Genomic DNA, 230,686 nt, shown 5'->3' with positions numbered 1-230,686 from the left:
ATCATTCTTTGAGCGTATCAAAGAATACTTTGAGTAAGCAGATTACTATATTTAATTGAAATATAAGAGGATATCCAATCGGGTATTCTCTTTTTTTGTGTTTCCTGACACAAAACTACCCCCGCTTAATTTTCCGCAGACTCCTGCCCGGTAGTAATTCTACCAACACTTTCTTGCAACAATGTTACTTTTATAAGTCAAATCAAATCAGTATTTTCGAAGATTAAAATAACCTTTTCAACGGGAATTTTTAAAATACGAACGAATACAATTCATATCCGCCAGTTGACGGACAACCATTTGAAAACAACTTACATACATATGAAAAAACGTCTTACCTTACTTTTTATAGGCCTGGCGAGTTTTAGTTTTGCTCAGGAGAGTATCACTTACCAGAAGCCATCTGCTGAAATATTACAGCTGGCAGAATATGACAGACCGCCATCCGTCTCTATGGATAGCAAAAAAGAGTGGATGGTCCTCTCCTACCGCCCCACCTATAAAACCCTTGAAGATCTCAGTCAGGAAGAAATGAAACTGGCCGGTCTGCGGGTCAATCCTGTTACCAATATTTCAAGTACAGCTGTATATCAATACAACCTGAAGATCAAAAGAATAAAAGATGCAACGGAAACACAGGTAAAGGGACTTCCTCAACAGGCAAAAATCACTAATTTATCTTTCTCACCGGACAGAAAGACATTAGCCTTTACAAATACCACGGCCAAAGGCGTAGAACTGTGGGTCATCGATCTCGCAACAGCTCAGGCTAAAAAACTGACTTCGGACAATCTCAATGCTAACCTCGGAAGTCCGTATTCCTGGTACAGAGATTCAAAATCGCTGTTAATAAATGTATTGCCGGCTAACAGACCTGCATTACTGGATGAGAAAAAAGATCTTCCAACAGGACCAACCGTATCCACAAGTGATGGTAAAGTTTCCCAAAACAGAACCTATCAGGATCTGCTGAAGAATCCTAAAGATGAAGCTAACTTTGAAAACCTGGCTTCATCAGAACTTTTTAAAGTAGACCTGAATGGCGCAGCAACCAAATTTAAAAATGCTGCGATCTACACTTCCACCTCTTTTTCTCCGGATGGCAAATACATCATGCTGACCACTATCAAAAGACCTTACTCCTATATAGTGCCGTTAAATCGCTTTCCTATGGAGAGTATCGTATATGATATGAACGGTCAGGAAATCAAAAAAGTAAACGATGTACCACTGACAGAGATCATGCCCAAAGGATTTTCTTCTGTCCGTACCGGCAAACGTGCTATGGGTTGGAGAGATGATCTGCCTTCGACATTGTACTTTGCACAGGCTCTGGATGAAGGAGATCAGGCTAAAAAAGTAGAATACCGTGATCAGGTATTTACCTGGGATGCCCCTTTTACTTCTGAGCCTAAAGCGTTGGCTAAAACAAAAGACAGATATGCCGGTATCCTATGGGGAGATGCAACACACGCTTTTCTGTATGAAAGCTGGTATGATACCCGTAACCGAAAGACACATCTGCTGAACCCGCAAACCGGAGAAACGAAGCTCTTTAATGATCGTAATTTTCAGGACGTATATAATGATCCGGGAAAAGTACAGACAGAACGCAATCAATATGACAGAAATGTACTTCAGATCAAAGATGGTAAGACATACTGGATCGGTGACGGATATACAAAAGATGGACAGTTTCCGTTTATAAACGAACTGGATCTTAAAAACTTCGCAACAAAACGTTTGTACACATCCAAACTGAAAGATCAGAAGGAAGATATCAACGATATCCTGGATTCCAAAACCGGTGAAATACTGGTGATGCTCCAGTCTAAAAATGACTATCCGAATTACTTCATCAAAAACATTAAAAACAATAAAGTATCAGCATTGACACAGTTTGCCAATCCTTTTGCAAGTATTAAAGATGTGCATAAGGAAGTGATCAACTACAAACGTAAAGACGGAGTCGATCTTTCAGGCACTCTTTATCTGCCGGCTGGCTACGACAGAACAAAAAAGGAAAAATTGCCTTTACTGATCTGGGCCTACCCTGCTGAATATAAAGATAAAAACACAGCAGGTATGAGTACAGCCAACCCAAATGAATTTACATTCCCTTACTATGGATCATTTGTATATTGGGTAACCAAAGGCTACGCTGTCCTGGATGATGCAGCATTCCCGATCATCGGAGAAGGAACGGAAGAACCTAATGACACCTTTATTCCGCAGTTAGTAGCCAATGCAGAAGCTGCTATCGATGCAGTAGACCAGCTCGGATATATAGATCGTAGTCGTGTGGGCGTAGGCGGACACTCTTACGGAGCATTTATGACAGCCAACCTGCTGACACATTCCAATCTCTTTGCAGTAGGAATAGCACGCAGTGGTGCGTATAACAGAACACTGACACCATTCGGATTCCAGAATGAGCAACGCAACTACTGGGATGTCCCTCAGGTATACAATGAGATGTCTCCGTTTATGAATGCAAATAAAATGAAAACTCCTATGTTACTGGTGCATGGGGAAGCAGATAACAATCCGGGTACTTTCACACTGCAAACAGAACGCTACTTCCAGGCACTGAAAAATCTGGGCGCACCGGTACGTATGCTGCTGCTTCCGAAAGAATCACATGGATATGCAGCCAAGGAAAATATCCTTCACCTCTTGTGGGAACAGGATCAGTTCTTAGAAAAATATCTTAAAAAATAAACGTATCAGCTCCCGGAAGATCTCCGGGAGTTTTTTTTACCGCTTCTTTTTATTTATTGACATTTGTCAATGTTTATCCATACAGAGCGCTGCACTTTTGTTCCATTCTAATATTAAATAATTAAAAATATGAAACAGAAGTATTTTAAATATGTCAACACCTTATTTGTTGTCATTCCGATGACCCTTATCATGGCTATCGTAGGCCTTATGCGTACCTATGGCTTTGGAGAAGACTGGTTTTTCAAATTTTTGAAATCATGGACAACTATGCTTCCGGTTGCCTATATGGCTGCCTTTATTATTATCCCTAATGCGCGAAAAATTGCCGAAAAACTACTTATTAAAGAATAATGGAGCAAAGAACACTTACATATTTCGGGAATACCAGTCAGGAACGGGTAGAGCAGGCTCTTACATATCTTCAAAATGGAAAAGGAGTCCTGCTCATTGATAATGAAGACAGAGAAAATGAAGGGGATCTTATATACTCAGCTCAGCACATACGACAGGAAGATATGGCTTTGATGATCCGGCACTGCAGCGGGGTCGTTTGTCTGTGTCTTACAGATCACAAAGCGGATGAACTTGATCTCCCTTATATGGTTGCGGAAAACAGCAGCCTCTTTCAGACTCCCTTTACCATCAGCATAGAAGCCGCAAAAGGAGTTACAACAGGGCTTTCTGCTGCAGATCGTGTTCAAACTATAAAAACAGCATCTGCCAGAAATGCAAAACCGGAAGATCTTGCGAGACCGGGGCATATTTTTCCGTTAAGAGCCCGAAAAGGTGGTGTACTGCAACGTAACGGACATACTGAAGGAAGTATTGATCTTATGCTATTGGCTGGATTAGAACCTCAGGCTGTCCTATGTGAACTCATGAATGATGACGGCAGCATGGCCAGACTCCCGCAGATCATACATTTTGGAATCGTTCACGGATTAACCGTGTTATCAATAGAAGATATTATTTTTTACCGTAGTTTTGTCTGTGATTATACAGATAAATGAGAGAACAACTTAGCAGATACATTCAAAATACCATTACCGTAAGTATAGACGAGCTTCAGACTATATTATCTTATTTCAAACCCTTAAAACCCAAAAGGAATGAGCTGTTGCTGCTTCAGGGTGAAACCAGCCAACGGACATTTTTCGTTGGCAAAGGTTGCTTAAGGATCTTCTTTATTAACGAAGACGGCCAGGAATCCACCCGCTACTTTGCCTTTGAAGATCAGTTTGCAACCGCACTGACCAGCTTTATTACAGGCGATCCTTCAGATGAATTTATACAGGCGATAGAGCATACTGAGCTTCTCTATATTAATCACAATGACTTCTACCATCTGCTGGAAATCATCCCGCAATGGGAAAAATTCTACCGTAAGTATCTGGAGTTTGGCTATGTCAACAATACCCGACGATTGCAATCTTTTATATCCATGGATGCTTTAGACCGCTACCGCAATCTACTGATTCAGAGCCCTGTGATTGTACGCCGCTTACCTAATAAGATCGTAGCCTCTTACCTCGGGATCTCGCAGGAAACGCTGAGCAGACTGAAATCCAAAGTTTAGAATCTGCTATATATTATCGCTCAGCCAACAGATCCGGAATAATAATATTTTCCGGTTTATCTGCGTCATACAGAATACTGACCTCTCCGCTACGCGGAATGAGTGGCAAATCAATAAGACTGATAATCTTCTTGTATGCAGCATGTCGCAACTGGCCTTTGGTATCTGTAAAGGAAACTTCAAAGCGGACTTCGGGCTGATCATTTACCGTAAGTCCGGTTTGCCGGACCTGATTAATACGGGCTACAGCCTGCGCTCCCGAATACAACAGACTCCGCTCCCCCTTCTTTCCGAATATAAATTTTTTTACAAGTCTTTTATAAAGAAATACCAGCACCAGCATTGAAAATCCCGTCATAACAACAGGATGGGTAAAAGACACAAAATGCCAGCCATAGCCTTTAGATTCCAGATGATAGAAGAAAATGTACAAGCCTATTATATATGCAATAAAGAGAATCAATATCCCAACCCTGATCAGCACCCCACTCATATTATACTGGGTACGTTGCTCTTCCATAATAAAATAAGGTTCCGTATCCGGATTATCATTCAAGAGAACGCTGACTTCTTTTCCCTTTTCAAAGCGGTACTCATAAGGTCTGGTATCCCAAAAGAACTGTTCATCCGATATAGATACTCCATTCCGGTTTTCAAACTGTAGTTTTATGCGCATCAGATTTGATTCCCTTTTGTCATCGTATTTGACAACAGCACTCTCAGTAACTACAGCTACTCTCCTGATCCCGGACTGAAAGATTCTGGAAATCTCCTGCTTCGTTCTCACATTTTTGATTAGAAACTGATTGATATAAAATGAAAGCAGATAGATCCATATAACCACCGAAAGTGACAGAAAAACAGAACTCCACAACACCGAATTACTGGGCAATCGGGAATCATCGTAGATAGCAAGATGCAAGCCTATAGGAAAAGGTATGCAAAAAAATAACATGTACAGTAGCCAAAAAAAAATCATTCCCTGCTTCATAAGTATATTGTTTTACTTATAAAATAGGGATTTGGGCCTTTTTGTTCTCCGCAAAATGATATTTTTTAAGCCTCAGACTGTATGCTACGTTTTAAGGCTAATTATTATTCAACTCCTTCCCACCATTTTTTAAACACCTGATCCGGATCGGTAAGTCTGACGACTTCGCCTATCATCGGCGTTACTAAAGGTATCCCCTTTTCAGCTGCAAGTTTGGAGGTACGGGATAAAGGTTCATCCCAGGGATGCTGCGCCAGCATAAATTTGGATGAATGAACCGGAAACAGGCGCTTTGTATGCAGATCTCCCGAGGCCTTTATCACTTCTTCCGGCAGCATATGAATAGCCTGCCATGCCTTGTTGTATTGACCGTTGTCCAGCAATGCCAAATCTATCTGACCAAATTTATCACCGATTTCTTTAAAATGTGTATCGTAACCACTGTCTCCTCCAAGATAAAGAGTGAGGCTCGGTGTCTTCAATATAAAGGAGAGCCAAAGCGTATTATTGCGTTTAAATCCCCGACCTGAAAAGTGTCGTGTCGGAGCTGTATCCAGACTGAAGCCAGAGGCTAAAGGAATATGCTCATACCAATCCTTTTCTATAATATGATCCACATCATACCCCCATTTTTCAAAATGTCCCCCTACACCCAATCCACAGATCACCGTATCAATCTTACCCTTCAAAGCAAGTATAGTTTCATAGTCCAGATGATCGTAATGGTCATGTGTGATGAGCAAATAATCGATTGCAGGCATATCTTCCGGCTTATAAATGTCTGCTCCTTTAAAGGCTGTATTTGTACCCGGAATAGGAGAAGCATTACCACTGAATACAGGATCTATCAGAAAACGTTTTCCGTCCAGCTGGATAAAATAGGAAGAATGACCAAACCAGACTAATACATTGCTGTCAGGATCCAGAGCATGTAAATCTGTTTTTACAGAAGGCAGGCTGTCAACAGGACGTCTTCTGGGAAAGTTCTTAAAGAGCTGATCACTCATTACACCAAACATACTGTAGCCTTCAGTCAGTGTAGGAGTATAATGTACATTTTGAAAAGCACCTTCTTTATAATGTGTAGATTTTGTTACTGCATCAAGACGTACACCGGAAGGTACCTGTCCGAATTCCGCCTTTTGCATATATAAATAAACTGCGGCTGATACCAGCGCTACGATTATAATAAAAATAGTCATTGTCTTTTTAATAATTTTAATTGTTCTTTTCATGAAAGGGATTAAAAACCAGTCAGTCTTGTATTTAAACTGATACGGTGTTAGTGTTCACTCGTTTTAATTATCTGCATCCTAATATAGAAATATTAAGCTTTTATCTTTATCGTATTCTGCCATCTGAAAGGAAGACGATCTTCCGGCTGAATTACTTTATCCGGAAACATCTTTTTTAATATTTAGTCTTATATATTCAGTTCAGGCACTTTTTCTCTCCTCTTTACCCGGATTATAAATCAAAAATTCATTGAATATTATGCTGAAAGATGATATTAAAGCCATAAAGCTAAAGAAAAAAATCACTTTTCAAAATCCAAATATCCTCCCTTGAAAAACTCGCTTATATAAAAGAATAATCCTAATTTAGCGTATCAAACAAAAGCATCATGAAAGTTTCCTTTCCTCTTATCCGTGTTGAAGAATTAAGCCAACTGTATCAGGATCAAAAAGATTTTGTACTGATAGATGCTTCTGCAGGTGCACAGGCTTTTGATCAATACCGTGCCGGACATCTACAGGGAGCTTTGTTTATGGATCTGGAGACACAACTGGCAGCAGTACCTCAGAATGCCGCTGACGGAGGTCGTCACCCCCTTCCGGAACCCAAGATCTTTGCAAATATACTTTCAGAATCAGGGATACTCCCTTCGCATCGTATTGTGGTATATGATGATAAAAACGGAGCCAATGCAGCTGCCAGACTATGGTGGATGCTCAAAGCAATCGGACATGAACAGGTACAGCTGCTAGACGGAGGACTGCAGGCTGCAAAAAACTATGGAATACCTCTTAGCAACAGCTTGCCAACTCCGCTACCGGCATCTGTATATCCTTCGAGAGACTGGTTATTACCTGTCGCTTCCTTTGCTGAAGTGCAGCAAGCTTCCACCGATGACAGCTATACCATAGTAGATGTACGGGATCAGATACGCTATGATGGTATTACAGAACCTATAGACCTGATTGCCGGACATATCCCCAATTCGGTCAATATCCCGTTTCAATCCAATCTGGATAATACCGGATTATTCCGCACACCGGAACAACTGACAGCTCAATATCAGCCTTTACTGGAATCCAAAGGCGCAGCACAACTCATTGTTCACTGTGGCTCAGGAGTCACGGCCTGTCATAGTCTTCTGGCATTTGCCGCAGCAGGACTGGAAATCCCTAAACTATATGTCGGCTCGTGGAGTGAATGGTCCAGAAATAATCTGCCCATGATTACAAAAGCCAATAATTAATCCGTTATGCAATTCAGACATGCCATCTTATCCGATCTGATCAGGATCGTTGAAATTTATAATTCTACTGTAGCATCACGTGTCGTCACTGCTGATACCGAACCGGTAAGTACCAATAGCAGAATCCCGTGGTTTGAAAAGCATGACACAGAAAAAAGACCGCTGTGGGTTCTTGAAAATGAAGAAGGACTGATCATCGGATGGATCAGTTTTCAGTCCTTCTACGGGCGTCCGGCTTATCAGGCGACTGTAGAGATCAGTATTTATCTCGATGAGGCTTACCGTGGGCAGGGGCTTGGAAAACTGGCTATTGATTATGCTATACAACAGGCTCCGGCTTATGGCATCAAGACGCTTCTCGGATTTATATTTGCGCATAATACAGCGAGTCTTCACCTTTTCGAACACTTTGGCTTTGAAGAATGGGCCATGCTTCCGGATATTGCCGAACTTGATAGTATAGAACGAAGCCTCAAAATCTTAGGAAAAAAAATCTAAATGATTCTCTGAAACATGAATAAAGAAAACAATTATATAGAAATAAACAAAACGTCGTGGAATACTAAAACGACAGTACATATCAACTCAGATTTTTATGACGTTGAAAATTTTAAAAAGGGCAAATCTTCTTTAAATGATATTGAACTACAGCTGTTAGGCGATATAAAAGGTAAGAAAATATTGCATCTGCAGTGTCATTTCGGTCAGGATACACTTTCACTTGCGCGTATGGGAGCAGATGTCACAGGTATAGACCTGTCTGATAAAGCCATACAGGTGGCTCAGGAATTAGCGACCGAATTAGAACTGACAGCACGCTTTATCTGCAGTGATGTATATGCACTTCCTCAGGTATTAGAGGAAGAGTTCGATATCGTGTATACCAGCTATGGCACTATCGGCTGGCTTCCGGATCTGGATAAGTGGGCTTCTGTCGTTTCAAAATTTCTGAAACCTGACGGAAAATTTGTATTTGTTGAATTCCATCCATTTATGTGGGTCTGGGATGAAGATTTTAAGCATATCCAATATTCTTATTTTAAAGATGGAGCCATTATAGAAAATGTGACCGGCTCATATGCTGACCGGGAAGCTGATATTGCTCATGAAACAGTATCCTGGAATCATGCTTTAGAAGAAGTATTCAACAGCCTAATAGGACAGCAATTAACTATCACATCGTTTAATGAATACAAGTATTCGCCGTATAGCTGCTTTAACAATCTGGTAGAAATAGCTCCTCAGCAATTTCAGGTGAGAGGAATGGAAAATAAAATTCCAATGGTCTACTCTTTAACGGCATCAAAACCTAAAGTATAAGTATATAAATAGTAAAGCCACGACAGATGTCGTGGCTTTACTATTTCGGATAAGTATCAGCTTATTTTTTAGCAACTTTTACCAGCCATCCTGCATCTGTAACGGCAAAAAGCTCTCCGTTTTTACCTTCGATTACAGCGCGAAACCGTTGGCCCTGATCAGCCAGTAAACGTTCTTCACCCACTACTTTATTATCTTTAATCACTAATCTAGCGATATGTGTACCACTTAATGCAGCTATAAACAGGTTGTTCTTCCATTCCGGAATTGTATTGCTGCTATAGAAAGTGATTCCACTTGGTGAGATCACCGGATCATAATAATATACAGGTTGTTCAAGACCGTCTTTTTGTTGAATAGCCTCTCCTATTTTAGCTCCGCTGTATTCCAGTCCGTAGGTAATAGTCGGCCAGCCATAGTTTTTGCCAGGCTTCACAATATTCACCTCATCTCCTCCTTTAGGTCCGAATTCCGTTTCCCAAAGGTCTCCGGTCTCCGGGTGCAGCGCCAGTCCCTGCACATTACGGTGTCCGTACGAGTAGATTTCAGGACGTGCATTCGCATTGCCTTCAAATGGATTGCCCGGAGCAGGCTTACCCTCTGGAGTGATCCGGATAATCTTACCCAGTGCCGATTTCAGATCCTGTGCCTGAGGACGGGTTTCCAAATCAGAACGCTCTCCGGTACTGAAAATTATATTTCCTGTTTTATCAAATAAAATACGGGACCCGTAGTGTAAAGTACCATTATATGCAGGAGTTGCCTGATATATAATCTGCGCATTTTGAATACTTTTTTCATCATCAGCCAGCTTACCTTTACCTAATGCAGTCAGGTTCTTACCATCTACTTTATGTGAAAAAGTCCAGTACACCATACGATTGGAAGCAAACGAAGGATCTAAAGCAATCCCTAAAAGACCTCCCTGTCCTTTTGCATCTACAGGAGGAAGTCCGGTGATCGGCTCGCTTAGTTTTCCGTCGGCAGTTGCGATACGTAGTGTTCCCTCCTTTTCTGTGATCAGCAGACGTCCGTCAGGCAAGGAAACCAGACCCCATGGAGATTTCAGATCACGACTTAATATTTTGACTTCATATGCTGTAGCTGTCTTTACTCCCTTGATACGGGTTTGCCCCACAAAAGCAGGTTTATAGTCGGTATTTGCAGGATTCTTTTCTACAGACGGATAAGAAGTGGTATCCGTACCGGATACTTCCTCACCGTTTTTCGCATTCGAATTACAGGATGAGAATAAAGCTATCCCCGAAAGTAAATATGCTAATGGAAGTTTAGTTTTCATAGATTATGCGTTGTTTATGTAGTAAATATAAAAATTTTGACGGAAAAAACTGGTTCACTGCCCGTGACTATAGAAGACTCTCCTGGCAAACAGTATGTTATAATAAGTAAACGCAGTTTTACTAATTTTGTTTATACCGATAGATATTTTGTCATTAGAAGTACTTTAATGTTACCTCCTGATGTGGTCTCTTAAAATTGAAAAGGTTTATAAGAAAGTGACTTATCGACTATTTCTTCGGCAGTAAGATCGTCAAACGCTATATCAAAAAAATAGTTTGCTGCATGCGGATCAGGAATATTACCAATGACTCTCTCTTCCCCTATGGAATAACTTTATAACTAAAAGCAGCATATTTCAATAGCAATTCAGTTTCGTAAACTTTCAAAAATAATCTCCGAAACTCAGCCAGTTTTTGTTCTTTTTCTGAATTCTGGATCAGGATACAGTTCGTTGACCTGGCTAATTTTGATATGACAATAACGTCATCATTTTTTAATTCATTTTACTATGAACAAATCAATTTTTTATCATGCCGGCTGTCCGGTTTGCGTTAGCGCAGAACAAGACATTATTACTCTTATCGGAGAAGCTAATGTGGAGGTTGTAAATATCGGAGAAGACAGAACCAGAATCCCGGAAGCCGAGAAAGCAGGTATTCAGTCCGTACCCGCATTGGTGACACCTAACGGAAATGTTTTGCATATCAATTTCGGTGCATCTCTTGAAGATGTGAAGGGTTAAATCCTATTAAAGCTGCAGAGCAGCGAATGTTTTGCAGCTTTAATAACAGAATCATAACCAGTCCCGGATAACAAAGCAAATGCAACTACTCAAAATTTAATGTCCTGGAAGTAAGCCTGCCGCTTCCCTCTATTTCAATACGGTCAGAAAACAGCTTCATAATTCCATATGCATTTTGAGATTCTGTTTCTATCATTCCTTCTAACGTAATCACAGGAACACCCTTGTACCGTGCAAAATTTCCTTCATGATGATGCCCTGATATAACAGCGCGTACACGCGGATGCTTTTCAATAACCGACAATATTTCCCTGTTATTCAAGGCTTCAAAACCATTCTCCGGAAAAAGCGGGTGATGGGTAAAAATAACAATATCTCTGGAAGCGGCTTCTGCTTCAGCAAGCTGTTCCTGCATCCACGACAACTGTCTGGCACTGATCCCCCCATTCCAGGGTGCTGCATTTTTTCTTCCCTGATCCTTCAGATTTGTATTCAGCTTGTTCCAGTCTTCAAAAGCGGCAGATCCTTCGGTAGTCGCATATTTTGAAAGTTCATTTGTGTTCAGTATAATAAATGTCCAGTTTCCAAGTTCCCATTTATAATAAGAGGCTGGCATGCTGAACTGCAAAAACAAACTGTCTTTATCCGGTGCGTCGACATAGTCATGATTTCCAAGTAAACCATACACAGGACTTTTCAATCTTTGCAATCGGGACATCACTGCAGGGAGGTCTTTAATTCCCTGATCAACAAAGTCACCCATAACCACAGAAAAATCCAATGACTCTCTATTAAGAACAGAAACCGCTGTATCTAACTTAAGAAGCGCATTTCTGTAATAGCGGGTTCCGCTAACCTCTTTATCGGCATATTGCGGGTCTGCAATCAGACCTATTTGAACAGGCTCTTTAACTTGCTGCGCATCCAAATTAAAATGCAAAACAGAAAATAAAACAAACAGCAGTAACAATCTCATATTCAGCATTTCTTATTTTTTTATAGGTTTATTTCCCCACATGCCCCACTTTCAATCTTATTTACAAAACACAGTAAAAGCAACAATTCAGATGTGTACATAAGATTGTTGCTTTAAGAAACTCACTCCAATACTCTTCCTGAAACAGACATTACTTCTTCAGAAGAGCCTTTGCGCTTACTTTACCAAAAGCGTTGGCGGCCAAAGGACTATCTCCGGTTATCAACTTACGGTCTACATGACAGGCTCCGCTAATATCCGTATTCAGAATTTCAATTCCTAATGCTTCCAGTTTTGCTCCATAAAACCAGGGCATCTCACCGGGGACATATCCAATTTCGGGAGTTTTGGTATCGATCTCATCCGGAAATGAATTTATCTGATAACCCTTGTATGGAAAATCCTCCGGAGATTCCTTAACGGAAGCCGCAAGTAATGCCGCCGGGCCATGACAGATCGCCAGCATAAATATATCCTTATCTATAGACCAGTTAATTATCTTTTTCAAGTCTTCATTTTCAGGTAAGCCAAGCATAGCACCATGTCCACCCGGTATAAATACAGCTACATATTCAACCGAAGTCTCCATATTATCGGTTACAAATTTTCGCAGACTTTTTGGTTTGTCTAATTGGTCCTCATATCTGACCAGAATTTCTTTGACTGCTTTATCTTCAGAAGGCATAGCCCACATTTCCAGAGCTACAGGCTTGCCGGTAGCGGTGTAAATATCTGCCTCAAAGCCGGCAGCTTCCAGATGAAGCAAAGGTACAAGTGTCTCTACAGGATGGTTGCCGGTAGAAAACTTTTTGCCGTTTTTCATTTCCATATACCGCTCTTCGGTACATACAACCAATATCTTTTTATTTTTATTGCTGTTTGCATTTTCGTAAACCGTATGATCATAATCAGTTTTAGGTGTAACAAACATAGCTCTGGAAAAGGCAGATGGCTCATAGCCTGTTCCATCGAAAACAGGATCTTTACTTAGTTCTTGTGTCATAATATATCGCTTTATTCTATACTAATAACAGCTATCTGGCTCAATTGTGTTTCAGTTTCACAAATTCCTCCGTTTGCTGGCATCTTATGTTCAGCAGCAAAAGATCATATTTCTCTATTTCAGGTCCAAGCGAAGGCTGTGTTTCCCGGCCTCCAGCGTCAGGACATCTGTATTCCTGATATTTTCAGGAGGATAAAAAGTTGCTGATGAATTTGGTGGTATTTCGATTTCGTATTTAACGGTACCATCACGAACAGTCCATGATGAGAGAATATCTCCGTAAGGAGAAGTATACGTTATGGAAGATTGATTCAGTCCCTTTGGAAATATAGGTTTTAACAGAATATGTTTAAATCCGGGTTGCCTGGAATCCGGCAATATCCCTCCTATGGATTTAAAGAACCAGCCTCCGATCTCTCCAAACATCATATGATTATCTGAAATGTCTCTTTTGGCATTCAGATCCCAGTTTTCGAGTAAGGTTGTTGCGCCATTGACGATCCACCAACCCCAGGATGGATATGTATCCTGCACGGCCACCTTATAAGCTGTTTCGGCATATCCGTTGTCCTTCAAAGCATTCAGTAGAGCCTTTGCTCCTAATACCCCTACATCCAGATGAAAATTCGTCTCTTCTACTTTTTTGTTTAAGTTGGCTGCGACCCTGTCCCTGATATTTTCCGGAACGACTCCCCAGTGTAACGGAACACTCAGTTCGGTCTGCGTTCCACTGGCATAGATAGCGCTGGAAGAATCTAAAAACTTATTATTAATGGCTGCTTTGATCTTTTTATGCAAGGCTTCATACTTCTTTTGATCTTCTTTTTTGCCCAATAATTTTGCCGCAGAAGACAGTATGGTCGCATCCACAAAAAAGTAAACCGAGGAAGTAAGCTCCAGATTAGATTGAGATTTGACAGGTACCCAGTCCCCTCTTCCAAAAGTCGTCAGGCCGCTCGGACTAATACTGTCTACGTAGTCCACATAACGTTTTATATTGGGATAACAATCTTCAAGCAATCGCGGATCCCCGTAAAACAGGTAAGCCTCCCAAGGGATAATGGCAATCGTACTTGTCCAGTCTAATCCGTTAGCAGTACCATATCCCCATCCTCCGGTAGGAATAATATCCGGCAATACCCCATTAGGCTGCTGTTCATCTCTATGATCGGCCATCCACTTCTCATACACTGTTATGGCGTCAAAATTGTAAAAGGCAGTTTCTATAGCCAGATGCCCGTCTCCCGTCCATCCGTTCTTCTCTCTTTGAGGGCAATCCGTAGGATATCCCATAAGATTAGAAAGGTAAGCATTATTAGTGGCCTTCCAGAGACTGTTTACCAAAGCTGAAGATGTTGCCAGCTTACCGGCAGCAGCTACATCGCTGTGCATGAAATAAGCTGTTAACGTGGATTCGTCCATTGGCAGAGCTTCACTGCTGTTTATTTCAACATAGCGAAATCCTTTATAAGTAAATCTGGACATAAATTCATCTTCCTTTTTACCACTAAGAGTTACGATATCCGTTTGAAAAGGTTCTGTCTGCTTATCTCCCAGATAATACACATCAATATTAGACTGATCCAGTCTGCCGTCAGGATATAAGCGCTCTCCATGCCTGATATGCAGAACAGTACCTTCAGGGCCTCTGATTTTCAATTGTGTGATTCCGGCCATATTCTGCCCCATATCGAATACATACGTTTTTTCATCTATTTTACGGACAGATTGGGGTTTGTAAGTGTTGACTAACCGGATAGGTGCAATCTGTTGAGAGACAATCGTCGGGGATGGCGGATTTCTGTAGCGGATATCCTGCCATTCAGTATCATCAAATCCGGGTTTATCCCATTCCGGGTTTTCGAGACGAGCATCATAATGCTCACCGGTATAGATATTATTATAGGTAATCGGACCTGAGGAAGTTTTCCAGTTATTATCAGAAGTAATCGTTTCTTCACTCCCGTCCGTATAGACTATACGCAGGTCCATACAAAATGCCGGCCGGTCCCGCCATGGAGCCTTATGAAAATCCCAGACCGCTAAAGGCTGATGGTTATACCAGCCATTACCCAATAGTATCCCCACTGCATTTTTTCCGGAGCGAAGCTGAGCCGTCACATCCTCTACCACATACAGTGTACGTCTGTCGAAACGGGTATACATCGGATTCAATCGCTGATCTCCGATCCTCTTGCCATTTACAGAAAGCTCATAAAGTCCCGCCACAGCCACATAAGCCCGGGCAGATTTAATTGGTTTTTTGATATCAAATATTCTCCTGAAATAAGGTGCTGCCTTATAATGGATATCGTGATTGTCGCTGATCCACTTTCCTTTCCATCGCTCCGCTCCCATCATACCTGTCTCAAAAGATGCAATGGAGGATGTACCGGCTGTCCCATCCTTATCCCAGACCCTGACTTTCCAGAAGTATTTTGTCTGCGCTTTCAGATCGGGTCCTCTGTACTCAACCAGCATATCTGATACGGATTGCCTGCCACTATTCCAACGATCTCCTTTATCCTCTGCTAATGCCAGAGAATCACTGCTTACAAAGATCTGATAAGCGGATTGCCGTGCTCCTTTTCGTTTATCGCTTAGCTTCCAGCTAAAGCGCGGCTTAGACGTATCTATTCCTAAGGGATTTACCAGATGTTCACATTTCAGCCCGATGGGCATACATTCGGTTTGTACCCGGCTATAAACAATACTGTTCATACACACAATAGCAATCAATAAAAGTTTACGCATTTTCTTATCCTATTTTTCATAGCCTTTTCCTCTTCCGGACAGACGAAAGCAAAAAAGTTTGATAACAATATAAAAAGCTATTAAATTGTTTTAGTTGGTTCAGAAACGAATATATCAATTATTTTCAAGATATTAAAAAGGTTTACAAGGAGTTATACTCAGAGAGATTCAGCACATGTAATCAACTTCGTTTAGTCAAAAAAAAAAGATAACAGTACACAAAAAAAGCGAAGTATTAACCTCGCTTTTTTTATTGTATAAATGCTATTTCTCAAATTCAAAATTTTCTCTTTGATCTGTAAGCGCATCATAGACTACATTCCCTTCTTCAATAATATAACAGATGTCCATCTTATTTGCGTTATATCGTATATAAGCAATAAGATCCCGGTTGTGGCCATCCAGACCTTCCTTCCCTTCACCGTAATGCTGATTGATAATGTCTGTTTTCTTGTATATGTAAAGGGAATGCAGTGCATATTCTTTCCTGCTCAGGCCTGCCCTTTTTTCTTCGGCTTTACGTTTCAGCAGTTTATATTCCTCCGGACGATACGAAAAGTCTCCGTCTGCATACAAATAATCGATCCGGTTTGTATTACCTTCCTTTTCAAATTCATATCCGGCAGATACTAAGTCTTTAAGTTCAAAGTCACCTTTTTTTTGAGCTACACAACCCGTTATTACAACAAATAGCAGCAAGAACTTTTTTATTCTCATATCGATTTATAAAATATATTCTAAATATACATCTTTGGTATTTAGTTCCGGCATCCCTTTAACCCTTCATTAACCCTTTATTAACCAACTGTTTTGGATAGTATGTTCATATTTGCTGTACAATAAGTAAAACAAAAACAATGAAAAATCTCACTCTCTCAGCAATTGCAATCTTGTTCTCAGTACATGTCTTTGCACAAAAATCAGCGACTTCAGAAGCTACATCTTCAAGTAAAACAAGTATTTCGACATCTGTCACAAACAAGCAGCTTTCGCTTACTGCCAGCTTTGATACGGATAAAGAAAAACAACTGAAAACCTTAATAGCCAATACACTGGGTAAACCAACTGAAAATAATAAAACATCAGCTACATGGACTTCCTCAGATGGCTACACGGTCATCCTGAGATCTCATCATCTCCTGATCGATGTGGATAAGACAAAGGTTTCTGAAGACCTATACAAATCATTTGAACGACTGAAAACACAGATTCAATCTACTATCAATGCTCAGGATTAATGAGCATTGATAGTAGCATTCCATACAGTTTTATAGTGTTTCTTCTTTAGCCATCACCTCTACTTTAGGAGGCATCAGCTTGTATACTACAGGTGTGACAATGCGGGACAGCAGAGTCGAGCTGATCAATCCACCGATAATAACAATAGCTAACGGAGAAATCAAAGGATTACTGGACAAAGCAATAGGCAACAGTCCACCGATGGCGGTCAGTGTCGTCAGAATAATAGGTAAAAATCTGATTTCTCCGGCTTCTTCAATAGCATCATTCAGCGATTTTCCTTCTGACCGCAGCTGATTGATAAAATCAACCAGTAAAATAGTATTTTTTACCTCTATACCGGCTAATGCCACAATTCCGATTGTCGCCACAAATGAAAGTGAATTGCCTGTAAACAACAGTGCCAGCACAGCTCCGACTATACCTAAAGGTATCACAGAAAGCACGATCAACGTGCTCTTGAAGGTTTTGAATTCGAGCACCAGTACGGCAATAAACATAAACAAGGTAACCAGTATAATACTGCCAAAACCACCAAAGGACTGATTTCGGCTTTCGATCTCCCCTCCCATTTCATAACTGTATCCTGCAGGCAACCTGAAAGTATCCATCTTCTGTTTGACATCCTGAATAACCTTATCATTCAAAAATCCCTTTTGTACAAAGGCATTTACAGATATCGTCCTTGTCTTGTTGTAGTGATTGATACTCAATGGTGAAGTTTCCAGTTGCAGCGAAGCAACCTGCATCAGCGGAACGGAAAGTCCCTGATTGTTATTGACATACAAATTATCAAACACACTCAGATCAGGATAAGACGGATGACTGGTTGTCAGCAAAATACTGTAGTCGTCACCTTTAGAATTGGGATTGACATATTTACCCACATCGATACCTGCGACAGCCATACGTACGGTCCTGTCAATGTTGATCGTGGCAATACCCAATGCCTGAGCCTTATCTTTATTAATATTGACTTTAATATCCGATTTCAGATTTTTCAACGGATTATTGACATAGATTGTTCCTTCGGTCTGCAACAGCATATTTTCAATCTGGCCACCCAGATTACGAAGAGTGTCCAGATTATCACCCAACAGCCGCACTTCTACAGGCGAGATAATGGGTTGTCCCTGTTCAAAATTCTTCACTTCTACCTTTGCTCCCGGATAAGGGGTCCATTTCTTCCGCAGCATTTCGATAATCTCCAGCTTACGGTCTGATTTGACATCAGGCTGCAGGAGTACAAATAGTTCCGAAAAATCTGTGCGTTCGTTTTGAGGCAACACATTATAATAAATCCTCGGATTACCCTTTCCCACATTGGAAGCGAAATAACGTACTTCGGGAATCTCCCGGAGTTCCTTTTCGATCTGTCTGGTAATGGAATCCGTATAGTGCAGATTCGATTGCAAAGGCGTAGAAATATTGATTAAAAACTGTGGCTTTTCAGAAGCAGGAAATAAACTGAATCCAACGACCGGAATCAATGCAATTGACCCTCCGAAAATAACCAATGCAATCACAATCGTCAGTACAGGTCTGGCGAGTGCTTTATCCAGTAATCGGGCATAAGAGCCATGGATAATCTTCTGTAGTGTACGTAGAAAAATATTGCCATTCGCATCTGCATGTGGTTTTAACAGTTTACTTGACAGAAACGGAACTACCGTCAATGCAACAAGCATAGATGCAATCACGGAACAGATAACAGCTACCGGAAGGCTTCGTATAAATTCTCCCGAAGCTTCAGGAAGAAACATGAGAGGCATAAAAGCAATCACCAATGTCGCTGTACAACCGATAACAGCCATACCGATTTGTTTAGTTGCTTTCAACGTTGCATCCAGACGACTATGTCCGTCCCTCATCCAGCGTTCTATATTTTCTACGACTACAATACTATCATCCACCAGCAGCCCCAGTGCGACCACCAACCCTACAATACTCAACTGGTTAAGACTGAAACCCAAAGCACTGATCATCACAATCCCGATAGCCAGAGATAGCGGAATAGACACCATCACCACCACAGATGCTCGAGTCCCCAAAGGCAGAAGTGTGACAATAACCAACAGGATCGCTATTACAAAATCTATCCCTAATCCACCCAGACGACTGTTTACATTATCTGCCTGATCAAATATAACCTGTTGATCAATATTGCCGGGCAAGGTCTTTTTGAACGTATCGATGACAGGCAGGTAAGCTTTTTGTGCTGCCGTAATATTGCCACCTGATTTTTGTGCCGCTACGACAAACAAGCAACGGTATCCGTTCAAACGGGTAATATCCTTATCCTGTGAGTAATCGAAATAAACATTTGCCACATCTCTTAAAGCGACATTTTTGCCGTTACCACTAAAGACAACCGTATTTTTGATTTCATCGATATTCTGATAATTTCCACTCGTTTTTATATTGAATGATTTATTACCGGCATTGACACTTCCCCCCGGTATATTGGCAGCTTCACTTTGTATCGCATTAGCAATCAGTGTCACAGGAATATGCATCTGAGCCAGTTTTTCCAGATTAAGATCTACTCTGACCAACTGATCAGGCAAGCCCATAATTTCCACGTTCTTAAGCGAAGGTATTTTTTCAAGAGCTGTCTGCAAATCTTCTGCTGCAGCCTTCATCTTATCTCTGGATGCATTTTCGGACACCAGTGCGATCTGCAGTACATTCACATCCGAAGGAGATACCTGTTGCACCTCCATGCTGTATATCTCAGCAGGAAGATTCCCGCGCTCACTGTTGACCTCACGAACCAATTCCTGATACTTGTCATCTACATTGACATTATACTTATATTCGACAAACAGTACAGCCAGACCATCGCGAATAGTTGTCTTGATCGTTTTGATATTTTCCAGACCGTATATTCGTTTTTCGAGAGGCTTTACCACCAGTTCTTCCATATCCTTGGGGCTGGCTCCGGGATATACTACTACTACCGGATAATTTGGCGCATTCATATCCGGATCTTCGGATCTCGGCATAGTGAATATGGTAGAGATTCCCAGTGCCATGACCATCAGGACCATGATCAGGGTAAACTGATAATTTTTGACCGCGTATTCTGATATTTTCATTGGATTCTATTTGTTTATCCTTCTTACTTCACAATTTTTATTTTTGAGCCATCAGTGAGATAAGCACTTCCGGAAATAATCAATGCACGGGCATCTTCCAGACCTGCTCTGATATTGATTTTATCTTTCAACACGGCTCCCAGTTTCACTTTTACTTTTTTGGCGGTCTTCTCATCATCCGTCACAAACACATAACCTTCATTTTCACCGGCATCCAGAAGAGCATCGTAAGGAATCGAATAACTGCTGGTTGTCTTAGTCGGAATAATAGTCGCCTTTCCGAACAGTCCGGCAGCCAATCCTTTTGTATTGGCCTCATCCAGGGTCAGTTCTACTCCGAAGGTTCCGCTTTGCGGATCTATTCCTTCTGCTTTGCGACTCACTTTTGCCTGTAAGACCGTATGCGGAAGTGCATCAGTAGTAATGTCTGCTCTGTCACCGATCTTTAGCGCCGCCCATTGCTCATCGCTCAGGCCGATCTTCAGTACCCATTTACTCTGGTTTGCACCATTGATCTGCAGGACAGGAGTTCCCGGCCCTACCACCTGACCATCGTTAGCCAGTTTTTTCAAAACATATCCATTGCTGGTCGCTCTGATTTCTGAATAATTCTGATTGAATTTGATGGCGTCCAGTTGCTGCTTTGCAACCTGAAGAGCCGTTTTTGCATTCTGCATCTGTTCCAGTGTAGCGACACTGTCCCGGTACAGCTGACTCGCCCGGTCATAATCCCGCTGAGCCTTTTGATAAGATAATGTTACCTGTTGCACCTGCGCAGAGATTTCTGTCTGATTGACAGAAGCCAGTAACTGCCCTTTATGTACAGGATCTCCTTCTTTCACATATATTTTATTAATGATCCCTCCGTTTTTAAACGAAAGAAAAGTCTCATCATTCGTTGTAAACTGCCCGGAAGACTGAATAGCATGATTTGCGTCTTCCATCTGCAGCATCATTATTTTCACCGGAATAGTATCCTGATTAGCAATAGTAGAAGTTTGTGACTTGTTATTACCACAGGCACTGAGGCTCAGCGCCACAAGCAATAATACCGGATAAGATATGTTCATTTTCATCTGTATGAAATTAATGTATTGAATAAGCGGCCGTTTCGCGTTCCAGATCTGCCATTGCAGCTAACACTTTGTACCTGTTTATATTGACTAATAATTGAGCAGAGGTATATTGATTACGGGCATCAATAGTCTCGATGAATGTGTTTGTACCTGCTTTATACCCTTTTTCTATCAACCGCTGATAGCTGGATGCGGCTTCAAATTGTTTTAAGGATGACTGATAATTCTGATAGACTGCTTTAAGATTATTCTGAGCCGTCCGGGTCGCTAAGTTCAGCTGCTGAGTTACCAGATCGACCTGTAATTCCGCATTACGGAGATCCAGATTACTTTGTCTGACCTTGATATCATTTCTACCTGCAGTGAATATCGGAATATCCAGTTGCAGCCCTAACATGTAGTAGCGGGTATTGTTGTTAAATTTGAATCCTTCAGACTGAGAACCTAAGTCCACAAAAGCAGCCAGCTTAGGCACCGCATACTGCTTATTCATCTTCAGAGCCGTCCTGTTGATCTCTACAACCTGATCTATAGCCTTTAGCTCTTCCCTTTTCTCAGACTGAGACAGATCTGCCAGCAATATACTCACCTTATCCAGTCCTGCTTTATTATCTGTATCCGGATCTATATTTGTTTCCGCATTCCGGTTTAAGAGAAAATTAAAATACATCCTTGCATTCAGCACCTGTTGTTCCGCAGCGACCAGTTGAGCAGTAGCTTGTTCGACTTCACTTCTGGAGCGCAGCACATAAGCAGGCAACCCCTTCCCGCCTTCCAGTAACTTTTCGTTGACCCGCAGCCCTTCATTCGCAAGCTGTAAGCCTGATTTGTAAATATCCACAGCCTGCAATGCACTTTGATAGTTATAATAAGCCGTTTTAATATTTTTGACCAGATCCCGTTTATAAATCACCACTTCAAATTGCTGAAGTACGACCTGTTGTTCTGAAATACGTTTGTTATACATCAGATCTGTATTGATAATCGGCATGGTCGTCCGGATCTTAGCATCGTAGAAATTCTTCGGCAGGAAGTTGATATTCTGATTCTCCATTACCGGAAACTGACTGGATTGTGTAAGCTGATTAAGCGTTGTATAAATAGGATTCAACAGATCGCCCAACGGCAAAGGAATATTACGTCCGCCATCTGCAGTCTGATAAGCTCCCTGAAAAGCCACCGTAGGAAGAAAAAGACTCTTTGCCGTTTTCAAAGCGTACTGTGCTTTCTCTAATGATACATCCTTTTGCTGTAAGACAATATTATTCCGGAATGCTTCCGAAACATAGGCATCCAGTACTTCCTGTGCCTGTGAGGTAACTGTTATAAAGCCTGTCAGCAGAATAGAAAGGGCTAATCTGCCGGTATTAAAAAAATTCATAATTAACAGTGTTAATAGTTAACGTTTCAGACTTTCCAGCACCCTGATAAATCCTTCATACGTCTGGTCCATTACATTCTCTCCTTCTGCTACGGCCAGCTTGACCGATGCAACATGATCCAGATGCCCCTGCAATTTGAGGCTGCACAAACCATGCATGAGTGACCATACATTCAGCGCAAATGTATTGGCATCAAATTGTGTAAAATATCCTGCAGACTGACAATCTTCTACTGTGCGTATCAGAGCATTAAATGATTGCTCACCCTCTTCCCAGCCTTCGTCTACACAATTATTTTTAACAAATTCCAGCGGCTCTTTCTGAATAAACATCAGTTCATAGAAATCGGGGTTATTAAGCGCAAAGCTCATATAAACTCTTCCCATTGCCTTCAACCGTTCAAAAGGTTCATGTACGTATTGTAAAACCATAAATTGTGTCCCTAATAATTTAAAACCTTCCTGATGTAAGGCGTACATAATATCCGTCTTATCCTTATAATATAAATAGATCGTAGTCGGACTAAATTCTATTTTCTCCGCTATCTTACGTATAGAAGTTGCTTCATACCCATGTTTCAAAAACAACTCCTTCGCTGCATCCAGAATGCGCTGACGAAGATCTTCTTTATGCTTCTCTTTTCGTTCCTTTATTCCCATACTTATATATTAACAGTTCAAATATAATTAACACTGTTAATAAAAAGAAAAATATTAAAAAATTATTTTTAACAGTCGAATAATAATCAGACAAAACATATTCAATAAAACCTAATAATGAGACTATTAATAAATAATACAGATAAATAAAACAAATAATTAACACTGTTCATTATTTTAAAATTCATATTTATTTCATAAAATATTAGCATTAATGAGTAGCTTTAGCATAATGTTTGATTAATAGTTCAGCACAACACTTACATCTTATTGCATGACTATTTTTCTATATATCTTATCCGTACTGTGGATACTTATGACCTTTATCCCCCTTATCCGTCATGACTACTGGACATTCCGGGTTTTCGAGTATCCCCGCCTTCAAAAACTGGTATTGTCCGCAGCCACATTTGTGTCCGTGATCATATTATGCCCTTCAACAACATTTAGAAATATTCTACTGGCAGGATTAGGATTGACGATACTCTATCTGCTAAAACAGATTTTGCCTTTTACTCCGTTTTCAGCAAAACAGGTATTGAAGGTAAAAGACAACAGACCGGAGCAGGATCTTAAGATTATGATTTCAAATGTATATGAAGATAACAACAACTATGATGGTTGTATAGGTGTGATTAATGATACAGATGCGGATATAGTATTGCTGCTGGAAACCAGCCATGCCTGGGAAAAAGCGTTGCGCAGTATAGACAAAAAGTATCCGTACAGCGTCAAAGAGCCGATAGATAACACCTACGGAATGCTCTTGTTTTCAAAATTCGAATTAAGGGATGCTGAAGTAAAATATCTGGTAGAGGATGATATACCGTCTATACACACGAAGATCGTTTTGCAAAACGGACAGGAAGTACAAATCTATGCCTTACACCCTACTCCGCCCGTACCGAATGAAAATCCAAGATCGACAGAACGGGACAAAGAACTACTGTTAGTTGCTGATATGGCACGCAAATCCAGATTGCCGGTCATCGTATGCGGAGACCTGAATGATGTAGCATGGAGCTACACGACAGAGCTGTTCTTAAAGATGAGTCAGTTATTAGACCCCCGAAGAGGTCGTTTCTTCATGAATACATTCCATGCCCATTATCCGATTCTGCGTTTCCCGCTGGATCATATCTTCTGCAGTACGGATTTCAAATTAGTATGTATGAAGAGACTGCATAACTACGATTCAGATCACTTTCCGATATTCACGCATCTTCAGTTTGAAAATTCAGCAAAATATCAGCAGGAAGCAATGGAAGTTGATCAGGAAGATATAGAGATGGCTCAGGAGAAAAAAGAAAAGTGCTGATCATACAGCACTTTTCTTTTTAATATTCTATTCCCAGGACAGATTTTAACGGGATCAGTACGCCGCTTTTGATCTGTAAATATTTATCGGTAACAGACCATATAGTAGTCTCTATACGTTTTGGACCGTCTTCCGTTTGAAAGACGATTGTAGTTTTTGATTTAAATGCATTACCCAACCGCAGTGCTCCTTCTAATTTATCCTTCAACAATTCAGAATGATCTACAGGGGCAGGTATTATTTTATAATTTGGCAATTCTTCTTTTGCTATTAATTCTCCGATCATCATAATCAACAATTTTAAAATGTACACAGGAACCTTATGATACAAACGTCATTTCAGGCTTTTTTGTATCTTGTTAGCTAAATTTAGATATACTTTCACTTATAAACAACATCCATTCGTATTTTTTCTTTTACATGACACTATTTTGAAACAGATTGGGTTTCTTTGACATTTACATTATTTTTATGCTCAAACAGGATTATGGAAAGACCGTCTATATACGAGAAAGAGTGGGAAGTCAATTTCACTCATTGCTATGCCTCCGGCTTGATTAAATACGCCGAGATGAGCAATATGCTTCAGATCACAGCCGGCGAACATGCTATTGCTGCCGGGTTTGGCTTTTTTGAAATGGCCCGGAATAATCAGGCATGGGTGTTGAGCAGAATTCGGATGGAAATTTCCAGATTACCCAAGTGGCTGGATAAGATCCATATTAAAACCTGGGTTCAGGAATTTGAGGGAGCCAGGTCCATACGCAATTTCGAAATTTATGTTAAAGGAGAACTCTATCTGGCAGCAACCACCTACTGGGCAGTGATCAACACCCTGAAACGAGGCTCGGAAGATCTGGCGATTTCTACAGAAGGTTTTACCACATATCCGGACAGAACAGCGACATCCAAACCTTTTTCCCGATTAAACCTTGCGACGGAAACAGAATTTATTAAAAATTATCAGGTTGTGCTGTCTGATCTGGACATCGTCAAGCATGTCAACAATGTAAAATATATGGACTGGTGTCTGGACACATTGAAACCGGAGTTGGTACTGGAAAACAATATTCATTCTTTGGAGATGAACTATTTACGTGAACTCACCTATCACGATGTTGTCACCATTTCGAGTGCACATACCGATAAAGAGATCTTCTTTAAGGTTGAAAAGAATCCAAAGATCAATTTTCTGATGGCTATAGGGTTAAGATAAAAAAAGCGGACAGTTGTCCGCTTTTTTTATCTTAAGTTCCATTCTGTTATAATGCCCAGGCGTGCTCTCCTTTTTTATAAGGATAATTACCATCAAATTTCCCCGGAATTTTCACATAACGTAGCGCTTTAGTAGCGCCCAGTTCTGAAGTAAAGAAACCTGTAAGGGTCAATTGCTTGAACATCGTGAACCAGTGTGGCGGATCGCTTTTCGGCACACGATACATTTCATTTTGTTTCAATGCATCCTTTTCACGCTGTGCTTTTGTAGCTTCTGCCTGCTTAGCGTTGTATTCACTGGCTTCTTTATCAAGAATATTGACAAATTTAGTCTGATCTTCCTTACTTAGTTCCTGAAACTTCTTACCGAATTCCTTCTTAGCACGTTCATCAACAGTATTGATTCCGTCTAAGAATACCTTTTGCTCAGTGTCTGCATAACAGTCTCTGATCATGACAGGGATAAATTCTCCTACGCCTGCTTCCTTCGCTCCCGGTGTACTTGTTTTGGGCAAGATCGCTTCTGCCAGATCGCCAAGAAAATTGACCGAATCTTTTTCAAAAAGTTTTGCTGTATCTTTTGAAGCTGAACGTGAACAGCCTTCCAGGAAAAGATTAGCGCCAATGACAGTTCCTCCCATCAACAGGGCGACACGCTGTAATGCTTCTCTTCTATTCATATCTTTATCGTTTTAAAACGTTAATGCTTAAATTGTATACTTGATATCCCAACCTGTACGGTAATTTCTTTTCACAAACTGGTTGACTTCATCAAAGTTAGTCACTTTCATTTGTTGATTATCCCACAGTAATTTCAGGTTTCTACCCGGATATTTATTATTAATACGCATATCTGCGCCACGAATGGCCAGATTAGCCATTAATAATGCTTCTGTAAGCGGGCCAGCGATCTCAAACGGTGAGCTCACCTCTTTTTTACCATAGCCGGCAATACATGCTTCTACCCACTGACCATAGTGACCTTCTGCACCACCTGCAACACGTGCATATTTTTGTGCTACATTTTCTTTACGGGAAGTCGGAAGTAAACGTGCATTTTGTCCGTAAGTATCTGCCAGAATTTTTCCTTTCGTACCTACTAATAAAATACCATTACCACCATCACCAAAGATTTCATTAGGACCTAATTCATCCGGTCTCGGAGGTTGTATACCACCATCCATCCAATGTAAGGTCACAGGACCAGCAGTACGATTACCTTTAGGGAAGGTTAGTGTCGCATGACTGGAAGGGGGACAACTTTCTGGGAAATATCCGCGTTTGAATTCATCCACATAGACGGTACCCACACTCGCCTGTACATCCTGCACATAGGTCAATCCTAATGTACTGAAAGGCACTTCCAGCAAGTGACATCCCATATCTCCCAACGCACCTGTCCCATAGTCCCACCAGCCTCTCCAGTTGAAGGGAACTAATTTATCAATATAATCACGTTGAGGGGCAGTACCTAACCACAGATCCCAATCCAGCTCTTTAGGGATCTGACCTTTTTGTGTAGGCCATGGAATACCTGAAGGCCAAACCGGTCTGTCCGTCCAGCAATATACGGTATGTACGTCACCGATCATACCGGCTTCGTACCATTCACGTACCTGACGCGGACCATCATTAGAGGCACCCTGATTACCCATCTGCGTGACTACTTTATATTTCTTAGCCGCATCTGTCAGTACCCTTGCTTCCCACACATCATGAGTGAGAGGTTTCTGTACGTACACGTGCTTACCCAGTTGCATCGCTGCAAGGGATTGAATAGCGTGATTATGATCCGGAGTAGAGATAGAAACAGCATCTATATGCTTATGTTCCTTGTCTAACATTTCCCGGAAATCCTTATAATATTTTGCTTTCGGAAATTTCTTAACGGTACCTGCAGCTCTTGTATCATCTACATCACACAAAAAAGCAATATCGGCTTTACCACTTGCGAAGAATGAATTAATATCACTGGCTCCTTTTCCGCCAACCCCGATTCCGGCTACCTGCAATTTATCACTTGGTGCAATAAATCCGGTACCACCGAGTACATGGCGCGGCACAATCATAAATGCGGCAGCTGCTGTCGCAGCCGACCTTATAAAATCTCTCCTTGAAGTACTACTGTTTTTATCCATAATTTATGAAGACGTTTGATTATAGGTTTCCTTTTTTCAGCTCACTGACCGCAAAATCAACAGCACGCGCTGTCAATGCCATATAAGTAAGTGAAGGGTTGATACATGCAGCTGAAGCCATTGCAGCTCCGTCTGTAACGAATACGTTCTTTGCATCCCATACCTGGTTGTGACTGTTCAATACAGAATTTTTAGGATCTGTACCCATACGGGCAGTACCCATCTCATGAATTCCCTGTCCTAAACCGTAAACGTTGTCATAAGTATATACATCTTTCACACCGATAGATTCCAACATCTCTTTCATCTCCTCCTGCATATCCTTACGCATTTTGATCTCATTATCTTTTATTTCCGCATCGATCGCCAATACCGGTAAGCCCCATTTATCTTTTACATTTTTATCGAGGGTAACTTTATTTTCATGGTAAGGAAGCATTTCACCGAAAGCTGTAAAGCCTACACTCCAGCCTCCCGGTTCCAGGATCGCATCTTTCCAGGCATCTCCGACACTCATTTCAGCAACAGCGCCCGACCAACGTCCTCGGCTGGCACCACCCTGATATCCGAATCCACGTATATAATCGCGTTTTTTGGTATCGCCGTCTACGTTTACAAATCGCGGAACGTATATACCATTAGGTCTTCTTCCGAATGTATAGCTCTCTTCATACCCTTCTACAGAACCTCCTGCTCCGCAACGGAAGTGGTGATCCATCAGATTGTGTCCCAACTGTCCGCTGCTACTACCTAATCCACCTTCCCATACATCCGTAGCGGAGTTCATCAATACCCATGTAGAGTTAAGTGCTGAAGCACATACGAAAATTACTTTTGCAAAGAATTCATAGGTCTTATTTGTCTCTGCATCAATTATCTCTACTCCTGTTGCTTTTTTAGTATTCTTATCGTAGATGATATTCTTCACGATAGAGAAAGGTCTCAAAGTCAGGTTACCTGTTTTCACAGCAGCCGGTAAGGTTGCAGACTGTGTACTGAAATATGCACCGAAATTACATCCTAACCAGCACTGATTCTGGTATTGACAGTTGACACGTCCATGATGAGGAACAGTAATATTTGCTGTTCTTCCCATGATAAAGTGTCTTTTACCGCCATACTGCGTCTTCAATCGTGCCGCAAGATCTTTTTCTACAATATTCATCTCCATTGCCGGCATAAAATCTCCGTCCGGTAGTACGGCAAGGCCGTCTCTGTTACCGGAGATTCCTGCAAATTTCTCTGCATAGCTGTACCACGGAGCAATTTCATTATAACGAATTGGCCAGTCTGTACCATGACCATCTTTAAGGTTGGCTTCAAAATCCAGATCAGAGAAACGGTAACTTTGTCTTCCCCACATCAGCGATCGGCCTCCGACATGATACCCGCGGTACCAGTCGAATCTTTTCACCTCTGTATATGGACTTTCCTTCTCATTGACCCAGTAATCCAGGTTTTTTTCATTGAGGGGATAGTCACGACTAAGAACAGGATAATCTTTGACCATTTGTGTTGTACGACCTCCGCGATGTTCAAAATCCCAAGGATTTTTATTGGGCGATGGATAATCTTTCACATGTTCGATATTACGACCACGTTCTAAAACAATTGTTTTAAGTCCTTTTTCCGTCAGTTCCTTTGCAGCCCAACCACCGCTTATTCCTGATCCGATGACAATTGCGTCATATACATTATCTGCCATATCTCTTCTCTTTATTAGTTTATAATTTGTTTTAAATAGTTTCAGTTTCTTTGGTACTCTCTATCTTCTCATCTTTAAAGAAAATCAGGAAAAATAAGAAAACAACAATTGCAATTCCGGCAGGAATCACCCATACTTTATTCCAGAATAATGCGATATCCGTTGACTTCAGATCAATGTACATATCACTTACATATCCTGCCACCCAGAATCCGATAAGCTGACCCACACCATAGGTCGCCAATGTAATTAATCCCTGAGCAGAACTTTTATATTTGGCACCGGCTTTATTATCGGTATAGATCTGTCCTGAAACAAAGAAAAAGTCATAACAGATACCGTGTAATGCAATTCCGGTAATTAACATAAAGGTAAGGTCTCCCGCATTTCCGTAAGCAAACATCAGATAGCGTGCGGCCCAGGCAAGCATACCTACCAGAATAGTTTTCTTAAAACCAAAACGGGTAAAGAACACGGGAAGCAAAAGCAGAAATAAGACTTCGGAAATCTGACCTATAGTCATTTTTCCTGTAGGATTTTCCAGATTAATCTCACTCAGGAATACATTTGCATTCTGGTAATAAAATGCCAGTGGAATACAGATCAGTATAGATGAAATAAAGAACAATAAAAAGTTTTTGTCTTTCAACAGTTTAACGGCATCCAATCCGATAATCTGTCCTATGGTCGCTTTTTCAGTCTGTTCAATTTTGACAGGTGGAGTCTTAGGAAGTGTAAAGCTAAATAAACCCAACACCAATGATGCTATACCTGCCATTAAAAAGGTGTTTTTCAATAAACCTTCTCCGGCATCCCATTTAAACAGATAACTGATCGCCAGACCAGCAACGATCCAGCCAATAGTTCCCCAGATACGGATACTCGAAAATTCCTTTTCCGGATTTTTCATCTGACGGAAAGAAACCGAATTGACTAAAGATAACGTTGGCATGTACAACAACATATATCCCAGTACATATGGATAAAACTCACTCACTGAAGTAGACTGATACATCTGATACATCAGAAAAGCCCCTACAATATGAAGTACGCCAAGGATACGCTCTGCATTAAAAAAGCGATCCGCAATCATACCGATGATAAATGGCGCAACTATAGCTCCCCAGGATTGAGTCGAAAATACATTTGCACTTTCCAGACCTGTTGCATTAAGGCTCTTACTCAGGAAAGTCCCCAACGTAACAAACCATGCTCCCCAAATAAAAAATTCGAGAAACATCATGAAAGATAATTTTATTTTTATTCCTGTAGACATAGAGGTAGATGGTTTATGATATTACAATTATTATGGTTTAAATATTTAGCAAGTTATAAAAAAAATCAAATTGTAAAAAATACACTATTAAAAAAGTTACACACTGAAACTATCAACCTCCCTGTAGGCTGCCACAAGTGCCTCTTCCCCAGCTTTTCCACCTTTCGACTTCCCGTGTTCCATTCCCATTACACCTCTGTAACCTTTTTTATATAAATGTGCAAATACATTCTTATAGTTAATTTCACCTGTAGTAGGTTCTTTACGGCCCGGATTATCACCTATCTGTATATAGGCAATTTCATCCCAGCAACGATCTATATTGACCAGCAGATCACCTTCTGTACGCTGCATATGATAGATATCATAAAGTATTTTGCAGGCTGGACTATTGACAGCTTTACATACTGCATAGGTTTCGTGCGTTTGCTGAAGAAAAAGATCCGGGGTATCGCTCAAGGTTTCCAGTACCATTATCAGATTATGCGGTTCGAAGATTTCCGCTCCTTTTCGCATGGCTTGTACAATATTAGCAAACTGATTTCCCCACGGAAGTTTACGCTCATAGAATCCGGGAACAACAGTAAGCCATTTGGCATTACAACGCTTTGCAGCCTCTACTGAGCGTTGACAAGTTTTCACAAAGTGATCCAGAAATTCAGGTTTACCGGTAGCAAGTGAAGTCATCCAATTCTGACCGCCATCCACAACAAAAACGCCCATAGTCATACCCAATTTGGCCAGAAGATCACCTATTTTCTCCTGTTCTTCTACCGATCGTCCCAGATAACCGTTGTCCTCAATGGCTCTAAATCCGAGATCATAAAAATACTTGATTTCATCCAAAAAGTTTTTACCTGCGGAATCCTGAAACATGCCCTGATGTGGCGCATAGTTCAGCTTAAACGTTTTACCTTTTTGTTCAGTAAAAAGATTCTGTGCTTTTTGTTCGGAGGCTTGTAGTGCATTGCCTGTAAGCGCTGCACCTGATACTAAAGCAGCATTTCTAAGAAAATCACTTCGTTTCATAGCGATAAATTCGGAATTGGGTTTATGTCAAAAAGATTCTCAAAGCCTTTCGTGTGCTTTTCCAGAATATCTCCTTGCTGGTTATTGTATATAATATAAATATCTATATTTTTTATCTTATTTGCAAAAACAATTGCCTCATCAGGAGACATTGCCATAAAAATATTATCCAGCGCATCTCCTTCCATAGCCGTAGGTGCATGTACAGTGACACTCACAATACTTGTTTCAAAAGAATAGCCGGTTTTAGGATTAATGTGGTGGGTAATTTTACGGTTTTTATCCATTAGATATTTCTCAAAATTTCCGGCTGTAGTAATAGCTCCGCCGGGTGGTACTATTACATCCTGTTTTAGCGCTGTATTACCATTTGTTTTTACAGGACGTTCTATTCCCACTTTTAACCGTTCTCCGTCAGGTTTTTTACCACTGATACGCAACTCCCCTCCCAGTTCGACAATAAAATCCTGAATACCCTGCTGTAGCAGATAGTCTGCCAGTACATCCACGGAATAGCCCTGTGCAATACCATTCAGATCGATCGATACTTTCGGATTTTTCTTTAGCAGTCGTTTGCCTCTTACTTTGAGCTGATTCATTCCCACATTTTTCAATGTCTCTCTGATTTGCTCTTCATCCGGGAGGGCAGATATACGTGCAGGACCAAATCCCCACAATTGTACCAGAGGTGCGACAGTGATATCAAACTGTCCTTTTGAAAGCTTATAATAAGCAAATGACTTGTTCACCACCTTTTGCATATGGTGATCCATTTCAATTGAAGTTGTCTCCGGAAGATTGAATTTAGAAATAAGAGAATTTTTATTATAGACGGACATCGAATTATCAATATCCATAAGCATACTGTCTATGGCTGTTTTCGATATTGTTCTTTCAGCATAATAGACAATATGGTAAGTCGTGCCTTGCGCTCTTCCATCAATCACATGACGATCTATTGCTTTATTTGGCTGCCCGGCGTAAGCGCCCAGGCAACCAATAAAAAAGAATACTAAAGCCGTCCATGATCTTTTCATGAAAAGAACTTTAGATATAAAGGTTTGTATTCTGTCCGGGAACAGCCACAGGATATAAACCATCTGCATTAGGCAATATCTTAGGATTTGCATCCCAGGCATATGTTGCAGGCTGAAGATCTACATTCGATTCCAGCGCCTTATCCCATTTAATTGTCTTTCCGGTATAACACGCTATACGACCTATAATACCTGTCAGTGTGCTGTAAGCTCCGTACTCGGCATTATCAAATTTATATTCTCCTTTTGCAATCGCTTCAAATAATTCTTTATGCTCTTGCTGATATGGATTCGGATTTCCTTTAGGATCGTGTCTGTAAATTTCTTTTCCGTTTGCATCCCAGAGTACCCCCTGTCCTCCTGCTGAAAGATAGGTACGCCCTTTAGTTGCCTGAAATGTTTCATCTACCCTGTTAGAGATTCCTTCAAAGTGACGACACTGACTGTATACGACAGAATTATCATCATACGTCAATTCCACAGCAAAGTTGTCATAGATTTCACCGTAATCTTTTCCTTTACGGAAAGCCTGACTTCCTGTACCCTGTATGGAGACCGGATATTTTCCCTTGATCCAGTTTGCAATATCAATATTATGTACGTGTTGTTCTACGATATGATCACCACACAACCAGTTGAAGTAATACCAGTTTCTCATCTGATATTCCATTTCGGTCATACCCGGCTTGCGGGGTCTTACCCATACACCACCACTATTCCAATAGACCTGACCTGATACCACATCTCCTATAGCACCATCCTGAACACGCTTGATAACTTCTCTGTAATTTGTCTGATAACGACGTTGCAAACCTACTACAACATTAAGTTTTTTACGTTTTGCTTCCGCTGCAGCAGCCAGTACACGACGGATTCCCGGAAGATCTGTGGCTACCGGTTTTTCCATAAACACATGTTTCCCCTGCTTTACAGCTTCTTCAAAATGAATAGGGCGAAATCCCGGAGGAGTTGTCAGAATAACAACATCTGCATCTTTAATTGCGGACTTGTAGCCATCAAAACCAACATATTTGCGGCTATCCGGAATATCTATTTTATCTTGAAATTTTTCTTTTAATGTATTATATGTGCTATCCAGATTATCTTTAAAAGCATCTGCCATAGCCACCAATCTGATATTCTGCCCTGAGGCAAATGCATCAAATGCCGCTCCGGTTCCTCTGCCCCCGCAACCGATTAAAGCGACCTTAATCACATCACTGCCCGCAGCAAAAACAGCTGAAACCGGCATTGAGCTTAAGGCTGCCGTACCCGCTACAGCTGCTCCTGCTTTTAAAAAATCTCTACGCAGAAAATTACTTTCCATTTTTATAAGTTTATTAGGTTTAAAAGTTATATAAAATTTAAAAATCTTTGATCGGAGCTTTATCATAATAAGCCATGATCTCCTCATGTGTAGGAGCTGTCTGAGGACGTACCAGACGCAACCCTATAAAAGGTGCTTCCGGAAACCACCAGTTTGATTTTGGAATTTGAGGATCGAGTTGTTTCCAGAATGGATCTGAAGCCATTCTGTTGGCCGATCGGAGATCTTTTGCTTCGCTGTCAAATGCTCCCCCCCGCACACTGTGCGGATATAGTTTAGTAGGGATATTCACAGGATTGTCTGCTGTCTTCCCGGCAAATTGCTTGTAAAAGGATTCATCATACTGATCATAGGTCCATTCAGCTACATTTCCCAAAATATCATAAAGACCCCATTTATTTGGTTTTTTCAAACCGACTTTTTGTGTCTGCGCATCGCTGTTTGCTTTATACCAGGCATATTCATCCAGCTTAGAGGCATCATTTCCGAAGAAATAATCGTCCTGACTCCCGGCTCTGCTTGCGTATTCCCATTCCGCTTCTGTCGGTAATCTGAAAAACACTCCGGTTCTGACATACAACCACTTACAAAACTGAATTGCATTATAATGTGTCATGGCCAAAGCAGGGTGTCCCTCTTTCCCCATTCCAAATGTCATGTCGAGATATGGCTTCGTCGGTCTGGTCACTGCATCTACAGCGGCACTGACTTGCCCGTCCACAGACTGAGTCACTTCATAGTCTTTATAAACAAAAGGTTCGTAAAGATCCCATGTGACTTCATAGGTACTCATCCAGAAAGGGTTGATCTTGACTTCATGTACAGGTTTCTCATCTTCTTTACCGGTATTACTTCCCTGCTTAAAAGTCCCGCCCGGAATGGCCTCCATCGTGAAACTAAGCTTGGTACCTTTAATATCCTGAGTGTATTTTTGAAAATTTGATTGTGCCTGTCCATAGTGAACGCAGGCGAATAGGCAGAATGATAGTATTAATCGCATATAATCAGTTAGATTCCTCGGTTTAAATTTTCCTGAAAATAACTACATCTTTTTCAGGAAGACTAAAGTTACACTAATTGTACAAAATACACATATCATCGAAATAACAAATCTGTTACAGATAAGCAGATCGTTTAGAAATGAAGAAAATAATGAATCACAGCAGACCAGATTCCTGCCGTGAGTAAAGCAATGAGAATACTAAAACCGATGATAATATTTGCGATTTTACTATTCAACCGAAACTGCTCAATCACAATACTGGTCGAAACCAAGGTAGGCATAGCCATTTCAAATATGGTAACGGCCCCAATCTCCTTCTTTGCTCCTGTAAGCAACACAAAGATCAGAACTAAGGCCGGGGCAATAAGCAATTTGTAAAACAGAGAAAAAGATATCTGCGAAATCTGTTTCTTCCATCCTTTGAACTGCAGTTGCAAACCTACAGAGAATAAGGCCAGTGGAGATACGGTAGCGCCTAATTTATCAAACACAGGCTCCATAGCCGTCAGATCAACAAAGCGGGGCAATATCAATGCGGCAATACAGCCCAGAAACGGAGGAAAAGTGAATAAACGCCTGATGATATATCCCAAATTAAGTTTAGCCGCAGAATCAGCACTTCCTTTAGTTGCCAGATAAACTCCGAGTGTCGAGAGCAAAAAGAAAGTAGCCTGATCACAGATAATAGCGATGCTCATATATTCTTCTCCGTAAAAAGCAGCGACTAAGGGAAATCCGACAAAAGAGGTATTGCTAAATCCCGAAACCATTGTCAATGTACTCTCCGTGCGCGCACTGTAATGCTTTTGCCAGCAATAAATCCGAAAAAAAATCATACTGCCCAGCAGCACGATAAGGGGGCTCAGTACAGGAACAATAAGATCTCTGTTCCAGTCGATATGAGGCAGATATTTGAAGGAGACAGCAGGAAGAGCAAAATACAGAATCCAAGTATTAATTCCTTTATGTGCATCAGGATGAATACTTTTAGTCTGTTTCAGTATATATCCTGCAGCAATGCATATAATAATTAAAATAAAGTTGGCCACCCGTTTAGAATTTAATACGCTAACAAAGGTAAATTTTTCAGGCAAACATTATAATAGTCTTTTGAATAATGCGGTCTTCAATACCGGAAAGAGTATTTCATTTTTTTGTTCATTGCAGGTTTGAATTGCATCCGGACGCAATTTATCTAAGTTTATGGCAAAACATTGACCAAAAAACACTTTCAATCAAAAGTTTCTTTCATAGAAAATACATATTTTTGCACTTTCCTTAACTATTCGGACAGGTTAATCATTCTATATTGAAAAATTTTAATTTATTTACTTTAGTTCTTTTATTAGTTTTTATGCATGGCATCTGCGAAGCACAGTCGGACCTGCTGTGGACTGTGCAGGACAGCGTCACACCAGCTCGTCGCAAAAATCCGCTGATAATTGAAATTGAGGCTGAAAACGGAGGTATTATTGCTTCCAAGGATGTTAAACAAGTCACTTTTGAAGATGCATATTATAATGGTGTCAATCTACGTGTAGGATGGCAAACCCAGCGTTCCAAAGATATTTATCATCAACTCTATAACTATCCGATATATGGAGTCGGACTGTATTCCAGTACCTTCAACACCAATATCATCGGCAGTCCCTATGCGGTTTATGGATTTGTAATCGTACCTATACATCCTAAAAATGATAAGAGATGGACTTATGAATACCGCATTGCATTGGGTTTGTCCGGCAACTTCAAGCCATATAATGAAGAAACAAATCCGTTGAACTTAGTTATCGGAACAAAAAATAATGTTTTTATAGACTTTGGTTTTCGGGCCAAATATAAATTTCATAAAAATTTCGATGTAGGCGTCGGAGCGGCATTTCATCACTTTTCAAACGGCGCTATGCGTCTGCCAAATAAAGGTGTGAACCTATTGCCGCTGACCGCATCACTCACCTATACACCTAACTCCGAGTCAGCAGATTACAGCCGTGCAGAAGTTCCTCCGTTTGAGCAGACCTGGCTGTATCACATTAATATAGCCGGAGGATTCAAACAAATTGACAGACAGATTGACAAGAGATATCACAAAGCCACATTAAGTGCTTATATGAGTCGCCATGTATCTTATAAATGGAGATTTGGAGGTGGCTTTGATTTCTTTTACTCGGCATCCGGAAATGCAGAGGAAATTGCGGGCAGTGAAAAAGGTAAATTTAGAGCCTTATTTTCCGGAGGTCCGGCATTCTATATGGCGCATGTCCTGAATGAACGTTTGGTATTGAATGGAAATATCGGATATTATCTGCATAAAAATGATTTTAACGGAGAAATTGAAAATTTCTATCTGAGAGCCGGAGCCCGCTATTATGTGTACAAAAACATCAATGCCGGCGTATCAATTAAAGCACATATGGGTAAAGCAGACTATATTGAATGGACTGCAGGATATACATTTGGTAAAAAACACTGATACCACTTTACATCTGGTCTTTGTCTGGCGTAAACGAAAACTTCTGCCTGTATATTATTACCGGTGAGGACAGCAGCCAACGTTCTCCATCTGTGGCGCAAGCCTCCGCTTGTGTCCTCTATATAAGATACTGCTACAAATGCTCTTGACGCATTTATTAACACCTAATTCAGCTGCATACAGAAAATATTTTTGTGTTTTATGGAAAACCTCTCTCCTTAAAAAGGAGAGAAAAAGCCGCTATGATATGTAGTACTTTGAACATATTGCAAAACACCTACAAAGCTGATAAGTTTTGTTTCAACCAGCGTATGTTGGCGTCCCCGCCAACATTGTAATCTAGATTCCTCAGTCTTTGTATGGCGCAAGCGTCCGCTTGTGCCTCTAACGGAATAAAAAAATTTAAAACAACAGCTTCTGACTTACTTCCTTATCAATAGTAATATATCCAGGATAATAAAACGACTGTCCAGCAACGGTTATAGCCGGCTTAATCTTTAAAGTAAGAACACCTTTATTACCGGAGTTACTTTCTAAAGCTTTTAAGAAATCCTGAATCCCGTCACTTTTAAGCGATTCGTACAGATTCATCTTTATTTTGATGGGTACAACAGCAGATTGATTCGGATCGATAGACAGCTTTTGTTCTACCTCGCCTTCGGCCAGATCCGTTTGCTGAAAGGCAATCTTATATTGAAATTTATTGATAGCAGCTTTTTTAGCTGTAGGATTCGTTACCTTCAGTTTGAGATTTGCTTCCATAGGAACATCTCTTCTCAGCATTGCTATCGCCAGTCCCGGCAACGCCGAAAGATTCAGTTCGCCATCCTGCATGACATTTTTAAAACTTGCACCTGCCAGCATTAAACTGTCTACAGCTTCCAGTTCATACTTACATTTACTCAGGTTTTCTATCTGTGCCTTTTGTCTGTTCACGCCACAACCCGCCATTAGAAATACGATCAGGCAGATACCCAGTCCTTTTAATCCATTCATGTTTTATTTTTTCTTTTTACCAAAATTATAACTTACACCCAATGTAAAAACCGCATTGCCCGCCTTAAGGTATTCATTGCTGTTAACTCCGATATTAAACCCGGTGGTATATTGCAACTGCCAATTACGATTAAGTGCTAATCTCGTAAAAAAAACAGGTTCTATAAAAATATTATCTTCCTTTTCAGCATTAACCTCATCAATGGTAAAATCTTTCATAGCCACACGACTCATGCGGATAGCCGTTCCGTAATTTAACTCACGCTTTGCGCCAAACAATTTTATCTTATCCTTCTTGGTCGAAGAGTAATTGACCTGCACAAATATTTTCTCAAAGTCCATATCCCGTATTTCTACCGGCTGCATACCTGTGGTAGTAGATCGAAGGTCTGTCTCTACCGAATTCCCAATCCCATATCCGGCATATACTTCAAAAATCTGCCTTTTGGATTTTCCTATTGTTGTAAAATATCCCAATCCTCCTTCATAGAGATATTGCTTGAATTCTTTAATCTGTTTTTTGTGATTGACATAAGAACCGTTGGCTATAATACCGATATGATCCGATATGGCCACACCTGCATTACCACTCACATTTCCTTTAAGATTAACATGTCCGGATAAATATCCCTCTCCCTGTTTACTAAACATCGGAGTTGCCGGAACATTGGGCATATAGATAGAACTACAACTACTTAATATTAAAACCAATACAGAGAAAAGCAGTACAACTGCGGCGAATCTATTCATATAATATGTGTTGACCATGTATTAACGTCCGATATACATATAAATATTGTACCAAGAATAGATAAGTTTAAGTATTTAGGCAAAATAAAAAGGCCTGGTATATAAATACCAGGCCTTTGTGAGCCTCCTATCGGAATCGAACCAATGACCTACTGATTACAAGTCAGTTGCTCTACCAGCTGAGCTAAGGAGGCATCGCTGATCGCCAACGTCTTCCGTTAACGGTGCAAATATCGAAATCTGATCTTTTTTTTGCAAGTCTTTTTATCCATTTTCTCACCATTTGTAAGCAAACAACTGAAAACCAAGCCAATTATTTAGACATAATTTCAGTTTTATTTGCTCTTACCTGAAAATATGTCGCTTCAAATCAATTTAAACGGACATTTTTTCCGATTATTTTATGAAAACCGTATAGGCATAATGATTGTTACCCTCATAGAAAATCTAATACGATATGAATTTCAACAATTATACGATCAAAGCTCAGGAAGCCATACAAAAGGCTTCTGAAATCGCCTCAGGCAATCAGCAGCAGGCGATCGAACCCGCACATATTCTAAAAGCATTATTGACCGTTGACGAAAACATCATTGGTCACTTATTAAAAAAGTTAAATGTAAATATCGCCTATCTTGAAGGAGAAGTGGACAAGCAGATCCAAGGGTATCCAAAGGTAAGCGGAAGCAATATCTATCTGAGTAACGAGGCTAATTCTGCACTTCAGAAAGCACAATCCTATCTCAAGGAGTTCAATGATGAGTTTGTCTCCATTGAGCATTTACTTTTAGGGATACTGAATGCAGGAGGTAAAACCGCTTCCCTGCTTAAAGATCAGGGTGTAAATGAAAAGGATCTGAAACTGGCGATCAAGGAACTACGCGGAAATAACCGCGTTACAGATCAGAATGCGGAGGCCACTTTCAATGCCTTAAATAAATACGCCCGGAATCTGAATGAATTTGCAGAATCCGGAAAACTTGACCCTGTCATCGGCCGTGACGAAGAGATTCGCCGGGTAATGCAGATCCTTTCCCGCAGGACCAAAAATAATCCTATACTCGTGGGTGAACCGGGTGTGGGTAAGACGGCTATTGCGGAAGGTATTGCTCACCGTATAATCAAGGGTGATGCACCGGAAAACCTGAAATCCAAAACGGTATTTTCTCTGGATATGGGTGCGCTGATTGCCGGAGCGAAATATAAAGGAGAATTTGAGGAGCGTCTAAAGGCCGTTGTCAAAGAAGTTTCTGACAGTGACGGAGAAATTATACTTTTTATAGATGAAATACATACACTGGTCGGTGCCGGAGGTGGTGAAGGTGCTATGGACGCGGCTAATATTCTGAAACCAGCCTTAGCAAGAGGTGAACTCCGTGCTATAGGTGCAACTACACTCAATGAGTATCAGAAATATTTTGAAAAGGATAAAGCCTTAGAGCGTCGTTTTCAAAAAGTAATGGTTGGTGAACCCGACACACAGGACGCCATATCTATATTAAGAGGACTAAAAGAGCGATATGAGACACATCATAAAGTAAGAATTCTGGATGAAGCCATTATTTCTGCTGTAGAGCTCTCTCAGCGTTATATAACGGATCGCTTTTTACCGGATAAAGCTATCGACCTTGTGGACGAGGCGGCTTCAAAACTTCGCTTAGAAATGGACTCCGTTCCAGAAGCAGTAGATGAACTGGAACGCCGGATCATGCAACTGGAAATCGAACGTGAAGCGATCAAACGAGAAAACGATGAAAAGAAAGTGAACGAACTGTCTGAGGTGATTGCCAACCTGGCTTCCGAACGCGATTCACTGAAAGCCGCATGGCAATCTGAAAAATCTCTTGTAGATGAAGTCAATCAGGAGATTGCCAATATTGAGAATTTCAAACTGGAAGCAGATCAGGCGGAGCGTGCAGGAGACTACGGTAAAGTAGCGGAGCTGCGATATGGTAAAATTAAAGAAGCACAGGATCATGTCGAGAAGTTAAAAGCTGAACTGGCGGAAAAGCAAGCCAGCAGCCGTATGCTGAAAGAAGAAGTAACTTCTGAAGACATCGCAGATGTTGTATCGCGATGGACAGGTATTCCGGTTAATAAAATGGTACAATCCGAACGTGAAAAGCTCCTGACGCTGGAAGAAGAGTTACACAAACGTGTAGCAGGACAACATGAAGCGATAGAAGCCATCTCTGATGCTATACGCAGATCGCGCGCCGGACTGAGTGATGCCAAACGCCCGATCGGTTCGTTTATCTTCCTGGGTACTACCGGGGTAGGTAAGACTGAATTAGCCAAAGCTCTGGCAGAATTTCTTTTTGATGACGAGCAGGCGATGATTCGTATCGATATGTCCGAATATCAGGAACGTCACGCCGTATCCCGTCTTATAGGAGCGCCTCCGGGATATGTAGGTTATGATGAAGGTGGTCAGCTGACAGAAGCGGTGAGACGTCGCCCATATTCGGTGGTATTACTGGATGAGATTGAAAAAGCACATCCCGATGTTTTCAATATCCTGTTACAGGTATTGGATGACGGACATCTGACGGATAACAAAGGTCGTGTTGTCAATTTTAAAAACACGATTATCATCATGACTTCTAATACAGGGTCACATATTATCCAGGAAAACTTCTCTCATCTTAATGATGAGAACAGGGATGAAGTAGTAGCTAAAACCAGAAGTGAGGTGTTCGAATTACTACAGAAATCTATACGTCCGGAGTTCTTGAACAGAATTGATGAAGTTATCATGTTCACACCGCTGAGCCGAACCGAGATTGGCGACATCGTCCGTCTTCAGTTCAATAAAGTTCAACATCAGTTGGCAGAACAGAATATATTTATCTCCGCTACAGATGAAGCACTGGATTGGCTGGCTCAACTCGGATATGATCCGGTATATGGTGCAAGACCGCTGAAACGTGTGATCCAAAAACGTATACTGAATGAATTATCAAAGGAAATCCTTTCCGGAAAGATCTCCAGAGATTCAATTATACAACTGGATACGTTCGACGGACAGTTTGTGTTCCTGAATAAGGATAAAGAGACCAAATAAAAGTTAGCGTCCTTAGCGGACAAGCTATATAAGAAGCTGCAGTAAACTATTCATACAATGATTAGTTTGCTGCAGCTCTTTTATTTTTATTCATCAGGACTACAATCCCAGTTCATCCAGTATTCTTTGATGACTGTTCATAAAGAATTTTGTAAGCCTGTATTGGTCAGTGTCTTCATATACGGTCAGCTGAAGTCCTTCGTCTGTTACTTTATAAATTTCTGCGGCAGGATAAGCCAGAAGAATCGGAGAATGCGTAGCAATTATAAATTGTGAATCTGCATCTACCAGTTCTTTTATTCTGACCATCATATTGAGTTGACTTCCGAATGAAAGTGCAGATTCAGGCTCATCAAATATATACAGACCTTTTCCGGACAGCCTGTTATGCAACAGCGCCAGAAAACTCTCTCCGTGTGAACATTCATGCAATGATCCCCCATATGTACGTTCCAGATTTCCATAATCACCTTCATACAATTGATCTATTTCACTGGCTACGTTGTAAAAACTTTCTGCCCTAAGGAAATAGCCATCTCTGAAGCGGTCAATACCTTTTCCAATTTTGATATCCTGGAAAAGATCTGAATGCGAATTTTTCGTTGAAAAATTAAAGTTTCGACTTCCGCCTTCCGGATTGAAACCCGATCGTATAGCAATGGACTCAATAAATGTAGACTTGCCGGATCCGTTTTCTCCCACGATAAAAGTAACCGGCTGTCTGAATCTGAATTTTTCGAGGTGAAAGATCGATGGAATATTATAAGGATATGAAATACGTTGTGAATTAGGCCGGATATTTTCCACCTGCTTGATATATATCATATGACAAGTTATTTAACGTCATAAAAAGTCCTCGTTGGCATACAAAGGTTACACCTCTCCTTTTTCCAATTTTGAGAATTTCAGATATCCGATATGAAGCTCATCAGCTTCTGCAATTTCAGTTTGCCGGATTGACAGTGTATATTTTGATCTGAATTCTGCAGATAACAGATCTTCCACCTCATACACATCGTCTACATCTATCCCGTATTTGTCATCGATATGCGAAGAAGTATGGTGTTTCCAAAAGACCGTTTCTTTTGCAGCAGCAATAGCAGCAGCCATATGCTCTGCAACCACCAGCTGTTTGTAATGATACTCTTCAAAATCATTTTCCTTATATCCGCCAAGATTCACAAAGAACAGCTTCAATTCTGCATTTTCACGCTTACCTTTTTCAACCACTTCAATCGTATAGCCATCCACTACATTCACTTCACGCCATACATCTACATGAAGATTGCCGGATGCTTCTTTCCAGAAATCCCGCATAGAAAACAAAAGGGATGGCAGGCTCTCTCCTATTCCAAAATACATATCATGCTGTTCTGTATGCCGGCCTTCAGGCTTACATCCCAGCAATACCATAAATAATTTCTGCTCCATAATTAGACAAATTGACAAATATTTTTCGCAAATTACACTTAAATATATTCAAATAAACACCATCTATAAAAAACAAATGAAAAACCTTTCCTTACTCCTGACACTGTTTTTGCTATCCGTTGCAAGCTCAGCCTTTGCTCAAAAGACTGATCAAAAACTGGAAAAGAAACTTAAAGAACTTACCCGTGATTTCCATGGTGATATAGGTATCTATGTACGTCATCTCAAAACGAACAAAGAAGTTATGATTAATGCAGACAGTATTTTTCCTACGGCAAGCATTATCAAAGTACCGATTCTGGCAGGTGTATTTAATAAGATCGGAAAAGGGGAATTAAAATACAACGACAAATTTATATATCGTCAGAGCCGGGCGTATGGTGGTTCGGGACTGATGCAGTTTTTTAAAGACAGCGTAGAGACAGATCTGTCCACTATGGCAGCACTGATGATAGGATACAGTGATAATGTCACTTCGATCTGGTGTCAGGAACTGGCCGAAGGCACCAAAATTAATGAGCTGATGGATGAGTTAGGATTGCCCAATACCCGTGTCAATTCCCGGACAGCGGGAAGAGAAGCTATCTGGAAAAAATACGGATGGGGACATACTACGCCACGGGAGATGGCAACTCTTCTGACGCTGATACGTGAAGGTAAAGTGATATCGCCGGATCTGTCCGACAAGATGTATCGTATACTGGGAAATGTTTTTTACAACGAGCGTTCATTATCCCAGATACCATCTTATATAAAGACTGCTTCAAAGAGTGGCTCTCTGGAGGATGTAAGAACTGAAGTCGTACTGGTGAATGCTCCAAGCGGAGATTATGTATTCAGTGTATTTACTAAAAATAACAAGGACAGGAGCTGGGAAAAATCCAATGAAGCCGAAGTATTGACACGCAGTATATCCAGCTTACTCTGGAATTATTTTGAACCTAAACATCCTTTTGCAAAACAACGTCTTCTGGATTAAGACCGATTCTATTTTACCTGTATTCAAAAACCAAATCAAGTGTAGATCGTTATTAAGGTATACAGTGTATATAAAGCACATTTACCTTTTAATACTATGAATACAAACAGATTATCAAAAGAAATGCAGTCCGCACTGATCGCTCAAATGACAAAAGAAGCCAGTGCAGCACAAATTTACCTGTCATTGGGCATATGGGCGGATGATCAGGGATATGGTGGTATTGCTAATTTTCTATTCAGACATGCCAATGAGGAACGGAATCATATGACAAAGTTTATGGAATATATTCTGGAACGCGGAGGTAAACCTCGTGTAGAAGCTATTCCTGCACCTCCTGCAGACCCCAAATCATTGACAGAATGCTTCAATAGAGTATTTCAGCATGAAGTAGACAATACAGAAGCCATATACAACATCGTCAATCTATCGATGAAAGAACAGGATTGGGCAACGTGGAATTTTGCACAGTGGTTTGTCAAAGAACAGATTGAAGAAGAGAAACTAGCGCTGGAATTAATTGACAAGCTGAAAATCGCCGGCGGAGACAAAGCTTCAGACGAATCGTTGTTCAACCTGGACAAAGCATTGGGAGAAGCAGATGACGAAGTGAGCCTGGCCCGTGAAGCAACAGCTGAAAATCCATAAGACTGACAACTAAAGCTCATATAAAACAAAAGCGGTGACTGCATATACGGTCACCGCTTTTATTTTATAGAATGATATTCTTTTGGGTCTGTTACAGGATTGCTTCTCTGACACGCACCAATTTTGTCAAAAGACCTTCCAGAAGATCTAAATGAAGCATATTTGCGCCATCAGACTTAGCATTAGCCGGATCCGGATGTGTTTCGATAAAAAGACCGTCTGCTCCTACAGCAATAGCAGCTTTAGCAATGGTCTCGATAAGCTCAGGTTTCCCTCCTGTCACACCCGAAGTCTGATTGGGTTGTTGCAAAGAGTGCGTACAGTCCATTACTGTAGGCACCTGAAATGCTTTCATCTGTGGAATTCCTCTGAAATCCACAATCAGATCCTGATATCCGAAGGTATTTCCGCGATCGGTCAGAAAAACTTTATTATTCCCCGAATCGATTACTTTATCTACCGCAAACTTCATTGATTCAGCAGAAAGGAATTGTCCTTTTTTAATATTAACTACTTTCCCTGTTTCAGCCGCAGCCACCAACAATTCGGTCTGACGACATAGAAAAGCGGGAATCTGAAGAACATCTACATAGGCCGCTGCAAGAGCTGCCTCATGGCTTTCATGAATATCCGTAACAGTAGGCACTCCAAATGTCTGTCCAACTTTTTCCAAAATTTTCAATGCCTTTTCATCTCCTATTCCGGTAAATGAATCGACGCGTGAACGGTTTGCTTTGCGGTATGATCCTTTAAAAATATAAGGGATATTAAGTTTGTCTGTAATAGTAACGATCTTTTCAGCAATGCGGAGAGCAATATCTTCTCCTTCAATTGCACAAGGGCCGGCCATCAGAAAAAAATTGGCAGACTGACCGTTTTTAATATGAGGTAAATAGGATTGTATCATGTAATAATAAAAAAATTCGTTGTTGTTAGTTACCCAGTTCGGACATAAACTTGATACGCATCAGTTGAATATCTTCATAGGTATAATCAGCTTCACCCAGTTCTTTCAATGCCGCTTCTATAGAATCTACTTCTGCGCTTTTGAAATAATCATAGACCTCATCCTGACGATCCTGATCGATCATTTCATCAACAAAATATCCGATATTGAGTTTGGTACCCGAATTAACGATAGATTCCACTTCTTTCAGAAGATCTTCATAGGACACCCCTTTTGAGGAGGCGATATCTTCCAGTCCGATCTTACGGTCTATATTCTGGATAATGGAGACTTTCAGTGCTGATTTATTAGCCGTACTCTTGATAACCATATCCTGCGGACGATCAATATCATGATCTTCCACATATTTCTTGATAAGTTCGACAAACGGTGCTCCAAATTTGAGCGCTTTCCCTGATCCCACACCATGGATTTGTTTCATTTCCTCCATAGAAATCGGATAGCAGGTACACATTTCATCGAGTGAAGGGTCCTGAAAGATAACAAACGGCGGAAGAGATTTTTGCTTGGCAATCTTTTTCCGCAATTCTTTCAGCATTTTCAGCAATTCGGTATCCATAGCACCCGAGCTCTGTGCAGGTTCTTCAGAACCGTCGACATCCGCTTTTTCCATGGGTCTGTTGAGAATAAATTTGATGGCATATGGGTTATCGATATACTTACGGCCACCGTCCGTCAACATTAATAATCCGTAATGATCGATATCTTTCTTCAGAAAATTAGCAAGCTCAGCCTGTCTGAGTACGGATTTCCAGTAAATCACACCTTGCTCTTTACCTTTACCGAACAAAGCATGTTCGTCGTGCTTATAGGCCGATACCGGTTGATTAGTCTGTCCCATCAGGACATTGATCAGGTGCTGATCATCGAACTTCTCTCCCTGCTCTTTAATAAATCCCAATATTTTGAGCAGAGACTCTTCTGCATCAAAGTATGTCTTCTTTGTCTTACAGTTGTCACACATATTGTTGCAACCAGCCTCATCAAAATTTTCACCGAAATAGTGAAGAATCTGTTTACGGCGACATACTGCTGACTCCGAATAATCTATAACTTCTTTTAATATCTGTGTACCGATTTCACGTTCTGACACCGGCTTATCTTTCATGAATTTGGTCAGCTTTTCAACATCCTTTTCAGAATAGAATGTGACACAGACTCCTTCTCCACCATCCCGTCCTGCACGTCCGGTCTCCTGATAGTAACCTTCCATTGATTTTGGAATATCATGGTGGATGACATATCTGACATCCGGCTTATCGATACCCATACCAAAGGCTATTGTCGCCACGATGACCTCTACATCTTCCATCAGAAACTTGTCCTGTGTATCTGCCCGTGTCTTGGCATCCAGCCCTGCATGATATGGTAATGCTTTGATACCGTTGATATTTAATACCTCGGCGATTTCCTCCACCTTCTTACGGCTAAGACAATATACAATTCCTGTCTTTCCTGAATTATTTTTGATGAAACGGACAATCTCTTTAACAACGTTCTTTTTTGTCCGCACTTCATAATAAAGATTGGTACGGTTGAAGGACGATTTGAACAGTGTCGCATCGGTCATCTGCAGATTCTTGCGGATATCAGACTGCACCTTAGGCGTGGCTGTAGCTGTAAGTGCTATAATAGGAATATTTTCACCTATACCATTGATTACCTGTCTGATCTTACGATATTCAGGTCTGAAGTCATGCCCCCATTCAGAGATACAATGCGCTTCATCCACAGCGACAAATGACACAGTGATGTGTCTTAAAAATTCTATATTTTCTTCTTTTGACAGCGATTCCGGAGCGACATATAACAACTTGGTTTTACCCTGTGTTACATCCTGTTTTACTTTCGTAATTTCTCCCTTATTGAGAGAAGAATTCAGAAAATGTGCAATACTATCCGTGCCTCCGAATGCTCTGAGTTGGTCTACCTGATTCTTCATCAGTGCAATGAGCGGAGAGATGACAATAGCGGTACCCTGGCTCATAAGCGCAGGCAACTGATAACATATGGATTTACCCCCACCTGTCGGCATAATTACAAAAGTGTCTTTTTTATTAAGCACATTTGTTATAATAGCCTCCTGGTCTCCTTTAAACGTATCAAACCCGAAAAAATCCTGAAGATTATCAAATAATGACTTTTCTATATCCATTGACTAAGGGAAAAAATTAAGATAGACTACAACCTTTTTTTAAGTTAAATAATAACTTATTTTTGTGAATAAATGAATATATAAAAATAGATATAATATTTGTGAAAAACAATACTGAAATCAAAAACATAGCCATTGAGGCGATAGAGCTGGAAGCGCAATCCGTACAGAATCTGACAAACAATATCAATGAAGATTTTGTAGGTGTTGTACATGAAATTCTTAATATCAAAGGTCGTGTTATCGTCACCGGAATCGGCAAGAGTGCCATTATTGCACAGAAGATTGTAGCCACTCTCAATTCCACAGGCACACCCTCTATTTTTCTGCATGCCGCAGATGCTATACATGGCGATCTGGGCATCGTACAGCCTCAGGATCTGATCATTGCACTTTCCAAAAGCGGCAATACACCGGAGATAAAAGTTCTCGTTCCATTTTTGAAACAAACACAAAATAAGCTTGTAGCCATAGTCGGAAATACCGAATCCTTTCTTGCTCAACATGCCGACTATATCCTGGATACTACTGTCGAGCGGGAAGCATGTCCCAACAACCTCGCTCCCACTACGAGCACTACTGCTCAACTGGCAATGGGAGATGCGCTGGCTGTTGTCCTGCAGGAATGCCGTGAATTTTCGGACCGTGACTTTGCCAAGTACCACCCGGGAGGAGCGTTAGGTAAGCAACTGTATCTTAAAGTAAGTGATCTTTCAGATCAAAACGGTAAACCTGAAGTGAGTCCTGAGGCTTCCGTCAGACAAATTATTATTACGATCACACAGTTTCGCCTCGGAGCAACAGCCGTGATTGATCAGGGCACTATACTGGGTATTATTACGGATGGAGATATTCGCCGCATGCTGGAAACGCACGAAGATTTGTCTCACATCACAGCAAAGGATATTATGGGTAAAAGCCCTAAGCTCATTGACAAAAATGAATTAGCTGTCAATGCTCTTCACCAGATGAAAGACAATAATATCACGCAGCTACTGGCTACGGAACACGGAAAATACGCAGGTATAGTACATATACAGGATCTGTTGAAGGAAGGAATAATCTAATCGTGTAAGCATCGGAACAATTCCGGCATAGCACTCTTGAATTCAAACGCTTACTCACATGGAATTATACTACACATTTTCTATTTTAATAGTTCTGGCAGCTATTTTCGCCTACCTCAATCATCGCTTTCTCCGGCTGCCTTCTTCGATTGGCATTATGCTGATTGCATTATTGGTATCCGTATGCATCGTTCTTTTCGGAGACAGGATAGCTGGCAATGAAATTTCGAAGTTTTCTTCTATGATCACAAAACTTGACTTTTCGGATGTGCTCATGGGGGCTATGCTTAATTTTTTACTTTTTGCAGGAGCGATTCATATCAATATCAACGATCTCAAAAGTCAAAAAGGAGCAGTCATGTTCTTCTCTACTTTGGGAGTCGTTATATCTACTTTCATGGTAGGTTTACTGATGTATTATATCCTACCGGTTCTTAACATCCACCTACCGCTGATCTACTGCCTGATATTTGGAGCATTAATCTCTCCTACCGATCCGATTGCCGTGTTGAGTATTCTCAAAACAACAGGTGTGTCCAAAGCGCTTGAAACAAAATTTGCGGGTGAATCCCTCTTTAATGACGGGGTTGCAGTAGTTCTTTTCGCCGTCTTACTGAATATTGCATTAGGCACATCTACAGACGTAACGATTGCCAATGTAGGCTGGTTATTTGTAAAAGAAGCCGGCGGAGGTCTTGTACTTGGGATAGCCCTCGGTCAGCTCTGCTCCTATCTGATGAGAAAGATTGATGACTATAAAGTATCGGTACTCATGAGTCTGGCTGTAGTGATGGGCGGTTATCTGGTAGCACATTCTTTTCATTGTTCTGGACCGCTTACAATGGTAGCCGCAGGGTTGATCATCGGTAATAAAAACAATACAAAGGGTGCCATGTCTGAAGAAACTAAAGACTACCTCAATAAATTCTGGGAACTGATAGATGAGATCCTGAATGCGATTCTGTTTCTGATTATCGGATTTGAACTGTTAATCATACCCAGCATTCCTAATTATTGGATCTTAGGCTTTACTTCTGTAGTGCTGGTATTGATTGCACGTTTTGTTTCCATATATGTTCCCGGAAGATTATTCCCCAAATTAAATATTAATAAAGCAGCAACCACATTATTGGTGTGGGGAGGTTTGCGGGGCGGCGTTTCTATCGCTCTGGCACTTTCTCTTCCGGTTGGTGAACATAAAGACTTAGTTTTAGGAATTACCTATTTTGTTGTTATTTTTTCTATATTAGTTCAGGGCTTGACTCTCGGGAATCTGGCCGGAAGAATTAAGAAAATGGCTACACAGGACAAGTTAAAGTAACAATACTACATCATTTTCGTAATATTGTTGTTAAAAAGGTGTTATAACCCATTGTTTTAAATAGATATAGCCTAAATTTGGTACATAGATTGATATACTTAACTTAAACAAATTGAAATATGAAAAATCTCTTCGCCATCGTAGCAGTAGTAATTGCATTCGTAGGATTTACCTCGATGCAGACAGGTAAAGGTGAATTTAAATTCGAGAAAGAAACACATGACTTTAACAGCATTCCTGTAGCAAAGCCAGCTTCATATGAATTCAAATTTACAAATGGCGGTTCAGAACCTATTATCATCTCTGATGTAAAGCCAGCTTGCGGATGTTCAGTTGCTGAATTCACTAAAACTCCGATCAAACCCGGAGATGCAGGTGTAGTAAAAGTAACGTATAATGCGGCTTCAAAAGGTCCTTTTACAAAGAGTTTTACTGTAACTTCTAATACAAAAACTCCGGTAAAAACATTATACATCAAAGGAATTGTTGAATAACAAGCTCCCTTCAAAAGAAAATTCGCAAAGGCATCCAAACGGATGCCTTTGTTCGTTTAAACGGCCTGAACAGATTATATATATCTAAATACTAGCCGCTAAGTATTAAAAATTTCGTAGATTTGGCATCAAAATTTTAGAACAATTTACTATGCCAGCAATTTCAAGTAAAGGCATTCACATGCCCGCTTCGCCAATCCGTAAACTAACACCATTTGCAGATAAAGCCAAGAAAGAAGGAAAAAAAATCTACCATTTAAACATTGGCCAGCCGGATATCGAGACGCCTCAGATTATGTTAGATGCCATTAAGAATATTGATTTCAAAGTATGGGCCTACACCCCTTCTGAAGGAACTGCGGCGTATAGAAATAAACTGGTTGAATATTACAATAAACTTGATTATAATGTCACTGCTTCAGACATCCTGGTAACTAACGGAGGTTCCGAAGCGATTACCATTGCCATGCAGGCTTGTCTTAATCCGGGAGAGGAAGTTATTATCCCTGAGCCGTTTTATGCAAATTACAACGGATTCGCCTGTGCTGCAGATATTGTTGTCAAACCGATTATGTCTTATATTGATAATGGATTTGCATTGCCTCCTATTGCGGAATTCGAAAAACTGATTACCGATAAAACGAAGGCTATTGCGATCTGTAACCCGAATAATCCGACCGGATATCTGTATTCCCGTGAAGAATTGGAAGCATTACGTGATCTGTGTCTTAAATATGATTTGTTTTTATTTTCGGACGAAGCATACCGTGAGTTTTGCTATGATGGCAAAGCTTTTATTTCACCTATGCATCTGGAAGGTCTGGAACAACATGTTGTCATCTTTGACACTGTTTCAAAACGTTACTCTGCCTGTGGTGCCAGACTGGGATGCCTGGTGACCAAAAACAAAGAGTTGTACAATGTTGCTTTAAAATTTGCACAGGCTCGCTTGAGTCCTCCTGCTGTAGCGCAGATTGCTGCCACTGCTGCGGTAGATACGCCGGACAGTTATTTTGAAGCTGTATCCAAAGAATATACAGCGCGCAGAGACACATTGGTCCAGGGACTAAACAGTATTGAAGGTGTATTCTGTCCTAATCCCGGAGGAGCATTTTATGTCGTTGCAAAATTACCAATCGATAATGCTGACAAATTCTGTCAATGGATGCTGGAATCGTTTTCATATGAAAACCAAACAGTAATGATGGCACCTGCAACGGGCTTTTACAGTACACCCGGAGCAGGTCTGAATGAGGTACGTATGGCGTATGTACTGAATCAGTCTGACTTAAAAAACGCACTTATATGCCTTGAAAAAGCGCTTGCCGAATACCCAGGCAGAACACTGTAAATCAAATCATTACAACACTAAAAATATTAAAAAGCCTTTTCATGCAAAACATGAAAAGGCTTTTTAATAAAACAATTCAGCCTGCTGATCGTTTATATAGTAGTAACGATTTAAATAGAATAGTATGGATAAATTGAAAAAATTTGAGTTGATGGAAAAGATTGTACGTGAACTCGAGGACGTACGTAACAGTCAACAAGCTGTATTAGAAAAAATCGGCAAAATTGAAGTTGACAATATTGAACTTGGAGATAAAAATCTGGAAAACACACTTCCGGATATTTACCAGCGTACAGCTGACAATTCGGATGCAATACGGGATTTGTTAAACTCCTTTCAGGAGAAAACGGATGATTTCGGTGAGAAAAATAATGTTGACAAGCTAAAAGAACAGCAACAAATCAACAGTATTAAATAGTTTTTTTCAAAATTACAAATGAAAATGGGTTGCGAATGTAAATTTGCAACCCTTTTTATATATTATTCTCTCCTGATGTTACTTTTAGGATTTGACTACTTTTCGGCTTTCTTTAATTTTCATGTACTCTTCGATTACAAATTCGAGCTGTTCTTCCTGATTGAGATCCGAATTATCCAGTACAATAGCATCTTCAGCCTGTCTTAGCGGACTTTCTTCGCGGGTACTGTCTATATGATCACGGTGAGCAAGGTTTTCCATCACATCTTTCATTGTAACGCGTTCCCCTTTTGCCGTTAATTCCAGGTATCTGCGTTCTGCACGAACCATCGGATCTGCCGTCATAAAGATCTTAAGATCGGCATCCGGAAATACAGTTGTACCTATATCCCGGCCATCCATGATAATATTTCTTCTCTTCCCCAGTTTCTGTTGCTGAGCGACCATGGCTTTCCGAACAGCTTTGAGAGCGCTGACTTCACTCACTTTATCTGAAATATACATCTGACGGATTTCGTCTGAAATATCTTCATCATTGAGATGTATCTCGGTTTTTTCGGTATTAGGAATAAAATCTATATGTATAAGATCCAAAGCGTTGTTAATTGCTTCTTCACTGTTCATATCTATTTGTTTACGGATAAAATACAGTGTGACTGCACGGTACATCGCTCCGCTATCGATAAATACAAAATTTAATTTCTTAGCAAGAGCTTTTGCCAATGTACTCTTTCCGCAGGAAGAGAAACCATCTATTGCAATAATAAAATTATGTCGGGTGCTCATATCTTAAACATTTCCTCCTATAATGACTCCTGGCTTGTTGACCAAAGGAACCTTTGAGAGATTTTCATCAACAATACTTTCCGGAAGGAAGATGTATTTTTTATCATAAATCACCCCTCCTATATAATAACTTAACCAATACTCATTTGTCAATCCGAAAACCTGATCATCAATGGCCTCTATTTTAACGAACGAAACCGGTGCAACATCTCCGATAAAATGTCTGAGGGTTGTAGTCTTCACTTCCTTACCGTCTTTTTTTCCATAGCCTTTTGAAGTGACAAACACATTTTCCAATCCTTCATTTTTTTCATTGATCAGATATACTTTCCAGTTTTGTGAAGTCGGTGTATCTCCTTCCAACACCACAGAAATCAGAATATCTTCTACAATATTTTCAGGCAAATCTTTTTTCATGCAACGCTCTATATCAATGATTAAAGTTACTTTTTTGCTGTTGTTTTTTTGGCCCTTGGAGCAGCTTTTTTGGCTGTGCTTTTCGCAGCTTTACCTTTCGGCGCATCTGCTTCAGCCCATTTCAATACATCTTCATAGCTGATTTTCTCTACTTCTGTACCTTTAGGGATTTTAATATTTTGCTTACCAAAACGAATAAAAGGTCCCCATCTTCCATTTTCGATCTGTGCATCCGGATTTTCATCAAATACACGGATTACTTTATCTTTATCTTTCTGTCTTTTATCTTTTATGATCTCGATCGCTTCTTCTTCCGTCACGTCATGCGGATCCATCCCTTTCGGTAAGGAATAGAATGAACCGTCATGTCTGATATAAGGTCCGAAACGACCAATCGCAACGGTCATATCTTTTTCTTCAAAAGCACCTACTTTTTTAGGCAGCTTGAACAGTTCCAAAGCATCTTCAAAAGTAATGGTTTCGATCATCTGACCTTTACGAAGAGACGCAAATCTTGGTTTTTCTTCATCATCTGCACTACCAATCTGTACTAATGGTCCGAAACGACCTACTCTGACAGTTACCGGTTTTCCTGTTTCAGGATCCGTACCGAGTTCACGTTCGTGTGTAGCACGTTCGGCATTTTCAAGTGTATCCTGTACCTCGGTATGAAACGGGCCATAGAATCCTTTCATCATCTCTGTCCACTCTGTAAGTCCCTGAGCGATATCATCAAACTCTTTCTCTACTTTGGCCGTAAAATGATAGTCTACGATCCCTTTAAAATGCTCTACCAGAAAATCATTGACCAGGACACCGATATCCGTAGGGAACATTTTAGATTTTTCAGCACCTGTAATCTCTGTTTTAGTCACCGTATTTACCTGACCGTTTTCTAAGGTCAAAACCTGATAGTCGCGTGAACGTCCTTCTCTATCTTCTTTTTCTACGTATCCTCGATTTTGAATCGTTGAAATCGTAGGCGCATAAGTAGACGGACGGCCTATACCAAGTTCTTCCAGTTTCTTCACCAGAGAAGCTTCTGTATATCTCGCCGGAGGACGGGAGAAACGCTGAATAGCATTCATTGTTTTCAACTGCACAGCCTGTCCTTGCTCTAAAGGAGGTAAAAGTGTATTTGAAGAATCGTCATCTGTTCCAGGATCGGTATCCTCATCCGTAGATTCCATATAGACTTTGAGGAAACCGTCAAATTTCATCACTTCTCCTGACGCAACAAGCATCTCCGAACGTGTGGATACAGCGATCTTTGCAGTTGTTTTTTCAAACTCTGCCTCACTCATTTGCGAAGCGATAGCACGTTTCCAGATTAATTCATAAAGGCGTCTTTCAGAAGAATCACCTTCAATGGTGTGATCAGAGAAATAGGTAGGACGAATAGCCTCGTGCGCTTCCTGTGCTCCTGCCGCTTTTGTTTTATATTTTCTCATCTTATGGTATTTGTTACCATAAGCATTTGTAATCTCTTTTTCAGCCGATTCTATTGCAGTATCACTCAGATTGACTGAGTCGGTACGCATATAGGTAATACGTCCGGCTTCATAAAGGCGCTGTGCGACCTGCATTGTTCTTGCAACCGAAAAGCCCAGCTTACGACTGGCCTCCTGCTGAAGCGTAGAGGTCGTGAAAGGTGCTGAAGGTGTTCTTTTGGCCGGTTTTTTCTCCAGTGAGGACACTGAAAAAGAAGCGGAGATACAATCTTTCAGAAATTGTGCTGCTTCTGCCTCCGTTTCAAAGCGCTGAGGTAATTCAGCTTTAAACTGTTCTTTGCCCTTTCCTGTCAGAAAAAGAGCAATTATCTTGAATGAAGCCTCTGCTTCAAATTTATTGATTTCTCTTTCGCGCTCTACAATAAGTCTTACAGCCACAGACTGTACACGACCAGCAGAAAGAGAAGGTTTGACTTTACGCCATAATACAGGTGACAATTCGAATCCCACCAAACGATCCAGCACACGTCTGGCCTGCTGTGCATTTACCAGATTGTAATCTATTGTGCGGGGAGTTTCTATTGCTTTCAGAATAGCCGGCTTTGTAATTTCATGAAAGACAATACGTTTTGTATTTTGCTCTTTTAGTCCTAAAGTTTCGTATAAGTGCCAGGAAATCGCTTCTCCTTCCCGGTCCTCATCGGACGCGAGCCACACCATTTCGGCTTCTTTTGCTAATTTTTTCAACTCACTGACTACAGCCTTTTTATCTGAAGGAACTTCGTACTTCTGTTGAAAGTTATTTTCCGTATCAATGGCATCATCTGTCTTCACCAGATCCCTGATATGTCCATAACTAGACTTCACCAGAAAGTCCTTTCCCAAATATCCTTCGATTGTTTTAGCCTTAGCAGGCGACTCTACTATGAGCAAATTTTTAGCCATCTATGTATTTTGATTTCTGCAAATAAAAGTATTTCTTAAAGAATAGACAACTATTGTCGTCACTATATTGGGGCAAACTTATGAAAATCTCCGGCTATTATTGTAAAAAAATCACATCCAAAAGGTAAAATACTGCGAATATGACAGAGGCAATACCATTTGTCGTCATAAATGCCCTGTCTACCTTGCTGAGATCTGCAGGGCTCACAATCCTGTGCTGATAGATCAGCAACAGACCATAAAATGCCAATCCCAGATAATAGAACCAACTGACATGCATATAAAATGCAGGCAGGATAACAAATATAAAAGAGATGACATGAAGGCACTCAGATACCCGCAAGGCATTTTTGGTCCCCAGTCTTACCGGAATAGAATTCAGATTGTTGGCACGATCAAATGCTTCATCCTGCAAAGCATAAATAATATCAAAACCACTGGCCCATGTCATGACAGCGATACCGTAAAAGACCGGAATGATATTAAATTGTCCTGTCACCACCAGATAAGCTCCTATTGGCGCCAGTCCAAGACCAACTCCCAGTACCAGATGACATAAAGGAGTGATGCGTTTGGTATAACTATAAAAAAGGACAACAAATAAAGCTATCGGTGACAAATAGAAGCACAACGGATTGATCAGGTAAGTAGCTCCTGTAAAAATCGCACAATTGATAATCGTAAATAATAAAGCCTGACGGGCGCTGATACGACCTGCAGGGATATCACGCATAACTGTGCGTGGATTTTTAGCATCAATATCTCTGTCCAGGTATCTGTTGAAGGCCATAGCAGCATTCCGCGCTGTCACCATACAAACCAGCATCAGTACAAGTTTTATCCATTCGAATGAGTAAGATGTAGTGTGTACGGCCAGAAAAAATCCGATCAGGGCAAACGGAAGGGCAAAAACACTGTGTGCAAATAAGACTAAAGAAAAATACTTCTTCATACAAACTACTTAAAACTTATCGTCAACCTCCGGCGGAACGAAACGCGTATTAATGTCATTGATCATTTCCAAAATAGGTTCACAGCCTGTCTTTGCTTCCGCAGAAGTAAGGAAATGAGGAGGTACCTCTTCAAACCATTGTAACAGTGATTTTCTGAATTTAGCGATATTCACATCCGATTTCACAGCAGACTGTTTATCGGCTTTTGTGAAAACCAGCATAAACGGAAGTCCGCACTCCCCTAACCAGCAACAAAAATCCAGATCTATTTTCTGTGGCTCATGGCGACTGTCTATCAGCACAAATACACACTGCAGATTATCGCGGTGTGTCAGATATCTTCTGATAAATTTTTGCCATTCCGAGCGGTTTGTCTTTGAAGTCTGGGCAAAGCCATATCCCGGTAAATCCACCAAAAACCATTCATCATTAATAATAAAATGATTGATCAGTTGTGTTTTCCCTGGTTTTTGTGAGGTCTTGGCAAGTCCCTTTTTGTTGGTCATAGCATTGATCAGAGAAGATTTACCGACGTTAGAACGTCCGATAAAAGCATACTCAGGCAATGTAGGATCAGGAAGTTTGTCGACTCTTGTATTGCTGCAGACGAATTCAGCTTTCTTTACTAGCATAGGACAAAGGTATGATTAATTGATTGGAAAATTAAATGAGTACTGACATCTGTGTTTCGTAACGATCTGAAACAGGATACCGGATATATGATCTGCAAACCAAAGCTTCACACAAGTGAGCACTCAACCTGCTGGCTATAATCATAGTATATACTATTAATAAAAAAATAATCAGTTAACCTGATGTGATGTATTATAATCTGGTTTATTTCATTTATTTTAGGCAAAATAATCAAAATCAATATGCTTGACATTCAACACATCGTCAAACAGTATGCTAACCACAGAGCCTTGGATGATGTCTCACTTTTTATTCCCAAAGGGAAAATATTCGGACTTCTGGGACCTAACGGAGCAGGAAAGACTTCCCTTATACGCATTATCAATCAAATCACAGCTCCCGATGAAGGACAGATTCTTTTCAACGGAGAAGTTTTAAACCCCAATCACATTGGTAAAATCGGATATCTGCCTGAAGAACGCGGCCTTTACAAAAAAATGAAAATTGGCGAGCAGATGCTGTATCTCGCACAATTAAAAGGCCTTTCAAAAGCTGAAGCTTCTACCAAAATCCGATATTGGTTTGAAAAACTGCAGATTCAATCCTGGTGGGACAAAAAAGTAGAAGATCTGAGCAAGGGTATGCAACAGAAAGTACAGTTCGTAGCTACAATTGTACATGAGCCAGAACTGATTATTCTGGATGAACCATTTTCGGGATTTGATCCTGTCAATGCTCAGATCATTCAGGATGAGATCCTGGAACTGAATAAAAAGGGGGCTACTATCATTTATTCTACCCACCGGATGGAGACCGTGGAAGAGCTGTGCGATAATATTGCACTGATCAACAAATCAAAGAAGATTCTGGACGGGTCCGTCAGAGAGATCAAACAGAAATATAAAAATCAGACCTTTACGCTGCAATTCGAACAGGATGCAAGCCTGCAGGACTGGCACAATCCGGAGCTTTTTGAAGTAATCGCATATCCGCAGCCTGATGAATCATCGGATGATCATGCCGAGATAACCCTGAAACTTCAGGAAGGTATCAAACTTAATGATGCGCTTTCTTATCTTATTCCTAAAATCAGCATCCATCAGATCATAGAAAAAGTTCCTTCTATGCAGGACATCTTTATCGAAAATGTAACGAAATCCCAACTTAACAGCTCCTCTTATGAATAAGGTATTATTGATTATAAAACGTGAATATTTTTCAAGAGTAAAAAAGAAATCTTTTTTACTGCTCACCTTTCTGGTGCCGTTATTCTTTATCGGGATGTATGTACTGATATTCTACTTAACAAAAAAGAGCTTTGAAGATTCTCATGCGACTGTTTATGTTATAGACAATGAAGGGAATACAGGCGCACTGTTAAAAAGCAATAAGAATATCACCTATATTGAATCCCTGAAGTCGCTTCAGGATCAGAAGAAAGATCTTGACCCGGAGAAAGACAATTCAGGTATTCTTATTATTCCGAAAGATTTTTATAAAACGACAAACATAGAATACTTAACAATAGGCAAAGCGGGTGTAAGTACCCAGTCTGAGATTGAAAATCAACTGGAAGAAATTGTCAGAAACTATGAATATAAGGAAGCAGGCATTGACATAAAGACCTTAGATAATATACGTCCTAAAATCCATCTTGTAGCCAAGGAATTAACAGAAACAGGTTCTGAAAAGGCCAGCCATACGGAGGTGGCCATGGGAATAGCGATGGGACTCTCTATTCTGATCTATATCTCTCTGTTCCTTTATGGTGCACAGGTGATGCGTGGTATTATTGAAGAAAAAAGCAGTCGTATAGTCGAAGTCATTATTTCCAGTGTAAAACCTTTCCAGCTTATGTTGGGAAAAATCATTGGAATCGGTATGGTGGGACTTACGCAGTTTATTCTATGGCTGCTGCTCACAGTAGGACTGACCACTATAGCGACTTCGACAATGTTGTCTAAAGAGGATCTCACCGGCGCCATGAACAGTCAGGGACAGGCACAACAACTGGAAGCTATGAATTCTTCGGGATTTGACTTTCAGGAAGCTATGCAATCTGTAAATTTCCCTCAGTTGATTATCTGTTTCTTTATTTTCTTTATCGGCGGATATCTGCTTTACAGTGCATTATTTGCCGCAGCAGGATCGGCAGTAGAAAGCGAAACTGAAGCATCCCAGTTTACAATGCCTATTACGATGCCGCTTTTGCTGACCTACATTCTGTCATTTGGTGTATTGGTCAATGATCCGAACGGGCCGGTTGCAACATGGCTGAGCTTTATTCCGCTCACCTCTCCTATTGCGATGCTCGTCAGAATTCCTTTCGGCGTCCCGACCTGGCAGATTATTGTGTCAGCTTTATTACTTGTAGGTGGATTTCTCCTGACCACATGGGTAGCTGCCCGGATTTACAGAGTAGGTATATTAATGTACGGTAAGAAAGCCAGCTTTAAGGAAATGATAAAATGGTTTAACTATAAACGTTAATTACAGAAATAAACATATTTAGCCCTTATATCTTAAATATCTTAGGTATAAGGGCTTTTTTGTATCTCATACCATATAAAAGACTGTCGTCAATTATGTAACTTACTTTCTCATTACAATTCAGCATTCAGGTTGATCCGTCGGAACATAAGGTCTTTACATTATTTATTTCTCTTTTTTAGTACTTCATCCAGACTAAAGGCGAATTTCTCCTGGGTTGCTAACAGAAAAGATGCTGCACTTCCTATCCATACAGAAAAATCAAAAGTAGATTTAATGCCCAATGTCGCGGTCATAGAAAGCGCAAAAATCAGCAACAGTATTCCACAGCTAATTGCGACTATTCTTGTCTTAAACCCAAGAATAATCAATATGCCTAAAATAATTTCAGCAGCAGTAGCAAAGTAGGCATTTAACTTTGTCATTACGGTCGGCAGAAATGAGGTAATCTGTCCTGTGTATGCAATAAAGTGATCCATATTTCCCCAGACAGAATTTGCTGCAGGCCATAATCCAAAACGATCAGCAACAGCAGAAAGAATTGTAATGCCTATCGTTAACCGAAGAAAAAACTGTGTATAAAGGGGGGTATCAGTATGTTCCATTAGAAATATTTTAATTCTTACAAATTTCAGTTACCAGTTGCATAAAAAACTTAAACTGGTTTAAGAAAATATCAGACAAATGGAGACTGGCCTTCATTTTCTAAAACCGAATATTATACCCCAGTGAAATACGTGCAAAGGGGTATGTTTTGTCCAGTTCCGGGTAATCTCTGAATTCGCCTTCAAGACGATAATAACCGGAATTGAGATTCAGGGACAGATCTTTGTAGAACCTGAATCCAAAGTTACCGGAGAAAGCGTGAAGGTAATAGGTGGATGCATTGCCGCTTTTCTCCCAGGTATACGAATATGCACCGTTGTATCCGACTCCTATTCGTAAACGACCAAAGAGGTTGAGTTCGGAATCAAATTTTACAGAGAATCCGGAACCATAATTGTAATTACGACTTTCTCCGTATAGCAGATGTGGATCCGGAATTGCGGATAACAGAACAAACCCCATACCCATAGCTGTTTTTAGCTTATTCTTACGTCCCAGATTAAACGTTGACAGTACATTGTAGTTCAGGCTCTGTCCTCCATAAAAGAACGCTTCATTGTACAGGAAATCATAGTTGGCTGTGATCGTGCCGTAATGTTTGCCGGGTAGTCTGATCAATAGAGGCTCTCCATAAAGCACACCATACGCATTGACGGAATTGACAAATGAACTGTCATCACTTCCCAGTTCCAGATTTACATAGAACTCTTCAAAGGGTTTCTTATACTCGCTGTCACCTGCAGAATAGATAATACGCAACCTGCCGTATGCTGCATTTTTCCCTTTCTCCAGCAGGTTGGAAACTTTTGTATCAAACCGTCTTATTCCCATATCCACTTCTGCTGTTATCACAGAAGAGTCTGTCAGATTCCGCTTCTCATACTTTCCCCATTTACCATCCAGCAGACGGTTCAGGCCATTTATGGGATTGACCAAAAATGCAACTACCTCATTCGCCTGTTTCTGAAAGCCGTAAGCAGGTTTCGCAAGTATATTATTTGCAATCCGATGTGTCATTTCTCCTAACACGATACCACCATACGTGGTATTAACCAGATCATTGATAGACGGAGCCTGCGTCTCTCCACCTGTCTCCCAGATATAGCTTCCTGCCAGTGTGGCAAGTGAAGAGGTCGTAAATGAATAACCATTGCTTCGAAAGGAATTAAAATATAACTGCCCGTGATAAGGATGGGAAATCTGATTAGTCATAAATTCATTATCATCCCATTTCCATGCGCTTAAACGCTGATGATCCATAAAATTTTTGAAAGTGATATGTGAATAAGGATCTTTTCGTACAAAATAGTTGAATGAGGCCGGAAAAGCCTGGGTAAGCGTCCATTCTGTCGCTGCCCTCCAGAAATTCTTTTTGCTGGCATATAGGGTATCCATATAATCCGGTAATCGAAGACTATCCAGTTTAGTCTTTCTCAGATAGGGATCTGTTATTGTGGTATCCTTTAGTTGCGTTGAAAATGGAAAATCCTGCGCCAATGTTGGATTCTGAAAACCGATTAGTATCGTACTTAACAGGAAAAAGAATAGCTGGGCTCTATTTATACATTGAATCGGCATACTCAAAAAATATAATTGCAAAAATAGAGTAATTCATTTAATTACAGATAAATTCAAGGTGAATACTCTTTAATTAGATAATCTATATATCGTAAAATGCTGGCGGGGACGCCAACATACGCTGGTTGAACAAAACTCATCAACTTTGAAAGTGCTTTAAAATATGCGCAACGCACTTCAAGCATAGCCAACTTTCTCTCCTTTCCAAGGAGAGATGCCCGCAGGGCAGAGAGGTTAATACCATTCCAATTATATGATTTACTTCCGATAAAGGCACAAGCAGACGTTCGTGGCTGAATGATTCCCATCTAATGCTTATACATTCTGCAAAAAAAAGAAATCAGCTATAAAAATAAAACGGGTCGAAAATCAAAATTTTCGACCCGTTTCTTTCGTTATACTTTTAGTTTACTTCAGATTGTCTCTGTAAACTGTAGCTTTCTTTACTTCACGTTGAATGTCTTTTCTTGACGAATCAAATGACAACAACTTTTGGTAATCTGAAATCGCTTTATTGTAAGCATCTGTTGCAGCTGCTTTATTATAATTAGCGGCTCCTGAAGTACCTACTAAAATACCTAAATCACGGTAAGCAATAGCTCTGTTCTGGTATAATTTAGCATCACTTGCATTGATAGCGATAGCTTTAGAAAAGTCATCAATTGCCGTTTTCAACAATTGTTCACGGCTAGCGCTCGAAAGTTTTGACTCTGTCTGTACAGCAAGGTTATTTGACGCTTTAGCTTTATAATAATAAGCTGTTCCATTCTTAGCATCCAAAGCCACTACTTTACCAAATGTATCTGATGCTTTTTTGAAATCACCATTATGGAATTGTGAGTAACCCAACATGTACAGTACGTTCGGATCACTGCCTTCTTTAGGAAGAGCTTTTTCCAAATGTGTTGCTGCACTTTTGAAATCACCGTCCAATAGTGCTTTTTGACCCAATCTCACATTAGGATTACTGTGTTCTTGTTCCTTTTGCTGAGCAGAAGCGCTAAGAGCGAAGAAAGCTAATGCTAGAGTCGCCAAACCCATTTTGGCATTTTTCAAAGTGATGTTTAAGAAATTAAGTTTCATATCTAAATTATTTCGTTTTTAATGTTGTTTCGATGTCGCTTGAACACCAATTCCCTAGAATAGAGTAAAGTTGATCCAAATAGTTTAATACCACAATCAGAAGTTATTCACATTTCCACATTTCTATAATTATCTGCATGTATTTCACTATATAATAAACTGCTAAAAACTTCAATTCGTATATTTGCAGTCTTAAAAATATTTATGACAAATCAGAACCGGGGACTGTCTTTTTTTCAGCCTTTTTATGTTAGTATAGCATAAATAATACCAATTTTTATCTTGGCACTGTGCTTGCATATACCAAATAGTATTTTTTTTTAAATTTTAAAACAACAAAGTCTGACAGTCTGTCCGAGACATTAATAATATTATATGAGCAAATTTGAGCCCTTTGATTTCAATCAAGCCATTCCCATTATAAACGAAGACACTGAATTTTTCCCTTTACTATCCCAACAGGATGAAGATGAGATGAGCAATGCTGACATACCGGAAGTATTAGCAATCTTACCTCTTCGCAATACCGTGTTATTTCCCGGTGTTGTGATCCCTATCACTGTAGGCAGGGACAAATCCATCAAGTTGGTAAAGGATGCTTACAAAGGCGACAAAACAATAGGTGTCGTTTCCCAAAAGGATATGACTATTGAAGATCCGAATGTTGAACAACTCAACAAAATCGGAACAGTAGCCAATATCATTAAGGTGCTGCAGATGCCTGACGGCAACACAACTGTCATTATTCAGGGTAAACAACGCTTCAAACTGACAGAAGCTATTCAGTCAGAGCCGTATCTGAAAGCAAAAGTAGAGCGATTCAAGGAAGAAAAACCAAAGGTTAATAAAGAATTCAAGGCGCTTATTTCTTCGATTAAAGAACTGGCGTTGCAAATTATTCAATTGTCTCCGAATCTGCCAAGTGAAGCAGGTATTGCTATAAAAAATATCGAAAGTCCGACTTTCCTTGTCAATTTCATTGCTTCCAACATGAGTCTGGAAGTAGAAAGTAAACAGGAATTACTGGAAATGAAAGACTTCGGAAAACGTGCAAAGCAATTGCTGGAATATCTTACAACCGAAATCCAGTTGCTTGAACTAAAAAATCAGATTCAGAATAAAGTACGTATAGATCTGGACAAACAACAGCGTGATTATTTTCTTAATCAGCAGATCAAAACTATTCAGGAGGAATTGGGTGGCAGCACTCCGGATCTCGAACTGGAAGAACTGAAGAAACGCGCCAAATCCAAAAAATGGAAGGATGATGTCGCCAAACATTTCAATAAAGAAATTGAAAAATTAGCCCGTATCAATCCTGCAGCAGCAGATTACTCCGTTCAGCTGAATTATCTGGAACTGCTGTTGGATCTGCCATGGGGAGAATTTACCAAAGACAATTTTGATCTTGCCCGTGCACAGAAAGTACTGGACAAAGATCACTACGGCCTGGAAAAAGTAAAGCAGCGTATCGTTGAATATCTTGCCGTACTGAAGCTTAAAAATGATATGAAAGCGCCGATTCTGTGTCTGGTAGGTCCTCCGGGAGTGGGTAAAACTTCCTTAGGAAAATCAATTGCGCGTGCTTTGGGTCGTAAATATACCCGTATGGCTCTGGGTGGTGTACGTGATGAGGCAGAGATAAGAGGACACCGTAAGACTTACATTGGTGCCATGCCGGGACGCATTGTACAATCCCTGAAAAAAGCAGGAACCTCAAACCCGGTATTTGTACTGGATGAGATTGACAAAATAGGTGCTGATTTCAAAGGAGATCCTTCTTCTGCTTTACTGGAAGTACTTGATCCGGAACAAAACACGGCTTTCTACGATCATTATGTGGAGATGGAATACGATTTATCGAAGGTAATGTTTATTGCTACGGCAAACTCATTAAATGGTGTACAGCCGGCCTTACTGGACCGTATGGAAATCATCGAGGTCAACGGATATACAATAGAAGAAAAGATAGAGATAGCGAAAAAACACCTTCTTCCGAAACAGCGCGAGATGCACGGTCTACAGACCAAGGATGTAGCTATGCGTCCAAAAGTGGTGGAAAAAATTATAGAAGATTATACACGTGAATCAGGTGTCCGCGGTCTGGAAAAGAAAATAGGTTCTGTAGTGCGCGGTATCGCTACCCGTATCGTAATGCAAAAGGAGTATGATCCGAATGTGTCTGAAGCTGATATTGAACAGATTCTGGGAGCACCTATCTTTGATAAGGACATGTATGAAAATAACGATGTGGCAGGTGTAGTCACTGGTCTTGCATGGACTTCTGTAGGTGGCGACATTCTCTTTATAGAATCGAGCCTGAGCCCCGGAAAAGGTAAATTAAGCCTGACCGGCAATTTGGGGGAAGTTATGAAAGAATCTGCCAGTATAGCCATGGCTTATCTCAGATCTCATGCGGAAGATTTCGGTATCAATTATAAGGTATTTGATCAGTGGGATGTAAATATACACGTGCCGGCAGGTGCTACGCCGAAAGACGGCCCTTCGGCTGGTGTGACGATGCTGACCGCACTAACCTCATTATTCACACAAAGACAGGTCAAAGCCAAACTGGCTATGACAGGAGAGATCACGCTAAGAGGTAAAGTACTTCCTGTAGGCGGTATCAAAGAAAAGATACTGGCGGCCAAGCGGGCAAACATCAAAGAAATCATTCTCTGCAAATCCAATCAGAAAGATATTATAGAGATCAAAGAGGACTATATCAAAGACCTGACGTTTCATTATGTTACCGAAATGTCTGAGGTCATTAAATTAGCTTTACTGGACAAGAAAGTAAAAAACGCTAAAGTTCTGGATCTCAACAGCAAAGAAGGTTAATACTAAGGTCTAAAATAATGGAACCCCTGAAGCGGGGAGCTTCAGGGGTTTCCAAACCAATTATTAACCTAAATTATGAAATTTTATATTTCGCTATTATAAACGTCTGCGAAATTTATTTATTGTATCCTGTTAAAAATATTTTCACTTATTTATTTTGACCGGAACAATTGCAGCAGCAAAGCTACAGTTAATAAGAAACTCATCAGAAACCCTAACCAGGAAAGCAGAGGTACATCCCACAGCAAATATCCTACTCTACCGTGTGCCAGAATACTTGCTCCTATCCCAAATGTCATAGCTAATATGGACAACATAAGTTTATTGCCCATCCGGTGCAGAATTAGCTGAAAACTGTCAAAATCCCGGAGTCGGTGGTTAAGAAGTATTTTATCATTCTTAACCTTATCCAGCAATGCTATGGCATCCTCCGGAATATCGCTCCACAATCCCTTTAAAAACTTCGCCTTCTCTATAGTCTGTTCTCTGATATATCCGGGAGATATTTTTTGCTTCGCTATTCTGTCCGCAAACGGGGAAATACTTTTTGGAATATTGAGATCTGCATCCAGTTGCCTGCCTATTCCTTCCAATAATACAATACCCCGTATCAGAATATAAATAAAGTCAGGCATCAGAATATGATTATGCTGCAAGGTGTTATTTACCATACGCAACAAGACTGAAATCTCAATGTTGGCTAATGAATTTTGATCCAGAATATCGAAGATCTCATAAGCGTCGCGCTCAAGCCTTCGCTCATCTTCAATATGTTGTACAACAGCTAATTTTTTGATGTTACGGATCAGATCTCTCGCGTCTTTCATCAAAAAATTAATGACCATAGCTTCGATCAGCTTTCTGTCCATAGGAATCATCATCCCCATAGCTCCGAAATCTATAAAAACTATTTGACCTTTCTTATTGACAAATACATTTCCCGGATGCGGATCAGCATGGAAAAAACCATGTACAAGCACCTGTTCCAGATACAGATCAAGTCCTTGCTGAACAATTGATTTCGGATCTAAGCCTAATGCTTTCAGTCCCTCAACATCGTTGATCTTGACCCCGTCAATAAACTCCATACAAAGCATTTCATCATCCGAATAGGCCCGGTATACCTTTGGTACGTACACCTGAGTATTGTCTTTGAAATTCTTACGGAAACGTTCCATATTATTCAGCTCATTTACAAAAGACAACTCGCGCATAAGCGAATTTTCAAATGACAGAATAATCTGATAAAGGTTCATCTTATAAATGACCTCATACTTACTCTCCAGAAATCTTGTAAGATCTTTGATAAAAGCCAGATCTGCGGTAATGACTTCCCGGATATTGCTTCTTTTTATCTTGAGAACAGCATCTTTACCGGACTTGAGACGAACTTTATACACCTGACCAATAGATGCTGCTGCAAGAGGCTTTCCGTCAATATATTCAAAATGATCTTCCGGTACAATATCAAAATGTTCACGAAGTTTCTGCCTGACATCCATTTCTTCAGGAGGGACATTATCCTGCAACTTAACCAGTTCATCACGCAGATCTTTTGGGATAATATCTTCTCTGTTGCTCAGCAATTGCCCCAGTTTAATAAATGTAGGACCTAGTTCTTCTATAGCCAGTCTGACACGTACGTTAAAATCTTTTTCGAAGAGCTTTTCTGTATCACTGTTCAGATGTAACAGACTGTCCGGCACAAAAGTATCTATATTAGAACGGGAGATTAGTTCGCCAAATCCATATTGGGACAAGATTTTAGCTATACGTCCTACCCTTTTTATTTTCGATATTTCATATATCATATGTTGCCTCTACTTTTCTTGCTTACCGCTTATACTTCCATCTACCCCCAATACAGACACCACCTTATCTCCCAGGCGGGTGATATCGGATTTAAGTCCTATCATCACGGTCATTGCATTAATAGGGGTATTCTGAATCTTGGTGAAACTGTGTACATACCCGACTTCCAGACCTACGAAAAACCCTTTAAACTTATAATCGGCACCTACACCAAGTTTTGAAGAAAAATTAAATTTGGATTTCTTTTCGATCTCCACGACTGATGTGGCATCATTGACAATAGCCCTCGGTTCAAGGAAAATACCGAAACCGGGACCAATATAACCGTATGTATTGAGTCGTTTATGCTGTTTTCTCATACCACCTGAAAGACTCAGATTGTAAAATGTAGCATCTCCGTTATTGATGCGATAGGGACTCGTATTATCCAGCGATTGCTGCTTATAACCAAATGAAAGCGTATAAAGCACCGGCATCACATAGAAGCGACTGTCTTTCAGGGAAATATCAAGCCCCATACTTCCTGAAAACTTAGGCGTAAGAACATCCTTGGTCTTTCCCATAGGAAATGCAAGCCCTGTACCCCCGAAATAATAAACTTTACGATAATGTAATGTGTCTACACCCGACTGCGCCCTGACGGCTCCCTGAACACAAAACAGAAGAAGGAGAAAAGCTAAACTTGTTTTCATTAACATATACTTGTTTTCAAAAAAACACTTAACCTCTCCAAAGGTTTGTGAACCGAAGCAATATTTGCTACAAAAAGTTTTTTGCCTGAGGTCCCTGGTTGAAGAGCAAATCTATAATACTCAGATTCGGCATAAAGCCGTTGTTGTTTTCAAAAACCTGGTAATACGGAATAACCGGTTCCTGTAACAAAGGTTTTTTAGGATGCATCAGAGAACGAAGATCAATTGCATTTTCATCTTCTTTGACATAGATCTCCGTATCTGTTACTGTTCTGTTTAGTTTCAGCAGCTTCAGCATCAATAAAAGTTGTTCTTTATTCAATTCATACAGAAATTCGTATTCCTGTTTATAGAAATGTGCAAAATCATCCTCATAATACTCGAAATAAGCTGAACTTCTGTACGCAGTCTGCAGACTCAGCCAATGTAATCTTTGCCAGTTGTGATCATAATTAATCCGGATATCCCCCATAGCAACATGATCTTTACGTTTATGCATGATCGGAACCGTCAAATCCAGTTTGCCGTTTGAAGTCATGATACTCGTTCTGTTTCTGTATGTCTGCTTTGGATAATGTTCTTTTTTCTCCAGAAACAAAGGCAAGTCATGTTGTTTGATTACATGAAAATAAGAAACAGGAGGCAGATAGCATGCCGGCAATAAGATATGATTTGACATAATGAAATTAGCTCTTTATTATAAGGCAAAAGTAACTTAAATTAAGGATATTTGTAACAAAATAGCATTTCAAGAGATATAGCATGAAAATCAAATTGTTGTCAGGTATACTTTTCTGCCTTTCTATCTTACCCTTTTGGGTTCTTTATGCGCTATCCGATCTTTTCTATTATCTGCTTTTTTACGGGATCAAATACCGCAAAAAGGTAGTACTGGAAAATCTAAAAAATGCATTTCCGGAAAAGACAGAAGAAGAAAGACTACTGATCGCTAAAAGATTTTACCGATTCTTTCCTGATCTGGTAATAGAAGCTGTCAAAATGGCAAGTATCTCGGCTAAACAGGTCAAGGAACGTATAGAACTGATCAATCCGGAAGAAGTATACCGTCATTTTGATGCAGGCAAGTCCGTAATAGGTGTGACGGCACATTATTGTAATTGGGAATTAGGTATCCACCGGCTAAGTCTGATGACTACGAATCCGGTGTTGATCATATACAAACCGCTTAATAATATCGCTTTCAATACCCTTTATAACAATATAAGAAGCCGTTTTGGAGCACAGATGGTACCTATGAAGCAAATTTTGAGAGCTATCATACGGTTAAAAAAACAACCTCATATCAGTATGTTTGTCGCAGACCAGACGCCGGTTTATCAGGATTCAGATTACTTTCTGGAATTTCTACATCAGGAGACACTGGTGTATACCGGTACCGAACGCATCGCCCGTATGACACATGATCCTGTTGTATATTGTCATATCGGACGTAAAGAAAAAAGAGGTTATTATTACTGTAAATTTACTACATTAGTAGAAGATGTATCGCTGTATGCGGAGCACGAAATTACCCATTTGCACAACAAATTTACAGAGGACATTATCAAAGAAAAACCTGAATACTGGCTGTGGTCTCACAGACGTTGGAAACGTAAACGTAGAAAATGAAAAATTATCCCAGAGTAGCGGTTGTTATCCTGAACTGGAACGGAGCATTTTTTCTTGAAAAATTCCTGCCTTCAGTATACAATAGCGCTTATCCTAATATTGAATTTGTAATTGGAGATAATAACTCTACGGACAATTCTATAGAATTTGTTCAAAACTATTATCCCCATATTACGATTATACAAAACGATACAAATTATGGTTTTGCCGGAGGCTACAACAAAGTGCTCGAACAGGTAGAAGCCGATTATTATGTATTGCTGAATTCAGATGTCGAAGTGACTGAAAACTGGATTGCTCCTGTCATCGATATGCTGGAAGCAGATCCGGACATGGTTGCAGCCCAACCCAAGATATTAGCCTACCACGATAAGCAGAAATTTGAACATGCGGGTGGTGCCGGCGGTTTTATCGATGCTTATGGTTACCCTTTCTGCAGAGGCCGTATTATGGATCATCTGGAGGAAGATCATGGCCAATATAATGATACTAAAGAAATCTTCTGGGCCTCGGGAGCTGCATTTTTTATTAAATCCGACGCCTGGAGAGAAGCGAATGGCTTTGATACCGATTTCTTTGCTCATATGGAAGAAATCGACCTGTGCTGGAGACTCAAAAAAATGGATTATAAAATCGGATATTGCCCTCAATCGACGGTGTATCATGTAGGCGGCGGAACACTCAACACCAGCAATCCGAAAAAGACATATCTGAATTTCAGAAACAATCTGTTGATGTTACAGAAGAATCTTCCCTTCTGGACGGGTATATGGGTTATTTTTGCGCGTTTGTGGCTGGATCTTGCAGCAATATTTAAGTTTTTAGCTGAAAAAAAATTCAAAGATGCCTGGGCTGTAAGTCGTGCACATCAATATTTTTTCCTGAATATTTTCAAAACAGCAGAAAAACGTAAGGAACAGATTCGGTTTGAAAACAAAAAAGGAAAATACAGAGGTTGTGTTATATGGGAATATTTCATGAATAAACGTCGGAAATTCTCGGATCTTCCTGTTGAAAATTTCGAATAAACTGCTTTACGTTGATGATTAAAAAAACGCATAAATAAGCACAGTCTACCATTTGTGCATTTTAACATTAAAAATCCACTTTACTTGCTTTAGAGGGGATATTTTTCGTAATTTCGCTGACTATGTCGGCAGTTGAAATTCAAGAAAAAATAGCACAACTCACTCAGGAACTTAATCATTACAACTATCAGTATTATGTCCTGGCCCAGAGTCTTATTTCTGATTATGATTTTGATCAGAAGCTCAAAGAGTTAGAAGCTCTTGAATCGCAATATCCACAGTTTGCCGACCCCAACTCCCCTACGCGTCGTGTAGGAGGAGACATTACATCCAGATTCAATACCGTAAAGCACCGTTGGCCGATGCTTTCTCTTGGCAATACTTACAGCCAGGAAGAGTTGCGGGACTTTGATCAACGGGTACGCAAAATTATCGGTGACGATTTTGAGTATGTATGTGAATTAAAATTTGACGGCCTTTCCATAAGTCTGACCTATAAAGACGGTAAACTCGTACAAGGGGTAACCAGAGGAGACGGAACTCAGGGTGATGAAGTGACTGCCAATGTGAGGACAATCCGCAGCATTCCGCTTACACTCAAAACCAATGATTATCCGGAAGAATTTGAGATCCGCGGAGAGATATTCATGCACAAATCTGCCTTCCTGAGACTGAACAAAGAGCGGGAGGAAAATGGTGATCAGATCTATGCTAATCCCCGTAATTTTGCTGCAGGGACTATCAAACTACAGGATTCTGCAGAAGTAGCAAGAAGACCTTTGGATTGTTTTCTGTATTTCCTCTATATGGACAACCGAAGAAAACATTTCAGCACACACTGGGAAAGTCTTGAAGCGGTCCGCAAATGGGGATTTCATGTCTGTGACCACACCAGATTGTGCAGTAATATAGATGATGTATTTTCTTTTATCAATTACTGGGATACAGAAAGACATAATCTGAGTTATGAAATCGATGGTATAGTTATTAAGGTTAATGATTATGCGCAACAGGAAGAATTAGGCTTTACAGCCAAAAATCCGCGTTGGGCTACATCTTATAAATTTAAAGCAGAGCGTGTAGAGACTATTTTAAAGTCTATCAGCTATCAGGTAGGTCGTACAGGAGCAGTAACACCTGTAGCCAATCTGCAACCTGTGTCACTGGCAGGAACTACCGTAAAGCGTGCCTCTCTTCACAATGCAAATGAAATAGTGCGTCTGGACCTGCACGAACAGGATACAGTTTACGTAGAAAAGGGTGGCGAAATCATTCCTAAAGTCATTGCCGCCAATCTGGAAAAACGTAAGCCGGATGCCCTGCCATTTCATTATCCTACACACTGTCCGGAATGCCAGACCTTACTCGTTCGTGAAGAAGGAGAAGCTGTACATTACTGTCCAAATGAAGATGGATGTCCTCCCCAGATTATAGGTAAGATGCAACATTTTATCGGACGTAAAATGATGGATATCGAAGGCATGGGAAATGAGACCATTGAGACTTTTTTCAAAAAAGGATTGATCCGAAACGTGGTCGATATCTATAGTCTTAAAGAGCATGAAGAGGAACTGCAACAAATGGAACGCTTTGGGCAAAAGTCTATTGACAATATGCTCAAGGGTATAGAAAAATCCAAAGAAAAACCATTTGAGAAAGTACTTTTTGCATTGGGTATCCGTCATGTTGGAGAGACTATCGCAAAAAAACTGGCTTTGTATTTTAAGAATATCGATGCATTGGCGCAGGCTTCTGTAGAAGAAATCGCCTCCGTACAGGATATCGGAGGTCGTATTGCTGAAAGTGTGCATCAATACCTGAATACACCGATACATCAGAATCAGATACAAAAATTAAAAGATTACGGACTGCAGTTTGAGATTGAAGAGAAAGAAGTCATACTTGCCGGCAACGGTCTGGAAGGAAAGACTTTTCTGATCTCCGGCGTATTTGCAGATTTTTCGAGAGAAGAATTAACGGCACTTATCGAAAGTCATGGAGGTAAGATGGTGAGCAGTATATCAGCCAAACTCAATTATCTGGTTGCAGGAGACAAGATGGGACCATCCAAACTTGCGAAAGCAGAAAAATTACAGGTTCCTATTATCAACGAACAGGAACTGCTGGTTCTGATAAACAACTAAACAAAATATATTACAATTAACAATATCCATTAATCAAAAACAACACAATGAACGAGCTTCACGGAGCAGGAGTCGCATTAGTCACTCCGTTTAATGCAGAAGGATCTATTGATTTTGAAGCCCTGGCACAACTGATCGAGCTTCAGATCAATGAAGGTATGAACTATTTGGTTTCTTTAGGAACTACAGGCGAAGTCGCTACACTTTCTAAAGAAGAACGAAAGCGTATCTGGGATTTTACTGCCAAACAGGTGAATGGCCGCGTTCCATTGGTTGCCGGAATTGGTGGAAATCATACTGCAGAAATTGTCACTCAGGTACAGGAATTTGACAACAGTGCTTACTGTGCGATTCTTTCTGTTTCACCATATTACAACAAACCTACTCAAGAGGGTATCTACCAGCATTATAAGGCAATAGCTACCGCTTCAAAACTTCCGGTTATCTTATATAATGTTCCGGGAAGAACAGGCAGCAACATGACAGCTGAAACAACGATTCGCCTGGCAAAGGATTTTGATAATATCGTAGCGATCAAAGAAGCATCCGCGAATTTTGCTCAGTTCAGTGCCATTATGAGAGATAAACCTGAAGGGTTTCTCCTTATCTCGGGAGATGATCCCGCTACACTGCCCATGATGGCACTGGGAGCTGTAGGTATTATTTCGGTAGTCGGAAATGCGTATCCGGCAAAAGTAGCCACCTTATCCAGACTTTGCACAGAGGGTAATTATGCTGATGCAAGACAAATTCATAATGAGTTACTGGAAATTACGGACCTATGCTTTATAGAAGGCAATCCGGCCGGTGTCAAATACATATTACAGCAGAAAGGTATCGGCAGGGATCATGTACGATTACCGCTTGTACCTGTAAGTGTCAGGACTCAACAGGCGATAGAACAGGAAATGAAAACATTAGGATAATCAGAAAGAGGTGAAAAAATTCACCTCTTTTTATTTTATACCCATGTGTTAATTATCAATTATTCTCTTTACTTTTAGTTGTCATTCAGCAGTTAATAACTAAGGATATGGAAGATAATAATACAGCCCCAAGAAAAAAAAGCGGATTTAAAAAATTTTTAATCATTCTCCTTCTCATTTTAATTGCTACTGGAGCCGGATCTGTTTATTACAAGTACTATTTCGTATTTGGTGAAGGGGTCAAGTCCGGAAAATTGAATTTTGCAGTCAAAAAGGGAAATATCTTCAAAACTTATGAAGGCAAACTGATACAGGAGGGAATCGGACAAGGCAAAACGGGAGGACTGGCCAGCTATGAATTTGAATTTTCGATCGAAGATGATTCCGTATTTCATGTACTGGAAATGAATAGTGGTAAATATTTCGACCTTCATTATAAGGAATTTCACGGTGTGATTCCCTGGAGAGGCAACACCGTATATATTGTTGACAAAGTTATCAATATGAGATAGAGAAGATTGTCAGCAAGCCTGTAAACTACGATGGCTCTATATAAGGAATCGGATCTTTAAGCCGGAAAGAAACCTTAACATCCTGATCATTTCTTCGGATGACCATGTTAATTTTTTTTCCTTCATCTTCACTCAGAGAATGTTGTATCTGATCCAAAGACATCATTCCGGTCATTCTTCTGTTGATACTGATTAGCATATCTCCTTTCTTCAGGCCTGCATTTTCTGCAGGAGAACCTTTTCTGACACTGACAATAGAATAGGATGGCTTCAGCACAAATTTATATTGTAAAGCTCCTGTAGATGCTTCATATACAGGCTTGGTACTGGTCAACTGATCATTTTTCACTTCCGACGGAATATTTACTTTTACCCAGTCCTGTACCCAAATCATACCATCATGCTTGACATCTAAGCCACTCATATCTACCAGAAATGGTTTGTTGTAAAATTTATTCTTTCGGATATAAATAGCCTGACTTGTATAATCAAATACGATATTAAAGCGCATCAGCAGCTCATTTCCTACCGAACCTACCCTATCTTTTACGAGTTTGGCAGAACGGACAGCAATACTGTCTGGGAATGAGGATGTAGGAGTCCTGAAGATAAATTTTCCCATCTGAAACTGATGGATACGACTCATCCTGCCATGTATATCTCCGCTAAATCCCCGCCCTATAAATTCTTCTATATTCGGCTCATTCAGTCTGAAATCACGTACGCGCGAAGGAAATACCATAATAGCATCACTGTTGCCCATATCTACCAGCATTTTGGCTTTTATACCCTCCTGCTGTAACGATAACCAGGTATCGATATAAGGTCTGCTGTTTTCCAGTTCTATATCCAGACGTTCATATTTTCTGACTTTTCGTTCAATCTGCTCACTATCCCTGTAAACCGTAAGCTTATGCTTTACAAAATCTACTTCTACAGGATGATCTTTAAAAAAATGACTTCCCAGAATACCGTTTATAGGCACACCAACATAAGCCGAAAAATTAAAATCACTGTTTAATATCACATATACTGTGTGTGCCGTATCGATGAGTTCTCCGCCCACCTCTACAGTATTACCAGTAGCCTGAATAGCTTCTATCCCTTCGTTTTCACCCAATCCGTTAAACTTAAGCTTTTTGGTATTTTTGAAACTCAGCGTATTGTCTTCCAGACTAAACAGGATTGTTTCCTTAACACCGGTATCTACGAGAAATATCAGATCCACCCCATTAATCTTAATAGGAACAAGAGCCAGATTTCTTACGAACTGAAAAGGGATAACGGCTTTTTCTTCATCCTTTATAAATTCAAAATGACCTTGAGCACGTATTGGAAATACATAGCATAAAAATAATATGACGATAAGGTATCTCATATTAGGAATACATATTGGTTATTGTTTCACAATGGTAATTTGATACAAATTACGAGAAAAATACTATTAGTAAAAGTTTTGCAATGAGATATTCCAAAACATATTATTTTTTCGGAAACAGCAGCACCTGTTTCAGGCTGCAGCATAGACAAAAAAATCTGCTGCTATAGCTGCCAAACACATACAGCCGGTGTTTTCACCGGCTGTATGTGTATCTGAATAATCCATATGACTATAGAATACCGTGCAATTTTATATATTGGAGCAGCATAATAGTTTTACCGTCTTTGATTTCGCCATTTGTTATCATATTCATAGCATCTTCAATAGGGTATTCCAGCACTTCGATATTCTCTTCCTCCTGTTCCAGTCCCCCACCCTCTGTGACTTTCATTTCTTTATCATATGCAGCAATAAAAAAATATAAGATCTCAGTTACCGAACCCGGAGACATATATGCTTCAAATACTTTCCGCACATCTTTTATTTGATAACCCGTCTCTTCTTCCGTTTCCCGTCTTATACAATCTTCCGGATTATCCTGATCCAATAACCCCGCACATGTTTCTATAAGCATGCCACTGCTGTTGCCATTGACATAGGTCGGCAATCTGAATTGCCGGGTAAGAATCACTGTTTTTTGCTGTTCATTATAGAGTAAGATAGTAGCTCCGTTGCCCCGGTCGTATGCTTCCCTGCTTTGTATCTGTTTTGTCCCATCTTTTTTGACGTATTCATAGGTAATTTTACGCAGTACATACCAATTGTCTGAAAGGATCTGCGTATCCACAATTTTTATTTTATCAATCATAAGACCTATGCTTTGCCATGTTTAGTATCTCCTTTTCATTTTATGTTATCCAGCAGGGCGTCGAACTCTTCTATATCGTGATAACCAAAAACCTCTACATCCGGATGATGATCCATAAATTCACGTATTTTGTGCAGTGTATCCAACCTCCATTCATTATTATCCGCTCTGGCTTTAGCCAGATCATTGACCGGATGCCCCTTATCTGTCAGCTCTTTTTTCATATAATAAGCATCGCCTATATAAAAGAACCATTTGTCATACTGTCGGAATGCAACTCCGCAGTGTCCCAATGTATGCCCGACCAGGGGAATAAGGTATATATCAATGTCGGATTTAATATTAACTTTCCTGGCTTCCAGTCCAAACCATTTATCCGTAGTTTTGGCATATGTTTGTATCACAGGATGATGATCCAGCATATGTATCAGATAACGTGGATTTCCGCTATTAAAATTGTCATATTCTTCTTTTCCTACGTGTACTGTAGCTGCAGGAAAATCAGCAAGTCCTCCTATATGATCCGGATCCAGATGGGAAATAATGCAATGTGTGACAGGTTTATTCTCCAATCCTAACGCACCAATTTGCCTTACTGCAGTCCAGTCTTCATTAAAGCGGAATCCTGCCATTTCTATCAACTGCTCTCCTATTCTTTCATTGGGATGCTTTGTATCCAAAAGACCAACACCAGTGTCTATAAGAAATAGTTCATGATCCGATTCGATCAATACACAATGTCCTATCACATTGTCATTCACTGCTGTTACTATCTTCAGACAGTTGATATGGTGTATTTTTGTCATGAGGATGGCGACTATTTAGTTTCAAATAAAGGAAGGATATGCTTCCAATCCAGTTTTGCAGCAAAATCAAGAGCTGTATATCCCTGGTTTGTTTTGGCTTCTTTATCCATTCCGGCAGCTAAAAGCACTTCCACAGACGTCTTGTTTCCGGCAATGGTTTCCCTGTGCAACAGCGTATATCCTTCTTCGTCTGCCTGGGTAAGTTCATCCGGATTATCTTTTATAAATTCGATAAGTTTTTCTTTCATATTCTTACTCATAGGATGCTCTTCCAGATTTTCGGGATGCTCTTTTTGCTGATTAACGAGTAATGTTTCGCTGTAATCACCAAAGTCCAGTCCCCATGCTTTGTCATGCTCTTTGCGTTCCTGAGCAGACATATCGGAGCGCATAGCCTGAATTGTAAATCCGCCATATGCCCTTGGTAAAGGATTTCCTGAAAAAAGCTTGGAAAAACCTTTTGGTTTGCTTTCCGGTATCGCAAATAACCAGTCACTGATCTGTTCTAAAGGAATTTCTACAAAATCGCCATTTGCAATATTTGTCAATGCATTGGGACTATTAACCAAGATCCCTCTTATATTAATTCCGTCAAAATCGACTTCATTGATCCACATATGCTCCACCAGTGGATCTTCCTGATCTGCCTGCCGCTGTGAAAAAGCGACCTTTACACAAGCAACAGTCAAAGCAGGGATAATTCGTCTGTTTTCCCAGGACCATTCCCGCCAAAAGTATTTAAATGTCTGTTGTGCATTTTTAAAAGCATCCATCATCTTCGGACTGTCTCCCGGCGCAAAAAATATTTCGTTACTTGCCATTATTACTGTTTTTGTCTGTTATTTATATTACTTCGGATCACTAATTACAGAGCTGAAGTTATTTACACATGGTATACATCAACGCTGTAAAGGATACGAATTTCGTTTACTTAAAATATACGGGAAGATCTGAGGTGTTGAAACGCTGTGCTCAGGCAGCTAATGATATCAGATGCAATCAGGCTTTCTTCTCCCCATTCCTTTCGTGCGGCATCGCCCGCTGCGCCGTGAAGATATACAGCCAGTATAGCCGCATCTGCTGCAGCATACCCCTGTGCCAGTAAAGAAGTGATAATTCCGGTCAATACATCGCCACTACCTCCGGTTGCCATACCTGCGTTTCCTGTAGAATTAAAGTACAACTTCCCATCCGGCAATACGGTCATCGTGTTAGCCCCCTTAACAATGATAATCACCTGATGCTGGGATGTAAAATTTTGGACCTTTTCTATCTTTTCCATATCATCCGTCCATTCTCCGATCAGTCTTTTCAATTCTTTTGGATGCGGTGTAAGAATCGTATTTGCGGGAAGATTTGCCATCAAATCCTGTCGTGTAGCCAACAGGTTCAATGCATCTGCATCAAGTACAAGTCGGGTATCTGAAGCAAGAGATCGCATCAATTTCACAAATGCAGTTCCCGTAGGTCCCTCCTGTCCCATTCCTATACCTACTCCTATAGCAGTATAAGGTTTGATAGCAGGATAATTGGCGATATAATTATTATTTGAATCGGTCAGCACCATTATTTCAGGAACGGAAGCCTGAACAGGCGTATATCCGCAGCCCGGTATATACACAGTAACAAGACCACAACCGGATCTGGCAGCAGCAGTAGCACTCAGCCTGACCGCTCCTATCTTACCGTAGCTTCCGCCGATCAATAAAGCATGTCCGAAAGTGCCCTTATGTGCAAATCGATTGCGGGCTTTCAACTTTGCGGATGCCCATTGTTCAGTCACATAATAATGATCCACATGTTGTTGCCGGATCCCAGCCGGATCCAGCCGGATATCAATCACTTCATATTTATCTACCCATTCCTGATGCTGAGGAAGCAACATAGCCAGCTTAGGACTATGAAATGTATATATCTTGGTTGCCTTTACTACAATTGCATCAGCGGTATTGATCACATCTGCCTGCAATCCAGAAGGAAGATCTGCCGACAGGATATAATTAGGATGATTGTTAATACTTTCAATCAACGCACGATAGCTCTCATCAAGGGGTCTGGACAAGCCTGCACCGAAAAGACAATCCAGAATAATGGCGTCTTTATTAATTTCAGGAGGTTGCCCTGCCTCAAAGGATTTAATAAAATCGGGGTGAACTTTTCTCTGATTCTGAAGGTTATCATCGCTGTAACGGGAGGCGTTCAGAAGATATATCTGCACTGCAGCCCCTTTCTCCTGCAGCATGCGGGCAACGGCAAGTCCGTCACCTCCGTTATTTCCGGAGCCACACAGCACCGCAAAGGAATAACCGGAAATATCCTTCAGGTCCCGTTCTATTGCCAGCGTCAGTGCAAAGGAAGCTCTTTCCATCAGTTCCAATGAAGAAATATGCTGCGCAGCAATCGTCAACTGGTCGGCTGCCTTTAACTGGATCGCATTCAGTATTTTCATTTTAACAACCTTTGAATACATCAGCAGGTTGATGCTGATGTATCGTTATTTAATTTGTCAAATAGCTGGTCTTGACAGTGATATTTGCTGTTTTACTTCTGGAAGTCGTATTGAAAGCGCCTCCGTAAGAGTACTCTTCGTTATCATTTTGTCCGGTGATCTGAAAGATCCCAAGGTCTGCTTTTACTAAATCACCCAAACTTGAACCGGCTTCTTTAGCAATATTACCGGCACGCAGATGTGCATTACTGGAGGCTTGAGAAATTAACTCCAGTTTCAGATCTTCCAGCTTGGAGTAATAGTAACTCGGTGTATTGGAACTAAGCTCCAGACCCTGAGAGATTAGTGTTGAAATCTCTCGGGAGGCAGCATCTACCTTGTCCAGATCCCGGGATTCAATGCTTACATTCTGCGAAAGGCTGTACCCTGAAAAAGTGCTGTAACTATTTCCGTTACCGTCATTGGTATAATTGAAATCTTTGGTAATGCTGACAGCATTAAACCGGATCTCATTTGATTTGATCCCTTGTTTAATAAGAAAGTCCCGTACAAGATCCCTGTCTCTTTTAAGCTGTTCCGAAGCTTCACTAAGCTCCATAGACTTCCGACTGTACACAGCCGTCCATTTTACCAGATCAGACTCAAAGTCTTTCTTTGCATTTCCTGTGACATTAATCGTATTGGAACTTTTGAATTTATAACGATAGGCTCCTCCGAGTACGGATCCAAAAATAATAAAGGAAAGACCTGCGATAACCGCAATAACTACAGCATTAGACTTCATAACGTATCAAATAATTATAATTTAACTACATTGTTGCAAATAAACTACCCTAAATATAGCATTTATTAACTATTATTGGCATTTATAACAAAATTTTAACACTACCTGAAAATGAAAGTCAGATTTTGTCTTTTCACAGCACTAGCTCTTACTTCAAGTGCATTTGCGCAGAAAAAACCAGTCGACCATACGGTCTATGACAACTGGAAAAGTATCAGCTCTGCGAATATCAGCCCTTCCGGATCGTATATCTTCTACAGTATAACACCGCAGGAAGGCAATAGTTTATTTGTTCTCAAGAATAATGAGAATAAGGAAATCATTACACTTCCAAGAGGATATAACAGTCAGCTCACTAAAGATGAAGGTTATTTTGTATCACTGATCAAGCCGACTTTTGAAGAAACACGCCAGGCCAAGATCAAAAAGAAGAAAGCAGAGGAAATGCCCAAAGATTCTCTTTTTGTATATGCTGTAAAAACCGGAAATCAATATAAATTTCCAAATGTAAAATCTTATCAGGTTCCGAAGGAAATAGCCACATATATGGCATTTGTCTCTGATGTAAAATCAAAACCTTCACAAGACACAACACAAAAGAAAAAAGAAAAGGAAAAAACAATTACCACATTGCATTTATTTAATCTGCAAACGGGCGATACCACCAATTTTGCACAGGTGGATCAGTATAAAATAAATGAGGCGGGAACAAAATTGATTTTTTCAACTAAAGTAGAGGATAAGGATTCCCTTTCAAAAGTTCCGGGTGTATATCTTTACGATCTTCCGGCTAAGAAATTAACTAAGATTACGAACAGAAAAGGAGCTTTCAAAAATTTTGAGTTTGATAAATCCAGCAATCAGATCGCCTATCTGGGTGATCTTTCTAAAGCAAAATCGCTGTTAAAGGATTTCAATCTGTTCTATTTCAAATCCGGCCAGGATTCGGCGACTGTAATCGCTGCTAAAAACAGCGCCAATATACCTCAGAACTGGTATGTTAGTGGAGACGGAAATATTCAGTTTAGCGATAACGGTGAAAAATTATTTTTCGGTCTTGCTCCTGTTCCCCGTACACGCGATACGACACTGGTAGACTTTGAACATGCTAAAGTTGATATCTGGAGCTGGCAGGATGATTATCTGCAAACACAACAATTAGTTAACCTGAAAAGAGATCTGGCTAAAAACTATCTGGCCGTTATCTATCCTGCTCAGGGCAACCGTATCTTACCGCTTGTCGATGATACGTTTTCCAGAACTTATCTGAGTGACAGCAAAAATGCAGAATGGATTCTGGCTACTTCAGATTATGGCAGAAGAATAGCTTACCAATGGAATACGTCAATAAAACAGGATCTGTATGTTATATCTACCTTAAACGGTCAAAAGAAAAAAGTAATTGAAAACTTTTCCGGTCATGCGGATATTTCCCCTGACGGCACACATATTGTTTATTTCAATCTGGACAACAGCAACTGGTACAGTTTTAATATTGCCAGCGGGCAGACCATACACTTAAATAAAGATCTTCCGGTCAACTTTTCTGACGAAGACAATGATATGCCTGCACAGGCTGGCTCTTACGGAATCGCTGGATGGTCTACAGACGGAAAATCGGTATTTATAAATGATAAATATGACATCTGGAATTTTGCATTAGACGGAAAAGACAAGTCTATTGCAACAAACGGACTTGGTCGCGCGTCAAATACGGTATTACGTTATCTGGACCTTTCCCGTGAAGAAGATCGCAAATCTACACTGATAGCGAATAACACCAGTTATCTGGTAACGGCTTTCAATGAAGTGAGTAAAGAAAGCGGTATCTATGAAGTTTCCAATAAGAAAAACAAAAATCCGGAAAAGATTATCATGGCGCCTTACACCTTCAGAAGATACAGCGCTTCGGACAACAAAAAGGCGATCATCTATACAAAAGAGGATTACCAAGATAGCCCGGATCTGTATCTGACATCGGATTTTGTAAAAGAAACCCCACTAACATATATCAATCCTCAACAGGAACAATACAACTGGGGAACTGCAGAACTGGTACACTGGAAGACACCTAACGGATATGCTGCTGAGGGTATTCTCTATAAACCGGAAGACTTTGATCCGAACAAGAAGTATCCTATCATCGCTTATTTTTACGAAAAGCTATCCGATGGTCTTTACACCTATCAGGCGCCTGCACCTACTCCATCCCGTCTGAATATTTCTTATTTCGTAAGTAACGGTTATCTGGTCTTTGCTCCTGACATTCGCTATGAAATCGGCAGCCCAGGCAAATCGGCTGAAGAATATATCAATTCCGGCATGCGATATCTGGCTCAAAATTCATGGGTAGATTCTACTAAAATGGGTATACAGGGACAAAGCTGGGGCGGATACCAGGTGGCTCACCTGATTACCCGAACAAATATGTATGCTGCAGCATGGACCGGAGCACCGGTAGTCAATATGACATCGGCCTACGGTGGCATACGCTGGCAGACCGGTATGTCTCGTCAGTTTCAGTATGAAAAAACGCAAAGCCGCTTAGGAAAGACACTTTGGGAAGGACTGGATACTTATCTGGAAAACTCTCCTTTATTCCAGTTAGATAAAGTAAACACACCTGTAGTGATTATGGCGAATGACAATGATGGCGCTGTGCCATGGTACCAGGGAATTGAAATGTTTACCGCATTAAGACGATTACAAAAACCTGTATGGATGCTCAATTATAATGGTGAAGAGCATAATCTTATCCAACGTCAGAACCGTAAGGATATACAGATACGTGAAGCACAGTTTTTTGATCACTTTCTGAAAGGAAAACCTGCTCCAAACTGGATTTCCAAAGGTGTGCCTGCAATAAACAAAGGAATAGATTGGGGATTTGACACAAATTAATAATGAAGTAAAGTCAATCTACACAAGTTGATACATTAAAAACCCCGGATTCTTGAAGAATCCGGGGTTTTTAATGTAATAGTTCCAACCTATCTACTGATTCAGGCGGAAGAGTTTATTTATCCAAAATTTGATTTTATGAAGTTCTTCTATGTAGATTTTAATAGAAAATCAGCATAAAAATCCGGGATACTACTTTCTGCAATAGCTTCTGCTACTTCTGCTATCGGATAGTCCACTTTTATAATTTCGGTTTCTAACGCCTCTTCAGTAAGCGTAATAACTGCATACGTAGCTTTACGATCGTTCTCCTTTGAACGACCTACAGAACCACAGTTCAACGCTGTACTGACATTTCCTGAAGGAAGCGTAACCTTACGCCGGTACGATAAATGTGTATGTCCCATTGCCAGCAGGTCTGCATCGGACTGTGACAGCATCTCGATGAGATCTGCCTCCTCATGATCTTCATATACATATTCATCATTGCTTCGGGTACTGGCATGCACCAGCTGGATATTCCACTGTTTTGCTCCGACTTTATACATCAGTCTGAGTTGATACGGAAGTTGAGCGAGAAATTCTTTATGAGCCGAAGTAATTGTTGCCTTAGAGTGATTGATCGCTAAATACCTTACGGCAGTCTCTTCTTCACTGTGGTGAGGCAAAGGTCTTATCTCCTGATCAAAAGCAATTCGCTCATCATGATTTCCCAGAAGACAGGGAATACCCAGAGATTTAATCTGATCGATTACTTCATTTCCCCAGGGAGCAAAATCAATCAGATCGCCAAGACAATAAATCTGACTGATAGCCCTCAGTCTGATATCTTCCAATACAGATTGTAATGCAGGCAGATTTCCATGTATATCACTGATGATGGCTAATCTGATCATTGGGCAAGTCCGTCATTTATGGCATCCCACAGCGCAATTCTCTTTTTCAGAGCTGCTTTTGCTGTATTTTTGATTTCCTGCCATTTTGTATCATCTTCTCCGGCCAGTTCAGTAATCATCTGCATAGCCAAAGGGCCATGCTCATCACCGTCCAGAGATATATGCCTGTCAAAGTAATAAATCAGTTTACTGAGATCAACCTCAGGTGAGTTATTCTGTATATTGCTAAGCATGGAGGTAAACATGCCCGGTATCAGATCTTCTCTGCCAAATGTAAATGCAGAAGCAATCTCATGTGCGCCGCCTTTTGCTATTGTATCGAAAGTAAAATTCAGAAAATCCTTTATGCGTATATCCAGCTTACTTGAATCAATTGCTGTCTGTATATTCTCCCCATTCCTGAGGCTGTTAATAAAATCCAGCATAGCCTGCGGATCTGCTCCTATAGTAAGCATAGCGTCGAGGTACATTTCAAAATGGCTTAGACGGGAACCATCTATATATTCATCCGATTCTTCAGCGAGTACAATCTCATTGATCAGATATCGGGTATTGGGATATGCGGAAGCAAACCAGGGAACCTGTGTACAGGTTAATTTTACCTGAAGCGCTTTCAATAAGGACATAAAATCCCATACAGCATATACGTGTACTTCTGTAAAATGCTTTAATGATTCCAGATCATTTAGCTTTTCATATAACGGGTGCTTTAGTAAAACATCTCTTTCTGCCTGAATGTAATCTTGTACTTCCTGTATTCTATCCATCCTTTTATAATATTAAAAAATCGGATCAAAAGTACAAAAGAATATCTTTTGGTCTGTCTGATCAATATCATGAAAACAAATAGCTTTATGACAAAAAATAAAAGTACAGAAAACACAAATAGCAGTTTTTTTACTAAAACATATCTTTTCTATTTGCCTTTTACATAATACTCCATCAAAATCAGATTTTTTTATTACACAACAGGCAGCATTAACAAAACAATAAGAAATCAATAAAAAACTGTAAATTCCTGAATTTTGCAAACAAAATACAATAAGAACAGCCCTAAAGGCAATAAAAATCATAAACAAAAACACAAAAAGCTAAAAATTCACAACAAAATCACAGAATAATTCAAATTATTTTAAAAAAATATTTTTATTTTTACCAAAACACCATATTTTTACAACATTATTAGAGGATCAATATGATTTTTTAATTAAAAAAAAGAAATTTCAACACTAATTCTAAATGTCAGACTTAAGATTCCAGGCCGTAGAAGCAGCAGGTGGCAGACCTAAGACCTCTACACAACCATTGGCATTGCAAAAAGCAACAGCCCTTTATGGTAAAAATGTTTTTACCATCTCTAAAATGAAGGATTTTCTACCAAAAAACTCTTACAAGCAGTTGGTAGAGATCATTGAAGAGGGAACAACGATTGACCGTGACTTGGCAGAACACATCTCCCAGGCAATGAAATCCTGGGCAATTGCCAATGGAGCTTCACACTACACGCACTGGTTTCAACCATTAACAGGTTCTACAGCTGAAAAACACGATGCTTTCTTTGAGCCGGACAGTGATGGTGGCGCAATTGAAAAGTTTACTGCTGATGCATTAGTTCAACAAGAGCCGGATGCTTCCAGCTTCCCTAACGGAGGTATTCGTAATACCTTTGAAGCCAGAGGTTATACCGCATGGGATCCGACTTCCCCTGCATTTATTTTCGAAACAGGTGGTGGCAAGACCTTATGTATCCCTACCGTTTTTGTATCCTATACAGGTGAGTCTTTAGATTATAAAGCACCTTTGCTGAAAGCAATCAATTCTATTGATAAAGCTGCTGTAGAAGTAGCTCAGTACTTTGATAAAGCTGTCACTAAAGTTACTCCATCTCTGGGTATCGAGCAGGAATATTTCCTTGTAGACCTTGCCTTATACAATGCAAGACCTGACTTACAGCTTACAGGCCGTACATTATTCGGACATATTTCTGCAAAAGGTCAGCAGTTAGAAGATCATTATTTTGGAGCTATCCCTGAGCGTGTACTTGCGTTTATGGTAGATCTTGAAAATGAATCTCTGAAACTGGGTATTCCTTTGAAAACAAGACACAACGAAGTTGCGCCTTCGCAATTTGAGTGTGCTCCGATGTTTGAAGAGATTAACTTAGCTATCGACCACAATCAATTGTTGCAAAACGTAATGGACCAGGTAGCCTTACGCCACAGTTTCAAAGTGTTACTACATGAGAAACCTTATAGTGGTGTTAACGGATCAGGAAAACACAATAACTGGTCTCTGATCACAAATACAGGTGTCAACTTATTGTCTCCGGGCAAAACACCAAAAAACAACCTGATGTTCCTGACTTTCTTCGTAAATACGATCAAAGCTGTTCATGAGCATGCAGATTTGTTACGTGCATCTATCGCAAGTGCGAGCAATGATCACCGTCTGGGTGCCAATGAAGCACCACCTGCAATTATTTCTATCTTCCTGGGTTCTCAACTGGATGAATTACTGGAAGAAGTTGAATCTGCACGTGTAGCTAAAAAAGTAAAAGCTGAAGCAAACTTATGGCATGGTATTCCTAAAATCCCAGAATTGAGATTGGATAATACAGATCGTAACCGTACTTCTCCTTTCGCCTTTACAGGTAATAAATTTGAATTCCGTGCAGTAGGTTCATCTGCGAACTCAGCATTGCCAATGACAGTATTGAATGCAATTGTAGCAAATCAACTGGCTGAATTTAAAATCGAAGTAGACAAACAAATTAAAAAAGGCACGAAAAAAGATCTTGCGATTCTTAATGTTGTCCGCAAATACATCAAAGAATCAAAAGCTATCCGTTTTGAAGGTAATGGTTACAGTGATGAGTGGGAACAAGAAGCTGCAGCAAGAGGATTGTCTAATATCAAGTCTACTCCAAAAGCATTGGATATCTACACGAAAGAAAGTTCTCTTGATCTCTTCGAAAAAATGGGTATCTACAGCCACCGTGAAAGTGAAGCACGTCACGAGATTTTGTTGGAGAACTTCTACAAGAAACTTCAGATCGAAGCGCGTGTTATCGGTGAGATCGTAAGTAGTCTGATCGCTCCAGCAGCATTCACCTACCAGAATGACCTGATCACGAATGTGAAAGGATTAAAAGATCTGGGTCTTCCAAAAGAAGCATACAGTTCTCAGCTGAACCTGATCGAACGGATCTCTAAACACGCTAACACAATTCTTGAAGAAGCTGAAGCTATGCGTCAGGAACGTAAAAAAGCAAATGCTCTGGAAGATGTACGTGAGCGTTCTATTGCTTATGACGAATTGGTAAAACCATATTTCGATCAGATCCGTTACCATGTTAACAAACTGGAGCAAATCGTAGATGACAGTAAATGGCCTTTACCGAAATTGAGAGAGTTACTTTTCATTCGCTAAGTAGAAATTGTTTTCTTAAAAAAGGAAAGGCTGTATCAAAAGTCTGTTTCAGATACTTGATACGCATTAAATAAACAAAATCCCGGATTCTTAATGAATCCGGGATTTTTTTCGTCTGGCGCATGTATACTCATTTTTTTCTGATGTACTTTAGTGAATAGTATTAAAGCTTCTCTGCCCTACGGGCATCTCTCTTTAGAAAGGAGAGAATAGCAACAGCAGTAGTAGCACAGACACAAGTACAACCCTCTAACTCTATCACTTCTTAACTTTATCTACTTTATAAACCCTATTAACTTTTACAATCAATCTCTCTGCCCTTCGGGCATCTCTCCTTGGAAAGGAGAGAATAGCAGCAACAGTAGTAGCACAGACACAAGTACAACCCTCTAACTCTATCACTTCTTAACTTTATCTACTTTATAAACCCTATTAACTTTTACAATCAACCTCTCTGCCTACGGGCATCTCTCCTTGGAAAGGAGAGAATTAACCAGGATCAACCGTTTCTCCTTTCCAAGGAGAGAAAATTAGCTTCGCTAAATATTTAATCTGCTGTTCTGAACAGGCCAATCAGTTTTTTGCTGCCTGTCACAAGGGCAACTACCAGAAGTCCGGCTATCAGTCCGATTGTCACTTCTTTTACTATGGAAGGAATATTAGGAGCAATATGATGTAAATAATCGATATTGTGAACAAAGATACCACCCGATACCAGTATCAAAGCGACAGTTCCCACTACCGCTAGGCATTTGATAATAATCGGAAGTGAACTTACCAATAAGTGCCCTAGTTTAGATAACAAACCTTTATCATCTGAATGTTTTATCAGTTTATAACCCGCATCATCCATTCTGACAATTAAAGCCACAATCCCGTACACACCGATAGTAGCGACAAGAGCCACCACAGAAACAGTTATAATCTGTAAGGTAAGGCTCTTATCCAACACTGTACCCAGGGCTATTATGACAATCTCTACAGAAAGAATAAAATCAGTCGTAACAGCAGATTTTATTTTAGTTTTTTCGACTTCACTATCATTTTCCTTTCTTTCCGCTATAACTTCATGCCCTTTTTTCGAACGGTGAAAGAAGTATTCAATAATTTTTTCTACACCCTCGTAGGCCAGATAAAAACCTCCTAAAACAAGTATAAACTTAATGGCTATCGGAAAAAATACATTTAAAAGCAAAGCAATAGGAACTATGATAAGCTTATTAATTAAAGATCCTTTTGTAATCGCCCATAATACGGGTAGTTCGCGTGAGGAAAGAAATCCTGTCGCTTTTTCTGCATTGACGGCCAGATCATCGCCAAGTATTCCTGCTGTTTTTTGTGTGGCTATTTTACTCGTAACTGCTACATCGTCCATTAAAGCAGCTATATCATCCAAAATCGCAAAAAAACCTGATGCCATGTGTTATATTTTATTTGTACGGGTATAAAAATATAAATTAAATTCATACATCCGGTAATCTGTTTTTTCTTTCTGAATATAAAAATATGGACCTACCATTTCCTGCTTTAATAACTCCCGTACACACATTCAGATATAAATATTAAAACAATTTATTAGCCGGATAAAGCATGTATTAAACCCTTTTCCGTAACAAAATCGTATTACAAATGTTATATGTCCGATGAAGGCTTTTATCAGTATACTTTTCAGTCTTGTAATGCTTTCTGTACTTGCCCAGACAGGCACCTACCGCCGTACAGACAAAACAGGCGCTTCCTGCACTATTGCAGTACAAAAGAGTCAATCCCAGTTGAAAGGTGAAATATTTGCCTGGTGGAATACCTCTTCCGGCACACACGGTGCATTCAGCGGACAAGGTGTACTCAAAGACAATGTATGCATACTCAGGAAACAGGAAGAAAGTGCCTGTACCGTCAGACTTAGCTTTAGTAAAAACGCATTAAATACAATATTTTCAGATTGTAATGCAGAAAATTTACCGGAAGATTTTGCGGGTAGCTATACTAAAATAACAACTCAAATCCCCGGAGAATACCTGATCAAAACAGCTAAAGCATATTTTTATAAAACGACCAAAAGCAATTCACGCCTCCGGACTTATCTCATAAAGGGCGATAAGGCATACATTGAACTGGAGAATATTATTGATGATAAATGGATATTTGTCAATTATACAAATACATCCGGAAAGACGTCCAGCGGCTATATGCTTTGGCAGAACTTTAATTTAAAACCCTGATGACCAAAAACCGGACTAAGGGTTATGCTCATTATCAAAGTCCTTTGTCTTTTTAATTGATCCTTTCACATTGATCTGACTCTCTTTGATCAAGTCCGGATTTACCTTTCCTTGTTTTGAAGCATTAAATTTTAGTATTAAGAAGCTGATTGCCGACGTTGAATCCGAAAAATATGATACAGGCACGGTAAACTGACCATCCGCCGATATCTTATGAATTTCTTCTTCGCTGTACTCATGCATCTGTTCCAGAGGAGTGGATTTCTTTAAGAGAACGCTCTTTGAAACAGACAATTCATTTATCTGCTTCAGATTATTCCATTTTATGTGATAATCCTTCTGCCGGTCTGCTTCTTTATCCGTAATAATATCCTCCTCATTTACTTCAGCTAAGCATGCTACACTGCCTAATGCATACCATTTACCATTCAGACTTATCGTCAGGTGATAGCCTTTATCAACAGGAATATTAGTTTTATAATATCGGGTCTCTGTTGTATAATATAATCCCTGTCTTTTCTGAAGCTCCATATCAGCTCCATTGACCTTTATATGTACACTATCATTGCTAATGATATTTCCATCCTTGTCAAATAGTTTTACAGATATCTCATTATCATTTTTATCGGTGAGACTCTGTGCTATCGAAATATCTGTCCCTATCAGAGAAAGAGCTGTAATCTTTTCCTTTGATAATTTGGATTCATTACAAGATACTAATGCCAACAGACAGATAAAAGAGCACACAAACAATGTAAGTCTCATGTATATATTTTTGTAAATGATCATACCGCTGATTTTTGTCAGTACAGACTGACGTCAATTAGTCTAAAAGTACAGATTTTGATCGATCAACAGTATATATACGATTACAAAATATAGATTTCTCCTGACAATAGGCTGAAGGAAATTCTATCTCTTCTTTCTGTAAAACTCTTTGATACTATATCCCAGATGTAAGAGATTGCTTTTTCAGAAATCTCATGTACAAGACTAATCCCAGAAAAGCAAAGATCAATACAACAGGAAGGATCAGCGTAACCTGTAATACTTCCGGTCCGGCCAGATTCTTTGCTGAGCCAAATGCAATAGCTTCTGCTGAACCTTCAGCCGCTGTGCTATACTTTTGAATATCGGCACCTTCAGGTAAATGTTTGACGATCAGACTGTCATAAAAATTACCCATCAGGATAGTATATATTGATACGGCAAACATCCCGGCTCCCCCAAGCAGATTAATACCCAGCGCTCCGGATTTAGGAATATTTTCGGCTACAAAACCAATCATAGTAGGCCAGAAATAACATACACCTATTCCGAATATAAGGGCAGCAAAGAAAATAGAATTTCCGGACAGTGTACTTAACAGATATAGCCCCAGAGCTGCAAAAACAGCAGAAAAAAGCAATACACCCTGTGGGGCGAGCTTCTTTACTATAGGTTTGGCGAAAGCACGCCCCACAACCATAATACCGGTAGTAATTGTTAACAAGAGAATAGCATTATCCGTTACATTTTTCAGTAAAAGACTAATCCACTGCCCGGTGAACAGTTCTGTAATAGCCGTCATAAACATACAGACAAACATAAACAGAAATAAAGGACTGAAAACAGCCTTATACATATCTCTACTAGAATAGCCGGATGATACACGTTCTGTAACAGGAAATTCAAGTTTTAAGAAAAGGTAACCATAAATTAATGTCGGAATCAGCATTGTAGCTACCTGAAATTGCCAGCTTAGTCCAATATTAACAAACAGGGTTACCAAAAGTGTTCCTATGACAATTCCGCCCGGAAACCACAAATGGAAGTAATTAAGACGCGTAGTCTTGTCTTCCGGATACAGTGCTGCAACCAATGGATTACAAGCTGCTTCAACTGTACCATTAGCGATTCCGATCAATAAAGTCGAAAAAAATAAAGTCCAATAACCCTGTGCAAAAATGGTTAATATAATTCCTGCCAGATGAAACAAAAATGCCATGACAAGCAAACGTTTCATACCGATGATATCCACCACAAAACCACCAATTACAATAGCCAAAGGAAAACCCCAAAAGGCAGTAGCTGTGATCGTTCCTAGCTGTGTGGCATTCAATTGAAAATCTATTCCCAATTGATTCATCATTCCGGCACGTATCCCAAAGGAAAGGGAAGTGACCAGCAGAGCCAGACAACTGGCTGTAAAAAGTTTGGTTGATTTAATAGTACTCATAATTAGTTGTGATTAAGGTTAAGTGAATTTACAAATTCTATTCACGAATACAATTCTACAGGAAAGAAAAAAACACAAATTATTCCGGGAAATAATATTTCAAAAATCAGCAATGTGAGAAATAAAAAAATACTCAGGAAATAGATTAATCAGAAGAAACAATCAAGAAAGAGGGATAACTTCTAACAACCAGACCGTAGATTTACTTTTTTATTTGCTTATAAATACCGACCAACAGGAATACAGGAGTAATAAGAATAAGAATCCCGCCGATAATATTGATCATTTCATGATCGCTCCAATGTTTTGTAAGTACAAAATCATCATATATGGCCTTTTTTGTCCTTAGCTTTTCGGGGAAATCCGGAGGCATATCGTCCATTCCTAAAGGAGATTTAAAATAAAGTTGTGTTGTGGGACGATACTTTACGAATACGCTGTATTCATTAAACTCGTCATCTTGACTCACCCCCATCATAAGCCAGAGAATAAGCAACAGCACCAAGCTAATGATCAGGTACAGATTGATTTTAGTGTCCTTCTTTTTCAGCATTCAGAATAATCTTAATTCGTTTATCAAAGTCGTCCTGATCACTATCAAAATCATCTTTAAATGATTCTCCCATCTGGTGAATAACATTATTTTTATCAATTCTATAGACTATATAATAATTCTCTCCACTATAAGCATATCCCACAATAATATTATATTCAGACAGGTATACCGTATTTGGAATTTCTTCAAACCCCTGAATCCTGAATAATGTATACTCATTAGGATCTGCTACATACAAATGGTAAAATTCATTCGCTCCCCTGGCTCCTGTTCCGGCATAAATCAATACATCATCCTGCCCGTCTCCATTAAAATCTTCGGACCGAAAGTCTATTGCTTCAGGAAGAGAAAAAAATTCTTTCCACAATACAGTGCTGGTAGTATCGGAAGTCTTTCGCATATAAATTAATGTATCCAGCGCCTCCGGATTTTGAGAAGGTTTTACAGAAAGTACATAAGTACTATCCTTAAAGGGATAATAATCTAATGTCGTATCCACATTCAGCAGGATAGTTTGACTATACTTAACACAGCGAATAGCTGTTTTAGCAGTACCGGTGAAAGTACATAAGAACAGGATTAACAGAACGAAAAGAGTTGAGAGCTTTTTCATAACATTTTTTCGACCTAAGGATTTAACTGAGCGATAAAGTACAGATAACTAATATTTTGCTGATTATTTTTATTTGCGGTAACGCTGGCTTTCACCATAAAAGTCCGGTTATCTTTCCACCTTATCTCCTCTACAGCCCAGTCCTTCGTCTGAAAGCTCATTTTCTCAGACAACCGTTTTGCAGGATGAGTTGTTTTATTGAGATTCAATATCCCTATAAAACAACTGTTCTTTTCGTAGACATAATTGTAATAATACAGTATATAATTACCATCAGGAGAGGGTACAGGAATTTCTACAGCATCATCCCCGACAGATACAATAGCATATTGATATCCGCTGGTGCTATCTATTAATATACGGTCGCTGAATCCTATATGTTCCGCTACATGTATACTATTGACCACATACATCTTTAATCCGGGAAAATAACCGGCGTATTCATATCCTCTGAAATCTTCTTTAGCCGAATCGGTATATTTCTGCAAGCGGATTGTTCCTTGTTTTGTAGGCACCAACATATGCCCGTTTACATCTTTGAGCGGTAAAGAATCCGGTCTCAGGGCTTGACGGCATAAGTCATACTCTTCCTTCGAAGATTTTTGAAATTTGATAGAAGGCAGCTTATCATAAGTATCTGCATATCCTACGGCTATCTCCTTCTTCTGCGCCTGAGCAGTCAGGGATACCAATAACAGTAAAATCAAGATTTTCATATTACTTTCTCTTTTGCTTTATGGTATAATATACCTGCTCATTTAACCGGATCAGATCAAAATTCATGCCCTTACATTCAAAATATTCAACCGTCTGTTCCGTACATTCCTTTTGCGGACCATTCTTCAGATATACGTGGTCTATTTTGAATCTCACGGTGTCACCCTGATAAGTTATCGTATAATAACGTGTACCGTTCCATTTCACTTCTGTATCCGCACACCGGATTTTGGATGTCTTATAGAAATATTCTGCTTTAGGCTGATTCTGGTCAGGGGTCAATCTAGTGATAATCCGGTTATAAGGAACAGAAAAACTGCTGACATCTCTGATTTCCTTATTCCCGTCAAACACCCAGGTGACCAGTTGATCAGCCTGATTGGCTTTGATATACCCCTCTTCAAATGTAAAAGGACCTTGCGCTCCGGCAAATTGGATATCGGTATCCAGATCGGCTATGACCTTTCCTTCTTTGTCCACCTTATAGCTTTTGTGCAAAGGAGGAATCTTATTTGAACTTTCGGCCAATGCGTTAATAATAAGCTCATTCCTGTCCGGCAGAAAATAGGGTTCACTGGCATGATGCTGTGTCCCTACGTCCAATAGCAATTTTACTTCAAGTCCATCCAGGTCAAACTGATTATCTAAAGTTTCGTATAAGACAAATTTAGTCCCGAGATTGGGCTGTTTTATAAGCTTAATCCAGTAAATCAGAAAGATACTGACAACAACTATTCCGGCAACACATAGTGCAAACTTGATATTGTTGTAAAACAAGGCGCCAACACTCATCTTCTGCGAGGGAAAGGGCAAAGACAACCCGATCGCCAACAGGATACAAACTACTGTTATATAAGGAAGATGTAAACGAAAAAACTGTTTAACAGAAGAGGTAAATTCATAGGAATAGCCAAATCTACCTGTATAAAATATTCCATAACTTAACCAAAACAGCAATAGCAGTATCAGAAATGGTTGTAAAAAGCGAAATAGAATGTGTGGATAGATGATCTGTGATAGTATAAGTTGGTCAAGTGCTCTGATTATACATGCACCTAGCAACACAAGAATAAGGCTGATAAGTCCTGCAAATACTGCTGTGCCAAAGCTCAAAAAGCTCGGTTGCTGACTGCTGTAATACCAATAGGTAAAAATAAAAATAAGCAATGACAGGATCAGTGCCTTGATATTGGCCGTGGTCATCAGGTTTTCCATTTGATTAGCTGAAAATTTAGTAAATATACATGCTATACTTCAATAAACTCCATCCTTATATGGAAACTTAAATACAGGATCAGCAATATAAAAATATAAATTCACTGATTATCCTTACTTTTACACCATGAATGAACAACCTAATAATCCTTTACACGGAGTCCGTTTAGATAGCATTATCGAATATCTGGTCGATCATTTCGGCGGTTGGGAAGGTTTGGGCAAACGTATTCAGATTCGTTGTTTTAATGAGAATCCCAGCGTGAAATCATCTCTCACATTTCTCAGAAAAACACCTTGGGCGCGTCAGAAGGTTGAAGAATTATATGTACGGATTATCAGTAATAAATAATATATCCTCCCGAAGTTGTAAAGAAAATTTTTCTATCTGTCGTCAGAAAATTTATTTTAATAATTTCCTAACGTTAATACAGCAATTCGCTTGTGGATAGCAGATTATCGTTAAAGAATACCTACCTTTGCAGCCATGAAAAAAATTGCAGACTACAGAAGACTTTTGAACGTAGATAAATCAGCCGATCTTAAAATATTAAAGTCGACTTATCGAACGATTATGAAAGAGTGTCATCCTGATAAATTTGTTAATGATGAAGAAGGAAGAATCGCCGCTGAGACCAAAAGTAAAGAGATGATAGAAGCCTATCATTTTTTAGTAAGTATCTGTCCGGAAACGCTGGAAAATCAACTTCCCATATATACTGCAACTATAGCCAACTCCGGTATTGCAGACTTTGACTGGAAATCACAGGTTCTGGTAATTACCTTTCACGATGGAAGTCAGTATGAATATTTTGGTGTGGCAAAAAATGATTATATCAAGTTCATTAATGCTGATTCACCAGGTCGCTTTGCAAGAAGACACATTTTTCATTCCTATCCTTACAGAAATGTATTAAAGACCTCTGAACCTGTCTGATTTTAGCTATTATTCAATTTATCAAAATAAAAAAAAAGCCTCTTTTAGTTTTCTAAAAGAGGCTTTTTTTTGATCCCATCTTAAAATATAAGTGATTCAATAATTGGCTTTAAAATTTTGTTATAAAAGATCATATCTCATTGAATTTCTGAACAATAATTAAACACCGAACGGTTACATATTTTGTTTGTGGAGAAATAGCTACAAGCTAGATAATAACGTGTAGTTATATCTCTTATAAAAAAACAGAATATTCATTCATTTAATTTAAAATGTAGCTATTGTACTACAAATTTTTTACTACTTTAGAATCCGGATTATCTATCTATATATTCGCAAAAAATAGATTTATAAAGGGGAATTAACACCTGATTATTTTAAGGTTTACATCTAAGTAATATTTTCAATTATTGACATTGATATGAAAAAACATTCATTATTAGTGCTGCTATCATGTCTTGCAGTAGCAACGGGATATGCTCAGCAGAAAATCGGAGACGGTTCGATCTCCGGAGCATCAAATTTGCCAAATAAAGATGCCATACTTGAGTTATCAAGTAAGTACAAAGGGTTACTCTTTTCAAGAGTAGAGCTACAATCCACTACTAATCCTGCTCCATTACAGAGTAATCAACATGTACTGGGTATGATGGTATATAATACGGCAAAAGTCGGTGATGTTTCTCCCGGGATATATTATAATGACGGACACAAGTGGATTGCCGTAGGGAACTCATATGGAGCTATTAATATTACCTACAATCCGTCAACATTCGAGATGTCATTTATAGATGTCAATGGTAATCCTGTAACAATTAATTTGAAGGATGTTGTCAAAGCGAACGAAACACTCACAACTCTCGCATATGACAATTCAAATAAGATATTAACCTATACAGACGAAAAAGGCGTACCCACTCCTATTGATATCAGTTCACTGGTTACAGGAAATGAGACACTGACCGTACTCAGCTACAATGCACAGACAAATACTTTGACATATAAAGATGAGAAGGGAGCAATCAACACAATAGATATCAGCAATCTGGTTAAAAACAATGAAACGCTCACAACTCTCGCTTACGACAATTCAAATAAGATATTAACCTATACAGACGAAAAAGGCGTACCCACTCCTATTGATATCAGTTCACTGGTTACAGGAAATGAGACACTGACCGTACTCAGCTACAATGCACAGACAAATACTTTGACATATAAAGATGAGAAGGGAGCAATCAACACAATAGATATCAGCAATCTGGTTAAAAACAACGAAACGCTCACAACTCTCGCTTACGACAATTCAAATAAGATATTAACCTATACAGACGAAAAAGGCGTACCCACTCCTATTGATATCAGTTCACTGGTTACAGGAAATGAGACACTGACCGTACTCAGCTACAATGCACAGACAAATACTTTGACATATAAAGATGAGAAGGGAGCAATCAACACAATAGATATCAGCAATCTGGTTAAAAACAACGAAACGCTCACAACTCTCGCTTACGACAATTCAAATAAGATATTAACCTATACAGACGAAAAAGGCGTACCCACTCCTATTGATATCAGTTCACTGGTTACAGGAAATGAGACACTGACCGTACTCAGCTACAATGCACAGACAAATACTTTGACATATAAAGATGAGAAGGGAGCAATCAACACAATAGATATCAGCAATCTGGTTAAAAACAACCAAACGCTCACAACTCTCGCTTACGACAATTCAAATAAGATATTAACCTATACAGACGAAAAAGGCGTACCCACTCCTATTGATATCAGTTCACTGGTTACAGGAAATGAGACACTGACCGTACTCAGCTACAATGCACAGACAAATACTTTGACATATAAAGATGAGAAGGGAGCAATCAACACAATAGATATCAGCAATCTGGTTAAAAACAATGAAACGCTCACAACTCTCGCTTACGACAATTCAAATAAGATATTAACCTATACAGACGAAAAAGGCGTACCCACTCCTATTGATATCAGTTCACTGGTTACAGGAAATGAGACACTGACCGTACTCAGCTACAATGCACAGACAAATACTTTGACATATAAAGATGAGAAGGGAGCAATCAACACAATAGATATCAGCAATCTGGTTAAAAACAACGAAACGCTCACAACTCTCGCTTACGACAATTCAAATAAGATATTAACCTATACAGACGAAAAAGGCGTACCCACTCCTATTGATATCAGTTCACTGGTTACAGGAAATGAGACACTGACCGTACTCAGCTACAATGCACAGACAAATACTTTGACATATAAAGATGAGAAGGGAGCAATCAACACAATAGATATCAGCAATCTGGTTAAAAACAACGAAACGCTCACAACTCTCGCTTACGACAATTCAAATAAGATATTAACCTATACAGACGAAAAAGGCGTACCCACTCCTATTGATATCAGTTCACTGGTTACAGGAAATGAGACACTGACCGTACTCAGCTACAATGCACAGACAAATACTTTGACATATAAAGATGAGAAGGGAGCAATCAACACAATAGATATCAGCAATCTGGTTAAAAACAACGAAACGCTCACAACTCTCGCTTACGACAATTCAAATAAGATATTAACCTATACAGACGAAAAAGGCGTACCCACTCCTATTGATATCAGTTCACTGGTTACAGGAAATGAGACACTGACCGTACTCAGCTACAATGCACAGACAAATACTTTGACATATAAAGATGAGAAGGGAGCAATCAACACAATAGATATCAGCAATCTGGTTAAAAACAACGAAACGCTCACAACTCTCGCTTACGACAATTCAAATAAGATATTAACCTATACAGACGAAAAAGGCGTACCCACTCCTATTGATATCAGTTCACTGGTTACAGGAAATGAGACACTGACCGTACTCAGCTACAATGCACAGACAAATACTTTGACATATAAAGATGAGAAGGGAGCAATCAACACAATAGATATCAGCAATCTGGTTAAAAACAACGAAACGCTCACAACTCTCGCTTACGACAATTCAAATAAGATATTAACCTATACAGACGAAAAAGGCGTACCCACTCCTATTGATATCAGTTCACTGGTTACAGGAAATGAGACACTGACCGTACTCAGTTATGATCCGGTCAACAACAAGCTAATCTACAAAGACGAGAAAGGTAATGAGAATAGTCTGGACATAAGTACGCTGGTCAAAAACAATCAAACAACAACAACAGTTGTCGCAGGAACAGCAACCTCTGTGACTTCCTCCACGGTTGGTAACAACACCGCTTATACCATAAATGTAACTCCTGCTACAACAACATCTACCGGAGCGGTAAAACCAGGCTCCGGATTGTCGGTAGCGGCCGACGGAACGTTGTCCGTGAACACTTCAGGTGCGGGAGGTATTGGTAAAGATTTTACTTCTACAGATCTGAATATAACAGGCGGAACAGGGGCAACCCTTACAACTGTAACAGCAAATATAAATGACGGTGTAATTACACCGTCCAAATTAGCCAATGCAGGTAACAATCAGGTACTCATCACTGACGGTACAGGATTACCACAATGGGTAAACCAAAACACATTGGTTCCTGCTACGACAAACACCTTAGTGAACAACGGAACAAATACAATTACATCAACAGTAGACGGAGTAACAGCTACAGCGAAAGTTGTCAATACGGTTGCAAACAGCTTATCCGGTTCAAATCTGACTACGACAGTAAATGGGGTCCCTGCTACAGCATTAGACTTAGCACCTGCAATACAAAATGCATTAAAGTTCGCTAATGGAACCAATGCCACTTTAACTGGAAACGGGACTAGTACCACACCTTATAAATATGATGTAGCAACAGCCAATGGAACAACCTTAGGGGTAGTAAAAGAAGCATCCGCTAATCCAACAGTAAATATTGCAACTGACGGAACGCTAGCTGTAAATACAACTAATGTAGCAACCAGTTTAGGTAAAGATGTAACTGCAGGAAGCCCTAAAGTTATACTTGGTGGTACCCCAACAGGAGCTGTATTAAAACCTTTCACTATTGATGTAGCAACAGCAGATGCAACAACCTTAGGAGTAGTAAAAGAAGCTGCCAACGACCCGACTGTAAATATTGTCAATGGCGAACTATCTGTAAATCCTGCCAATGTAGTAACCAGTTTAGGTAAAGATGTAACTGCAGGGAGCTCTAAAGTTATACTTGGTGGTACTCCAACAGGAGCAGTATTAAAACCTTTTAGTGTAGATGTAGCAACAGCAAATGCAACAACCTTAGGAGTAGTAAAAGAAGCTGCTACCGACCCGACTGTAAATATTGTCAATGGAGAACTATCTGTAAATCCTGCCAATGTAGTAACCAGTTTAGGTAAAGATGTAACTGCAGGGAGCTCTAAAGTTATACTTGGTGGTACTCCAACAGGAGCAGTATTAAAACCTTTTAGTGTAGATGTAGCAACAGCAGATGCAACAACCTTAGGAGTAGTAAAAGAAGCTGCTACCGACCCGACTGTAAATATTGTCAATGGAGAACTATCTGTAAATCCTGCCAATGTAGTAACCAGTTTAGGTAAAGATGTAACTGCAGGGAGCTCTAAAGTTATACTTGGTGGTACTCCAACAGGAGCAGTATTAAAACCTTTTAGTGTAGATGTAGCAACAGCAGATGCAACAACCTTAGGAGTAGTAAAAGAAGCTGCTACCGACCCGACTGTAAATATTGTCAATGGAGAACTATCTGTAAATCCTGCCAATGTAGTAACCAGTTTAGGTAAAGATGTAACTGCAGGGAGCTCTAAAGTTATACTTGGTGGTACTCCAACAGGAGCAGTATTAAAACCTTTTAGTGTAGATGTAGCGACAGCAAATGCAACAACCTTAGGGGTCGTAAAAGAAGCTGCTACCGACCCGACTGTAAATATTGTCAATGGAGAACTATCTGTAAATCCTGCAAATGTAGCAACCAGCTTAGGTAAAGATGTAACTGCAGGGAGCTCTAAAGTTATACTTGGTGGTACTCCAACAGGAGCAGTATTAAAACCTTTTAGTGTAGATGTAGCAACAGCAAATGCAACAACCTTAGGGGTAGTAAAAGAAGCTGCTACCGACCCGACTGTAAATATTGTCAATGGAGAACTATCTGTAAATCCTGCAAATGTAGCAACCAGCTTAGGTAAAACAATAACTACCGATGGTATTATTAAAGTGAATACAGTTAACTCGCTAGCCAGCTCTGTTTTGGCCGATGCCGTTTTAAGCATAGCTGATGGATCCATTACTTCAACAAAAATAACCGATGCTACTATTGTTAATGCAGATATTGCCAATAGCACACTTACACCTGAAAAGATAGCCATTGCCAGCAGCAATCAGGTACTAATCACTGGCGGAACAGGAATACCACAATGGATAGACCAAAACAAATTGGAACCCTGGAGAGTACAAGGAACTTCCAACGGTGCAACTACCAATACAGATAATATTTACCAGACAGGCAATGTGGCCATTGGAGCTGGGGCAACTGCTCTGACCGGAGCAGACGCAAATGCCAAACTATATGTCAACGGAACTATTACTACAGCGTCTTCACTATATGCTGATTACGTTTTTGAAGATTATCTTGAAGGAACTTCTAAGCTGAATAGTGACTATTCATTTAAATCTTTAGATGAAGTAGAAACTTTTATAAATGAAAACAAACATCTTCCGGGGGTTACAGGGATCAAAGGACTGAGCAAAAATGAGAAAGGCGAATATATTTTTAATATATCCGAACTCAGTGTCCAGATACTGGAAAAAGTAGAAGAATTATATCTGCATACTATCGAACAAAAGAAACAGTTAGACAACAAGGACCGGGAGATTGAAACATTAAAGGAAACCGTAAAAAATATGAACGAACGTCTGGAACGTATCGAAAAACTTTACGGAACACAGCCTTCTCATACAAAGTAATACTAGTCATGAAAAAGAAAATCAATAGTTTGACGACATCATTACTGCTGTTGTTATGGATTTCCGGATTGGCCACATTACAGGCTCAGCAGGCCGGCATTAACACCAAAAATCCACAAGCTGTCCTGCACGTGGATGCTAAAAAAGATAATAATCCGACTACACAGGAAGCTGACGATTTTGTAGTCACATCAGCCGGCAGTGTAGGAATAGGAACTATCAGTCCTACACACAAGTTGGATATCCGGGGAAAAATCCAGATTATAGATGGAGGAGAGCAGGCTGGAAGTGTGCTGACCAGTAATGCCAGCGGTCTTGCCAAGTGGAATTATCCGGCTGTATCAAAAGTGGTAGTTAATGGTATTTTTTCAAGCAATGCAAAGGTAACACCAGATGGAGGAGAAACTCCAAAATATTCAAATATATACATAGCACTAACCAGAGGAAAATGGATAGTAAATGCAGGGATTACCTTTGTACAAGGTAACAGAACCATATTCCAACGCTGTTATCTTTCATCTTCAAATAGTGCTTTGCAGCAAAATGGTTTTACTTATTTGGGGCCTGCGGGGGCGCAGAGCAGTTATGGTGGGATAGTAGCAACCAATATCACTGATAAGAGTGCAACTGGTCAACGTGGATTTGTTACAGGTAGTGCAGCCATAGAAGTAACAGCATCTACGGCCATCATCTACCTTATGTTACAGAATCAGCCCACGGGTGCTTACGAATTCAATGCACAAAGTTATCTGGAAAACTATTTTTTTGCGAAACCAATAGATTAATATCGGATACTTTTTACCATAATGAAATATCAGTCTATCTGCATAAGCAAATAATATCTAATGTTATTAATATACAACACAATGAAAACATTTAAAATTATAGCTACAGCGCTTGCTACGATCTGCTTTGCATCCGCTTACGCACAAAATACAGGAATCAATACCAAAAATCCCCAAACTGTCCTTCATGTAGATGGCAGTAAAGATAATAATGCCAGCGGAGCCCCTACAGGGACACAGCCTGCTAATGATTTTGTCGTTACCAATACAGGTAATGTTGGTATTGGCACCATAGCCCCTACCACAAAACTCGTTATTGATAACGGCATTGCCGGAGCTGCCATTAAGATTATAGATGGTACACAGGCCAATGGCTATGTACTGACCAGTGATGCAAACGGAATTGGCAGCTGGACTTTGGTTCCGGCATTTCGTCCCACCGTATTAGGGGATTTCCCCGGCACCGCCAATACTGTACATGCAAATGACGGAACGGGTAACTATGTCGCTTCCGGTGTATCCATCACTCTTCCTCAGGGTAAATGGGCAGTAAATGCAGGCATGACATTTAATAATATCAGTAGCGACAGCTGGCAACATTGTTACTTATCTTCTAGCCCAGCAAGTATAGCGCAGGCAGACTTTACCCATTCAGGTCCTGCCGGTAATAACACCTGCTATGCCGGTATATTGCTGAAAGCTGCTAAAGCCTCGCCAACTGATACAAATGGGACAAGTTTTATATCCGGAAGTTCGGTTATTAATGTAACTGCATCCGCAGGAGTAACTATATATCTTGTTCTTCAAAGGTGGGCCACTGATATTTTCCAATATGCGACCAACAATTCTGAAAATTATTTTTACGCAGTTCCTGTACAATAAAAATCGTAAAACAAGGAGTAACAATAAACAGACCTGAAGATGAAACTATACAGCAGATTAATAACAGGTATGGACAGTTTTAGATTGCTGTCAGCAAGGTACCGTGATCTGTACATGAAGGTACAAACATGTATTAGTATGAAAAATTCTATCAAATTTTTCCTTAGTACTGCCATTGGGATGTTTAGCCTATCTCTATACGCTCAAAATGGCAAAAATTCCGATTTTTCAAATAACTCCTATTTTATCGTTTCTGAGGGCACAGCGGATGTTATATATTCTGAAAGTCTCTTTATAGGCCCTAATGCAGAATGGCAGATTGACGGAGACTTATATATCTACAGTACTAAAGTATGGATTGCTCCTACTGCCAAAATCACCGGAAGTGGTAAACTTATCCTGAAAGATCCAGGCTCCAATCCTTACTATTCAGGCTGGGGTAATCAACCTACACTGATCGATGCAAATAGCGGAGAATTTATTAAGGTAAATATTACAATTGACAACCCTTCTAATATCAAGTTGGCAGACATTTCAGATCCGGGATACGGTATTCAGACAGGAATAAATAATACCGCAAGTCTGAGAGTAGATGCTAATATCGATTTTAATGTACAGGGAGGGGATATTCTGCTCAACGGATTTGAACTGATGCTGGGATCTAATGCCCAGTTATTGAACGCAGGTAGTATTAACATTCCGAATCAGAATATACGCGGTTATGTCGTGACAGGTAATATACCAGGCAGTTCACTTGTAAAGAGTCTGAAACAGGGGGAAAAGTTTCTGTTTCCGGTAGGTATAAATGAAAGCAGTTACACTCCCGCAATCCTTACTCCAAAAGCAGCCGATGATATCCATGTGGGCGTTATAGATTATAAAGCTGCGACAACAATCCAGATTAAGGATACAGAAGTGGGTATGGACCGTATCTGGCATATCTATGCCAGTAAGGAGCTAAGAGCGGATTACACCCTTATTCATCAGGCCATCACCAATGGAAATCTCTTTGTGGATAGCAAAGCAGAAATTATGCAATATTCCGGCAATGGCAACTGGATTGGAGATGTTACCACATTAATAGGGACAGGTATACACAGCCGGCAGGACGTATTAGCTTATGCTGCTCCCACGCTGAGCGGTACCTGGATGACTAAGTTCAGCTACAAGGGTCCTGAAGCCAATGATGACACCTTTACGATAGCCTATGCAGATGAATATCTCAACAAGGAAAATCAATTACATGTATTGCAAAATGACAATGCAGGATCCAGCCCCATTATCGTTTCTTCAGTCACTATACTCAGTCAGCCGCAACATGGAAAAGTAACTGTCAATATAGATGGTAGCATCACTTATACCCCCGATCCGGGCTACATAGGAGAAGATTCCTTTGAATATAGCATCACTGACGAATATGGTCTTTCAGATACAGCCCGTGTGACACTTAATATCCTTTCCCGCGACCTTCATATTCCGAATGTATTCACTCCTAACGGAGATGGTATCAACGATTATTTTGAGATTATCGGCTATGAATATTATGATCGTATTGGAGTAACCATTGTCAACCGTTGGGGAAATGAAGTATATCGTAACAGTACTTATGATAATAAATGGAATGGCAGCGGTCTGAATACAGGCACCTATTTCTATATTATCGAAGCTACGAAGGGTGGAGAAACACGTGTGTTCAAAGGAGATGTATTGATCAAACCCCAATAATAGTGATTGTCTTAAAAACTAACTAAGAACTATTAAAAATGAAATACAGAAAATACATTTTACTCACACTGACGGGGCTAGTTGGCTTCTGTAAGAGCTATGCCCAGCAGAGTATCCAGTTTACGCAATACATTTTCAACTCCATGAGTGTGAATCCGGCTTATGCAGGCTACAAGGAAGAATGGTTTGCACAGGTAGGCCTGCGTAGCCAGTGGACAGGCTGGGAAGGAGCGCCAAAAACGGGAACGGTCTCAATAGATGGTATTTTAGATGCGCAGAATAAACGACATGCTGTAGGGCTTAACCTCACTGCAGACAAATTGGGTGCACAGGCAGCAACAGCCATCTATGGAAACTATGCTTTCCGTTTACAACTGGATGACGAAGATACACAGCGACTAAGTCTCGGCATTGCAGCGGGCGTCACCCAATACAGTCTTGATGGAAATAAACTGGATCCCAACGATTATAATGATCAGATAATTCCAAGAGGAAAAATATCGGACTGGGCTCCGGATATCCGCTTAGGTGTATACTACACTAATCCCCGCTGGTATGCCGGAGTATCAGTACAGGATCTTTTCAATGGTACAAATTCCGGTTCAGACTACCGGTTCAATCTGAATACTTCTGAAAATCTCTATCGTACGGTAAGTATGTATGTGATTTCAGGTATGTTGTTGGAGTTGAGTCAGGGTGTCCACCTCCGGCCCAGTATGCTGCTAAAAGAAGATTTTAAAGGACCGACATCGCTGGATATAAATACGATGTTAATCTTCAACAGCAAATTCTGGATAGGAGCAGGATATCGTACACGGGCTAAACTCTTTAACCGCGCTTATCAGGATCATACTGTAGACAAACTAAGCGCAATGAACGCCATTACCGGTATTGCACAGTTCTATGTGACCGAACGGTTACGTATCGGGTATTCGTATGATGCAATGATCAACCGTATGAGTGGGCTACAAAATGGATCTCATGAAATCACGTTGGGACTGACATTCGGAAGCCGCGGGGCGAGCCAATACCTGAGCCCACGTTTTTTCTAAGAGAAATCAAGGATGTACAGCAGAAATAATGATCTATAATAACTATAGAGGAATACCATCTCAAAGGTTTCCTGATAACAGCAAAATAATGGCAAAAAAACTACATTCTATATATAAACTACTGGCTATCGGAGCATTGTTGAGCGTAGTAATTTCAGTAAAAGCTCAGGAGCAGGTAAGTCTCAGAGCAACTGCTGATAAACTTTATCATCAATACGAATATTATAGTGCGGCTCGTATTTATGAGAAGCTCGTTGACACAAAGAAACCCCGTCTTCAGGATATGGAGCGTCTTGCTGAATGTTATTACCTTATTGATAACTATAGTCTGGCACAAAACTGGTATGCCCGCATTATAAGTCAAGGTAAATTTTCAGATCGATCGCAACTGATTTATGCAGATTTACTGAAGATGACAGGAAATTATAGTGCGGCCAAAGAACAGTTCCGTCAGTATGGTACACGTACAGGTAAGGCTGATGAGGTGACCCTTTCAATACAGGGAGCTGATTCTGCAGTCATATGGATGGCTTCACCTACCTTACATAAACTAAAGAATGAGGATGGCGTCAACACACGCTATTCTGAATTTGGTACTATCCCGCTTCATAACAATGTCTTATATGCCGGTGAACCCAGCACCTGGAGTACAGGCATTTCCGGACGTACCGGCCGGCCGTATCTTCGCGTGTATTCAGCAAGCCGGGATAAAAATGCTACTACCTTATTATATCCCAACATCCTGCCCGATGTATTTAACGATACAGAATATCATGTTGGGCCTGTCGCCACCAATAAAGAAGGAAATACCCTGTTTGTCACCCGTACCTACCCCGGTAAAGATGCAGAAAAACAACGATCAGGCAACTATACATTCAACAAACATAACCTGGAGCTAATCATTTATACACGATCCGGAGATTCCTGGACAGCCACCCCTTTTCCATATAATAACAAAAAGAGCTACTCTACAGGACATGCTGCACTTAGCGAGGATGAAGCCACAGTTTATTTTGCTTCGGATATGCCCGGAGGAATGGGAGGCGTAGATATCTGGTATTGTATACGTCAACCCGACGGTAGCTGGGGCAAACCGGTAAATGCAGGCCCGGAAGTTAATTCATCCGGGGACGAGATGTTTCCCTCCCTTTCCGGAAATATACTTTATTATTCCAGTAATGGTTTCCCTGGTATGGGAGGACTGGATGTATTTATGAGTGAAATAAAAGAAAATAAATTCAGCAGATCCAAAAATCTTCGCTTTCCGGTAAACTCCGCTTCAGATGATTTTTCATATGTAGTTATTCATGACAGTCGCGAGTCTTTTTACGGATATCTGTCTTCAAATCGTATGGGAGGAAAAGGGCTGGATGATATCTATTCCTTCTCTTTTCAGCAACCAAAAATTCATCTGTACCTGGAAGGGCAAACATTGAACAAAGCTACTTCAGAACCACTCACAGCTGTACAACTGACATTGCAGAATGAAAAAGGGCAAATACTTCAGAGCAAATTAAGTAGTCAAAATGGCGAATTTAACTTCCCAACTGATGCCGGGTTGCATTATAGCATTGTTGGAGAGAAGCTCGGTTTTCACGGAGATTCGGTAGTTTTCACAACTCCTATTGCCAATCGTGATACTACAATCCATCTGACACTTCATTTACAGCCAGTAATTGAAAAAGGAATAAGTTTTACATTAGAGAATATTTACTACGATCTGGATAAATCTAATATCAGAGAAGATGCTAAACCTGTTCTCAACCAATTGGTCCATACTCTTCGGGACAACCCGAGTCTTAAAATCGAGCTTTCAAGTCACACAGACAGCAGAGCTACAGCTAAATACAATATGAAATTATCTCAGAACCGGGCGCAGTCTGCGGTGGATTATATAGTAAGCCAAGGTATAGCCCGAAACCGAATTATAGCTAAAGGCTACGGGGAAAGCAGATTAATTAATATGTGTAAAGACGGGGTAAAATGTACAGATGCAGAGCATCAGGCTAATCGACGAACTGAAATAAAGGTACTTGAATATTAATAAAAGAATAGCCAAAACATTTATTGAACAGACTTTTTAAAATTTGTCCATTCTTAAAAAAAAGACTTAAAATAAAAACACGAACTTCCGTAATAATGGAAAGTTCGTGTTCGTATATCTTTTGTCTTTGCTAATCCTGTTTCTTAGCGACTTTTCTGAAAGGCTTCTTTTTCCGATTGAATCTTTTTTTTGCAGGCCGGCTTTTCGGATCATATACAGGTCCTTCGGAAAATCCTTCCGGCAAGGGTACTTTTTCGATTTCATTACCTATCAATGCTTCTATACGGCCAAAACGATTCTGATCTTTGGTATTGATAAAAGTTATGGCAGTACCGGTAGTTGCTGCTCTGGCAGTACGTCCTACCCTATGCACATAGTCTTCGGGGTCCGGAGGTACATCATAATTGATTACCAGGCTTATTCCCACTACATCTATCCCTCTTGATATCACATCTGTTCCGACTAGTACACTCAGACGCTTGCCTTTAAACTTGTTCATGACCTCTTCACGCTGAGTCTGTTCCAGATCGGAGTGAAATGCCTCAGCGGCTATTCCCTTTTTCTGCAATTCATGCGTCAGTCTCTTGACGATTTCCTTTTTGGATGCAAAAATAATAACACTGGAATAGCTGTCATCAGAGAGAATCGTTTTGATCAATTCCGTTTTTTGTTCATCATATACCAGATATGCCTGCTGCTTTATGCCGTCTGAAGGTTTGGATATCGCAATATTTATTTCTGTAGGATCATGCAGAATCTGTTTGGCCAGAGAACGGATCTTAGGCGGCATTGTAGCCGAAAAAAGCAAGTTCTGACGCTTCGCCGGCAAATAACTGATAATCCGCAGAATATCTTCGTAGAACCCCATATCTAACATACGATCAGCTTCATCGAGAATAAGATGTTCCAGTTTAGAGAAGTCAAATTTACCGGATGTCATATGAGCAATCAATCTTCCGGGAGTCGCCACAATAATGTTTACTCCTTCGCGAATTGCTCTTTTCTGCTGTTCGTACCCCATCCCGTCTCCTCCGCCATAGACAGCAATAGAAGTCGCCCCTGTGAAATAAGCAAGTCCCATAATCTGCTGATCAATTTGAAGGGCTAATTCACGTGTAGGGGCTAAAATCAAGGTATTGACATGTTCCGATTTGCGGACTTCAATTTTATGTAAGATAGGCAAGAGATAAGATGCGGTTTTACCTGTACCTGTCTGCGCACAGGCAATAAGGTCTTTATCTTGGAGGATAACAGGAATAGCCTGTCCTTGTATAGGAGTTGCATCAAGATAACCCATACTGTCTAACCCCTCCTCCAATAGAGGAGCTAAACCAAATTCGGTGAATTTCAATCTTTTATTATATCGTTATACTGTAAAAACAGCATAATTTAGTGTTTTTTTCTGAAAGAAAAAAATTACAGAAGTATATCTGATGGACCTTGAAACTAAAAATTCAAAAATAAGCAGCTTGTTACAAGCATGTTATACTGTTGGCGGGGACGCCAACAGACGCAAAGAAAAACAAAAGCTGGTGCGAGCGTCACACTCGTATCCAGAATAATAGAGGCACAGACAACATCCCAGCGCCAGAGAAATAACAACGGTTAAACCTGATTAATTCTCTCCTTTTAAAGGAGAGATGCCCGCAGGGCAGAGAGGTTACTAAGAAGTTGATAAGGTTGATATAGTTAATAAAGTTAAAACTTTTGTGCTTTTATAGTTAAAAAACTATTTGTATCGCATACTGCTGGCGGGGACGCCAACAGACGCTTCAACTGCGTTTGTCGGTGTCCACACCGACAACATTATAGAGGAACAGGCACATCCCTGCGCCAGAGAAGTAACAGTAGTTAAGCCAGTCACCTGTTCAGCGACACTAACAAAACAAGATCCCCTGATCTGCCGGTTGGCTGATCAGGGGATCGTCTCCATACTTTCCTTATTCCAAAGTAATTATTTAGCCTGAACAGTCAGTACTGCAGCTGTATTACCGGCACTGACATCCACAGTCAATACATAAGTTTTTCCATCTTCCAGGGTTTTACCTGTAAGCAGTCCCAAATTTCCGGAATCTCTGCCATTGGATCCGTTACCGATAAAGATCAGATCTCCGGAGGTTTTAATGGCTGCAGAACCAAATTCACCGCCCCATCCTTTTTGATGGAAAAATTTAAAGTTAATATTATCAAGTTTTATCGTTTCCTTTCCTCTAAATGTAACCTGATACTTCTTATTTCCTATTGGTGCCAGACAAAGAGCTTTATCTGTATTCCAACCAACCTGATTATTCGCTACCGACGGTTTCCCTACTCCTTCACCGATAATCCAGATCGCTCCTGTTCCATCCGCTTTCAATGAAGCATAGTTACTTCCGTCCAGCGCTTCTACGATAAAATATTTATTCGGAAAATTAGCCGTAATTCTATAATTACCATTTATGGCATTAAAAGTCAGTTTGCCGTTGCTGTCTTTTGTAAAGAAATCCGGATCAATCCACCAGTCTTTAAGATCCGAAAAACCATCAATAGTTACCTGATCACCTTTATTTATAGTCAGATCTGTCCTGAAATTATCATCATTGACCCTATTCAGGACTTTCTGATTAATCGCATAAGCAATAATAAAAGGAGATGCTTCATAATTAAAGGTATTAAATGCAATGGTATATGTACCTGATGAAGAATTGGAAAAAGGAATCGGAGAAGTGGATCCAAGTGCGATTGCGTTACTCTCCCATCCAAAGTTCATTTCGTTACCATTTGCCCCTACTTTGGGTGCTTTGATATATCCCTTAACAGAAAATGGAAAAACCTCAGTTGCCGCATATTGGTTAGCTGTCTTTTTCTGCATCTTATATTCTTTCCCCTCAGCAACCAAAGTCAGGTAAGGAAAATCCGGACGACTCACGACAAGATCAAGAGATTGTTCGGTAATAGTCTTACTGATATTCTGCAAGACCAGTTTCAATGTAGCAGTACCATTAGGTACATTCTTATAAAACGGGATAAAGATTTTTCCGGAATATGTTCCGTTCTCTTTGGTTCGTATAACCGTTTCGGCCACCTGATCATCTGTATAATACAATTGAGCTTTGAGCGTAGACAAGGGCACAGTAGCATCAGACACCTGTACTTCAAAGGAAAGGCTATCTCCAAATAGAGCCGTTTTCAATTCTGATTTCAGCATCATTTCCGGGTTTCCGGGGCTTAATTTTTCATCCTTTTTACAGGAATAAAAGATTCCTACGCTATGCAGCAGTAAAAATCCTGCTAGAATACTTTTCTTCATGATTACTGTTATTTAGAAGTCCAACGATAGGATACCACAGATTTTGCAGGTACCTGATAACTAAAATGATTTTTACTGTCATTCAATGTAATCGCACGGTTTTCATTCGAATTATTCAGCAATACTACTGCATAACTACCATCTACGTTCTGGAAAGCGGAATACAGCAATCCGTCAGCTGTATATCCGGATGCTCCTATACGTGTTGCTCCCGGTTTTACGACCGATGACAGGTGTCCGATAATGTAATAATGTGAATTACGGGTAATTGTCTTATAATTTGCCGAATTGATATCTACAGCACCATAGCAAGTCTGACATCCGCCCTCACGATTCGGTCCCTTTTCTGTATCCAGCATCAGATTCCAGACAATCACGGCTCTGCTCCAGTTATTGACTGTACCCAGTGCAACTTCCTGCATATCTTCCATTAACCGTGTGGACAGATTACGACCGTCATTCCATGTGCCTATAGAAGTCTCTGTAAAGATCAGCTCTTTGTCAGGTCGTTGCTGATGAATATCCAGTAGCTCCGATTTATTACCACCATAATTGTGATAAGCCGCTCCGGCAAAGTAAGATGCAGCTTCCTGATCTTTATAAATATTGACCGGATAATCATTCTGGCTGGCAATATTATCATAGTTATAATTATGATCAAAGGCATATATTTTTGTCTGCAGACCTGCAGCTCTCAATTGTGGCCCCAGTGCTTGTTTTACAAAAGCTTTTTGCTCCTCCCAGGTCATATACAAAGAAGCAGAATTTCCTTTGTTCAACGGTTCATTCTGAGGCGTAATCGCCTCCACTTTTATGCCCTGTGCAGCCATAGCTTGCAACCATTTTACGAAGTAAGTTCCATAATTCTGATAATGTGCAGGATTAAGCTGACCTCCGGTCCATGAATTATACGCTTTTAACTCAGTCAGGTTATTTACTTTCATCCATCGGGGGCTGGTCCATGGTGATCCTATGATTTTCAGATCAGGATTAATAGCGAGTATCTCTTTCAATACCGGAATAATATAATCCTTCTCTTCCGATTGTAGTCCAAAGTTTTCTATTCCCGGTGTATCCCAGCAGGTATATTCACTCAAGGAGAAATCCGAACATCCGATAGCTATACGGATGTAACTCATCCCCATACCTTCCTTATCTGAAAATGTTTCTTTCAGAAAAGCTGTACGGTCTTCCTTTTTCATCTTCATCAGATTATAACAGGTGGATCCTGTTATTGCCGCACCAAATCCGTCCATCGTCTGAAACTTGACTGCGGGGTCCAATGTAATCGTATTGGGCGACATATTAAATTTGGTACTGAATGGTTTGAATTCCTTTTGGAAATCATAACTACGATTGTTAGTCGTAACATATACTGTGACATCTCCACTTTCTGCAGATGAGTAACCGTTGGAAGGAGCGTAGCTTTCGCGATTGCATGATCCCACAGTCAGCAGGCACGAAAACAGGAATGTTAAAATCATATACTTATTATTATACTTGTTCATCTTTGATAGAATTAATTAATACCCCGGATTTTGCACCAGATTCGGATTTTGGTCAATTGCTGCCTGCGGCACAGGTAAACGGTATGAATTTGTATTAAACGGATAGACCAGTGGTTTACGTCCGCTGTCTTTTGCAAATACGGCATTCATCACTTCTTCCACCTTATTCAGTCTGACAAGATCAAACCAACGCTGACCTTCAAAAGCCAGTTCCAGACGTCTTTCTTTAAGAAGAGCATTCAGCATCGTTTCCTTTGAGGCTTTTGCTGCTGCTGTAAGTTTGGGTAATCCTGCCCGTACACGAATACGATCGATTATATCGGCAGCGGCAGACAGGTCAGAACTTCCCTGCTGGATCAGTGCTTCAGCCTTCAACAGTAATACATCGGCATATCTGTATTTGATAATACTGCTATTGGCCGAACGCAGCTTATACATAAAGGGATAATTGCTGGCCGGATAATAATTACTCCATTTGGCTACATAATACACAACAGACTGATTGAACCGGATCTGATCTCCCTCCTCCTGAAAAGCTTTGATCAGATCGCGTGAAGGTGTAACCCACTTCGCCCAGGTAAAATTATTATCGTAATTGATCAGGTCACGTCCAAACATCCAGGTGGCCCAGTTACCGCTGCCCGGAAAAAACTGTGCTTCCAGAATAGATTCTTTTGTATTACGCATTTTTGCATCGGTATTTCCTGCATTCATTCCAAACAGATCACTGAAATCCGATACCAGATCAAATCCGTCTGCAGTTACGGCATCACAGTACTGAATAGCTTTGGCATAATCACGAAGTGGTTTTTCTACGTATATCTTAGCAAGTAATGTCCTGGCTACAGATTTTGAAAATACCGTTTTGTCTGAAGCTACACTATTAGGAGCATCCTGCAGCGCAGCCAGACAGTCTTTTTCAATTTGCTGATAGGCCTCCTGCTCGGTAGCCTGTTTTGGAAAATATTGCGGATAGACTTCTTCGAGTGTCTCCGATGTAATATCAGCTGCTTCTGTCGTAATCACAGGAATACTTCCCCATATGCGCACCATATCGTACATAATCATCGCTCTGAAGATCATCGCTTCCGCCTTATACTGCTTGCGTTCCTGTGCAGTCAGCGCATTATCTTTCACACTGTCAATATTGACAATAAGACGATTTGCACGACCGATATCCTGCAAATACCGGTTCCAATCCCTGTTGACTACTGAATTAGAACCCTCTATAGCATTGTTCTCAAACGGAATAACCTCCGCTCCGGTTGTTCCGGCATATGCATTGTCTGCATGTGACTCCGCAATCAGCAAGAGATCCAGATACCAGTGTTCCTGCCGGTCTCTCATCTGCTGATAAAGAGTCTTCATATGACTCAGTACAGTTGCCTTATCTTTAAACACTACCTTTTTGCCTGTCTCCGTTACTCCTTCAGTGACATCTGAATAGGTATCTAACGGATCTCTGTTTAATGAGCAGGATATCATTGTACATCCCATACTGCTCAGCAAAAGAATTAATATATATCTTGATATCATATCTTTAACTATTAAAATCCAACATTTAATCCGACTACAAATGAACGGCTGTGCGGGTAGGTTCCCCAGTCAATTCCCTGTACTGCTCCGTTATTTCCCCATTGATTCACTTCAGGATCCATACCTGTATAATTTGTCCAGGTCAAGAGATTACTTGCGGATACATAGGGCTGCAACTTTCGAATACCGATACGTCTGAGCGATTCTGATGTAATATTATAACCAAGCGAGATATTCTTAAGGCGCAGATAACTACCGTCTTCTACGAAGTATGTAGAGTTTTTGATATTAAATCCGGCTTTGGGCACACCTGTGATCTGTCCGGGAATTTGCCATCTGTCCAGCACACGTGTTGTCTGATTCTTACCATCATACATTCCTTCAGTCTCTATACGGCTGGCATTGTAAATATCATTTCCATATGACCCTTGTATAAAAATGCTCAGGTCTATATTCTTCCATGAAAAATTGTTTGTCATCCCATAAGTAAAGTTCGGATTAGGATCCCCGATATAGGTCCGGTCCGAAGGAGATAATCTGCCGTCACTATTGAGATCCCGATACATCAGTTCTCCGGTTTCAGGATTTACACCATCGCTGATATATCCATAGAAACCACCCATCGGACGGCCTGGTTCATTCCGCACAACAGCCTCATTCACAACACCGCTTGTAACAGCATCATTATAGATTTTCTGCATTTCCAGTTTCTCTAAGCGGTTACGGTTAAACGAGATATTAAAATCCGTTTCCCATTTCAGGTCACCTGTCAGGTTTTTACTCCCTACAGTAGCTTCAAATCCTTTATTGATCATTTCCCCTTCGTTGCGGGCAATATTACCCACTGCTGCTGAGCCGGCCGGAAGTACCAGATACATCAGCATATCTCGGGTATGCTTGTAATAGTAATCCAGTGCGACATTAACACGACCGTTTAATACAGACAGATCCACTCCTACATTAGACTGCCTTGTTGTTTCCCATTTCAGATCGGGAGTACGCAGATTAGCCTGAGATATGGTAGGAAGAGCATTTTGCTGACCTTCCTTGAACCATTCGATCCGACCAATATCATAGCGTTGCAAATAGGCGTAGTCCCCTATCCCCGATTGATTTCCGGTCTCTCCCCAACCTCCTCGTATTTTCAGATCATTCAGCCATTCGGTATCAGACAGAAAATCCTCTGCAGACAGTCTCCATGCAGCAGATACGGACGGGAATATTCCCCAGCGATTGTCCGGATGTATCTTAGATGATCCGTCTGCACGCACATTTGCAGTGACCAGATATTTGCTGTCAAAATTGTACATGACTCGTGCAAAGTAAGACATGATTGTCCATGCTGATGCACCTGACCCCGTATTATTCCAGGAGATTTTATTCGCAGCATTCAGTGTCTGGATCAGATCATTACGGTAGTGAGAGCCATAAATGTAATTATTAGTATACTTGGAATCTGTCCATGAACTTCCCAGCATAGATTCTATATTATGTTTCCCGAAACTATTGTTATAGGTCAGGACATTATCCCAGGTGAGAACTGTATTCATATTTCGCAAATCCGCTCCTTCACCAAACTGATTACGTCCCCAGGCAGTGGCGATAGGATCCAGAAATCTGGTATTTACCGCATTTCTTCTATCCAGTGTAAAGGAAGACTTAAAGGTCAGTTCGGGCAGAAAAGTGATCAATGTACTTCCACTGGCCAAAAGACGGTTTTCCTTATCTTTATTATTAGCACTTCTGGCCAGGTTTTCCAGCGGGCTTGTAATGTTCCCTATCCCGTAAAAATTATTATAATACTGTGCCGGATTTTCCGGATTCCAGATCGGCGCATAGGTAGGCGTATTGATGACAGACAATACTACACCACCCCGGTTAGCACCTGTACCCGTAGAAATACCATTATTAGAATAATCTGAGTAGTTAACGTTAGCACTTACATTCAACCACTTACGCACCTGATTATTAATATTGGCTCTGAAATTATATCGTTTAAAAAAAGCTGCATTTAAAACTCCTTTTTCATCAACATAACCTGCAGAAAGAAAGTATTTCAGTTTTTCAGTACCGTCCGAAATGGATAGCTGATAATTCTGCAGCTTACCCGTTTTGTAGGCTTCCTTGAACCAGTCTGTCTGATCTTTTAGATTTGCCGGCAAAGAAACCAAACCGATTTCATTCTGTAATTCACGATATTGATCTGTATTGAGTACATCGAATGAATTGGCAACCACATTGTGGGTAAGCTGTGCATTCAGATCTATTTTTGCTTCACCTGCGACACCAGACCTGGTCGATATCAGAATTACGCCATTGGCCGCTCTGGATCCATAGATCGCAGCGGAGGAGGCGTCTTTTAAAATCTGCATGCCGGCAATATCATTTGCCGAGAGAAAACGTATATTGTCTACCGGCACTCCATCTACGACATATAACGGATCGTTACTACCATTAAAAGAAGTTGTCCCGCGCACCCGGATAGACATTTCTGCTCCCGGAGTACCATTGGGTTGTATCACCGATACACCGGCAGCTTTACCCTGAATCGCCTGACCTACATTCACAATCGGCCGCTGGTCCAGATCCTTGGTTGATACGGAAGAAATGGCCGTGGTGACATCTTTACGTTTGGCGGTACCGTAGCCGATAACAATGACATCTTCCAGCTCATTCATGGCAGACTGCAATGCTACAGAATGTGATGATGTGGTTGCCGTAATGCTCTGCGGATTGTAACCGACATACGTCACTACAAGTACGGCATTACGAGGCACCTTAAGTTCGTAACGTCCGTCCCGGTCTGTCAATGTACCGTTGGAAGTACCCTTCTGTACAACTGACACCCCCGTCAGCGCCTCCTTTGTCTGTGCATCAGTTATGGTTCCTCGGACCGTAATACTTTCCTGTGCAAATAACACAGATTGACTTAGTATCAACAGGAGCATCGGAAACAGATAGATGAACAACTTACCTTTTTGGATAAAAAGCTTCATAATGTTTTGAAATTGATGATTTATTTGATTGGTTATTATTACTCATACGGACCGCATAAAGAGCAGACCGCGATATTGACCAAAGTTATAAAAGGGAGCCCCTGCTTTTAAGGGCATATAGTGAAAAAGTACTTGCGATTAAACGCAACACATTGACAACAAGATTATTACACAAATAAATGTATTGTAAAAAGTACCTGTTTAAGAAGCAATTAATGATTATTCCGCACTTTAAGACCTATTTGTCGAACGATATCTTCGAAATCAGCCCGTTCTACGGCAGCCTTGTTTCGTACTTTTGTGCGGTAATTGTAGACGGTACGCAGGGAATATCGCAGAAAACCCGCGATCTTGACACTGTCCGTTATTCCTAACCGGATGAGCGCAAATATACGGAGCTCTGTATTCAGCAGTTCTCCTTTCTTAGGCCATATCTGTTCTTCAGCAAGCAACAGACTATTAAAATCCTGAATAAAGGCAGGATAGAGATTGAGAAAAATACGGTCAAAGTTTTTATACAATTCTTCCACCTCATGTTCCACCATTCGGGTAGATTTCAACTGTTCGATCAGTGGTTTGATCTGATTATTGGAGGCTTGTTTGAGTACAGACTTCCGGAGATCTTCCATCTTATCTATATAAGAAGAGCACATATCAAAAAAACGGGCAATATATTCCTCTTTGATATGATTAGATTCAGACAGGTTCATATTGACCAGGGAAAGATCTTCATTTAAGTCCTTTAATCTTTCGTTTGTCTCGGATAATGCTTTCCGGGTCTTAGCCAAATGGCTCATCTGCCTGTACAGATATACAATACCTGCAATCAGCACGACAGATAATACACTGATAAGAATAAGATATATTAAAAGAACTTTTTTCTGTTGTTCAATACGCTGCTGGTAAGCAGCATTGATCAAAGGATAGAATGATGTACCTTCAATAACACGGTATCTTACATTGGAAACCATCGCATCATCTATAGCTTTCTCGATGAGCTTAAATGCCCGGTCAAAATCTCCTTGTTCATAATAACTCAATGCCAGATCCTGTAAGGAAGCATTATCCCGCGTGGCATGTTCTATATCTGCACAGGCTGATACAGCATAGTAATACTTTTTCTTTGGGATATCATTATTCTGCTGATATATCAATCCCAAAAAATAGGCTGTCATGGCTTTGTTTTCCAGATCATTCTGATATGTATCTAATAATTTCAGCAACATCCCTTCTGCTGCATTTCTGTCTCCTTTAAACAACGTCTGAGTAGCCTGTACGATCGCATACTGTTCTGAAGAGTGGTCAAGAACTGAAAGCAAGGAATCTCTGTACAATTCACTTTGCTGATAATAGGTACTCATATTATTACTTTGACCGTAATGGCTGTAAAAAGAGCTGTACGTCTCATAATACGGAGGCAAAAATTTTGGATCAAGTTTATTCCGGTCAATATTCTCCAACAATTTCTTTGATTCAATATAACGGCCTACAGTAGAATACAATGCAGCGAGGTCTAGATCTACACGAATTCGCAATGCATCGTCTTTCAATTCATGGGCTAATGTCTGACACTTCAAGACATAAGCAATCGCTGAATCTGACTGAAACTTTCTATAGCCTTCATAAATCCTGTAATTAGCATCAAAATATTTTCCTGGTTCCCGTTTAACCAATGCAGCCTGCTGCTTCAGACCAGCAATCATATCCTCTCTCTTTTTTACAAAATAATGTTGACGTCGGATCAGATCATCCAGTTTTTTCTCTACATCCGAATACGGTAAAAGATTCTGCTGTCCAAAAACATCTGCAGAAAACAAAAACATCATTGCAAAAAAGAAATATACAATACGCATTAAGGGATTAATCTTTTTGGTTACTCAATAAATGGGTTTGTGTGTAATTACGATATGGTAATGACAAGAATTCGGTTCCTTTGCAATCTTACGATCCTGAATCTCAGAGCTTCACATCTTATTAAGGTCCTATATCTACGAAAACACGCTGAAATGCAATATAAATACATTCAAAGATAGGGATTTTACATGGAGTTTGATTTTATTAAGTCAATAAGAAAGTATCGTAGAAATCTGGCCTCTCGTTAAAAATTAATCAATAATACAACAGCATTAAAATAATATTATCAACAAAACTTCCATTTGAATTAAATTATACTATTTTTGTTAACGTAATAATATGAGGTTTCACATCATAAAGGGAACAAAGTAAAACTTAGGTTTGAATGCAATCTACATTATGATCTGGAGATAAATCCACAATCGAATGTCTTTTTTAAGAAAAGGCATTTTTAATAAAAATATACTTCATGGAAGGAAGAGAACTACTGAAAACAGAAGTGGCTATTAGTTTTGTTAAAGACACTTTTTCACAACAGTTAAAACACAATTTAAATTTAATACCGATTTCCTCACCTCTGGTGGTACTGGACGGTACAGGTATCAACGATGATCTGAACGGCATAGAACGTCCTGTAGCTTTTCCAATCAAAGCACTGGAAGAGCGCCTTGCTGTCGTCGTACATTCACTGGCAAAATGGAAAAGACTACGTCTCCGTGAACTGGACATGCTTCCAGGAGAAGGTATTCTTACAGATATGCGTGCCTTACGTCCGGACGAAGATTATACTCCTATCCATTCGATCTACGTAGACCAGTGGGATTGGGAAAAAGTAATTTTGCCTGAACACCGTAATCTGAATTACCTTAAAGAGACGGTGGTGAGAATTTATGAATCTTTAAAATTCACAGAACATCAGGTCGAAAAACAATATCCGGCGATTAAAGCTATTCTACCGGATACCATCACATTTATCTCTTCAGAAGAATTATTGCAGAAATATCCTGCATTCACTCCAAAAGAAAGAGAAAATGCAATCACCAAAGAATTTGGTGCTGTATTCCTGTATGGTATCGGTGGCGAACTAAGCAATGGAAAAGCACATGACGGACGCGCTGCCGATTATGACGACTGGAGCAGTGTAAATGAAAACGGTTACAACGGCCTGAATGGAGATATTCTTGTCTGGAATCCTGTTCTCAACAGCGCATTTGAACTTTCATCTATGGGTATACGCGTAGATAAAAAAGCATTGCAATATCAGCTCGAAATCCGCAATAATACAGAAAGAGCATCACTTACTTTTCATAAAATGCTCCTTGACGGACATCTTCCTGAATCCATAGGCGGAGGGATAGGCCAATCCAGAGTCTGTATGTTTATGCTTAAGAAATCGCATATAGGTGAAGTACAGGTCAGTATCTGGGATGAGCAGGAAAAAGAAAATCTTAGAATTCAGGGAATCAATATTCTGTAGTCTGAGGTTATAAACATAAGGTCTGATCCGTTCAGACCTTATGTCATTATACATAAATACAAATGACCGAAAAAGCAACATTTATCATCAGAGAATACAAGGCAGATGATCAGTCTCCTGTCATCGGATTATTACGTCTCAATACACCTGAATATTTTTCTTCGGAAGAGGAAGTCGATCTGATCCATTACCTTCAACATGAAATAGACCACTATTATGTTGTGGAATCTAACGGACTGATTATCGGATGCGGAGGTATCAACTTCGCTGAAGATAAAACGGTCGGAAAGATTAGTTGGGATATTCTTCACCCGGATTTCCAGGGACAATCCATAGGAAGTGCATTACTTAAATACCGGATCAAGGAATTACAGAACACCTATCACATTCAGAAAATAACTGTCAGGACATCCCAACTTGTTTATAGGTTTTATGAAAAGAACGGGTTTGTACTTACCAAAATAGCCAAAGATTACTGGGCTCCGGGTTACGACCTTTATAGTATGCGATACGATCCAGAGGCGCTTCAAAACCAGCTTTAATAAGATTACATCATAACATTAAACAAAAAAGGTCTTACGCTGCATTGCATAAGACCTTTTTGATAAATTCTTATATTTTGTTAGTTGCTGAAATAGGCTCTTACATTTTTACCTTCAACCCAGTTCATAAAAGCTTTATTCACAACTTTGTTTCCTCCAGGAGTCGGATAATCTCCTGAAAAATACCAATCTCCTTTATGATCAGGGATAGCTGTATGCAGGTTCTCCAATGTCTGGAAGATAACTTCTACATCTGCTTTCAAATGGTGAGGTTTGATGATTTTCGCAATTTCAGCTGAAATTTCTTCATTTGTAAACGGCGCATAGATTGCCTTTACATAATTCTCAATTTCTTCTTTATCTTTTGTCAGAGAAGCTACACACTTCTGATAAACTTCATCAATAATGTGTGCCAGTCCACGTTGCTTTAACAGGTTAATTGCAGCTTCAAATGCTACAAACTCGCCCATACGTGACATATCGATACCATAACAATCCGGGTAACGGATCTGTGGTGCAGATGAAACGATAACAATCTTCTTCGGATTCAAACGATCCAGAATCGTCAGAATACTCTGTTTTAATGTCGTTCCTCTTACGATAGAATCATCTATAGCTACTATTGTATCTTTATCATCTCTGACGATACCATAAGTCGTATCGTACACATGCTGTACCATATCTGTACGGTCTGCATCTTGTGTAATAAACGTTCTTAATTTAGCATCTTTTACATTTAACTTTTCAAAACGTGGCGCCATACTCAGTACTTCTTCCAGTTCTGTATCCGAAATTTTATCCTCCCGGTTTAGTAAAGCCTGTTTCTGAAGATCACGCACATATGCATTTACACCCTCAGTCATACCGTAGTATGAAACTTCAGCAGTATTAGGTATAAAAGAAAATACGGTATTTTTGATATCGTAATTTATAGATTCCAACACCAACGGAGTCAGGAGACGGCCCAATTCTTTACGTTCCTTGTAAATATCTGCGTCAGAACCGCGGGAAAAGTAAATACGTTCAAATGAACATGATTTTTTCTCAACCGGCTGGCGAAACATCTCTTCTGTGACAGTACCATCCTTTTTCGCAATGAGTGCATGTCCTGGCTTGATTTCTTTAACACTTCCAATCGGAATATTAAAAGCAGTCTGTATTACCGGTCTTTCTGAAGCAACAACAAGTATTTCTTCATCCTGATAATAGAATGCCGGTCTGATACCTGCCGGATCACGCATAACAAAAGCATCACCGTGACCAAATATACCAGCAATAGTATATCCCCCATCCCAGGTTTTGGCAGAACGGGTTAATATTTTGGCTACATCCAGATTTTTGGCAATCAGTGAACTGATTTCCACATTAGAGTAGTCTTCTTTTTTAAACTTATCAAATAACTCCTGATTTTCATCGTCCAAGAAGTGTCCGATTTTTTCCAATACAGTTACCGTATCCGCTTTCTCCTTTGGATGCTGTCCCAACTCATACAGTTGTTGCAACAACTCATCCACATTGGTCATATTAAAATTTCCGGCTACAACCAGATTACGGCTCATCCAGTTATTCTGTCTCAGGAAAGGATGACAGCTCTCAATACTGTTTTTTCCGTGAGTTCCATATCTCAAATGTCCCAAAAGCACTTCACCGGTAAAGCTTACATGCTCTTTCAGCCAGGTTGTATCTTTCGATTCTTTAGGATATGCCTTCTGAACGGCAGCAAATTTCTTCTGAACATATTCGAAGATATCTGCCACAGCAGATGAACCCATTGCTCTATAACGGCTGATGTAACGGTTACCAGGTTGCGTATCAAATTTGATCGTCGCAATACCAGCACCATCTTGTCCGCGATTGTGCTGTTTTTCCATTAATAGATACAGCTTATTAATCCCGTAATAGGGCGTACCGTATTTTTCCTGATAATAAGAGAGGGGTTTTAACAATCGAATAAGTGCAATTCCGCACTCGTGTTTTATAGCGTCACTCATAGCTTGATTTGATGACGCAAAGTTACATATTATTTAAGAAAATATTTCATAAAAAGTCTTTCTAAAGTTTTCGCAATGTCATTTCTTATCCAACACAAAATACCCCTGTATATCGGATGATTTACAGGGGATTGCGGATGTTAGTCTTAAGCTATATTATAATTTCTCATTATGCTGAGAAAGATCAAGTCCGATTTCTTCTTCTTCTTCGCTCACCCGCAACGGAGAGATCAGGTCTGTCAGTTTTAAAAGTACAAAAGCCAGTATCAATGTAAAAAGAGTCGCTCCTACCAAACCTATCACATGCGCAAAAAAAAGCGTAGTCTCTCCGAAAAACAATCCGTCATGCTCTACAGCCCCGTTTATCGCTTTAGTAGCAAATATTCCGGTAAGTAGCATCCCCACCATACCACCTAATCCGTGACACGGAAATACATCAAGCGTATCATCCACACGTGATTTGGTTCTCCAATCGACGACCATCCGACTGATAAGTGCTGCTACAGCACCAATAATCAGGGAATGTGGTACGGTCACGAATCCTGCAGCAGGTGTAATAGCAACCAGTCCTACTACGGCGCCGATACAAGTCCCCATCGCAGATGGTTTAATCCCTCTTGCTGCATCAAAAAATATCCACATCAATGCCGCTGCACCTGAGGCTGCGGAAGTAGTCGCCAGTGCTGTAGCAGCCAGCGCATTGGCTCCGAAAGCTGAACCGGCATTGAATCCAAACCATCCGAACCATAACATCCCCGTACCCAGCATCACATATGTAATGCGTGCCGGATTATGGGCATGAAAATCTTTACCCTGTTTAAGATAGATCGCTGCAGCTAATGCAGTCAGTCCTGCAGACATATGTACAACTGTACCACCTGCAAAATCCAGGACGCCAAGCTTGAAAAGCACACCATCCGGATGCCAGGTAGCATGCGCCAGCGGAGCATAAATAAAAATAAAAAACAAACAGATAAATAAAATATAAGAGGTAAAACGGATACGTTCGGCCACAGCACCTGTTATCAATGCAGGAGTAATAATTGCAAATTTAAGCTGATACATCGCAAATAAGGTAAACGGAATGGTTGGTGCGCCCGGCCAGGGCTTACCTCCTATCACATGCTCAAACATAAAATAGGTACGTGGATCACCTATAATACCACCAATCGAGGTACCAAACACCAGACTGAAACCAAATACAACCCATATCACCGCCACTACTGCCATACAAATAAAACTCTGCAACATCGTAGAGATTACATTCTTCTTTTTCACCATTCCTCCATAAAAATAAGCTAAACCCGGAGTCATAATCAAAACCAGAGCCGTAGATGTCAACATCCAGGCTGTATCCGCACCTGAATATTCAAAATCACTACCACTAACAGGAACTGAAGGGAAAATCAGAGCTAAGATCAAAACCCCCACCATAAAAATCAGCGGAAAAACAGACTTTTTACTTTTCATATTTAATATTACGCTTTATAATTACTCAAAAATATATTAATTCATTAAAAAAACAATAAAAAAAGTATATTTTTTTCAAAAAATATTCAAAAATATAATCATATTCAAAATAAAATTCATCAATAAAGATAAAATTGGCAACAAAAAAAAGGAGATGATCATTGATCATCTCCTTTCTAAGGTTAAAAACCTTCTATTTCTTAGAACTGCTTGTTAAGTTTTTCTGTCAATACTGATTTTGGTACTGCTCCAACTTGTTTATCAACGATCTCGCCGTTTTTGAAGAACAATAGTGCAGGAATGTTACGTATACCAAAACGAACTGAAATTTCAGGGTTACTATCTACGTCAACTTTTCCGACAACAGCCTTACCTTCATATTCTTTAGCGATCTCTTCTACAACCGGACCTACCATGCGGCAAGGACCACACCATTCTGCCCAAAAATCTACCAATACCGGTTTATCTGATTTTAATACCAATTCTTCAAAATTGCTGTCTGTAATTTCTAAAGCCATAATTATCTTTTTTTTAAACAATGATTTACATCATTATGGGTTATCTCTTTAATCTCTAACAAAGATAAACAACGTCATCTGAATTTTAGTCATCGACGGGTTAAATAATAACTATGCTGTATCAATTCAATCTATAATTAACACCTTCAAACTGCTCTATCCCATCCAAAAATTCGTTTGTGAGGTTAATTTTTATAGTTTTCGCCGGCATCTCTATATTGAAGCCTTCCTGTATATCCACAATTTTGAATTTCAACTGACAATTGGCATCCTGTCCTTCTACCCGCGTACCGTCTATTAAGTTCTTCATAAACTGTACAAATTCAGGATTGACAACCTGTAAAGGCACCTGTACGGTAAAACTTTTCGCCAGTTTCTCCCGAAGATCCGATAACAACTGGATATTTTTCAGCTCAAAACCCCAGTTTCCGACCTGCCTGAATCTTTCCTGAACCAATCCGCGGATCTGCACAAAGTATCCTTCCTGCAGATAGCCCTTAAATTTAACATAATCCTCACCGAAGACCATCATTTCAAATGAATCCGAATAATCTTCTATAACCAGTATCCCAAAGGGTTTGCCATTCTTGGAAACACGATGATTTGCTGCTGCAATTATCCCTCCGATAATGACTTCTTTATTTTTGATCTTATTGAACTCTAGCAATACATCCTCTTCCACTTCTGAAGCTTTGACTTTATTGATCAGTTGGAGTTCACTTACGTTGTTCTGGCAGAAATGTTTGATCTCAAATTTATAGTTGTCAAGCGGATGACTGGTCAGGTAAATACCGATCACATCTTTCTCGTACTTGAGTTTTTCGATGAGTCCCCACTGCGGACATGGCGCCAGTACAGGCTCCGGAAGCTCAGCACTTCCACCTCCTCCAAACAGGCTCGCCTGAGCTGAACTTTCATTTTCTTTGTGACGCTGACCAAACTTGACAGCTTTTTCCAGTCCGGTAGAGTTATCTCCGTCCACATGAAAATACTGGGCACGATGTGTATCCTTGAAACTATCAAAACCTCCGGCATAAGCCAGACTTTCGAATGCTTTTTTGTTAGCAGCACGAAGATCTATCCTCTTGGCCATATCAAATACTGATTTATAAGGGTTGCCTTCACGAGTCTGTACTATCGTATCCACAGCCCCTGCACCTACTCCTTTGACGGCTCCCATTCCAAAACGAATAGCCCCTCTATCATTTACAGTAAATTTATAATGTGATTCATTGACATCCGGCCCTAATACTTCCAGCCCCATTCTCCGGCACTCTTCCATAAAGAATGTCACCTGTTTGATATCATTCATATTATTGGACAATACAGCCGCCATATATTCAGCAGGGAAATGCGCTTTCAGATAGGCTGTCTGATAAGCTACCCATGCATAACAGGTAGAGTGTGATTTATTGAAGGCATAACTCGCAAAAGCTTCCCAGTCGGTCCAGATTTTTTCCAGCACTTTGGCATTATGTCCTTTTTCTACAGCCTGCGCTACAAACTTAGGCTTCATCTTATCCAGTACAGCCTTTTGTTTCTTACCCATCGCCTTACGCAATACGTCGGCATCACCTTTTGAGAATCCGGCGAGTTTCTGTGACAGTAGCATTACCTGCTCCTGATATACGGTAATACCATATGTTTCTTTCAGGTACTCTTCACAGGCATCCAGATCGTATACAATCGGCTCTATTCCGTGTTTACGTTTGATAAAGCTTGGGATATACTCCATCGGCCCCGGACGATACAGGGCATTCATCGCAATCAGATCGGCAAACACAGTGGGCTTGAGATCCTTCATATGCTTCTGCATACCGGGCGACTCGTACTGGAATACACCGATGGTCTCTCCGCGTTGGAATAACTCATATGTTAACTGATCATCTATCGGGAAATTGTCCGGATCCAGATCCAGATTATGCCTCAGTTTGACGTTAGCAACAGTATCTTTAATCAGGGTAAGTGTCTTTAACCCTAAAAAGTCCATCTTCAGGAGACCCGCACTTTCCACCACGGAGTTATCAAACTGCGTTACATAAAGGTCGGAGTCTTTCGCTAATGAAACCGGAACGAAATTAGTGATATCATCGGGCGTAATAATAACTCCGCAGGCATGAATACCTGTATTCCGCATAGAACCTTCGAGTACTCTTGCCTGCTTGATTGTCTCGGCTTCAAGTCCGGCGCCATCAGCAAGCGAGATGAGTTTATGGACAGCTTCGAGCTCTTCAGCCCGAAGGGCTTCCTTCAATGCTTTTTCATCCATATTGAAGATCTTGCTCAGCTTGAGATTAGGAATCAGCTTGGCAATCTCATTGGCTTCTGCGAGCGGAAGATCCAATACACGGGCTGTATCTTTGATCGAAGATTTGGCGGCCATAGTTCCATAGGTAATGATCTGTGCAACCTGAGAAGCACCGTATTTATCAATTACATACTGCATGACCCTTCCACGGCCTTCATCATCAAAGTCAATATCAATATCGGGCATGGATACACGATCCGGATTCAGGAAACGCTCGAAAAGCAGATCATACTGAATAGGGTCAATATTTGTAATACCCAGACAGTAAGCAACGGCTGATCCGGCAGCAGATCCACGTCCCGGACCTACAGAAACCCCCATATTGCGGGCTTCAGCAATAAAATCCTGTACGATAAGGAAATAACCCGGATATCCTGTCTTTTCAATGGTCGCGAGTTCAAAATCTAATCGTTCACGAATATCATCCGTAATCTCGGCATATCGTTTCTCCGCACCCACATAGGTAAGATGAGCCAGATACTTGTTCTCCCCTCTTTTACCTCCATCTTCATTATCTTCCTGTACCTGGAACTGTTCGGGGATTTCAAACTTAGGAAGCAAAACATCCCTGTTTAGTTTGAATATCTCTACTTTATCAATAATCTCCTGAATATTAACAATGGCCTCCGGAAGATCGGCAAACACCTTCTTCATTTCAGGAGCAGACTTAAAGTAATATTCCTGATTGGGCAAACCAAAACGGAAACCACGTCCTCTTCCTTTTGGCGTAGAGAGCTTCTCTCCGTCTTTTACACAAAGTAAAATATCGTGAGCATGAGCATCTGCTTTATTGACATAGTAAGTATTGTTTGTTCCGATGACTTTTACCCCATGTCTGCGCGCCAGCGAAACCAATGTTTCATTGACACGGTTTTCATCTTCCTGTCCGTGGCGCATGACTTCGATATAGAAGTCTTCCCCAAACTGTTCTTTCCACCAGATCAATGCTTCTTCCGCCTGATTCTCTCCGATGTTGAGTATCTTATTCGGAATTTCCCCCTGCAAGTTACCCGAAAGGACAATAATATCTTCTTTGTACTGCTCTACAACCTTTTTGTCAATACGCGGCACATAATAGAATCCTTTTGTATACGCTACCGATGACATTTTTGCCAGATTGTGATAGCCATTTTTATTTTTAGCCAGGAAGACAACCTGATAACCGTTATCTTTCCGACTCTTATCAAGGTGATCCTCACAGATAAAGAACTCACATCCTACTATAGGTTTGATTATAGTCTCTGTAGGTGCTTCCCCATTATCTATAAGTTCCTGATTTTTGGTTTCCGCATCCTTATTATGACCGAGTACACGGCTTACAAAATGGAAAGCCCCCATCATATTTCCATGATCGGTCAGGGCTACTGCGGGCATTTTATTTTTAACAGCGGCATCAACCAGACCTCCAATAGAGATCGTGGATTGTAAAACTGAAAATTGGGAGTGGTTATGTAAATGAGCAAATACAGCATCATCCAGGGCAGCCGCAGCTTCCTGATCAATGACAACTTCATCTGCTCCTGAGGTTTGCTGACGTGCTCTGATCTCATCTGAAGCCTTTTTCAGGTTCAGGTGCTGGAGACCTACCGTTTCTATTGGTCCGGGATTCTGTGTTTTAAACTCAACAAAGTATCCGGTATCCTGTTGAAGCTGATCTAATGTAAAGACTTCAAGACGTACTAATTCAAGAAAACAACGAGTCGTCGCTTCCACATCGGCGGTTGCATTGTGTGCTTCAGCAAAGGGAACTCCAAAAAGATAAGTGTGTAACTCCGTCAGATTAGGAAGTTTAAACCGGCCTCCGCGTCCACCGGGAAGTTTCAGCAACTCAGCCGTTACTTCAGTACAGGTATCCAGCACAGGCATCTCAGCCATAGGTGATTCTACTCCGTAACGGTAGAATTCACACCCCATAATATTTAGGTCAAAGCCAATATTCTGTCCGACTACAAATTTGGCTTTTGCCAATGCTTCATTGAACCTGACCAATGCTTCCTGTATAGGGATACCGCGCTCCTGCGCTAACTCTGTAGATATACCGTGTATCTTTTCAGAGTCATAAGGAATATTAAAGCCATCCGGTGCGATGAGAAAATCTGCATGCTCCACCATATTTCCCATATCATCATGAAGCTGCCATGCAATTTGTATACATCTGGGCCAGTTATCGGTATCCGTAATCGGTGCATCCCATCTTTTAGGTAAACCTGTAGTTTCCGTATCAAAAATTATATACATATCGTCCTTCCTTATCCTTTTCTTACTGCAACATGAGCGACATAAAACTTGCCGTTCAAAGCTTACATGAAGTTACAAAATTACTAAAGATTTCCAGTCATCGCACTTTAAAAATGGGATATCTTTTATCCTGTTAATCTACAATAAATTATAAGTAAGGACTCAACAGCTCAGAAACAAAGGCACAGCACACAGCAAGCCATATCCGAATAAGCTACAACAATAAAACAAACTGAAAAACAAATACTTACCCCTTATCAAATAACAGTTCTATATTGACACTCGTCCCTTCACCTGCAACAGAGCTGATATCTACATTTCCTTTCATATAAGAAGCCCGCATTCTTACATTCTGTAAGCCGATACCTTTCCCTTGCTGCTCTGTCTGACTGAGATCAAATCCTTTTCCGTTATCTTCTACAGTAATGAGAAATCCTTCTTCATTCTGAAAACATTGTACAATGATTCTTGTCGCATTACCATGACGAATAGCATTGTTCAGTAATTCCTGAATAATCCTGTAAATATTGGATTGCACGCCAGGAGGAGTATCACTTTTTATCTCATCACACTGCAACTCTATAACCAAACCTTCCCGATGTAAAGATGTACACAAATCCTCCAAAGCAACTGTAAGTCCGGAACGAACTAATGTTTCGGGCATCATATTGCGGGCAATATGCCTTAGCTCGCTGATACTGTTATCCAGCTGCGTTCGTATATCATTAATACTAGTCGTCTCTGCCTCCGCCGCAAGTTTATATTTAATTCCTACCAATGCGCCTCCGAGACCATCGTGCAGATCGCGCGCAAGCCGGCTTCGCTCCTGTTCTTCTCCGGCAAGCATAGCCTGTGCAAATTTCAGTTCCTGCTGTTGCTTCAATATGCTAAGCTGCTGTTGCGCCTGTTTCTTGTGTTGTTTATAGAAATATATAAATACGGAGAGCACACAAAGTAATAAACAGGCTCCAATACCTAATATCCAGCTAAATAATAACTGATTCTTTTGTTGTAACAGTGTTTGTTGCTTTTCAGCTTCCAACTGCACTATTTTTTTCTCCTTTTCGGCAGTTTTAAATTTAATTTCAAGATCAGCTATCTCTTTCTTTGTATTTTCTTCATAAATACTATCCTTTAATGCTGCGTGGTTTTTCATCCAGGTAAGAGCATTCTTGTAGTCGCCCATTTCCTTATAGGTATCGGAAAGGTCCAAGGCGATTTGCTGTCGGTTATTTGCCATTTCAAACGGCATATTTTCCATTACAGCATATAACTCTTTCAGCGCAAGCGGAAATTTTTTCTGATTAAAATAGACATTAAAATATTGGTACCTCAGGCTATTCAGCTCATAGGGCATATTCAGTTCAGTAGCAACAGCTATTGCCTGTTTGATATATTCTTCAGCTTTAGTATAGTCTTTTTTATGCTGGTAGTACATAGAAGCCGTTTCTCCCAATATCAGGTGTGCCACAGATTTAGGTATAGTACGCAGTATAGTTTCCGCTTTGCGGATATAAGGCGTAGCTTTGTCCGCCTTTTTAGATTCCACATATACCCGTGCAAGATCTAACAATACGATGGCATATCTATCCTTTGAAAGATTATGCTGTTCATAATACCGGATACTCTTTTCATAATATTCAATGGCTTTATCATAGGTGGCTGTATTTGCAAATGCCATTCCTATATTACCGTACGAGCGTGCCACCCATTCATGATCTTCAGCCAGTTCTGCTGCAGGAATGGCTTTTTGGATCAGTATTTCTACCATCCCTTTTTTGTTGTCTTTATGGTCCAGCATCATGGCATAATTATGCCAGCTTTTGACCTGAAATTCATAGCTTTCTTTGCTTTTGTGTTTAGCAAATAAAAGAGCTGCCTGCTTATACAAATCCATACATTCCTGCGTCTCGCCATCCTTTATAAACAAATAACTGCCTTTATAAAAAGCATAGAGTGCATTCAGATAGCTGTTCTTACCGCTTAGTTGCTTGCCTTTATCAAGGTATCTCAAAGACTGTAAGGTATCTTTCTGTTTGATCCAATAATTAGAAAGCAGGTACGCAGAACGGGCTTTAATACTATCATTAGCCGCTGTGTGCAGCACTTTTGACAGACTATCGGTGTAGATTCTATTTTTGTTATCCTGCGCAAAAGAATAGGAATATTGGAGCAATAGTATAACGAAAAGAAGTAGTCGCTTCATAGATCAATTGTTACAACAGTTGAAAACTGATGGTTTAAGTTGTTTATTCTTCTTCTGAACAGGCTTCAAATTCCTCATCAGAACAGTTTTATTTTGATAGCGAATATAAGAAGATTTAGGTATCTGTATTTGATGAAATTAGAAATAGCGAAGGATTACTCTTTATTTACAGAAAATTCGTTTTGGAGAAATTGGAAACAATATAAATACAATTTACATAATTAAGTAGCAGGTTAGAAGGTAATGTATTTTCTACAAATATTAATATAAGAATGCAATTCAATATAAGCAAGTCTCATTAGAAGAATCATTTTACATATACTTTTGTTTTGTAGAGCAGGATTCATTTTCAAGAATAGTAAATTCTGTCATTACATATTTACGTAATTATCAATATGAGACCGAATATGACATAACATTTTTTAAAGCTAAACATGATTATGACATATCTAGCCTATCTGTTATTTTCAGTTTCTTTGATTATCTTTCTTACATAAGATTTTATAGCCCACATTATTAGCCGAATCACTCCGTAAATAACCATCAAACTTAGAATAGTTCCAATAATTGGCCACACTGTCATTAACCATAAATCAAAATCACTTCTAGACATAATATATAAATTTGATTGTTTTATCTTGAAACATAATAACTAATCATCTGAGTACTGTAAGGACTACTTTCAACATCACCAGAATAATTAATATAATATGGTTCCATTTTAGCGACTATGCGACCAGATAACGGTATGGAATAAATCGTTCCAATATCCTTAATCAAAACGACCATAGAAACAGTACCAGCAAATGAAAACTGACCATGCAAACCAGTATATAGTCTTTGAAAATATTTATAACTACTTCCCAATGAAGTGAAAATATGGGGTCCGTATAGATTTACATTCATTTCCTTTAAATCCCGCTGCTCAAACCAAACAAAATAGAGGACGATTTCCTTTGCCCGGAAGCATGTAGATAACCAGAAATCACAAATCTAACCGGAGATCTCCAAGACCATTCCCAAAATCTAAATATACGACTTGGGATCTCAAACTGAAAGTTTATAGGAGCTACGTATCCCCATCTGGGCGAAAATCCGGATTGAGATATCGAATTATTAGACATATTCAAAGGTTTATTTTCATTCACAATTTCACTCCTTTCTAAGTTTTGAAGAAATAAGCGCGCAGAAGCAACGTCATTAAACTCTTCAACAACAGAGCTGCTCCTATCAACTTCTCCATCAACTTTTTTTAGATTAAAATCTGATGCTAAAGCATTAAGGCTATCTGCAAATACCTGGGTTAATATTGTTGATGCGCTGAATAATTTTGAATCACTTATTCTTTCATTCTTTAAAGAATTATTTATACCTGATTCTTTATTACAGGCCAACAATACAAAAAGAGTTAATAAATATAATTTAAACTCCACAAAAACGAAGTTTTATAAAATTAAATTTATATAAATAAAATTAAAGAAATAAAATAAATCTGAAAAACATTTATTTGCATTAATTTTGGGATAAAAAGAGTTTTTACTATATTTATACATAACAATTTTTGGCCTTATGAACTTACTTTTTTTGAATATCGGAACACAGGAGTTAATTCTTATTATTATGGTAATGGTTATGTGTTTTATTCCGACCATACTGATTATTATATCATTAATTGACATCCTTAAAAGACAATTCACGGATAGCGGCGATAAAATCTTAATGATTGTGCTGGTCTTCTTCCTGCCTGTTATCGGCTCATGTGTCTATCTTTTTTCGTTAAGACATAAATATCCTTTAATCAAGGATCATTTCACTGCAAAATAAAAAAGGGCAGTTTTTCAACTGCCCTTGGATTTTATATCTTTACTTGTTACTTCTGATTCAGTAACACGACTTCTACACGTCTGTTCATCTGACGGCCTTCCGGAGTTTTATTATCTGCTACAGGTTTTGCCTGTCCGATACCTTTAGTGGTAATACGGCTTTCAGAGATTCCGGAGTCTACTAAAAATTTCTTAACGGAAACCGCTCTTTTATCAGACAACCATAGATTATATTCCGGTGTACCAGTTGCATCGGTATGTCCGTCTACACGGATTTTTGTTTTGGAATTATCTTTCAGTAATTTGGCCAGTTTACTCAGTTCTCCTTTGGATTTATCTGTCAGGTAAGAAGAGTTAGTCGGGAATAAAAAGTCAGATGACAACGAAAATTTGATTCCCTCTTCTGTTCTGGAAGCATCTTTAAATTCTTCCTTGACGTTTTTCAACCCGTCATCTGTACCGTCTTTTGAAAGTACTGCACCGGGATTAACTGTGAGCGCCTGTTGCTTACAGGAGAATAAGGTAACAGCACAAAATAAAATCAGCGTAAATATGTTTAATTGCTTCATGAAATGATTAATTCTTTTGAATTTTATGATTTTGTTCGATAAATATAGCAAAAATAGCGTAATTCCTCAATTAATTCCTGTCTATTGCGAGATTTTAAGAGAGGTCATATTCAACGAGCCTCCTACCAGCTTATCATTAAAAAACGATACTCCTTCATTGGATTGTTGTAAAGATAAGCTGTACAGCAAAGGCAGATAGTGCTCCGGAGTAGGGATCGCAAGCATTGCTCCTGAACCAAGTTCATCATACCGAATCAGTTTCTGATGCTCTTTACTTTCAATCAGTTTCTTGAATGTATCGTTCATCTGGTACGCCCAGTCGTATCCACCTCCATGAATCATATCCCATGAAACCATGCGAAGATTATGCACCATATTACCGCTTCCGATAATCAACACTCCTTTTTTACGCAAAGCCAGTAATTCTTTCCCAAGCTCATAATGCCAGGACGGATGTTGGCGGTAATCAATACTCAGTTGTAACACGGGTATCTGTGCATCGGGATACATATATCTGACCACTGTCCAGGTTCCGTGATCCAGTCCCCAATCATGATCCAGTTCGACCTGTGTATGCGAAATCAGCGATTTTGTCTCCATGGCCAGTTCAGGACTTCCGGGAGCAGGATATGTTACAGCAAACAGTTCTTTCGGAAATCCATAAAAGTCATGAATGGTTTTTGGTTTTTCCATAGCCGTCACTTTTGTGCTATCGGTATACCAGTGTGCCGAAATGACTAATACAGCCTGAGGCTGCGGAATTTCTTTCGCCATATTGCTCCAGTTTCTGGAGAATTCATTGTCTTCAATCCCGTTCATCGGGGAGCCATGACCGACAAAAAGCACAGGCATTAACTTAGACTGTGTTCGGAGACTATCCGAAAGATTTTTCAGATCCTTTAATCCACTTATCATTTTTTCTTCGTCTTAAACAGTTTATCTGTCACTACCTTAATCTCCGGTATCTCCTTGTACAACTCCCATATCAATCCTGAACGGGAATTTTCAATCATAATAGCTACTGTAGCCTGATTGACAGCCAGGTACTCATCAGACACATCATTATCTTTAAGATCTAACCATGCTCTGAATCCATATTCTGTAAACAGAATATCAGCATATTTCTCGTACAGCGTTTTCATAGCTTTCATACCGATCTCTTTATCGATAAACAGTGCTGACGGACCTACAGCAGGATTGATACGAGTTAAAGAAACTGTATCCTTTACAGTATAATATCCCCATACATCCGAAAATGCCGTTCCTACACCCATTTCATTATCTCTTCTTTTGGCAATACGGATCATATTGCGAACTTCTGTATTGTAATCCAGTAAGGAATCTTTTTTATCTCTTGGATCTAACGTGTAGAACATACGATACACATCTACAAGCGGAACACCTATATCGGGCACTTTGGTCTGCAGACCATACTCTACGGTATCTCGGATAATAGATCTTGACCATAGTGTCTGTGAAGTATCTGATGCATGCTCCTCTACAGAAACCGAGTCTGATGGGGAAGTTTCCCCAACTACGAATCTTGAAAAATAGGTCGGCAATTGATTACTGTGTACATGGACATTGCCAAAACCAAATGTATAGGCATCCATAGAAACAGGGTGTGTGGGAGATGATATCGCCAGTAAATACGTATTGAGACTGCTGTTAAAACCACCTAATATATGTGATCTTCTGGTGCTGTCTACCGGAGACCAGCTATCCCACAGCACATTATTATGTTCTCCTGAAGAGAATACTTTCCAATCTATCCGCTCCCATAATGCTGTAATATTCTCACGAAGAGCTTTTTCTTCTGCTACATCTTCTTTAAAAAAATATTGTCTTGCAATAAGTAAAGCTTCCATCATGGCCGTAGTTGCTGTAAGACTATATTTAGGTATATGTTGTCTGTATTCCGGCAAACCGGTTCTTCCGTCAAAGTACTCCGGAAAAACACCGTCTTTGTGTTGTACTTTCTTTAGAAAGTTCACCATTTTTGTGAACCGGGCCAATACGACATTCCTGTTCACAAATTTTCTTTCTGCTCCGACAATTAAGGCCAGTGCAGCATACCCCGATTCTCTTACGGAAACAATTGCTTTATCCTTACGGCGGTAAGGCATATACATACCACTGTTAAAATCATAGTTTTCCAGGAAATAATTTACATGAGCAGCCTGTACCACATTGAGCAGTTCCTCGTCAGACAATTTCTTTGTCTTCACCTCTTTGACAGCGGAAAAAGGGGACTCTATGTAATCGTAATCTACCCAGGCAATCTTATAATAATAGGTTTTGTCTATTTCTGGAACACGATCCAGACAACTTTGCATCTGAATCGGGCGGATGGCTACAGGTTCAAAGTTTTCCTTATCTGTGGAGCGGTAGATCTTGATATAGCGTATACTAGGTGTCAGTGGCAATTGCCAGCTCAGCAGCACTTGTTTATCATAGGCTTTTGCTTCCGATAAGATTGCGGGTGAAGACAATTTAACACTGGACGGATTTTTGGGTAAAAATTCAATCTGATCCAACAGGATATGATGTGTCTTGTTAGAAGCATTTCTCTGCACAAAACTTACAGACCGTATAGCACCTTCTTCAAATCCCTTAATCTTATCTACCGGAATTTCTACATTGACCCACATATTAGGCTCAAAATCATCAATAAAGTGTGCCAATGAAACAGGTTCACTTTGTTTAAATCCCTGTTTCAGGACAACATCCGGCAATTCCTCGATTTTGGTAGATGCAGTCTGTACATACATTTTAAATACCAAAACATCCTTTTTAGAAACCTGATAAAAAAACTTTTGACGGCTATATAAGATATCTGCTTCCCAGCTTCCGGTTGCAGAACTGTGGTATTTGAGAGACAAAGCGTTACCGGGAGTAAAAAAAAGCGTGTCCGATACCAACAGATGATTGCGTACATTCTCGACCCAGCTACCACCGGAATAACGGACTAAACTCTTTGCATAACTCCCTCCTACAAGACTATTATCGAATACAACTTCCGGATAAGTATCCGCTTTCAATGTATTAGATACCAGCAACATGCAGGTTATCAGGAGATAGTAATATTTCATCATAGCAGTAAAATAAACCAAATAGTATAGATGCTTACAAAAACATTAATGTTACTTTGGATGAGACAAAAATAACAAATGATATTCATATGGCGTGTCAGAGGAATGTCTACTAAAATTTTAAAATACCTAAAAATACCCTTACCTTAGCCCTCTAATTTTTCATAAAAGTACATGGAAACAACTTTTGATTTTGAAAAACCTATTGCAGATCTGCAAACACAGATAGAGAAAGTAAATCAGGTAGCTGAAAAGACCAAGGTCGACATGAGTGCGACTATCCAGGATCTGGAAGCAAAACTGGAAGAAACCAAACTGCAGATCTATAACAATATGACTGGCTGGCAGAAGGTACAGATGTCACGTCATCCTGAGCGTCCGCAGACTTTCGATTATATCGAGATGATTTGTGAGGAGTTTATCGAACTGCATGGCGATCGCAATGTAAAGGATGATAAGGCTATAGTTGGCGGATTTGCTTCTATCGGCGGCGAACCTGTAATGGTTATCGGCCATCAAAAAGGAAAAAACACCAAGGAACGTCAGTTCCGCAACTTTGGAATGGCAAATCCCGAGGGATACCGCAAAGCTTTGCGTCTGATGAAAATGGCTGAAAAATTTAATAAGCCGGTTATTACGCTTATCGATACTATGGGTGCTTACCCGGGTTTAGAGGCAGAAGAAAGAGGTCAGGGAGAAGCTATTGCCCGCAACTTGCTTGAAATGTCTGTATTAAAAGTGCCTGTTATCTGTATTGTAATCGGTGAAGGCGCTTCCGGCGGAGCATTGGGTATTGGTATAGGTGACCGCGTATATATGCTTCAAAACACCTGGTATTCGGTCATTTCACCAGAGTCTTGTTCATCTATTCTATGGAGAAGCTGGGATCACAAAGAGCGAGCAGCAGAAGCACTAAAATTAACGGCTGAAGACATGCTTGGAAATGGTCTGATTGACGGCATCATTGCTGAACCAATGGGCGGAGCACATCAGGCACCTGCTATTGCAGCTGAAAATGTAAAAACTAAAATCCTTTCTGATCTGGCGGTCCTTAAAGCGAAGACAGCTGAAGTATTAGTACAGGAAAGAATCGACAAATTCAGTAAAATGGGTTACGTCGTAGAATAACAGATACTACATACACAAACAGAAAGCCGGTACATTGCAATGTACCGGCTTTTTTATTTGCTTCAGAATTTTACCAAACCATAAACCAAATATCATATCAGTTGTTGTACATAATGGAAATCATATTATTTATATCTATTTAAACAAAAAGTCCGTGAAAAAACCGTGCATTATTTTTCACCCTCACATCCAAAAAATACAGCTAAGTATGCAGCGAGTAGCTCTTATATTCACTTTTCTGTTGTTTCATATATCGTATTCGTTTGCTCAGCATGATACAACCAGCACGGTAAGACTGCGCAAAGACACATTGGCTGGCACAGACAGCTTAAAAACAGCTTCTCCTTATCAGGATCACTATGATATCAGTGATCTGTTTCGGACTATTCTTCATCCCAAACGCAAACCGGACCGTTCTAAACGACGTTCTCCCATAACTTTGATGCCTAATGTTGCCTATAATCCGACTATCGGGGCACAGGGAGGAGTAAAAGCCGTAGCCGGTAAGGTATTAGGCAACCACCCCAATACCACTATGTCAGTCGCAGCCACTTCAGCTTCTATCACTACAAAAGGTATTATGGTGTTCTACCTGAGCCATAATGTGTTTACACCGGGCAATACCTGGAATTTTCAGGGAAGTCTGGCGGCTGTTCACATGGTTGCACCTGATGCCGGTATAGGGATGAATATGAATGCATGGACGACTGAAGAAGAGCGCGTTATTGCTAACCCTGACCGCAAAATATTCGGATCACGATACAATTCTTATATTTTCAATGAAAAGGTCTACCGTCAGGTTGCCCACGGATTATTTCTGGGTGCAGGAGTATCATTCGATCTTCGCAGGAAAATAGAGGAACCGCAATTAGTCAACGGTCCTACGCCGCCCTCTTTGTACAGCGAAAAACACGGCTTTAATCCAAAAAAATACAACTCCAACGGACTACTGTTCAATGTGCAGTACATGACCCGGGATAATCCGAACAGGGCTTACAGCGGTATATACTCCGATGTAGGTATACGTGTCAATCAGACCTGGATGGGAAGTTCAAAGAACGCTGTACAATTGGTAACAGATTTCAGAAAATACTTTAGTTTATCTAAGAAAAATCCGGAGCACGTACTAGGATTCTGGTACTGGGGATCTTATAAACTCAGTGGAACACTACCCTACTTTGATCTTCCCGGAACAGGGAAAGATACAAATGTCAGAACAGGACGGGGCTATACTATAGGCTATTTCAAGGGTATATCTTTTGCTTACTCAGAAGTGGAATACCGCTTTCCGATTACGAAAAACAAATTCCTGAGCGGCGTGACATTTCTTAATATACAGTCTGCAAGCGACGAGATCGGCACCCGCCTGTTTCAGCGCTGGGAACCCGGTGGAGGTGCCGGACTCCGTGTTTTATTTAATAAAGCAACCCGAACAAACCTCTGTCTGGACTATGCTTTCGGAAAATATGGAAACAGAGGCTTTTTCTTAGGTCTTAATGAAGCATTTTAATCCTGCAATCAATAGGCAACTTTAAGATTATGCCTTGTTTTTACTATTTTAGCGACTGCTAAACCGAAAACAGTATGCGATCTTACCAGACTTTGAGTACACTTTGTTTATTTTTCCTGACCAACCAACTTGTGGCTCAGGAAACAAAACTGACAGACACCGTTCTCAACAGACTTGCTCCGGTACAGATCAATGCTTATTTCGCCAACCAACCTCTTTTATCACTTACTTCCTCTGCAAAGACGCTGGATTCCCGGCTTATTTCCAGTCAGAATAACACTACATTTTTGACAGCGATCAATACTGTTCCTGGTATCCGTATGGAAGAGCGTTCGCCGGGCAGTTACCGGTTAGCGATGAGAGGCAGCCTTATCCGATCACCTTTTGGAGTACGAAACATCAAGATATACCTCGATGAATTTCCGTTAACCGATGCCGGAGGAAATACCTATTTTAATCTGGTAGATCCGGCGGCTGTCAGCAGTATACATATACTCAAGGGCCCTGACGGATCTATCTACGGGCCTAATTCAGGCGGGGTGATTACGATTGCTCCGAATGGCTTTGACACCGGCTCAGGCAGCTCTCTGCTGCTACAGGGCGGCTCTTTCGGTTTATTTCAGGAACAACTGTCTACAAAGCAGCAAGTCAATCCTAACTACCGTTTTGCGGTGGACCAAAGTTTTACCCGTAGTGACGGGTATCGCCAGAACTCTGCATTAAACAAAAAAACTATACAGACTGCTCATCAATGGGACTATTCTGATAAAGGACAGTTAAAAGCGATTGGATTCTATGCAGATCTGGGATACAGAACTCCCGGCGGCCTTACACAAGCACAGTATGATGAAAATCCAAAACTCGCCAGACCTGCAGCAGGACCAAATCCCGGTGCGGCTGATCAAAAGGCTGGAATATACAACAAAACATTTTTTGGAGGTCTTTCTAACCAATACCACATCACGACACATCTGACACACGTTGTCAGTATATTCGGAAGTCATTCGGACATCAAAAATCCGTTTATTACCAATTACGAAAAGCGTGATGAAAAGAATATGGGCATCCGCACTTACTTTTCTTATGCAGACAACAGCAATCAGCGGTTACATTGGCAAATGCAACTTGGATTGGAAGCGCAAAACGGACGTTATAAAATTGATAATTATAATAACAAAGGTGGCGTAGCTACTGATCCTCAGGCCAAGGATGATCTGAAAAACGGCCAGCATTTCTATTTCTTACGTGGTCAGGTACTCGTTGCTCAAAAACTGACCCTTGAAGGTTCACTGGGGCTTAATTACAATACTATTTCCTATCAGAATATATTCCCTGTACTTGCTGATAAATGGGAAAAGATTGATTTTGAGAACACCTGGATGCCAAGGTTTGCTCTTTCGTACCTTATCACTCCTCAAATGGCTATACGCAGTTCAGTATCCAAAGGATTATCCGCTCCTACCATTGCAGAGGTACGTTCTTCGGATAACATAATCAACCGACAACTGAATCCCGAAACCGGAACGAATTATGAAGCGGGCATCAGATGGGAAACTGCAGACCGAAGAGTTATTGCGGATGTTTCTTACTATTATTACCGGATGGATAATGCTATTATAAGACAGATCCGGGAAAACGGAGCAGAATATTATCTGAATGCCGGAAAGACCGACCAGAAGGGCTTAGAAGCCTCTCTGTCCGGCTATCTTATTGCTCCGCGTACCTCCGGCTGGGTACAGAGTTTGTCTTTAAGCAGCAATCTGACCTATAATGATTATAAATTCAAGGCTTACCAGGTAGGAGAAAACGATTATTCAGGCAACAAACTTACTGCTGTCCCGGACTGGATATGGGTTAATCATGCAAATATTCAGTTTGCACAACACATAGAACTGAATATCATGCACAACTTTACTTCCCGTATCCCGCTGAACGATGCGAATACCGCTTACGGGACTAAATATCATTTATTACAGGCCAAACTTGCTTGGCTCTGTCCGATAAACGGAAAATTACAGATTCAATTCTTTGCCGGAGCTGATAATATTCTGGATCAGAAATACAGTCTGGGTAACGACATCAATGCGTTCGGCAATCGCTTTTTTAATGCAGCTCCGGGCAGAAATTATTACGGAGGATTAAAAATCTCTTATTAGCTATGCTGTTTTAATCTGAAAAGCCTTATAATCCTGTCGCAAAACAATAATATCAGTGTTACATAAATCAGCTGGGAGAACAGCATTATCTGTTCTTTTGAAATAGTTGTCCATTTTATTTCATACATATATCCTACTGCAACGTAATTAATAACAAGCCCGAATATCGTTCCTGCAAGAAAGAAATATATTCCTTTCATCTTAACCTTCAGGATCTCGGGTGAAGCCATCTCCTGCTTCTCTATCCTGGCCATGACCTGATCCTCAAAATCCGAAAACGGCATTTTCGGAGTACTTTGCTTCATCAGTTGTTGTAAAATATCACGATCCTTTTCCATATTCTACGATTTCATTAGTTTACTTAATATTCCATGTATACGTTTGCGGGCGCGATGTAAAATAACCTTCGCATTGGACTCCGTCCATCCCGTAATCTGACATACATCTTTTATACTCTCTTCTTCCAGATAAAATAATCTTAAAGCCAGACTTTCATTAACGGGTAAGTGCTGCAAAGCCTCCTCAATCAGCTGAGCCTGCTCGTTCTGCTCCAGTTGCCATAGAGCAGCTTCATCGGTCACAGACAACTCGTCCTGCTCGGATATAGGCACAAACTCTATCTTGATCCGTCTCAGCCTGGTAAAAGCATGATTAACCACAATCCTGTAGAGCCAGCTGCTGAATTTGGATTTTCCCTGAAAAGATTTCAAGGCATGATAACAGCTCACAAAAGCATCCTGAACAACCTCTTCCGCAACAACCTCACTTTTTACGATGCTGATTGCTACGGAAAAGGCCATATCCTTATATGTTGACAGAAAATATCTGAAAGCCTCACGGTCTCCCGCTAATATTTTATCAATATAAACCTGATCCATCCGGTATCTTAAGATGGTCTTTTATCCAGGTAATTTGCGACGATCATACCCGCTCCTCCAAAAATACCTATTATAGCTACTGGAATCGCATCTGAATGAATTTCGACTTTGGATTCACTAATAATTCCTACAATCAATAAACCTACAGCTGAAGCCACTACTACTACCCCTACTTTAAGCCAGTTGGAGCCTTTGAGTTTATTATTGTAAAAATCACTCAGATCCATACCGCGTTCGATAAGTGCCATACGTTCTTTATGTCTGGCCAGCCAGTAGAAATACAGGGATAAAAATGTACTTAAGCAAAATGCTACGATTATAGTAGCTACCATTGTTTCCTTTTCCATAATTTTTTTAGTCTTTGCTCATAAGATGCAACCCGAACTCCAAAGGTTACATTTTTTTTATTTTTTATTCCTATGTGCGTCTCACATCTCATTATCTTTGGTTCGTATGTCAAAGCAAGACCCTCAGCTTATAAATTATCATTCCGATTACCATCAATATCTTATTACAGATATCGACATGGATCGAACGGATAGGTACAGCTATTTTCAGGAGATAGACAGCACGACGAATATAGGGATTCTGATTGAGGTGGAACACCTGTCTGTAAATGATGCCAGATTTCGTATTAGGTTATCCGAAAACGAAGAGACAGTGCTACTGAAATACACAAAACCCGTATTATCTATCTATTGTTCCTGTTCAGAAAAACAAGGTCTCTGCCAACACCAGCAAGCGGTCTTCGCTACTTTTATCCGTCAGGAAGATTGGCTGACTTTCTTTTCTCCGATGCGCTATCAAAAACTTTTGTCCAAAGCAGCTTTGGCTTACGGTATAGAGCAGGAGCATGCTCTGGAAGAGTATTTTGAACTGCGATACACAAATAACACTATTGAAGTGTCAGTTCTTAATAATCATCTTATTCCACTGAATAACATAGATTTATTTAACAAAGAAACTTTAAACCCATCTACCCACCATACAGATACCGGCCGATTGATTATTGTCTTCCGAAAGCATAAATTCTACAAACACTTGCAGGTTCAGCTTTTTGAATCGGAGATAACAAAAAACGGAAAGCTTAAAAATCCGGTTAAACCGGTAGATACATCAGAGCAGATCTGGAAATGCAAAGATATTACAGAAAGCAGGTTCTTCACAGCCATTCGATTATTGGAACAGAATACACAGGATGCTTCAGATCCTAATCTTCCAAAAGCACTGGAGGCTGTAGTACATAACCCTTTTCAATTAGAGGTATTTGTACACGACGCTTCCTTATCGGAAAATATACTGGCTTCCAGTCTGAATGCCGTGCTCCTGAAACAGAGTTCTGTACAAAGTAAACTCTGTATCCGTAAAAAAGGATCGTTTCTTTCTGTGGAAGGCTATCTCCTTGTGGGAAGAGAAGAAATCGCCCTGAGTGATGTAAACATACAGTTTGATTATTTTGTGCAGGTCAAACATTCTCTTTACTTTATACATGATAAGACAGTAAGGTCTTTGATACAGATATTCAAAAACCGCAATAATGCGCTTTGGATTCATGTATCCAAGTTTGAGTATTTCAAAACACAGATTCTGGATCCGCTCTCTGATCAGGTATCGATAAGCTATCCCGATATTCCGAGAGCCAGCAAGAAACAACTGGATCAACATCTTTATTACACGGATACTGAAGCTATAATTTATCTGGACGAATCTCAGGAATATGTAACACTCACGCCTGTGATGCGCTATGGTGATGTGGAAGTACCTGTACGATCCAAACGGCAGATCTTTGGCATCGATGAATCCGGTAAAAGTTATATTGTAGAGCGACAACAGGATCGGGAAACGGCACTTTCAGGTCTGCTGATCCGGCAACATCCTTACTTTGAAGAACAACTGGACGAATCTTTTCTGTATTTCTATCTTCACCGAAAACATTTCCTGAATGAAGACTGGTTTTTAAATGTATTTGAGGAATGGCACAGCCAGGGCATACGGGTCATTGGTTTTGACACCTTAAAGAACAATACTATAAGTCCTTTCAAAGCGAATATCAACATTGAAGTTTTAAGCGGAATTAATTGGTTCAATGTAAATGTCAATGTAAATTTCGGCCGTAAAAAGGCATCGGCCAAAAATCTGGAAAAGGCTGTACGTAACAAATCCAAATTTGTTCTGCTGGATGACGGCACACATGGTATATTACCTGAAGAATGGCTGGAAAAGTTTAAAGAATATTTTCAGGCAGGCGAATGGAATGACGAGGAACAATTGCTGATTGCAAAGACAAATTTCAATGATATAGATCGTCTCTTCGAGACCTCTCAGCTACATGAATCAACTAAACAAGAAATTGAACAATTAAAGAATAAAGCAAAGAATTTCAAAGATTTAAATAAAGTAAATGTATCTAAACATTTTAACGGAAAATTACGCAGCTACCAACTGGAAGGATTGAAGTGGCTCAATTTTCTTGATGATTTCAATTTTGGCGGCTGCCTGGCAGATGACATGGGATTAGGCAAGACTATCCAGATTATTGCTTTTATTCTTTCTCAACGCGATAAGGCCGTTCAGAACTGCAACCTGCTTGTGCTTCCAAAAACACTGTTGTTTAACTGGCAGCATGAACTGGAAAAATTTGCACCCAGTATACCCTATTTACTATTAGATGGTATAGACCGTGTCAGAAATACCACTGATTTTGATCAATACGAACTGATACTGATCTCTTATCATACCCTGCTAACGGATATCAACTATCTAAAGAAATTCAGGTTTAATTATGTATTTCTGGATGAATCTCAACAGATTAAAAATCCAAACTCTCAACGCTATAAAGCAGCCTGCCTTTTACAGTCACGTAACCGTATAGTAATGACCGGTACGCCGATTGAAAACAGTACTATGGATCTGTATGCGCAGTTATCATTTGCTTCACCCGGACTACTTGGCAGTAAAAAATATTTTAAAGATGTCTTTACTACCCCTATAGATGCATTCAGCGACCGCAAGCGTACAGAAATGCTCTACAACAAGATCAATCCTTTTATCCTCAGAAGAACAAAAGCTGAAGTTGCCAGAGAGCTGCCGGAAAAGAATGAGCTGATCATCTACTGTGAGATGAAACCTGCTCAACGCCGCATCTATGATCTTTATGAAAAAGAGTTCAGGGAATTCATATCTGCTACTGAAGGTGATGAGATTCGTAAAAGCCCGATGTACGTTCTGAAAGGGCTGACCAAACTGAGGCAAATCTGTAATTCGACCAAATTATTGAAAACTGAAGATTTAAGTACAGAGGATAATTCAGCTAAGATAGAAACACTTATAGAACAAATCGAAGATAACATTGCCTACCACAAGATTATTGTATTTTCTCAATTTGTAAGCATGCTGTATCTTATTCAGAAAGCATTATCCGCAAAAGGTATAAATGCCTATATGCTGACAGGGAAGACAAAAAACAGAGAACAGGTCGTGCACAACTTTCAACAACAGGAAGATAACAGGGTATTCCTAATCTCACTCAAAGCTGGTGGTACAGGGCTCAATCTGACAGCAGCCAGCCTTGTGTATCTGGTAGATCCATGGTGGAATCCTGCTGTAGAGAATCAGGCCATAGATCGTGCATACCGCATAGGTCAGCAGCAAACGGTTACAGCTGTCCGTCTTATTACCCCAGATACCGTTGAAGAAAAAATGATTAAAATGCAGCAGAGCAAGAATGAACTGGCCTCGGCACTGATCGGAAAAGAAGGAAATCCGCTATTACAAAACTTTACAAAAGAGCAATTGCTCAGCCTCTTGCGCTAACTAACCGGCTTTAGCTTCCGAATATTTTACCTACATTTGCATATAAGAACAGCCCTTACAACATGATCAAAGCAGTATTTTTTGATATCGACGGTACACTATTAAGTTTCAAAACACATCTCGTCCCTGAGTCTACCGAAAAAGCTATCCGTGAATTACAATCCAGAGGAATTAAAGTAATCATTTCTACGGGTAGATCTATCAACAGCTTAGATCATATCAGATACCTCAATTTTGATGGCTTTATAACATTTAACGGAGGATATTGCGTCACAAAAGATGATGAAGTGCTGTTTAGAAAACCTATTCCACAGGAAGATATTGAGTCTCTGCTCAATTATGCAATGAATAATGAGCCGGTTAGTTTTTCGCTGATGTCTGAAAATGAAATTTCGATCTTCCATGTCACGCCTGATATACAAAAGATGTACGACCAGCTCAATCTGCCCGTACCTATGCAGAGAAACTACGACAACTTTGATAAAGCGACCGTACTGCAGACCAATATCTTTATTCAACCGGAAGCAGAAGAAGACTTTATGCGTACTATAATGCCCAATTCCATAGCTTCCCGCTGGACTCCTCTTTTTGCGGATGTCAACCCTGTCGGCCAAAGTAAAAAGGTAGGTATCGATGTGTTTGTACAACATTTCGGACTTGAACTCCATGAGACCATGTCATTCGGAGACGGAGGCAATGATATCACCATGTTAGCGCATACACATATTGGTGTAGCTATGGGCAATGCAAATCCAGAAGTAAAGGCAATAGCAGATTATATCACGGATGACGTAGACAATAATGGTATCTGGAATGCACTGAAGCATTATAATATCATCTAAAGCTGTACCGTCAGTGATGCTTTAAAAGTATTACTGTTACTATTGAATAAGAGATCATGACGATCCGGATAAAGGAATTGCAATCTTTCTCTGAACAGCCTTATACTATCGGTATCCTGCTGATCGGCAATACGATGATTTACTCTGTTGCTGACTTCCATAATCAGGAGCCTGGCCGAGCCGGATACTTTTATTTTGACAGGATATTTTTCCATGGATGTATATCCGTTATGAATAGCATTCTGTACAAGTGATATCAAAATAAAAGGATAAATAAGCGCTGTTGAATCTGTATAATCAGACTTAAAGTTAACATGCAATTCTTCTGATTTAATATACTGATACACTAAGCAGTATTCATTCAGATAATTGATTTCATCAATAACAGATATAGGTTGAGAACACACTCGTGACAAACCGCTCTGCTGCAGTTTTGCAAACCGGATTTGCCAGGATTCATCTCTGTTTTCTATACAGGCAGATGCCCATAAATCCAGAAGCTTCCGGTCTACCTGACATTCTAAAAACGACAATTGATTTTCAATAGCTGACACCCCGCTGTTACCGGTAGCAGTACGATTCCATAACTTATTAAAAATCGAGGTCATATGATCTGTTATTTTGTATGGTCAAAATTACTTATTTCTTTTAAAAGAATCTTCAAACAACTCCGTCACCTGTTTTATTCATATCTTTTTTCTTAATATTTAGGCAAATAAGAAAATTTTAATTATTTTGAATAAAAGATCACACAAATCGTTATTATATTCAAACCATATTTTAGGACAAAATCGAATTAAACATGAATTTGAACTCCCGTTACGAAAGCATACTTGCTGAAACTGATGTTTCCACATTGGAAAATTTTAAAACAGAATACACATTTTTACAGCATCCTGAAAACTGGTTCAAAGGCCTGGCTCTTTTAGAAAAAAGCATTGCTTACTTCAATCTGAAGAAAGAAGCTGTAGTCAAACTTTATGAGAATCTTTTCCATGATGGGCTTGACTTTCATTCGTCTTATTCCCTAAATGATGAAGATTACATTTTTTACTGGACCAAGATCAATGAAGTATTAGAAAATCTGGCTGCTCACTGGCCGGAAGCTTATGCACAACTGGCATTTCAATATCAGGAAGCCCGCAAGAGCTTCCAGGACAAAGCCAAAGTAGAAGAATACCTGCTTGCAGCTACTCATCACGGAGCGGCCATAGGAAGGTCCGTATATGCTTATTTCCTGTATTATGACTATCTGACCCGCCAGGATAAAGAAGAAGCTACCCGCATACTGGAAGAAGACAACAGCGAATGGGGCAAATTGTACCGCGGCTATATGTATCTGGATAAAAAAGCATTTGACAGCATCCCTCCTCTTTTTGAGGAATTGCAAAAAAGCACAGATACCAAAATTGTCAAGAACGGCTATATTCTGGAGGCTTGTTACTATGAATGGCAGGGAGATCCACAAAAAGCGAAAGAAGTATTCAAGTATTGCATGGAGAACTATATATCAGCTTATGCAATGACCCGATATGCTTTAATTAATTATGAAAACAGCCCTCAAGAATCCATGAATCTGCTGGAAGAGGCTTCAGTCAGAGGAAATATCGACGCTATGAATAATTTAGGACACCTGGCATTTCCTAAAGAACAATCTCCTAAAGAGGAATATGAAAAATCATTAAAATGGTTTACTGTCGGTCAGCTATACGGAAATGCATTTTCGACCTATCGTCTTGCATTGATATACCTTCATGTTGAAGCTTACAAGGATACAAAAAGAGGTCTGGAATACCTGGATCAGGCATGCGAACAAAAGCTGTCGGATGCATTGGTAGAGAAAGCTGAAATATATTTGGAGGATCAGATCGTCCCTAAAGATGTAGCAAAAGCACAGTTATATTTTGAAAGGGCAACTGAAGCTAATCAAAACGCATATGCCTATTACCGTCTCGGATACCTGCATGAACTCGGAATGACTGCAACTGGCACGCCCGAACCGGATAAAGCACTCACCTACTATGAGAAAGCGGCTGAGCTGAATCATTTCTACGGAAATAACAATGCCGGCAGACTGCACCGTTACGGTATTGGGACAGAAGTTGACAATGAAAAAGCCAGAAAATATTTTGAAAAAGGATTGGAACAGGGTAATCCCTATTGTATAACCGAACTTGCTTTCATGTATGAAGATGGCACACTTGACAAAGATTACGCAAAGGCTTTTGAACTATTCACTCTCGCTTCAGAAACCAATGGCGGGTATGGATACGCCTGTTATATAAGAGGTCAGTATCTGGAGTTTGGTTACCATACAGACGGTGAGACTGATCAGCAGGAGGCGGTACGTATGTATGAAAAAGGCGCTGAACTGCAGGAGATCAATTGTATCTACGAAATGGGGCGGTGTTACCGGTATGGAATTGTACATGAACAGAATCCGGATCTTGCTGTTGCATACTTTCAGAAAGCTGCCGACGCAGGACTTCCTAAAGGAATGGTCGAATTGGCAATGTGCTATGACTATGAATTTGGAGTCAGTTTTGATGCACAGAAAACATTCGACCTTATGAAGGAGGCTGCAGAAATGAATTATCCGTTTGCGCAATACAAGACGGGCTCATATCTGATGCACGGCAGTCTGGGCGAACCTATATTGGCTGATACGGAACAGGCCCTCATATGGCTTAATAAAGCTAAAGAAAACAATCAGCCTTATGCTTTCCTTGAACTTGGAGATTATTATCTATATGATTATGATCAGCTCAATGAATATGAGAAAGCATTGTCCCTATACCTGGAAGCTTATAACAATTATGAAGTCATATCTGATGGACTCGGTATTTGTTATGAATACGGACTTGGCACAGAAGCCAACGCTTCTGAAGCATTTAAATACTATGAAATAGCCGCCAACAAAAACAACAAAAATGCGATGTACAGACTTGGTAAATGCTACTTAAGCGGTACAGGCACCCGTAAAAATGAAAGTCAGGCGTATCATTGGTTTGCAACGGCGGCTAATTATGGTGATATCCCTTCACAATTTAATGCAGGTCTATTACTGTTGAAAGGAAATGGCGTTGCCGTGAATAAAGAAGAAGGTATTAAACTGATCCGCCAGGCTGCAGAACAAAACCATGCTGCTGCACAATTCGAACTGGGCAACTGTTACCTGATGGGTGACGGTGTGGAAGAAAGCGAAGAGCAGACCATGTACTGGTATGAGCTGGCAGCAGAAAACGGGCATGAAAAAGCCGAAAAAATAGTCAGAAAGTCAAAAAGATAATTCATGGAAAAAAAAGAGTCATATATTTTCCAGGTCAATCTGAAAGGGATGATTTCGCTCCTTTCAGAGCACCTGTACAGTAATCCGAATACTTTTGTGCGTGAATTACTCCAGAATGCAGTAGATGCGATCACAGCATTTCAAAATCTGGATGAATCGCATCAGGGAAAAATCACGGTCCGTCTGGAAGACAAAAAGATGATATTCGAGGATAACGGCATCGGACTGACCGAAGCCGAAATTCATAAGTTTATAGCCGTGATCGGAGAGAGTTCCAAAAGGGACAGCATCGATGCTCAGGATTTTATTGGAAAATTTGGTATTGGTCTCCTTTCTTGTTTTGTGGTCAGTAATGAGATCGTGCTGGAAACCCGCTCTGCTATGAGCGAACAGGCAATTCGCTGGACCGGACACGCAAACGGAACTTACGAAATTGAACATATCGCTGAACCAAGAGCCATTGGAACACGCGTGCTGTTGACACCAAAAAAGGAATGGATGCATCTTTTTGCTTTTTCCTCTCTTGAACAAAATCTCAGCTACTACGGGGACCTGCTCCCTATTCCTATTACCTGCATAGAAGGCGATCAGGAATTACTGATCAATCCTGCTGCCGGAAAATGGATGGAACATGATATCAGCAAAGAGGAATTGCTCGAAATAGGAAAGAAAACCTTTCATACCAACTTTATTGATGCTTTCCGTATCGAAGCTCCCTCCGGAGGAGTAAAGGCTATAGCTTATATACTGCCTCATAAAGCACAGTTTTCGAATCGGCAGCAACACAAATTGTATCTCAAAAGAATGTTTTTGAGTGATGACGACTGCAGGCTGTTACCGCGATGGGCATTTTTCATCCGTTGTATTATCAACAGCAATCAGTTGCAGGCTACAGCATCACGTGAATCATTAATGGCAAATGAAAGCCTGAAAGCAACTCAAAAAGAAATAGCTGAAGCGATCAAAGACTACCTCCGGAATATACGTACAATAGATAATAAGGTATACAACGGTCTGATCAATACTCATTATCTGCATATCAAGGCTATAGCTGCAGAAGATAATGATATGCTCCGGGTATTCCTCGATGACCTGCCTTTTGAGACAAATAAAGGATTCCGGAACTTTAAGAATATCAAAAATTATCAGGATTGTATTTATTACACACCCAACATTGATGATTTCAAGCAAATGCGCAGAATTGCAGAATCACAGGGAATACTGGTGATCAATGCAGCCTATACCTTTGAGGAAGAATTGTTGAAAAAAGCACAGTACATTGATACATCCATTCAGGTAAAGGAGATCACACCACAAGATATCATGGCGCGTTTCCGGGATTTATCACCCGAGCAGGAAATAGCTTATGTAACCTTTATAGATAAGGCTAATGATGTACTGAAGCCTCAAAACTGTGAGGTGCTGATAAAAGCTTATGCACCGGAAGATATTCCGGCACTTTATATCACCGGAACGGATGCAATCAAGTCGTCATCAGTCAAAAAATCAGCAGCGAATCCGCTAAATGATATTTTAGGCTCATTCGCCGCCAAAAAGAATGAAAATAAACCCTTATTGTGTCTTAACGGTAATAATAAGCTGATTGCTAATCTTCTCTCCCTGAAAGACGATTATATGATCCGGTCTATTGTTCATATCCTGTATGTACAATCACTGCTTCTTGGTAAATATCCGGTCAGTGATACCGAGATGACATTATTCAACGAAGCCATTAATGACATGTTGGTCATGGGCATTGACAATTTTTTAAATATTTAGCAGACAACAGCATGATCTATACATTAGAAATACAAAAACTCTTAAATAAAGCATCTTACCTGGATGATAAAAATAAAGATAAGATCAAATACTTTTTACAGGCTATACAGCTTGCAGATGATAATCAGGATATTGAATGGGCATATGAACTGCGCATGCAGCTGATGGACATCGAATGGGAACATACCGACCGGAAGAACTTCCTGCCTACATTCAGCTGGCTGCTCAACGCATACGATGCTTCTCCTGATGAGTATGATGTCGAAGAATTGCTATGGAAATACAAATGGATCATAAGTGAAGTACAGTCTAATCCTGAAATCAGCCTTGCACACATGAATAATATTATGGACGATTTCAAAAGAAGATCTGAACTGGAAGGATATAATCTGCGAGCTTATCATTCCAAACTCTTGCATGAAGCAGCAGAACAGATGGATGTGGAAAAGAGTCTTTACCTGCAAAGCCAGATCAACCTCTTTCCACGGGACGGAATCAGTGATTGTCAAGCTTGTGAACTCGACAGTGAAGTACTGACGCTATTGCAGGATAATAATTTTGAGGAAGGTCTGAATAAAGCTCAGCCTATCCTTCAGGAACAGTATACCTGTGCACGTGTTCCGCTTGTAACACGTGTCAATATTGCTTACCATGCCCTGATAAACGGTCAGCAGGATATTGCACAGCAATACCTGGATCGTGTGATACAGGAATTATCGGAGCGGGAAGAAGATACTTACCTCATTAGTTCATTGGGAGATTTTATGCCTGTCATCTTTGCCTTAAAACCCGAATCAGCCTGGAATTATGTAGAACAATTCATCCCATGGACATTGGATACTGATAAGAGCACAAGGTTTTTCTTTGCAAGAGGAATGGCAGAAGCGTTATCTCAAAAACAAGGCGGAGAAACCGTAACGCTGAATATTCCTCCTTCGCACGCTTTGTATCGCCCGGAAAACACCTATACGGTAGATGAGATTTACACTTACTATCTGGATAAAGCAAAGTTACTGGCAAAGCAGTTTGACCTTCGCAATGAGAATAACAATTTCACGAATCAGATAAAAACCAGATAATACAAAAATGGCCCTGCAAGGAATTTGCAGGGCCATTTCGATATATATTTATAATTATCTTACTCCAAACCGCTGACACCGCCTGAAACAACCAGTTTCATCGCATCTGTAGCAGACATATTCAATTTTTCTACCTTATCAGCCTTAACAATCACGACCTGACCTGCAAAAGAGTAGGAATAGGGAAAGTAAACTATCACATCATCCGGAAGATTGAGTTTGCTCAGATCATGTTGTGTCAGAAATCCGATCTTCTTAAGTCCCATATCGTTTACAGTAACCAATACCGGCTCGTTGAATTTCTTGGCATCCCCGACAAAAGCTTCCGTGAAATCCTTAATGGAGGAATACAAGGTATTGAACAAAGGTATACGGTTAATCTGGCGTGTAATCCACTGCTTGATCGGATCTGTCACAAAATTTGTGAATATAACTCCAGCCAGAACCAGGATCAGTATAACGGTTAATATCCCGATACCCGGAATATACAAGGGATGACCGCTTTCATCCTCTAAGAAATGTTCGGTCAGATTCAAAGTCGAATCTACTGATGCTACAATCCAGACAATCAGAAAAATTGCTCCTGCTAAAGGAACCATGACCAAGGTACCCTTGATCAGATAGTTTAAAAACCCTCTAAAAATTTTTGAAAACATGGTGTATTATACCCTAAAAAATGATTTACAAAGATGCGAAATCATCAGCGCATTATTCGTAAAAATATACTCTTTTTACCCGTTGTGAAATATTGACAAGTAACTCATACGGAATCGTCCCAATACTGTTTGCAGCCGCTGTAATATCCGGAAACACAACAACTTCATCTTCTTCACTTACAGCAATATCTGTCACATCGAGCATACACATATCCATACAAATATCCCCTACAGTCGGCACGAGATGTCCGTTGACCAGCATCTTCCCTACTCCGTTACCAAACCGACGGTCATATCCATCTGCATAACCGATCTTGATCGTTGCAATTTTGCTGTCCCGATACAATACTCCATGACGGTTGTATCCGACAGTCTCTGATGCCGGAATATGTTTAATCTGAGTTACATTCGTCTTTAATACACCTACTGTCTGTAAGCTGAGATCCGTCCTGCTCGCCTCAACACCATACATACCTATCCCCAAACGCACCATATCAAAATAAGCGGACGGCCACAGCTCAATTCCTGAAGTAGCTGCGATATGACGTAAAAAACTATATCCCAGCTCCTGCTGCAGTTTCTTCGCAAACTGATCCAGCTTAAGGATCTGCTCAGCCGTAAATGCATTATCCTGTGAATTTGCAGCAGAGGCAAGATGAGAGAATGCCGATTGTACCCGGACCACATCCTGTTGACGCAGGATATCGATCAGCGCTTCTGCTTCATCCGGCATAAAACCTAGCCTGTGCATACCGGTATCTACCTTGATATGAATAGGGAAATTTTTCAGGCCTTTGATCCTGACAAATGAAATAAAGGCATGAAGAATACGAAAACTATAGATTTCAGGTTCCAGATTATGCTGAACTACGGATTCAAAAGCATTTTCATCCGGACTCATGACTACAATAGGCAGCGTAATTCCTGCATTACGCAATTCCACACCTTCATCTGCATAGGCTACAGTAAGATAATCTACCTGATTAAACTGTAAGAGGTTTGCAATTTCAAAACTTCCGCTTCCATAAGAAAAGGCTTTAACCATAGCCATCATTTTCACATCTTTGGGTACCAGTCCGCGATACACATTCAGATTATGCTCCAATGCATTCAGATTGATCTCTAATACCGTATCATGAGATTTTGCGACTAACAGCTTGCTGATGTCCTCAAAATGGAAGTCACGCGCTCCTTTCAGCAATATGGTAGCATCACGAAATTCTATATCCTTCAGATTAGCAATGAAATCGGCCGTAGATGCATAGCATTGAGAAGGCACCCCTAATTGTTCAGCGTACTGCCTCAGCACGGGGCCTATTAAGATCAGTTGGGTCAGATTACGGTCCGCAACCAGACGTTTGAGCTTGTTGAGATTCTTTTCATCAGTCAGCGTTACACCCGGAATATCGGATAAGATGAGTATGCTATTCGTATGCTGATGCTGTTGATTTAAAAAATCCAAAGCAATCTGCAGGGACACCAGATCATTGCTGTATGAATCGTCTATAACAGATGTATTATTTTTACCGTTCTTCAATTCCAGACGCATCTCAACCGGCAACAGATTCCTGATCCGCTCGGCTATCAGCGCTGTATCGTAACCAAAACGTAGCATCACCGCTACACAGGTAATAGCATTTTCCATAGCGGCACTGTCTGTAAACGGAACCGAAATGCCAAACGTCTTTCCGCCATAGTATAGCGTCACATAGGTCTCTCCATCCTCCGGTTTGCGGATAGAATAGACTTCCAGTTGATTATCTTCTTCTTCTCCCCAGGACAGTTTACGCGGTTTATAGGGGATCTGTACAGCCTCCAGATATTTGGCCGGGTAAATAAGCGTCTCTGCATCTTTAAACAACCTGAGTTTTTCTTCGGTTTTTTCCAGCTTAGAAGCAAATCCCTGCTGATGAGCAATACCAATATTGGTAAGTACTCCATAAGTGGGTTTGATCATAGCTTCCAGACGATCCATTTCACCGACATGACTGATACCAGCTTCGATAATAGCCAGATTATACTGATTGGACAGATCCCATAGAGATAGAGCTACGCCAAGTTGAGAGTTGTAACTTTTAGGACTTCTGTAGATTTTATATTCCGGAGACATCAGCTGAAATAACCATTCCTTTACTATAGTCTTTCCGTTACTACCCGTAATACCGATGACTGGCCCTTGAAATTGTGATCTGTTATGTTTTGCCAAAGATTGCAGGGCTGTCCATGAATTTGCAACCCACAGGATATTGGCATCGGGCATCTGTACTTCCTGTTCTGCATCTTTTTCCAGGACAAAATTACGCACTCCTTTATTATAAGCGTCCTGAATATAAAGATGACCGTCCTGACGTCCGGTAAATGCAAAGAAAACACCTAATTTTTCATGTGCAATCTTTCTACTGTCATATAGCAGGTAATGGATACTTACCTTGGTATCGGCTAAATAAGATCTGCGGGGCTTAATAATATCCTGAATCTCTGAAATCGTGTACATACTACCTCTCTTTTGGTAGATCAAAGATTGCCATTTTTTCCATAAGTTGGGTATTTTTTTAATTTTTGTAAGATGCAGGACGATGAAAAGAAAAAGAGGGTACTGACAGCGGCACAAGCTAAGCTCAAAGCGGAGAATTATTGTGCTTATCAGGAACGGGCACAACAGGAAGTAAGAGATAAACTCTATGATTGGGGACTACATCAAGAAGATGTGGAAAATATAATTGTCGAGCTTATTTCCGACAATTTCCTCAATGAAGAACGGTTTGCTCTGGCCTATGCTTCGGGTAAATTCAGAATGAAAGGCTGGGGAAGGATAAAGATAAAACAAGGGCTTACTTTCAAAAAAGTATCTCCTCCCCTTATCAAACAAGCATTAGCAGCAATTGATTACGATGAGTACATCTCCCGTCTGGCAGATATCCTGCAAAAAAAAGCAGCTTCGCTAAAAGAGGACGATCCGTATCTACGTAAAAACAAGTTGGCTCAATATGCTGCCGGAAGAGGGTTTGAAAGCACAGAAATATGGGATCTTCTAAAAGAAAACATATATTGACCGGCATACAGCCAATATCCTTCAAAAATAAACCTAACTTAAAATCTATGTTACGTGGATATAAACATATTTAGTATTTTCGCACGTTATTTTTTAGAAGAAGTAAATTAACGAATATGCAGTTAACGAAGTTGGAGATAAAGGGGTTCAAAAGTTTTGGTGACAAGATTACGATCAACTTTAATGATGGTGTGACGGCTATTGTGGGCCCTAACGGTTGCGGAAAATCCAATGTGGTAGATGCGATCCGTTGGGTAATGGGTGAACAAAGCACCCGAGCGCTGCGTTCGGAAAAGATGGAAAACATCATTTTTAACGGTACTAAAAACCGTAAGCCTGCTAATCTGGCCGAAGTATCCCTCACCTTTAATAATACAAAAAACATTCTTCCTACAGAGTTCTCAACCGTGAATATCACCAGAAAACTCTACCGAAACGGAGAAAGTGAATATAGACTGAATGATGTAAAATGTCGCTTAAAAGATATTACAGATCTTTTTCTGGATACAGGTCTTGGGGCGGACACCTATTCCATCATTGAGTTGAAAATGATTGACGAGATTATCAATAATAAAGATAATTCCCGACGTAATCTTTTTGAAGAAGCCTCCGGTATATCCAAGTACAAGGTTCGTAAGAAACAAACGCTTTCTAAACTGAAAGAAACAGAAAACGACCTTAGCCGTGTGGATGACCTCCTATTTGAGATTGGTAAGAATCTGAAGAGTCTGGAAAATCAGGCAAAGAAAGCTGATAAATATTTCCGTCTCAAGGATGAATATAAAGATGCCAGCGTAAGTCTGGCCTATTTCAAACTGGCAGATTTCAGCCAGGACCTGGAAAAACTGGAAGAACAGGAAGCTGCACAGCAGGAAGTTATTCAGCAGAATCAGTCTCAGATCGGCCTGCAGGAAACGGAGCTGCAGGAGAAGAAAAAGGATATCCTTGCTAAAGAGAAGAATCTCTCTGTACAACAAAAGAGTACACACGAGTATGTCAATAAGATAAGAGCATACGAATCGGAGAAAAAGATCAAAAATGAGCAGATGCGTCATTTGCAGGAAAAAGAAGCGAGATTAAGTGCAGAACTGGCAAATGATAAGCAACAACTCAACCATGCTTTCTATAATATAAAAAGACTCAATGAGGAGCTATTTGAAGAGCAATCCAAATTTGACACTATAAAAACGGATCTGGATGCTAACAAGACTGAAGTAGAAGAACTGAGAGCACAACAACAGTCGGCCAAAGCCAAGTTAGACAGTTTTCAAAAAGAAAGAGGAGAAATTCAGAGCAGAATCTATCAGCTGGAAAAAGATATCGCAGTACTCAATATACAAAAAGATGCTCTTCAGCAGGAGTCTCTGCGCAATGTCAGCGATACCGCTTCTAAAGAAACGGAATTAAACCAGTTTAATATTGCCGTTGCAGATCTTGAAGGTCGTGTGGACTCTCAGCAGCAGCAATATGAATCCGCTATACAATCTGAAAGCGAACTTCAGCTACAGATCTCTGCTACGGAATCTGAGTTGCAGACGATTAAGGATGAGCTCAACAGACAAAGTCGTATAGTCGATGCTAAACAGAACGAATATAATCTGACCAAGTCATTGGTCGATAATCTGGAAGGATTTCCGGAGTCTATCCGGTTCCTGCGCAAAAGTGCAGGTTGGAAAAAACAATTTCCGCTCTTCTCGGATATTCTTTTTTGTAAAGAAGACTATCGTGTTGCAGTGGAGAACTACCTGGAGCCTATCATGAATCATTATGTGGTAGATTCACAACAGGATGCCGTACAGGCCATCCAGTTGTTGAGTGATGCGTCGAGAGGAAGAGCAAACTTTTTTGTATTGGATGCTATCACTTCACTTTCTCCCTCCGCCCCTGCCGTTGAGGATGAAAAACTGATCCGGGCATTGGATGTGATCACTGTAGAAGAAAAGTACAGAACGCTGTGCGAGATCTTACTACAACATGTTTTCATTCTGAAACAAGGCGAATCTGCAGATCTGGAAACGCAGCTTCCGCAGGATGATACAATCATACTGCACAAAGAGGGACGATTTGCAAAAAACAGATTAGGACTTATGGGTGGTTCGGTAGGATTGTTTGAAGGAAAGAGAATCGGAAGGGCCAAAAACCTGGAGAATCTTGCAAAAGAAATCAAAACATTGAATCAGCAGATCGTAGAACTGCAAACCCGTGAAGTAGAGCAATCCGGTAAACTGCTGTCGCTGAAGAATAATTCACAACGGGAGACTATAGATGAATTACGCCATCAGCTTAATCGTCTCAACAATGAACTGATATCCGTCAAAACCAAACAGGAACAATACCAGACTTTTATCACCAATAGTCATAACCGTAAACAGGATATAGAAGCCAAAATCACGGCTATTACCAATGATCTTTTGACGGCAGACCCGACCTTGCAGGATCTGAAAATTGAAAACCAAAAGAGAGATCTGGAGGTACAGGATCTGCAGGAAAACTTTAATGAAATATCTGATATCCTGACTGAAAAATCAGCGGTATTCAATCAACAGAATATTCATTTTCATCAGCAACAGAATAAAGTATCGGGTATTCAGAAGGATCTGGAATACAGAGATGTTCAGAAAGAAACATTTGAAGCCCGCATCGAAAAGAATACGATTGAATATGAAGAGGTACAACAAAGTATAAAAGACACACTTCAGCACGTAGATCATAACGATGAGGATCTGCTTGCTATGTACGCTCAGAAAGAAGCTCTTGAAAAAGGCTTACAGGACATAGAAGAGGACTTCTATGCTTCACGCAAAGTCATCAATGATCTGGAAGAAGCTATAGCACAATCACGCAAATCCAAAGAGCTTACCGATATGCTGATCGGTGAGATTAAAGATAAAAAGACCAGATTACAGATCGATCTGAATGCTCTTCGTGAGCGTCTTTCTGTAGAGTTCAATATTGACCTCAAAGATCTTCTGGAAACAGAACCTCCCGAAACAAGCCTGTCTCAGCAAGCGCTGCAGATGGCCTGTGAAAAGATCAAGAAACAACTGGATGAGTACGGGACAATCAATCCTATGGCTAAAGAAGCCTATGATGAAATGAACGAGCGGTCGGACTTCATAACGAAAGAAAAATCTGATCTGCTGGAAGCCAAAAATTCTCTAATGGCCACCATCAAGGAGATCGATGACTCGGCTAAAGATAAGTTTATGACGGCCTTTACTATGATCCGCGAAAACTTTATCCGTGTGTTCAGATCATTATTTAATGAAGAAGACAGCTGTGACCTGACCCTTTCTGATCCGGACAATCCACTGGAATCGGATATTGACATTATTGCACGTCCTAAAGGCAAGCGACCACTTTCTATTAATCAATTGTCGGGAGGAGAGAAGACGTTGACTTCTACAGCGCTGTTATTCTCCCTGTATCTGCTGAAGCCGGCACCTTTCTGTATATTCGACGAGGTAGATGCTCCGCTTGATGATACCAATATTGACAAATTCAACAATATTATCCGTGAATTCTCTAACGATTCACAATTTATAGTAGTCTCGCACAACAAGCGTACTATAGCAAGTACAGATGTCATCTACGGTGTGACCATGGTAGAACAGGGAATCTCCAGAGTAGTTGCCGTCGACCTGAGAGATGTCGCTTAAAAAATAAATCTTCACCCGGCAAATTTGTAAAACATGCCGGGTGAAGATTTTCTTATATCAGGACCTGATTATTACTATTCCTGCTCTTATTTTAATAACCGTACATCGTACAGATCTTTTCTTCTGTCTTTCATGATCTTGACGGTACCATATTCATGCAGATCCCGCAACGCATATAAGTCCACATCTGCGATCAGCACCATTTCAGCATTGGGAGTAGCTTCGGCTTTGATGGCATTATTGGGAAATGCAAAATCAGAGGGGGTGAATACAGCCGATTGGGAATATTGAATATCCATATTATTGACACGGGGCAGATTACCGACTGAACCTGCAATAGCCACATAGCATTCATTTTCTATAGCACGTGCCTGTGCACAGGTACGTACACGGATATATCCGTTCTGCGTATCTGTCATAAAAGGTACAAATAAAATCTGCATACCCTGATCGGCCAGTATACGGCTCAATTCCGGGAATTCTACATCATAGCAGATCAATAATCCGATCTTACCACAATCTGTATCAAATACTTTGACTTCATTCCCTCCTATCATACCATAATACTTGGACTCATTCGGGGTGATATGGATCTTACGATAGGAGTCTACTTTACCGCTCCGATGACAGAGATAGGAAACATTATACAGTTTATTATTCTCATAAACAGGCATAGACCCTGCTATAATATTAACATTATATGATACCGCAAACTGCTGTATACGATCTACGATCTCATTGGTGAGTTCCGCCAGTCTTTTCATTGCAGTCCTTTCAGGAAGATCATTGAACGGACTCATCAAAGGAGTATTGAAAAATTCGGGAAACATAATAAAATCAGCACCGTAATCGCTGACCGTATCTACGAAAAACTCAATCTGGTCATAGAAAGCCTCGACATTATCAAAGAGGCGCATCTGCCATTGTATCAGTCCAAGACGTATAGTTTGTTTGGATGTAGAAATGGAACGGGAATCGGGTTCGTAATAAATATTATTCCATTCCAGTAATACCGCAAACTCCATGGAATCCATATCCTCTGGCAGGTAATTTTTCAGAATCTTCTTGACATGGAAATCATTGGACAACTGAAACGTGAGCGTCGGATCGTAGATTTCTTTGCGTTTTACCTTTTCGATATAAACACGGGGACTCATTTTTTCTGAGTAATTATGGTAGTTAGGAATACGTCCTCCGGCTACAATACTTTTGAGATTGAGTTGCTCACACAGTTCCTTACGGGAGTCATAAAGTCTTCGTCCCAGGCGTAATGCACGATGATCCGGATGAACAAAAACTTCTATCCCGTATAAAGTATCACCTTCATGCGTATGTTTACTGAATTTACCATCATCAATAATATCATAATAACTATCATAGATATTATTCTTTTTTGAATTAAGGATAATGGATAAGGCACAAGCGACAACATGACCATCGACCTCCACACATAACTGCCCCTCGGGAAATAAATCAATAAGATCGACAATATTTTCCCGGCTCCAGACTTCTCCCATACCCTGATAAGCTTCTTCCATTGAGTTTTTTAAATCTCTATAGTCCTTCTTGGTCAAAGGTCTTACCTGTATATCCATATATATTATTTTTTAAAATTTAATGTAAGTGAAAAATTAAGATCAGCGATCGTACATCATTCAAACAAAAAATAATGCCAACTGTTATCCTAACTTAGCATTTTTTTGAAATTAATCAGCTAATTTTTACGAAAGAAAGTCTGAATATCCTGATATACCGGCTGGTACATGTGGATCGCAACGGCTGAAAGGATGAGTTTCGTTTATAAACAATTGCGGCCTTTATCCTCGGATAAAGGCCGCAAAAGATTTACTTATGCTTCTCCTTTTGGAGTTCCAAAATTAAGCGGCAATGTATTATCATTGGCTTTAATTGATCCGTTTTGAGCTTCAAAACGGTTAATATTATCCTGCAAAGCACCTAAAAGCCTTTTTGCATGTTCGGGAGTCAAAATAATTCTGGATTTGACCTTCGCTTTCGGTACACCTGGCATAATACGAACAAAATCTACAACAAACTCTGTAGATGAATGTGTAATAATAGCCAGATTGGAGTATACTCCTTCTGCTGTTTCTTCCGTCAGTTCAATACTCAATTCCTGATTCTCCTGATTGTTATTTTCCATTCTTATTGTAATATATGTTTAGGGTTTTTATAATATAGTCTTATTATTAACTTTTGAATGTTCTGAAATCCTGTCCCTCTTCTATTGCCAATACAGTTTCATAAATCAGTCTGATCACATTATCTACATCTTCTTTATGAATCATCTCTACTGTAGTATGCATGTAACGAAGCGGCAAAGAGATCAATGCCGAAGGTACACCACCGTTAGAATAAGCAAAGGCATCTGTATCCGTCCCTGTATAACGGGATGAGGCCTGTCTCTGGAACGGAATCTCATTCTGCTCTGCAACCTTGACTAAGAGTTTATTCAGATTGATCTGTACTGCAGGTGCATAAGACAACACAGGGCCGCTACCGCAGGCCAGATCTCCCTGGGTAATCTTATTGATCATCGGTGTTTGTGTGTCGTGGGTTACATCGGTCACAATGGCGACATGAGGTTTGATATAATCAGCGATCATTTCTGCCCCGCGAAGACCAATTTCTTCCTGCACGGAGTTAACGATATAAAGACCGAAAGGTAATTTTTTCTTATTTTCTTTTAGCAAACGTGCTACCTCAGTGATCATGAATCCGCCTGCACGATTGTCCAGTGCGCGTCCTACATAATAACGGTCATTGAGGATCATGAATTCATCTTCATACGTCACTACCGAACCGACATGAATACCCAGAGCCTCTACCTCCTCTTTGCTGGTACAACCGCAATCCAGAAAAATATTTTTAAGAGTAGGTGCTTCTTCCTTTTCTCCGGAACGGGTGTGAATAGCCGGCCATCCGAATACAGCTTTTACCGTTCCTTTGTCTGTATGGATATTTACGCGCTTGGAAGGTGCAATCTGATGATCTGAACCTCCGTTACGGATGACATAGATCAATCCGTCTTTGGTAATGTAATTTACAAACCAGGAAATCTCATCTGCATGTGCTTCTATCACTACTTTATAAGGCGCATCCGGATTGATAATTCCTACAGCTGTACCGTAATTATCAATATAAGTTGTATCTACATATGGCTTCAGATAATCCAGCCACATGCGTTGCCCTTCCCACTCAAAACCTGTTGGTGAAGGGTTATTTATATATTTTTCAAAAAAAGAAAGCGACTCTTTTGTCACTATCGGAATGTGTTTTTTTTCTATTTTTTCACTTTTCTTAGCCATATTCAATTAATGATTTCAGATACGATTGCTTACACAGTAAGGTCAGGACAAAGTTAAAAAAGATAATCTTAAGTTTTCGGACCGGAAACCTCTATTCAGTTTAATTTACGTTAAAAAACAAGGATTATAATGTACATCTTCTCCCCTGACAGCACAGCATAAAACCCTATGCGGGGATACGAATGTAAAATAATCAAAAAATCACAATAAAGCACTCTTTCCCCTGATTCTTTCCGGAAAGATTATAATTATATTAATTCAGAGATCAGCTGAGTGTCTTATTTATAATGCTGAAGATGTATTAAAAATATTACCTGCGGGTTTGAAGTATGTTCTAACTTACACAGAATAACCTTACTATAACAGAATAAGATCTTGTATATTCCGCCAAGGCTTTCACCGGGCTTAAAACATTTAGCCAAAGCCTTTTAAAAAGGTGGAGAAATACTATCTTTACAGCATCAAAATAGTTCATAACAAATGGAAAATCTTTTCAATATAATCAATTGGGATATTCATCCCGAAATATTTAAGATTGGTTCTTTTGGATTACGCTATTATGCACTCTGCTGGCTGGCAGCATTTGCAATATCGTATGTCCTGATGCTGAAGATCTTCAAAAGAGAAGGCAAGACCCAGGAACAACTGGATCAGTTAAGTATCTATATTTTCTTAGGAACATTAATCGGTGCCCGTCTGGGACATTGTCTGTTTTATGAGTTTGATTACTATAAGGATCATATCATGGAGATTTTCCTTCCTTTCCGTTGGGATGCAAATGGCAATTTCCAAATGACAGGTTTTGCAGGTTTAGCCAGCCATGGCGCTGCGGTCGGGATATTGACATCGATCTATCTCTTTGCCAGAAAAACAAAGATCAATTTTATGTGGGTGGCAGATCGTCTTGTGATTGTCGTACCGATAGCAGGAGCTTTTGTCAGATTAGGTAACTTCTTCAACTCTGAAATGATTGGCCCGCCTACAGATCTCCCTTGGGGTGTGGTATTCAAAAACATTGACAATATTCCCCGTCATCCAGGACAGTTGTATGAGGCATTGGCTTATGTGATTATTTTTATTGTAATGTGGTACCTGTACAATAAGAAGAGCTTTCTCAAACCCGGATATCTGTTCGGAATATTTCTGGTGTTATTATTCGGTGCGCGATTTGTTCTGGAATACTTCAAAATAGATCAGGAAGATTTTGAAAAAAATATGTTATTTAATATGGGACAGATCCTGAGTATCCCATTTATTCTTGCGGGTTTTTATCTGATCTTCCGAAAACCGAAAGAAGGTCAATCCAAATAATCATAAAAGCCCTTTTTAAGAAAAAAGGGCTTTTTCATTTTTAATATATATGCACAATTTCAGTAAATTCAAACGAAGTACTATTATTTTTATTCTGGGTCTGCTATCGGCTATCGGTCCCTTCTCTATTGATATGTATCTGCCGGCTTTCAAAACTATAGCAACGGATTTTGACACTTCTGTAGATCGCGTACAACTATCTCTTTCTTCTTTTTTTATCGGGATAGCTATTGGTCAGCTTGTTTACGGACCTCTTCTTGACAAATTCGGACGCAAAAAACCACTGATCGTAGGAATCAGTCTGTATATTTTCGCATCTATAATGTGTATATTCTCAACTAGTATTGAACAGTTAATTGTTTTTCGCTTTATCCAGGCCCTGGGCAGCTGCTCGGGTATGGTCGCTTCGCGGGCAATGGTGAGAGATTATTTTGGTCCGCAGGAGTCTGCAAAGATATTCAGTATGCTGATGCTTATCGTGGGTATCTCTCCTATTCTGGCACCGAGTGTCGGGGCATTCGTCATGTCACACTTTGAGTGGCATATGATCTTTACCATTCTGACGGTCATGGCTGTCCTTATTCTGATCAGCGTTATTTTCCTGTTACCGGAATCATTTGCCGGAAATAAGAATCTTTCTTTAGCACCGAAACAGGTCACAATTAACTTTTGGACGGTTTGTAAAAACCCGCAATTTTTGAGCTTTTGTCTCGTCAGCGCACTTACTGCATCCGCACTATACGCCTACCTGGCCGGATCGCCGTTCGTCATGCAGGAACTATACGGACTTACAGAATCAGAATATGGAATTGTATTCGCAATAATCGCATCTGCACTTATCCTGGCTACGCAGATCAATAGGATTGCACTCAACAGATGGTCAAGTAGCGATATTTCCAAATTTGCATCACGCTTACAGGTAAGTATCTCTGCATTATTTATTGTTGTGACTTTAGGGGGGTGGATCACCCTTCCTACTATGGTCGGATTTATTTTTCTGATTCTGCTGGCTCAGGGATTTATTTTCCCGAATACTTCTGCCCTGGCCTTAGCACCATTCAAAGAACTTGCCGGAAGTGCTTCTGCCTTATTGGGTTGCTTTCAGATGGGCATTGGAGCACTGGCTTCCGGAGCAGTGAGTATACTGCACAACAACACCTCGTTGCCAATGGTGATTGTCATGTCTGCATGCTCGTTTTTAGGGCTTATTATATACTCATATCTGCCGAAATTACTAAAACCTGCTACTGAATAATACAAAAAACGGGCTGTTCTGATTATCAGAACAGCCCGTTTTCATTATATGATTATGTTATGCTTTAGATCAGTCCTTCTATAGCTAAGCGATAGCCGTCCAATCCAAAACCACAAAGTACGCCTTTACAGTTCTTCGCCAGATATGATTTATGGCGAAATTCTTCGCGGGCGTATACATTGGAAATATGTACCTCTATAACCGCAGTCTTCACTGCCGCAATAGCATCTCCTATAGCTACAGAAGTATGCGTATATGCACCCGCATTTAACACAATTCCATCGATATCAAAACCTACCTCATGAATTTTGTCAATAATGGCTCCTTCTGAATTGCTCTGAAAATAGTTCAGGTCCAGTTCCGGAAACCGCTGTTTCAATGTTTCAAAATATGACTTAAAATCCTGATCTCCGTAAATGCTCTTTTCTCTCACACCTAAGAGATTAAGATTCGGACCGTTGATTATTAATATTTTTTTCATGTGCTTATGCTATTCCGTAAAGATAGGTTATTCTTAGAAATCTCCATAAAAATTGCGGAACGACGAACGCAATCCTACTGAAATAACACCTGATTTTTGCGTCGGAAGATTTTCGATCTGGCGATAGCGTTGGGTATACCCCACTTCAAACCTCAGGTTATACTTCGGGTTCAACACATATGCAGCTCTCATATCAGCATAATACAGATTATTCTTTACACCTTGTCCGATATAATTTCCATATCTATTTGGGAGAGTCTCATAAGATTGGAAGATATCACCCCCCATATTGATATCCGGATTGGGATCTGTACCGAATCTGTTATAAATCAACTGGCCTGAAAAATCAAATCGCTTCCAAGAATAATTCAGCATTCCGATAAATTCTCTGAAATTAGCTCCGGAGGGATGCGCCAGAGGTTCACCATGGTTACTATAGTTAGATATAGAGGTAAAGTGCTGATAAGTATATGGACGTACGGTGTTAAATTCTCCCAGAAAATTAAGACTTTTCACACCGAACAGGTCAAATCCACGTGCACCGAGCTGTACACCCCATTTATTGTGCGCATAGCCATTTCCTTTGAAAAATTCGCTTGCTGTAAATTCTCCCAGTAAGAACTGACCATATACAGTTGCATTGCGCAGGACTTTATACTTGGCATTCAGTCCTAGAAACATTTTATCCGGAGATGAATAATTATTTGATTCTACTGCCCGTAAAAAGATAATAGGGTTGATATAGTTAAAATCAAATCCTCTTTTACCGGCTTCATTCTGATTAGCCCAGATCACGGCCTGAAAAAAACCTACCGACAACTTATTTGTTGCATTATAATCTAAATATTGAAATGCCCCCCACTTGATTCCATCCCCGAAGCGGCCTCCTGAATTCAGCGAATCCACTCTCGGATTTTTGGGATCTGTCATATACGCCCATATCGAGGTATACTGTACATTACCGATTTTACCTCTTAACTTCAGATGGGTATAGTTGGATGAGAAATCCGAAAGTAATAAGGAGCGGTAACCGTCTCCGATAAAGTTTTTGTCGTACGCCAGTGTAACCTGTAAGTAGGGATTTACATCATAAGTAGCACTCGCGGTTGCATACATCCAGTCTTTAACATTATTAGATTGTAATTTGGTAACTCCTTGTCCAGGAATAAGCTTATTCTGGGTCATATACGTATCCAGATACTCCGGAAACCGCGCCTGGTTTTCAAAAGCATTGGCATAGAATGTAAACTTGTCTCCTATAGTCAAACCTGCCTGAATTCCGCGTGTATTCATCCAGGTACTGCGTTTGTCTCCCATCAGATCTTTACCAATCTGAAAATCCGGCATAAAATCAAGGTAAAAAGTATGATCTTCTTTTTCTACCTGTACCAGATGTTCATTAAATATCTTACGCATAAAGATATTATCCGAATCGACATGTCCTAAATTTTGTAAAGAGTCATATTTTGATAATAGCTGATCCTTAAATATAAAGGGTTTGGAAGATGTAAATTCCCGGGTATCAGGAGAATACACGAGTTCGTTGAATTTCTGATAATACTGATAAGAATATGTCTGATTTCTGACCTGTGCTAATGCAGTATGAGATACAAGTAATAAAGGCAATACGGCAAAGGTCCAACGCAGCCAGGGTCTGAGTAAAGTGAATTTCATATATATATCAAGTTTCAACGGATTCTACAAGCAAAATCCATTCCTAACTGCAAATTAACTAAATATTATTGACTCGATTTTTATCAATGTCAGTTTTGATAAAGCTAAAACGTATTTGCCGCGTTTAAAAAGAAATATATTTTTATTATATTGCAAATTATTACAGAAACTAATTTATAACTCCACCATAATGAAACGAAGAACTTTCATTCAAAATGCCGCCCTTCTGACGTCCGGAATGATGGCCAGTAAACTTTCATTCGCCGAGATGCAAAATTCATTTCCGGTAGTACGTATCGCAAAAGATAAAAGACATTTTTCCAGTAAAGTCATTGAAGATGTGATTACCGAATTCCAGAAAGGAGTTTCGAATAAAGAGATGGCATGGATGTTTAACAATTGTTTTCCAAATACATTGGACACAACTGTTTATCCTGAAAAAGATGGAAATAAACCACTTACCTATGTCATCACAGGAGATATCGATGCGATGTGGCTTCGTGACAGCAGTGCGCAGGTATGGCCATACCTTCCTTTTATGAAGCAAGATAAGAATCTTCAGAATCTTATCATGGGATTAGTGCGCAAGCAGAGCAAGTGTATCATCATTGATCCTTATGCAAATGCGTTCTACAACGATCCTACTAAAAAAGGAGAATGGTTCAGTGACCATACGGATATGAAACCGGGTATCCACGAGCGTAAATGGGAAATAGATTCTCTATGTTACCCTATCCGTCTGTCATACGCATACTGGAAGGCGACAAATGATGCAACTCCATTTGATGAGGAATGGGTAAAAGCACAACATAACATTTACAAAACATTTGTAGAGCAACAACGTAAAGAAAGTGTAGGACCATACAAATTCGAACGTACAACGGCTCGCGGTACAGATACCTTGCAAGTAGATGGATTAGGTTATCCTGTAAAACCTGTAGGACTGATCTGTTCCAGCTTCCGTCCATCGGATGATGCGACTATCTTCTCCTTCCTGATTCCTTCAAACCTGTTTGCAGTAGTCAGTTTGAGACAATCCGCCGAAATCTTACGTGTTGTAAACAAAAACACGGACCTTGCTTCTAAAATGGAGAGCCTTGCCAATGAAGTAGAACAAGCTATTCAGAAATATGGTATTATCGATCATCCGCAGTTTGGCCGTGTGTACGCTTTTGAGGTAGACGGTTTCGGCAGTCATCTTATGATGGACGATGCTAACGTGCCAAGCTTATTGGCTTTACCATATCTTGGGGCTGTAGATGTCAATGATGAAGTGTACCAACGTACACGTAAATATATCCTTTCTTCAGACAATCCGTTCTTCTTTAAAGGAACAAAAGCTGAAGGTATCGGAGGTCCGCACATCGGTCGTGATATGATCTGGCCAATGTCGATCATCATGCGTGCATTCACTTCTACGAATGATGAAGAGATCCGCAACTGCATTCAGACGCTGGTTAATACCCATGGAGGCACCGGATTTATGCACGAATCCTTCCATAAAGATGATCCCGCTAAATTCACCCGTCACTGGTTTGCATGGGCAAATACATTATTTGGAGAATTACTATGGAAAACTTATAAAGAAAAGCCATCTTTGCTTAAGTAAACAGAATATTCTTAAGGTAAAACGCTATTGGGAATATTCTCAATAGCGTTTTTTATGTCCAATACTGTACTTCACAACAGCCCTATAGGTGTATTCGACTCCGGTTACGGAGGGTTGTCTGTATTTAAAGAAATCAAAAAGGAACTTCCTGAATACGACTATATATACCTGGGTGATAATGCCCGTATTCCTTATGGCAACCGTTCTTTTGAAACCGTCTATCAGTTTACGAAAGAATGCGTTTTCAAATTATTTGATCTGGGCTGCGATCTGGTTATTCTGGCCTGCAATACCGCATCTGCAAAAGCCTTACGATCTATACAGCAACATGACCTTCCTCCCGGGAAGAAGGTACTAGGTGTTATCAGGCCAACAACCGAAATAATCAAGGAATATACAACTACAAATAAGATAGGTATACTGGCTACTACCGGCACGGTAAAATCAGAATCCTACAAAATTGAAATCAACAAATTCTACCCGGAAATTGAGGTGTTTCAGCATGATTGCCCTTTTTGGGTACCCCTGGTAGAAAACAATGAAATAGATACAGAAGGTGCCCGGTATTTTGTAGAAAAAGATATTCACGAGCTTCTTTCGCAATCTTCGGATATTGATACCATAGTATTGGCATGCACGCACTACCCTTTGTTACTTCCAGTAATCAAGCAGTTCGTTCCTCCTCATATTCAGATTATCTCGCAGGGACCCATTGTAGCACATAGCCTGAAAAATTATCTGGAAAGACATCCTGAAGTAGAGCAAAATTGTTCGAAAGGTTCTACATTACAATTTTTTACCACAGATGATGCTTCAGGATTTGAAGAGAAAGCTGAAATATTTTTCGGACACCCCGTAAAAGCCAGTACTATAAAAGTCTGACTTTTAAGCATAATTTAAGGTGGATCAGGAAGATCCACCTTAAAAAGATACCACAAGAAGTGATGATTTATTTGGGTTAATAATTTGCGCTTTAAAGATGTATCATAAGAAAATCCGATTTGTCCGGTCTTCTTTCTGCTTCTACATTATTTCCTGTCAAACAGGCTGAATATTATCCCGCAATAGCCGTTGCTCACCAATCTTAAGGAAAAGGGAATAATCCAATTTGCTGTAGTAATCGAAATTATTCCCTTTTGAGATTTTATTAACCAATTACAAAAAATGTACATAACCGTCCGGAAAACTAATTGCGGCCGGCCCTTCCCCAAGACTGCACATTAAAGAATAAATGGATGGTTAATAAGCTATCTCCCATTTTAAGATGTTGGTTAAATACGATGTAAAAGTACAACGCCGGATCCATTTTATCCCCACCCGAAAGTATAGGATTGAAAATAACCTTATTTATAAAATATTGAAAATCAGAATTTTAACAAAATAACACAATTTGTCCCCCCAGGCAGGTACTATTGACTTCTATTTTTATAAGGAAAAAATCATAAAATCTGATATCAGGCCAGACCTCCTATTTTCTCTTTAAATTTGAGTGCCTGCGTACGGCTTTTTATATCCAGTTTGATATAGAGATTACTCACATGATACTTGACTGTATTTAAAGAAATAAATAATTTTTCACCAAGTTCCTGATTGGATAAGCCTTCCCACAATCCCATCAGCACATCCATCTCGCGTTCCGTAAGCTGATAGTTTTCCTTTAAGAATACGATGGTATTTTCTTTCAGTACAACTGTTTCTTTAGCGACAGGAAGATTATCCTTCAACTCATTCAACTGATTGAGGTAGCTATTGATCTCATTCCGGCAGCGTTCATTTTCTTCCTGTAAAGCACGGGCCTTAAAAACAATGGCAAAACTGATACTAATAATTTCAAAAGCACTTACCAGTCTCAATGTGTCCATATTGAAAACAGACAACCAGGATTGATTAAAATTCGTATTCAATACAAATCCGATTCCGACAAGCAGTATTACCCCAAACGTTAGGACCAGAAACCGTGCATATACATCTTTACGGAATTGCTTAATTGCTAAAGCTATTGCAAATAATGTCGCAGCAAAACTCGATATGTTGACTACGCTTATAAAGCCTTTCCATTCAAAAATGATAAAAAGTATCAACCCGACAAATGACAAAATCATTAACGGAGTAACCACTTTCCAGTAGTTTCTAAAATTATTCCGAAGATCCAGAAAATAATAGGCAAATAAACAGGCTAAAGAAGAGGAGAACGGAACGGAATAGACTACAAAATGCTCTAATATTAGTTTTCCTTCCGAAAGGAAATAAAACATACCATCTTCATAGAAGAACTCTGCGAACACGATCAGTTGAAACAAACAATAGGTAATAAACCGTCGGTCTTTGAAAATAAGGTAGAATACGAAATTAAAGATGACAGACATAACCGCAAGCCCGTAATACACACCAATCCCAAATAACTGGGAAGCCTCATGACGAAAAAAAGCATTCTCTTCTTTGACAACGACATGAATACCTTTGTACATCGTACTGTTACTCTTGATATAATATACCGGTTGATCTGTACTGAAATGAAATTGATTATATCTGGCAAAAGATTCCGCTTTTGCAGCATGGTTGCTATCTGTTACAAGAACTAATTTTCCTTGTGAATACACATATAAAGAGGCATCTCTGAAATGTGGCGAAGGAATCTGGAGTATGAGTTCTTTATGAAGCTGTTCTGCGTTCAAGGTACCTTTGATCCACCAGGATTGACCATGCGTTCCATCTGCATATTGCGTTTTGTCCTGATTGAGGACGGATCCAAACTTTAAAGACTGTATTTCCTGAATGACAGATGGTGGTGCTTCAGTTTCCAGAACAGATGCATTCACTTGAGTACGCCCTATTAAAAGAGACAACATCATAGATATTATAATAATGCAATATGGAAAGCGGCAACTAAAAGAATACATATCTTTCATGTAAGATTAGATAGATTATTAACATTTAGGGTTAAAGTCTTAAATTTAGTGTTTTTTGAACAATTTAGTCCTATCTTTTACGCTTCTGTCAAAGATTCAGGTTTTCTTTTAACAACAACAAAAGCAGATCTAGGATCTGCTTTTGTTGTTGTTTTGACAATATATTTTAGTAAATCAAGACCTGCAGGCACTATTTCTTATAGAATAAAGCTCTGTTATATTCGTAATTCATTCGGGCAATATTGATCACCGATATGCCCTGCGGACATTCGACCTCACATGCTTCCGTATTGGAGCAATGGCCAAAAAACTCCTGATCCATCTGCTGAACCATATTAATAACTCTTTCGTTTCGTTCTTCTCTTCCTTGCGGCAGTAAGGCCATATGTGCAATCTTGGCAGAAGTAAATAAGGCAGCGCTTCCATTTTTACATGTAGCGACACAAGCTCCGCAACCTATGCAGGCAGCAGCATCGAAAGCAGCCTCTGTAGACTGATGTGTTACTGGAATAGCATGCGCATCCGGAGCCTGACCTGTATTGACAGATACAAACCCTCCTGAAGAGATGATACGGTCAAATGCCGACCGGTCTACTTTCAGATCCTTTTTAACAGGAAAGGCATGCGACCGGAAAGGTTCGATAAAAACAGTTTCGCCATCTTTGAAGGTTCTTAAATGCAATTGACAGGTTGTCGTATTTTCCAGCGGACCATGTGCAATACCATTGATCATCATACCACATTGCCCACAGATTCCTTCTCTGCAATCGTGGTCAAACTCCACTGGTTGATCATTTTCTACAATTAATTTTTCATTTAAGGTATCCAGCATTTCCAGAAAAGACATATGAGGATTAAGATTTTCCAATTCATAATCGACCAGTTTCCCTGCGGAATTACGATCTTCCTGACGCCATATTTTCAAATGTAATTTCATGTTTCGATTGTTAGTAGATTATTTATAACTCCTCACTGTAGGCTGTAAGACTTCAAATTCCAATGGTTCTTTATTCAGGATCGGAGCAGCATCCTCTCCATTCCAGCCCCAGGCCGATATATACTGATACTCTTCATCATTACGTTGTGCTTCTCCTTCAGGAGTCTGATATTCTTCTCTGAAGTGTGCTCCGCAGGATTCATTCCTTGTCAAGGCATCATAGCACATAAGCTCTCCTATCTCCAGATAATCAGCTACTCTTCCTGCTTTTTCTAATTCAGTGTTCATCGTAGACAGACTTCCGGGCACATGTACCCGTTCATAAAATTCTTGACGTAATTTCCGGATTTCGGATATTGCAAAATTCAGTCCTTGTTCGTTCCTTGCCAGACCGCAATAGTCATACAGAATTTTACCTAAGGTTTTGTGATAGTAATCCACGCTTCTGTCTCCTTTGCGACCAATCAGACGGTTTAAAAGAGCTTGCACACGTTCTTCAGCCTCTGAAAACTCGGGTAAGTCAGTTGATATTTTACCTGTATGTATATCGCCTGAAAGATAATTTGCTATGGTATACGGTGCAATAAAATAACCATCAACAGAGGCCTGCAGTAATGAATTTGCGCCCAAACGATTGGCACCATGGTCTGCGAAATTTGCTTCTCCCAACGCAAACAAACCGGGAATAGTAGTCATCAATTCGTAATCCACCCACAGTCCGCCCATAGAAAAGTGTGCAGACGGGGATATCATCATAGGTTCTTTATATGCATCATATCCGGTGATCTTACGGTACATATCAAATAGATTTCCATATTTCTCTTTGATCTTTTCCACCCCCTGCTCTTTGATTGCTTTTGCAAAATCCAGATACACGGCATTCTTGAGCGGACCTATCCCGTATCCGGCATCGATACGTTCTTTGGCTGCACGTGAAGAAATATCACGAGGTGCCAGGTTGCCGAATGCAGGATAGCGTCTTTCCAGATAATAATCTCTTTCCTCTTCCGGAATATCATTGGCAGCACGTCGTTCTTCCGTATCAGTAGGTACCCAAATACGGCCGTCATTGCGGAGAGACTCCGACATAAGTGTCAGTTTGGATTGGTAATCTCCGGATTGAGGTAACGATGTCGGATGGATTTGTGTCCAGCTCGGACTGGCCATCAATGCACCTCTTTTGTGTGCACGCCATATCGCTGAACCATTGCAACCCATCGCCAGGGTTGACAGATAATAAATTTTACCATATCCGCCAGTAGCCAGAATAACAGCATGTGCTGCATGGCGTTCTAAAACACCGGTATCCAGATTACGTACAATGACTCCTCTGGCCTTTCCATCTGCTACAACCAGGTCTAACATTTCATGTCTGGAAAACAACTGTACTGTCTTTTTACCCACCTGTCGCATCAGCGCCTGATAAGCACCTAACAGCAACTGCTGACCGGTCTGTCCTCTTGCATAAAAGGTACGGCTTACCTGTACCCCACCGAATGAGCGGTTATTAAGATAGCCGCCATATTCTCTTCCGAATGGCACACCCTGGGCTACTGCCTGATCGATCAGATGGAGCGAACATTCGGCCATACGATATACATTAGCCTCCCGGGCTCTGAAATCTCCACCTTTGAGTGTATCCACAAACATCCGGTATACACTGTCTCCGTCATTTTTATAATTTTTGGCCGCATTGACACCTCCCTGTGCAGCGACGGAATGTGCTCTTCTCGGACTATCCTGAAAACAGAATGATTTGACATTATAACCCATCTCGCCCAGTGAAGCGGCTATAGAACTTCCGGCAAGTCCGGTTCCGATCACAATGACATCCAGTTTCTTCCGGTTGGCCGGATTCACCAGTTTGGCTGTCTTTTTATAATTTTCCCATTTGTCCTCTAAGGGACCCTGAGGTATTTTAGCATCTAAATTCATCCCTAATAAGTGTTAAAGATTAATCTATTGTGAAATAAACATATACCGGCATCAGTGCAAATCCTGCACATATAATCACAGAATAGGCAATACCGGCAATTTTTAACCATTTGATATACTTCGGATGGAATAATCCCAGCGTACGTATAGAACTATATACACCATGAATCAGATGATAGCATAGCGCAATCATAGCTACAACATATATCAATACGTACCACCATTCCTTGAAAGTCGTCACCACCAGAAGATAGAGATCTTTGTGTCCGTTGTCATCAAGCGGCAGTGTTCCGAATTTGTACACATACCAAAAATTCTGGAAGTGAATCACGAAGAAAATCAGGATGATTGTTCCCAGAATGCCCATATTGCGGCTATACCATTTACTCGCTCTTCCCCGTTTATCCTGACGGTATGATCCTCCGGATTTGCGATTACGAATAGTGATGACCAGTGCATCCAGCATGTGCAGCAGTATACTTGCATACAGCACATAAGACACTATTTTGATCAAAGCATTGCCGGACAGGAAATGAGAATACCAGTTAAACTGCTCCCTTGCCTGCTCCGCAGGCAGGAACAACTGCAGGTTGCCAAGAAAGTGAATGATCAGAAAAAAGCACAGGAACAATCCGGTAAGGCACATGACTATTTTTTTAGACAATGTAGACAGCATATCTTTTTATTTTTAATAATAACCTATTACTTTCATCCATAATCCGCCTACGGCCATATATATGATCAGGAGTACGATCCCGATCTCCAAACCTCTCAGCCACCAGGCTTTGAGTTCGACATATCCGCTTCCGAAAAATACCGGAGCAGGACCATGTCCGTAATGCGTCAGTACACCATATATAGATCCCATAAATCCCAGCATCATGGCCAGAAGCATCGGAGGAATACCTAATGATACCCCTACTCCCAATAGTGCCGCATACATAGCAGCCACATGTGCTGTTGCGCTGGCAAAAATATAATGACTGAAAAAATAAACCAATATGATCACCGGGAACGCAACCAGCCAATTGAGACCACCTATCTGTACTTTAATCAGATCACTGAACCAACCTATAAAACCCAGCTCATTTAAAGAACTTGCCATCATGACCAATACCGCAAACCATACAATGGTATCCCAGGCTCCCTTTTCTGATTTGACATCTTCCCAGGTCAGTACAGAGGTCAATAGTAGCAGGGTCAGACCGATAAAGGCTGTTGTCGTAGCATCAATAGACAGTGAACCTCCGAAAATCCAAAGAAACAGCAGGATAAAGAACGCCAATAGCATCAGCCATTCATTTTTCTTAACAGGCCCCATTTCCTTCAGTTTCTCGGATGCCATTTTTGGTGCATCTCCGGTTTTTTTAAGTTCCGGCGGAAATAATTTGTACAGAACCAAAGGGACAATAAAAAACGCAACTGCTCCCGGCACAAATCCGGCAATAGCCCAGGACATCCACGTGATATCGATACCCAGGTTTGCAGCAAATTTCTGACACATCGGATTACTCGCTGTCCCTGTCAGGAACATAGAGGAAGCGATGAGATTCATATAATAGCTGTTGAGGGTGAGAAAGGCCCCAAGCTTGCGGTGAGTTTTGGGATCGTCAGGCATTGAACCAAAACTAATCGCCATAGATTTCATAATCGGATAGATGATTCCTCCTCCTCTGGCGGTATTGCTGGGGATCGCAGGAGCAAGACAAACATCTGCCAGACCTAACCCATAGGCCAATCCCAAAGAACTCTTTCCGAATACTTTGATAAACAAAAAGGCAATACGATTGCCAAGACCTGTCTTAATAAACCCCCGGGCAATAAAAAATGAAATTCCGATCAACCAGATTACCTTGTCTCCAAAGCCGCTGAGTGATTTGACAATAGATGCACTGGCATTACCGGGTGCAAGTACTTGCGTCAATGCCGTAAAACCAATGGCCATCATACACATGGTACCCATCGGAGCTGCTTTGAGAATAATTCCCAGAATAGTGGCAGCGAAAATGGCAAACAAATGCCATGCTTCCGGAGTGACACCTTTGGGTGTAGGTATAAACCAGATAATGATCGCCACAATAAATGTAATACATACATTCTTAATGTTAATCTCCTTCATATGATCTCGTATAGTTTAGTTTTTTAAAGTCTGCTTTGTACCTGTAGAATAAACAGGTTTCCATTGTATGTAGTGGTATTTTCGATCTGATGCTTATAGCGGTCTATCTGCATACCAACCTGAATCCTTGCTCCGTAATTTTTAAGAAATTCCAGACCGAACATAGGCGTAATCGTTTCTCTCGGGTTTTTATCTTTTTTGAAGTTGACGTCCAGATATTCATAACGACAGGAAACTTCTATTGCACTCAGATTCTTATGTTTGATCTCATACCGCAGATTTGGCAGAAAATATATACCCCGCATCTGATAATCATTGATATCAGGAGAACGGACATCCTCTCCTAATGCAAAATACAGATTATGATTGACAGCCTGTTTGGCCTCTATCTGCATATCCAGAAACCAGCGCGGAGAAAGGGCTATGTTACTGGTCATATCGGCCCCGAGTGCATATACAGTCTTATGGAAAGCATCACCTACTCCACCGTTGACGCCCAGATTGACCCCATATTTGCGGGACAAGCCGAATACCATTCTGGACAGGTATTGCTTCCCGTTGTTATTATCAGAAATCTGATTTTTACCATTACCGTTTACAACTGATAGGGCATACTGGAAAGGCATCGTTCCAAAATGTAAAGTCCCGCCTACCGAAGCTCCCAGCTGAAAGCTTGTCCAGCCATTTTTACCAAATTCAAAATACTGATTGGACCAGTCTAAGGATTTGATAATATCTACAGGATAAGTTTCTTCTATTCCAAACCAGGGTCTGAATTGCCCTACTGTCAACGCTATTTTAGGGCTAAATGTATATTTCAGATAGGCATTTTCCAATACTTTAGTCTTTGGATCAGATTTAAAATCAGCCAGATTTACCAAAGCGACTACTTCAGTGCGCTTACTGATCTTAGCCTGTACCTGAGCACGCATATATTTCAATGCAAATGTGTTGTCTGTGCCTGAATGATCTGCATGATGTAAACCTCCTACATCTACATCTTTATTCAGACTTGTGGTGAACCTTGCCTGAAATAATCCTTTAAACTGAAATTTGGGGTAATTTTCAAAATCCTTTCCCCATGTGCTGTCAGGTACCTGAGCATGTACCTTATTCAGAGGGAATACATGAATTATTAAAATCAAGAAGAAAGGACATAAGGCATGTATTTTCATATGAAAAAATAAATGTTTCTTCATTGTTCGGTAGTTATGTTAATTGGTATTTGGTATATAAATTACAAATACAAAATAGAATTGTTTGAATTTATTTATATTTTACAAACAATCTTAATAAGAAAGTATTAAAGTCAGATTATTCAAAAAGGAAAGGGCATACAGATACCTGTACAGCCGGAATAATCTGGTGCAGGATACAACCGTAAAGCTTATTTAACAATGGAAAATACTTTATGCAGGCATTAGTATGAATGCTTATCTGTATCTGCCGGCAGTCCTTCTTTTTCAAGCAATACTTTTCCCCAGTCATTCAGCAACCATAATGCTTCAACTAATTTTTCTCCTATAGGTGTAAGAGAATATTCAACACGGGGAGGCAACTCAGCAAACTGTTCCTTCGTCAGGATTCCGGCTTGCTCCATTTCTTTCAATTGTTGGTTCAAAACCCGCCGATCAACCGTCCCAATACCACGCAAAAATTCACTCGGTCTTTTTTTGCCCTCATTGATCTGCCATACAATAGGAATTTTCCATTTACCGCTGATCGCATTAACAGCAAATTCTAAAGGACAAATTTTCTCTATAATCGTTGATTCCTTTGTTTTCATAAAAAAGTGACTTTTTTAACCCATAGGGGTAAAATTATGCGGTATTGTCAGAGCCGGAATACTTTTAAATATTTGCAAAAACAATTACGTACAATATGAGTAATCTGACCGAACAAACAGCTGCGCTCCGCGCGCAAATAAATACTCAACTCCCGGCTTCCACAGTGCAGGCCTTTGAAGCATCCGTACAGGATCTGAAACAGCGGAATATCGAAGCCGGAGTAATCCGTACCGGTGAAAAATTACCGGATTTTGAATTACCAAATGTAGCCAATAATATCATAAGTTCTAAACAGCTCCTTTCGCAGGGCAAATTAATTATAGCCTTTTTCAGAGGTATATGGTGTCCATACTGCAATCTGCAGATCAGGGCACTGAATAATCAGCTCAATCAGGTATCGGATAAAAAGGCCACTTTGGTAGCTATTTCTCCGCAATCTTTATCCTGCAACAGCAATATGGCTACACAACATAAGCTTGATTTTGATGTACTGACAGATAAGGATAATAACTATGCCCGCAAGCTGGGGATTACCTTCGAATTACAGGATTTTGTAAAACCTTATTACAAGGAGCTGGGAATTGATTTGGCAGCGTTTAATGCAAACGATACCTACGAACTTCCTATTCCTGCAGTATTTGTTGTGGACACTGATCACACGGTTCTATATACATTTGCAGATACAGACTACACCAACAGGATAGATCCGGATTTGCTGATAGCACAATTATGAAAGACGAAAAAAGAAAAGGAACCAGATCTGCAAAAGATATTCCTGCAGAGGTATTGGAACAACTCAACAGCGGATTGATCGAATCTGCTAATCTGACGGAATGGCTCGCCATTGATCAGAACATATTATTGAAGCACGTATTATCTCAAATGGGCAGGGAACATTATATAGCACCTGTATCCGCAGCAATAGATAAGCTCCCCAAAAAAACAGTGAATACTGTTAATGAAGCCATCGGAAATACAATACTTACTTTATCAATCTCTTATACGGATCAGCACATAAGGCAAGCTTTAAAAACTCATCCCTCAGATATGGTTAGGTGCTGGGCCACATATCTGACGGGAAATAATGAGAACTTGTCCATTACAGAAAAACTGGATCAGATTCAGTTTTTTGCAGCAGACAGTCACTTCGGAGTACGGGAAATCGCCTGGATGGCTGTTCGAAACAGTATTGTACGGCATCTGGAAGAGAGTATACGGGTGCTGACCGTCTGGGCAGCTCATGAGAATGAAAACATAAGAAGATTTGCATCTGAATCTATACGACCGAGAGGTGTATGGTGTGCACATATCGAGATACTGAAAAAACAACCTGAATTGGCATTGCCTGTACTCGAACAATTAAAATCTGATTCTTCCAAATATGTGAGAGACAGTGTTGGCAATTGGTTAAATGATGCAAGTAAAACTAATCCTGCATTTGTACTGGATATTTGTTCCCGATGGAAGATGGAGAGTCCGACTAAAGAAACGCTTTATATCTTAAAAAAAGCCGTGCGAACATTAGATAAACAAGCCTGATGTATTACTGTTTTTGTGTATATTGAATATCTCAAACATCTGATTTCTTATTGAAAAGCAAAATGGCTATTCCAACTAATAAAGCGCAATTGTTGCACGGAATTACGGACAATTACGACAAGCTACAGAAAGAGTTAGCGGACATTACTTTAGCTGACACTGCTATTCCCGAACTGGAAGGGCATGCTAAAGATACCTGTATGAGTGTGCACAATCTTGTCTCCTACCTTATCGGATGGGGGGAGCTGGTTCTTAAATGGAATAGAAAAAAAGATATGCAGGAGACAGTAGATTTTCCGGAATCCGGCTATAAATGGAATCAGCTGGGTATACTTGCACAAAAATTTTACAGGGATTACGAGACTATTCCTTATCCTGAATTATTAAAACGTCTGGATACTACTGTAGGAGATATTTTACAACTCATCGAGCGTAAAACAAATCGTGAATTGTATGAAGAGTCCTGGTATGAAAAGTGGACACTGGGGCGTATGATCCAATTCAATACAGCCTCCCCATATATCAATGCAAGAGCCAGAATACGAAAATGGAAAAAATTTAAAGGGGCAGCAGCGGAATAAGATACGCTGCTGTCCATTCAAAATAAAGATTATTCCGGAATCTGGTATTGCATACTTACAGCTATACGGTTCCATCCGTTGATCGTCACGATGACCATCAGTACCTGTGCAACATACTGCTCACCTAATAATTCTACTGCTTTGAGATAAGTGGCTTCAGAAAGTCCATGCTCATGTATCAGGGTCACTTCCTCTGTCATACTTAGGATGACACGCTCTTCCTCGGTAAACAAAGTGGTTTCTTTCCAGGCATTCAGCAAAAATATGCGTTGGTTTGTTTCTCCCTTTTTTAAGGCATCTTTCGTATGCATATCGAGACAAAATGCACATCCGTTGATCTGTGAAGCTCTGATTTTGATCAGTTCCAGATGTGTTTTTGATACATCCGAAGCCTGAATATATTGTTCGAGACCGGACATTGCTTTATATCCCTGAGGCTCTGACTTTGCTATATTAATTCTCTCACTCATAATATATTAATTAAATAATGATATGTTTTTCAATGATTATAAGACAAAGTTAAGCGTTAGATCACACAAAAAACTTAAACCAGTTTAAGTTCGTTTTTTGCGCCTGATCTCACTTAGGTATTCAGGTGTAAAGCCAAGATAAGATGCTATAAGGTATTGCGGAATACGCTGTACAAACTGAGGATTGACCAGCTGAAAATGATTATAAAGTTCCTCCCGGGAAAAATCGTATATATATTTTATGCGACGCTGGGATGCGGCATAAGCTCTCTGATATATATACCGGAAATAACGCTCCATCTCTGGATAACGGGACAGTAATTTTTCCTGAGATTCGGCATGTATGATCAAAAGACGGGTATCTTCTATTGCCTGAATATAAAATTCGGTCTGCAACTGATGTTCATATGCCATATTATCAGTAATCCACCAGTTCTCAATAGCAAACTGAGTCGTATGTTCAACACCCTTTTCATTGATAAAGAACATTCTCATGCAACCGCTCAACACAAAATAGTTGAACCTACAGACCTGGCCTTCCACAAGTATATTTTCTTTTTTCTTTACTGTTTTCTGTTCAAAAAAAGAAAGCACATCGTTGAATTTTTCTTCGTCAATTGCAATGAATTTCTGCAGATGTTTTTTAAATAATTCTGACATATAGATTCTGTTGAGCGTACATAACAGGCACGCTGCATTATCAAATATAGTCATCTCCGGCTATCCGCCTCTCCTGTTATCTGAAAAAAATAAATAAGATTTTACTGTGCAAGCCTTCTTGCAATCAGTACATAACCTGTTTTGCGTTTGGATTCCTCACCAATTTTATGAGCCGTCACAGTGTAAAAATAAGTCTGATCTAAACAACCGTCAGCATTCCAATCGTTTTTATAATTATCATTCTCATATACAATCTTGCCATACCGGTTGTATATCTGAACTTCTATACGATCATAATATCCCGTTCCAATAACTTCAAATTCATCATTTTTACCGTCTCCGTTTGGCGTAAAGACATTCGGCACAAAGAATCCATAGGTTATGATATCTACTGAGGCTATATTTGTCCAATTGCCATTAGCATCCAATACCTGATAACCGAACTGATCTTTTCCTGTAAAATTCAATTGCGGAGTATAGGACACTTTTCCGTTATTCACGACTACTTTACCATATTGCGGCAATGAAACAATCTGTATAGTCATAGGATCCAATGGAGCATACTCCTCCGGTTTATCATTCTTAAGTAAAGGAATGACCATAGTCGTATTGTAGCGCACATTGACGGTATCAGGTATGGCGAGCGGAACTGTTTTTGCAACTTCAATATTTACTTTTGTGGGATAAGACTCTAATTTGTTTCCATCACTAAAAACATAATAAAACTCATCGGGACCAAAATAATTATGCTGTGGAATATAACTTATGGCACCATCTTTTTCGATGCTGAGCGTACCATATTCAGGAATTTTAGTAATACGGACTGAACTGACATTGATAACTGTACGTTCGGTAATATCATTTTTCAGAACTTCCATTTGTAATTTCCGGTTCTGCTTTACTGTGTAGGAATCTGCGACTGCCACAGGTCTTTTCGCTATAGTAATTTCTGTAGCAGTGTCATTATCATATTGCGTACCTGAGATATCTTTTACGGTACGCCCCTTCTTACTTTCTTTTGCAATCAACAGCGCTGAGTTACTCACTTTTCCTTTGTCAAAATCTGTATCAAGCAACTGATACCGCACAACGTACTGCACGGAATCGTTTGCAGCCAGAGCACCTGAGGAAATAGAAGTTGCTGTTGTAAACAACATCGGATCTTCCAGATGCAGATCATAGATCGCGAATCCGCTTTTATTCCACACTGTAAACGTATACTCCAGCTGATCTCCCTCAATAAATAATCCTCCGGCTCCTGACCCGCGGTTAGTGATTCGTTTACGTAGATACACTTCCGGAATACGATCTATGAGTGTCACTGTCGGTTCATCATTATCAACAGCTGAACCTGATATATCCTTTACATCAAATCCTCTTGGATTTTTCCCTGTAACATTGGCCGAATTGGTAATCAATCCTTTATCAAAATCTTGTTGTGTGATCGTGTATGAAAGTGTAACACTACTCTTCCCTTGTGCTGCCAGTACAGCCGGTGTCATCATAATCTGAGCAGATCTGATAAGCGGATCCTGCACTTTAATATCTTTGACAGGTACATAGCCTACATTCTCCACTTGAAGCGTGTATTGTATCGTTTCACCAACCTGCATGTAGGAATCTTTATTTTCATCCGTGAAAACTGCTGTTTTCAGCAGCGCCAGTTTTCCCCTTTCGTTTAGCGGCTCTAATAAAAATACCTGACTGTTGATCTTTATATTATTACAGGTTCCACCCTTTCCGTTATTGACACACTCTTCTTCTGCAGTGTTCGGAAGGAGCTTTAAAATATCTGTTGAAGTCGCATCAGGATCTGTCATATCCGGTTTACGCATAATGGTAGCTTTAGCCGGAACATATCCATAGGTCGCATCCGGAACAACATCTGCCCGTACGGTAAACGAAAGAACGACTTCTTCCTGATCTGCTAAGGTGAGATAGGCTGCATAGCGGTTATTATTAGTCAGTGCTCCGGATATAATGCCCGACCCGGAAACCGGATTTACCTGCTGTATGATCACTCCCTCCGGTAAAGTAAAATGAAACGGAGCTTTATCAACTGCAGAAGGACCATTATTTCTCACTGTGACTATATACGTAAAATTCTCTCCCAATTCTACCTGATTGCTGCCTGTTTCTAAAGATACAACTTCCAGATCGGCTACTTTCACGGTTATATCCTGAGTTTTGATTTCAGCAATATTCAGTGCATAAGCCCAGGTATCCATAGCTTTCTCATTTCCAAAGCTGTAATTACCATAATTCTGATTATTATTCCTGCTAACTGTTGCATTCGAATATGTCCCCCAGCGATGCCCGTTGATACGGCTGCTAATGCCTTCCAGATTTACTCTCGGATCACTGTTTTCCGAAGGCAGCCCTTCACTGACATTACTGTCATCCCAATACACAATATCAGATTCAACCATCTGGAGATCCTCAGAAAGCAATTCGAGAATAATTCCCTGAGGATTGATTTCCATATCGATATAAGGAAAATGTACTTCTCCCCCCAGCAATTCGACTTTGATTTTTACCGGATATTTATCTCCGGCAGGAACCAGATTCCCACTCAGATCACGTCCGTTCCAATAGGCATTATTTACCCCTTCCTTTGCCAGATATATAAATTGTGCATCCGGAAAAGAATGTCTGTTGTCAAGACTTGAAATTGTAATTTTATAATTGCCGGCCAGATTTGTCTTGAATTGCACCCAGGCACCTTTGCTGCTGACATGATCTGCATTTCCTTCGACTCCCGTCACATTTATATCACTTACCTGAGCTGTTATACGATGACGGATCAGCCATGTTTTTTTACCCGGAACAGCTCCTACTGCTTCTGCTGGCATACTCATATCCGGTAATGTATACATCATCTTATGCGTGATATTGCCATTGGCATCTGCAGCCCGGGGATCGATTACACCGGAAGAACCGGCAGCCGGTACATAGTTAAGACTCTTATAAACAGACTGTCCGTTTGCGCCTGAAAATCCCTTATTATTGACAAATGAGGTAAAGGCTATCCCATTACTACCATTTCCATCTACCCTGTACACGTATCCATCATTAGTCATGACATAATTTTTGCCGTAGAATGCACCATCCGCATTTGAAAGTCTTCCACTATTAATATACAGATTGAGGACATTGGTATATACTCTTCCCGGCAGCCAGGCCGTATTTGCGGCATTTCTTACGGATACATCCCAGGCTGCTATGTACATTCCAATTGGTTGTTCCCAATCCGCACCGGCAGCAACGTCCGGTAGCAGGCCGCCATTGTCTATATCATTATATTCTCCTAAAGGTGAAATAAATTCGACTTTCCACACGCCTTCTTCATCTGCAGCCACTTTATAGGGTGTATAGCCAACATCAGGACCGTCGAGTTCGGCTCTGCGGGTTCCCTGCCCCTTATCCATAATTTTACCTGTATTATCTGCTGCCGACAGATAGGTTTTGCCGGATGGACTGGTTACACGGATTCGTCCCTCATATATATTTTGAGCACTTGAAGCTGCCGCAATAGTCTCTCCCATACGGACATAAACAAAGTGTGTACCCGGCGTCGGAAACGGAAAGCTTGTAGTGGGTTGACCATTTTCTCCTTTGGACATCATAAAAGCCCGGTTACCCTGTACCCCGGCAGGATACAGATCTTTAGAACCATCAGCGAAAGAAGAGGCTGCAAAACTCAGAAATACCAATAGAAAGCAAGCCCTCCACCTTACTCTATTCATGTTTACTTTAGGTTAACGAAGTATATGATAATCAAATGTTAAAGTAAATATACCAGTTATTTTAAATTGTGCAACTGTAATCAAAAAAAACAACCTGAGATACAATATATAATACATTATAATTCCAAAACTTTGTTAACTATATATATTAAGTTATACACATAAGCAATGATTATAAAAAAGTTCCGGAGATCATCCGGAACTTTTTTTATTATTTATAGACTACAGGATTATTGGACATCTTTGGATTTAATGACTCTGACTTTAGTTCCAGACGCATCTCCTTCCATCAGATACCAGGTATTCGTATACGGATTGAACATAATACCCAATACACCGTTAAAACTAGCTGAGGCTGCAGGTCCGTTAACACGTCCTGAAACAGTTCCTGCAATTTCTTTTAATACGGCTGTTCCTACCGGTTGATTGACATCTGTTTTATAAAGCCTGAATGTACTCGGACTGTAAATAAACAGATCACCATTTGGAGCAATGTCCATTCCCCGGGAGCGGTATCCGCTGCCTACAGCATTAGTGGTATAAAATTTATAGCTTTTTGTTGGAATATCGATTACTCCAAACCGACTTGAATTGCCGGATACAAATAGTTTCTTACCATCAGGTGACAGTTCAAGTGCATTTCCTAATTGATTGAATCTGGCAACACTACCTATACCTTCCACATCTCCACTTTGTGCTGTTGCACTTCCGGCAAGTAATTCTACACGATTAGTAGACAGATCGATTCTTCGTATTCTGTTGCCTATCCACTCCGAGACATACAATATATTATTATTCTTATCGATTGCAAGCCCTGAAGGTCTGTTAAACGAAGCTGCAGCACCTATTCCATCGGCATTACCGGTACTGGCCTGCCCCGCAATAGTACTTACGGTTCCGTTACCAGAAGCATCGAATGTTATTTTACGGATCCGGTTTCCTCCTGTCGCATTGTTATCGGTAAAATACAAATCTCCTTTGTTGTCCACTACCACACCCCATGCTCCGTTTGTCTTCGCATCAGCCAGACTGCCGTCAACATAGCCGGCTCCACCTGAACCGATCAACACAGAGGCTGTACCAAACCTGTCAATTTTAACAATCTTATTTCCACTGGTCACCGCACCATCAGTGATATATGTATTTCCACTGACAGGATCAAAAACGGCATCCTGCGGAAATCCAAAAGTTACAGACCCGGTATTGAGCTCAGAAACTTCCAGGTTGGTATAGACAGGTGTTGCATATTTTGGAGTTGCATTTTTAAACTCTAACTCCGTATGATTGTTAATGGTGTTTTCTGTAATAGGAAATATCTTTTCCCCGAATAGCGGGTATTCAGAAGGATTTACAGCAACTACACGCGCTGCTCCACCCAGATATTCAGCATTAAACTGGATGACAACGGTACCTTCACTATCGAAAGAATAATCCTTAGCATCTTCATAATTTCCATTTGCTTTTTTCAGTTGTATACGGATCCTGGCATCCTGATCTGCTTTTAAAGAATAGAAATTCTTACTGTTGAAATAGTAATTAAGAGCTCTCTTGGCATTAGCCAGATTTAGATTCAACGGATCTTTTGTAACTATTCTTCCTTCCAGAGAATCCAGTGTATAAAGATTTTCATTAGCTACAGATTTGACTTTGTAATAAACCGGAAATGCTATATCCTTAAATTGTACGCGGCCATTGATATCCGTTACCAATGTATCTGCTGCTGAGTATGACTCGGTAGCACTTTCTTTAACAAAAAGAACAACCTTATAATTTGCATAAGGTGCTTTTGTATCTTTATCTGTGAGCGTAGTCGTTATAGCAGACAATCCGAACCGTGGATGACTTTTAAGACCGATGGTATAATCCTTCTTCTCTTCCAGGACAACCTGTACTGTATCGGCGGCATATCTTCCTGTATCGCGGATCACTACCTGTACTTTATTCGGATACGTTATCTCATATGAAAATCTACCTTCACTGTCTGTACTGACCGTATCAATAAATGTTTGGGTGCCATTTGCTCTGGTCTGACGCTGAAACAAGACTTTTACACCCTTCAACGGATTATTATCCTCCGTATTGATCAGTTGACCCACGATCCTTCCACGATCTACTTCAGCAGACTGATTCCATAAATCATTCTTTTTACAGGCAACGAGACTCACGCCTGTAAAAAGTATCATCCATATATATATTCTTCTCTTCATATTAGGTTAATAATAGTGTCGTTATATTATAAACTAGACCAATCCCCGGATTAATTACTTGATAAATTCTGTTTCATACTTTTGCAACCATGGTGTTCCTTCCAGATTCCAGGAAGCCACGATTGGTATTTTCAGCCAGTACAGGATATTACTCATCAGATCTTTATCATAAGTAAGGTATATATTCGGGTTTTCTTCTGTACTGCAAGACCAGGATTGTGCAAGGTTCCATGCGAAAGGTGACCCCGGAAACAAGAAGTCAGTTTTCCCGGAATCGTCTTTTCTGTTTTTAAGTACACTTCCGGATCCTTCACCCATCGGCCAGTATCCAAGCAATTGATTCCAATACGTGTCTGTAGCATCCAGCTCCTGCTTACATGCAAAATCCTTGATATACTGATCCGGAAGATTCACATTATAATATGCAAGATTATTTACAAGGTTGCTGGAGGCACCATATGCCACTCCACTTTTACCTGGCCCGACGAAAAAGTCACCTGTACCGGTAATGTTTTTACCTGTCACATCTACAGCCGCTCCCGGTTCACCATCCTGATACACCCGACCATATCTTTTACCATTTTCAGTATACACTTTAATGGCTATGGTATGCCACTGTCCGATTACAAATGTTTTCGGAGAATAGACAAAATATAAGGTACCGTCTCCCAGTATGGCTCTGAATTTATTCTCTGAGGAAGCAATCATCAGATGCCAGCCTCTGGTCGCACTGTAAGCATGTGTGGTTTTACCCACAATAACCGAATTGGTTCCGGATTTTGTAATTACTTTAACCTTACACATGATGGTATAATCACCTGTACTCCCTACATTGAACTGACCTGCATTTGCATTAAGGATTGTCGGGTTGAAGGCATTAATAGCATTTACGGTTAATGAGTTTTTAAGATCCGGTATTTCGAATTCTTTCCCCACAATATTTGGAGAATAATAGATAACAGGCACTTTACGTTCTTCCAGAGATGCACCACCATAGGTATTACCGCTACCTCCATGATTAGAGGTGATAATCACCAGCCAGTCTTCCTTTGCATAATCTTTACGCTTTTTTAGACCTGTCAGGATCTCACCAATGTATCCGTCAGCTACAGTTACCGCATCTTTATACATAGCACTTGACATTGAAAAGGAACTCTTTACACCCGCTTCATTTACACCTCTGAAGTTGACAACTGCCACACCCAGATCCGTCTCGTTACGGCCAAGTTTGGAAAGAATGCTGTCCTTTGCTGCTGCATCCGAACTGACCAATACATTCCCATCAGCTAATCCAAAGAGATTCTTTGAAATTAAAGCATTGGGAGTTACAGCATAAGATTTCATTGTTTTGCCGGATTCCAGTATACGCTGAAAAAACGTAACGAAACCTGTTCCGCTCTGCGGGTTGTTCGTACCATGCGGATCATCTTCATCAAATTCCTCATCAAAATCATCCCCTTCGATACCATGCTTATTATGCCCTACTCCACTCACGATAGTCGTCCAGGTAGAAGCATCACCGGTATTGGCATCCGCCAGTGCATTGAAGGAATATTTACTATTGGGTAATAAAGCCTTGATGTTGGTCGGAACGTCTTTTTTCAGTTCAATACCAGACAATCCGTCAACAACGATCATCAAGACTTTTCTTTCTTTCACGAACGGTGTGACGACTTCCTTCTCAAATACCAAAGGAGGATCAAAATACTTCTTACAAGATGTCAGACCTGCTACCAAAAGCATCAACATCAACAGGAATTTTGTTATTCTATTACTTTTCATAATTATCCCCTTTCTTATCTATTGTTGTAAAATCCTAACTCAGCTATCACCGGAAAGTCTGTGGTCACATACAAGTCAGACTTATTGACTGTAAGTCTTGCATACTTGAATGTTTCAGCGGTCTGACCATTATTGAAATACACATATTGCGTTGGAAGATCACGTGTAACGGTGATGGTTCCCAATGAACGCCATGATACATTATCATCACTCACTTCCAGTTTGAAATTTTTGACATGATTCGTGGAATTTGCAACCTGACGCTGCGTAAAACTAATACCACTTGCACTGATTGCATTAGCTCCTGTCTGTAGATTAATCACCCAAGGACCATTCGCAACAAAACTGTTTGCTGGCGTACAGGTGGTATTCCAACACGAATTCCAAAAGGTCGTCAGATTGCCATCTATCATATTTTTAGGCTCATACGACGGATTATAATTTGAAGCAGTCGCTGTCCATCCGGTTTTTGCAACTTCAATAACATCATAATAAGGATCTTCGCCCCCGCTTCTTGTTACTGGATTAAAAAGCCAGAATTTCTTGTTCAGTAACGGAAGCCCCAATTGAAACTTAACGTAATTACGGGAAACATCACTTACTTTTATGCCCCACCCTATCCATAAGAAAGGTTCCATATCCACTTTTGTATATTCACACAATGCTTCGTAGAAGAAGTCAATCTTGGATTGATCATTGGCCGATTCAAATCTGGCATTACGTGCACGGGTATAGAGATAAGTCATAAACCCGTATCCGTATTTTTCGAAGATCTGTGCATACATGATCAGTTTGGCATCATTATGATTTTTTGATAAAGTCGGCATATTAGCCCAAATCTTACGATTAGCATCTGCAGCATCTTTAGGCACATAATTAATCCATTCCAGTCCTGTAGGCCATACTTCCGCTATCTTCGTATGTTGACGGCCGTTTATCATGGCTACTTTAAAGCTGAATAAGTTGTTTGTCACCTCTCCGTTTCCGTCAAAGCTCCATACTCTACCCTGTTGCATATTGTGTCCAAGCTCATGATACGTTCCCCAGTTTTGCGTACGAACCGAATTTATAGTCACGGCCTGGCCAAAATACTGATCATTGGCTCCTGCACGTACCGGATATCCGGATACTTGTGCTACTCCCGGCTCAAACAGCACATCATGTACAATACGCCACTTATTGAATGGTGCACGATGCTTCACATCAGGATTTCCCTCAGTCATACCTGTCCAGTCCCAATAGGCTTCTTTGATCATTTTATCCCAAAGTTCCATCAACTCTGTAGGACTGTTGATCGGAAATCTTTTGAGACGCTCTGTCTGCAGTGTAAATACAATCCGGTTACCTTCCAGTTCAAACCATGGAACTGAAGATTTATTAACAAGGTCTTTCCATTGCTGATCGGTCATTTTGCCTAATTTGAAACTTGGCGCAAGTGTTGTCCCGGAGAAAAGAAGATCTACAACTCTGCCCAAAGGACGCTCAGGAATAATATATACAAGTCCACCGTATAGATTACGGATATAGTTTTTGCCCGGGAAAAGATCCTTGCTCACTACAATTTTTTCATCTCTGCGCGGAAACTCGATTTTCGTACTTCCTGTATACACATGGGGACCGACCTGCGCTTTAAGACCGTATACACCCTGGGGTACATCGATCACAATCAGTTCGCCCGCAGGAGCAAACATACTTGTACTCTGCCATGCTCCGGGAGCTACACTGATCCGCAGATCGGAAGGAGATACTTCTACATAATTCAGATCGATACTGACCTTATAGTTTTCTAATCTCGGTTCTGTGGTTGCGACCACACCTGGAAACAGTCGGGCTTGTGTTATTTTAGAATAATCGATCTTAAACCGATTGGTGTCTATATTCACATTTACTGTATCTTCATATTCACCGGAAGAATATCCGTTTTCAAAATTATACCCGTAGTCTTTAGAGCATGAAGCTAAAGAAGCCAGTATATATAAGAATGAAAAACCGTAAAACAATTGCTTTTTCATCGTTCAATAATTATTTGTTTGAAAATATTGGAGACCAACTCTGTGCATCCAGATCGAACTGAGATACTTCTAATATCCCTAACCAACTATACATCATCAGGGGTGCATCTACTGTACGGATAACATATCTTTCCAGATTATCCGGAACGGTAGGACATAAATTGCCGGCACGTTCTGAAAAACTGTTCCACACAAAAGATCCGTTGAGTACAAAATTTCTCTTGTATGGGCTTAGGTCTTTAATCTGTGTACCTTCGTCATTGGCTGGCCAATATCCGATCAGATTAGCATAATAGCTATCTTTTTGAGGCGTAGAAAGTGTAGTACATGCATTTGCAGCAATATAATTATCCGGTAATGCCGCATTGTAAATCCGGACATCTGCTATAGAATGAACAAATCCTGAATTGTCGCCATAAGACCCTTTTTGATATCCTAACTGTAATGGGATATCCGGAGAAGAAAGGTTACGGGCAGCAAAATTGGTAAGTGTCTGCTTCAATACGCCGTCTCTGAATAACTTGACGACACGATTGGTACCGTCTTTATAGATCTTGGCTGTCAGCGTGTACCATGTATCCAATTCAAATGGAGCACTATCAAATGCATAATTGGAAGATGAACTGCTGTTCGATATAAATCGCCATCCGTTACCTCCGTTATAGGTAATACTCCAACCCACCGGAAAATTCTGAGCGCTGTTCATCTTTCCTACGATAACACCATTTAGTGCACTTCCGGTCTTCCCCCCTTTGCCATTCATCTCATGTACTTTTAGTTTTATCTGTATGGTATAATTACCAGCATCTGCTCCTGTACCCAGATCATAAAGTTTAGCATCGGACGGAGCTATGGCTGCAAAACCCGAATTACCTGTGTAGCGAACCGCAGAAGAGCTCCAGGCCGGATCTGTTGTTTCAATACGCTCCACCAGTTTGTAAGCAAACTGATTATTATACATCAGGACAAAATTATTGCGATCTGTTTTTGAAAAGACACTTCCGTCATCCAGCCCCGGTTTCAGGGTATAAGATCCGCCGTTGTTCGATGCGACGATGACTAACCATTTTTCATCTTTGTAATTCGGTCTTGACTTAATCGTTTTCATCAGCTCGCCTAATCGCTGATCAAACTGATGCAATGCCTGTAGATAACGCTCCGAATCAGGACCGTATCCATAAGCATCTCCGGCAGCTTTTACATCTTTAAACGTAGCCACCACCAGACCTGCATCTGCATGATTCAGTTCGGTCTGCGCTCCTGTCAGTACTTCTGTATCCGTATTGACTTTTACATTCTGATCAATATCTGCAGGATTCACAATCCCTTCTACCGTATTATTACTGGTTACAAGAGCTGTACGCAACTTGGTATATTGCTTGATCCGCGTAAAAAGACTTGGATATTTTGCCAGATTATTACCGGAAAGATTGGTACTGGTTATTTTATGTTTATCTTTTTCGACACCAGTCAACAGATCGGCATATGTTGTGCCATCGTTTGGAGAGGCCGCACTTACCGAGTTCCAGCTAAACATGGCATTAAAAGTCATCTCAGACAAATTGGGCATCACCCCATAGTCCGTAGCCTGATTACCGACCACTGAACCTACCGCTCCTTCTACAATAATATAAGCCATCCGAAACTGAGATCCCTTTATATTAAGGTTAGGCTCATCATCGCCAAATTGAATTTTATTTTCAAAATCCTTATTACAGGATAGCAGCCCCCATACAGCTGTAGTCAACAGCAGCAGTTGACGGCTATATTTCCTGATCGAAATTGTATTGCTATTTTTCATTTCTAAATCTCTTTAATACACCTGTTAATCAACAATCGTCATACGTACAATATTTCCGACATTAAGCTGTCCGTTGAAGGAACTGATACTTCCCACTAGCGTGATCGTTCGCTGCCCCAGAGAATTGGTTCCTTCCAGAGAATCATAGATACTACCAACAAGCTTGCCTGTGTTATTATAATCAGCAGCAAGCGTACCGTCAGGATTAAGGATCAGCAGACCTTCCCGGATCACATCATTGTATTTTGTAAATGTTCCCGAGACAAGGATAAGTCCATTCGAAAGTTGCGTGACATAGTTTGGTTTACCACCTGCAAAGCCATAGCTTTTGAAAGAAGGATCAACACTTCCGTCAACATTCAACACTGCAATACCATTTGACGGTACACCATTGAACGTATTGAAGCTGCCTACCACGATATATTTATTAGTAGTAGCTGAATAGAATATCTTCATAATCCTGTCATCCGCACCTGAACCGGCAGAAAAACTCGGATCATAATTACCATTGACATCCAGCCTGACAATCCTGCCTGCACTTTGAGTTGCATTGAAATTGGTAAAAGATCCTACCAATACCAGCTTGCCGTCTTTCTGCAGATAACCATCATTAATATTACCATTAACCCCCGCCAGTCCCTTAATCGGAAGCGTAGTTTTATTCATGTAATAATTAGAGTCCAGCACACCATTCATATCCATACGCACAACTTGCTTTGTAGAGAAATAATCTGTCAGAATATTATCAAATGTGGAACGTGTATAATAATTGTTGGCATAAGACTGGAAATTGCCGATAGCCGTTACTTTATTATTCTGAACAAAAGTCTTCACAACAGAAAGGTCTGTTCCGCCATTAAATGTCGGTGCGATAAGATTGCTCTTTTTCGGATCAGATGTCAGATTCAGAATAGGCACACTTGCAACATCTAATGCTCCGGTATTTGTGATACGTGTAATATTTCTCACCAGATTGATGGTATCAAAATTGGTGAATGCACCCGAGATCAACAGGGAGCCGTTAGCCAGTTCATTGATTGACAATATGGATCCCTTTACCCCTTCACCGAATTTCATGCCTTTTACAAAATCGCCTGAATTCGACAAACGTGCTATACCCCCAATTTTGGTAGAAGAAGAAAAACCGTTGTAATCGGTAAAATTACCTCCTATATAAATCTGTCCGTTGCTGAGTTGCTTGATCGAAAAAACAGGTCCAAGCGTACCTGTTCCGGATCTGAATGTCAGGTCAATACCTGCTTTACCAATAATTGGTAATAATGGTCCGGCAAAAATCTGTCCGTTTACGACTACGCGTACACCACCTGTACTGGCATTGACCGGAACGGTAGAAGTCACGGAAGTATCTGTAATATTGACAATACGAGCCGGAATATTATTCATAAATAACTGAATATCTTCAGGTTTATATTTCAGCAAACCATCTATTTTAAAGGTAACATCTGTACCGGGTCTGGCTTGTGAAGGTGAGGGCAATGCCTCTCTGAATCCGATACCCAAAGGTTCTGCCCCACCGGCATAAGGATCTGGTCCATATGTTATTTTGTCCGTACAGGAGGCTAGCAGCGCTAACGCGAACAAGATAATAAAGGAGTAAACTGTATAATTCTTTTTCATATCAGATCTTATTTATAATCAATACCATATTCGATTGCCAGATTGGCAAACCGGTTATATAAAAACCCAAATACATGTCTGTTGTAATTCAATACATGAACTCTTCCGTTAGTCGGCTGGATATTAGAAGAAGCCACAAAAGTATTGACCCAGGAAGATGTCGGTCTGGAATAATCCGGCACATACGAAAGTAAAATTTGTCTAGGTCCGGCATATTTGATCACAACTCCATTATTATTGAGATCATGATAGACCGCACCCACATTGATCGGCTGAGTTTCATTATATGTTTCGAAGATCTGCCCGCTGAAAGCATACAATGCAGTAGTATCTACCTGACGAAAATCATTCAATCCAAAATCCCCTTTAATCATATATTCAGATAAGATAGATTTCCAGACCGCCGGTTTCACTTCCTGATAGCTCTTGATCGTATCCTGTCCGCCTAAATAAAGAACCACATTCAGGTAGTTCAGTGCCTTGCGGATCGTTGGATCGGGAGGAGCGAAAAAGGTCAGCCTGTCATTTTTAAAATTATCTTCCATTCCGGCATAGCGGATGATTTGGGTCAGCGTATCAAAAGGATCCTGTGGTTTTTGACCTTTTGAATCCAGATATTGCATCATATTTCCATTGAACTTAGGATCATGTACCCCCGAATCCGAAAAATAATCGTCTTTATTACAAGATGCTAATACAAGCAGTGCGGTTAGTATGTATAGTAAATTTTTCATATCTCTTTCTCTTATTTCCAGTATTCATTTAGTGTCATAAAAGGATTGTTTTCCAATGCTTTAGGATCGATAGGCCAGGTCCAGGCTTCCTGCAGATATGCCGAGTAAGCCATCGGATGCCACGAATAAGCAGCGTCATACAGTTTGCCTGTGCGTACCAGATCATAATAGTAATGTCCCTCTCCCATTAATTCCTTACATCTCTCCCAATAAATAGCATCCTGCAGTTTGTTGTCATAGTTATTGGCTTCCGGATAAAGACCTGCTTTAGCACGGGAACGAATCAGATTGAGCAGCATAGTGGCCTTATCATCATTTCCGCCCATGGCAGCCAGCGCCTCAGCCTGTAACAGGATAGCGTCTGCATAGCGAAACATCACCTGATAGTTACCAATAGACTGTGCGGTATTACCTGATCCGAGGGCTAAATTGAAGAATTTGAAAAAGGTAAAATTACCATTGCCGGAAAACATAAAATTATTACCCTGTTTATCTGTAAACCAACTCTGTATCCTTCCGTCTGATTCTCCTTCAGGATATAAAGTCTTCATATATGAAGATTCGTATGCCAGTTCACTCTTGTCAGTAGTCGTTGCATTCAGAATGAAATAAGGAGCATGAAGTACATGTGCGAAATAGGTCTTACGAAGGCTACCATACGATTCACCATAGTTTACGTTATTCGGAATTTCAAATAACCCTTCTTTGGAGCGACCATTGAAAATCTCAGCCACCCGTTCGATTGGAAGCAATTCATATGCACCATTATTCTCCAGTCTCAATTCATCGCCTAAACGGTCTACCTGAGCATAATATTGATTCGCATTAGGTTTATCGAACCAGGCTAACCACATATTCAGGTGCATCATCAACGTCAATGCGGATCCTTTCATAGCTCTTACCCCGCGATTGGCCGGATCGTCGTATGTCCATGGAAGATCGTCTTTTACTTTTTCCAGATCCTCAATACATTTTCTGGCTACTTCTCTGTGATCCATACGTGGCAGGGGATCTTGATTGTATGCATCCGTATAGTAAGGTACATTTCCGAACAATCTCAGCAAAACGAAGTATGACATACTGCGCATAAAAACAGCTTCAGCCTGATATTTACGGACTTGTGCAGGCGTGAAAGAAGGATCATTCTCCGCTACTTTGGGCACTAAAGTGTACAGGATATTGGCTGATTGTATTACTTTATAAACCGGTTTCCAGTCTGCGATCTTATCCCACTCTACATTATAAGTCCAGAAACGCTCGGCGTCGGTACCCGGTGTAGGGCGGATTGTACTCACCAATTCTTTAATACTTCCTCTGGAAATGATACGGATATCATTTCTGTTTGGAAATGTTTCTGTCTTCAGTACGGGAGCATTACGCAGATCGCCCATCAGTACCAAAGGACGGTCTATCCCTACCCCTACACGGAACAGACGGTATACCTCTCTCGTAAACGTCTCCGCATCATTCTGATCTTTCCAGAAATTATTTCCGGAAAGACTGTCGATCGGTTCGACGTTGAGGAATTTTTTACATCCCAAAAAGCTTATTGTTACCGCTACGATAACCATATATTTAGCAATTCTTTTCCCTTTCATCTTTGACAAATTTTTCATCTTAAAACTGTACATTTAATCCCAGCGTATATGTTCTTTTATTCGGGTACCCATCTGTTCTGTCATAGCCCATATCCGTCACGTTCTCCGGATTGGGACCTGAATAATTACTAAAAGTGTATACGTTATTTGCTGTTCCGTACACCCGCAGAGAGGATATCTTATAACGTTGTGTTTTTTCTCTCGGGAACGTATAGGAAAGTGTCACACTGTTGATCTTCCAGTAAGATCCGTCCTCCATAAACAAGGTCTGATTGGCACGAAACGGAGTGATAATGCCCTGACGGGTAAATCCATAAGGATTCGGATAAGCACTTATATCGCCGTTATTAAGCCAGAAATTATATTTTTCAAGAGGCAGTAAAGTTGATTTTTCAATACCATTTGTACCTCCCATCAATGGGTTACCATAAGAGTTCATCTGATTAGCCAGAGCTTCATTTATGATATCACGCTTTAATGTAAAAGAGGTATTGATAGACAAGCTGATTCCTTTATACTGTGCAAATGTGGACAAACCTCCGATGACCTTTGGTTGTGAATTTCCTACCGTCACCAGATCATTCTCATCCAGAATATAATCACCGTTAAGATCCGTCCAGTACGGATCTCCGGCCTGGAAATAATAAACAGCTCCGTCTTTGATCATTTTGTAAGGTTCACCCGTAGCCGGATTGACCGGTACAGCGGCATCTGTAGCAAATGTTCCACGGTAATCAAACAATACATGCGACATCGTATTGCGACCAAGACGGTAAAGCGTATGAAGTTTATTATTCGCATCATATTTCAGATACTCACGGCTGTTATCAGGCAGACGCGTCAATATTTCATTATTGATCGCTCCATTCAGACTGATACTCCAGTTCACTTTACTTTGATTTGACAAAGGTCTGAACATAAATGTGAACTCATATCCATAGTTTACAAAGCTGACTTCATTCGATTGCAAAGATGTAAAACCATTATGATCGGCCAGATTCCTGGACCATAACTGATCGTCTACCTGTTTGTAGTAAAACTCCTGGATTGTCGTGATTCTGTTTTTCAGAAAACCCGCTTCTATCGCCAAACTTGAAGATGTAGTTGTCGAAGGAACTAATTTACTATTAGGCATCTGATTCCAGTTGAAACCGATAGTAGGATTATTATTGAAAGCTCCTGTGAAAATATACCTTCCGTTTGCATCAAATACAGTTCCTGTAGGTGTAATATTCTTACCCCATCCTCCTCTGAATGAAAGGTAATCTAACCACTTATCTGTAAAAACATCCATGAAAGATTCCTTCGCCATATTCCAGCGTGCAGAGATCGATGGATTTTTGACCCATGGCACATCCGGACCTACAGAAGAAGATTTATCCAGACGGTAGGTAAAGTCAATAATATATTTGGAATCATACTGATAACTGAATGCACCTGCAAAACCCGCCGAGCGAACATCTGCAAGATTATTCAGTACGCCACCCACAGCGCTGCCGGCATCAAATCCAAAAGGTCCTTCCAGCTGATCGTTAGGATACCCGGATTTCCGCTGCGCCTTAGCTTTGAAGCTGTTAAGATTCAACTCATTAAAGACATAGGTATTGATCAGGTGTTTCTCTTCTGCACCGAAAGCCTTCAGGTAAGACAACTGAAAGAGATTATACATCGAGTTGCGCTGCGCATCGTAGTTATAATTCTGAGAGATATTATTATTAGCAATGGCAGGCGTAAAATTATCCGTACGATACGTGATATAGTTATAACTGAAAGAGTTCTTAGCTCTCATGCCTTTGAAAACTTCATATTCCAGATCCACATTGGCTTTGACATCTGTAGTCCTGTTATCATTTCGTCCTTCCAGTGCAGATACCAACCCTCCTCCTACAATAGAAGAACTAGGCGCAGGCAGCAATGAAGAAGCCGAAGAAGCCTTCGCCACACCACCTTGTGTCACAGAGTTTCCACTTCCGGTCTGTTGTTCTCCGATATTACCGGACATATTTACAAAGAGTCTGAAACGATCAGATTGTCTGTACTCGGAGTTCATACTTAAAGTATAGCGACTGAATCCTGTATTCTGAATAATACCCTTTTCATTGTAATACTGACCGTTGATCTTGTAGTTGAAGTTTTCATCACCTCCCGAAGCATTCACATTATGCGTCTGGTTATAAGTAGGCTTGTAAAACACTTTCTGCCAGTTAGTCGAGTTATTGAAATACGGGTTCAAACTATCCGAAAGAATCTGATTATCGTAGATTTTATCCCTTCCGGTATAATAATCCACGTCATTTTCCAAAACCTGATTGATACGGATCAGTCGTTCATCCTTACCTCCTAATACAGATCTTAACTGCGGAGGAACACTGAAAAACTGGTTTGTTGTATATTGAATAATCGGAATCTTCGAGCGTCCTCTTTTGGTTGTAATACGGATAACACCATATGCACCTCTGGAACCGTACAGCGCTGTAGCTGCAGCATCTTTCAAAATATCCATCGATTCGATATCTTCAGGCGGAATCAACGAAATCGGACTGATACCAGTACCTCCGCTGTTGAATCCATACTGAAAATCAGTGTTATCATCTACAGGCACACCATCCACGATATAAAGCGGAGAAGTAGGTGTAAGAAACGCATCCGAACCTGTTCCTGTAGATGAAATGCTATTCAGACCACGTATCAGTACAGAAGCTCTGACTCCCGGCTGTCCGGTCGTCATCTGTACGTTCATACCCGCGACCTTACCCTGAAGTAGTTCTGTTACGTTGGAAACAGGATTATCCTGCAGATCTTTTCCGGATATAGTCACCGATGCACCTGTAAGTGTTTCACGCTTACGCTGCTGATAACCCTGAACCACTACTTCATCCAATTCATTCTCTTGCTTTTCCATATAAATAGTAAAGACAAAAGCCTTCTTTCCGGCAAGATTTTCAGTGACAGTTTTGAAACCTGTACTGGTAAAAATCAAAATATCATCTACAGGCGCCTGAATTTTAAAAAGTCCCTTTCTATCCGTAGATCCCAGCGCACGCTTCAATTTGGTAGAACGTATAGTCACATCTCCCATCCCGATACGTGAACTCTGATCCTGGACAAATCCCGAAACTGATATTGTCTGTTGTCCATACACCAGCCCGGATAACATTAAAATCAAACTTAATAGTATAAATCTTTTCATAATTATATGCATGGCTGTTAATCGTTATCAAATAATGGAGCCTCATTGGAGAAATAATAAATCATTTCCCAATCTCCTTTTTCCAGTATAGTATAGTTCATCCCGATAATTGATATTTCACGCATTCCGCCAAAGGCTGTTCTGTTATAACTGAACATACATTGTGCAAGGGCACCGTTGTTATACTTAGTCTTGATCGTCGGAACCAGAGGAATCGGGTAGGCAACATCATAGCGCACAGAAGATGAATCTGATGCAAATGTCATATTGAAACCATGTACCAAATCCTCCCACTTCGTTGTATTAAATTTGGAAAGCTTAATTGGTTTAAGATCCGGATCGAGAAATTTAAAGGTCAGTGAATTTCCTTCGCCTACTTTGTTAAACCAGACTTTGATATCCGAACCTGCCATCAATGTACGGGTAGAGTCACCTCTCACACCGATCATAAACATAGGAGATACAGATCCGTTATCACTATAAGGCTCATAAGAACGTTCCTTTTCAGGCATTAATTTCATATCTCTGAAAAACCGCTTTCCACCGTTGCTGCTTACCTCTACATCAAACAGGTAACCTGAGTCCGGAAATGTTTTCAGGATATTCGAATTAGCGTAAGAATGCATAATAAAATTACCGGAGTGTTCTCCGATTTCCCATAGCGGACGCATTACCGTTTCACGTTTAGCATTGATTTGCTCCAGAGATGTTTCCTCCCCTGTATAGCGATCTTTCCATACAGAGACCGGAAATAACTTTTGTAATTCCGGAGCAGCTTTACCTTCATGTGTACGTACAGCAGAAATCCGGAATGTAAGGGGCAGTGTAGTCTGTCCAGGATTAAAATTGCCCGAAAAATAAGTTGTTCTGCCCAATACTGGTTTATATTCGGAACTCGTAAAATTCATGTCCAGACTGAAAGCATCCAGATCTTCAGGAAAATTTTTCTTACATCCAATACATACAATAGCAGATAAAATGACTATTGCAATGGAATTGATATATATTCTCTTCATAATTTGATTACTTATTAAAGCGTGTCAGGAATTCACCAAAACCAAACTCATGTCCGTTATTCAGGATATGTACCACTCCGTTTGAAGTCTTGATATTTACAGCTTGTGTTGTTGTGCGTGTCCACTGGCTCTGAAAATTTGAACCTTTGGTATCGCTGTAATACACAGTCACCAATCCACCTCCTACAAATCCTGAAGACTCTTGTTTGAGCCTCTGGGCATGCATATCCTGATTATACCGGGCATTGATAAAAAGTCCGTCTACAAAAAGCATAGAATCTGTAGTTACCAGATCTTTGGAGATGTACTTGCTGATCAGAGTATCTAACTGTACAGGATCCAGATCGCGGATATACAACAAAGGTTTATTTTGTGTTTTCCGAACCAAATTAAGATTGGTGATAGCAGAATGAAAAGAAGAATTGGTTGGCGCAAAAATGGTTGTTGCCGTCGTTGCAATGGAATCTCTTAATGCCGGAAATTTATTCAGCACAGTCAATAAGGAATCATATACCTGAGGTTTAGACTGAAAATATTCAATCGTATTTCCTGTGAAGATATTCTCCTTATTTTCATAGTCATAATAACCATCAGTCTTGGCACAACTCAATAAGGAGGCAGTGACAAGTAGCATAATGACGAATAGTATAGATTGTTGTTTCATAATTCAGGAGGTTATTTCCAATAAGGATTTTGTACTAATTCAGAATTATTTGATAATACTTCAGATGCAACCGGCCAGAAAATTCCTTTTTGATCGATAAGGATATTGAAGGCTGCATCATTTCTTTTGATCTTTTTGTAGCGAACCAGATCGTACCATCTCCATCCCTCGCCCAATAGTTCACGACGACGTTCAGCAAAGATTTCATCTATGAGATCCGTAGCAGAAGAAGACTCCGAAAGACCACGGCTTTTTCTTATCTGATCCAATATGTTTTTAGCCAGTTCACGTTGCCCCAATACAGCTAAAGCTTCAGCACGCAGCAAGGCAATCTCTTCCATACGTGTAAATACGATAGCCGAACTGAATAAAGGCAGCGAACCGTCTGTTCCGGAAACTCCTTCACGGATCACTTTGATTTTACTGAATATAGGTCTGACTCCACCAAAATCAGTAAAGTAAGTGGTCTGTACAGCACCAGCACTATTGATACTGAAACGTACATCTCCTGCTTCATGGAAAATCTGAATGATCTGGTCTGCAGGTATATAAATATCAGCTACAGGTTTAGATACTAATGGAGCCGCCAGTGTAAGCTGTTCCAGATGACCTTCAAATGAAGCCTCGCTTGCCGTCCATGAAAAAGGAAGAGCGACCAATTGAGAAGAATTAGAGTTGCTGAAAAATCCTTTTTCTGAACTCAAAAAAGAAGATTCTACATAAGCTGCGCCAGCCTTATTTGCATTTTTCAACACATAATCTGCATATACCGAAGCTTCCAGATAATTGCCACTCCAGGCAGCCACGTGTGCCAGAATAGCATTAGCAGAAATCCTGTTAAATAATACCCCATTCCATTTTGTCTGATCGAATCCCATGTACTTTTCGGTAGGATAGATTTCATCGAATCGCGAACCATATTGAAATGGAAGAATTTCTGCAGCAGCTTTCAACTCTTTCTCTGCATACGCTAATACTTCTTTCTCTGTGGATTGTTTCACCTTTGGAAAACTGCCTTCATAAGATTTGTCCCAGATCGGCACATCACCCCAGGTACGTGCCAGCAGGTAATAACAGAATCCTTTGATAACACGCATCTGTGCAACATCTATTCTATTATTCAAGGCTGTATACTGCTTATCGTTGTTAACGATCTCAGGAGATTTTTCTATAAACAGATTGGCAGCGTTGATGACGGCATAAAATTTACGCCAGTTACTCAGTTTCTGAACTAAAGCATAAGATGAGTTCAGCTCACCGTTAATGATCACCTGCAGATCGCGTTTGCCTAATGAGGTAAAATCTCCATTTCTCAGCTCACCATACATCCACTGTGAATTGTTCTCCGCCAAAGCACTACGCAGCAAACCATACACACCCAGCATCGAACCGCGTGCATCGTTAATATCTTTCCACTTATTCTCTTCATCAACAATATGTTGAGACTCGATATCCAGCATTTTATTACAGCTGACACTTACAATGGTCATCACTGCTCCCATCATTATTGTGGTCAGAAAACGCTTGTTAGAATATTTAATTTTCATTTTTCTTAACATAACCCTATGATTACAAGTCCATTTTAACACCTAATATGAATGTCTTCGGAATCCGCAGACCCAAACCCGTGTCATATCCATAAAAATCTACTAACTCAGGATCTCTTCCCGTATACTTTGTAAGGGTCCACAGGTTGCTTCCGCTCACGTACACATAAAATTTTGAAAATCTATCCTTACTCCGATTCATCAGTTTGGTCATATCATATCCCAAAGTGAGATTTCTCAGTTTCAGGAATGAACCGTCTTCCAGAAACATATCCTGCTCTGCCTGATAAGGCGATACCGGAGACCAGGGATTATATAAAGGATAGGCTTTATCATCAAAATTTTTCTCCCAGAATGTAATATCTCTTACCGCTCCGATAGCGTTGGACTCATCCTGATTGGCAAAATCATAATAGCTGGCGGCCTGAGAATTGAGGATATCTTTTTTCAGATTGAAATAAAGCAAAGCACTGATATCAAAAGACTTGTATTTGAATTGATTATAGAATCCTCCCGTGTACTTAGGGAAAATATTACCCATTAACTGACGGTCCTTATTATTGATATCATAATCCCCGTTCACATCTACCCACCTTGGGTCTCCGCCTTTCATATCGGTACCGTTATACGTCAGGATTTTGTAAGTCGACGGGTTCACCGGTACATCCAGGTCGTTGTTGAATATTCCTCTGTTCTGCAATAACCAAAAGTGATCGATACGCTCACCTACAGCCAGTTTTCGGGTTCCGATTTCAATCTCCTGCAGACCGTTTGGTAAAGCTTTCAGCTTATTATTGTTATAAGAGATGTTAAGAGAACTGTTCCATGAGAAATCGTTTTTCGAAGGAAGATTAAAATTCAGCGTCAGATCCACTCCTTTATTATTGACCACCATTCCGCTTTTTCGTTCGAACTGATATCCGGACTCTGCCACGATAGGCACGTTAAAAATAGCGTTCTTATTATCTTTATTATAAAAATCAACTCTGGCCGTAAGCATGTTTTTCATAAGAGAAACATCAAGACCCACATTTAACATTTCTGTATAGGACCATGGCAGATCGTAACCTACCCAGCCCGACTGATACGGACGGCTCAATGTTCCTAATCCATTATATGAAAACACAGCCTTATTACCATCCCAGCCCAGTTCAGAGGCATACTGAGGTCCCGCAGCATCCCGGTCTGTGGTCGGAATATTTCCAAGCCGGCCATAGGAAGCCAGTACTTTGAAGTAATCGAAGAAGTCAGATTTTATAACATGATTCAGATTATAATCCGCATTGACCGCATAAGATAAAAACCAACGTTCAGAAGGTTGTACGGCAGATGAACCGTCATTTCTGATCAATGCTCCTACATTCCATTCATCTTTGCGGGTATAGTTCAGTTTTCCGTAGAACGAAGCCAGTCTGTGCTGGATCTTGTCTGAATAATAGTATGGGATAAAACCTATAGACTGCAGATAATTAGCATACTGCGAATTTCCTTCCACTACGTTGACCTTAATAAAATCGTTTGGCCCTCTGTAGCCTTGTGCATAATTATATTTTTGTACATCAGCCTGATAGTTGAATCCTCCCGCAAAACTTAAACGATCTTTATCATTGACATCATAAAAGTAATTCAGCGTATTATCAAATACCATCCGTTCGTTATAGCCGAAGTAATTGGAAACATAATTATTGCCTGACATAAGCGTTGAAGGCCAGAATACGTTTCTTGTATTCTCATTGTAATCCATCATTAGCTTCGGAGAAAAACTAAGGTTCTTCAGAATAGCAAAATTCAGTGCGAAATAACCGATAATACTGTTATTGAAATTCTCATCAATAGTTTTATCATACTCCTTCAGATATAAGCCATACATATCTTTATTCGGAGAGATAGGTGTACTCAGATCCGGCACATAGCGGGTCTCACCAAACCGTTCGATGATCGATTTATTACGATCGCGGTCCAGACGAGTAGCATGTATCATACTGGAGATGGTCAACCAGGGAAGAGGAACCATATTGATATAGAATGCGCCCTGATATCTTTTGAACTTCGCTGCATCAGCCGCTCCTGCATCTGAAGTATGTCCTGCAAAAAATCTGAAATTAGAACGATTTCCTCCACCGACCAGACTACCATTTACGGAATAGATCGGAGATGTTTTATAATACAGATCTGTCCAGTTTGAAGGACCGTAATAATTGACATTGGAAGAATCACTCAGATAAGCAGGATAAGAAGCCTGCTGCAGGATATCTGCATAGCGATCATAAAATGGTTTTCGGAAATTCTTTTCAAATTCTCCGTTTATCGTAGATACATTCGACGGCGTCGCAAATCCGAAATGACCGTTAACACTGATACGTCTCTCCCCTGCAGATGCATTTTTGGTAGTTATATAAATAACTCCGTTCGCTGCTCTTGGTCCGTAGATAGCCGCAGTACTGTAATCCTTCAATACATAAATAGATTCGATATTGTCCGGATCCAATACCGTGTTAATATTGGTTGCTGATCCTACAGGTTGTATTGTATAATTCTGAATATCATATACAATTGCAGGATCCTCCGTCAGCGGAATTCCATTGACAACAATCAGCGGCTTATTCTTATTGAAGTCTGTCGCATGTAATACAGGCGTAGAAATACCTCTTACAGTTACTCCCTGTTTGATTGTTCCGGGTTCGCCGGAAGATTCCTGGATATACACTCCCGAGAGATTTCCCTTCAGCATCTGTTGTACCGATACAAAAGGTCTCAATCTGGCAGCTTCCATAGCGAGACTGTCCTTTCCCAAATAAGGCTTGGCAGCACTCAGATCATAAATGAGGACTGAGTCAACTTGCGTGGTATCAACCTGCCCTTTGGAAAAATTGGTTATCCCGAAACCAGTAACTCCCTTACTTCGTGACTTAGTTCCCGGAGAAGCCGAAACGATCCCCGTCAAACATCCACCAATAAGAGAAAAAACCGTAGCAACAACGTATAATTTTTTCATTTAACGGATTTAAAAGATGAACACTTTTACCTAAAAAAACTTAGAGACTTCAAGGTTTATAATGGCTTTTCTCTTCATCAGGTTTATAGCCTTGTTAGTTCTATGTTAATTAATTGGTAGGGCAATATTAGAACTATAGAACGACACTTAAGAATGTCACAAAAACACAACCGTTTGCGTAACTAACTATAACGTTTTCGTGTTTACAACACACTTTTATTTACGTATAATGAATATATAATATTCTTATTATTTATAAATTAAATATAAAAGAAAATGAAGGGAGCAAAAAAAAGAGGTTGCGAATAACGAAACCTCCTTCTCTGATAAATGATAACTTCAGTTAATTTTTTGCATGCAGCGCCACGGCATAAAGTTTCATCTGTTTCACCATTGAAAGCAAACCATTGGCACGTGTCGGAGACAAATGCTCACGCAAACCAATACGATCAATGAAGTACAGATCTGACTCCACTATCTCTTTAGGCGTGTGACCCGACAATACTTTCACCATCAGGCTGACCAGCCCTTTTGTGATCACAGCATCACTATCCGCCTTGAAAATAATCTTTCCGTCTTCCATATCCGGATGTAACCAGACCTTAGACTGACAGCCTTTAATGGTATAATCTTCCGTCTTATATTGTTCATCAACCAAAGGCAATTCTTTACCCAATTGAATAATATATTCGTATTTCTGCATCCAATCCTCAAAGAATGAAAAATCTTCTATGAGTTCATCTTGTATCTCGTTGATTGTCATATTTTACTTTAATTTAGACTAGCATACCTACAGCACGCTCCACTCCTGCTACCAGCTGATCTACCTCTTCCTTAGTATTGTAAAATGCAAAAGAAGCACGTACTGTTCCCGGGATACCAAACTGATCCATGACAGGTTGTGCACAGTGATGTCCCGTACGAACAGCTATTCCCAGCTTATCCAGTATCACACCCACATCGTATGGGTGCACACCATCTATTACAAATGATAATACAGAGGACTTGTGATCGGCAGTACCGATAATCCTCATTCCCGGAATTGCGGACATCTTTTCAGTTGCATACGCCAGCAACTCTGCTTCATATTCAGCAATTTGATCAAGTCCGATAGCATTAATATAATCTATTGCATCACCCAGACAGATACCTGCTTCAATATTAGGCGTACCCGCTTCAAATTTGAAAGGAAGTTCGTTAAAGGTAGTCTTTTCAAACGTTACTTCCTTGATCATATCTCCTCCACCCTGGTACGGAGGCATAGCATTCAGTAAATCTTCTTTACCGTACAATACACCCACTCCCGTCGGACCATACATTTTATGACCGGAGAAAACCAGAAAGTCTACATCCAGATCCTGTACATCCAAAGGAATATGCTGAATCGCCTGTGCAGCATCTACCAGCACCGGTACGCCATGCTCATGTGCAATCTCTATCATTTCTTTCACCGGATTGATTGTACCCAAGGCATTGGACACATAAGTGAAAGATACGATTTTAGTCTTTTCAGAAAAAAGCGCGCGATAGGCATCCATATCCAGTTCGCCCTTTTCATTCATAGGAATAACTTTCAATTTTGCACCTACCTCATCACACAACATCTGCCAGGGCACAATATTAGAGTGATGCTCCATCGCAGATATCATGATCTCGTCATCTTTCCCGATATTAGCTTTACCAAAGCAGGTCGCTACAATATTAATAGCATGAGTAGTACCTGTCGTAATAATAATCTCATGTTCATGAGCAGCATTGATAAAGGCCTGCACCTTACGGCGGGTAACTTCAAATGCATCGGTAGAAATCTGACTCAGAAAATGTACTCCGCGGTGCACATTACTATTCATATCCGTATAATACCGAACAATAGCGTCTATGACCTGCTGAGGTTTTTGTGTGGTAGCCCCATTATCCAGGTACACCAGAGGTTTGCCGTTTACCGACCTGGAAAGAATAGGAAAATCGGCCCTGATTTGGGATATATTGAAATTTTTCAAAATGTATACACGTTTATTAAAGTAGACAAAGTTAATAGTATTTAGACAAAAAATACGTCAGCACACTGTATTCTTTTGAAAAATCGATAGAATTAACATTCCTCTAAACAATATGATTTGCATCACTTTCCATTCAAATTATGAAATTATTAAAATACAATTAATCATTATTTAGTTACCTTTGTATGCTATGCAAGAATTAAACCAACAAATACCAGAAGGATCCCGTAAAGAGGTCATGACTTATTTGGAGCCGTTCATGCTGAATGAGATGAGCGAATATTTAAAGCCTGTTGAAGAAATGTGGCAACCGGCAGATTTTTTGCCTGATGCTTCCAGAGATACATTCTTTGAAGAGGTAAGAGACTTGCAGGAAAGTGCCAAAGAACTTTCTTATGATTTAGTTGCAGTACTTATCGGCGATACACTTACCGAAGAAGCCCTTCCTACCTACGAATCATGGTTGACTATGGTGGATGATGTGGAGAAAAATGAGCAGGGAGGATGGATGAAATGGGTGCGCGCATGGACTGCAGAAGAAAATCGTCACGGAGATTTACTGAACAAATATTTATACCTCACCGGGCGTGTTAACATGAAAGAATTTGAGCGTTCGGCTCAATACCTTATACAGGACGGATTTGATATCGGTACAGGAAGAGATCCGTATCGTAATTTTATTTACACCTCCTTTCAGGAAATAGCGACCAACGTATCACACCGCCGGGTAGCTGGTTTGGCAAAAAAACACGGAGACAAACTTCTTGCAAAAATGTGTGGTGTCATCGCTTCAGACGAAGCCAGACACGCAAAAGCGTATATGTCTTTTATTTCTCAGGCACTTGTCGTAGATGCAAGCGAAGTCATTCTGGCATTTGAAGACATGATGCGCAAAAAAATCGTTATGCCGGCACAATTTTTAAGAGAATCCGGAGAACCTCAGGGAGAGGCTTTTGCTCACTTTTCCGATGCAGCACAACGTCTGGGTGTATATACAGCAATAGATTATGTTGATATCCTGAAAGAATTAAATACAGACTGGAATATAGATAAACTGACCGGACTTAATGAACAGGCAGAGAAAGCAAGAGATTATCTGCTCAAATTACCCGATCGCCTGCTCCGGTTGGCAGACCGCATGAAAACACCATTGAAAGAATATAAATTCAAATGGATCTACGGATAAAACTTAAAAAGCGCTAATAGTTTAGCGCTTTTTTTATTTGTTAAACTATTTTATGATATTTATTAAAAAAATAAACCGGATCTCAGGATGAAGTACAAGCAAATACATAACAATTCTATCAATCAGATCATGCTGATCATTATTATCATTCTGATCTGCATACTCATCTTCACCAATCTATCGTACTACCTTCCCGGATTTCTGGGAGCCGTTACCTTATATATTCTCTTTAGAAATGCCTATTTCAAAATGACAGAACAGAGAAAATGGAACAAGTCGCTCGTCAGCCTGCTCATGGTGCTCCTTACAGTTGTATTTATTGTCTTTCCGACCTGGGGAATTATAAATTACATCACTCCTGAGCTGACAAATCTTGTTGGCGATAAAAATGATATTATCAAAAATTTCAATTCAATAAAAGATTATATAGCAACTGTACCTTTACTAAAAAATGTCGACCTCTCCGAAGAAGCATTGTTAAATATCTTACAAAAACTCACACGTTACCTTCCCAGCATACTCAACTCGATCGCAGAGGTAGGAGTCAACCTTCTCGTATCTTTATTTGTACTCTACTTTATGTTGGTACATTCCAAACGCATGGAATCAACAATATATCATGCTATCCCCTTTTCAACACAAAGTAAAAATGAGTTGTGGACTGAGGTCAATATGATGGTTCGGTCAAATGCCATCGGAATCCCTATACTGGCGCTCTGTCAGGGCTTTGTAGCCATGATAGGTTACTGGTTTCTAGGCGTTGAAAACCCTATTCTCTGGGGAGGAATGACGGCTGTATCTACCATAATCCCGGTACTGGGGACTATGACAGTATATGTACCGCTGTCTATATTCCTGTTTGCCAATGGGCAGATCGGGAATGGTATAGGATTATTGCTGTACGGATTTATTGTTATTGGCGGTATTGACAACGTGCTTCGATTTACTATACTCAAAAAATTAGGAGATGTCCCTCCGCTGATCACAGTATTCGGAGTACTCCTCGGATTGAAACTTTTTGGAATGCTGGGTGTTATTTTCGGGCCCCTTATTCTATCCTCTGTAGGTGTATTACTAAAGGTCTACAGCAATGAATACGGACGTTCCAACAGTGGTATACCTGATGCATCAGAAGATAAAACGCTCCCCTGAAGCAAATACATTTTTGAAAAGAACAGTCTACTGTCATATAACAGTATTCTTACCTTTAAACTTATATTTTTTTCATAGTTTTGAAGCCATAATATCATTAAGAGCAATATCCATATGAATAAGAAGTTAGTTTTAGGAGCGATGAGTATGCTTACAGCATCTCTGCTTTTCTCTTGCAATTCAGAAAACAAACAAGCCACACAGACATCCTCAGAGCAGACAGCTGCACCTGCAGAAGACCCGCATGCAGGACAAACAGCTCATACTCCCGCTCAGGATACTCCGCCGATGACAAAAGAAATCGCAAGAGTATTGCCTGCTGATTTCACATTTTACAAACTAAAATCAGGCATCAGCTTTGGAAAAGTCGATCTTGCGAAAGATAAAAACTCTGTATTCGTTCTTTTCGATCCGGGATGCAGCCACTGTCAACACGAAGCCACTGCCCTGTCCGACAACTACGACAAGATAAAAGGAGTAAACGTTTACTTCGTTTCCATGAATGATCCTGCTTTAATGGCTTCATTTTTTGACACTTTCGGACCAAAATTAAACGGTAAATCAAACGTAGAGTTACTGTATGACCGCAATCAGGAGTTTATCCAAAAATTCCATGTTCCTTCACAATTCCCGGCTAATTATGTATACGGTCCGGACGGACAGCTTAAAGAGCATTGGGAAGGTGACAAAAACATTAACGAGATTATTGCAGCTTACACAAAATAACACATGATCAATATTGCGATCAATGGATTTGGACGGATAGGACGACATACACTTCGAAATATTCTTCTTAGGAATGTCGGTGAACAATTGCACGTAGTAGCGATTAATGACCTGACGGATACCAAAACACTAGCACACCTTTTCAAATATGATTCGGTACACGGCCCTTTTCAAGGCACCGTAAGCTATGATGAAAATCACCTGTTTATCAACGGACAACAGATACAGGTCAGCAAAGAAAAAAATCCGGAGCTTCTTCCCTGGACAGCACTCGCAATAGATATTGTTATTGAATCTACAGGACATTTTACCTCCGGCGGGCAGGCGGCTTTACACCTGAAGGCCGGAGCAAAAAAAGTCATTATATCTGCCCCTTCACCTGACAAAGAGATTCCTACTATAGTTTTGGGTATCAATGATCAGTCATTCGACTTATCCGCTCCTATACTTTCCAATGCCTCCTGCACAACGAATAATGTAGCGCCATTGGTAAAGATTCTGGATGAAAACTGGGGAATAGAAGACGGGTACATCACCACTGTCCACTCCATGACAGGGGATCAGAATTTACATGATGCCCCACATCGTGATTTGCGTCGTGCACGTGCAGCATCTTCCTCCATTATACCCACAAGTACAGGCGCAGCGAAAGCCATCACCAATGTATTTCCACATTTAGAAGGCCGGTTAGGAGGCGCAGGAATACGTGTCCCCGTATTAAACGGATCGCTCACAGATTTCACCTGTACCCTAAAAAAACAGACTACAGTAGAAGAAATCAATGCAAAGTTTCAAGCTGCTGCAAATGGCTCATTAATAGAAGTATTGTATTATACTGAAGATCCCATTGTATCTGTAGATATTATAAATAATCCCTACTCATGCGTATTTGATTCGCAACTGACCTCTATTGTAGGCGGGCTTGTAAAAGTAGTCGGCTGGTACGACAATGAATTCGGATATTCCAACAGACTCGTAGATCTGCTGTTAAAAATAGACTCTACAACTGCTACAGTGTAAAAAAACACTGTAGCAGTTGCTTGCAGACTTATATTTACATCTCCCCTTTACTACGGGTCCAAACTAGATTACTTTACTAAATATCCAATTCTATTTTAGCGGCATAAATACGTGCCGGATCACCAAATAGCGCTATACTCTCCACTATTACAGCAAAATTATTTTTAACTTTCCCGTTGAAGACCTCTTTTCCATTAAGCCGGACTTTTACGGGTTTTATAAAGTCTACTTTATCTACATAAAGGCTAATTTTTCCGGAGACCTTACCTTTCACTTCCTGTGTAGTAATATCATAGTTATTTCCGTTCTTTTCAATTTTAAAGGATTTCCTCCCTCCTTCTTTACTCAATCCGTCTAATCGCACATATCCAAAACCCTTTCTATAATCACCGTCCGTGTCATAATACATAAAGGATAATACATCGGGATAAGTCACTCGCTTACTTTGTTTGATCAACCATGGAGTCACGTTATAATAATTGATACCATGCCCTTTACCAGTCTGAATGTTCACCACGTGATTAAAATATCCCGGATTAACCAAAGCTGCACTATCAAGTCTTTGCTTCCAGGAGATTCCCATTTTATTACGATCGAATCCGCGATCAAATTCTCCTACTTCTATGCGAACAGAGGTGTTCCTTAGGTTTTCTATAGGAGCAGCTTCCTCAGTTTCCGGCCCTGCCATAGGTCCAAGGCCGGCAAAATAATCTGCGTAGAAAGTTCCCATTCTGAAACTCCCGTATCCACCTTCCGAAATCCCCAATATATACGTTCTGTCAGGATCGATTTCATTTGAAAGTACAGCCAGTTGCCAGGCCCTCAGCCAGGAAACTTGTTGAGGGCGATAATACCATCTTCCGATCCTGTCATCAGCCATTCTGGGTACAAAATAATAGCTTGAACTATCCTGATAGGCTTTACCCAGCATTTTGGCTGCAGTCCATTCATCAGAGTTTGTTTCAGAATCCCAAGGGCCTGACAGATCTCCATATCCCCCTCCCCCATGCAGGTTGATGAAAAAAGGATATCCGGAAGCAGGTTTTTCTCCTTTAGTAAAGGTTTGTATTTTCATACGCTGTCCCTGTGGAATATCCCAGATAAATTCGCTTCCATCTTTACTTGCAGAAGGCAAGGTCGCCAATCTCTCGTTGTTAGCCTCTTTCCAAAGTTCCCAAACTCTTTCCTTTTCAATCTTTAGAAGAGGCGTATGAATGGTTTTATTATAATAAACTGATTCTATTTTTTCCAGATTCTCAGTTTCCAGATTACGTTTAAAATATGCTAAAAAATAAGAAAAACTGGAATTTTTTAATGTGGATTTTTGATCTGTAATCTGCAATTCCTTTCCGCTTTGAGCATATAAATTAAGGATACTAAAACTTAAAATAACAAATAACAAAGCCGCTGTAAAAACTGGTTTCAATTTTCTCATGATGGTGTTTATAAAACAATGTGTTAGTGTAATAGGTTTTAAACAATTAACTGCACAGAAGAACTCCAGAAAACACGAATTACCCTTCACATTTAATCTTAAACACAAACCTATCCAGCTAATATACAGTTTTTTAAAGAATACTCAGAAACACAATTATCATTAAAGAAAAAAAATTACAAATCAGGAAGATTCTAGTCCAAATTACATAAAATAGGCGGCCATAAGATTTTTACATTTCCCTTTCTACTCCCAGTCCAAATAATGCAAAATCATATTTAATCGGATCCATCGGATCCAGCATCCGGAGATTGACGGTAAGTTCAAGAGCCGTTTTCCAATTCACTTTATCTAGCGTAATCAACCCGAATTTACGAGCCACTCTTTCCACGTGAAGATCGCACGGACAAATCAGATCCTTTGGATGAATCCGGGTCCAGATTCCAAAGTCTACACCCTTGTCATCCTGACGTACCATCCAGCGCAAAAACATATTTATACGCTTTACCGTTGATTTTTGTACAGGAGCACTGATATGCTTTCTGGTACGTAAGGGAAAATCAGGTAAAGAGAAAAAATAAGCCTTAAAAGCATTCAGTGCTTTCTCTACTGAAACTTCTTTAGTCTGTTCCTGACCAATCAAAAAGGCATCTTCCAAAGAATCAAACACTGAGAAATGATATCGGAAAAAGGAGATGAAATACAATAGATCTGTATCATTAAAGGTACGGTGTTTAAATCCCAGCAACTGTTTCAAGTCAGTCTCCTGATGATGCATTATAAAATCAAAAGGAGCTCCATCCATACGGTCAATCAGCTCCCTGCATTTATTAATAATAGTTTTGCGCTGCCCCCAGGCCAGAACAGAAGCAAAAAAACCCATGATCTCAATATCCTGTTTTCGGGAAAATAAATGAGGAATACAAATAGGATCATTTGGAATAAAACCAGGCTGATTGTATTGCTCAACCTTTTGATCCAGAAATTCTTTTATATTAAAATCAGACATGGTCATCTAAAAAATAAGGCTGTCTCAAATCCGATACTTACATGCTATAACAAGATTCCTATCCTAAGATTTGGAAACAGATAAGCTATGAAAAGATATTTTTGAGACAGCCCCAGATAAAAAGTAATACTAACTCAATGCCTGTTTCAGATCTTCAATCAGATCATCAGCATCTTCAATACCTACCGAAAGACGGAGCAGATTATCCACTACTCCTACCTTTTCTCTTGCTTCCTTCGGTATAGAGCCATGTGTCATGGTGGCCGGATGATTTATAAGCGATTCTACTCCTCCCAGTGATTCAGCAAGCGTAAACACCTTGAACCGAGAAGAAATACGGAAAGTTTCCTGCATATCCGCCCCTTTAAGGACAATAGAAATCATTCCTCCAAAATCCCGCATTTGCTTTTTAGCAATCTCATGTCCAGGATGATCTTCAAAACCCGGCCAGTAAATTGTCTCTACCTTAGGATGATTTTTCAGGAATTCTGCCACCTTGCGTCCGTTGGCACAATGAGCCTCCATACGAAGATGCAAAGTCTTGATACCGCGAAGTGCCAGAAAAGAATCCTGAGGTCCCGGAGTACCTCCACAGGCATTATAGTAAAACCACAATTGTTTGTATAATTCGTCATCATTCAGGATCAAAGCTCCCATGACTACATCAGAGTGCCCGTTGATATATTTCGTAGCCGAATGCATTACAATATCTGCTCCCAGATCCAGAGGATTCTGTAAATAAGGAGAAGCGAATGTGTTATCGACTACATAAAGCGCATTCCCAGTTTTGGCAATCTGACCGATAGCTTCGATATCTGCCAGTTTCAGCGTAGGATTTGTTGGTGTTTCTACCCAGATCAGTTTTGTCTTATCCGTGATGGCAGCACGCACCGCCTCGGCATCAGATGTATTGACAAATTTGAAAGTAATACCATATTGCTCATATACTTTTGTAAATATACGATACGACCCGCCATACAGATCATCACCTGTCACCACTTCATCCCCCGGTTTCAACAGTCTCAGCACACAGTCCGTAGCAGCCATACCGCTTGCAAAAGCCAGTCCGTGCTTTCCGTTTTCCAGCGCCGCCAGACAATCTTCCAGAGCCTTACGCGTAGGATTAGTTCCCCGCGAATATTCAAAACCTTTATGATCTCCCGGAGAAGCCTGCTGATATGTAGAAGTCTGATATATAGGGGTCATGACGGCTCCGGTAGTCGGATCTGACTGCTGACCGGCATGAATCGCTTTTGTTGCAAATTTATAAGCCATTATTCTGTTTATTTAGTGAAATGTAAATTTATCAAAAATCTAACGGAGAAGGGAATTTAAAAGTATAATTCAGTTCATCCTGAAGTAAAGATCCGTGTACCTTTTTTTGAAAAGAATCCTCATCCCGAAAAGCTTCAGGAACAGCAAAACCATACTTTCGTGCCGAAGCTAAGATCACATCATGCTTCAGCGGATGAGCTGGAGTAACTACATTATACAGCCCGTTTGTAAGATCAGAATCAAACCCCAGACGGATCAATGCAGCCACGTCTTCCAGATGAACAAAATTGCAAAGCTGCCCGCCGGTTGTACACACCTTGTGCTGAAAATACTTGGCAAAAATCCGCTCCTGACCAAATAAGCCCCCCAGCCGGTATACAATCACCCCACTAAGCCGCCGCATAGATTCTTCAGCGCTTAACAACTTTGCATCAAGCTGATTACTCTCCCATCCGTTCTCAAACATATCACCGGAAATATCCGGATAGATTCCTACAGAACTGAGAAAAATAAGTTTGTTATAAGTCAGTCCCGAGACAAACCCGAATACACGATCAAATCTTTTGACAAGGATGTCTTCACTATGACGCTTAGTCGCAGGTATACTAACCAGAATATAATCAAAGCTTTCCGGAAAATTATCCGGAATAGCATTGTCATCATCAAAATTATGCACAAAAGCAAAAATACCATCAGACAACAGCCGATGGTATTTTTCTGATGAGGTAGTAGATGCCCATACTTCATGCCCTTCAGCAATCCACAAACGGGCAATATATTCTCCTACCCAACCGCAACCTAATATAAGGTAACGCATATATCAGTAATTTAAAGAAGTAAAACTTCTTATTGTCAATCAATTATTATTAATAAGCTTTAGCAAATAAAACTCGCTTATTAGAAGGTTTACCTGTAAAGATACATACTCCCTCTTCTTCCTTAGCATCTAAAGGCACGCAACGAATAGTCGCTTTAGTCTCTTCTTTCACACGCTTTTCAGTTTCGACAGTTCCATCCCAGTGGCAGGAAATAAATCCGCCTTTGTTTTCCAGTACATCCTTAAACTCTTCGTAAGAATTCACTTCCGTAATATGACTATCCCGGAATGTCAGCGCTTTCTGGAAAATATTCTCCTGTATGGTATCCAGCAAACCTTCAATCAGACCCGATAATCCTTCCTGAGAAACTGTTTCTTTGGTCTGTGTATCCCTGCGGGCCAGTTCAACAGTATCATTCTGCATATCACGTGCACCAACAGCTACACGCAAAGGCACTCCTTTAAGTTCCCATTCTGCAAATTTAAAACCCGGACGTTGTGTATCACGGTCATCGTATTTGACAGAAATATTTTTTGCTTTCAGCTCAGCATTCAAACCATCTACGAAAACATCGATATTTGCTTTTTCCTCATCCGTTCTGTAAATAGGCACGATCACCACCTGAATAGGCGCCAGCATAGGAGGCAATACCAATCCCTGATCGTCCGAATGTGCCATGATAAGCGCTCCCATCAAACGGGTAGACACTCCCCAGGAAGATGCCCAGACATGCTCCTGTTTACCTTCCTTGGAAGTAAACTTGACATCAAAAGCCTTTGCAAAGTTCTGTCCCAAAAAGTGAGAAGTTCCCGCTTGCAAAGCCTTACCATCCTGCATTAAAGCCTCAATACAATAGGTATCCAATGCTCCGGCAAAACGTTCGTTTTCAGTCTTTCGACCTCTTACCACAGGAACAGCTAAGTAGTTTTCCGCAAAATAGGCATATACACCCAACATTTTTTCCGTTTCCTCTATAGCTTCCTGACTTGTCGCATGAGCAGTGTGTCCTTCCTGCCACAAAAATTCTGCAGTACGCAAAAACAAACGTGTACGCATTTCCCAACGAACAACATTCGCCCACTGATTCACCAGAATCGGCAGGTCACGGTAGGATTCTATCCAGCCGCGGTAGGTATTCCAGATAATCGTTTCCGAAGTCGGTCTTACGATCAGTTCTTCTTCCAGTTTTGCATCTTCATCAACAATAATATTTCCGGCCCCGTCATTCTTCAGGCGGTAATGTGTAACTACGGCACACTCCGTTGCAAACCCTTCTACGTGAGAAGCTTCCTTAGAAAAGAAAGATTTGGGGATAAATAAAGGAAAGTAAGCATTACTATGACCGGTATCTTTAAACATCTTGTCCAGAATCGCCTGCATGCGTTCCCAGATGGCATATCCGTATGGTTTGATCACCATACATCCTCTTACCGCTGAATATTCGGCCAGATCCGCCTTGATCACAAGGTCATTATACCACTGTGAATAATCTTCTGCTCTACTCGTAATTCCTTTACTCATATGTGTATTTCTTCAAAAATATGTAACAATATGTGATTAATTTCCGTCTCTATAAGTAGTGAATGGATTAAAATCCGTAATTTTAAATTATTTTACAGGACGCGTTAAACTAATCGCTTAATTCGGCGTCTAAGATAACAAATAAGACTGTAATTGTCGAAGGTTAACTGGTATGGAAATCATGAAAAAAAATAGATTATTATTCGGTGGGTTGGCAATAGCCGCGGTCATAGCACTTGGCTCCTGCTCAACCAATAAGCAAATCACCTATAGAGATGATGTCTATAATAACCAATCTAAGGCTCAGAGAGTGTATCAGAGTCCGGATTATTATTATACTGACGGAGATCAATATGCACAGGATGATTCCTATTATTCGGACGAATATTCGGACGATGAATATAACAACGGTGGATATGATGACATGGGCGAACTGGAATATGCAAACAGAATCAACAGATTCTATTATTCTTCACCCGGTATGTCGTATTACGATCCATGGTTTGATCCATGGTACGGATATAGCGGATTTGGATTAGGCCTAGGTTGGGGCTGGGGTGGCGGATGGTCACTTGGCTTTGGCTGGGGTGGTGGTTTCGGTTGGGGCGGAGGCTTCGGCTGGGGTGGTTACCCTTACTACGGATACGGTTATCCCGGATTCGGATGGGGCAATTACTGGGGATATAATTCATACTATAACTCATGGGGTCATCCTTACTACGGCAACGGACATTACGCAGGTAATTACCGTGTAGCATCCAATCGTTCGACAGCTTACCGTAATAATTATTCTAATGTAAGAACTTCTTCAAGAAGTGCATCTTCAGGAAGAAGCAGCAACAGAAGCGGTATAGCGGTAAGCAGAGATGCAAATGGCAGAATCACAGGTACGAGCTCAGGAAGATCATCACGTTCGACCAGCGGCAGATCTGCAGTTAGCGGTACTGACAGAAGCAGTTCAGGTAGAACTGGAACTGCATCAGGTAGATCCGGAACAGCAAGAGATAACAACGCAATCTACAGAGATATTAACTCAGGCAGAACCAGCTCAAGACAAGGGACTTCAGAACGCGTGACACCGTCTACCCGCTCTACATCACGTCCGGCTGACACCAGATCAAGAGAAACATCTTCAGGTCGTTCTTCTTCAGGCAGAACATATGATCAACCGGCATCCAGACCGTCATATACACCTGCGCCATCTTCGGGCAGATCTGCATCCCCTAGCATGGGTGGCGGAAGCTCCAGATCGGGAGGTGGTTCATCCGGCGGAGGCTCTGGACGTTCCGGAAGACGTTAAACCATGAACAAACGTACTAATAGTCAATATGCTCTAGCGTATTGACTATTATTTTGCAATAAATACTTCATTTACGTATGAATATCAAACATTTACTACTTTCATCATTTTTCCTTTGTGGAATAATAGGAACAGCACATGCGCAATTTGAAAAAGAAGCTCTTCTCTTCTCTCAGGAATATCCTGGAGGAACAGCACGTTTCAAAGGTATGGGTAATGTACAGACCGCTTTAGGAGGCGATCTGAGTTCCATTGCCGGCAACCCAGCAGGTTTAGGATTTTACGGGCAGTCAGATATCGGTGTCACCTTTAATTATTTCAATAATAACAGCAAGACAAATTATTTCGGTCAGTCCAACAGTCAGAATCAGGGTCGTTTTCTGATTGATAATGCCGGTGTTGTTTTCCATTTTCCTTCAGCAAGAGGATTAGGAGCAGATCTGACAGAAGGATGGCTTAATTTTAATGTTGGTCTGAGTTATGATAAAACAAACAATTTTCGCAACAAGATTCTGTATTCAGGAACCAATAACGAAAGCACCAAGGGGCAGACACTAGCAGATCTGATGTATACACAGGATAATACACCCTGGGGGAAAGATCTGTATAGTTCTTATTTTATGGAAGGCTATGCGGATATTGATAAACGAGGGTATTTCCCCCTGGCAAAAGAAGGAGCGGATAAATATCAGCAAAATAATATTCTTGAAAAAGGAGATCGTTCAAGAACAACGCTCTCTTTCGGAGCGAATTACAGCAACAAATTTTATATAGGAGCTTCCTTCTCGATGGTTTCTTTCAAATATGAGACTGCACAGAAGTTTACAGAAGAAGGATCTACTAAAAGCAGCGATGAGATCAAAGGTAGAAACCCAAACTCCCCATATCTTGACCCTACCAAAGCAGAAAGCAAATATGTAGGAATCAAATATGCACTTGACGATTACTACAATCAATATACAGAGGGATCAGGAGTGGATTTCAAATTAGGTATGATATACAAACCTGCACAGGACTGGAATCTGGGACTTACCATCAAGACACCAACCTGGATAGCTGTACAGGACAATACAAATTCCTATACGGATATCTATTATACAGGAGGAACCACAGCATTAGATCCTTACAAGTCAGACTCTTATAACACGGAAGATGATATCAATATCATTACGCCATTTCAATACAGTCTGGGTGTTACAAAATTTTTCCCAAGAGGTCTTATTACCGCAGATGCAGATCTGACAGACTATTCTACAACCAAATTCAGATCGCCTAACCGCTATAATCCACAGATGGAAGTAGATATGGAAAAATCAGTCAAAGGTATGTACAAAGCGGCAATAAATGCCAGAATTGGCGGGGAATATCTGATCACCAACATTATAAGTGGTCGTGCCGGATTTAATTATTATGGTAATCCATATAAGAACGCAGACTACAGCCACTATACGGGCACTTTAGGTCTGGGTGTAAAATTATCCAGTTCCCTTTATATGGATGTAGCGGTAGTACACAATATGCTGAAGTATTACGAAAGTCCGTATACTTTTGAAGAAGGATTCTGGGAGACTCCCAACCCTGTAGCAGAAATCAAAAATAACCGCACAAATGCAGTGTTGACCTTGGGTGCAAAATTCTAAACCAAAGGTTATCATTATAAAAAAGGCTCGGATTCTGAAGAATCCGAGCCTTTTTTATAATATCTGTTTTTAGCTGTTAGCCTTTTAGCTCCTCTATCTTACGAACGAAAAGGTTATAATTTTCATGTTTCTCTACATATATAAGATCTCCTGCATCTATAAACCCATCCAACGCGACCGCATCGTACCATACTCCATCTATTTCTATCTTACCGGAAGGACGAAGAACAGTTTTTGCAACACCTTGTTTATGCAAAAGATCAGCCTTTGATACAGAAGAAGTGTATCCCTGATCCGACTTTTGTTCATCTTCCAGTACAAGTCTCTTAAAGGCGGAAGATTTCAAAATATTCTTACCAAAGATCACCATTAATATGACGGCCAGAAACATCGAGCCTATTACAATAAGAAAAGAATTAAACAACATACCCGGATGTGCAAGCTTAAAATCAAAATAATCATTAGATACCATACTGAATGCCAACCCGCAGACCAGACAGATAATCCCCAATATACCTGTGACCCCGAATCCCGGGATAACAAAGATTTCCAACGCGATGAGTATCACGCCTATAAAAAAGAGTGCGATTTCCCAATGCGCCGCCAATCCTTCCATATAAAGCGGGGCAAAGAATAATGCAGCAGCTATAAGTGCAACAGCTAAGGCAAATCCGATTCCCGGAGTCTGCATTTCTGCATAGATACCTCCGATAATCAAGAGAATAAGTGCTCCGCTTACAACCGGGTTGATCAGAAAGCCGATGATATTATCAATCATCCCTACTTCGTGCACAGTGACAGTTGGTTTACTAATACCGAGATCAATAAATATTTCTTTATTTGCAGACACTTCTGCTTTAGCTACGCCGGCCTTTACAGCTTCGTCTGCGGTCATAGTAAGCAGTTTGCCGTCAGGTTTCAGGTTTGGGAGGGAGACTGAGGGATCGACAAAAGCCTCCGCAATCTTCGGATCTCTGCCCTTTGCTTCAGCTGTAGCACGCATCAGTCCTCTCATATAAGACTGATATTTTTCCGGCAGCACCTCCCCTTTTGCATCCACTACACTGGCAGCTCCTATACTCGCCCCCTTTTGCATATAGATATAATCCGAAGCCATAGCAATCAATGCGCCTGCAGAAGCCGCATTATGATTAATATACACAACTGTCTTCATCGGAGAGTTGAGCAACCTGCTTCGTATAGAATCTGCATAATTGACTGCTCCGCCAAATGTATTCAACTCGACCAGCATATAAGCCGACTTTAATTCTGAAGCTCTTTTAGTGGCTTTGTCGAATGTACGCCATGCGGCAGGGCCTATTTCATCATGGATACGAACATGATACACTTCCTGTGCCTGTACTGCTGTTATCGCAAAACATGACATCAGAAATAGCATGGTTAAAAAGGTTTTCGTAAATTTGTTCATGTATTCAATCATTGACTGGTTGAAATTTGTGTTGAGCGTAATGGTTAAATATACAATTAATAAAGTATTTGCGGAAAGTTTTTCGGATCCTATCTGGAAAATTGAAGCCGACTCCAATACCCGGTTACTGGCTGTGGAAACCCGTGATCAGGAAAGTACTTTGCCTGCTTTTCATGTTATTAGTTTTACAGGTACCCGATTATTAGACAACTTTAGGTTAAAAACTAAAGAATGGACGCTGGCAGATATTCAGGGGGACTACTTGATTCTCAAAAAATTAGGCACCAATACCCCTTATGCAGCAGGAATTACCGTATTACATATTCCGTCTCGTACAATTACTCAACAATGGCATCAGTATTTGCTGATTGACATTTTCAAAGGTTTACTCAAAGTAAGACATCATACCATCAGTTCCGGATTTGAAGAATATATTTCCCTTTCTACCGGAACTCCGTTACAAACAACGGATAGCGAAATCCAGTATTGTGCTAATCATATCAGCTTTCCGTTAGCTTATAACGGAAATTTACCGCATTTTTTACAATCGACAGTATACGAAGACACGATGTGGATCAGCAAGATCAGACAACGGTATCTTTGGTGCTATCACACCCGGAAGGAGGATAAATTTGACCTGAATATCTGTATTTCTGATCAATACAGAGAGATACACAGATGCTGCCTGCTGGAGCAGAATTCTAAAATGATTCCTCAGCCTTATTTTCAAATTGACGATCAAATATTTCTTATGGCCTATAATAAACAGGAAATTGTTTCGTATTTAGTATAATTGCATAATTTTTATCATGGACAAACTATTGAAATCATCTCTTTATAAAAAGATAGCTGTCATTGCTTTTGCTAGCTTTTCTATTTCAAATCTGTACGCCTCTTCGTGGAAAACAGATTTTAGCCCAAAAGACTCCATCGGAGTTGAAAATGTGAAAGGAGAAATTTACATCCTTCATAAAGTTGAACAAAAGGATACCTATTATAAATTAGGCCGTCAGTACAATGCCATAGTCAAAAATATTATGGCTGCAAACAACAACAAGGATTTACGTCCAGGAGATACCGTAAAAATTCCCACCGGCAGACCGTTTCAGCAAGCTGCAAAACCAGCTGCTCAACCGGAAAAGTCAAAAAACACAGGTAATACACAGCAGCAAACTCCTCTTACAGAATACAAAGTCGGAAAAAGCGAAACATTATATGCAATCTCCAGAAGATTCGGTGTATCTGTAGACGAAATCAAAAAACTGAATAATCTGACCTCTAATTCACTGAAGGAAAATCAACTGTTAAAAATTCCGAACAGCACACCTACACCTCCGAAACCTGTAGAAGAGCCCAAGATCGTTCTGACACCCATAGATACGACCCGTGTAGACTCTACAGAACGGGATTCATCTTACAATGAAATCTCAGCCAATAAATATGGTATCCGGGAGAAAAAAGAACGAGGTATTGCGGTATGGATGAGTAATCTGAATTCGGACGGAAAGAGCAACCTTGCACTTCATAAAACAGCTCCTATTGGCACTATACTCAAAATCACCAATCCCATGACGCATAATGTCACTTACGCCAAAGTAGTCGGAAAGTTTAATGACAATGCAGAAACGGAAAACGCCATTGTCGTATTATCCAAATCGGCAGCTTCCTACATAGGAGCTTTGGATAAGCGTTTTTTGGTAGAAATAAATTATGGTGTACCTTTGGAAAATTAAACAGTATCGTATCATAAATGAATAACAAACCCTTCGTCATAGGAATCGCAGGAAGTAGCGGTTCGGGTAAAACATTTTTCTTAAATAGTTTCCTGCAGCATTTCTCAAAAGATGAGATCACACTCATCTCACAGGATGATTACTATATTCCGGCAAATACAAAGACTCAGGAAGAAAACAGACTGTACAATTTTGATATACCGACCTCTATTGACAGATCCGCTTTTTATAATGACATCAAAGATCTCTTCGATGGAAAAACAGTTTTTAAAGAAGAGTATACATTCAATAATCCGGCTCTTACACCCAAAATGCTGGAGATCAAACCGGCTCCCATTCTGATTATTGAAGGGCTGTTTATCTTCTATTATACAGAAGTCAATGACTTATTGGATATGCGTATATTTCTGGATGCGGAAGAATCTGTTGCTCTGGAAAGACGTCTGAGAAGAGACCTCATAGAACGCGGATACGATGAAGACGATGTACGTTACAAATGGGTAAACCATGTCGTACCGTCTTATAATGAATATTTATTACCCTACAGAGAATTCTGTGATAAAGTAATCATCAATAATATTGATGATCCGGAACCTATCCGAATGGTGACAGATGAGATCTGTCAGGAGGTGAAGCATAAAATAAAAACAATATAAAAAAAGCGGCTAAGCCGCTTTTTTTTAAATCCTTAAATTGATTTCCTGTTGTCATCAGAGTTGGTATCGATCAGTTTGTTGTACGGATCTATTCCGACTGCAGTTGGTTTTTCATTTACAATGATAGACAGTTTATTATTGACCTGACCTATCTTATGCTTCTTCACATATAATTCCTTCTGGTCATTATTATCCTTTTTGGATTCAGCAAATACACCCACCTCAATATAATCCTGTAAAGGCAGGGATCGGATCTCTCCTTTTTTGGATTTAGGCTGTGCAGCAGGATTGACGTCATCGTATATCCGCTTACCATTTTTGTCCACTCTGTACTTAGCGACCTGAAAGACGATATCTACCTGATATTTTCCATTGGCTAACTTCTTAGTGGATACATTTTCAACCTTATTTTCATAGAAAGTGATCGTCTCGAACATATCTTTTATTAAATATTGAAGCGAGTCCGGAGTAGCTTTCCGCAAATGATCTACAAATTCCAGCGAAGTAGTATAAGGCGGATTTTGAAAAGCTGTCTGCTCCAGATATCCTTTTACAGTCCGGTTGAACACACTTTCTCCCAGATAATCGCTCATCGCATACAAGACCAG

Annotated in this window: 179 protein-coding genes and 1 tRNA gene (2 of these 180 cut by a window edge); 69 read left to right on the top strand and 111 right to left on the bottom strand. The window is 40.2% G+C overall.

Annotated features, from left to right (window positions below):
• The 5 genes from dnaJ to I6J03_RS17110 form a co-directional block, all read left to right on the top strand.
• Nucleotides 1-37, top strand: partial view of a molecular chaperone DnaJ gene (gene dnaJ / locus I6J03_RS17130; protein ID WP_003003759.1) — the 3' end only. It extends 1,109 nt beyond the left edge of the window; the window shows 37 of its 1,146 coding nt (coding positions 1,110-1,146); the start codon falls outside the window, past its left edge; its stop codon occupies nucleotides 35-37.
• Nucleotides 38-321: 284 nt separating this feature from the next.
• Nucleotides 322-2,721, top strand: coding sequence for a S9 family peptidase (locus I6J03_RS17125; RefSeq protein ID WP_201693861.1), 2,400 nt, complete (start codon nucleotides 322-324; stop codon nucleotides 2,719-2,721).
• 129 nt (nucleotides 2,722-2,850) lie between these two features.
• Nucleotides 2,851-3,075: a DUF2798 domain-containing protein gene (locus I6J03_RS17120; RefSeq protein ID WP_003003763.1), complete on the top strand. Its 225-nt coding sequence runs from the start codon at nucleotides 2,851-2,853 to the stop codon at nucleotides 3,073-3,075.
• Nucleotides 3,075-3,734 (top strand): 3,4-dihydroxy-2-butanone-4-phosphate synthase, encoded by a 660-nt coding sequence (gene ribB, locus I6J03_RS17115; protein ID WP_003003764.1) that lies wholly within the window; start codon nucleotides 3,075-3,077, stop codon nucleotides 3,732-3,734. The genes I6J03_RS17120 and ribB overlap by 1 nt, the downstream gene beginning before the upstream one ends.
• Nucleotides 3,731-4,300: a Crp/Fnr family transcriptional regulator gene (locus I6J03_RS17110; RefSeq protein ID WP_003003766.1), complete on the top strand. Its 570-nt coding sequence runs from the start codon at nucleotides 3,731-3,733 to the stop codon at nucleotides 4,298-4,300. The genes ribB and I6J03_RS17110 overlap by 4 nt, the downstream gene beginning before the upstream one ends.
• A gap of 13 nt (nucleotides 4,301-4,313) precedes the next feature.
• Here the strand turns inward: I6J03_RS17110 and I6J03_RS17105 are convergent, their stop codons facing one another.
• Nucleotides 4,314-5,087 (bottom strand): hypothetical protein, encoded by a 774-nt coding sequence (locus tag I6J03_RS17105; protein ID WP_232279617.1) that lies wholly within the window; start codon nucleotides 5,085-5,087, stop codon nucleotides 4,314-4,316.
• Nucleotides 5,088-5,395: 308 nt separating this feature from the next.
• Entirely contained in the window at nucleotides 5,396-6,526 is a 1,131-nt protein-coding gene (locus I6J03_RS17100; RefSeq protein ID WP_003003770.1) for an MBL fold metallo-hydrolase, read from the bottom strand.
• Nucleotides 6,527-6,915: 389 nt separating this feature from the next.
• Between I6J03_RS17100 and I6J03_RS17095 the strand changes: the two genes are divergently transcribed.
• Genes I6J03_RS17095 through I6J03_RS17085 form a run of 3 tightly spaced genes read left to right on the top strand, consistent with a single transcriptional unit; the run spans nucleotide 6,916 to nucleotide 9,093 of the window.
• Nucleotides 6,916-7,773 (top strand): sulfurtransferase, encoded by an 858-nt coding sequence (locus I6J03_RS17095; protein ID WP_201693857.1) that lies wholly within the window; start codon nucleotides 6,916-6,918, stop codon nucleotides 7,771-7,773.
• Nucleotides 7,774-7,779: 6 nt separating this feature from the next.
• The gene (locus I6J03_RS17090) at nucleotides 7,780-8,271 is read left to right on the top strand and encodes a GNAT family N-acetyltransferase (RefSeq protein ID WP_003003774.1); all 492 of its coding nucleotides are present in this window, start codon (nucleotides 7,780-7,782) and stop codon (nucleotides 8,269-8,271) included.
• 15 nt (nucleotides 8,272-8,286) lie between these two features.
• Nucleotides 8,287-9,093 carry a class I SAM-dependent methyltransferase gene (locus I6J03_RS17085; RefSeq protein WP_003003776.1) on the top strand — a complete coding sequence of 269 codons (807 nt, stop codon included), beginning with the start codon at nucleotides 8,287-8,289 and terminating at the stop codon, nucleotides 9,091-9,093.
• Between the two features lie 61 nt (nucleotides 9,094-9,154).
• Here I6J03_RS17085 and I6J03_RS17080 read toward each other — a convergent pair whose 3' ends face one another.
• Nucleotides 9,155-10,393, bottom strand: a complete 1,239-nt coding sequence (locus I6J03_RS17080) for a PQQ-dependent sugar dehydrogenase (RefSeq protein WP_003003778.1) — start codon at nucleotides 10,391-10,393, stop codon at nucleotides 9,155-9,157.
• 510 nt (nucleotides 10,394-10,903) lie between these two features.
• On the opposite strand from I6J03_RS17080, the gene I6J03_RS17075 reads away from it, so the two are divergent.
• The gene (locus I6J03_RS17075; RefSeq protein WP_003003780.1) at nucleotides 10,904-11,137 is read left to right on the top strand and encodes a hypothetical protein; all 234 of its coding nucleotides are present in this window, start codon (nucleotides 10,904-10,906) and stop codon (nucleotides 11,135-11,137) included.
• Nucleotides 11,138-11,222: 85 nt separating this feature from the next.
• Here the strand turns inward: I6J03_RS17075 and I6J03_RS17070 are convergent, their stop codons facing one another.
• From I6J03_RS17070 to I6J03_RS17055, 4 genes are all read right to left on the bottom strand, one after another.
• Entirely contained in the window at nucleotides 11,223-12,113 is an 891-nt protein-coding gene (locus tag I6J03_RS17070) for a metallophosphoesterase (protein WP_232279618.1), read from the bottom strand.
• Nucleotides 12,114-12,264: 151 nt separating this feature from the next.
• Nucleotides 12,265-13,116: a glyoxalase III HchA gene (gene hchA, locus I6J03_RS17065; protein WP_003003784.1), complete on the bottom strand. Its 852-nt coding sequence runs from the start codon at nucleotides 13,114-13,116 to the stop codon at nucleotides 12,265-12,267.
• A 114-nt stretch (nucleotides 13,117-13,230) separates the two neighbouring features.
• Nucleotides 13,231-15,870 carry an alpha-L-rhamnosidase gene (locus I6J03_RS17060; RefSeq protein ID WP_039989561.1) on the bottom strand — a complete coding sequence of 880 codons (2,640 nt, stop codon included), beginning with the start codon at nucleotides 15,868-15,870 and terminating at the stop codon, nucleotides 13,231-13,233.
• Nucleotides 15,871-16,134: 264 nt separating this feature from the next.
• Nucleotides 16,135-16,587: a hypothetical protein gene (locus I6J03_RS17055; RefSeq protein ID WP_003003788.1), complete on the bottom strand. Its 453-nt coding sequence runs from the start codon at nucleotides 16,585-16,587 to the stop codon at nucleotides 16,135-16,137.
• Between the two features lie 140 nt (nucleotides 16,588-16,727).
• Between I6J03_RS17055 and I6J03_RS17050 the strand changes: the two genes are divergently transcribed.
• On the top strand, nucleotides 16,728-17,108 hold the full coding sequence (locus I6J03_RS17050; RefSeq protein WP_003003790.1) for a hypothetical protein: 381 nt from the start codon (nucleotides 16,728-16,730) through the stop codon (nucleotides 17,106-17,108).
• Nucleotides 17,109-17,138: 30 nt separating this feature from the next.
• Here the strand turns inward: I6J03_RS17050 and I6J03_RS17045 are convergent, their stop codons facing one another.
• From I6J03_RS17045 to I6J03_RS17030, 4 genes are read right to left on the bottom strand one after another with little or no spacing between them, the layout of a single operon-like run.
• Nucleotides 17,139-20,207, bottom strand: coding sequence for an efflux RND transporter permease subunit (locus tag I6J03_RS17045; RefSeq protein WP_003003793.1), 3,069 nt, complete (start codon nucleotides 20,205-20,207; stop codon nucleotides 17,139-17,141).
• 23 nt (nucleotides 20,208-20,230) lie between these two features.
• Nucleotides 20,231-21,283, bottom strand: a complete 1,053-nt coding sequence (locus I6J03_RS17040; protein WP_003003796.1) for an efflux RND transporter periplasmic adaptor subunit — start codon at nucleotides 21,281-21,283, stop codon at nucleotides 20,231-20,233.
• A 10-nt stretch (nucleotides 21,284-21,293) separates the two neighbouring features.
• On the bottom strand, nucleotides 21,294-22,664 hold the full coding sequence (locus tag I6J03_RS17035) for a TolC family protein (RefSeq protein WP_201693855.1): 1,371 nt from the start codon (nucleotides 22,662-22,664) through the stop codon (nucleotides 21,294-21,296).
• A gap of 18 nt (nucleotides 22,665-22,682) precedes the next feature.
• A complete protein-coding gene (locus I6J03_RS17030) occupies nucleotides 22,683-23,324 on the bottom strand; it encodes a TetR/AcrR family transcriptional regulator (RefSeq protein ID WP_002993994.1) in 642 nt (213 codons plus the stop codon).
• Nucleotides 23,325-23,598: 274 nt separating this feature from the next.
• Here I6J03_RS17030 and I6J03_RS17025 point away from each other — a divergent pair, with 274 nt between their 5' ends.
• On the top strand, nucleotides 23,599-24,642 hold the full coding sequence (locus I6J03_RS17025; protein ID WP_003003807.1) for an endonuclease/exonuclease/phosphatase family protein: 1,044 nt from the start codon (nucleotides 23,599-23,601) through the stop codon (nucleotides 24,640-24,642).
• Nucleotides 24,643-24,661: 19 nt separating this feature from the next.
• On the opposite strand, the gene I6J03_RS17020 is transcribed toward I6J03_RS17025, so the two are convergent.
• The gene (locus tag I6J03_RS17020) at nucleotides 24,662-24,931 is read right to left on the bottom strand and encodes a hypothetical protein (protein WP_002993992.1); all 270 of its coding nucleotides are present in this window, start codon (nucleotides 24,929-24,931) and stop codon (nucleotides 24,662-24,664) included.
• 198 nt (nucleotides 24,932-25,129) lie between these two features.
• Here I6J03_RS17020 and I6J03_RS17015 point away from each other — a divergent pair, with 198 nt between their 5' ends.
• The gene (locus I6J03_RS17015; RefSeq protein WP_201693852.1) at nucleotides 25,130-25,858 is read left to right on the top strand and encodes an acyl-[acyl-carrier-protein] thioesterase; all 729 of its coding nucleotides are present in this window, start codon (nucleotides 25,130-25,132) and stop codon (nucleotides 25,856-25,858) included.
• Between the two features lie 46 nt (nucleotides 25,859-25,904).
• On the opposite strand, the gene I6J03_RS17010 is transcribed toward I6J03_RS17015, so the two are convergent.
• The 9 genes from I6J03_RS17010 to I6J03_RS16970 all read right to left on the bottom strand — a co-directional run bounded on the left by I6J03_RS17010 (nucleotide 25,905) and on the right by I6J03_RS16970 (nucleotide 36,421).
• A complete protein-coding gene (locus I6J03_RS17010; protein ID WP_201693850.1) occupies nucleotides 25,905-26,537 on the bottom strand; it encodes a gluconate 2-dehydrogenase subunit 3 family protein in 633 nt (210 codons plus the stop codon).
• 27 nt (nucleotides 26,538-26,564) lie between these two features.
• A complete protein-coding gene (locus tag I6J03_RS17005; RefSeq protein ID WP_003003816.1) occupies nucleotides 26,565-27,995 on the bottom strand; it encodes a Gfo/Idh/MocA family protein in 1,431 nt (476 codons plus the stop codon).
• Between the two features lie 19 nt (nucleotides 27,996-28,014).
• On the bottom strand, nucleotides 28,015-29,700 hold the full coding sequence (locus I6J03_RS17000) for a GMC oxidoreductase (protein WP_003003817.1): 1,686 nt from the start codon (nucleotides 29,698-29,700) through the stop codon (nucleotides 28,015-28,017).
• A gap of 31 nt (nucleotides 29,701-29,731) precedes the next feature.
• Nucleotides 29,732-30,976 (bottom strand): MFS transporter, encoded by a 1,245-nt coding sequence (locus tag I6J03_RS16995; RefSeq protein WP_003003820.1) that lies wholly within the window; start codon nucleotides 30,974-30,976, stop codon nucleotides 29,732-29,734.
• Between the two features lie 96 nt (nucleotides 30,977-31,072).
• Nucleotides 31,073-32,005: a hydroxypyruvate isomerase family protein gene (locus I6J03_RS16990; protein ID WP_003003823.1), complete on the bottom strand. Its 933-nt coding sequence runs from the start codon at nucleotides 32,003-32,005 to the stop codon at nucleotides 31,073-31,075.
• Complete coding sequence (locus I6J03_RS16985) at nucleotides 32,002-33,042, bottom strand: FAD:protein FMN transferase (RefSeq protein WP_003003825.1); 1,041 nt, start codon at nucleotides 33,040-33,042, stop codon at nucleotides 32,002-32,004. Before I6J03_RS16985 ends, I6J03_RS16990 begins: the two co-directional genes overlap by 4 nt.
• A 10-nt stretch (nucleotides 33,043-33,052) precedes the next feature.
• On the bottom strand, nucleotides 33,053-34,369 hold the full coding sequence (locus tag I6J03_RS16980; protein ID WP_115171073.1) for a Gfo/Idh/MocA family protein: 1,317 nt from the start codon (nucleotides 34,367-34,369) through the stop codon (nucleotides 33,053-33,055).
• 37 nt (nucleotides 34,370-34,406) lie between these two features.
• On the bottom strand, nucleotides 34,407-35,369 hold the full coding sequence (locus I6J03_RS16975; protein WP_003003834.1) for a formylglycine-generating enzyme family protein: 963 nt from the start codon (nucleotides 35,367-35,369) through the stop codon (nucleotides 34,407-34,409).
• A 134-nt stretch (nucleotides 35,370-35,503) separates the two neighbouring features.
• Nucleotides 35,504-36,421 (bottom strand): AEC family transporter, encoded by a 918-nt coding sequence (locus I6J03_RS16970; protein ID WP_003003837.1) that lies wholly within the window; start codon nucleotides 36,419-36,421, stop codon nucleotides 35,504-35,506.
• A 305-nt stretch (nucleotides 36,422-36,726) separates the two neighbouring features.
• Here I6J03_RS16970 and I6J03_RS16965 point away from each other — a divergent pair, with 305 nt between their 5' ends.
• Nucleotides 36,727-37,845 carry an acyloxyacyl hydrolase gene (locus tag I6J03_RS16965; RefSeq protein WP_003003840.1) on the top strand — a complete coding sequence of 373 codons (1,119 nt, stop codon included), beginning with the start codon at nucleotides 36,727-36,729 and terminating at the stop codon, nucleotides 37,843-37,845.
• A 402-nt stretch (nucleotides 37,846-38,247) separates the two neighbouring features.
• On the opposite strand, the gene I6J03_RS16960 is transcribed toward I6J03_RS16965, so the two are convergent.
• From I6J03_RS16960 to I6J03_RS16950, 3 genes are all read right to left on the bottom strand, one after another.
• Nucleotides 38,248-38,841 (bottom strand): hypothetical protein, encoded by a 594-nt coding sequence (locus I6J03_RS16960; protein ID WP_003003843.1) that lies wholly within the window; start codon nucleotides 38,839-38,841, stop codon nucleotides 38,248-38,250.
• A gap of 3 nt (nucleotides 38,842-38,844) precedes the next feature.
• Nucleotides 38,845-39,591 (bottom strand): hypothetical protein, encoded by a 747-nt coding sequence (locus tag I6J03_RS16955; RefSeq protein ID WP_003003846.1) that lies wholly within the window; start codon nucleotides 39,589-39,591, stop codon nucleotides 38,845-38,847.
• Nucleotides 39,592-39,712: 121 nt separating this feature from the next.
• A tRNA-Thr gene (locus I6J03_RS16950) sits at nucleotides 39,713-39,785 on the bottom strand.
• Nucleotides 39,786-40,048: 263 nt separating this feature from the next.
• On the opposite strand from I6J03_RS16950, the gene clpB reads away from it, so the two are divergent.
• Nucleotides 40,049-42,655, top strand: coding sequence for an ATP-dependent chaperone ClpB (clpB, locus tag I6J03_RS16945; protein ID WP_003003848.1), 2,607 nt, complete (start codon nucleotides 40,049-40,051; stop codon nucleotides 42,653-42,655).
• Nucleotides 42,656-42,754: 99 nt separating this feature from the next.
• Here the strand turns inward: clpB and I6J03_RS16940 are convergent, their stop codons facing one another.
• Nucleotides 42,755-43,480 carry an AAA family ATPase gene (locus tag I6J03_RS16940; protein ID WP_003003851.1) on the bottom strand — a complete coding sequence of 242 codons (726 nt, stop codon included), beginning with the start codon at nucleotides 43,478-43,480 and terminating at the stop codon, nucleotides 42,755-42,757.
• Between the two features lie 48 nt (nucleotides 43,481-43,528).
• Nucleotides 43,529-44,086: a DUF1543 domain-containing protein gene (locus tag I6J03_RS16935; RefSeq protein WP_003003854.1), complete on the bottom strand. Its 558-nt coding sequence runs from the start codon at nucleotides 44,084-44,086 to the stop codon at nucleotides 43,529-43,531.
• A gap of 76 nt (nucleotides 44,087-44,162) precedes the next feature.
• Between I6J03_RS16935 and I6J03_RS16930 the strand changes: the two genes are divergently transcribed.
• Both I6J03_RS16930 and I6J03_RS16925 read left to right on the top strand, forming a co-directional pair.
• Entirely contained in the window at nucleotides 44,163-45,065 is a 903-nt protein-coding gene (locus I6J03_RS16930) for a serine hydrolase (protein ID WP_003003857.1), read from the top strand.
• Between the two features lie 96 nt (nucleotides 45,066-45,161).
• Nucleotides 45,162-45,713, top strand: a complete 552-nt coding sequence (locus tag I6J03_RS16925) for a ferritin (protein ID WP_003003861.1) — start codon at nucleotides 45,162-45,164, stop codon at nucleotides 45,711-45,713.
• A 91-nt stretch (nucleotides 45,714-45,804) separates the two neighbouring features.
• Here I6J03_RS16925 and kdsA read toward each other — a convergent pair whose 3' ends face one another.
• On the bottom strand, nucleotides 45,805-46,620 hold the full coding sequence (kdsA, locus tag I6J03_RS16920) for a 3-deoxy-8-phosphooctulonate synthase (RefSeq protein WP_003001092.1): 816 nt from the start codon (nucleotides 46,618-46,620) through the stop codon (nucleotides 45,805-45,807).
• A gap of 25 nt (nucleotides 46,621-46,645) precedes the next feature.
• Nucleotides 46,646-48,835 carry a DNA helicase RecQ gene (gene recQ, locus I6J03_RS16915; RefSeq protein ID WP_003003864.1) on the bottom strand — a complete coding sequence of 730 codons (2,190 nt, stop codon included), beginning with the start codon at nucleotides 48,833-48,835 and terminating at the stop codon, nucleotides 46,646-46,648.
• Between the two features lie 101 nt (nucleotides 48,836-48,936).
• On the opposite strand from recQ, the gene I6J03_RS16910 reads away from it, so the two are divergent.
• From I6J03_RS16910 to I6J03_RS16890, 5 genes are all read left to right on the top strand, one after another.
• Nucleotides 48,937-49,902, top strand: a complete 966-nt coding sequence (locus tag I6J03_RS16910; RefSeq protein WP_003003867.1) for a KpsF/GutQ family sugar-phosphate isomerase — start codon at nucleotides 48,937-48,939, stop codon at nucleotides 49,900-49,902.
• Between the two features lie 58 nt (nucleotides 49,903-49,960).
• Entirely contained in the window at nucleotides 49,961-51,223 is a 1,263-nt protein-coding gene (locus tag I6J03_RS16905; protein WP_039989568.1) for a cation:proton antiporter, read from the top strand.
• A 119-nt stretch (nucleotides 51,224-51,342) separates the two neighbouring features.
• Nucleotides 51,343-51,717 carry a DUF1573 domain-containing protein gene (locus tag I6J03_RS16900; protein ID WP_003003872.1) on the top strand — a complete coding sequence of 125 codons (375 nt, stop codon included), beginning with the start codon at nucleotides 51,343-51,345 and terminating at the stop codon, nucleotides 51,715-51,717.
• 151 nt (nucleotides 51,718-51,868) lie between these two features.
• A complete protein-coding gene (locus tag I6J03_RS16895) occupies nucleotides 51,869-53,068 on the top strand; it encodes a pyridoxal phosphate-dependent aminotransferase (protein WP_201693848.1) in 1,200 nt (399 codons plus the stop codon).
• A gap of 124 nt (nucleotides 53,069-53,192) precedes the next feature.
• Nucleotides 53,193-53,486 (top strand): hypothetical protein, encoded by a 294-nt coding sequence (locus I6J03_RS16890; protein WP_003001111.1) that lies wholly within the window; start codon nucleotides 53,193-53,195, stop codon nucleotides 53,484-53,486.
• Between the two features lie 84 nt (nucleotides 53,487-53,570).
• Here the strand turns inward: I6J03_RS16890 and cmk are convergent, their stop codons facing one another.
• From cmk to yihA, 5 genes are all read right to left on the bottom strand, one after another.
• Nucleotides 53,571-54,272 (bottom strand): (d)CMP kinase, encoded by a 702-nt coding sequence (gene cmk / locus I6J03_RS16885; protein WP_003003879.1) that lies wholly within the window; start codon nucleotides 54,270-54,272, stop codon nucleotides 53,571-53,573.
• A 3-nt stretch (nucleotides 54,273-54,275) separates the two neighbouring features.
• Nucleotides 54,276-54,689, bottom strand: coding sequence for a hypothetical protein (locus I6J03_RS16880; RefSeq protein WP_003003883.1), 414 nt, complete (start codon nucleotides 54,687-54,689; stop codon nucleotides 54,276-54,278).
• A gap of 26 nt (nucleotides 54,690-54,715) precedes the next feature.
• Entirely contained in the window at nucleotides 54,716-57,085 is a 2,370-nt protein-coding gene (topA, locus tag I6J03_RS16875) for a type I DNA topoisomerase (protein WP_003003886.1), read from the bottom strand.
• 97 nt (nucleotides 57,086-57,182) lie between these two features.
• Nucleotides 57,183-58,037: a UbiA-like polyprenyltransferase gene (locus tag I6J03_RS16870; RefSeq protein ID WP_003003889.1), complete on the bottom strand. Its 855-nt coding sequence runs from the start codon at nucleotides 58,035-58,037 to the stop codon at nucleotides 57,183-57,185.
• 9 nt (nucleotides 58,038-58,046) lie between these two features.
• A complete protein-coding gene (yihA, locus tag I6J03_RS16865; RefSeq protein ID WP_003003891.1) occupies nucleotides 58,047-58,670 on the bottom strand; it encodes a ribosome biogenesis GTP-binding protein YihA/YsxC in 624 nt (207 codons plus the stop codon).
• Between the two features lie 243 nt (nucleotides 58,671-58,913).
• On the opposite strand from yihA, the gene I6J03_RS16860 reads away from it, so the two are divergent.
• Together I6J03_RS16860 and I6J03_RS16855 are read left to right on the top strand one after the other, a co-directional pair.
• A complete protein-coding gene (locus tag I6J03_RS16860) occupies nucleotides 58,914-59,858 on the top strand; it encodes an ABC transporter ATP-binding protein (RefSeq protein WP_201693846.1) in 945 nt (314 codons plus the stop codon).
• A complete protein-coding gene (locus I6J03_RS16855) occupies nucleotides 59,851-61,161 on the top strand; it encodes an ABC transporter permease (protein WP_003003899.1) in 1,311 nt (436 codons plus the stop codon). The genes I6J03_RS16860 and I6J03_RS16855 overlap by 8 nt, the downstream gene beginning before the upstream one ends.
• 161 nt (nucleotides 61,162-61,322) lie before the next feature.
• On the opposite strand, the gene I6J03_RS16850 is transcribed toward I6J03_RS16855, so the two are convergent.
• The 3 genes from I6J03_RS16850 to I6J03_RS16840 form a co-directional block, all read right to left on the bottom strand.
• Complete coding sequence (locus I6J03_RS16850) at nucleotides 61,323-61,766, bottom strand: DoxX family membrane protein (RefSeq protein WP_003003903.1); 444 nt, start codon at nucleotides 61,764-61,766, stop codon at nucleotides 61,323-61,325.
• A gap of 100 nt (nucleotides 61,767-61,866) precedes the next feature.
• Nucleotides 61,867-63,345: a DUF3943 domain-containing protein gene (locus tag I6J03_RS16845; protein WP_003003908.1), complete on the bottom strand. Its 1,479-nt coding sequence runs from the start codon at nucleotides 63,343-63,345 to the stop codon at nucleotides 61,867-61,869.
• Between the two features lie 408 nt (nucleotides 63,346-63,753).
• Nucleotides 63,754-64,428 (bottom strand): tetratricopeptide repeat protein, encoded by a 675-nt coding sequence (locus tag I6J03_RS16840; RefSeq protein WP_003003914.1) that lies wholly within the window; start codon nucleotides 64,426-64,428, stop codon nucleotides 63,754-63,756.
• A 375-nt stretch (nucleotides 64,429-64,803) separates the two neighbouring features.
• Here I6J03_RS16840 and lon point away from each other — a divergent pair, with 375 nt between their 5' ends.
• Nucleotides 64,804-67,269, top strand: a complete 2,466-nt coding sequence (lon, locus tag I6J03_RS16835) for an endopeptidase La (protein ID WP_003003916.1) — start codon at nucleotides 64,804-64,806, stop codon at nucleotides 67,267-67,269.
• 152 nt (nucleotides 67,270-67,421) lie between these two features.
• Here the strand turns inward: lon and I6J03_RS16830 are convergent, their stop codons facing one another.
• The 3 genes from I6J03_RS16830 to I6J03_RS16820 form a co-directional block, all read right to left on the bottom strand.
• On the bottom strand, nucleotides 67,422-69,080 hold the full coding sequence (locus I6J03_RS16830) for an ABC1 kinase family protein (protein WP_003003919.1): 1,659 nt from the start codon (nucleotides 69,078-69,080) through the stop codon (nucleotides 67,422-67,424).
• A 9-nt stretch (nucleotides 69,081-69,089) separates the two neighbouring features.
• Nucleotides 69,090-69,773 (bottom strand): hypothetical protein, encoded by a 684-nt coding sequence (locus I6J03_RS16825; protein ID WP_232279621.1) that lies wholly within the window; start codon nucleotides 69,771-69,773, stop codon nucleotides 69,090-69,092.
• Nucleotides 69,774-69,840: 67 nt separating this feature from the next.
• Nucleotides 69,841-70,452, bottom strand: coding sequence for a WbqC family protein (locus I6J03_RS16820; RefSeq protein WP_201693844.1), 612 nt, complete (start codon nucleotides 70,450-70,452; stop codon nucleotides 69,841-69,843).
• Between the two features lie 83 nt (nucleotides 70,453-70,535).
• Between I6J03_RS16820 and I6J03_RS16815 the strand changes: the two genes are divergently transcribed.
• The 5 genes from I6J03_RS16815 (at nucleotide 70,536) to I6J03_RS16795 (ending at nucleotide 76,012) form a co-directional block, all read left to right on the top strand.
• On the top strand, nucleotides 70,536-71,402 hold the full coding sequence (locus tag I6J03_RS16815; protein ID WP_003003931.1) for a lysophospholipid acyltransferase family protein: 867 nt from the start codon (nucleotides 70,536-70,538) through the stop codon (nucleotides 71,400-71,402).
• The gene (locus I6J03_RS16810; protein ID WP_003003934.1) at nucleotides 71,399-72,430 is read left to right on the top strand and encodes a glycosyltransferase family 2 protein; all 1,032 of its coding nucleotides are present in this window, start codon (nucleotides 71,399-71,401) and stop codon (nucleotides 72,428-72,430) included. The genes I6J03_RS16815 and I6J03_RS16810 overlap by 4 nt, the downstream gene beginning before the upstream one ends.
• A gap of 122 nt (nucleotides 72,431-72,552) precedes the next feature.
• A complete protein-coding gene (gene ligA / locus I6J03_RS16805) occupies nucleotides 72,553-74,574 on the top strand; it encodes an NAD-dependent DNA ligase LigA (RefSeq protein ID WP_003003937.1) in 2,022 nt (673 codons plus the stop codon).
• A 47-nt stretch (nucleotides 74,575-74,621) separates the two neighbouring features.
• A complete protein-coding gene (gene dapA, locus I6J03_RS16800) occupies nucleotides 74,622-75,500 on the top strand; it encodes a 4-hydroxy-tetrahydrodipicolinate synthase (protein ID WP_003003940.1) in 879 nt (292 codons plus the stop codon).
• Nucleotides 75,501-75,607: 107 nt separating this feature from the next.
• The gene (locus I6J03_RS16795; RefSeq protein ID WP_003003942.1) at nucleotides 75,608-76,012 is read left to right on the top strand and encodes a hypothetical protein; all 405 of its coding nucleotides are present in this window, start codon (nucleotides 75,608-75,610) and stop codon (nucleotides 76,010-76,012) included.
• A 25-nt stretch (nucleotides 76,013-76,037) separates the two neighbouring features.
• On the opposite strand, the gene I6J03_RS16790 is transcribed toward I6J03_RS16795, so the two are convergent.
• From I6J03_RS16790 to I6J03_RS16765, 6 genes are all read right to left on the bottom strand, one after another.
• Nucleotides 76,038-77,390, bottom strand: coding sequence for a PDZ domain-containing protein (locus I6J03_RS16790; protein ID WP_201693842.1), 1,353 nt, complete (start codon nucleotides 77,388-77,390; stop codon nucleotides 76,038-76,040).
• A gap of 232 nt (nucleotides 77,391-77,622) precedes the next feature.
• Nucleotides 77,623-78,201: a GDP-mannose pyrophosphatase NudK gene (nudK, locus tag I6J03_RS16785; protein ID WP_003003946.1), complete on the bottom strand. Its 579-nt coding sequence runs from the start codon at nucleotides 78,199-78,201 to the stop codon at nucleotides 77,623-77,625.
• A 35-nt stretch (nucleotides 78,202-78,236) separates the two neighbouring features.
• On the bottom strand, nucleotides 78,237-79,007 hold the full coding sequence (locus tag I6J03_RS16780) for an MBL fold metallo-hydrolase (RefSeq protein ID WP_003003948.1): 771 nt from the start codon (nucleotides 79,005-79,007) through the stop codon (nucleotides 78,237-78,239).
• Nucleotides 79,008-79,018: 11 nt separating this feature from the next.
• The gene (locus I6J03_RS16775; protein WP_003003949.1) at nucleotides 79,019-79,828 is read right to left on the bottom strand and encodes a DUF2314 domain-containing protein; all 810 of its coding nucleotides are present in this window, start codon (nucleotides 79,826-79,828) and stop codon (nucleotides 79,019-79,021) included.
• 110 nt (nucleotides 79,829-79,938) lie between these two features.
• Complete coding sequence (locus I6J03_RS16770) at nucleotides 79,939-81,456, bottom strand: NAD(P)H-hydrate dehydratase (RefSeq protein WP_232279622.1); 1,518 nt, start codon at nucleotides 81,454-81,456, stop codon at nucleotides 79,939-79,941.
• A 49-nt stretch (nucleotides 81,457-81,505) separates the two neighbouring features.
• Nucleotides 81,506-82,240 (bottom strand): SIMPL domain-containing protein, encoded by a 735-nt coding sequence (locus I6J03_RS16765; RefSeq protein WP_003003952.1) that lies wholly within the window; start codon nucleotides 82,238-82,240, stop codon nucleotides 81,506-81,508.
• Nucleotides 82,241-82,351: 111 nt separating this feature from the next.
• Between I6J03_RS16765 and I6J03_RS16760 the strand changes: the two genes are divergently transcribed.
• Nucleotides 82,352-85,141, top strand: coding sequence for a S9 family peptidase (locus I6J03_RS16760; RefSeq protein WP_003003954.1), 2,790 nt, complete (start codon nucleotides 82,352-82,354; stop codon nucleotides 85,139-85,141).
• A gap of 149 nt (nucleotides 85,142-85,290) precedes the next feature.
• On the opposite strand, the gene I6J03_RS16755 is transcribed toward I6J03_RS16760, so the two are convergent.
• Both I6J03_RS16755 and I6J03_RS16750 read right to left on the bottom strand, forming a co-directional pair.
• Complete coding sequence (locus I6J03_RS16755; RefSeq protein ID WP_003003955.1) at nucleotides 85,291-86,037, bottom strand: metallophosphoesterase family protein; 747 nt, start codon at nucleotides 86,035-86,037, stop codon at nucleotides 85,291-85,293.
• Nucleotides 86,034-86,804, bottom strand: coding sequence for a DUF3050 domain-containing protein (locus tag I6J03_RS16750; RefSeq protein ID WP_003003957.1), 771 nt, complete (start codon nucleotides 86,802-86,804; stop codon nucleotides 86,034-86,036). Before I6J03_RS16750 ends, I6J03_RS16755 begins: the two co-directional genes overlap by 4 nt.
• A 472-nt stretch (nucleotides 86,805-87,276) precedes the next feature.
• Between I6J03_RS16750 and I6J03_RS16745 the strand changes: the two genes are divergently transcribed.
• Nucleotides 87,277-89,466, top strand: coding sequence for a glutamine synthetase III family protein (locus I6J03_RS16745; RefSeq protein ID WP_003003961.1), 2,190 nt, complete (start codon nucleotides 87,277-87,279; stop codon nucleotides 89,464-89,466).
• A 547-nt stretch (nucleotides 89,467-90,013) separates the two neighbouring features.
• Here the strand turns inward: I6J03_RS16745 and I6J03_RS16740 are convergent.
• On the bottom strand, nucleotides 90,014-90,886 hold the full coding sequence (locus tag I6J03_RS16740; protein ID WP_003003965.1) for a DUF808 domain-containing protein: 873 nt from the start codon (nucleotides 90,884-90,886) through the stop codon (nucleotides 90,014-90,016).
• 223 nt (nucleotides 90,887-91,109) lie between these two features.
• Between I6J03_RS16740 and I6J03_RS16735 the strand changes: the two genes are divergently transcribed.
• Nucleotides 91,110-91,688: a hypothetical protein gene (locus I6J03_RS16735; protein WP_003003970.1), complete on the top strand. Its 579-nt coding sequence runs from the start codon at nucleotides 91,110-91,112 to the stop codon at nucleotides 91,686-91,688.
• A 15-nt stretch (nucleotides 91,689-91,703) separates the two neighbouring features.
• Here the strand turns inward: I6J03_RS16735 and I6J03_RS16730 are convergent, their stop codons facing one another.
• From I6J03_RS16730 to I6J03_RS16705, 6 genes are all read right to left on the bottom strand, one after another.
• On the bottom strand, nucleotides 91,704-92,453 hold the full coding sequence (locus tag I6J03_RS16730) for a hypothetical protein (RefSeq protein WP_157600385.1): 750 nt from the start codon (nucleotides 92,451-92,453) through the stop codon (nucleotides 91,704-91,706).
• 178 nt (nucleotides 92,454-92,631) lie between these two features.
• The gene (locus I6J03_RS16725; RefSeq protein ID WP_003003973.1) at nucleotides 92,632-93,906 is read right to left on the bottom strand and encodes an MFS transporter; all 1,275 of its coding nucleotides are present in this window, start codon (nucleotides 93,904-93,906) and stop codon (nucleotides 92,632-92,634) included.
• 202 nt (nucleotides 93,907-94,108) lie between these two features.
• Nucleotides 94,109-94,459, bottom strand: a complete 351-nt coding sequence (locus I6J03_RS16720) for a hypothetical protein (RefSeq protein ID WP_003003975.1) — start codon at nucleotides 94,457-94,459, stop codon at nucleotides 94,109-94,111.
• Complete coding sequence (locus I6J03_RS16715; RefSeq protein WP_003003977.1) at nucleotides 94,437-95,075, bottom strand: XAC2610-related protein; 639 nt, start codon at nucleotides 95,073-95,075, stop codon at nucleotides 94,437-94,439. The genes I6J03_RS16720 and I6J03_RS16715 overlap by 23 nt, the downstream gene beginning before the upstream one ends.
• A 14-nt stretch (nucleotides 95,076-95,089) precedes the next feature.
• Nucleotides 95,090-95,791, bottom strand: a complete 702-nt coding sequence (locus I6J03_RS16710; RefSeq protein ID WP_003003979.1) for a hypothetical protein — start codon at nucleotides 95,789-95,791, stop codon at nucleotides 95,090-95,092.
• A 1-nt stretch (nucleotide 95,792) separates the two neighbouring features.
• On the bottom strand, nucleotides 95,793-97,007 hold the full coding sequence (locus I6J03_RS16705; protein ID WP_003003981.1) for a hypothetical protein: 1,215 nt from the start codon (nucleotides 97,005-97,007) through the stop codon (nucleotides 95,793-95,795).
• 127 nt (nucleotides 97,008-97,134) lie between these two features.
• Between I6J03_RS16705 and I6J03_RS16700 the strand changes: the two genes are divergently transcribed.
• The 8 genes from I6J03_RS16700 to I6J03_RS16665 all read left to right on the top strand — a co-directional run bounded on the left by I6J03_RS16700 (nucleotide 97,135) and on the right by I6J03_RS16665 (nucleotide 110,397).
• A complete protein-coding gene (locus I6J03_RS16700; RefSeq protein WP_003003982.1) occupies nucleotides 97,135-97,359 on the top strand; it encodes a VF530 family protein in 225 nt (74 codons plus the stop codon).
• A gap of 135 nt (nucleotides 97,360-97,494) precedes the next feature.
• On the top strand, nucleotides 97,495-97,944 hold the full coding sequence (locus I6J03_RS16695) for a KTSC domain-containing protein (RefSeq protein ID WP_003003983.1): 450 nt from the start codon (nucleotides 97,495-97,497) through the stop codon (nucleotides 97,942-97,944).
• A gap of 421 nt (nucleotides 97,945-98,365) precedes the next feature.
• On the top strand, nucleotides 98,366-103,909 hold the full coding sequence (locus tag I6J03_RS16690; protein WP_201693840.1) for a hypothetical protein: 5,544 nt from the start codon (nucleotides 98,366-98,368) through the stop codon (nucleotides 103,907-103,909).
• 8 nt (nucleotides 103,910-103,917) lie between these two features.
• A complete protein-coding gene (locus I6J03_RS16685) occupies nucleotides 103,918-104,694 on the top strand; it encodes a hypothetical protein (RefSeq protein ID WP_003003990.1) in 777 nt (258 codons plus the stop codon).
• A gap of 81 nt (nucleotides 104,695-104,775) precedes the next feature.
• Nucleotides 104,776-105,576, top strand: coding sequence for a hypothetical protein (locus I6J03_RS16680; protein ID WP_003003992.1), 801 nt, complete (start codon nucleotides 104,776-104,778; stop codon nucleotides 105,574-105,576).
• 138 nt (nucleotides 105,577-105,714) lie between these two features.
• Nucleotides 105,715-107,301, top strand: a complete 1,587-nt coding sequence (locus I6J03_RS16675) for a T9SS type B sorting domain-containing protein (RefSeq protein ID WP_039989578.1) — start codon at nucleotides 105,715-105,717, stop codon at nucleotides 107,299-107,301.
• A gap of 38 nt (nucleotides 107,302-107,339) precedes the next feature.
• Nucleotides 107,340-108,353 (top strand): PorP/SprF family type IX secretion system membrane protein, encoded by a 1,014-nt coding sequence (locus I6J03_RS16670; protein WP_201693838.1) that lies wholly within the window; start codon nucleotides 107,340-107,342, stop codon nucleotides 108,351-108,353.
• Between the two features lie 88 nt (nucleotides 108,354-108,441).
• Nucleotides 108,442-110,397, top strand: coding sequence for an OmpA family protein (locus tag I6J03_RS16665; protein ID WP_039989742.1), 1,956 nt, complete (start codon nucleotides 108,442-108,444; stop codon nucleotides 110,395-110,397).
• 130 nt (nucleotides 110,398-110,527) lie between these two features.
• Here I6J03_RS16665 and I6J03_RS16660 read toward each other — a convergent pair whose 3' ends face one another.
• The 6 genes from I6J03_RS16660 to I6J03_RS16635 all read right to left on the bottom strand — a co-directional run bounded on the left by I6J03_RS16660 (nucleotide 110,528) and on the right by I6J03_RS16635 (nucleotide 121,579).
• Nucleotides 110,528-111,748 carry a DEAD/DEAH box helicase gene (locus I6J03_RS16660; protein ID WP_003004002.1) on the bottom strand — a complete coding sequence of 407 codons (1,221 nt, stop codon included), beginning with the start codon at nucleotides 111,746-111,748 and terminating at the stop codon, nucleotides 110,528-110,530.
• Nucleotides 111,749-112,351: 603 nt separating this feature from the next.
• A complete protein-coding gene (locus I6J03_RS16655) occupies nucleotides 112,352-113,686 on the bottom strand; it encodes a DUF5125 domain-containing protein (protein ID WP_003004004.1) in 1,335 nt (444 codons plus the stop codon).
• Nucleotides 113,687-113,694: 8 nt separating this feature from the next.
• Nucleotides 113,695-115,170, bottom strand: coding sequence for a glycoside hydrolase family 30 protein (locus I6J03_RS16650; RefSeq protein ID WP_039989745.1), 1,476 nt, complete (start codon nucleotides 115,168-115,170; stop codon nucleotides 113,695-113,697).
• A 39-nt stretch (nucleotides 115,171-115,209) separates the two neighbouring features.
• Nucleotides 115,210-116,730, bottom strand: coding sequence for a RagB/SusD family nutrient uptake outer membrane protein (locus I6J03_RS16645; RefSeq protein WP_201693836.1), 1,521 nt, complete (start codon nucleotides 116,728-116,730; stop codon nucleotides 115,210-115,212).
• Between the two features lie 11 nt (nucleotides 116,731-116,741).
• The gene (locus I6J03_RS16640) at nucleotides 116,742-119,726 is read right to left on the bottom strand and encodes a SusC/RagA family TonB-linked outer membrane protein (RefSeq protein WP_003004012.1); all 2,985 of its coding nucleotides are present in this window, start codon (nucleotides 119,724-119,726) and stop codon (nucleotides 116,742-116,744) included.
• A 212-nt stretch (nucleotides 119,727-119,938) separates the two neighbouring features.
• Nucleotides 119,939-121,579, bottom strand: coding sequence for a DUF6377 domain-containing protein (locus tag I6J03_RS16635; protein WP_003004013.1), 1,641 nt, complete (start codon nucleotides 121,577-121,579; stop codon nucleotides 119,939-119,941).
• Between the two features lie 470 nt (nucleotides 121,580-122,049).
• Between I6J03_RS16635 and asnA the strand changes: the two genes are divergently transcribed.
• Nucleotides 122,050-123,057 carry an aspartate--ammonia ligase gene (gene asnA / locus I6J03_RS16630; protein WP_003004015.1) on the top strand — a complete coding sequence of 336 codons (1,008 nt, stop codon included), beginning with the start codon at nucleotides 122,050-122,052 and terminating at the stop codon, nucleotides 123,055-123,057.
• 62 nt (nucleotides 123,058-123,119) lie between these two features.
• Nucleotides 123,120-123,599, top strand: a complete 480-nt coding sequence (locus tag I6J03_RS16625; RefSeq protein WP_003004016.1) for a GNAT family N-acetyltransferase — start codon at nucleotides 123,120-123,122, stop codon at nucleotides 123,597-123,599.
• A gap of 80 nt (nucleotides 123,600-123,679) precedes the next feature.
• On the opposite strand, the gene I6J03_RS16620 is transcribed toward I6J03_RS16625, so the two are convergent.
• The 6 genes from I6J03_RS16620 to I6J03_RS16595 form a co-directional block, all read right to left on the bottom strand.
• A complete protein-coding gene (locus I6J03_RS16620; RefSeq protein WP_003004018.1) occupies nucleotides 123,680-125,590 on the bottom strand; it encodes an amidophosphoribosyltransferase in 1,911 nt (636 codons plus the stop codon).
• Between the two features lie 156 nt (nucleotides 125,591-125,746).
• Complete coding sequence (locus I6J03_RS16615; protein ID WP_201693834.1) at nucleotides 125,747-127,060, bottom strand: ammonium transporter; 1,314 nt, start codon at nucleotides 127,058-127,060, stop codon at nucleotides 125,747-125,749.
• A gap of 200 nt (nucleotides 127,061-127,260) precedes the next feature.
• Nucleotides 127,261-127,578, bottom strand: a complete 318-nt coding sequence (trxA, locus tag I6J03_RS16610; RefSeq protein ID WP_003001286.1) for a thioredoxin — start codon at nucleotides 127,576-127,578, stop codon at nucleotides 127,261-127,263.
• A 121-nt stretch (nucleotides 127,579-127,699) separates the two neighbouring features.
• Nucleotides 127,700-132,124 (bottom strand): DNA polymerase III subunit alpha, encoded by a 4,425-nt coding sequence (dnaE, locus tag I6J03_RS16605; protein ID WP_003004025.1) that lies wholly within the window; start codon nucleotides 132,122-132,124, stop codon nucleotides 127,700-127,702.
• A gap of 247 nt (nucleotides 132,125-132,371) precedes the next feature.
• Nucleotides 132,372-134,330 (bottom strand): tetratricopeptide repeat-containing sensor histidine kinase, encoded by a 1,959-nt coding sequence (locus I6J03_RS16600; RefSeq protein ID WP_003004026.1) that lies wholly within the window; start codon nucleotides 134,328-134,330, stop codon nucleotides 132,372-132,374.
• A gap of 911 nt (nucleotides 134,331-135,241) precedes the next feature.
• Complete coding sequence (locus I6J03_RS16595) at nucleotides 135,242-135,763, bottom strand: hypothetical protein (RefSeq protein ID WP_003004028.1); 522 nt, start codon at nucleotides 135,761-135,763, stop codon at nucleotides 135,242-135,244.
• A 136-nt stretch (nucleotides 135,764-135,899) separates the two neighbouring features.
• On the opposite strand from I6J03_RS16595, the gene I6J03_RS16590 reads away from it, so the two are divergent.
• Nucleotides 135,900-136,154, top strand: coding sequence for a PLDc N-terminal domain-containing protein (locus I6J03_RS16590; protein WP_003004029.1), 255 nt, complete (start codon nucleotides 135,900-135,902; stop codon nucleotides 136,152-136,154).
• Between the two features lie 46 nt (nucleotides 136,155-136,200).
• Here I6J03_RS16590 and I6J03_RS16585 read toward each other — a convergent pair whose 3' ends face one another.
• The 3 genes from I6J03_RS16585 to I6J03_RS16575 all read right to left on the bottom strand — a co-directional run bounded on the left by I6J03_RS16585 (nucleotide 136,201) and on the right by I6J03_RS16575 (nucleotide 139,817).
• Nucleotides 136,201-136,722: an OmpA family protein gene (locus tag I6J03_RS16585; protein WP_003001299.1), complete on the bottom strand. Its 522-nt coding sequence runs from the start codon at nucleotides 136,720-136,722 to the stop codon at nucleotides 136,201-136,203.
• Between the two features lie 81 nt (nucleotides 136,723-136,803).
• Nucleotides 136,804-137,637 carry a 4,5-DOPA-extradiol-dioxygenase gene (gene ygiD / locus I6J03_RS16580; protein ID WP_115169209.1) on the bottom strand — a complete coding sequence of 278 codons (834 nt, stop codon included), beginning with the start codon at nucleotides 137,635-137,637 and terminating at the stop codon, nucleotides 136,804-136,806.
• Nucleotides 137,634-139,817 carry a glucoamylase family protein gene (locus I6J03_RS16575; protein WP_232279623.1) on the bottom strand — a complete coding sequence of 728 codons (2,184 nt, stop codon included), beginning with the start codon at nucleotides 139,815-139,817 and terminating at the stop codon, nucleotides 137,634-137,636. Before I6J03_RS16575 ends, ygiD begins: the two co-directional genes overlap by 4 nt.
• Nucleotides 139,818-139,988: 171 nt before the next feature.
• Between I6J03_RS16575 and I6J03_RS16570 the strand changes: the two genes are divergently transcribed.
• From I6J03_RS16570 to I6J03_RS16560, 3 genes are all read left to right on the top strand, one after another.
• Nucleotides 139,989-140,942, top strand: coding sequence for an acetyl-CoA carboxylase carboxyltransferase subunit alpha (locus I6J03_RS16570; protein WP_201693832.1), 954 nt, complete (start codon nucleotides 139,989-139,991; stop codon nucleotides 140,940-140,942).
• 208 nt (nucleotides 140,943-141,150) lie between these two features.
• Complete coding sequence (locus I6J03_RS16565) at nucleotides 141,151-142,452, top strand: BamA/TamA family outer membrane protein (RefSeq protein WP_201693830.1); 1,302 nt, start codon at nucleotides 141,151-141,153, stop codon at nucleotides 142,450-142,452.
• Between the two features lie 74 nt (nucleotides 142,453-142,526).
• Nucleotides 142,527-144,608 carry a TonB-dependent receptor gene (locus I6J03_RS16560; protein WP_201693828.1) on the top strand — a complete coding sequence of 694 codons (2,082 nt, stop codon included), beginning with the start codon at nucleotides 142,527-142,529 and terminating at the stop codon, nucleotides 144,606-144,608.
• Here I6J03_RS16560 and I6J03_RS16555 read toward each other — a convergent pair.
• The 3 genes from I6J03_RS16555 to I6J03_RS16545 are packed head-to-tail and all read right to left on the bottom strand — an operon-like array spanning nucleotide 144,605 to nucleotide 145,833.
• Complete coding sequence (locus I6J03_RS16555; protein ID WP_003004036.1) at nucleotides 144,605-144,946, bottom strand: hypothetical protein; 342 nt, start codon at nucleotides 144,944-144,946, stop codon at nucleotides 144,605-144,607. The genes I6J03_RS16560 and I6J03_RS16555 overlap by 4 nt on opposite strands.
• A gap of 3 nt (nucleotides 144,947-144,949) precedes the next feature.
• Nucleotides 144,950-145,486 (bottom strand): RNA polymerase sigma factor, encoded by a 537-nt coding sequence (locus tag I6J03_RS16550; protein ID WP_003004037.1) that lies wholly within the window; start codon nucleotides 145,484-145,486, stop codon nucleotides 144,950-144,952.
• 8 nt (nucleotides 145,487-145,494) lie between these two features.
• Nucleotides 145,495-145,833, bottom strand: a complete 339-nt coding sequence (locus tag I6J03_RS16545; protein WP_003001327.1) for a DUF6249 domain-containing protein — start codon at nucleotides 145,831-145,833, stop codon at nucleotides 145,495-145,497.
• Nucleotides 145,834-145,939: 106 nt separating this feature from the next.
• On the opposite strand from I6J03_RS16545, the gene I6J03_RS16540 reads away from it, so the two are divergent.
• Entirely contained in the window at nucleotides 145,940-149,299 is a 3,360-nt protein-coding gene (locus I6J03_RS16540) for a DEAD/DEAH box helicase (RefSeq protein ID WP_003004038.1), read from the top strand.
• Nucleotides 149,300-149,361: 62 nt separating this feature from the next.
• Complete coding sequence (locus I6J03_RS16535) at nucleotides 149,362-150,141, top strand: Cof-type HAD-IIB family hydrolase (RefSeq protein WP_003004039.1); 780 nt, start codon at nucleotides 149,362-149,364, stop codon at nucleotides 150,139-150,141.
• On the opposite strand, the gene I6J03_RS16530 is transcribed toward I6J03_RS16535, so the two are convergent.
• Nucleotides 150,138-150,749 (bottom strand): LytS family sensor histidine kinase, encoded by a 612-nt coding sequence (locus tag I6J03_RS16530; RefSeq protein ID WP_003004040.1) that lies wholly within the window; start codon nucleotides 150,747-150,749, stop codon nucleotides 150,138-150,140. The two genes, I6J03_RS16535 and I6J03_RS16530, sit on opposite strands and share 4 nt — an antisense overlap.
• Before the next feature lie 194 nt (nucleotides 150,750-150,943).
• Here I6J03_RS16530 and I6J03_RS16525 point away from each other — a divergent pair, with 194 nt between their 5' ends.
• The 3 genes from I6J03_RS16525 to I6J03_RS16515 are packed head-to-tail and all read left to right on the top strand — an operon-like array spanning nucleotide 150,944 to nucleotide 156,288.
• A complete protein-coding gene (locus I6J03_RS16525) occupies nucleotides 150,944-153,430 on the top strand; it encodes a tetratricopeptide repeat protein (RefSeq protein ID WP_201693826.1) in 2,487 nt (828 codons plus the stop codon).
• A gap of 3 nt (nucleotides 153,431-153,433) precedes the next feature.
• Nucleotides 153,434-155,209, top strand: coding sequence for an HSP90 family protein (locus I6J03_RS16520; RefSeq protein ID WP_003004042.1), 1,776 nt, complete (start codon nucleotides 153,434-153,436; stop codon nucleotides 155,207-155,209).
• A gap of 11 nt (nucleotides 155,210-155,220) precedes the next feature.
• Entirely contained in the window at nucleotides 155,221-156,288 is a 1,068-nt protein-coding gene (locus tag I6J03_RS16515) for a hypothetical protein (protein WP_201693823.1), read from the top strand.
• Between the two features lie 59 nt (nucleotides 156,289-156,347).
• On the opposite strand, the gene I6J03_RS16510 is transcribed toward I6J03_RS16515, so the two are convergent.
• Nucleotides 156,348-156,944, bottom strand: a complete 597-nt coding sequence (locus tag I6J03_RS16510) for a DUF502 domain-containing protein (protein ID WP_003001351.1) — start codon at nucleotides 156,942-156,944, stop codon at nucleotides 156,348-156,350.
• A gap of 52 nt (nucleotides 156,945-156,996) precedes the next feature.
• Nucleotides 156,997-159,438 carry a bifunctional UDP-N-acetylmuramoyl-tripeptide:D-alanyl-D-alanine ligase/alanine racemase gene (locus I6J03_RS16505; protein WP_003004045.1) on the bottom strand — a complete coding sequence of 814 codons (2,442 nt, stop codon included), beginning with the start codon at nucleotides 159,436-159,438 and terminating at the stop codon, nucleotides 156,997-156,999.
• Nucleotides 159,439-159,510: 72 nt separating this feature from the next.
• On the opposite strand from I6J03_RS16505, the gene I6J03_RS16500 reads away from it, so the two are divergent.
• Complete coding sequence (locus I6J03_RS16500; protein ID WP_201693821.1) at nucleotides 159,511-159,996, top strand: regulatory protein RecX; 486 nt, start codon at nucleotides 159,511-159,513, stop codon at nucleotides 159,994-159,996.
• Nucleotides 159,997-160,112: 116 nt separating this feature from the next.
• A complete protein-coding gene (smc, locus tag I6J03_RS16495; RefSeq protein WP_003004047.1) occupies nucleotides 160,113-163,655 on the top strand; it encodes a chromosome segregation protein SMC in 3,543 nt (1,180 codons plus the stop codon).
• Between the two features lie 86 nt (nucleotides 163,656-163,741).
• On the opposite strand, the gene I6J03_RS16490 is transcribed toward smc, so the two are convergent.
• The 3 genes from I6J03_RS16490 to I6J03_RS16480 form a co-directional block, all read right to left on the bottom strand.
• On the bottom strand, nucleotides 163,742-165,250 hold the full coding sequence (locus I6J03_RS16490) for a carbon-nitrogen hydrolase family protein (RefSeq protein WP_003004049.1): 1,509 nt from the start codon (nucleotides 165,248-165,250) through the stop codon (nucleotides 163,742-163,744).
• Between the two features lie 254 nt (nucleotides 165,251-165,504).
• Entirely contained in the window at nucleotides 165,505-165,816 is a 312-nt protein-coding gene (locus tag I6J03_RS16485; RefSeq protein ID WP_003001357.1) for a DUF3467 domain-containing protein, read from the bottom strand.
• A 46-nt stretch (nucleotides 165,817-165,862) separates the two neighbouring features.
• Nucleotides 165,863-166,981: a M42 family metallopeptidase gene (locus I6J03_RS16480; RefSeq protein ID WP_039989586.1), complete on the bottom strand. Its 1,119-nt coding sequence runs from the start codon at nucleotides 166,979-166,981 to the stop codon at nucleotides 165,863-165,865.
• 480 nt (nucleotides 166,982-167,461) lie between these two features.
• On the opposite strand from I6J03_RS16480, the gene lgt reads away from it, so the two are divergent.
• Entirely contained in the window at nucleotides 167,462-168,292 is an 831-nt protein-coding gene (gene lgt, locus I6J03_RS16475) for a prolipoprotein diacylglyceryl transferase (RefSeq protein ID WP_003004054.1), read from the top strand.
• 49 nt (nucleotides 168,293-168,341) lie between these two features.
• Complete coding sequence (locus I6J03_RS16470) at nucleotides 168,342-169,547, top strand: multidrug effflux MFS transporter (protein WP_003004056.1); 1,206 nt, start codon at nucleotides 168,342-168,344, stop codon at nucleotides 169,545-169,547.
• A gap of 64 nt (nucleotides 169,548-169,611) precedes the next feature.
• On the opposite strand, the gene aroQ is transcribed toward I6J03_RS16470, so the two are convergent.
• A complete protein-coding gene (gene aroQ / locus I6J03_RS16465; RefSeq protein ID WP_003004057.1) occupies nucleotides 169,612-170,028 on the bottom strand; it encodes a type II 3-dehydroquinate dehydratase in 417 nt (138 codons plus the stop codon).
• Between the two features lie 33 nt (nucleotides 170,029-170,061).
• Nucleotides 170,062-171,702 (bottom strand): hypothetical protein, encoded by a 1,641-nt coding sequence (locus I6J03_RS16460; protein WP_003004060.1) that lies wholly within the window; start codon nucleotides 171,700-171,702, stop codon nucleotides 170,062-170,064.
• Nucleotides 171,703-171,892: 190 nt separating this feature from the next.
• Here I6J03_RS16460 and I6J03_RS16455 point away from each other — a divergent pair, with 190 nt between their 5' ends.
• The gene (locus I6J03_RS16455) at nucleotides 171,893-173,311 is read left to right on the top strand and encodes a glycoside hydrolase family 125 protein (RefSeq protein ID WP_003004063.1); all 1,419 of its coding nucleotides are present in this window, start codon (nucleotides 171,893-171,895) and stop codon (nucleotides 173,309-173,311) included.
• 54 nt (nucleotides 173,312-173,365) lie between these two features.
• The gene (murI, locus tag I6J03_RS16450; protein WP_003004067.1) at nucleotides 173,366-174,193 is read left to right on the top strand and encodes a glutamate racemase; all 828 of its coding nucleotides are present in this window, start codon (nucleotides 173,366-173,368) and stop codon (nucleotides 174,191-174,193) included.
• A gap of 572 nt (nucleotides 174,194-174,765) precedes the next feature.
• Here the strand turns inward: murI and I6J03_RS16445 are convergent.
• The 7 genes from I6J03_RS16445 to I6J03_RS16415 form a co-directional block, all read right to left on the bottom strand.
• Nucleotides 174,766-176,163 (bottom strand): LuxR C-terminal-related transcriptional regulator, encoded by a 1,398-nt coding sequence (locus tag I6J03_RS16445; protein ID WP_003004073.1) that lies wholly within the window; start codon nucleotides 176,161-176,163, stop codon nucleotides 174,766-174,768.
• A gap of 247 nt (nucleotides 176,164-176,410) precedes the next feature.
• Nucleotides 176,411-177,157: a succinate dehydrogenase/fumarate reductase iron-sulfur subunit gene (locus tag I6J03_RS16440; protein ID WP_003004075.1), complete on the bottom strand. Its 747-nt coding sequence runs from the start codon at nucleotides 177,155-177,157 to the stop codon at nucleotides 176,411-176,413.
• An 18-nt stretch (nucleotides 177,158-177,175) separates the two neighbouring features.
• The gene (locus I6J03_RS16435) at nucleotides 177,176-179,092 is read right to left on the bottom strand and encodes a fumarate reductase/succinate dehydrogenase flavoprotein subunit (protein WP_003004079.1); all 1,917 of its coding nucleotides are present in this window, start codon (nucleotides 179,090-179,092) and stop codon (nucleotides 177,176-177,178) included.
• A gap of 19 nt (nucleotides 179,093-179,111) precedes the next feature.
• Nucleotides 179,112-179,768: a succinate dehydrogenase cytochrome b subunit gene (locus I6J03_RS16430; RefSeq protein ID WP_003004080.1), complete on the bottom strand. Its 657-nt coding sequence runs from the start codon at nucleotides 179,766-179,768 to the stop codon at nucleotides 179,112-179,114.
• A gap of 12 nt (nucleotides 179,769-179,780) precedes the next feature.
• A complete protein-coding gene (locus I6J03_RS16425; RefSeq protein ID WP_003004083.1) occupies nucleotides 179,781-181,211 on the bottom strand; it encodes an anion permease in 1,431 nt (476 codons plus the stop codon).
• A 23-nt stretch (nucleotides 181,212-181,234) separates the two neighbouring features.
• A complete protein-coding gene (locus I6J03_RS16420) occupies nucleotides 181,235-182,410 on the bottom strand; it encodes a porin (RefSeq protein WP_003004086.1) in 1,176 nt (391 codons plus the stop codon).
• A 221-nt stretch (nucleotides 182,411-182,631) separates the two neighbouring features.
• Nucleotides 182,632-182,997 carry a winged helix-turn-helix transcriptional regulator gene (locus tag I6J03_RS16415; protein ID WP_003004089.1) on the bottom strand — a complete coding sequence of 122 codons (366 nt, stop codon included), beginning with the start codon at nucleotides 182,995-182,997 and terminating at the stop codon, nucleotides 182,632-182,634.
• A 95-nt stretch (nucleotides 182,998-183,092) separates the two neighbouring features.
• Between I6J03_RS16415 and I6J03_RS16410 the strand changes: the two genes are divergently transcribed.
• From I6J03_RS16410 to I6J03_RS16400, 3 genes are all read left to right on the top strand, one after another.
• Entirely contained in the window at nucleotides 183,093-183,731 is a 639-nt protein-coding gene (locus tag I6J03_RS16410; RefSeq protein ID WP_003004092.1) for a peroxiredoxin-like family protein, read from the top strand.
• Entirely contained in the window at nucleotides 183,728-184,537 is an 810-nt protein-coding gene (locus I6J03_RS16405) for a DNA alkylation repair protein (protein ID WP_003004095.1), read from the top strand. The genes I6J03_RS16410 and I6J03_RS16405 overlap by 4 nt, the downstream gene beginning before the upstream one ends.
• 62 nt (nucleotides 184,538-184,599) lie before the next feature.
• On the top strand, nucleotides 184,600-185,118 hold the full coding sequence (locus tag I6J03_RS16400) for a ClbS/DfsB family four-helix bundle protein (RefSeq protein WP_003004097.1): 519 nt from the start codon (nucleotides 184,600-184,602) through the stop codon (nucleotides 185,116-185,118).
• Between the two features lie 29 nt (nucleotides 185,119-185,147).
• On the opposite strand, the gene I6J03_RS16395 is transcribed toward I6J03_RS16400, so the two are convergent.
• The 17 genes from I6J03_RS16395 to I6J03_RS16315 all read right to left on the bottom strand — a co-directional run bounded on the left by I6J03_RS16395 (nucleotide 185,148) and on the right by I6J03_RS16315 (nucleotide 213,178).
• A complete protein-coding gene (locus I6J03_RS16395) occupies nucleotides 185,148-185,588 on the bottom strand; it encodes a carboxymuconolactone decarboxylase family protein (protein WP_003004101.1) in 441 nt (146 codons plus the stop codon).
• An 84-nt stretch (nucleotides 185,589-185,672) separates the two neighbouring features.
• Entirely contained in the window at nucleotides 185,673-186,248 is a 576-nt protein-coding gene (locus I6J03_RS16390) for a Crp/Fnr family transcriptional regulator (RefSeq protein WP_003004104.1), read from the bottom strand.
• Nucleotides 186,249-186,349: 101 nt separating this feature from the next.
• The gene (locus I6J03_RS16385; protein WP_003004106.1) at nucleotides 186,350-189,994 is read right to left on the bottom strand and encodes a T9SS C-terminal target domain-containing protein; all 3,645 of its coding nucleotides are present in this window, start codon (nucleotides 189,992-189,994) and stop codon (nucleotides 186,350-186,352) included.
• 230 nt (nucleotides 189,995-190,224) lie between these two features.
• A complete protein-coding gene (locus I6J03_RS16380) occupies nucleotides 190,225-192,201 on the bottom strand; it encodes an NHL repeat-containing protein (RefSeq protein WP_003004109.1) in 1,977 nt (658 codons plus the stop codon).
• 54 nt (nucleotides 192,202-192,255) lie between these two features.
• Complete coding sequence (locus I6J03_RS16375) at nucleotides 192,256-193,983, bottom strand: alkaline phosphatase family protein (protein ID WP_003004112.1); 1,728 nt, start codon at nucleotides 193,981-193,983, stop codon at nucleotides 192,256-192,258.
• A 14-nt stretch (nucleotides 193,984-193,997) separates the two neighbouring features.
• Nucleotides 193,998-195,995, bottom strand: a complete 1,998-nt coding sequence (locus tag I6J03_RS16370; RefSeq protein WP_003004115.1) for a M60 family metallopeptidase — start codon at nucleotides 195,993-195,995, stop codon at nucleotides 193,998-194,000.
• A gap of 10 nt (nucleotides 195,996-196,005) precedes the next feature.
• Nucleotides 196,006-197,796, bottom strand: coding sequence for a LamG-like jellyroll fold domain-containing protein (locus I6J03_RS16365; protein ID WP_003004118.1), 1,791 nt, complete (start codon nucleotides 197,794-197,796; stop codon nucleotides 196,006-196,008).
• A 24-nt stretch (nucleotides 197,797-197,820) separates the two neighbouring features.
• The gene (locus I6J03_RS16360; RefSeq protein ID WP_003004121.1) at nucleotides 197,821-199,434 is read right to left on the bottom strand and encodes a DUF5008 domain-containing protein; all 1,614 of its coding nucleotides are present in this window, start codon (nucleotides 199,432-199,434) and stop codon (nucleotides 197,821-197,823) included.
• Between the two features lie 8 nt (nucleotides 199,435-199,442).
• Entirely contained in the window at nucleotides 199,443-200,168 is a 726-nt protein-coding gene (locus tag I6J03_RS16355; protein WP_003001396.1) for a fasciclin domain-containing protein, read from the bottom strand.
• Nucleotides 200,169-200,179: 11 nt separating this feature from the next.
• Nucleotides 200,180-201,766 (bottom strand): RagB/SusD family nutrient uptake outer membrane protein, encoded by a 1,587-nt coding sequence (locus I6J03_RS16350; protein WP_232279625.1) that lies wholly within the window; start codon nucleotides 201,764-201,766, stop codon nucleotides 200,180-200,182.
• 19 nt (nucleotides 201,767-201,785) lie between these two features.
• Nucleotides 201,786-204,956, bottom strand: a complete 3,171-nt coding sequence (locus tag I6J03_RS16345) for a SusC/RagA family TonB-linked outer membrane protein (RefSeq protein WP_232279626.1) — start codon at nucleotides 204,954-204,956, stop codon at nucleotides 201,786-201,788.
• 17 nt (nucleotides 204,957-204,973) lie between these two features.
• Complete coding sequence (locus I6J03_RS16340; protein ID WP_003004128.1) at nucleotides 204,974-205,972, bottom strand: DUF5007 domain-containing protein; 999 nt, start codon at nucleotides 205,970-205,972, stop codon at nucleotides 204,974-204,976.
• A gap of 7 nt (nucleotides 205,973-205,979) precedes the next feature.
• On the bottom strand, nucleotides 205,980-206,636 hold the full coding sequence (locus I6J03_RS16335) for a fasciclin domain-containing protein (RefSeq protein WP_003004131.1): 657 nt from the start codon (nucleotides 206,634-206,636) through the stop codon (nucleotides 205,980-205,982).
• 11 nt (nucleotides 206,637-206,647) lie between these two features.
• Nucleotides 206,648-208,183 (bottom strand): RagB/SusD family nutrient uptake outer membrane protein, encoded by a 1,536-nt coding sequence (locus I6J03_RS16330; protein ID WP_232279627.1) that lies wholly within the window; start codon nucleotides 208,181-208,183, stop codon nucleotides 206,648-206,650.
• A gap of 22 nt (nucleotides 208,184-208,205) precedes the next feature.
• Nucleotides 208,206-211,178 (bottom strand): SusC/RagA family TonB-linked outer membrane protein, encoded by a 2,973-nt coding sequence (locus I6J03_RS16325; protein ID WP_003004137.1) that lies wholly within the window; start codon nucleotides 211,176-211,178, stop codon nucleotides 208,206-208,208.
• 343 nt (nucleotides 211,179-211,521) lie between these two features.
• Complete coding sequence (locus tag I6J03_RS16320) at nucleotides 211,522-211,941, bottom strand: SufE family protein (protein ID WP_003001411.1); 420 nt, start codon at nucleotides 211,939-211,941, stop codon at nucleotides 211,522-211,524.
• A 13-nt stretch (nucleotides 211,942-211,954) separates the two neighbouring features.
• Entirely contained in the window at nucleotides 211,955-213,178 is a 1,224-nt protein-coding gene (locus tag I6J03_RS16315; protein WP_003004139.1) for a cysteine desulfurase, read from the bottom strand.
• 190 nt (nucleotides 213,179-213,368) lie between these two features.
• Between I6J03_RS16315 and I6J03_RS16310 the strand changes: the two genes are divergently transcribed.
• The 4 genes from I6J03_RS16310 to gap all read left to right on the top strand — a co-directional run bounded on the left by I6J03_RS16310 (nucleotide 213,369) and on the right by gap (nucleotide 217,262).
• Nucleotides 213,369-214,364, top strand: coding sequence for an acyl-ACP desaturase (locus tag I6J03_RS16310; RefSeq protein WP_003001415.1), 996 nt, complete (start codon nucleotides 213,369-213,371; stop codon nucleotides 214,362-214,364).
• An 87-nt stretch (nucleotides 214,365-214,451) separates the two neighbouring features.
• Complete coding sequence (locus I6J03_RS16305; RefSeq protein WP_003004142.1) at nucleotides 214,452-215,516, top strand: AI-2E family transporter; 1,065 nt, start codon at nucleotides 214,452-214,454, stop codon at nucleotides 215,514-215,516.
• Nucleotides 215,517-215,630: 114 nt separating this feature from the next.
• Nucleotides 215,631-216,242, top strand: coding sequence for a peroxiredoxin family protein (locus I6J03_RS16300; protein WP_003004145.1), 612 nt, complete (start codon nucleotides 215,631-215,633; stop codon nucleotides 216,240-216,242).
• 3 nt (nucleotides 216,243-216,245) lie between these two features.
• Nucleotides 216,246-217,262 carry a type I glyceraldehyde-3-phosphate dehydrogenase gene (gene gap, locus I6J03_RS16295; RefSeq protein ID WP_003004150.1) on the top strand — a complete coding sequence of 339 codons (1,017 nt, stop codon included), beginning with the start codon at nucleotides 216,246-216,248 and terminating at the stop codon, nucleotides 217,260-217,262.
• A 76-nt stretch (nucleotides 217,263-217,338) separates the two neighbouring features.
• Here gap and I6J03_RS16290 read toward each other — a convergent pair whose 3' ends face one another.
• The 5 genes from I6J03_RS16290 to proS form a co-directional block, all read right to left on the bottom strand.
• A complete protein-coding gene (locus tag I6J03_RS16290; RefSeq protein WP_003004152.1) occupies nucleotides 217,339-218,697 on the bottom strand; it encodes an alpha/beta hydrolase family protein in 1,359 nt (452 codons plus the stop codon).
• 232 nt (nucleotides 218,698-218,929) lie between these two features.
• Nucleotides 218,930-219,712 carry a TIGR02757 family protein gene (locus I6J03_RS16285; protein ID WP_003004159.1) on the bottom strand — a complete coding sequence of 261 codons (783 nt, stop codon included), beginning with the start codon at nucleotides 219,710-219,712 and terminating at the stop codon, nucleotides 218,930-218,932.
• 123 nt (nucleotides 219,713-219,835) lie between these two features.
• On the bottom strand, nucleotides 219,836-220,981 hold the full coding sequence (locus I6J03_RS16280) for a cystathionine gamma-synthase (RefSeq protein ID WP_003004165.1): 1,146 nt from the start codon (nucleotides 220,979-220,981) through the stop codon (nucleotides 219,836-219,838).
• A gap of 31 nt (nucleotides 220,982-221,012) precedes the next feature.
• On the bottom strand, nucleotides 221,013-221,798 hold the full coding sequence (locus I6J03_RS16275; protein WP_003004167.1) for a Rossmann-fold NAD(P)-binding domain-containing protein: 786 nt from the start codon (nucleotides 221,796-221,798) through the stop codon (nucleotides 221,013-221,015).
• Nucleotides 221,799-221,847: 49 nt separating this feature from the next.
• Nucleotides 221,848-223,320, bottom strand: coding sequence for a proline--tRNA ligase (gene proS, locus I6J03_RS16270; RefSeq protein WP_003004169.1), 1,473 nt, complete (start codon nucleotides 223,318-223,320; stop codon nucleotides 221,848-221,850).
• A 181-nt stretch (nucleotides 223,321-223,501) separates the two neighbouring features.
• On the opposite strand from proS, the gene I6J03_RS16265 reads away from it, so the two are divergent.
• Together I6J03_RS16265 and I6J03_RS16260 are read left to right on the top strand one after the other, a co-directional pair.
• Nucleotides 223,502-224,620 carry a hypothetical protein gene (locus I6J03_RS16265; protein ID WP_232279628.1) on the top strand — a complete coding sequence of 373 codons (1,119 nt, stop codon included), beginning with the start codon at nucleotides 223,502-223,504 and terminating at the stop codon, nucleotides 224,618-224,620.
• Nucleotides 224,621-224,697: 77 nt separating this feature from the next.
• Entirely contained in the window at nucleotides 224,698-226,260 is a 1,563-nt protein-coding gene (locus tag I6J03_RS16260) for an OmpP1/FadL family transporter (RefSeq protein ID WP_201693819.1), read from the top strand.
• A gap of 76 nt (nucleotides 226,261-226,336) precedes the next feature.
• On the opposite strand, the gene I6J03_RS16255 is transcribed toward I6J03_RS16260, so the two are convergent.
• On the bottom strand, nucleotides 226,337-227,689 hold the full coding sequence (locus I6J03_RS16255; protein WP_201693817.1) for an NfeD family protein: 1,353 nt from the start codon (nucleotides 227,687-227,689) through the stop codon (nucleotides 226,337-226,339).
• On the opposite strand from I6J03_RS16255, the gene I6J03_RS16250 reads away from it, so the two are divergent.
• Genes I6J03_RS16250 through I6J03_RS16240 form a run of 3 tightly spaced genes read left to right on the top strand, consistent with a single transcriptional unit; the run spans nucleotide 227,688 to nucleotide 230,078 of the window.
• The gene (locus tag I6J03_RS16250; RefSeq protein ID WP_003004180.1) at nucleotides 227,688-228,482 is read left to right on the top strand and encodes a hypothetical protein; all 795 of its coding nucleotides are present in this window, start codon (nucleotides 227,688-227,690) and stop codon (nucleotides 228,480-228,482) included. The two genes, I6J03_RS16255 and I6J03_RS16250, sit on opposite strands and share 2 nt — an antisense overlap.
• Nucleotides 228,483-228,498: 16 nt before the next feature.
• The gene (locus I6J03_RS16245; RefSeq protein ID WP_003004183.1) at nucleotides 228,499-229,422 is read left to right on the top strand and encodes a DPBB and LysM peptidoglycan-binding domain-containing protein; all 924 of its coding nucleotides are present in this window, start codon (nucleotides 228,499-228,501) and stop codon (nucleotides 229,420-229,422) included.
• 17 nt (nucleotides 229,423-229,439) lie between these two features.
• Nucleotides 229,440-230,078, top strand: coding sequence for a uridine kinase family protein (locus I6J03_RS16240; RefSeq protein ID WP_003004185.1), 639 nt, complete (start codon nucleotides 229,440-229,442; stop codon nucleotides 230,076-230,078).
• Between the two features lie 32 nt (nucleotides 230,079-230,110).
• On the opposite strand, the gene I6J03_RS16235 is transcribed toward I6J03_RS16240, so the two are convergent.
• Nucleotides 230,111-230,686, bottom strand: partial view of an ABC transporter permease/M1 family aminopeptidase gene (locus tag I6J03_RS16235; protein WP_201693815.1) — the 3' end only. Its footprint extends 3,060 nt past the window's final position; only the last 576 of its 3,636 coding nucleotides appear in the window; its start codon lies beyond the right edge, outside the window — the gene reads right to left on this strand; it ends in the stop codon at nucleotides 230,111-230,113.

Source organism: Sphingobacterium spiritivorum, from assembly GCF_016724845.1.
In the GTDB taxonomy this organism is placed as follows: Bacteria; Bacteroidota; Bacteroidia; order Sphingobacteriales; family Sphingobacteriaceae; genus Sphingobacterium; species Sphingobacterium spiritivorum_A.
The sequence above is the reverse complement of the archived record's forward strand: the minus strand, read 5'-3'. Positions and strand labels throughout refer to the sequence as shown.

Bases quoted from the DNA above. Each gene is read 5' to 3' on its own strand.
- smc (WP_003004047.1), top strand. From the start codon at position 160,113: ATGCAGTTAACGAAGTTGGAGATAAAGGGGTTCAAAAGTTTTGGTGAC.
- I6J03_RS16845 (WP_003003908.1), bottom strand. From the start codon at position 63,345: ATGCCGATTCAATGTATAAATAGAGCCCAGCTATTCTTTTTCCTGTTA.
- I6J03_RS16370 (WP_003004115.1), bottom strand. From the start codon at position 195,995: ATGAAAAAGCAATTGTTTTACGGTTTTTCATTCTTATATATACTGGCT.
- I6J03_RS17040 (WP_003003796.1), bottom strand. From the start codon at position 21,283: ATGAAAATGAACATATCTTATCCGGTATTATTGCTTGTGGCGCTGAGC.
- I6J03_RS16265 (WP_232279628.1), top strand. From the start codon at position 223,502: ATGAAAAAAAATAGATTATTATTCGGTGGGTTGGCAATAGCCGCGGTC.
- recQ (WP_003003864.1), bottom strand. From the start codon at position 48,835: ATGGATATAGAAAAGTCATTATTTGATAATCTTCAGGATTTTTTCGGG.
- I6J03_RS16400 (WP_003004097.1), top strand. From the start codon at position 184,600: ATGGCTATTCCAACTAATAAAGCGCAATTGTTGCACGGAATTACGGAC.
- I6J03_RS16760 (WP_003003954.1), top strand. From the start codon at position 82,352: ATGAAAGTCAGATTTTGTCTTTTCACAGCACTAGCTCTTACTTCAAGT.
- I6J03_RS16520 (WP_003004042.1), top strand. From the start codon at position 153,434: ATGGAAAAAAAAGAGTCATATATTTTCCAGGTCAATCTGAAAGGGATG.
- lgt (WP_003004054.1), top strand. From the start codon at position 167,462: ATGGAAAATCTTTTCAATATAATCAATTGGGATATTCATCCCGAAATA.
- I6J03_RS16515 (WP_201693823.1), top strand. From the start codon at position 155,221: ATGATCTATACATTAGAAATACAAAAACTCTTAAATAAAGCATCTTAC.
- I6J03_RS16825 (WP_232279621.1), bottom strand. From the start codon at position 69,773: ATGAAAACAAGTTTAGCTTTTCTCCTTCTTCTGTTTTGTGTTCAGGGA.
- I6J03_RS16830 (WP_003003919.1), bottom strand. From the start codon at position 69,080: ATGATATATGAAATATCGAAAATAAAAAGGGTAGGACGTATAGCTAAA.
- I6J03_RS16770 (WP_232279622.1), bottom strand. From the start codon at position 81,456: ATGAAAATACTGAATGCGATCCAGTTAAAGGCAGCCGACCAGTTGACG.
- I6J03_RS17050 (WP_003003790.1), top strand. From the start codon at position 16,728: ATGAAAAATCTCACTCTCTCAGCAATTGCAATCTTGTTCTCAGTACAT.
- I6J03_RS16665 (WP_039989742.1), top strand. From the start codon at position 108,442: ATGGCAAAAAAACTACATTCTATATATAAACTACTGGCTATCGGAGCA.
- I6J03_RS16905 (WP_039989568.1), top strand. From the start codon at position 49,961: ATGGAATTATACTACACATTTTCTATTTTAATAGTTCTGGCAGCTATT.
- I6J03_RS17060 (WP_039989561.1), bottom strand. From the start codon at position 15,870: ATGCGTAAACTTTTATTGATTGCTATTGTGTGTATGAACAGTATTGTT.
- I6J03_RS16890 (WP_003001111.1), top strand. From the start codon at position 53,193: ATGGATAAATTGAAAAAATTTGAGTTGATGGAAAAGATTGTACGTGAA.
- I6J03_RS16320 (WP_003001411.1), bottom strand. From the start codon at position 211,941: ATGACAATCAACGAGATACAAGATGAACTCATAGAAGATTTTTCATTC.
- I6J03_RS16590 (WP_003004029.1), top strand. From the start codon at position 135,900: ATGAACTTACTTTTTTTGAATATCGGAACACAGGAGTTAATTCTTATT.
- I6J03_RS16360 (WP_003004121.1), bottom strand. From the start codon at position 199,434: ATGAAAAAGAATTATACAGTTTACTCCTTTATTATCTTGTTCGCGTTA.
- I6J03_RS16425 (WP_003004083.1), bottom strand. From the start codon at position 181,211: ATGAAGGAGATTAACATTAAGAATGTATGTATTACATTTATTGTGGCG.
- I6J03_RS16940 (WP_003003851.1), bottom strand. From the start codon at position 43,480: ATGATATATATCAAGCAGGTGGAAAATATCCGGCCTAATTCACAACGT.
- I6J03_RS16765 (WP_003003952.1), bottom strand. From the start codon at position 82,240: ATGAAGTCTAATGCTGTAGTTATTGCGGTTATCGCAGGTCTTTCCTTT.
- yihA (WP_003003891.1), bottom strand. From the start codon at position 58,670: ATGCTAGTAAAGAAAGCTGAATTCGTCTGCAGCAATACAAGAGTCGAC.
- I6J03_RS16275 (WP_003004167.1), bottom strand. From the start codon at position 221,798: ATGCGTTACCTTATATTAGGTTGCGGTTGGGTAGGAGAATATATTGCC.
- I6J03_RS17095 (WP_201693857.1), top strand. From the start codon at position 6,916: ATGAAAGTTTCCTTTCCTCTTATCCGTGTTGAAGAATTAAGCCAACTG.
- I6J03_RS16710 (WP_003003979.1), bottom strand. From the start codon at position 95,791: ATGAAAATCTTGATTTTACTGTTATTGGTATCCCTGACTGCTCAGGCG.
- I6J03_RS16715 (WP_003003977.1), bottom strand. From the start codon at position 95,075: ATGAAAAAGCTCTCAACTCTTTTCGTTCTGTTAATCCTGTTCTTATGT.
- I6J03_RS16485 (WP_003001357.1), bottom strand. From the start codon at position 165,816: ATGGAAAATAACAATCAGGAGAATCAGGAATTGAGTATTGAACTGACG.
- I6J03_RS16635 (WP_003004013.1), bottom strand. From the start codon at position 121,579: ATGCGTATTGTATATTTCTTTTTTGCAATGATGTTTTTGTTTTCTGCA.
- I6J03_RS16280 (WP_003004165.1), bottom strand. From the start codon at position 220,981: ATGGCTTATAAATTTGCAACAAAAGCGATTCATGCCGGTCAGCAGTCA.
- I6J03_RS16505 (WP_003004045.1), bottom strand. From the start codon at position 159,438: ATGTACACGATTTCAGAGATTCAGGATATTATTAAGCCCCGCAGATCT.
- I6J03_RS16735 (WP_003003970.1), top strand. From the start codon at position 91,110: ATGAAGGCTTTTATCAGTATACTTTTCAGTCTTGTAATGCTTTCTGTA.
- clpB (WP_003003848.1), top strand. From the start codon at position 40,049: ATGAATTTCAACAATTATACGATCAAAGCTCAGGAAGCCATACAAAAG.
- I6J03_RS16870 (WP_003003889.1), bottom strand. From the start codon at position 58,037: ATGAAGAAGTATTTTTCTTTAGTCTTATTTGCACACAGTGTTTTTGCC.
- trxA (WP_003001286.1), bottom strand. From the start codon at position 127,578: ATGGCTTTAGAAATTACAGACAGCAATTTTGAAGAATTGGTATTAAAA.
- I6J03_RS16385 (WP_003004106.1), bottom strand. From the start codon at position 189,994: ATGAATAGAGTAAGGTGGAGGGCTTGCTTTCTATTGGTATTTCTGAGT.
- I6J03_RS16625 (WP_003004016.1), top strand. From the start codon at position 123,120: ATGACCGAAAAAGCAACATTTATCATCAGAGAATACAAGGCAGATGAT.
- ygiD (WP_115169209.1), bottom strand. From the start codon at position 137,637: ATGATAAGTGGATTAAAGGATCTGAAAAATCTTTCGGATAGTCTCCGA.
- I6J03_RS17020 (WP_002993992.1), bottom strand. From the start codon at position 24,931: ATGATGATCGGAGAATTAATAGCAAAAGAAGAATTGCCAAATTATAAA.
- I6J03_RS16340 (WP_003004128.1), bottom strand. From the start codon at position 205,972: ATGAAGAGAATATATATCAATTCCATTGCAATAGTCATTTTATCTGCT.
- I6J03_RS16810 (WP_003003934.1), top strand. From the start codon at position 71,399: ATGAAAAATTATCCCAGAGTAGCGGTTGTTATCCTGAACTGGAACGGA.
- ligA (WP_003003937.1), top strand. From the start codon at position 72,553: ATGTCGGCAGTTGAAATTCAAGAAAAAATAGCACAACTCACTCAGGAA.
- I6J03_RS16705 (WP_003003981.1), bottom strand. From the start codon at position 97,007: ATGGAAAACCTGATGACCACGGCCAATATCAAGGCACTGATCCTGTCA.
- I6J03_RS16540 (WP_003004038.1), top strand. From the start codon at position 145,940: ATGTCAAAGCAAGACCCTCAGCTTATAAATTATCATTCCGATTACCAT.
- topA (WP_003003886.1), bottom strand. From the start codon at position 57,085: ATGGCTAAAAATTTGCTCATAGTAGAGTCGCCTGCTAAGGCTAAAACA.
- I6J03_RS16550 (WP_003004037.1), bottom strand. From the start codon at position 145,486: ATGGATCAGGTTTATATTGATAAAATATTAGCGGGAGACCGTGAGGCT.
- I6J03_RS16880 (WP_003003883.1), bottom strand. From the start codon at position 54,689: ATGAAAAAAGATTTGCCTGAAAATATTGTAGAAGATATTCTGATTTCT.
- nudK (WP_003003946.1), bottom strand. From the start codon at position 78,201: ATGATTGATAAAATAAAAATTGTGGATACGCAGATCCTTTCAGACAAT.
- I6J03_RS16840 (WP_003003914.1), bottom strand. From the start codon at position 64,428: ATGAAACTTAATTTCTTAAACATCACTTTGAAAAATGCCAAAATGGGT.
- I6J03_RS16500 (WP_201693821.1), top strand. From the start codon at position 159,511: ATGCAGGACGATGAAAAGAAAAAGAGGGTACTGACAGCGGCACAAGCT.
- I6J03_RS16410 (WP_003004092.1), top strand. From the start codon at position 183,093: ATGAGTAATCTGACCGAACAAACAGCTGCGCTCCGCGCGCAAATAAAT.
- cmk (WP_003003879.1), bottom strand. From the start codon at position 54,272: ATGAGCACCCGACATAATTTTATTATTGCAATAGATGGTTTCTCTTCC.
- I6J03_RS16680 (WP_003003992.1), top strand. From the start codon at position 104,776: ATGAAAACATTTAAAATTATAGCTACAGCGCTTGCTACGATCTGCTTT.
- I6J03_RS17075 (WP_003003780.1), top strand. From the start codon at position 10,904: ATGAACAAATCAATTTTTTATCATGCCGGCTGTCCGGTTTGCGTTAGC.
- dapA (WP_003003940.1), top strand. From the start codon at position 74,622: ATGAACGAGCTTCACGGAGCAGGAGTCGCATTAGTCACTCCGTTTAAT.
- asnA (WP_003004015.1), top strand. From the start codon at position 122,050: ATGGAAGGAAGAGAACTACTGAAAACAGAAGTGGCTATTAGTTTTGTT.
- I6J03_RS16365 (WP_003004118.1), bottom strand. From the start codon at position 197,796: ATGAAAAATAGCAATACAATTTCGATCAGGAAATATAGCCGTCAACTG.
- I6J03_RS16555 (WP_003004036.1), bottom strand. From the start codon at position 144,946: ATGGAAAAGGATCGTGATATTTTACAACAACTGATGAAGCAAAGTACT.
- proS (WP_003004169.1), bottom strand. From the start codon at position 223,320: ATGAGTAAAGGAATTACGAGTAGAGCAGAAGATTATTCACAGTGGTAT.
- I6J03_RS16285 (WP_003004159.1), bottom strand. From the start codon at position 219,712: ATGACCATGTCTGATTTTAATATAAAAGAATTTCTGGATCAAAAGGTT.
- I6J03_RS16965 (WP_003003840.1), top strand. From the start codon at position 36,727: ATGCATGGCATCTGCGAAGCACAGTCGGACCTGCTGTGGACTGTGCAG.
- I6J03_RS17010 (WP_201693850.1), bottom strand. From the start codon at position 26,537: ATGAATAGAAGAGAAGCATTACAGCGTGTCGCCCTGTTGATGGGAGGA.
- I6J03_RS16290 (WP_003004152.1), bottom strand. From the start codon at position 218,697: ATGAGAAAATTGAAACCAGTTTTTACAGCGGCTTTGTTATTTGTTATT.
- I6J03_RS16995 (WP_003003820.1), bottom strand. From the start codon at position 30,976: ATGTCTACAGGAATAAAAATAAAATTATCTTTCATGATGTTTCTCGAA.
- I6J03_RS16530 (WP_003004040.1), bottom strand. From the start codon at position 150,749: ATGACCTCGATTTTTAATAAGTTATGGAATCGTACTGCTACCGGTAAC.
- kdsA (WP_003001092.1), bottom strand. From the start codon at position 46,620: ATGATACAATCCTATTTACCTCATATTAAAAACGGTCAGTCTGCCAAT.
- I6J03_RS16345 (WP_232279626.1), bottom strand. From the start codon at position 204,956: ATGAAAAGATTTATACTATTAAGTTTGATTTTAATGTTATCCGGGCTG.
- I6J03_RS17000 (WP_003003817.1), bottom strand. From the start codon at position 29,700: ATGGCAGATAATGTATATGACGCAATTGTCATCGGATCAGGAATAAGC.
- ribB (WP_003003764.1), top strand. From the start codon at position 3,075: ATGGAGCAAAGAACACTTACATATTTCGGGAATACCAGTCAGGAACGG.
- I6J03_RS16815 (WP_003003931.1), top strand. From the start codon at position 70,536: ATGAAAATCAAATTGTTGTCAGGTATACTTTTCTGCCTTTCTATCTTA.
- I6J03_RS16935 (WP_003003854.1), bottom strand. From the start codon at position 44,086: ATGGAGCAGAAATTATTTATGGTATTGCTGGGATGTAAGCCTGAAGGC.
- I6J03_RS17070 (WP_232279618.1), bottom strand. From the start codon at position 12,113: ATGAGATTGTTACTGCTGTTTGTTTTATTTTCTGTTTTGCATTTTAAT.
- I6J03_RS16675 (WP_039989578.1), top strand. From the start codon at position 105,715: ATGAAAAATTCTATCAAATTTTTCCTTAGTACTGCCATTGGGATGTTT.
- gap (WP_003004150.1), top strand. From the start codon at position 216,246: ATGATCAATATTGCGATCAATGGATTTGGACGGATAGGACGACATACA.
- I6J03_RS17120 (WP_003003763.1), top strand. From the start codon at position 2,851: ATGAAACAGAAGTATTTTAAATATGTCAACACCTTATTTGTTGTCATT.
- I6J03_RS16780 (WP_003003948.1), bottom strand. From the start codon at position 79,007: ATGACAAAAATACACCATATCAACTGTCTGAAGATAGTAACAGCAGTG.
- I6J03_RS16900 (WP_003003872.1), top strand. From the start codon at position 51,343: ATGAAAAATCTCTTCGCCATCGTAGCAGTAGTAATTGCATTCGTAGGA.
- I6J03_RS16600 (WP_003004026.1), bottom strand. From the start codon at position 134,330: ATGAAGCGACTACTTCTTTTCGTTATACTATTGCTCCAATATTCCTAT.
- I6J03_RS16460 (WP_003004060.1), bottom strand. From the start codon at position 171,702: ATGAAATTCACTTTACTCAGACCCTGGCTGCGTTGGACCTTTGCCGTA.
- I6J03_RS16990 (WP_003003823.1), bottom strand. From the start codon at position 32,005: ATGAAACGAAGTGATTTTCTTAGAAATGCTGCTTTAGTATCAGGTGCA.
- I6J03_RS16480 (WP_039989586.1), bottom strand. From the start codon at position 166,981: ATGGCTAAGAAAAGTGAAAAAATAGAAAAAAAACACATTCCGATAGTG.
- dnaE (WP_003004025.1), bottom strand. From the start codon at position 132,124: ATGTATATAATTTTTGATACGGAAACTACAGGTTTACCTAAAAGATGG.
- I6J03_RS16330 (WP_232279627.1), bottom strand. From the start codon at position 208,183: ATGAAAATTAAATATTCTAACAAGCGTTTTCTGACCACAATAATGATG.
- I6J03_RS16455 (WP_003004063.1), top strand. From the start codon at position 171,893: ATGAAACGAAGAACTTTCATTCAAAATGCCGCCCTTCTGACGTCCGGA.
- I6J03_RS16640 (WP_003004012.1), bottom strand. From the start codon at position 119,726: ATGAAGCTTTTTATCCAAAAAGGTAAGTTGTTCATCTATCTGTTTCCG.
- I6J03_RS16305 (WP_003004142.1), top strand. From the start codon at position 214,452: ATGAAGTACAAGCAAATACATAACAATTCTATCAATCAGATCATGCTG.
- I6J03_RS16650 (WP_039989745.1), bottom strand. From the start codon at position 115,170: ATGATTTTAACATTCCTGTTTTCGTGCCTGCTGACTGTGGGATCATGC.
- I6J03_RS17045 (WP_003003793.1), bottom strand. From the start codon at position 20,207: ATGAAAATATCAGAATACGCGGTCAAAAATTATCAGTTTACCCTGATC.
- I6J03_RS16510 (WP_003001351.1), bottom strand. From the start codon at position 156,944: ATGTTTTCAAAAATTTTTAGAGGGTTTTTAAACTATCTGATCAAGGGT.
- I6J03_RS16975 (WP_003003834.1), bottom strand. From the start codon at position 35,369: ATGCGATTAATACTATCATTCTGCCTATTCGCCTGCGTTCACTATGGA.
- I6J03_RS16575 (WP_232279623.1), bottom strand. From the start codon at position 139,817: ATGATGAAATATTACTATCTCCTGATAACCTGCATGTTGCTGGTATCT.
- I6J03_RS16310 (WP_003001415.1), top strand. From the start codon at position 213,369: ATGCAAGAATTAAACCAACAAATACCAGAAGGATCCCGTAAAGAGGTC.
- I6J03_RS16895 (WP_201693848.1), top strand. From the start codon at position 51,869: ATGCCAGCAATTTCAAGTAAAGGCATTCACATGCCCGCTTCGCCAATC.
- murI (WP_003004067.1), top strand. From the start codon at position 173,366: ATGTCCAATACTGTACTTCACAACAGCCCTATAGGTGTATTCGACTCC.
- I6J03_RS16790 (WP_201693842.1), bottom strand. From the start codon at position 77,390: ATGAGATACCTTATCGTCATATTATTTTTATGCTATGTATTTCCAATA.
- I6J03_RS16440 (WP_003004075.1), bottom strand. From the start codon at position 177,157: ATGAAATTACATTTGAAAATATGGCGTCAGGAAGATCGTAATTCCGCA.
- I6J03_RS16730 (WP_157600385.1), bottom strand. From the start codon at position 92,453: ATGAGACTTACATTGTTTGTGTGCTCTTTTATCTGTCTGTTGGCATTA.
- I6J03_RS16325 (WP_003004137.1), bottom strand. From the start codon at position 211,178: ATGAAAAAATTATACGTTGTTGCTACGGTTTTTTCTCTTATTGGTGGA.
- I6J03_RS16670 (WP_201693838.1), top strand. From the start codon at position 107,340: ATGAAATACAGAAAATACATTTTACTCACACTGACGGGGCTAGTTGGC.
- I6J03_RS16685 (WP_003003990.1), top strand. From the start codon at position 103,918: ATGAAAAAGAAAATCAATAGTTTGACGACATCATTACTGCTGTTGTTA.
- I6J03_RS16545 (WP_003001327.1), bottom strand. From the start codon at position 145,833: ATGGAAAAGGAAACAATGGTAGCTACTATAATCGTAGCATTTTGCTTA.
- I6J03_RS16725 (WP_003003973.1), bottom strand. From the start codon at position 93,906: ATGAGTACTATTAAATCAACCAAACTTTTTACAGCCAGTTGTCTGGCT.
- I6J03_RS16350 (WP_232279625.1), bottom strand. From the start codon at position 201,766: ATGAAAGGGAAAAGAATTGCTAAATATATGGTTATCGTAGCGGTAACA.
- I6J03_RS16430 (WP_003004080.1), bottom strand. From the start codon at position 179,768: ATGCTGTCTACATTGTCTAAAAAAATAGTCATGTGCCTTACCGGATTG.
- I6J03_RS16820 (WP_201693844.1), bottom strand. From the start codon at position 70,452: ATGTCAAATCATATCTTATTGCCGGCATGCTATCTGCCTCCTGTTTCT.
- I6J03_RS16300 (WP_003004145.1), top strand. From the start codon at position 215,631: ATGAATAAGAAGTTAGTTTTAGGAGCGATGAGTATGCTTACAGCATCT.
- I6J03_RS16405 (WP_003004095.1), top strand. From the start codon at position 183,728: ATGAAAGACGAAAAAAGAAAAGGAACCAGATCTGCAAAAGATATTCCT.
- lon (WP_003003916.1), top strand. From the start codon at position 64,804: ATGAGCAAATTTGAGCCCTTTGATTTCAATCAAGCCATTCCCATTATA.
- I6J03_RS16850 (WP_003003903.1), bottom strand. From the start codon at position 61,766: ATGGAACATACTGATACCCCCCTTTATACACAGTTTTTTCTTCGGTTA.
- I6J03_RS16375 (WP_003004112.1), bottom strand. From the start codon at position 193,983: ATGAAAAGTAATAGAATAACAAAATTCCTGTTGATGTTGATGCTTTTG.
- I6J03_RS16745 (WP_003003961.1), top strand. From the start codon at position 87,277: ATGTCAGACTTAAGATTCCAGGCCGTAGAAGCAGCAGGTGGCAGACCT.
- I6J03_RS17030 (WP_002993994.1), bottom strand. From the start codon at position 23,324: ATGGGAATAAAGGAACGAAAAGAGAAGCATAAAGAAGATCTTCGTCAG.
- I6J03_RS16255 (WP_201693817.1), bottom strand. From the start codon at position 227,689: ATGAACAAATTTACGAAAACCTTTTTAACCATGCTATTTCTGATGTCA.
- I6J03_RS16925 (WP_003003861.1), top strand. From the start codon at position 45,162: ATGAATACAAACAGATTATCAAAAGAAATGCAGTCCGCACTGATCGCT.
- I6J03_RS16390 (WP_003004104.1), bottom strand. From the start codon at position 186,248: ATGTCAGAATTATTTAAAAAACATCTGCAGAAATTCATTGCAATTGAC.
- I6J03_RS16860 (WP_201693846.1), top strand. From the start codon at position 58,914: ATGCTTGACATTCAACACATCGTCAAACAGTATGCTAACCACAGAGCC.
- I6J03_RS16980 (WP_115171073.1), bottom strand. From the start codon at position 34,369: ATGGAAAGTAATTTTCTGCGTAGAGATTTTTTAAAAGCAGGAGCAGCT.
- hchA (WP_003003784.1), bottom strand. From the start codon at position 13,116: ATGACACAAGAACTAAGTAAAGATCCTGTTTTCGATGGAACAGGCTAT.
- I6J03_RS16700 (WP_003003982.1), top strand. From the start codon at position 97,135: ATGAATGAACAACCTAATAATCCTTTACACGGAGTCCGTTTAGATAGC.
- I6J03_RS16240 (WP_003004185.1), top strand. From the start codon at position 229,440: ATGAATAACAAACCCTTCGTCATAGGAATCGCAGGAAGTAGCGGTTCG.
- I6J03_RS16695 (WP_003003983.1), top strand. From the start codon at position 97,495: ATGAAAAAAATTGCAGACTACAGAAGACTTTTGAACGTAGATAAATCA.
- I6J03_RS16470 (WP_003004056.1), top strand. From the start codon at position 168,342: ATGCACAATTTCAGTAAATTCAAACGAAGTACTATTATTTTTATTCTG.
- I6J03_RS16435 (WP_003004079.1), bottom strand. From the start codon at position 179,092: ATGAATTTAGATGCTAAAATACCTCAGGGTCCCTTAGAGGACAAATGG.
- I6J03_RS16355 (WP_003001396.1), bottom strand. From the start codon at position 200,168: ATGAAAAATTTACTATACATACTAACCGCACTGCTTGTATTAGCATCT.
- I6J03_RS16445 (WP_003004073.1), bottom strand. From the start codon at position 176,163: ATGATGTTGTCTCTTTTAATAGGGCGTACTCAAGTGAATGCATCTGTT.
- I6J03_RS16795 (WP_003003942.1), top strand. From the start codon at position 75,608: ATGGAAGATAATAATACAGCCCCAAGAAAAAAAAGCGGATTTAAAAAA.
- I6J03_RS16415 (WP_003004089.1), bottom strand. From the start codon at position 182,997: ATGAAAACAAAGGAATCAACGATTATAGAGAAAATTTGTCCTTTAGAA.
- I6J03_RS16775 (WP_003003949.1), bottom strand. From the start codon at position 79,828: ATGGCAAGTAACGAAATATTTTTTGCGCCGGGAGACAGTCCGAAGATG.
- aroQ (WP_003004057.1), bottom strand. From the start codon at position 170,028: ATGAAAAAAATATTAATAATCAACGGTCCGAATCTTAATCTCTTAGGT.
- I6J03_RS17025 (WP_003003807.1), top strand. From the start codon at position 23,599: ATGACTATTTTTCTATATATCTTATCCGTACTGTGGATACTTATGACC.
- I6J03_RS16960 (WP_003003843.1), bottom strand. From the start codon at position 38,841: ATGAATGGATTAAAAGGACTGGGTATCTGCCTGATCGTATTTCTAATG.
- I6J03_RS17005 (WP_003003816.1), bottom strand. From the start codon at position 27,995: ATGGATAAAAACAGTAGTACTTCAAGGAGAGATTTTATAAGGTCGGCT.
- I6J03_RS16615 (WP_201693834.1), bottom strand. From the start codon at position 127,060: ATGAAAAGTAAAAAGTCTGTTTTTCCGCTGATTTTTATGGTGGGGGTT.
- I6J03_RS16525 (WP_201693826.1), top strand. From the start codon at position 150,944: ATGAATTTGAACTCCCGTTACGAAAGCATACTTGCTGAAACTGATGTT.
- I6J03_RS16260 (WP_201693819.1), top strand. From the start codon at position 224,698: ATGAATATCAAACATTTACTACTTTCATCATTTTTCCTTTGTGGAATA.
- I6J03_RS16395 (WP_003004101.1), bottom strand. From the start codon at position 185,588: ATGAGTGAGAGAATTAATATAGCAAAGTCAGAGCCTCAGGGATATAAA.
- I6J03_RS16645 (WP_201693836.1), bottom strand. From the start codon at position 116,730: ATGATATCAAGATATATATTAATTCTTTTGCTGAGCAGTATGGGATGT.
- I6J03_RS16720 (WP_003003975.1), bottom strand. From the start codon at position 94,459: ATGCTGAAAAAGAAGGACACTAAAATCAATCTGTACCTGATCATTAGC.
- I6J03_RS16985 (WP_003003825.1), bottom strand. From the start codon at position 33,042: ATGAAAAGATCATGGACGGCTTTAGTATTCTTTTTTATTGGTTGCCTG.
- I6J03_RS16245 (WP_003004183.1), top strand. From the start codon at position 228,499: ATGGACAAACTATTGAAATCATCTCTTTATAAAAAGATAGCTGTCATT.
- I6J03_RS16535 (WP_003004039.1), top strand. From the start codon at position 149,362: ATGATCAAAGCAGTATTTTTTGATATCGACGGTACACTATTAAGTTTC.
- I6J03_RS17035 (WP_201693855.1), bottom strand. From the start codon at position 22,664: ATGAATTTTTTTAATACCGGCAGATTAGCCCTTTCTATTCTGCTGACA.
- I6J03_RS16620 (WP_003004018.1), bottom strand. From the start codon at position 125,590: ATGAGTGACGCTATAAAACACGAGTGCGGAATTGCACTTATTCGATTG.
- I6J03_RS16570 (WP_201693832.1), top strand. From the start codon at position 139,989: ATGGAAACAACTTTTGATTTTGAAAAACCTATTGCAGATCTGCAAACA.
- I6J03_RS17015 (WP_201693852.1), top strand. From the start codon at position 25,130: ATGGAAAGACCGTCTATATACGAGAAAGAGTGGGAAGTCAATTTCACT.
- I6J03_RS16585 (WP_003001299.1), bottom strand. From the start codon at position 136,722: ATGAAGCAATTAAACATATTTACGCTGATTTTATTTTGTGCTGTTACC.
- I6J03_RS16740 (WP_003003965.1), bottom strand. From the start codon at position 90,886: ATGGCATCAGGTTTTTTTGCGATTTTGGATGATATAGCTGCTTTAATG.
- I6J03_RS16930 (WP_003003857.1), top strand. From the start codon at position 44,163: ATGAAAAACCTTTCCTTACTCCTGACACTGTTTTTGCTATCCGTTGCA.
- I6J03_RS16690 (WP_201693840.1), top strand. From the start codon at position 98,366: ATGAAAAAACATTCATTATTAGTGCTGCTATCATGTCTTGCAGTAGCA.
- I6J03_RS17100 (WP_003003770.1), bottom strand. From the start codon at position 6,526: ATGAAAAGAACAATTAAAATTATTAAAAAGACAATGACTATTTTTATT.
- I6J03_RS17055 (WP_003003788.1), bottom strand. From the start codon at position 16,587: ATGAGAATAAAAAAGTTCTTGCTGCTATTTGTTGTAATAACGGGTTGT.
- I6J03_RS17090 (WP_003003774.1), top strand. From the start codon at position 7,780: ATGCAATTCAGACATGCCATCTTATCCGATCTGATCAGGATCGTTGAA.
- I6J03_RS16250 (WP_003004180.1), top strand. From the start codon at position 227,688: ATGTATTCAATCATTGACTGGTTGAAATTTGTGTTGAGCGTAATGGTT.
- I6J03_RS16655 (WP_003004004.1), bottom strand. From the start codon at position 113,686: ATGAAGAAAAGTATTCTAGCAGGATTTTTACTGCTGCATAGCGTAGGA.
- I6J03_RS16420 (WP_003004086.1), bottom strand. From the start codon at position 182,410: ATGAAGAAACATTTATTTTTTCATATGAAAATACATGCCTTATGTCCT.
- I6J03_RS16755 (WP_003003955.1), bottom strand. From the start codon at position 86,037: ATGATCAGATTAGCCATCATCAGTGATATACATGGAAATCTGCCTGCA.
- I6J03_RS16955 (WP_003003846.1), bottom strand. From the start codon at position 39,591: ATGAATAGATTCGCCGCAGTTGTACTGCTTTTCTCTGTATTGGTTTTA.
- I6J03_RS16490 (WP_003004049.1), bottom strand. From the start codon at position 165,250: ATGGATATACAGGTAAGACCTTTGACCAAGAAGGACTATAGAGATTTA.
- I6J03_RS17125 (WP_201693861.1), top strand. From the start codon at position 322: ATGAAAAAACGTCTTACCTTACTTTTTATAGGCCTGGCGAGTTTTAGT.
- I6J03_RS16560 (WP_201693828.1), top strand. From the start codon at position 142,527: ATGCGATCTTACCAGACTTTGAGTACACTTTGTTTATTTTTCCTGACC.
- I6J03_RS16750 (WP_003003957.1), bottom strand. From the start codon at position 86,804: ATGGATAGAATACAGGAAGTACAAGATTACATTCAGGCAGAAAGAGAT.
- I6J03_RS16565 (WP_201693830.1), top strand. From the start codon at position 141,151: ATGCAGCGAGTAGCTCTTATATTCACTTTTCTGTTGTTTCATATATCG.
- I6J03_RS17085 (WP_003003776.1), top strand. From the start codon at position 8,287: ATGAATAAAGAAAACAATTATATAGAAATAAACAAAACGTCGTGGAAT.
- I6J03_RS17110 (WP_003003766.1), top strand. From the start codon at position 3,731: ATGAGAGAACAACTTAGCAGATACATTCAAAATACCATTACCGTAAGT.
- I6J03_RS16335 (WP_003004131.1), bottom strand. From the start codon at position 206,636: ATGAAACAACAATCTATACTATTCGTCATTATGCTACTTGTCACTGCC.
- I6J03_RS16380 (WP_003004109.1), bottom strand. From the start codon at position 192,201: ATGAAGAGAAGAATATATATATGGATGATACTTTTTACAGGCGTGAGT.
- I6J03_RS17080 (WP_003003778.1), bottom strand. From the start codon at position 10,393: ATGAAAACTAAACTTCCATTAGCATATTTACTTTCGGGGATAGCTTTA.
- I6J03_RS16855 (WP_003003899.1), top strand. From the start codon at position 59,851: ATGAATAAGGTATTATTGATTATAAAACGTGAATATTTTTCAAGAGTA.